The following is a 208217-nucleotide window of genomic DNA, read 5'->3' on the forward strand; positions in this document are numbered from 1 at the left end:
GAGCTGGATTCGAACCAGCGAAGGCTGAGCCGTCAGATTTACAGTCTGATCCCTTTGGCCGCTCGGGAACCCCTCCAATGCAACGGCGCTGATAATAGCAAAATGTGCCTTTAAGTAAAGAAAAAAGCTAAAGAAAATTTAAATAAAGCCGATAAATATTCATTACTCATTCCAATCGGCTAAAGTCTATGCAAATCGATGATTTGTTAATCACAGAGCAGCAATTAAGTACTCGGTTAAACCAAAGTGTACATGCAGACCGCCGTGGTGAATTTTCATTGCTGTTAGCAATGCTTTCACAAGATGCTTTAGATTTTAGTCAATTTCATTTACCTAAAAGTGAAATTGAAGATAACACAACTCAAGAAGCGCAGTTAAGAGAGCAATTAGGAGCAGGACCAAAGCAGCCATTAGCACCCAGTGAATTTAATATGCTAATTGGGCAGTTTAATGCACAGCGTTTGTCTTTGGTTGGTGAGAATAAAGGCATGGCCGATATAAAGCTAAATCAGTGTTTAAACCCTGAGCCCTTTTCGATTAGAGATGATGTAAACCACATACCCCTACCCATTATAGATAATTGTGAACTTGCTGTGCGAAGACGTTTACAAAAAGACGAAATAGAAATAGATAATCCAAAAATGGATGTCGCAGGCTTTTATGACGTTCTAACAGACGTAAATCAGCGTGAACCATTACATTTGACGATGGCATAATTTATGATTTCATCAAATAGTGTCTAGTTACACTACCCATCACTGATTAAATTTTACGACTGCACCAAATCCGAATTGACTAAAAATTGATTTAATGTAAAAAAAGCATCCAAAAATTAAATGCAATTGCTATAATGGCTACAAATGGTATGACATGAATGCCGTTATCATTAAACCAAGGTAATTAGGAACGTAATGAAGAAAACATTCACGCTAAATCACGAGAAAATCAAATACCCTCGTATGGTTGATGCTGCAAAGCATGAAGTGAAAAAATATTTGAAAAGAGAGCGCAACAAAACTCTACCAGAAGATGCAGATTATTGGGCATTTGACTGTAAGTTTGGTAAAACGGTTGAAGATGCGCAAGTGGTTCATGTAGCTGAAATCAGCAACTGTATTAGCGATATTGAAAAGCAAGAATTGATGTCTTTTTACTTAGAAATATTGGCAAAACCTGCACAGCGTCAACAGCTAGACCTTGATAACGACGAGTAATAATTAGCGTTTGTGCATATCAAATTATTTAAATGGGCCATTGGCCCATTTTTTATGCCTATAGATTACCTTCAAGCTTTTTTCTTTTGAGCTAGCTCAAAGTATTTTACATCGTTTTAGGGCTTTAACTATTGAATTGTTATTAACACTACTTTTTCCTTCAATATTAACCACTTAATTAATAGAGTTAGTACTTAATCTAAAAGGTTATAAAGGGAGTTGTGCTTAATAAATTTCCGAAGCTACGTATATTTGTATTTAATTGGCCACGGAGTAAAGTAAACAATGTACTTCACTTAAAAAAAGAGGGGATTATGCGCCATGGCATTTCTTGTATTTTTTTGCGCTGCCACAAGGGCAATCATCATTCCTGCCAACTTTTATATCAGCGACCGGAAATATAATACCATCGAGATATCGCCACTGGTGTTGCTCTTTTATAAATTGAGAGCGCTCATGTAACACACAATATAGGTTTTGATAAAAATAGGTAGCTTTAAACTCAACGACCCCTTTATTTTCATCGCTGTTTGTTTCAATAACAGATAAGCTTACAAATCGACAACTGGTCGCAAATTCTTTAATTTCATTTACAGGGTTTTCAGCTTGCTTTTCACTTGCATATGTTTGGTATACGTATTTAGCATTTTTTTGTACGTAAGCTGTATACCTAGAGCGCATTAACTGCTCGGGTGTTTCTGCTTGTTTATCACCTAATAGCAGTGGTTCACAGCAATCTTCGTAATTTTTTTGGTTTCCACAAAAGCAAGTGTTGTTATTTAAATAATTCATAATTGTTACATAAGATTTAAAACATCATTTTAGCAAGCTTGCTGTATGTAAGGTATATCAAGTACGTCAGAATTTTTAGTAAAACAGTATAACTTTGTTTTTGTGTTACTTAAGTTAAGCGATAAGTTGCTCAATAACTGATTGTTTAACATATCAGTCCATGTAATGACCGCTGCAAAGTTACCATTATGCAGTGCGCTACGCAGTACATATTCTAAATTTACTAAATGTTTTTGCCTAATGACTAATAGTTTACTTGTGTCTATTGAACATGAATCAAGCAAAGCTTTACTAGGAACATGATCTGGTGCGATTAATAAAGTCCAAGCATTTAAACTATTATACTGGTGTAGCACCTTTAACAGCTCAAACGTTGCCGATATATCATCTTCGATTTGAATCACGTTAACACAATCAGATAGTTCGTCTTGTTGATAGCTTTTTACTGTTCTTACGGTTATTGGCTGTAACATATCATCTCGCTCACTGGGTTTATATACAGTACGTTTATACAGTAGTTTATACAGTGTTATGGCGCAAGTGTTTTTTTGCTATTTTTTTATACAAATTTATATTCTATTTTTAAGGATATGTATTTTAATGTTTATATTGTTGATATTTATCGCTTTTATTTAAATTGGAATGTTAGTGGGTGAGTGTTTTTTATACAGTTTGAAAAGGTTTGCTTACGTTTTTTATAAATTTAAATTATAGCTCTGTACTGTATACAGTACTTTTACGAGCTAAGTTTCGGGCTTTTACTAAGGGGCAGGGGGGATTAAATGGGCATATTGTAATTGATGAATTTGTTCATATAAACTGGCTGCATAACATTGGGCATCCTTAAAACGCTTTGTTTCTATATATTTTCTTAAATCAGCAAGCGCAGCTGTAGCTGGCTCATGACCCTGGCTACTCGATAAGCTAAGCCAAGCAACTCCATGAAATACACTTTGTGGAACACCTTGGCCTTTTACAAAAAACAAGCCTAAATAAAATTGCCCTCGGTGATCACCTGACATTGCCGATAAACGCATCCATTTTGCAGCTAAAGCAGGCTGGTTATTTTTTAAATAATATAGCGCCTTATTTAGCGTACTTTGTTGAGAGTTTTCATTTTCAGGTGACGAATTAGCATCGCCTGGCTGTGTCACAAAAGACAAAATGTTGTCTAATTGTTGTTCTAAATCATAACCTGTAGGTGTTGTTTTTATCATATGCTGTCATTCGGTATAGTTAACTACTTCAGTAGTTTAGTATATCGCAAGGTAAAATGTCCTGAAAAATAAACTTTTTATGATAAAATCTCGCTACTTTTTATTGTTGTAAGTTCATTATGTTAGAAGCTTTATTTAAAATTAACGAAAATGGGTCCACGGTTCGTCGAGAATGTATTGCCGGAATGACTACTTTTATCACAATGGTTTACATTGTCTTCGTGAATCCTGCTATGTTAGCAGAAGCGGGAATGGATCAAGGGGCTGCTTTTGTTGCTACTTGTATTGCTGCTGCTATCGGTTGTTTTATTATGGGATTATGGGCCAATTACCCATTAGCTTTAGCACCTGGCATGGGGTTGAATGCCTTCTTTACGTATGGCGTTGTATTAGGTATGGGATACACCTGGGAAGCTGCGTTGGGCGCAGTATTTATGTCGGGTTGTATATTTTTATTATTAAGTTTATTTAAGGTTAGAGAATGGATAATAAATGCCATTCCATTAGTTTTAAAACGGGCTATTGCGACAGGCATTGGCGCATTTTTAGCCTTAATAGCACTTAAAAATGCAGGCATTATTGTGGCAAGCCCCGCTACATTTGTGCAGTTGGGTGACATAACATCTGCGGGACCGTTACTGGCTATATTTAGCTTTTTTATTATTGCGGCATTGTTATATCGTGATTTTAAAAGTGGAGTGTTGATCAGTATTTTATTGGTTACTGCTATCTCACTTGGTTTAGGTTTAGTTGAATACCAGGGAATTATTGCTGCACCGCCTTCAATTTTACCTACTTTTATGCAGTTGGATTTTGCTGCTGCTTTAGAACTTTCAATGCTTAGTGTTATTTTTGCATTTTTGTTTGTCGATTTGTTTGACACGTCAGGTACTCTTGTAGCTGTAACGCAAAAGGCTGGTCTTGCAGATGAAAAAGGAAACATGCCACGCTTAGGACGTGCACTCAGTGCCGATAGCTCAGCTACCATTGCAGGTGCAATGTTAGGTACCTCAACAACCACATCTTATATAGAGTCAGTTGCGGGTGTATCTGTTGGTGGGCGTACAGGTTTAACTACAGTGGTAGTTGGTTGCTGCTTTTTGCTAATGATGTTCTTTGCACCGTTAGCTAATATGGTACCAGCTTATGCAACAGCGGGCGCAATCTTATATGTTGCTGTACTTATGTTACAAAACCTAAAGTTTGTGGACTGGGACGATATGACTGACGCTATTCCAGTAGCCGTTGTGCTGTTAATGACGCCGCTTACGTTTTCAATTGCGCATGGTATTGCGCTTGGTTTTATTTCATATACGGCGGTTAAGTTGCTTTGTGGTAAACGCAGTGAAATAACAATTAGTGTATGGATATTAACCGTGTTATTTATTGTTAAATTCGCGTTTTTATCATAAATAACAAAGTTTTGTTTTGATATATAACTACCAGCGACGTTATGTGATCTATCCCTGTTGGGGAAGCTAAACTCTCGGTTATAAAATTTAATGCTAAAAAAGCCCATACACAGTATGGGCTTTTTTTATTATTCAGTGGAAAGCTGCTGTTACCATTTCTTTTTTGGAGCAAACAGCACATCTAAATCGTCTTGTTCTTGCTCGTTTTTCTTTTTTAGGGCGCTTGCGTTAGATGCTTTTAGCTCGACGCTAATTTCCTCTAAGTAACGTTCCACTTCTTGACGTTTAGCATTTACATATTCGTCTGAATAAGGCACTGCACTAAGCGTTGCGTAGGCTTTTTCAAAATATTGTCTAGCAGAGCCAACCATACTCGCAGAACGTGCCGAAATACCGCGTTTAATTTGGCTTTCTATATTTATTTTAAGCTGTAATTTCTCAAGCAGTTTGTCTTCGCCTGTAAATACTTGGCTATTAACACGGCCCTTAGTGTGTTCAGAACGTAGGATCACACGTAATTTTTTAATCCCCTGAATTAGCGCAACAAGCTGTTTGTCGTTACTTGGTAATGCTAATGACTCACTACTGGTTCCTTGCACCGGGTTAGAGAGATGCTGTTTCATTTCTTCTAAACGACCCTTTAGCGCTTTTGAGGTTGGCGAATGCGTAACCATTGTTTTGAGTGCTTCGGCAATTCGGCTTTGCAAAACTCGAATAACGTTTTCAGATAGCGGAATATTAGCCTGGTTCATTAATGCTTCTTCAGTTTCTTCAATGATCGCCTTTTGTTTTGTGAGTTCTTTTCGGCGCTCATTTTCTTGTTTTTCTTTGTGTTGCTGAACAGCACTTACCCAAAGTGCAATCACAACCAAAGCAACTATAAGGACAATTATAATAGACACGATCATGGTGTAATTCTCGGATTCATAACCTAATTTTTTAATATTACATTAAATATAAGCCATCGGGGTAGTTTTGCGCGAATTAACTTCAAATTAGGTAAATTAACTGTCGTTAAATATAAGGACTATGAGATTAATTCGTCTAATCTTGGCTACCTCAAGTATATTTATTATGCTAGCCTTGAGCACCACTTCGATAAATGCACGCTATAAGCTTAATCAACGCTACCAGTAAAACTGATCTAGCTTTATAGAATTGCCTTTATTTATAATAAATTACAACGTAAAAATGCAACCATGAAATTACAACAACTCAGATACATAGTAGAAGTACAAAATCATAAATTAAATGTTTCAGCAACGGCTGAGAGTTTATTTACCTCACAGCCTGGTATTTCTAAACAAGTACGTATGTTAGAAGATGAGTTAGGTGTTCAAATTTTTGGGCGAAGTGGCAAGCATTTAACGCATGTAACTAGTGCCGGTGAAGATATTATAAATATCTCGCGAGAGATACTTTCAAAGGTAGAAGGTATAAAAGCGGTAGCTAACGAGCACACATTACCGGACCAAGGTAAGCTCAATATAGCAACAACGCACACTCAAGCACGTTATGCTTTACCTAGTGTGATTCAGGGGTTTATGAAAAAATACCCTGCAGTATCATTGCATATGCACCAAGGTACACCGCAACAAATATCTGATGCCGCAGCAAGGGGCGATGCCGATTTTGCCATTGCAACTGAAGCGCTTCATTTATACTCTGATTTAGTTATGTTGCCTTGTTATCATTGGAATCGCAGTATTGTTGTTGCAAAGGATCATCCACTTGCTAAAAAAGCCAATAGTTTAACGGTCGCAGATATTGCCGAATACCCGCTAATTACTTATGTATTTGGTTTTACGGGTCGCTCTGAATTAGACAAAGCATTTAGCGCCCATGGGTTAGAGCCGCATATTGTATTTACGGCGACTGATGCCGATGTAATTAAAACCTATGTGCGTTTAGGGCTTGGCGTAGGGGTAGTGGCTTCAATGGCGATTGATGAAATCACTGATACTGATTTAGTCTGCATTGATGCAAGTCACTTATTTGAAGCTAGCACTACAAAAATTGGCTTTAGAAAAGGCAGCTTTTTACGTACTTATATGTATGACTTTATAGAACGATTTGCGCCGCATTTAACTAAAGAGCGTGTGGAGCGCGCGAGTTTATTACGTAATCAAGATGATGTAGATAAGTTATTTGAAGATATAGAGTTACCTGTAAAGTAGCACTGGGTCTGATAACAAAAAAACCGACTATTTATTAATAGTCGGTTTTTTTGTTTAAGGTTAGCCTAACACTCGATAATGTTAACGGCTAAACCACCGCGCGCGGTTTCTTTGTATTTTGTTTTCATATCATTACCTGTTTCAAGCATGGTTTTTATTACTTTATCAAGTGATACTTTTTGCTCGCCACTACCACGAATTGCCAATCGAGAAGCATTGATGGCTTTTATAGCCCCCATCGCATTACGTTCAATACAAGGAACTTGCACTAAGCCGCCAACAGGGTCGCACGTTAAACCTAAATTATGCTCCATGCCTATTTCAGCTGCGTTTTCAACTTGTACAACATTGCCACCCACAATTTCAGTTAATGCTCCGGCGGCCATTGAGCACGCTACACCCACTTCGCCTTGGCAGCCCACTTCGGCACCAGAAATAGACGCATTTTTTTTATATAAAATACCAATTGCAGCGGCTGTTAGTAAATAACGTGTGGCAATGTCGCGGTCTACTTCTTTTACAAATGTATGATAGTACATGAGCACAGCGGGTAGAATGCCTGCAGCACCATTAGTGGGGGCTGTTACCACTCGTCCACCTGCCGCATTTTCTTCATTAACGGCAAGTGCAAATAGGTCGACCCAATCCATTGCTCTGAGTGGATCGTTGCTCACTTCGATATTCAGTTTTAAGAATAGGCTGGGGGCACGTCGTTTTACTTTTAAACCGCCAGGTAAAATTCCTTCAGTACGCATTCCGCGCTCAATACAGGCTTTCATTACTTCCCAAATATGAAATAACTCATCTTTTATAGCGTCTTCGGTTCGAAGTGTGCGTTCGTTTTTCATCATCAAGCTAGAAACACTCAGGCCTGAGTCTTTGCACATTTCAAGTAGCTCTTTTGCGCTACTAAAAGGGTAAGGCGCTGGGTTTTCTTCTCTAATATCGAGCGCTGCTTGCTTTTCGTTTTCAAACTCTTCGTCGGTAACAATAAAGCCGCCGCCGATAGAGTAGTACACTTTGCTATAAAGCTTTTCACCATTATTTGAAGCAACAATCTCCATCGCATTAGAGTGCTTTGGGAGCGTTTTACGACGATGAAAAACAATAGCACCTTGCTTAGGAAAGTTAGCTTTGTGTGTTTGGTTTAAATAGATAACTTGTTCTTGCTCGATAGTTAATAAAATATCATCGACTAAATCGGCATCGATTGTTTCTGGGTCATATCCTGCTAAGCCAAGTACAACAGCTTTGCCAGAACCATGACCTATACCTGTTTGACCTAACGATCCATATAGCTCTACTTTTATATCGGTAACACTTTTTAATAGCTGTTTTTCATGGAGTTCATTAACAAATAAGCGTGATGCGCGCATTGGGCCAACGGTGTGTGATGACGAAGGGCCAATACCAATGCTAAACATATCAAATGCACTGATCATAGTGTGTGTCTCTTATTAATTTACTCAGCCCGAGGCTGCTCTTTGAACGGTCGAGCATAATAACGCGGAATTGTTAGCATGTAACTATTATTAACGAAGATTTAAACTGGTAAGGCTAGTTGTTTTGTAAAGTTTTTTATAATGCTAGCAGTTGCTCCCCAAAGTAACCCATGGGGGGTAACAAACCCCTGCAGAGTAATTTCTTTACCAAAACGTTGAAATGGCAAAGGTTGCCAGTTAGCTTCAGTACTTAATTCATCCAAGGAGAGTAAAAAGCTGGCTTGTACTTCATTGTGATCGTTTTCCCACTGCGTATTTTTATCTAAAACACATACGTAAGGGCGAATACTAAACCCTGTTAAAGTGGAGTACTCTGGTAAATTGCCAAGGATATTTACGTCTTTGTGCGCAATGTTTAACTCTTCTTTCAATTCACGTAGTGCCGTTGTGCGAAGCGTTTTGTCGCTTGCCTCAAATTTACCACCGGGTAAGCAAATTTCACCTGGGTGATGATGCAAATAAGTAGGGCGCTTACACAGTAAAATATGTGCATGTCCGGCTACATCTATAATGGGTAGCATAACGGCACTGGCGCGTTTATTTCGAGAGTCTTTTATTTGATTTGGCGCAGCGGTTGGGCTTAATTGAAAACGCGTTTTAATGAAGTCACTATTCAAGATCACCTACTCTTTAATAAAGGTAAAATTTTATTTACCTTATCGTAAGTCTCTTGGTATTCCAATTCGACTTTGGAATCAGCGACAATTCCGCCTCCGGCCCAACAGTAAATATGCTGCTCATAACAAACTAAAGTTCGAATAGTAATACTTGTATCCATATTACCGCAGGCACTTAAATAACCTATAGAGCCACAGTAAACACTGCGCTGATGAGGTTCTAGTTCTTCTATAATTTCCATCGCGCGTATTTTGGGTGCTCCAGTAATAGACCCCCCAGGAAAAGCGGCCTCGAGTTGATCAACGGCTGTTTTATTAATATCAAGTTCGGCGGTCACTGTACTTACTAAATGGTGTACGGCCGGAAAACTTTCAATTGCAAATAAAGAAGGCACTTTAACGCTGCCGGGTTTGGCTACTTTACCTAAGTCGTTACGAAGTAAATCTACAATCATCACGTTTTCTGCGCGATCTTTGGATGAGTTTGCAAGTTTTAACGCTTGTGCACTATCTTCGTGGGCGTCAGCTTTACGTGCAAGTGTCCCTTTTATTGGTTTAGTTTCTACAATATTGTTTTGGATCGATATAAAGCGCTCAGGCGAAATTGACAAAATAGCGCCTGCAGGGTGATTAATAAAACTTGAAAAAGGCGCTTTATTAGCTTCGCGTAATTTAACATACGCTGACCAAGGGTCACCGCTATATTGGGCTTTAAAGCGCTGCGCTAGATTAATTTGATAACAATCACCGCTTTTTAAATAGTCTTCAATTACAGCAAACTTTTTGGCGTATTGGGTTTGGCTCATATTAGAAAACCACTCAGACGTTAACTCAAACTTTGCGTTAATCGGAGTTGATGCTAGATATTTCTCGTAAAGCGAGCGTCTTTCAACATGTGGCTGTGAAACATAAAACCACGCATTTTGCTGTCTATCAAAAATAAGTGCATCTAAATAAAGGCCTACAGCCATTTGCGGTAAGTGTATATCTTGCTCTGCTATGGTTGGCATTTTTTCAATTATACGACCCAAGTCATAGCCGAAATAACCTAACCAACCTCCATTAAAGGGCAAGTCAAAAGGTGCTTTTGTGTTACTGAGTTTGCGCAAATGGGTATTCATTATTTCAAAACAGGTTAGCTCACTTGGCTCGCCATTGAATAATGTTTTGTTATCGCTCACTTCAAGCAAGTGTTCAGGTTCTATGGAAATTATGTCGTAGCGACTATTTACATGGTCGCTATTAGCAGAGTCGAGCAGTATGGCATGAGGCAGATGAGAAAAATGCGAAAATACATCAATACAATTTTGTGTTATTGATAATTTTATACAATTATTTTTACTGTTTAGCATTTACTACCCCTATAAGAACTGGCTCCAAACGGGTTGGGAGGGTATCATAAGTCAAATTTTTTTGGCAGCGTTTAGTATAAAATCAACGTTGTAATTAAAACAGTACAAACCACCGTCACCGGTTTGGTATAGATTACGCTTTAAGCGTAAAGCTAACTTAAGGAACCATTATGAGTACAATCCGTCAGCAAGACTTTATTGATAGCATTGAAGATGCATTGCAATATATTTCGTTCTACCATCCACTTGATTTTGTTCAAGCATTAGAAAAAGCTTACAACAAAGAACAAAGTAAAGCTGCTAAAGATGCTATTGCGCAAATTTTAATTAACTCGCGTATGTCGGCTGAAGGCAAGCGTCCGCTTTGCCAAGATACAGGTATTATTACGTGTTTTGTAAAAGTGGGTATGGATGTTAAGTGGGATAAAACAGACTTAACAGTTCAACAAATGGTTGATGAAGGTACTCGCCGTGCGTATTTGAATCCAGATAACCCGCTTCGTGCTTCTATTGTTGCAGACCCTGCTGGTACTCGTAAAAACACAAAAGATAATACACCTTCGGTTGTTCACATCGATTTGGTAGCTGGTGGCGAAGTAGAAGTCATGGTTGCAGCAAAAGGTGGCGGCTCTGAAAACAAAAGTAAAATGGTTATGTTAAACCCTTCAGACGATGTTGCTGCCTGGGTAGAAAAAACACTGCCTACAATGGGTGCTGGCTGGTGTCCGCCAGGCATGCTGGGTATAGGTATAGGTGGTACTGCAGAAAAAGCTGCAGTAATGGCTAAAGAGTCATTGATGGATCCGGTTGATATCCATGAGCTTATGGAGCGTGGGGCGGAAACTACAGAAGAAAAGCTTCGCCTAGAAATATTCGAACGTGCAAACAAACTAGGTATTGGTGCACAAGGCCTGGGCGGGTTAACAACGGTTGTTGATATTAAAATTAAAACCGCTCCTACCCATGCAGCATCAAAACCAGTGGTGATGATCCCTAACTGTGCAGCAACTCGTCACGTGCACTTTACTTTGGATGGTTCAGGTCCTGCTGATTTAAAAGCGCCAAAGCTTGAGGATTGGCCTGAAGTGACCTTTGAAGTAGGTGAGGGGACACGTCGTGTAAATTTAGATACGCTGACGAAAGATGATGTTCAAGAATGGAAAATGGGTGAAACCGTTTTACTTTCAGGCACCATTTTAACTGGCCGTGATGCAGCGCATAAACGTTTGCAAGACATGATCAACTCTGGCGAAGGCTTACCTGAGGGCGTTGATTTTGATAATAAATTTATATACTACGTTGGCCCTGTAGACGCTGTTGGTGATGAAGCAGTAGGCCCTGCAGGCCCAACTACAGCAACACGTATGGATAAGTTTACCGATATGATGCTAGAAAAAACTGGCATTGTAGGCATGATTGGTAAAGCAGAGCGCGGCCCTGCAACGGTTGATTCAATCAAAGAGCATAAATCTGTTTACTTGATGGCTGTAGGTGGTGCTGCGTATTTAGTATCTAAAGCAATTAAAAAAGCGCGTGTAGTTGCGTTTGAAGATTTAGGTATGGAAGCGATTTACGAGTTTGAAGTTGAAGACATGCCTGTAACGGTTGCAGTAGATAGCGAAGGTGCCAATGCACATACGCAAGGTCCTGCAATTTGGAAGGCAAAAATTGCTGAGCTTGATAGCAAATTAAAGTAATTGTTATCTTTGTTTATGAAGCGAGCCATGTGCTCGCTTTTTTATTTTAAAATCATCAATATTGAGTGAAAACTGATCTTACCAGTTGTGTGGTAATTGTTTGTATAAATATAAATCATTAAATAACAATTACTTGCGTGTTAATGGTGGATGTATTAAAAACTTTACGGAAAAATCAATGGTTACGCTAACGTAAACGTAAAGAAGTGTGCCCTTGTGTTATTTTAGTTTTAATGTCTATTTTTGTAATTTATTTTAAATTTTTTATTTGTTAATAAGTTATAAGTTGATTATTTAATTTAATCACTTGGTGTTTGTTAGCTTTATCATCTTGATGTGTGGCGAACACTATCTTGAAGTGGTAAAGTCTCGACAATTTCCAGCGCGTACACCCTCTCACGGGTCAATTTTTCGGAGTATTTTAAGTGGCTGTGTTTAATCAAGTTGAATTTGATAACCATGAACAAGTAGTCTTTTGTTCTGACAAAGAGTCAGGTTTAAAAGCAATTATTGCTGTGCATAGTACCAAGTTGGGGCCTGCTGTTGGTGGGTGTAGAATGTGGGATTACGCTAAAGATGAAGACGCAGTGTATGATGTTTTGCGTTTATCAAAAGGGATGACTTACAAAAATGCGGTTGCGCGCCTTCCTTTTGGTGGTGGAAAATCTGTCATTATTGGTAACGCCAAAGAAATTAAATCGGAACAACTTTTTCGTGCATTTGGTCGCCAATTAGAGCGTTTAAATGGTAGCTATTACTCAGCAGAAGACGTCAATATTACGTGTGCCGACGTTGCTTTAATGAACAAAGAAACAAATTACGTTCTTGGCCTTGAAGGCAAAAGTGGAAACCCATCTCCCTTTACTGCATACGGTACTTTTTTAGGTATTAAAGCTGCACTGCAGCATCAACGCGGCCACCAAGACTTCTCGGGCATAAAAGTAGCTGTACAAGGTCTAGGGGCTGTTGCTTACGGCTTGTGTCAGCACTTAGCTGATGCAGGTGCTAAGTTGTTTGTGACAGATATAAACCAGGTTGCAATTGATCGTGTTGTTAACGATTTTGGTGCAACAGCTGTTGGTATTGATGACATATATGACTTAGATGTAGATGTGTATGCACCCTGTGCATTAGGCGCAACCATAAACGATGACACTATACCTCGTATTAGAGCAACCATTATTGCTGGTTGTGCTAATAATCAGTTAGCACAATCACGCCATGGTGAAATTATTCGTGAAAAAGGCATTTTGTATGCGCCAGATTACGTTATAAACGCAGGGGGTATTATTAATGTTTATTACGAAACTGCGCCAGAAGGTTATACCGTTGAGGCTTCGAATAAACACGTTGAGGGTATTTTTAATACGCTAACAGAAATTTTTGCTCGCAGCGAAAAAGAGCAAAAATCGACGCACTTAATTGCAGATGAGCTTGCTCAAGAAATAATACAAAATGGCCTTTAGATTTATATTTAGGTCTTGAAGAAAGGGGACGCATTTGCGTCCCCTTTTTTGTTATTAATGCTATTTTTATGAAACAACGTTACACTTTATTTTTAATTAAGTGTGGTATGTATAATGACGTCAACTTCGAATATGCAGCCTATCGACTTTGATAGCTGGCCTCGTAAACAACATTTTGAACTATTTAAAAATTTTACCCAGCCATACTTTAATGTGTGTGTTCAGCTAAACGCACAAACACTGTTTAATTACTGTAAAGCTCAAAATATATCGTTTTTTCAAGCCTATGTTTATTGCACATTAAAAGCATGCTTCGCTTATGAACCGATTATGTTACGAATTATAGAATCCAAGCCCTGGTTACTTACAAGCATCCGTGCAAGTGTTGTTGAACTTGATGAAGACGAGTGCTTTGTATTTAGTTATTTTGATTATTTGGGCTCTTTCAAAGAGTTCTCAGCCAATAGCGACAAAGTAAGTAAACAATCTAAGTCAAACTCACTATTTAGCGACGCATTTGCCAATACAGAGGGGCAAGCTGATTTAATTCATATATCTGTTTTACCATGGCTTAATTTTAGCGCTTTTTCACATGCATTTAGCGAAGGGCAAAGTTTAGGGATCCCTAAATTTGTATTTGGTCAATACGACAAAGGGGCTGGCACGATGCCACTGTCTGTTGACGTACATCACTCTTTAATGGATGGTCTACACGTTGCGCGCTTTGTAAAGGTGTTACAAGCTGAGTGTGATCATTTTAAATGTAAATGACGGTAGTAAAAAAAGTATTTTAAAAATCTATAATAACCACAGCAGTTGAAAATTCATCCCGGTGAACATATTTATAAAGGCACATATATGTTTAGGGTATTGCCATGATAAATGGACTGTTAATTGGTGTTTTAGTGTTATTTGTGGCGATACTTTGGCAATGGCCTTCTATTCAAGCCTCCCTTTGGCGCAATAAGTATCAACGTATGGGTTTAAGCTCTCAGCAAAAAGATATCTTACTGCGCTGTATGCCTATTTACCGAAAGATGACGGATGCTGATAGAGCCAAACTTGAGAGACATATTGTTTGGTTTTTAAATGAAAAGCGCTTTATTGGCTGCGATGGATTAAAACTCACACCTGCCATGAAACTTATTGTTGCTGCTGATGCCTGCGTACTCGTGCTTAACAAACCGTGGCCACTTTATACCAATGTTAAAGAAATACTATTGTACCCAAGTGCTTATTACGCACCGCAAACCACGCGCGATAGTGCTGGTTTAGTCAGTTATCATAATACGGTGAGACAAGGTGAATCGTGGCCTGGGGGAACATTGGTACTCAGTTGGCATGATGTATTAGAAGGAAGCCGCTTACCCAGTGATGGGCATAACTTGGTGTTTCACGAATTTGCTCATCAGTTAGACCAGGAAACAGGTAAAACAACAGGTACGCCACTTTTAAAAAGCTCGGCTGATTATAAAGAGTGGGCAAGGGTATTTAGTCGTGCCTTTACGCAGCTTAAAAGTCATGTGGCGTATAGTATGCCTCACGTTATTCATAGTTATGGTGCAACAAACGAGGCCGAATTTTTTGCGGTGATCACCGAAACCTTTATTGAAAAACCAGCAGAGTTACGGCGCTACGATCCAGAAATATATAGAATGCTGGTTAACTACTATCAATTTGACCCCATTTCTTGGCATTAAACGTAATAAACTGCGCTTTATCAAATAACGCTGGTAACTTTTGGTTGTTTTTGTTGCAATCGGTTAAAACACACAGCAACAATAATAAGCGAGAAAGTTATGAAGAAATTGCTGCATACGGCGTTGGCTTTGTCAGTGTCATTAGCTCTTGGGCAAGCACATGCTGAATCAACCGATAAAAAAGATGAACAAAAATGGCAAGTAGATTCTCCTAAAGGGCAATTTGTTGACGCTAAAATTAGCGTAGAACAAGGCACATGGATGAACATTGATATTAGCCCAGATGGCAAAACCATTGTATTTGACTTACTAGGCGACATTTACACAATGCCAATGAGTGGCGGTACTGCAACACAATTAACCTCTGATATAGCATGGCAAATGCAACCTCGTTTTAGCCCCGATGGTAAACACATTGCGTTTACTTCTGATCAAGGTGGCGGCGACAATATTTGGGTTATGGATTTAAACGGTGAAAACCAAAGTGCAGTAACCAACGAAACGTTTAGACTATTAAATAGTCCAGCGTGGAGCCCTGATGGCGATTTTTTAGTGGCGCGTAAACACTTTACGGCTAGTCGTTCACTAGGTGCTGGTGAAGTATGGCTATACCATAAAGCAGGTGGTAAAGGGGTTCAGCTGACTAAACGCGAGAACGACCAAAAAGATTTAGGTGAGCCAATGTTTTCACCTGATGGGCGTTATGTGTATTTTTCTCATGATGCTACACCAGGCAAAACGTTTCACTATTCGAAGGATTCTGTAGCGGGTATATATAAAATTAAGCGCTACGATCGTGAAACAGGTGAAATAGAAACAATTATTGATGGTATGGGTGGCGCAATTAGACCAACTCCATCGCCAGATGGAAAAACGCTTGCTTACATTAAGCGAGACGACTTTCAAACTAGTTTGTATCTTTATGATTTAAGCACGGGTGAGCACACTCAGGTATACGATAAGTTAGAGCGTGACATGCAAGAAACGTGGGCTATTCACGGTGTTTATCCTACAATTGCTTGGACACCCGATAATAAAGAATTGGTTTTTTGGGCCGGTGGTAAAATTCAATCTGTTGACGTGACTGACAAATCAGTTAGCCCGATTGCATTTAAAGTGGAAACCACTAAAAAGATTCAACCAGCGCTTCGTTTTACTCAAAATTTAGACACTGATGAATTTGGCGTAAAAATGCTGCGTAATGTACAAGTAAGCCCCGACGGTGAAACCGCTATTTTTGAAGCGTTAGGCTATATTTATAAACGCGATTTAGAATCTGGAAAAATTAAGCGTTTAACAAAACAAACAGATCATTTTGAATTATTTCCGCAGTATTCTCGTGATGGTAAAAAAATAGTTTACACCACGTGGAACGATAACAAGCAAGGGCAAGTGCGCGTTGTATCTTCTCGCAGTGGTCGAGGCGACACAATTACACAAGAACCAGGCAAGTATGTAGAACCAACGTTTAGCCCGAATGGTAAAACGGTTGTTTATCGTAAAGCCAGCGGTGGCAGTATTTTAAATCCTAAATGGTCATTAAATCCGGGGGTTTATAGCGTTAGCGCAAAAGGCGGTAAAAGTGAGCTGATTTCTAAAAGTGGATATCAACCACAGTTTGGGGCTGACAACGACCGTGTATTTGTAATGAGCCCATGGCCAAAACCATCGCTGAGTGTTGTAGAGCTAGAAAGCAAAAAAGTATCTAAACTTTATGAATCTGAGCATGCTACTGAATTTAGAGTATCTCCAGATGGGGAGTATCTTGCTTTTGCTGAGCGATTTAAAGTGTATGTAACGCCATTAGTTGAAAGTGGGAAGGCCATAAATATTGGACCTAAAGACAGTAAATTCCCTATAGATCAGCTATCTGTGCGTGCTGGTGAAAGTATTAGCTGGAGTGCCGATAGCAGCAAACTTTATTGGACACTAGGGCCTGAGCTTTACCATGCAAATTTAAACGGTGTATTTGCGATTAACAGTAAAAGCGACGCTGATTTTAAAGTTAAAAATGGCGAAAACATCGGATTCAGTAAGAAGGTGAATGAGCCAAAAGGCATGATTGCTTTAACTGGCGGTAAAATTATTACGATGAATGGTGATAAAGTCATTGAAAACGGAGTCATAATTACTGATGGCAAGCATATAAAAGCTGTGGGCCCAGCTTCTGAGTTAAGCATACCAAAAGATGCAGAAGTTATTGACGTTACTGGTAAAACTATCATGCCGGGTATTGTTGACGCCCATGCTCATGGCTCTCAAGGTAGCAATGAAATAATTCCTCAGCAAAATTGGAAAAACTTTGCAGGTTTAGCTTTAGGTGTTACGACTATTCATGATCCCTCTAACGACACCACCGAAATATTCACTGCAAGCGAAATGCAAAAAGCAGGCATGATTGTTGGTCCGCGTATTTTCTCTACAGGAACTATTTTGTATGGGGCTAATATGCCGGGTTATACCTCGCATATTGATTCGTTAGAAGATGCTAAATTTCACTTAGAACGCTTAAAGAAAGTCGGTGCTTTTAGTGTTAAATCATACAATCAACCCCGTCGTGAGCAGCGCCAACAAGTCGTAGAAGCAGGTCGCGAACTTGAAATGATGGTTGTGCCAGAAGGCGGTTCGCTACTGCAACATAATTTGAGCATGGTGGTTGATGGGCATACAGGTATTGAGCATTCCATTCCCGTAGAAAACATATACGATGATATAAAACAATTATGGTCACAAAGTGATGTGGGTTACACACCAACGCTTGTTGTTGCCTATGGTGGTATATGGGGTGAAAACTATTGGTATGATAAAACTGACGTGTGGAATCACCCTCGTTTAAGTAAATTTGTGCCTCAAAATCAGTTGCTGCCGCGTTCTATGCGTCGTGTTAAAGCACCCGATCATCACTATAATCATTTTAACAACGCACGTGTGTCGGCTGAGCTACAAGACTTAGGTGTTTTAGTTAACTTAGGAGCACATGGTCAACGTGAGGGGTTAGGTGCACATTGGGAAATGTGGATGTTTGCCCAAGGTGGCATGACGCCACTAGAAGCCATACGCGCATCAACACTCGATCCAGCTAAGTACTTAGGGCTTGATAAAAACGTAGGCTCGCTTGAAGTGGGTAAACTGGCTGATTTAATGGTGATTGATGGCGATCCGTTAATTGATATTCGCAGCTCTGATAAGGTTGATTATACAATGATTAATGGTCGTTTATTTAATGCAGAAACGATGAATGAGGTTGGCAAAAAAGCACGCCAGCCGCTTTATTTTGAAAAGTAAGAATTTTAATTAACGTCTTTAAAAAGCGGCTTTTATGCCGCTTTTTTATTTTACAAATTATAAACAGCAGGCATAAAAAAACCGCTTAACGCGGTTTCTTTTAAAATCATTAATGTTGATTAAACAACACCGCGCGGTAGGCGACAGTCATGATCTTTACGCGCTAGGATTACAATCCACAATTCTTCTGCGGTGTAACCATCTTCACTTTGTGTAACCACAGTGAATGGCGCTTTTTTCTGAGCAGTAACAGGCGCAGCTTTTTTGGTTTTAGTTTTTTTAGCTGGCGCTTTTTCAGCAGGTGCCGGTGTTGCTTTACCACTGCTTAATTCTTTAGTTAGCTCAGCTACGTCAGCTAGGCGTAAGTTTTTTCCGCCATCGATGCTGTACCAGCCTGGTTTAGTTGTAATTTCAGGTTTTTTACCATTAGCAGCTTCATACGCTGCTTCAAAGGCAGATAGTACTTCTGTTTTGTCTAGTTTGCTCATCAGAGACCCTATACGTTGTGAACACAGATAAAGAGAAGCTATTTATACCTATTTTGAATCAGTTTTTCAATTTTTTGCGATTTTCCTTCCATTTTAAAGCAATAAACGCCAAAATTTGCACAAAATTCAGTGCAAAGTAAGGTTACGCGTATGCAACGTCAAGAATTTAACCAATTATTAAATGATATTTTAAAGCCTCACAATATTAAGGATTTTTGCCCAAATGGATTACAAGTTGAGGGTAAAAATGAAATAAAAAAAATTGTTACCGGAGTAACAGCGAGCCAAGCTTTAATTGACGCTGCAATTGATGAGCAAGCAGACGCTATCTTGGTCCATCATGGTTATTTTTGGAAAGGCGAGTCTCAACCTATTACCGGGATGAAAAAGCGGAGAATAGGCGCCTTATTGGCTAACGATATTAATTTATTTGCTTATCACCTCCCTTTAGATATTCACCCAGAGATTGGTAATAACGCGCAGCTTGCAAAATTATTAGATATTGAAATTCAAGAAGGCCTTGAGCCTGTTGCTAACAGTGTAGCAGTGAAAGGGCGCCTTAAAACAGCGCTAAGTGGAGATGAATTTGCATCAAAAATAGCTAAGGTGCTTAATCGAGCCCCTCTCACAAGCTTAGTTCGTTCAAGTAAAATACAAACTATTGCGCTGTGTACTGGTGGAGGTCAAGGTTATATTGATTTAGCTGCGGAGCAAGGTATTGACGCTTATTTAACAGGTGAAGCGTCTGAGCAAACTATTCATAGTTCACGAGAACAAAATATTGATTTTTTTGCAGCAGGGCATCATGCAACCGAACGCTACGGTATAAAAGCTCTGGGCGAGCTACTTGCCCTGGAGTACGGTTTTGAGGTTAGCTTTATTGATATTGATAATCCTGTTTAAGCTACTGTGATATTTAAGATTATTAATTTTAGTACTCGTTATATTTTAAAATTTAAAGCCTTGAATTTAACGCCAGTTAAATAGGGGCGACAACGGATAGTGTACAAGCTCTGCTCTAATAGACTTTATTTACTTATATTGAAGTGAGGGCGTGTTTAAATTTGTTGTCTAGTGAGTTGAGTATAAATTGAGAGTGTTCAGAGCGTGGGAAGTAGACACGCTTTCTTTATATACACAGCTTAAATGAAAGCGAATAAAATAAACCGGTTGTAAAAGTAAGGTAAGTGGTTTGGTCTCTCATAAAGATCTTTTAATTTACTTAATTCGTTATGTATTTCTAGTTTTATTAAAAATGACCTTATAAGGACCGCAATGGAAGGTGTTTTAGCTCTACTTGAGCAGTACGGCTTATTTGTTTACCTATTGCTATTTGGCTATTGTGCATTGAAAAGCGGCTGGTTACCTTTATTTGCAGGTTATGCTGCTCAGACCGGCGCACTTGATATTAAATTAGTTATTTTAGCTACTTTTATGGGAGGGTATATTGGCGATGAGATACGATTTGCTCTTGCAAGAGCTTATGGCACTTCATGGCTTGAAAAGCCCAATAAAATTGGTCAACTATTTAAAACAGCGAGTGCGCTTGCTAACCGTTACGGTATGGCTTACATTTTTTTATATCGATACCCTAAAGGTATGCGCACAATTGGAGCGCTCCCTGTAGGGCTAACCAATATATCTTGGCCCCTATTTAGCACCTTAAATGCCTGTTCAGCTGCTTTATGGGTCATTATTTTAGTTGGCGGAGGATATACTTTTGGAGCTACATTTGAGTCTATAGGTGTAGAGAGCTTAACCGCACTGAGTATATTATTGTTAGGGATATTTTTAGTTATACTCTATCGGCTTTGGACAAAACACCCACCTACAAAAACAACGACAGTAAAGTAACGTTATTGTTTAACAAAAAATCTAGTGAAGAGCTTTACCCACATATCATAAAGTATTGATATTTTGTGTTTTGCTCGATAAACATTCATTGTAAACAAATCAAATTTACGAGTTAGCAGGTGGCTTTTTGCAAGTTGTTTAAAGTGCCTCAGGGTCTAGCCATCGACGGACTTTTATCCACGTTGTTCCTATAACTTCATGGCTGTATTGCGTTACGGCTAGTAGTGCTTGCGCATTTGGAACGAGCTGTTTGTGAAAAGGAAGCGCTGCAAAATTGTGAAAGTCAGTTGCTGCAGGAATGCTTGTTACACCTTGGGCCGAAAACAAGTCCTGGGCTCTGGGCATATGCAATACAGAAGTTACTAACGCTACCTTAAAATCAACTAGCTTAGGCGCTAGTAGCGCAGCTTCTTGCGCTGTATCCATTGCCTTTGGGTTTTGCAAAAGCCTATTTTTATTAATGCCTAACTCAATGGCAGTTTGATACATCAAGCTGCTGTTAGTAATATTCTCATAACCGCCGCCAGAAACAATAAGCTGTGATTTTGGGTAGTACTTAGCGAGTTTGACTCCTTCAACTAGTCGGGTTAGCGCGCAATTACCTAATTGGTTATTAGCACTTAAGACAGAGTTAGGATTTATATCGCACCCAAGCACAACTATTTTGTCTAATTCTGGGTGTTTTGAAGGGTGAAAAGAAAGGCTTGTTGGCTCGTTGTTTTTTAAAATTTGGTTAGCAACAAATGGTGTACTGATTGCCAACAATGTTGAAAGTCCAAAAAATGCAATTACTAAAGAAAACTTGCGCCCCTTGAATGCCAAAAACAAAGCTATAAGTGTAAAAAGACCAAGTAAAGGGAGCGGCATAAGCAAGCCGCCAAGTAACTTTTTCAAAGCGAACATAATGAGCAACATAAAAGCTATAATTTAAGTTATGTTACTCATTAACGAGTAGTTTATCGACCGTTATTTAACTTACACGTATTTAAAAAGTGGCGATATACAGGGTTATCTTTCATATCTTTTTTCATCGCTAAGTACATTGGTCGAGTTAAACCTAGTGCACCTAGTGGAATCGATTTGATGAGTCCTTGGCTTTCGTATGGTGTAACCAACCAATCAGGTAATGCAGCTACACCCATTCCAGCACTGACTAGCTGAAAAATTAGTAGCCCTTGATCTACGTTTTTTAACGTTCCGTCAAAACGTGCATTTTGAATGAAATGTTTAAATATATCTTGGCGTTCGCGCGGAATAGGATAAGAAATAATGGTTTCATTCTTTAAGTCTAACGCTGTAACGTATGCTTTTTTAGCAAGATCGTGATCAGGTGCAACAATTAATTTTAACTTAAAGTCGAATAAATGGGCATACTCTAGCTTATCGGGTTCACGAATGTCTGATGTGAGTACTAAGTCTAATTCATCGTTAAGTAAGTCTGGAATTGCGTCATAACTAAAACCACGTTCATAGTCAATTTTTATATCTGGCCAAAAGTTATTAAAATCTTTAATTGTTGGAAGTAGCCAGTGAAAACAAGCATGGCATTCTACACTTAAACGTAATTGTGAAATTGGCTGATTAAGGCTCTCTTTTAAACGACATTTAGTTGCTTCAATTTTCGGCAGTATTTCGTGGGCTAACTCAAGCAATAACATGCCTTGTGGGGTAAAACGCACAGGCTGCGTTTTGCGTTCAAACAGCTGGCAGTCTAACTTGTTTTCCAAGTCTTTAATTTGATGTGATAAAGCCGACTGAGTTAAGAATAATTCGCGGGCAGTATTCACTAATGAACCGGTTTCTTTAAGGGTTGCAATAGTTTTTAAGTGTTTTATACCAATCATCTTTAATAATTCTCATGGAAAATTTGAGTAGTGCTCATTATTTTTCAATACTACGCTTATATAAAAAACGTTTCAACGTCTAGACGTCTAAATTAAGCTAATAAATATAGTTTTACTGATTAATATTTTTATAGTTTAGCGTAAGTAACTAGATTAAAGCCGATTTTTTACTGCTTGTATTAATTTACTTCATGTTTAAAGGTAAAGGGGCTGGTATAAAAAATTTTTAACTCGCTTAGTTAACTAACGCTAATAGATAAAAAAGTAGTGACCTTTGTAGAAAATAAAAATACTTTTAGTATATGAAGGTTGATCTTTGGTGATTGACTTTACAGCTGTCAGTTTGTCATGCAGGCAAACATAATTTATGTATTGTGGTCATTCCTAATAAATAGGCAATAACGAACAACAAACCCAAAAGTATGCTGCCTTTTGGGTTATTTTTGGGGCTATTTGCTCTTTGTTGCTGGGTATTTATTAACCCCACTAGATTCCATACCTCGCGCCGCGCTCTAAGTGCCCCAAGCCTTAACTTTACAGATGTGGGGCTAAAGTGGTTGATTAATTAGTAATATAGCTTCTTTTGCTGGAACTGGTTTTGACATTAAATAACCTTGTCCGTATTCACAATGCGTAGTTTGCAAAGTCTCTAGCTGTCCGGTGGTTTCAATTCCTTCAGCAACAACTTCAAGTTTTAACGACTTAGCAAGTGACAAAATAGCCTCAACCAAGGGATTTGTTGAATCTTGTACATGATCGATGAAGCTTTTATCGATCTTCAGAATATGAATGGGCAGCTGATGTAAGTAGCCTAGTGCAGAGTAACCTGTTCCAAAATCATCAAGACATAGTTTTACTTTTAGAGGTGAGAGCCCTTCGATAATTTGTGTGGCGAGCTCTAAGTTTTCTATTAATCCAGATTCGGTTATTTCTAAGCACAAAGAACCCAAAGGCAATTGGTATTTGTTATAGATAGCGTGGACCTGAGCTACAAAATCTAGGCTTGCAAAATGGCGCGATGATACATTTACTGTCACTTTTAAGAAACGATGACCTTGTTGGTGCCACTTTGAAATATGCTGTGCAGCTAAGTCGAGTAGATGTAAATCCAGGTTGATTATTTGGCCTGTTTTTTCAGCAATAGGAATAAAGTCATTAGGTGAAACAAACCCTTTTTTAGGGTGGTGCCAACGAACAAGTGCTTCAAAGCCAATAACGTGGTTATCTAAGATTGTAAAAATTGGCTGAAAGTAGAGTTCAAATTCGTTGTGTTCAATACCGTGCTGTAGGTCGTTTTCTATGTCGGCGTGTGTTTTAAGCTTTTTTCTCATTGTGTTGTTAAAAAACTTAACTTGTCCGCGGCCTGTTGATTTAGCCTCGTACATAGCGGCGTCTGCTTGTTGCAGTAACAGGTATGCTTTATCGTCAACATTATCAGTATAGGCAATACCTATGCTGGTAGAGGCTTGCAATAAATGGCCATCAACATTTATTGGTTTAGAAAGTGCTTCTTTTATACGCCCTAGTGCCTCTTTAACTTGATTACGATGAGTAATGTTTTCCATTAAAATAGCAAACTCGTCGCCACCCAAGCGTGAAAAAGTGTCAGTGTTACGAACTGTACCTTTGATCAACTCACAAATTTTAATTAAAAAGTGATCGCCAACTTCGTGGCCGAGCGCATCATTGATACTTTTAAAGCGGTCAAAATCTAAATAAAGTAGGGCATGAACAGTGCCTTTTTTTACACGCGTTAAGCGCAAAATTGCATGCTTTATTCGTTCAATAAGTAATGAACGATTTGCAAGCCCAGTTAATCCATCATGTAAAGCTTTGTGTTCAAGCTCCTGCCTAGCTAACTGCCTATCTATTGCCATACTTATTTGCCTGCTTACATAGGTAAGCAAAGCACTATCGTGCTCATTATAATGATGTGCCTCATGATAACTTTGCACAACAATGACACCACTCATACGTTCATTGGCTTTAAATGGTACACCTAGCCAAGATTCGGCTTGACGACCAATTAATTTAAAATGACCTTGCTCTATATGATCAATGTAGTCTTGTTTTGTTAATAACATCGCTTGGTCAGTTTGCAATAAAAAGTAAGACGCGGTGTCTTTAAGTTGTTCTTTAGAGATTTTTTGATGTGTGTTTGTTTGTATTCCAGCTTCAACAATGTAAACAATATCAAGGATGTCGATTTGTTTATCGTAAAGGCCAATAAAGAAGTTATCAGCCCTTAATAAGCTATTAATAATAGTATGCAAAGATTCAAAAAATGTATCTAAGTCACTGGCTTTATAGGTTAAGTTGGCTATTTGAAGAAGACTGTTTTCAAGCTTTTGCGCGTCATTTAACTGCTCTACAGTCGATTGCAGGCTATTTACCATGTTAACTTGGTTTATTTTAGCGCTTAAAAGGTGTGCCACTGTTGTTAATATTTCTAGGTGTGCATTAGTAAAGTAGTTCATAGCGGGGTGTTCACAATCAATAACACCTAGAATGCGGTCTTTGTATACAAGAGGCACGCAAAGCTCTGATTGAGCAGGGCGTTCGTCTGCAATATAGCGGCTATCTTTTGTGACATCACCTAAAATTATTGCCTTTTTTGTTGTTGCAACAAAACCTGATATTCCTTCGTTAAAATTAATTACTTTTCGTTGGGCTTTGTATTTATATCTTTGGCGATCGATTCCCATAGAAGCAACAAGGTTCAGTTTAGAGGCTGATTCATCAGCGAGATAAATAACACAGTCAACAAATCCAAGCCGATTCACAACTTGAGTCGTTACATATTCAAATAGCTCATCTAAGGTGTCTAGCTGTAATAGGCTTGATGAAAATTGATTTATGATACTTAGCTGATCTGTTTTTACTTCAAGCGCTTTAGAGGTATCGATACTGTTCGACATAGGCAAAATTTATTATTCTTTTTTTATAAACACCACATTAAGTTAACCTAATATCAACTGTTCTACAAAATAAAACGATAAACGTTTTAACAAAGCTGTAAATAAAATAGGGTAAATTAGTGAACGATTATTTTAATAAAATCTTTACTCGAAAACATCATATGCCTATGATCACATAAATTCAGCTGTGGAATGAAGTGATGACCAGTAATAATACAAACTCTGTAAAAACGTTAACAATTACCCGACCTGACGATTGGCATGTGCATTTACGCGATGGTGATCAGCTTAAAGACACTGTGCGCGATATTAGCCGCTATATGGGGCGCGCTATTATAATGCCAAATTTGGTTCCTCCAGCGACCTGCACGGACACCGCTTTAGCTTACAGAGAGCGTATAATGGCTGCTAAGCCACAAGGTCACTTTGAGCCTTTGATGGTGTTATACCTCACTGATAAGACAACACCTGAAGAAATAATTAAGGCTAAGGCATCAGGCAAAGTATTTGCTGCTAAACTATATCCTGCCGGCGCGACAACCAACTCTGATTCTGGAGTAACGTCCGTCAAAAATATATATTCAGTGCTTAGCGCTATGCAAGATGTTGGTATGCTTTTGCTAGTACATGGTGAAGTGACGGATTCTTCGATTGATATTTTTGACAGAGAAAAAGTATTTTTAGATACGATTCTAGGTGATGTCGTTAATGACTTTCCAGAGCTTAAAATAGTACTTGAGCATATAACGACAAAAGATGCGGTTGATTTTGTCAATAATGCGCCAAGTAATGTTGCGGCAACGATTACTGCCCACCATTTACTGTATAATCGAAACCACATGTTAGCAGGGGGGATTCGTCCTCATTATTACTGTTTGCCTATACTCAAACGAAATATTCACCAGCAAGCACTTATGGCTGCAGCTACGAGTGGCAGTAAAAAGTTCTTTTTAGGTACTGACTCTGCGCCTCATTATAAAGACAAGAAAGAAGCTGCGTGCGGTTGCGCGGGAGCTTACACGGCTCATGCTGCTATTGAGCTTTACGCAGAAGCATTTGAAGAGGCTGATGCATTAGATAAACTAGAGGGCTTTGCAAGCCACTTTGGGCCAGACTTTTATGGTTTGGCGCGTAATAGCGATACAATTACACTGCAAAAGTCGCCTTGGACTGTACCTGCAAGTTATACGCTTGGTGATTCTGAAGTCGTACCAATAAAAGCTGAATCCGTAATTGATTGGGCTGTTTTAAAGTAAAATTAAGTATTTGAAATCAAAGCCGCTTACTTCAGCGGCTTTTTTGTATGTAAATATTTAGGCTCACGGCTTGTATAAAAAGCTGTAAATTGGCTTGTTACTTAATCATTATTTCTTGTTTGTTTTAGTATGGACAGAAATTAGCCTGTGAAGGGTTAACAATCGTTGTATTTTTATTAGGGTTTTATAATAAATATTACAATAATATTTTATTTTTATTTATTTTAATCAATGTCTTATCTGTTTCTAATCACGGAGTAAGTTTTTTTAGAAATTATTTTCAATTAATAGAGCGAAAAAAAATAGAATGTGTTAACCTTACTTTGCTTTGAGTTTTTATGAATTGAATTTACGGATATTGTGCTGCGTTTAAGGTTACCAGTTAGGTTATTACTTGTTCCTGTACTATACCTCTATTTTATGAGCATTGACTCAAGGAGGCTATTGCCACAATAACGTGGCAGAATTTTTAATTATTGACTTACAGGAAAATTTAGTATGTCGGTTTCTGGTAAAGTAAAGTTTTTCAACGAAGCTAAAGGCTTTGGTTTCATTGAACAAGAAAACGGTCCTGACGTGTTTGTACACTTCAGCGCAATCTCTGGTTCTGGTTTTCGCACTCTTAGCGAAGGTCAAGCAGTGACATTCAGCATCAAACAAGGTCAAAAAGGCCCTGAAGCTGAGAACGTTGAAGCAGCATAATTTTAATTATGTGAACTCATGTTCATCTTGGTGAAGCAGGTCTCTGTTTCACCATTATTCCTTAAAATTTCTCACATGCTCAGTAAGTTCCTCATATACCCATAAACCACTATACCTCCAATCATTAATAGCGCTCATTTATTATATCTAAACTCCAAAAGACCATAATGTGGTTTAATTTTGCTATAAAACCTAATTTTAATTAAATACGCTAAACAGAATTCTATGTATTATTAATTTTGTGCTGCCTATAAATTTCTAATATTTTTATTACCTTCCTAGATTAACTTGCAAGTTTTAGAAGTATTAATATTTACAAAACTCAGCCTCAAACTGGATTATATGGATAAACGACAAAGCCTAGAGTTTGGATAGTGAGCTAAGAAGTAACATACAGTGAACTTAGGCAAGACTCGGTTTGAACATCATAAGAATAATTAACTAAAGTAAGCTTTTTTTAATGTTGATTGTGCCCAAGCCATTCATGAGGCCTTATTTCGTCTATCAGTGTAGAGCGTTGCTTGATTGTAATTGAGTGTCAGAAAACCTTCACAAATTTGATATTGAAACCCTTCTATTAGCTTTACAACTTTCAATATGTGTAACGTTTGATTTTTGTGCGTTAAACCGTTCCTTTTTTGAGTTAAAGTGCTTAAAAATGATAAAAAACCGTCAAATAGAGCACCTAAAAGAGTTTTTTTTTAAATGTTTTTATTTTTTTTTTACATACATCTAGTTTGAACTAAATGTTGCATTTATGTTGTTTGTTTAGAGGTCTATCCAGTTAAACATCAACCTTATTGGGGTTTGCTAGGATTGTTGATAATACAGTTGGTTGCAATAATGTTAACATTTTATTGGTGCTACTTTAATGTAGTCCATCGGCAGGTGATTTATTTGCTAATTACACCTAACATCAAGTTGACAGCGCTTATTGCATTTAGCATTATTGAAAGGTTGATATCTATTAAAAGATATCAGGGTTGTTCTCCTCGGAGGATAATTAAATTATAAAAGTAACATTACTTAATTGGTTGGGAACTATGTCTGTTAAAATCAGAAAGAGTCTTGTAGCAACAGCGTTGGTTGGCGCTTTTGCATTTGCAAGCAGCAATGTGATTGCAGATCCTTTGAATGACGTGCAAAAAGCAGGTCAACAAATTCAAAAGGCTGCTGTTAAGTCTCAAACTAAAATTGACAATGTATATGGTCAAACTCAAGAGCTAATCGCTGAGTACCGTAGCATCGTTGATGAGACTGAACTTATGAAAGTGTATAACGATCACGTTGCACGTTTGGTCGCTGACCAAAATGCATCGATTGAGTCGTTCGATCGTCAAATCGCGACTATCGATAACACTAAACAAAACGTTGTGCCTTTGATGTATCGCATGATCGATACGCTTGAGCAATTCATCAAAGCGGACGTTCCATTCAATCTTGAAACGCGTCTAGGCCGTGTTGAAAGACTTCGTGACATCATGGCATCTGCCTCTGTTACTACGTCTGAAAAATTCCGTCAAGTTCTTGAAGCATACACAGTTGAAACAGCTTACAGCTCTGCAGTAACTGCTTCTCAAGGTACGCTTGAAATTGATGGCAAAAATATCAACGTAGATATCGGTCGTTTAGGTCGTATTACTTATGTTGCTCAGTCTTTTGACTTGAAACATGCTTGGGTGTGGGATAACAACACTAAACAGTGGAAAAAATTAGGTGAAGAATACCTAAAACCTGTTAAAGAAGTGATCCGCATGGCACGTAAGCAAGCGACACTAGAACTTGTTAAACTACCAATCTTTGGCGCGGAGTAATCAATAATGAAGAAACTATTTAAAGGTTTTGCTGTTGCAGCAGTACTATCTGTTTCTGCAGGTACCGCGCTTAACGCACACGCAAACACTGACGCTTTAGACAAAATTCTTGAGCAAGTTAAGCAAGAGCGTATCTCAGAAGGTAAGATCAATAAGCAACGTGAGCAAGAGTTCTTATCAGAACGTGCTGACAAGCAATCTTTACTTAATAAAGCTAAAAGCCAACTAGCTGCTGAAAAAGCACGTGGTGACTCTTTAGCTAAGCAATACGCACAAAACGAAAACACTTTAGCGGAAAAAGAGCAAGCTCTTCAAAATGCTCAAGGTACGTTAGGTGAGATGTTCGGTGTTGTACGTCGTGCAGCGCAAGACGCTATCGGTTCTATCGAAGCATCTTTAGTAAGTGCTGAAAAGCCAGGTCGTGCTGAAGTACTTCGTTCATTAGCAGCAGCTAAAGAACTTCCAACAGTTCGTGAGTTAGAAGAGCTTTGGATTTCACTTCAAACAGAAATGACAGAATCAGCAAAGGTATCTACTTTTGAATCTGAAGTTGCTGGCCTTGACGGAAACACTGCGGTTAAGAAAATCACTCGTATTGGTAACTTTAACTTAGTTGCTGACGAAGGTTACTTAATCTACTCGCCAGAAACAAAGTCTATCCAGCCTTTAGGTAAACAACCTGATAGCTACATTTTAGATGGCATTTCAAACCTAGAAGCAACATCTTCTGATAGCTACGCGGGCGTTTACATTGACCCTACACGCGGCGCAATCTTGCGTATTAATACGCAGAAGAAAACGCTAATGGAATACTACCACCAGGGTGATACAGTTGGTTACATCATCACTGTACTACTTGCTGTAGGTCTATTAATCTTCTTAGTTCGTTTCCTTGACTTAGCGCTTACTACTTCTAAGATCAAATCACAACTTAAGAACTTGTCTACACCGAATACAAACAACCCACTGGGTCGTATTCTTAAAGTGTACTCTGACAACAAATCTCAAGATGTTGAAAACCTTGAACTTAAACTTGATGAAGCGATTCTACGTGAAACGCCACGCATCGAAGCTGGTATTAATATCATCAAGATCCTTGCTGCTATCGCACCATTACTAGGTCTACTAGGTACGGTAATCGGTATGATTTTAACGTTCCAAACAATCACATTGTTCGGTACGGGCGATCCGAAGATCATGGCTGGTAACATCTCTCTAGCACTTGTAACTACAGCGCTAGGTCTAATCGCAGCATTACCACTTATTCTACTTCACTCTATTGTTGCAAGTCGTAGTAAGTCGGTATTACATATCCTTGATGAGCAAAGCGCGGGTATCGTCGCTACTCACGCGGAGAAGGAGAAAGCCTAATGCTAGTCCTGATGGAGATATGGGAATCTATCAGGGATTTTGTTGGCACAGGCGGCCAGGTTTTATACGTGGTCGCGATAGCACTCTTTCTGATGTGGGTTTTAATGATTGAGCGCTATTGGTTCTTACTTGCAGAGTTTCCTCGTTTAACGAAGGATATTGTTGCTAAGTGGGATGCCCGCCAAGACACTACGTCTTGGTACGCACACAGAATCCGTGAAGCATGGATTTCTGAAGCGTCTGAAAAATTAGATCAGCGTATGTTGTTGATTAAAACATTAGTAGCTGTTTGTCCTTTAATAGGCTTACTTGGAACTGTAACGGGTATGATCGCGGTTTTTGAAACCATGGCAACCCAAGGTACTGGTAATGCACGTTTAATGGCATCAGGTATTTCAATGGCAACAATCCCAACAATGGCTGGAATGGTTGCGGCACTATCTGGAGTTTTCTTTAGCTCACGCCTTGAGGCAAGAGCGAGAATGGTGAAAGCCAAACTTGTAGATAGCATGCCTCATCACTAGAGAGAGAATTAAATATGGCACGTAAACAACGTTTTCGTGAAGAAGAAGAAGCAGCGGTAGATATGACACCAATGCTTGACATCGTATTTATCATGCTTATTTTCTTTATCGTAACTACATCGTTCGTTAAAGAGGCTGGTATCGAGGTCAATAAACCTAAAGCTGCCCAAGCTACGAAGCAAAAAAATGCAAACATTTTTATTGCTATACGCAGTGATGGCGCAATCTGGATTGATAAGCAGCAAGTTGACGTTGAACGTGTTTCAGCGAAAATTGAAAGCTTACTAGCGGAACAACCTACTGACGTTGTAATTTTGCAAGCTGATAAAGAAGCAAAACACGGCACAGTGGTTAAAGTTATGGACCAGATTAAAGCAACGGGCGATAACCTAAGAATTTCAATAGCTGGAGATCAGTAATGATTCGTTTTCTGTTTTCACTGATTGCAGGTGGGGCAGTTACTTTCGGCTTGTTCTACTTCATGGCTTACCTCATCTCTGGTGGGGCTGACCGTAATACGGAACAAAAAGAGCAGATCATAGTCGAAATTATGACGAATCCGCCTGAATCTAAGGTGCAGGAGAGGAAGCGTGTACCGCCTCCGCCTCCGCCACCGCCAAAGCAGCCGCCTAAACCGCAGCCGCCACAGCCGGATACTAATCCTAACCCAGGTGCAATGTCATTTAATATGCCAAGCATCAGCGTGGGGAGTTCTGCTGGTGGACTAAGTGGTCCGGGTGCATTTGGACGAGATGGTGATGCGACACCTATCGTTCGTATTGAACCAAAATATCCAACGCAAGCAGCGCGTGATGGTAAAGAGGGTTGGGTACAACTTTCGTTCACAATTGATGAGTTAGGTGGGGTTATTGACGTTGATGTAATCGACGCAGAGCCTAAACGTATCTTTGACCGTGAAGCTAAACGTGCACTTCGTAAGTGGAAATACCGTCCGAAAATCATTGACGGAAAACCACAAAAACAAGTTGGTTTACAAGTTCAACTAGACTTTAAACTTAACCAAGGCTAAGGAGGCGAGTAATGAGAAATTTATCTAAAGTAACTGCTCTTGCAATTCTTATGTCTGTGTCAGGTGTAACTTTAAGTTCATCTGTATTAGCGGCGCCAGATTACGCAAAAATTGAAGAGCGTAAGAAAGCAAAAACTAAGATCATGGGCGAGCGTACTGGTAAAAAAGTAATTAAAGCGTTTGAATTGTACAACGAAGATCAGCTTGACGAAGCCATAGCATTGCTGAGAGAGATTGACCCTTCAGATGAGTTTGATAAAGCGACTGTAAATCGTTACTTAGGTAGCATGTACGCGCAGAAAGAAAACTACGCTGATGCAATCAAATACAGCAAGCTAGCAGTAGCGCCTGATATTTTGAACTTTGCAGACCATGAACAAACACTTAAGTTATTAGGTGATTTGTACGCGGGTACTGAGAAATACAAAGAAGCAAAAAAAGCATACACAGCTTGGATGGACTTCACAGGTGAGGAAGATCCAACTGTATATACTCGTATTGCGCAAGCCAACTTTCGGTTAGAGCAATTCAGTGATGTTTTTGAGCCTGCTAACAAAGCAATAGCTCTTCAAAAAGAGCCTAACAAAGGCCCTTACCAGCTTAAACTTGGCGCATACTTTGAAACCAAAGATTTTGCTAACATGGTTAAAGTGGGTGAAGAAATTGTTAGAGTTTGGCCTGATGATAAAAAAGCTTGGATTGGTTTAGGTAAATACTACCTACAAACCGAGGATTATCAGAAAGGCCTTGCAACAATGGAAGTGGCTTTCAAAAACGGTTACTTTGAAAACGAAGTTGAATACAAAGTACTTGCTAACTTTTACTCTTTAAATGAAATTCCTTACAAAGCAGCAGTAACGCTTGAAAAGGCAATTAAAGAAGAAAAAGTTAAACGTACTAAGCAAAATGTCAACGCTGTTGCAAGTAACTATCATCGCTCTAAAGATATAGAGAAAGCTGCTAAGTATTATGAAGAAGCTGCTAAATTTGATGACGACGCTGAGCTTTACCGCAAAGCAGGTTCATTACTTTTACAATCTGAGAAATTCAGTGCTGCCGTTGTTCGCTTGAACAAGGCGTTAGAGCTTGGCTCTGACAAAAAAGGTACAATTTATTCAGATTTAGCTGAGGCGTATTACTACCAAGGCAAGTATAAGCAAGCTTATGCTGCTATTGTTAAAGCTATGGACGACCCACGCACACGTAAGTTTGCAAAAGGTTGGTCTACTTACATTAAAGATAAAGCCGCTCGCAACGGTGTTAAAATTTAATATTAGCTAACATTAGCAATTTTTAAAAAGCCCCTCTGGGGCTTTTTTTATTAGGATCACTATGTATAAAACGTTTTTTGTATCATTGTTATTGTTTTTAAATCTTGTTGGTTGTACTGATAAGAGTGATAGTTTTAGTTCTTTTGATGAGGCACGCAGCGCTTTAAAGTCTTTAAATACTGTGTTGATATTAGGTCAAGAAACAAATAATAAAAAAGTTACAGAAGAAAACATTGTTTACTCGAACGAATATCTTGATAAACGTCATGCTATTTATCAGCAATTGATGACGATGAAGTTAACACCTAATCAAATTACCCAAGTTAATTATTTGGTTATTGCAGAACGATTTCCTGAGCGTTTTTTTCCTTGGCCAGCCCAAGTAGACGTTCTACATAATATGAGTTTATTTAACCGTTCAGCTAGCACCGTTGAGCAAACTATTAGTTGGCTTAAATTTACACAAGCTAAGTTAGACATTGCAAAGCAAAGTAATCTAAAACTAAACAAGTTAGAGTATTCTTTATTACAGGAATATGTAGCGCAAGCTATCGAAAACAAGGCTACACAAGGTGCAATTAAAAGCCATATCAGAGCTTTTTCTAATTATTTGGATAATTATAAGCCTAGAGGGAGTGTTGGTTTAAGAGGGCTTTCTAATGGTTCAGAGTGGTATCAGAGTAAACTCAATTATTATGGCAACGCGGTTAACTCGCCTTTAGAGTGGGTTGTTATTATTAACGAACAAATTAAAGCGCTTGAAAGTGCAGTTATTAATGTCAAATTTAAACAAAATCACACCAAATCATTTGTTGTGCAATACTTATCTAAAGAGCCATTGATTAATGGACTTGACTGGCAAACACATTACTTAGACTTGCCTGCTATGGCCAGCAATACAAAACTGTCTAATAAGGACAAGTTGCTCATGCTTACAATGATGGAAACAGATATAGGTATTCATTACCATGCATGGACAATTGAACAGGCTAAAGTTAATTTGTCAAAGCGTCTTAAAGTGTCAGAACAAACCGCGCAATATTTAGTAGAAGATATTATTCTTTATCCAGGACAATCGTTTAGTTTTTGTGGTCAGATTTGTTATTAACCCAGGGGTTGTTTATATGCCGAGGCTTATGGGAATGCAAAGCCTCGATGTGTAGATACATGTTTTTTAATACGTAATTACGCAGAGTATATTTTAACATACCCTGTTATTTTTTTGAGTTCCGTCTGGGGCAGTTTATGTTTAGCTGCCTATAGTCAATATAGGTAATGGGCATGAGTAATGAGTAGGGTGCAGGGGTTTTGCTCTGTTTTTACTTGTCTACTGGCTCAAAACTTTGCACCCCGGTTAAATCAATTTCAAAACTAATATGTCTACAGGCATTAGCTACAGAAACTTATAACTAAGACTTTAAACATTAGTTAGATGTTCGTTTAATTGCGCATTTTGTACAGCGCTGTGTTGCAGGGTCTTTTTGAAGTAATGCGGTTGCAATTTTTTCTTCACAATCACAACAATAGCCGTATTGACCTATATCAATTTGACTCACTGCGGCCTCTAACATAGTCATACGATTAATTAAGTTGGCATACTCAGGGCCGAGCCTTTTTGCAGCAAGATCTAACCATTCATTATTTGCTGTATGCTTTAATGTGGTGATCAAGCCTTGATGGGCGGGGTGGGGCGATTTAGAAAGCATAACAAGTATGTTTGATTTAACTTGTGTTAGTTCATCATGTAAGCGCTTTTGGTGGTTCATTATCAGTATAACCCTTTTACATTAACTGCTCGTTATACTGATATTATCTAATTGCTTTTAATTATCTGTCATGATTTGAATCAAGTTGTGGTGCTTTTGCATATTTTTTTAAAACGGCAGATACGTCTTCTTTGGTTTTTAACCTACGAATTTCATCAAACAATGTTATTGCTTGCGGATATTGACGCTTTAAATAACCTAGCCATTGCTTAGTTCTAGATGCAAAATATTTTTCATCTTTAGCTGGATCATGATGAATAGCTGAGTGTATTAAGTGATAAAGAACATGCTCCCATTCTAAACCCTCGTAGTGCTCATTGTTGACATGCGCCTTTATTTTTTTTGCTAAATCAGGATGAGATAGGGCGCCTCTGCCAAGCATTAAGTCACTGCAACCGCTTCTTTTTTGGCAAAGCATTGCGTCTTCAACTTGCCATATTTCACCATTAGCAACTACGGCAATATTTTTACCTTTTATTATAGGAGGTATCTTTTCCCAATATGCTGGTGGGTTGTATCCATCGCGCTTTGTTCTTGCATGAATTGCTACGCTATTAGCGCCAGCACTTACAACCGCATCAATAATTTCTTGGCTGTTACTGTCGTCATCAAATCCTAAACGTATCTTTGCACTGACTTCATGTTTTGAATCTACCGCATCTCTAACCGCTTTAATTATGGTATACATATGCTCGGGATCTTTAAGCAAAACGGCACCACCGCGGCTACGGTTAACTGTTTTCGCAGGGCACCCAAAATTAAGGTCAACACCATGGGAACCCAAATCAATCGCTCTCACTGCGTTTTCAGCTAATGGATTAGCTTCTTGTCCAAGCAATTGTATACGCACCGGGGTGCCTGCTCGGGTATAGCCATTATTATTTAGTTCAGGGCAGTATCGATAAAATACTTTTTCAGGTAAACGTGCTTGAACAACTCTTACAAATTCGGTCACGCATAAATCAAACCCGCCAAGGTCAGTTAGCAGTTGGCGCATTTTAAAATCTACAACACCTTCCATAGGTGCTAAAACAAGTTTCATAAAACGATTATATTATTAAAAATAAGGGCGCTAGTTTACCTGTAAATTGCATATTGATAAATCTGTAATTGTTACTCATAGTTAAAGTGAGAATGCAGGGGGCAAATTTTTCGAATAAATAAAAATAAAATGAAAGTTTTTATTTCATCACAGGTCTACTTAAACATACACGCAATTTAAAACGATATTTACATTGCAATGACTTACACATTGAGTATAGAGAGCAAAGATAATGAATACAGTAAAAAATAATACAATCGCATTAACATTAGGTGCAGTAGTCGTGGGTTCTGCGAGTTTAGTATCTGCTGATGTACAAGCAAACCCGTTTGAATTTCAGCAGCTTGTTTCAGGTTATCAATTAGATGCTGCCGAAGGCAAGTGCGGTGAAGGCAAATGTGGCGGTGACGCAAAAGGTAAAAAAGAAGGCAAGTGCGGCGAAGGTAAATGTGGCGGCGACGCAAAAGGTAAAAAAGAAGGCAAGTGCGGCGAAGGTAAATGTGGCGGCGATGCAAAAGGTAAAAAAGAAGGCAAGTGCGGCGAAGGTAAATGTGGTGGCGACGCAAAAGGTAAAAAAGAAGGCAAGTGCGGCGAAGGTAAATGTGGTGGCGACGCAAAAGGTAAAAAAGAAGGTAAGTGTGGCGAAGGTAAATGTGGTGGCCGTTAATTTCTTAATTTAATTAAGCTATGCTAAAGGGCCACGGGCCCTTTTTTGTTAATAGTAGAGGCAGTTATGACACAAATGCACAGTTCGGAATTTGGAATGGTTGGCCTAGGTTTACGCCGTGAAATGCTAGATGAGTTATTAGAACGCGTTCCAAAGCAAATTGATTTTTTAGAAGTTGCGCCTGAGAATTGGTTAAAACTGGGCGGCCGATTTAAAAAGCAGTTTAAAACATTAACCGATGCTAATAATTTTGTATGTCATGGCTTGTCTTTATCAATAGGTTCGCCAGAGCCGCTTGATATTGAATTTATTAAATCGCTAAAAGTCTTTTTTGATCAGCACAACATTAAAATGTTCAGTGAGCATTTGAGTTATTGCTCTGGTCAAGGCCATATGTATGATTTAATGCCCATCCCTTTTACCGAAGAGGCAATAGCGCACGTTGTCCCCCGAATTAAGCAAGTTCAAGATATTCTTGAACGACCTGTTGCGATGGAAAATGTATCTTACTACGGTGCGCCAGGCCAAGAGTTATCTGAACTTGAATTTACTACTGAAATTTTAGAGCAAGCAGATTGTAAATTGTTGCTTGATGTAAATAATATTTATGTTAATTCGATAAACCATGGTTATGACGCAAATACTTTCTTAGCCGGCTTACCTACAAAGCGTATCGCCTATGGGCATGTTGCGGGACATTATAATGAGGCTAATGATTTGATAGTCGATACTCATGGCGCCGATGTTATTGATCCAGTTTGGGAGTTACTTGATAAAGCTTATAAGGTACATGGCGTATTTCCAACGCTTCTTGAGCGAGATTTTAATATTCCAGAGATAAATGTACTCACTAAAGAGCTTGATATTATTATTCATTTGCAACAAAAGTATCTAAATCCTGAGCTTTCAAAACAACGAGCTTAAAGTTAACGCGAATCAGACAGTAATGAGTATCCAGCTATGAGTTTTATAGATGTTCAAAATGAATTTATGGCGCACATACGTGAACCAAAAAAAAATAAAAAGCCAACTGATATTGAAGATAGACGCATGGCTATATATCGCGACTTATTCTTTAATAACATAGAGGGATTCATTTCTTCTGGTTATCCAGTGTTAAAAACGCTTTATAGTGACAAACAATGGAACAAATTGATTAGGCAGTTTTTTAGTGAATATAATTGTCAATCACCATACTTTTTAGATATAGCAGGGGAGTTTATTAATTACTTGTCCAGTAGTTATAAAATGAAAAACTATGATCCTGCTTTTATGTTAGAGCTTGCGCATTATGAATGGGTAGAGCTTGACGTTTCAATAGCAAACGAAGACCCCAATGAGAGAAAACTACAACAAACAGCGTTAACTAAAAGTCCATTATTTCTATCAAGCGTAGCGAGAAATTTGAGTTACCAATATCCAGTGCAAACTATAAGTGACCAAGTCCGGCCAAAAGAACCATCGACTGTACCTAACTATTTTGTTGTTTATAGAGATGAAGAAGATGAAGTACAGTTTTTAGCAACTAATGCAATGACGGCTTTATTACTCTCTATCATTGAAAGCGTTGAGGGCATTACATTTGATAACCTCTGCCAACAGGTGATTATGCAGGCTCCTCAGTTTAACGAAGAGCAAATAACACAAGGGGCGCTTGTGACACTCAATGCGCTGGTTGAACGCGGTGTAATCGTGACAAAAAATCAAGATTAAGGCCTTTATTGATGTTTTTACATCGTCTATCATGGCAGCCTTATTTATCGTGCTTAATAAAAGGTTGTACCATGTCAGATGATAAAGATTTTAAAGATCCGTTTAACGCTACTTATTTTATTGCTTTTCTAGCGGTATTTGCAGGTATTGGTTGTTTAAATGCAATTTTAGGTTGGATCACTAGCTTAACCTAAAACGTATTTATAGTTTAAGGCTGTTGTCAGCATCAGCCTTAACGCTTTGCTTTTTTATCCTCTATAACTGTTCAATATTTTCGTTAAAGTCACAGCAAACTCGCAATTAAAGTTCACTTAAGGTTATAATCACCTGCTTTGTAATATCAACCATTGAGCAGTAAAACTTATGACTCAAGTAACACCAGCAATTATTAAAAACAGCATTGCAACAATTGCTGATTATCCTAAAGCGGGCATTATGTTTCGCGATGTAACTACATTAATGGCCAACCCTGAAGCGTTCAAGGCTACTATTGATGCGTTTATAACCGAATATAAAGACCAAGGTTTTACAAAAATTATTGGCACAGAATCACGTGGCTTTATTTTTGGTGCGCCTTTATCTTATGCTTTAGGTATTCCTTTTATTCCAGTGCGTAAGCCTGGCAAATTACCGCGCGAAGTTATTCGCCAAGATTACCTACTAGAATACGGTGAAGACACGCTAGAACTTCATGTTGATGCAATTGTACCCGGTGACAAAGTACTTCTTGTTGATGACCTTCTAGCAACTGGCGGTACTATTGAAGCGACTGCTAAACTAGTTAATAAGTTAGGCGGTGAGGCTACTGATGCAGCATTTGTTGTATCACTGCCTGAATTAGGTGGCGAACAACGCATTGAAAAAATGGGTATCAAAATCTTAAAGTTGGTTGAATTCGAAGGCGAATAATCGATGAGTTATCAGGTTCTAGCGAGAAAATGGCGTCCACAAACCTTTCATGAATTGGTTGGGCAGTCTCATGTTAAACAAGCGCTTGTTAATGCGCTTACACAAAATAGACTGCACCACGCGTATTTATTCACTGGAACCCGAGGTGTTGGTAAAACAACTATTGCGCGTATTTTTGCAAAAAGCTTAAATTGCGACGAAGGTATTTCGGCATCTCCTTGTGGGCAATGTAGTAGCTGTAAGGATATTGAAGCAGGGCGCTACATTGACTTGCTAGAAATTGATGCCGCCTCTCGTACTAAAGTAGAAGATACGCGTGAAATACTTGATAACGTTCAATACGCACCTACGCGCGGGCGTTACAAAGTATACCTAATAGATGAAGTTCACATGCTTTCAAAGCATAGCTTTAATGCGCTTTTAAAAACGCTTGAAGAACCGCCAGAGCATGTGAAATTTTTACTCGCAACCACCGATCCCCAAAAGTTACCCGTTACTATTTTATCGCGATGTTTACAATTTAATTTAAACGCCTTATCGCAAAGTGAAATTAAAACACAGCTTCAACACGTTTTGACTCAAGAACAACAGCGCTTTGATAACGATGCACTTAGCGTTATTGCAAAAGCTGCAGATGGCAGTATGCGCGATGCGCTTAGCTTAACCGATCAAGCTATAGCACAAACGAATGGTGATATTAATAATCAAGCGGTTCAAGCTATGCTTGGTTTAATGGATACACACTACAGCCAAAGTTTATTAGCAGCATTACTAAGTCAAGATGGCGCTGCGCTCATGAGCGAAATAGCAAATGTAGCGAGCAAAAACCCAAATTATATAGCGTTACTTGATGATTTAATTTCATTAACGCACTTAACCCAGCTTACCCAATTAGTGCCTCAAGCTGCTGGGCTTGATGAGACCAATGCTGATTACATAAAGCACGTTGCAGAGCACACAAGTGCACAGCAAGTGCAGGTTTATTACCAGTTACTTTTAAACGGTAAAAAAGATTTACAATGGGCCCCTGAGCCACGTTTAGGGTTCGAAATGATTTTGCTGAGGTTACTTGCATTTCAGCCTGCAGGAAACGAAAATAAGCAGAACGAGATAAATACACCTCAATTGCCGGCACGTAACACTGAAAGCCGAGCCAATGCACTGCGCGATATTTTAAGTAAAAATAAGCCTGAAAGTACTAATAACGCTGCTAAACACAGCGACATAAGCGCCATACAGCAACCAGCTGAAAAATCGATTATAAGTGCAGAACAGCATGAGCAAGTAAGCCCCACGGTTACTGACATGCCTGTTGATTCTGCTCACGTAGAGCATTTACAGGTTGAAAACGAAGAGGCTCAAACTGAAACGAGCCAAATTACACCTGCGAAGCAAATAAGTGATGAGCAAGCACAGCGTAACAGCGAAAATGAAGCATACATGCAGCACAATGATGTAGAGCAAACATTAGCTGCACAATTCGATGATGTAATGAGTAGCGCGCTAGATCAAGGTTTTAATCCTCAAACTCAAAGCACATCGCAACAGGCTGAATCTCCAAGCGCTCCAGTCTCTTTGGATGCAGCTTCACTGCATGATAAAGAGTCTCAGGCACAATCGGCCATTGCACGCATCTTACGTGACAGAAATATATCAGGTTCAGGCAGGTTATCAGGTAATAATATAGCTCAGCCGCCAGTGTCTGAAAAACCTGAAACTGCTAATAATGAGCAAAATAACAGGCTGGTTGGTTCGCCAATTGTAGAGCAAAGTGAAGCCACTAATAAAGATATACACACTCATTCTGAAAACGCAGAACACCCTCAAGCGGCTTCTGTGCAATCTACTAACCCACCGCCGTGGGATGACTATAATACAGGCGAGCATGAAAAAAAGTCTGAGCTCCCTGTTAGCGGGAGCCAAGCAAAACGCCCCAGTGTAGTCGCTACAAAAGCACAAAAAGTTGATTTTAAAGCTAAGCATCAAACAATCACTGAAAATTTAGCGCCTGAGTTACTAGAACAAATTAATCCTCAAAGTGTGCCTGCTCCAGCTCCACAAGAGGAAAGTATTCCGGTTCCAGATGATTTTCAAAGCCCAATAAGTGAAATAAAGTTTGCTCACCAGCAAGACGAGTGGGCTTATTTGATAAAACGTATGGGGCTGGGTGGACGAATGCGCCAATTTGCGCTGCATTCAATTTTTACGAAGCAGGGAAGTAACTTACATATAGATGTTGATGAATCGCAAAAACACCTAGATACGCCAATGCTTCGCCAAAAACTTGATGCCGCATTATCGAGTATTTACGATCACAATGTGTCGCTGAGTATAAAATTTGCTCAAGGGGTTATCGATTCGCCTTATTTAATTCAACAAAAAATAGATGCAGGGCGCCATCAGCAAGCAATAGATGTGATCACAAGTGACGAAAACATAGTACAATTTCAACAGTTATTTAGCGCCGAAATTGACGAAAACAGTATTCAGGCATTGTAATTACATACAATCGCCCTTATCTTCATGACAATTAAAGATTAAAAGAAAGAGAGAAAATTATGTTTAAAGGTGGAATGGGTAACATGATGAAGCAAGCGCAGCAAATGCAAGAGCGCATGCAAAAAGCCCAAGACGAAATTGCAACAATGGAAGTTGTTGGTGAAGCGGGTGCAGGCTTAGTTAAAGTAACCATGCTTGGTAACCACAATGTTCGTCGCGTAGAGCTTGATGAAAGCCTTATGGAAGACGACAAAGACATGATTGAAGACTTACTTGCAGCGGCATGTAACGATGCTGTGCGCCGTGTAGCTGAAGAAACGCAAGAACGAATGAGCAAAGTAACTGGCGGTATGCAATTACCACCAGGTATGAAAATGCCGTTTTAACAAACAATGCAACTTTCAGATAGTTTAAATCAGCTTATTGAAGCATTGCGGTGTCAACCGGGTATTGGCCCAAAGTCTGCACAGCGTATTGCATTTCATTTGCTTGAACGTGATCGCAAAGGTGGTACACAACTAGGTAGCGCGCTTACTAAGGCAATGACAGCAATAGGTCATTGCCAAACGTGCAGAACTTTTTGTGAGCAACCTCAGTGTGATATTTGCTTGAGCACAAAACGCCAAGACAGCGGTACGTTATGTGTTGTTGAGTCGCCTACTGATGTACTTGCCATTGAGCAAACGGGTCAGTATTTAGGTTTATATTTTGTCCTTATGGGGCATTTATCACCCATTGATGGTATTGGCCCTAAAGAAATAGGCTTAGATGTTTTAGAGCAAAAACTTTCTCAAGGCGGCATTAACGAAGTAATACTAGCAACTAATCCTAGTGTTGAGGGTGAGACGACTGCGCATTATATTGCCCAGCTTTGCCACAAAAATAATGTGGGCGCCTCGCGAATAGCGCACGGTATTCCGGTTGGAGGCGAACTTGATTTAGTTGATGGTAGAACCCTAATGCATGCATTTAGTGGTCGCCGCGTGGTTACACAAGAATAGTTCATTAAAGCGACTGTTTGAAAAGATATGTAAAAGCCTACGTAATTAATTTATGTAGGCTTTTTTGTTTTTAAGGTAAGCTAGCTAAAAATAGTATGCAGTTAATTTGACGGCTAAGTAATCAAAGCCCTTTTTGAGATAGGTTTATTTAGAGTTAAAACGTAAGGATCACAATGAAAACGCATTCAACAAATCAAAGCGGCTTACTTAATAGTAAGCGATTTTTACCTTTGTTTATTACCCAGTTTTTTTCTGCCGTTAACGATAATGTCTATAAGCAGTCGGTGCTTATTTTACTGGTTTTTCAAGCTGCAACATTGGCCGATGGTGCGCTCTATTCAAACATTGCAGCAGGCTTATTTATATTACCGTTTTTTTTATTTTCAGGTATGGCAGGGCAGCTTGCTGAGAAAACAGAAAAATCAAAATTAATCAGGTTTGTAAAACTTTGCGAAATTCCTATTATGGTTGTAGGGGCACTATCTATTTATACCCAGTCTATTTGGCTTATGCTCACCACTATATTTTTCATGGGGTTTCAAAGTACATTTTTTGGTCCGTTAAAATATTCTATTTTACCGCAGCACGTTGCCCCGAACGAATTAACAAAAGCGAATGGGTTAGTTGAATCGGGTACCTTTGTTGCCATTTTACTAGGGACTATTTTTGGGACTTATTACATTACGCAAAACGTAGGCCCCGAAATTATTAGCATTGCAGTACTCGTGCTCGCAGTATTAGGTTATGTGAGTAGCCGCTTTATACCAATAAGTGCAGCGAATGAACCTAACTTAGCGTTTACCTACAATATTTATACCTCTACAAAAAATGTGTTTTCAGCACTTAATTCGCAAACAGAGTCTGTTGGAAAATCAGTCTTAGGTATAAGCTGGTTTTGGTTAATAGGCGCCATTGTGCTAACTACATTACCAAACTATGTTAAGCACGTAATGGGCGGTAACGAATTAGTAGTAACCAGTGCGCTGGTGGTATTTTCGTTAAGTATTGCTATTGGTTCTTTATTATGTGAAAAGCTTTCGCGTTCGCGTATTGAGTTAGGCATAGTGCCCTTTGGCGCCATTTTAATTACACTATTTTTATACTTGCTCAGTATAGAGCCCGCTATTTTAAGTTATGGTGTGCAAATCGATGAATTATTAACCTTAAAGCAGGTATTAAATACTGGCGATATGCGCTGGCACTTTGTGTGGATGGCCGGTATTGGTATAGCATCAGGTTTTTATACTGTTCCTTTGTATGCTTTGATACAACAAAGAACAGAAGAGGCGTGTCGGTCTCGTGTTATTGCCGCTAACAACGTACTTAATGCACTGTTTATGGTGTGCAGTGCCATTTTAAGTATTGTGACATTGTCTATTTTAGAGTGGAGTATCTCAGAATTATTGCTTTTACTTGCAGGGTTAAACTTACTGATTTCAGTGTATATTTATACCAAAGTACCTGAATTTTTCTTGCGTTTTATTATCTATATTTTAGCTATTTGCATGTATCGCGTGAAAACCAGAGGCGAAATAAATATACCAGAGGAAGGTGCAGCGGTTATTGTTGCCAATCATGTCAGTTTTGTTGATTGGATGTTTATTTTAGCAGCGTCACCAAGACCAATTCGTTTCATGGTTTTTGCGCCAATTTATTATTCTCCTGCGTTGCACTGGTTATTTAAAATGGCTAAAGCAATACCGATTGATAGCGAAAAAGCAAACCCTAAAGCTTTTAAAAAGGCGTTTGACGATGTTGCAGAGGCACTTGAACGCGGCGAGCTTGTGGGTATTTTCCCTGAGGGTAAATTAACAGGTGATGGCTGTGTTGATATGTTTAGAAGAGGTATAGAGAGAATAATTGAGCGAACGCCTGTTGCTGTTGTGCCTGTGCATTTAGGTGGGCTATGGGGCAGTATGTTTAGCCGAAAAACAAAGTGGCAATTACCCCGTTTAAAGTGGTCGTTAGTCTCTGTATCTGTTGGTGAGCCTGTTGCGGCAAATAAAGTAAAAGCGGATAATCTGCGTCAACGAGTGTTAGATTTAAAACTACTTTACTCTAAAGATAATGATTAATAGGCATGAAAAGCAGCCAAACAAACCCTATTGTCGATAATTTTATAGCGCCAAAATGCATAGATACGTTTAGTATTTTGTATCAAGATAACGATATTTTAGTTATTAATAAACCCAGTGGCTTGCTGAGCTTATCAGGGAAAAATCCAGAAAACTGGGACTCAGTACATTATCGTCTAGTAAATGGGCAAAAAGGGTTAACGCCGCCCTTTTTAAACGCAAAATTAGTTCATCGATTAGATTTAGGCACATCGGGGATAATGCTTGTAAGCCTAAACGATTTGAGCTCAAAACGTTTAAATAAGCAGTTTCAATTACGTAGTGTAAAAAAGCATTATGTAGCAGTGCTGCAGGGGTATGTTAGCGAAAATAGAGGGCAAATTGATGCGCCCATAGCTAAAGACACACAGTTATTTCCGCTTGTAAAAATCTGCAAGCTAGAGGGGAAGCCTGCTGTTACCGAGTTTAATGTTATAAAGCGCCTTGCTAACCCTGTTAGAACTTATGTACGCTTTTCTCCTTTGACTGGGCGTACTCATCAGCTACGCATACATAGTCATTTTATAGGCCACCCTATTTTAGGGTGCGACCTGTATAAGAGTGTACACAGTGAAAAGCTATCAAAACGTTTACAGTTGCATGCAAGCGATCTGTTTTTTGAACATCCCACTACAAATCAAGCAATTCATATCCATTGCCCAAGCCCATTTTAGTGTGAATTAACATTACATTTTTTAATTTTTTCCCTTGAAGTTCTATTAGCTCCCCCCATATTAAGTGCATAACGCAGACACTTTGCTAATTGGAGATATATAAATGACTGCAGCACAAAAAGAAACATTAGGCTTTCAAACAGAAGTAAAACAACTATTAAACTTAATGATTCATTCTCTTTATTCAAACAAAGAGATTTTTTTACGTGAGCTTGTATCAAACGCATCAGATGCAGCCGACAAGCTACGTTTTTTAGCGCTTTCAAATGGTGATCTTTACCAAGGTGATGCAGACCTTCGCGTTCGTATCAGCGCAGATAAAGAGGCCAATACCGTTACTATTTCAGATAACGGCATCGGTATGACGCGTGAAGAAGTGATTAATTCTTTAGGCACTATTGCAAAATCGGGCACTGCTGAGTTTTTCAAAAACTTAACGGGCGATCAAAGCAAAGATTCACAACTTATTGGTCAGTTTGGTGTTGGTTTTTACTCTGCATTTATTGTTGCTGATTTAGTGACTGTTCGCACACGTAAAGCGGGTGAAACAACTGCTTATGAGTGGGAGTCTAAAGGTGAAGGCGAGTACACGCTGCAAGAAATTGAGAAAGAAGGCCGTGGTACCGAAATTACTTTACACCTTCGCGAAGACGAAAAAGAATTTGCAGACGAATTCCGTTTACGTAGCATTGTGACTAAATACTCAGATCATATTTCTACGCCTGTACAAATGTACAAAGCAGAAGTACCAGAATCTGAAGGCGAAGATGGCGAAAAGATTCCAGCAGTACCGGGTGAGTGGGAAAGCATTAACCGCGCCACGGCATTGTGGACGCGTGATAAATCAGAGCTTTCTGATGAAGAATACAAAGAGTTTTACAAGCATGTGAGCCATGACTGGGAAGATCCGCTAAGCTGGGCACATAATAAAGTTGAAGGTAAAACTGAGTACACTAGCCTTTTATATATCCCTAAAAAAGCCCCTTTCGATTTATGGAACCGTGAGCGTCAAAGTGGTTTAAAACTATACGTTCAACGTGTGTTTGTAATGGATGATGCTGAGCAGTTTATGCCAAGCTACTTACGTTTTGTGAAGGGTTTATTAGATTCAAACGATTTACCATTAAATGTATCGCGTGAAATTTTACAAGATAACAAAGTAACCCAAGCGATTCGTAAAGGGTGTACCTCGCGTATCATTAAAATGCTTGAGCGTATGGCTAAAAACAAAGCTGACGATTACCAAGTATTTTGGAATGAGTTTGGCCAGGTGATGAAAGAAGGCCCAGCGGAAGACGCTGCAAATAAAGAAGCGATTTGCAAGTTACTTCGTTTTTCTTCTACTCATACAGATTCACAGACGCAAGATGTGTCGCTTGAGCAATATGTTGAGCGCATGAACGAAGGGCAAGATAAAATATATTACGTGGTAGCCGATACCTTTACCGCTGCTAAAAACTCGCCGCATTTAGAGATTTTCCGCAAAAAAGGCATTGAGGTATTATTACTAAGCGACCGTGTTGACGAGTGGATGATGAGCCACCTAACTGAGTTTGCAGATAAGCCACTTCAGTCAATCACACGTGGTGACTTAGACCTAGGCAAGCTTGATGATGAAGAGACAAAGAAAGCGCAAGAAGAGTCTGAAAAAGAGATGGCCGGCTTAGTAGAACGCATTAAAACAGCCTTAGGAGATGATGTTAAAGAAGTGCGTTTCACACACCGTTTAACTGACTCTCCAGCATGTGTTGTAAGTGATGACAACGACATGAGTTCGCAAATGCAAAAGCTAATGGAGTCTGTTGGTCAAGCGGCGCCAGAGGCTAAGCCTGTGTTTGAGCTAAACCCAGAGCATCAACTTGTGAAACATTTAAATGACGAACAAGATGAAGATAAATTTTCACAATGGTCACATGTACTATTAGACCAAGCATTACTTGCAGAGCGCGGAACATTAAAAGACCCAACAGGGTTTGTTACACGCCTAAATAAATTAATGTTAGAGCTAAGCAAATAAATTTATATTAAGTTATTAAAAGTATAAATATTGTACATATTAAAAAAGGAAGCCTAGGCTTCCTTTTTTTATGCGCTATAAACTAGGCAATTAGTATAAGTTGCTTGAGTATCAGCGGCGCTTATGGAAGAATTCAGGCTTTAAAAATAAACTCTCATACTAGGGGACAATGATATGCGCATTATTCTTTTGGGCGCGCCGGGTGCAGGTAAAGGTACTCAAGCTCAGTTTTTAATGGACAAGTACGGTATTCCACAAATTTCGACTGGCGATATGCTACGTGCTGCAATTAAAGAAGGCACTCCACTTGGCTTAGAAGCAAAAAAAGTAATGGACGCAGGTCAGCTAATTTCTGACGATATCATTATTGGTTTAGTTAAAGAGCGTATTGCTAAAGCTGATTGCGAAAAAGGTTTTTTACTAGATGGCTTTCCACGTACCATTCCACAAGCAGATGCAATGAAAGAAAATGGCGTAGTAGTTGATCACGTTATTGAATTTGATGTTGCTGATGAAGTAATTGTAGAGCGTATGGGCGGACGTCGTGTTCATCCTGGCTCGGGTCGTGTTTACCATGTTGTTTACAATCCACCAAAAGTGGAAGGTAAAGACGATGAAACAGGTGAAGAGTTAATTGTGCGCGCTGACGACACAGAAGAGACTGTGCGTAAACGTCTAGGTATTTACCATGAGCAAACTATGCCGTTGGTTGATTACTACCAAGCTGAAGCAGCTGCAGGCAACACGCAGTACCATAAACTTGACGGTACACAAGCCGTAGAAGTTGTAAGTGCACAGTTAGGTGAGCTTTTAGGTTAATTTAAAGCGTACAAAAAAACCGCCAGTAGGCGGTTTTTTTGTTTTAAAGAAAGGCCTATAAGGTTTTAAGCTTTTCTATTACGCTGTCATATTCTGGCTCGGTAGATAGGTTACTTACTAATTGCTTATAAATCACTTTATGGCTCTTATCGAGTATAAAAATAGAGCGCGTTAGAAGCCCCATATCTTTTATAATCACACCATATTTTTGGCCAAAATCACGCCATACCGAATCAGATAATGTGATGACTTTATCTATACCTTCTGCTTTACAAAATCGTTTCTGGGCAAACGGTAAATCAGCGCTTACAGTCAATATTTCAATACTTGGAAATTCTAGCGCCACTTTTTCGTTAAAGTGCTTAGTTTGTAAACTACACACACCGGTATCTAAACTTGGTACTACGCTAATTAGTAATGCTTGCCCTTTGTAGTTTTTGAGCGTTACAGGCGTAAAGTTACCATCAACTACTTTAAAGTCAGGCGCACTTTCACCTACTGATACACCTTCACCCATTAAAGTAATTGGTTTGCCCTGTACTGACACTTTTCCTGCATCTAGTGTATTTTCTGGGTAATCGGCTGCCATAGCAACGGAGCAAAATGCACTCAGCACAAACGCGAACGTACGATACATAAGGTATTTCCTTTTAAATTAACGCAATAAGCGACAGTGTATTATACTGCGTATGAGTAACCAAGCGATTATGCGTTCTTGCTTGCTAAGAATTAGTTATGAGATTTATAAATTGTAAACCGCTGAAACTTTGATTAACATATAGTTACAAAAAATATCTTAAATAATAAAAATAAAAGCCACTATCATTTTGTGATGTTAATACTTGGTTTAAAAATAGAGAGATAGTATGCCAACATCAGTATTAGTATGTGATGATTCCAAATTAGCGAGGCGCCAGTTAGCTCGCTCATTGCCGGAAGACTGGGACATAAAGGTTGAGTTTGCAATTAACGGTGTTGATTGCATAAAGCAAATAAAAGCGGTTGACCCAGAAATTCTATTCCTTGATTTAAACATGCCTGAAATGGACGGGTATGAAGTGTTGATGGCAATGAAAGAGTTAGGCTTAAATGTGCTTACTGTTGTGGTATCTGGCGACATACAACCTAATGCCCACCAACGAGTGCTTGATTTAGGCGCTATCGATTTTATTCAAAAACCCTGCTCACCAGAAAAGCTTGCCGAAATAATAGAGCATCATGGAATTAAAGACAAAGCTATGCGTGAACGCTTGTCCCATGCATTAGGTGAGCAAGTTGACCCTGACGTTCGAGACATCTACCAAGAACTGACGAATGTCGCAATGGGGCAGGCTGGTGACTTACTAGCAAGGTTACTCAATGTATTTGTCGAATTACCAATCCCTAATGTAAATATTCTCGAGGTGAGTGAGCTAGATATGGCACTTCGCTCCATAGATAATAATGCGTCTACTTCTGGTGTGTGCCAGGGCTTTATAGGTGGTGGTGTATCTGGCGAAGCATTATTATTACTCAACGATTCTAGTTTTAAAGAAATTGCATCTTTAATGAATTATGACGGTGTACTCACCGATAACGTTGAGCTTGAGCTACTAATGGATATTAGTAATATCCTTATTGGTGCAATTCTTACGGGTCTTTCTAAGCAGCTCGACATGTCATTCAGCCAAGGACACCCAATTGTGTTAGGTCAGCATAGGGATGTTTCTGAACTGGTAAAAGCAAACAAGTCTCGTTGGCAACGCACTCTTGCAATTGAAATTAGCTATGGCATTGAAAATCACAACATAAACTGTGATTTAATGTTGTTATTTACCGAAGACTCACTAAAAACTTTGAAATACAAAGTTGCTTACCTATTAGAAGATTAAGTTATGGCTGCTGATTTAGATATGAATGAGATCCATTGGTTAATGGATATGTTTAATACCGTTGATGTGGGTCTTGTTGTACTTGATAGAGATTACCGAGTGTGTGTTTGGAATGGGTTCATGGAAAACCATTCCGGCTTATTACCAAGTGCGGTAAAGCATAAAGATTTATTTGATTTGTTTCCTGCAATAGACGAAAAATGGTTTAGAAGTAAATCTGAATCAGTATTTGTTTTAAAAAATCGCTCATTCACAATATGGGAACAGCAACCTTATATATTTAGGTTTAAAAATTACCGTCCTATCACTGGTAAAGCCGAGTATATGTATCAAAATGCAACTTTTATACCTTTAACTAATATTCGTGCAGAAGTCAGTCATATATGTATTATCTTATATGATGTAACTGATATTGCGGTAAATAAAAAAGAATTAGAGGATTTAAATGCCCGCCTAGAGCAAGTAAGCCAAACAGATAGCCTCACTCAATTGTATAACCGTGGTCATTGGGAGAGTACGCTCAAGCAAGAGTTTTTGCGTACTAAGCGCAATGGCGGTTCTAGCGCATTGCTGATGTTTGATATCGATCGATTTAAAGTCGTAAATGATGAATATGGCCACACGTGTGGTGATGAAGCACTACGCCACTTGTCAAAACTTTTAAAAACGACACTACGCGAAACGGACATCGCAGGAAGGTACGGTGGTGAGGAGTTTGTAGTTACTTTATTAGATACCGATGAAAAGGGGGCTGAAATTTTTGCTGAACGCATAAGGGTATTAATTGAGCAAAGTCCTGTTATGTATAAACAACTTGAAGTGAAAGTAACAGTGAGTATTGGTTTTGCCTGTTTCAGTAATGAGTTTAAAGACCATGAGCGCTGGATAGAAGCTGCAGATAAAGCTATGTATCAATCTAAAAAGAATGGACGAAATAAAGTAACTGCCTATGCCGATATAAAAAATGACGCTTAAGCGTCATTTTTTATTAATTATTTTTAGTCTGCCGCTCTGAGTCTAATCACTCGGTTGTATGTCGAAAGTCATCTTCAGGGCATTGTCCGATAGTCGTTATTTTTTCATTATTATCTACTTGTTCAAGTTTTACTTTAAACCCCCATAATCTATAAAGATGCTTAAGTACTTCCTCATGTGTATTTGCTAAAGGTATATTATTGTGCGGCACATACCTAAGCGTAAGCGCTCTATCCCCTCTGATATCAACATCGTACACTTGAATGTTAGGTTCATGATTACTTAAGTTATATTGAGCCGAAAGCGCTTCCCTTACCGCTTTGTAGCCACTGTCGTTATGAATTGCGCCTATTTCTAAATGCGGAGCGCTCGCGTTATCAATAAGTGTAAAAAGCTTAAAGTCGCGAATTAATTTAGGGGATAAAAACTGGCTTATAAAGCTTTCATCTTTAAAGTTTTGCATTGCAAAATGAAGGGTATCAAGCCAATTACTTCCGGCATATTCAGGAAACCACTTTTTATCTTCTTCTGTTGGGTGTTCGCATAGCCGCCTAATATCAACCATCATATTGAATCCCAGAGCATATGGGTTGATACCTGAATAATACTGACTATTGTAAGGTGGTTGATAAACAACATTTGTATGGCTTTGTAAAAATTCCAGCATAAATGAGTCGGTAAGTTTACCTTCATCATATAGGTGATTTAAAATGGTGTAATGCCAAAAGGTGGCCCAGCCTTCATTCATTACTTGTGTTTGTTTTTGTGGGTAAAAATATTGTGATACTTTACGCACTATACGAATAACTTCACGTTGCCAAGGTTCTAAAAGTGGTGCGTTTTTTTCTATAAAATACAAGATATTTTCTTGCGGCTCTTGAGGAAAGTGGCGTTCTTTCTTTTTTGCTTCTTGGTGATGTTCGGGGATTGTTCGCCATAATTCGTTCACTTGAGATTGCAAATAAGCCTCGCGTTCTTCTTGGCGCTTTTGCTCTTCGAATAACGAAATTTGTTGCGGGCGTTTATAACGATCAACGCCATAGTTCATGAGTGCGTGGCATGAGTCTAGTAAGGTTTCTACTGCTGTTACACCGTATTTTTCTTCGCAGCGACGTATATAATTTTTAGAAAATACCAGGTAATCAATGATAGAGCTGGCATCAGTCCATGTTTTAAATAAATAATTACCTTTAAAAAAAGAGTTGTGGCCATAACATGCGTGCGCCATAACTAGTGCTTGCATCGGTAAGGTATTTTCTTCCATTAAATATGCAATACAGGGGTCTGAATTAATCACTATTTCATACGCGAGGCCCATTTGTCCGCGTTTATAGTTTTGCTCAGTTTGAATGAATTTTTTCCCGTAAGACCAATGGTTGTAACCAATAGGCATCCCAACACTTGAGTACGCATCCATCATTTGTTCGGCGGTGATCACCTCTATCTGATTAGGGTAAGTGTCTAACCGGTAAAAGTCTGCAACGCGTGCTATTTCTGTTTGATACTCAGTTAACAAATCAAAAGTCCAGTCAGGGCCGTCACTCATTCGTTTAGTATTCATATTAATACCTCGCTTGGTTATGCAGCCCCTTGTTGTTGCCGACCTTTTTTAAAAAGCTCCCTAAATATAGGGTAAATGTCTTCAACACTTTGAATGTGCTGTATGGCAAAGTTGGAATGTGTTTGCGTAATATTTAAATATTCTCGCCATAGGCTTTGATGAGCACGTGTTGTGATTTCAATGTAGGCAAAATAGCGAACAGCATCTAAAATACTATTACGTAATATTTGCCCGCAATGAGGAGTATCGTCAGCCCAGTTATCACCGTCAGATGCTTGTGCTGCATATACATTCCATTCGTCTGCGTTGTAACGCTCTTTAATTATTTTATCCATCAGTTTAAGTGCGCTCGATACGATAGTTCCCCCAGTTTCTTGAGAGTAAAAAAATGTTTGTTCGTCTACTTCAGTCGCTTGCGTATGATGACGGATATAGACCACTTCAATGTCTTTATAACTGCGCGTTAAAAATTGATATAGTAAAATATAAAACCGTTTTGCCATATCTTTTGTGGCTTGGTCCATAGAGCCTGACACATCCATAATACAAAACATAACCGCTTTGCTGGTGGGGTGGGGGCGCTTCTCGAAATTTCTAAAACGCAAGTCATAGTTATCAATAAATGGCACAGCTTTAATTTGCTGTTTGAGTAGGTTTATTTCTTTTTGTAAAAGTGCAACAGCGGCTTTATCGCTATGAGGTTCGTGTATTAATATTTTTAGCTGAGCTTCTAACTCGGCTAAGCGGCGCTTTTTTCCAGCGCTCATCGCAACACGTCGAGCAAGTGATCCTTGTAACGAACGAACAATATCAATATTACTTGGCATACCTTCACTGCAAAAACCGGCTCGGTGAGTTTTCATTTGTACAAGTTTATCAAGTTGATTTTCTTGAAGGTTAGGAAGTTCTAAATCTTCAAAAAGTAAATCGAGGTACTCATCTTTTGAGATAGAGAACACAAATTCATCTTGCCCTTCGCCAGAGTCGCTTGCCTCACCTTGTCCAGAACCATCACCTTGACCACCTTTTGGTCGCTCTATTTTATCACCTGTTGCAAACTGATCGTTACCTGGGTGTATTTGTTTCTTATTCCCACCTTTACCTTGATGAAAGGTAGGCTCGCTGATATCACGTTGCGGAATAGATATACTTTCCCCCGATGTAGAGTCGGTTACACTGCGTTTATTTATTGCATCTGACACCGCTTCTTTTATCTGTTTTTTATAACGCCTAATGAAGCGTTGACGATTTACGGTGCTTTTGTTTTTACCGTTTAAACGTCTGTCTATGAAATGCGCCATAATGACCTCCTAAAACCACAACCATGAAGGTTATTGTGATTTTCTAACACGTAGGTACCACTCAGATAACAATCTGACTTGCTTTTGTGTATAGCCTTTCTCGACCATGCGATTAACAAAGTCTTCGTGCTTTTGCTGATCTTCAGCTGAGGTTTTAGTATTAAACGAAATAACAGGCAACAGATCTTCTGTGTTTGAAAACATTTTTTTCTCAATGACAGTGCGTAATTTTTCATAACTCGTCCACAGCGGGTTTTTGCCATTGTTATGAGCCCGTGCGCGTAGTACAAAATTGACTATTTCGTTACGAAAATCTTTAGGGTTAGAAATGCCCGCTGGTTTTTCAATTTTCTCAAGCTCTGCATTGAGTGCAGCTCGGTCAAATAATTGGCCTGTATCAGGGTCACGATATTCTTGATCTTGAATCCAAAAATCGGCATAAATAACATAGCGGTCAAATATGTTTTGCCCATATTCTGAGTATGATTCCAAATACGCAGTTTGAAGTTCCTTACCAATAAATTCAACATACTGAGGGATTAAATAGCCTTTTAAAAAGCTCAAGTAGCGTTCTTCAAGATCGCTGCTGAATTGTTCACGCTCTATTTGTTGTTCAAGTACATAAAATAAGTGAACAGGGTTCGCGGCCACTTCTGTGTTATCAAAATTAAACACCCGAGATAAAATTTTAAATGCAAAGCGAGTAGAAAGGCCCGTCATGCCTTCATCCACCCCTGCGTAATCGCGATACTCTTGATACGACTTTGCTTTTGGATCAGTGTCTTTGAGTGTTTCACCATCGTACACTCGCATTTTAGAATATAGGCTTGAGTTTTCAGGCTCTTTTAATCGTGAAAGAGTTGTAAATTGTGCCAAAGCTTTGAGGGTGCCGGGCGCGCAAGGAGCGCTATGAAGTTCACTATGCTGAAGAAGTTTGTCGTAAATTTTAATTTCTTCAGTGACACGCAAACAATAAGGTACCTTGACTATGTATACACGGTCTAAAAAGGCTTCATTATTTTTGTTATTTTTAAAGGTTTGCCATTCAGATTCGTTTGAATGAGCGAGGATCATGCCATTAAAGGGAAGAGCGCTAATACCTTCAGTCCCATTATAATTACCTTCTTGCGTGGCCGTTAGTAGTGGATGGAGTACTTTGATAGGAGCTTTAAACATCTCTACAAATTCCATCAAGCCTTGATTTGCCATACAAAGTGAACCCGAGTAAGCATAAGCATCGGGGTCATTTTGCGCAAAATGTTCAAGCTGACGTATATCTACTTTACCTACTAATGCGGATATATCTTGGTTGTTTTCATCGCCAGGCTCTGTTTTAGCGATGCCTATTTGATTCAGAATAGATGGATAACGTTTTACCACTCTAAACTTACTTATATCGCCATTAAATTCTTTCAGTCGTTTGCCTGCCCACGGTGACATAATTGTTTTTAAATAACGTGGCTTAATACCGTACTCTTGCTCTAGCACATTAGCGTCTTCAATGGGATCAAACAGAGATAATGGGTGATCGTTTACCGGTGACCCTTTAATTGAATAGATGGGTACTTGTTGCATGAGGTACTTTAGCTTTTCAGCAATAGATGATTTGCCACCGCCGACAGGACCTAATAGGTAGAGAACCTGTTTACACTCTTCAAGCCCTTGAGCGGCATGTTTTAAATAAGAAACAATTTGTTCAATGGCATCCTCCATACCATAAAAATCGGTAAAGGCAGGGTAGCGTGCAACTACTCTATTTGAAAATAACCGACTTAGGCGTGCATCCGTTGCGGTATCTACCATTGTGGGTTCACCTATGGCCATTAAAAGGCGTTCTGGTGCACTCGCGTAGGCAGATTTATCGGTTTTACATATCTCAAGAAACTCGGCGATACTGTACTCTTCTTCTTGTGCCGCTTCGTAACGTGCTTGGTAATGCTCAAAAATCGTCATAATAACCTCCGAAACCCGCTGTAAAAGGTGCTTACATTTTAAAGTCTAGTCGCGAAAGTCTATGTTTGTGGAATAAAATTAAAAATTTAAGTGAAAAAAGATCATGTTGAAGAAGGCTATTTTGTCAAATGACAGAGTTTAAAAGTATAAATAATAGGCATAAAAAAAGACGCTTTAGCGTCTTTTTTAAATTAGCGATAAGTGCTAATTAAGCGAAGTTTGCGTTTGCAAATTCCCAGTTAACAAGTGACCAAAAACCTTTAAGGTAATCTGGACGCACGTTACGGTAATCAATGTAGTATGCGTGTTCCCATAAATCTACAGTAAGAACAGGTGTAACGCCTTCGTCAGTTAATGGTGTAGCAGCGTTAGACGTGTTAACGATGTCTAAAGAGCCATCGGCAAGTTTAACTAACCAAGTCCAGCTTGAACCGAAGTTATTTACTGCTTTGTCGTTTAATGCATCTTTAAACGCATCAAAAGAACCCCATTTAGCGTTAATTGCATCTGCAATTGCGCCAGTAGGCTCGCCGCCGCCATTTGGAGATAGGCTGTTCCAGTAAAACGTGTGATTCCAGATTTGCGCTGCGTTGTTAAATACACCGCCTTCTGATGAACATACGATTTCTTCTAGAGATTTGTTTTCAAACTCTGTACCAGGGATCAAACCGTTAAGCTTAACAACGTACGTGTTGTGGTGCTTACCATGGTGAAACTCTAATGTTTCTTTTGAAATATGTGGCTCAAGTGCGTCGATTGCATATGGTAGTGACGGTAGTTCAAATGCCATTTTTTATCTCCATCTTTTTTAGTTGATAGTCCATTTGGTAATACGTAATGTCTGTTGAAACAGACCACTTACCTATACCAAGTGGGAATATAGTGTTACTATAATTGTTGAGTATTTTACTCAAGTTTAAGCAAACAGCAATGCTATTGCGAAAGACTATTTCAATTGTGGCTTTATTTGCCCATTTTAAGTTATATATTTATGGTCACGATGAGTTATTTTCAAGACCTAAGTATATTTAGCTATCGTTACTTTGAGGTTGTAGATGGAAACCATTGATAAAATTAAACAGCAAATTTCAGAAAACCCAATTATCCTTTTCATGAAAGGGTCACCTAAGTTACCAAACTGTGGTTTTTCTTCACAAGCTTCACAAGCACTTATGTCGTGTGGCGAACCGTTTGCATACGTTGATATTTTACTAAACCCAGACATTCGTGCTGAGCTTCCTGCTTACGCAAATTGGCCTACATTCCCACAACTTTGGGTTGAGGGTGAGCTAATTGGTGGTTGTGATATCATCATCGAAATGTTCCAACGTGGTGAATTACAACCGTTAATCACAGAAACAGCGGCTAAGTACAAAGAAGCTGACGCTGAGTAATCTTATTTTGTGAGCTCTATTTCTATAGTGCTGTGATAATAAAAGCCACGTTAAGTGGCTTTATTGTTTTTAGTTTTTTTAACAACATCACTTATCTGCACGGCAGGGTAACTTGCACGTTTAGACCACCACTTAATTTATTATGTAAGCTTATTTGTCCTTTATGTGCTTCAGCAATCTCTCTGCACAAAGCTAACCCCAAACCACTTCCTGTACTTTTTGTAGAATAAAAAGGTACAAGGGCATTAGCCATAACCTGCTCACTCATGCCTTTTCCCCCATCGCTTACATCTACTATGCAAGTATTACTAGAGAACGTTACATCTATGTTTATTTTAGACGGATTTGAGCCTGACTCGTGTGCATTTTTGAGTAAGTTGATAAGCAACTGCTCAAGTTGTGCCTGATCTGCATGTAATATGCTTTGGGTGCTGCTTACTGTGTAGCTAAACTGCCATTGGCTATTCAGATCACGTAATGTGTTTTGCCAATTTATCGCTGACTTTTGTGGTGTAGGGAGCTTTGCAAATTTGCCGTAGCCTTGAACAAACTCAGTCAAGTGACTTATTCTTTCATCGATTGTTGAAAACACTCTTGCAAGACGAGGCTCATCTACGCGGCTAGCTAAAAGCTGAGCGCTGTGTAGCATTGATGACATAGGACCAAGAGAGTTATTGAGCTCGTGGCTTATTATTCGAATAACTTTTTTCCATACTGCTACTTCTTGGCGGCTGAGTTCACGGGTCAGTTGTTTAAATATGTACAAGTGATGTTTTTGATTATTAAGCAAAAACTCGCCAGTCGATAAATGCCAAGTTTGAGAATCGTGACTATCTATTTCAATATTAAACAAGCCATCCACGCCTTGCTCAATAGCATTAGTAAGTTGAATAGGTGCATCAGACAATAACTCGTGAAGCTGCGTGCCTTCTAGTTGTGTTTTGCTATTAAATAAAGTGCGGCTGACTAAGTTACTAAATACAACAATTTTATTATCGTTAACAAGTAAAAGTGCTTGGGGAGAGCTTTGTAATACTTTATCTAACATTAACTCTCGTTGATAAATCCACTGTTTTTCTTGCCGAAGTTGTTTTGCCGTTTGATTATAAAGCAGACATAGCTTTCCTAACTCATCGTTGTTTTTATAGGCTAATAAACTAGAAAGCTCACCATCTTTAAAATTAAGTAAGCCGGTTTCTAGCGATTGCAACCCTAGCTTAATAGGCTTTGTTAAGGCTCTAGCAAGCAAAAGACTTGTTAGCATAGCTGCTATCACCAACAACACAGAGTAATACAGCGGATGTTGTGTAATTATTGTAATGCTAACAACAGGTAAAACGCTGCATAAAACACATATAGCCATTATTTTTTGAGTTAACGATAAGCCACTAATAAAATTAAACATTAGTAATCAATACCCATTTTTTGTAAGCGCCTATAGAGTGCTTGACGGCTTAAACCAAATTCTCGTGCTACTTTGGCTATAACCCCCTGATTAGCGCGTATTGATTGTTCAATTTCGAATTTTGTTGGTTCTTTTTTTACGTCGTTATTTTTTATTGGCGACGACGGGGTTAGGTCAAAATCTTCAGCACTAAGCAAACCATTAGGCTTGATTACACCAACACGTTTACAGGCGTTTTCAAGTTCTCTTACATTACCTGGCCATTGGTATCGATTAAGGGCTTGCTCTGCATCAATACTTAGCTCTCTATGTGGTAAAAAGTGATTAATGAGTGGCGCAATATCATCAACGCGTTCACAAAGCGCAGGTACGTTTAACTCAATAACGTTAAGGCGATAGTACAAATCTTCTCTAAAACGCCCTTCGGTTATTGCTTGTAATAAATTTTCGTTTGTGGCTGATATAACACGTACAGTTACTTTGCGCGTTTGTGTGGACCCTAACCGTTCAAATTCACCTGTTTGCAACACTCTAAGCAACTTCATTTGCCCAGAAAGTGGCAAGTTGCCAATTTCATCTAAAAATAATGTTCCACCATCGGCTGCCTCAAAACGACCTATACGTTGCTTGCTTATACCAGTATAAGCACCTGCTTCAGCACCAAACAATTCAGCTTCCAAAAGCTCTTGGGGAAGGGCGCCTGCATTGACCTTTATGAAAGGCTGATTTATTAGTGAAGAGTTTTTTTGAATAATAGTGGCAATACACTCTTTACCACTGCCATTAGGGCCTGTTATGAGCGCAGAGATATCAGATTTAGCCACTTGCAATGCCATTGTGACTAATCGATCCATTGCGGTACTTTTAAAAATAAGGCCTGCTAAGTTAGCAGTGCTATATTTATCATCTCGCTCTTTTTGTTGGCGGTTGTGCGTGGCTACAAGTTGCTTAGTGCGCCCCAGCTCTATTAAATTATTAATGCACGTAAGAAGCTTGTGGTCATCCCATGGCTTTGGAAGGTAATCGGCAGCGCCTGCTTTAACAAGTTCAATAGCCGTTGAAAGTTCAGTCCAAGCGGTTATTAATATAATAGGGAGGTGTGGGTTCTCTTCACGCAGCGCATAAAACAAAGTTTTACCTTCTTCGCCTGAGGTAGTATCGCTGGTAAAATTCATATCTTGAATAACGAGAGCAATGCGTTGGTATTGCACAATTTGAGTGGCTTCAAAGGGCGTTGTTGCGGTAACTACATTAAAGTGATGTATTTCCAGTAGTAATGATAATGCCTCTAAAACGGCCGGATTATCATCAACGATAAGTATTTTTTCCATGTGAATTTAATCGCTGTTTATTATTATTTAAATATTGAAAATGCTACACCGTGTTTAGCCAGTGTAGCATAGGTTGGGAGCAGCGCTATATGGTTCGGGTTGCGATACTGGGCGAAATATTTGCAGCACGTTTAGCTGGGCCAAATACAGCCAAAAGACTCATTATAAAAACCATAATGGCAGTCGCTACAACATAGCCCAAGGGTAACGCAGCAATTGAAAAGTGTTGCATTAGCAATTGCCCAAGTATAAGAGCAGCAATGACGCCTAAAACTAATCCAGCAATGCAAATCAATGCATTTTCAACTAAAAAGTAATTGATAATTGAAGATTTACGAGCGCCCAAAGCACGACGTGTTCCAATTTGTTTGGTGCGCTTACTTATATTAAATAAGGTTAAGCCAAAGATCCCTAAAGCAGTGACAAGTAAAAGTATAGTAATAAGCACAACTAACATACGCATCATCAATGTGTCTTCAGCCATATACTGCGCTTTGTCTTGATCTAAACCACGAATTCGAATAATCACACGCTTGTTATAATTTTTAAGCATAGCGTCTTCAATCTGTTTAGCTATGTCTGCACGCTCGTTGGACGCAGTGCGAACTAAAAAGTTGCCAGATATATTGGGATTAATGTAAGGAATTAATGCGATATTATTTGGGCGGCTGTCTTTTAACCAAGGCCCTTTTGCATGCTTAATTACACCAACAACTTTCAGTGGAATATCACCAAGAAAAATCGTTTTTCCTAAGCCCTCTTCATCAGGAAAAAGCTCATTGAGTAATGCTTGAGTGACAATTGTCACATTGGCTCGTTGATCATTATCGTTAGTGACAACGATTTCATTTTGAGTAAAATTTCGTCCTGCAACAAGCTCAACGCCAAGTGTATTAATTGCATGGTCATCCGTAAAAAAGTAAGCCGTTCTTGCTGAAAGCCCTGGCTCTGGTGCAGAGTTAATACTGAAGTCAGATGAGCTGCCACTACCTGATAACGGTATGTTGTTAATATATATGGCGTCTTTAACGCCGGGTAAAGCTCGAAGCATGGCTTCATCAAGTTCAAATTGCTGATGGCTTTGAACATCTTTACCAAAATGCATGACATGAAAAGCAAGTATTTCGTCTTCCGGGTAGCCAGTTTCTTGGTTAAGGTAGGTTACTCTGTCTTGAATTATAAATGCTGCGTTACTAACAATTGCAGTGGTAATTGCTATTTGTATAAGTAGCAAAATTGCACCCACCTTAGATCGACACAGCGCATGAAAAATAGGTTTAATTTCTAATATCATTACGTTCGTCCTTATTGGCTTTTTAGATAAATGGCAGGGTTGGTTTTACACACCAGCCAAGCAGGATAAAGCCCGGCAATTACACAAGTACTGATTGCAATAAGTGGGGCGCTTAGTAACATACTTAAATCCATAGTCGCTAAGCTTTCGTAATAACTGTAGCTCTGACGAACACCTAATAGACCAAACTGCGCAAATACAATCCCAAGTAGCCCGCCCAAAAGCCCTAACATAGCGACTTCAATGATATGTTGCATAAAAATCTGCCGTTTATTAGCACCAAGAGCACGACGTACTCCAACCTCTGGCGCTCGACGTAAAAATTTGGCAAGTAATAAACCAAGTATATTAGCCAAACACACAGCCAAAAACATAAAACTTAGAGCCACTAAAATTTTGTTATCTTCACTAACCACATTATTGTAAGCCATCCATTGATTAACATCTCGAAGCCCAAAAGCGAGCTCTTTACGATTAAATCGACCGAGCTTTTGCTGCTCTTGCATATAAGCTAGTAAGTAATTCTCGTAATCATTTTTTTGTTGCTCGGTCGTTAATTCAACCCAGAATTGAATCCAAACCATTTCTGACTGTAATTTGGCAGTAAAACTTCGAACATCTTCATGCTTCCAACCATTAGTATTTCCCCAATTACCAAGTTGCTTTGCCTCAAGAAGGCTAAATGGCATAAAAAGTTGTTCGGGTTGGTTAAATGCACCATTATTTAAGTCGTAATATTTGATGGTTAGTGGCCAGTTTTTTGTAACGCCAATCACTTCGTAACTAGCATCGTCAAGGTAAATAACCTGACCCACTGAATTTTTGCCAGCAAATAACTTATTGTTTAATTCCTCGCTAATGACAACAACGGGCGCTGCGTTGTCTTCTTGTTGCTGTGACCACTTGCTACCATGTAAAAATTCGAGGTCAAACATATTAAAAAATTCAGGAGTGGTAAGTCTTGCACTTTGACTAAACGGTTTTACTTTGTCAGAGTCTATGTAAACAGAAAAACCACTTCGTACCATTTTTAAACGTTGAGCACCTACTTGGGATTGATAAAGATTTGCAGCATCTTGATAAGTTAGTTGAAGAGGCTGGTTATCTGACGTCCACCATGTGCTTCCATCGTCCATTATCTGTAACTGCACACTAAAAAGCTGACTGCTCTTGTGCGGGATTGGATCGGCCGACATCATGTGATACACACTCAAACTAGTCATGGTGATGCCTATACCAATTGCTATGGCAAGTACCATTAAAAAGCTTACGAGTGGTGTGCGCTTAAAGCTACGCCAACTCAGATCAATATAATGAACCAGCATGAATTATACTCCTTGTGCGACTTTTATTGGCTGTGTACCTTGGTACAAAGTAAAGTCAGCAAGTTGTCCATCAACTACTTGAATGTTGCGCGGTGCACGGCGGGCTAATTCGCTGTCATGTGTCACCATTATAATAGTGGCGCCATCGCGATTTATTTGCTCAAGTAATTCCATCACTTGGCGAGCCATTAGGCTGTCTAAGTTACCGGTGGGCTCATCGGCAAGTAAAAAGCGTGGTTCGCCAGCAAGTGCGCGGGCTATAGCGACGCGTTGTTGCTGGCCGCCAGAAAGTTGTTGAGGTAAATGCTTAGCGCGGGAGGCTAAGCCTACTTGTTCTAAACATTGCTCTATTCTACGTTTACGTTCTTTTGCTTTAATACCTCTATAACGAAGAGGTACTTCAATATTTTCATAGAGGTTTAAATCTGGTATTAAATTAAAACCTTGAAAGATAAAACCAATTTTTTGATTTCGGCAATCGGCACGTTGGTTGTCGTTTAGGTTACCCACATTTACACCATCTAAAATATAATCACCTTCACTAAAGGGTTCTAACATACCGGCAATATTTAAAAAGGTAGTTTTCCCAGAGCCGCTAGGGCCTGTGACAGCTATAAATTCGCCTTCATTTACATTTAAATTAAAGTCTCTTAATGCGTGAGTTTGAACCATTTCAGTTTGGTATACTTTACTTATGTTTTTCATTTGTAACATGGTTTTTCCTTAAATTGGCGCTGGTTGAGAGCGCTTCTAATTTAATAAAAGCGTGTCTGCTTGGTTAAATTGGTTGTAGCTAGAAATTATTATTTCGTCGTTTTCATTTAAGCCGCTTAAAATTTCTACCGCGTTAATGCTGGTGGCTCCTACGGATATAGGTATACGTCTTGCAAAATTTCCGTCTATTTTATATGCAACAATGCCGCCTTGTTGCATAAAAGCGCCTCGCTTTACCTGCAGCACATTTTGGCGATTGTCGAGTAAAATACGCGCGGTTAAACGTTGATTTTGGCGAATGTTATTGCTGTTGCTTGTAAAGCGAACACGTGTGGTTACTTCGCGATTATTAACTTCGGGTGATATAGCCGATAGCACCCCCATTATTGTTTCGTTCCCTAATTTAAGCTCTACGTCCATACCTAACCCGAGTTCGTTTGCGTAACTTTCTGGCACCTGCAACTGTGCTTCAAAATGACTTAAATCAACGAGTGTCATTAGAGGCTGACTTTGCGTGACGGCTGCTTTTTGTTGCACAAGCAGATTACCAACAATGCCTGTCACTGTGGCCCGAATTGACAGCTCATTTACTTTTCTATGTAATTCATCAACGATCAGCTGCTGACGCTCTACATCACTTTTAGCTGCTTGCAATTCAAATGCGAGTGTATCTTTAGCAAGTGCTACCTCTTGCTGTGCGTGTTTATAGGTAAGCTGTGCACGTGATAAGTCATCTATTGCTTTTTCAAGGTCTATTTGGCTTATTAAATGCTTTTTAATTGATAGTTTTGCGCGGCGATCTTCTCTTTGTGCTGCGTTTAATTCTACACTTGCCATATCGAGTGTTTTTGTAAGGGTTAAAGTGTCTCTTCTTGATTGCAGGTGTTGCCTTTTAAGTTCACCCTCTAAGCGTTGTAATACGGATTGTTGTTGTTTTAATTCATTGGTAAGTTCAGGGCTATGAAGAACAGCAAGCTCGTCGCCTTTGGTAACTGTATCGCCAGCTTTAACGTGCAAGCTTACAAAGCCTCTCTCTGGGCTGTAGATATGTGGTGCATTGGCGGCAACAATTTTTCCACTTGCGGCTACATCGCGAATAAGCGTTTTAATTTCTACTTTTGCTATTTGCACCTTTTCTTGGCTAAATGATTTAGTTGCATCCGAGCCTGACATAACTCCATAAGCAGCAATAATAATAAGTAACAACACAGCGATAATTAAAAGAAAACGCTTTTTACGGTTTGCGGGTGTTTTAACTTGTATGTCTTGAGCACTGGTATCTTTAATCATTATTCAACCCTAACTAAATGAATTTATATTTTTTTCAAACATGACATAAAGTAGTGCTGCAAAAATAGCGGCTAGTGGCGAGAGTAAAAATAAGCTTAAAGTGAACATAATTCTTCCAAATAATAATTACTAAATTACACTATACGATTAGCATGCCAGAATTTAACTTGTTGATATTAAATAACTTAGTAATTATTTTTTTAAAGTAATATGTCCGCGGACACTTTATGTGTCCGCTTCGGACACATAAAAAGCAATATATAAAGAATAGATACTGCGTTGCGGGTACAAGAAAACCAATAACGTCGCAACTACAGTGAACTCAAAGTGTAAGTGTATTTTAAAGCTAAGCTACTCAGGCGATTAAATAGCGGGGGTGACATTTAAGCTTTGATTGGTTTTATTTTTCTATTTACGAATAATTAATCAAAGTAATGAGTGGTTAAATGACAGTTTTTAAGCTGAATGAAGAATAAGGAACATAATTCTACCTGTATTTATCCCTTTTATAATTCGTTAATGAAAAGGGGTAATATTATTTGCATAATCCCCACATTTTATAAATTCCTTTAATTGAATATTTATTCACTAATATTTAGGTTTACGTTTACGTAAACTGTATTTTAATTTGGAGCTATTTTTACAAAATGTTAAACTTGACACCAGTGTCATGAAAAAATAACGATGAAAACACCGCTAAATGTTAATAAAAATGATAAAAAAGAAATCTTGCTATGAAGTGAGAAATATTCAAGAATGTGAATATGTATTCAAATTACTGTTGACTCTATTTGATATAGAGGCTAGTTTTGACCGGCTGTTAGCAAATCGTCGAGCAGTTCATTAACGCTAACAGTGAAGCAAGGGGAGGGGTCTATGTTATACGACTCGAAATTAGAGAAAGAAAATTGTGGCTTTGGCTTAATTGCCCAAGTTAATGGTCAGGCTAGTCACCGGCTTATTCGTACTGCTATTACTGGGTTGGATCGTATGCAACACCGTGGCGGTATTTCTGCTGATGGTAAAACAGGCGATGGCTGTGGTTTGCTTTTGCAAAAACCAGATAGTTTTTTCCGTGCTATTGCAAGTGAGCATAACTGGCACCTTGGTAAAAACTATGCAGTAGGCATGATCTTTTTAAATTCAGATCCTGTTTTAGCACAAGCTGCAAAGGAAATTCTTAGCGAAGAATTAGAAAAAGAAACGCTAAATATTTTAGGCTGGCGCGAAGTGCCTACCGACCCATCAATGCTAGGTCCAATTGCTGTGCAGCAATTACCGGGCTTTGAGCAAATTTTTGTAAGCGCACCTGAAGGTTGGCGTTCAAAAGATTTAGAACGTCGCTTATACGTAGCGCGCCGTCGTGCTGAAAAACGTTTAGCAGACGATGAATCATTTTACATTGCAAGTTTATCTGGATTAGTGACTATCTATAAAGGCCTTATGATGCCTGCAGATTTACCTAATTTTTATCTAGACTTAGCTGACATTCGTATGACCAGCGCGATTTGTGTTTTCCATCAGCGCTTTTCAACAAACACACAGCCTCGTTGGCCACTTGCTCAGCCTTTCCGCTATTTAGCGCACAATGGTGAAATTAACACCATTGAGGGTAACCGTCAGTGGGCTCGTGCTCGCTCGTATAAATTTTCGTCTCCACTTATTCCAGATTTACAAAGCGCAGCGCCGTTTGTTAATGAAACAGGCTCAGATTCGTCAAGCCTCGATAACATGCTAGAGCTATTTTTAGCCGGTGGCATGGATTTATTCCGTGCAATGCGCATGCTTGTGCCGCCTGCATGGCAAAAAAACCGTGCTATGGATGACGATTTACGTGCATTTTATGACTTTAACTCTATGCACATGGAGCCATGGGACGGTCCTGCGGGGATTGTTATGTCAGATGGCCGTTTTGCAGCCTGTAACTTAGACCGAAATGGTCTTCGTCCTGCGCGTTATGTAATCACACAAGATGGTTTTATAACCCTTGCTTCTGAAGTCGGTATTTGGGATTACACCGCCGATGAAGTGGTTGAAAAAGGCCGAGTGGGCCCGGGTGAGCTTTTAGTAATTGATACCAAATTGGGGAAAATTTGGCATTCAGATGAAATAGATCAAGATTTAAAATCTCGCCATCCTTATAAGTCGTGGCTCGAAGAAAATGTTAAGCGCTTGACTCCCTTTGAAGAATTAAAAGAGCAAGATGCAGGCAATCGTTCATTTGACGATGAAACGTTAGCTAAATATCAAAAAATGTTTGGTTATACCAATGAAGAGTTGGATAGCGTTATTCGTGTAATGGGTGAAAACGGGCAAGAAGCGACTGGCTCAATGGGTGATGACACTCCGTTTGCTGTGTTAAGCGAAGGGCATCGTTCACTATACGATTATTTCCGTCAAAAGTTTGCACAAGTCACTAACCCGCCAATTGATCCTCTTCGCGAAAACCATGTTATGTCTTTGGCTACGTGTATTGGTAGCGAACAAAATGTGTTTAACGAAACAACAGGGCACGCTAAGCGCTTACAGTTCGATACACCTATTTTAATGTATGCAGACATGCAGCAGCTACTAAATGCAGATGAAGCGCATTACAGCTATTGTAAAATTGATATTACTTACACTGTTGAAGAAGGCTTAGAAAACGCAGTTAAACGCATTTGCGATAAAGCAAAAGAGAAAGCAGCTGCTGGCTCTATCATGCTTATTTTAACTGATCGTAATTTTGACGATGTAAACCTACCTATCCCTGCGGCTATGGCTGTAGGTGCAGTGCAAAAGTGTTTGGTTGATAACAATTTACGCTGTGAATCAAACATCATTATTGAAACGGGTAGCGTAAGAGATCCTCATCAATTTGCAGTGTTACTTGGTTTTGGCGCAACAGCTATTTACCCATACCTAGCGTATGAGTCGTTGGTAGCGATGAGTGACAGTAAAATCATCGATAAATCTTACTGCGAGGTAACCCTTGCTTATCGTAAAGCAGTAAACAAAGGCTTATACAAAATAATGTCGAAAATGGGCATTAGTACAGTCGCTTCTTACCGTTGCTCAATGTTATTTGAGGCGGTGGGTTTATCAGATGCTGTTGTTGATATGTGTTTTAAAGGTGTGGCTAGCCGCATTAAAGGTGCATGTTTTACAGACTTTGATGACGATCAACAAAGCTTACACAAGCTTGCTTTAAGTAAACGTAAGTTACTTAGCCATGGCGGTTTATTTAAATACGTACATGGTGGTGAATACCATGCATACAACCCAGATGTGATCCAAACACTGCAGGTAGCAGTTCGCTCTGGTGAATATAGAGATTACAACGAGTATGCAAAGCTTGTTAATAATCGACCTATTTCAACATTACGCGATATGCTGGCACTTAAATTACCAGAAAATGGAATTAGTATTGATGATGTAGAGCCTGCAGAAGCGCTTTACAAACGTTTTGACTCAGCTGCAATGAGTATTGGTGCTTTATCGCCAGAGGCTCATGAAGCACTCGCAATTGCAATGAACCGCCTGGGTGGTTGTTCAAATTCAGGTGAAGGTGGTGAAGATAAACTTCGTTACGGCACTGAGAAAAACTCACGTATTAAGCAAGTAGCTTCAGGTCGATTTGGTGTTACACCGCATTATTTACGTAGCGCAGATGTAATTCAAATCAAAGTCGCGCAGGGTGCAAAACCAGGTGAAGGCGGGCAACTTCCAGGTGAAAAAGTAACACCTTACATTGCTAAGCTTCGCTATTCGGTACCTGGCGTGACGTTAATTTCACCGCCACCGCATCATGATATTTATTCTATTGAGGATCTTGCTCAGCTAATTTTCGACTTAAAGCAAGTAAATCCAAAAGCACTTGTATCAGTAAAACTAGTGTCGGAACCAGGTGTTGGCACCATAGCAACAGGTGTAGCTAAAGCATATGCTGATTTAATTACTATATCGGGTTACGACGGCGGTACAGGCGCAAGTCCGCTTACGTCTGTAAAATATGCAGGTAGCCCATGGGAACTAGGTCTAGCTGAAACACAGCAAGCCCTTGTGGAAAATGGCCTTCGTCATCGTATTCGTTTGCAAACAGATGGTGGTTTAAAAACAGGTTTAGATATTATTAAAGCCGCTATTTTAGGTGCTGAAAGCTTTGGTTTTGGTACAGGCCCTATGGTGGCATTAGGGTGTAAATACTTACGTATTTGTCATCTAAATAACTGTGCAACCGGTGTTGCAACGCAAGACGAAACACTTCGTCAAAAGCATTACCATGGCTTACCTGAAATGGCGATGAACTACTTTAAGTTTATTGCACAAGAAGCGCGTGAAATCATGGCAAGCTTAGGTGTTGCAAACTTAACAGATTTAATTGGTCGTCTTGATTTACTTGAAGCAATTGAGGGCAAAACAGCCAAACAGAAAAAGATAGATTTATCTTCTGTTATTGCGCAGCCAAACAATCCAACAGGCGAAACGTTATTTTGTAGCGCGCCAAATAGCTCACATTATTTAGGCAAGCTTAACGAAAGCCTATTAGGAAAAGCGCAAGAAGCAATAGATGCTTCAAGTGGTATTTCACTTGTTAGCCGAATTTGTAATACAGACCGTTCAGTTGGTGCAATGTTATCTGGCTACATCGCTGATAAACATGGAAATCAGGGTATGGCGGCTGACCCGGTAGCAATCGAGCTCCATGGCACGGCTGGTCAATCGTTTGGTGTTTGGAACGCAGGTGGCCTTGAAATGACCCTCGTTGGTGACGCTAATGACTACGTTGGTAAAGGCATGGCTGGTGGCAAGTTAGTTATTCGTCCGCCAGTGGGTTCATCATTTGAAAGTCATAAAGCAACGATTATTGGTAATACCTGTTTATACGGTGCAACGGGCGGTAAATTGTTTGCTGCAGGGTGCGCAGGTGAGCGCTTCGCAGTTCGTAATTCAGGCGTGCAAGCAGTTGTTGAAGGCGTTGGCGATAATGGCTGTGAATACATGACCGGTGGTGTTGTGTGTGTGCTTGGTAATGTAGGTGTTAACTTTGGGGCGGGCATGACCGGTGGTTTTGCCTATGTTTTAGATGAGCGAAACGACTTTGAAAAACGCATAAACCCAGAGCTTGTTGAAGTTGTGACATTAGAAGCATTAACGTCACACCAAGAGCATTTACGTGGATTAATTGCTGAGCATTTAGAGCTAACAGGCTCATGCAGAGCAGAAAGTATTTTAGCTAATTTTGAGCTCTACTTACCTATGTTTAAATTAGTAAAACCTAAATCAAGTGACGTAAAAAGTTTACTCGGGCATCGCGCCCGTAGTAGTGCCGAACTACGTGTTCAGGCGCAATAAGGGGGCAGTATGAGCGAAAATGTATATCAATTTATAGACGTGCAGCGTGTAGATCCACGCAAAAAGCCAATTTCGTCACGTAAAAAATCATTTGTAGAAATTTACGAACCCTTTTCAGAGAATCAGGTTAACTCTCAAGCGGATCGTTGCTTGGATTGTGGTAACCCATACTGTGAATGGAAATGTCCGGTACATAATTACATTCCACAGTGGCTTAAACTAATTCGCACAGGGCGTATATTAGAAGCTGCGGAGCTTTCTCATCGAACAAACAGTTTGCCTGAAGTATGTGGCCGTGTTTGTCCTCAAGATCGGTTGTGTGAAGGCTCATGTACGCTCGATGAAGAGTTTGGCGCGGTAACGATAGGTAACATTGAAAAATATATTACAGATACCGCGTTTAAAATGGGCTGGAAGCCAGACATGTCTTACGTAACATGGACGGATAAAAAAGTCGCTATCATTGGTGCAGGGCCTGCCGGTTTGGGTTGTGCGGATATTTTAGTTCGAAATGGTGTTAAGCCTGTTGTGTTTGACCGTCACCCAGAAATTGGTGGATTACTCACATTTGGTATTCCTTCTTTCAAACTAGAGAAAGAAGTGATGCAAAAACGCCGTGAGATTTTCACTGAAATGGGCGTAGAATTTAAGCTGAATGTTGAAGTAGGTGTAGATATCACTATGGATGATATTTTAGCCGACTATGATGCAGTATTTTTGGGCGTGGGTACGTATCAGAGTATGCGTGCTGGGCTTGAAAATGAAGATGCGCCTGGTGTTCACGATGCGCTGCCGTTTTTAATCGGTAACACTAACCGAGTTATGGGTTATGACGAAGCGAATCAAGCTTATATTGATATGGCGAATCAGAAGGTCGTTGTATTAGGTGGTGGTGATACTGCGATGGACTGTGTAAGAACGTCTATACGACAGGGTGCTGCAAAAGTAACGTGTGCATACCGCCGTGATGAAGAAAATATGCCAGGCTCTAAGCGTGAAGTAAAAAATGCCAAAGAAGAAGGGGTTATATTTACATATAACGTTCAACCTAAAGGCATTGTGCTAGACGCTAACGGCCATGTTGCAGGCGTAAAAATGGTTAAAACTAAGCTGGGTGAGCCAGATGCGAATGGTCGTAGCCGCGCAGAAGAGGTCGCCGGTTCAGAGCATGTTATTGAAGCAACGCAAGTAATTATGGCGTTTGGTTTCAAGCCACACAAAATGGACTGGTTAGAAAAGTATGACGTAGAAATAAACCACTGGGGCGGTATTAACGCACCAGAGCAAGGTGAATTTACACATCAAACAACTAACCCTAAAATATTTGCTGGTGGCGATATAGTGCGTGGTTCGGATTTAGTAGTAACTGCTATTTTTGAAGGCCGTAACGCAGCTGAAGGTATTATGGATTATTTAAAAGTTTAATTTAATATTTTCAGAAATCGACAATTTAAAAGCAAGCCAAGTGGCTTGCTTTTTTGTGTTTGAAACGAATTAGGTACCATTTATTTTTAACCATTTTAATTATCGATGATAATTTGGTTGTATTACCAAGCTATTCTCATGAATATTTTTAAGATTCATAAACTTATAATTTGTTAAAAAAGGTACTAGTATTAATTTTACATCAGTAATACTTTAATCTTGATTTAACTGCTGAAAAAGGGGAGTATTGAGTGTTACTCAGAAAAATTGGTGATAACTTTGCTGAAAATTAACTCAATAATATAAGAAAAATAGCGCTTATTATGCATGAACATTCAAATAATCCAGAAAGAAAACTAATAGTTAGATTTTTCTCATCAATAGGCTTTATAGCAACCTTGGTGATGGGCTGCATTGCATTGACCAACAGCGATTATTTTTTATTTTTTACCTTAATATGTTCTTCGCTAATTTACGCATGGGCGCTTAGTGTTTATAAAAACCTTGAAAAGTCAGCTAGTGCTATCCTTTATAACCTTTATGCATTGATGATTTACCTTGTTTTAACTGGAGGCGCGCAGGGAACTGGTCCGATTTGGATATTCATAGTTTCGCCAGTCACATTTTCAATTAGAGGCTTAAAGCGCGGTATCGTTGATATTGTTTTGTTTTTATTAGCGGTTATATTAGCTTTTTATTGCGCGCATACCTTTAGTATTTATAACTATCAACCTGATCAATTTCCCTATCGAGTTATATTTTCATTTATTATTGTCGCAATGTTGAGCGGCTTTTATGAAAACTCAAGGGAAAAATACAATCAAAAAATATTAGCACTGAGTAAAAAAAATGAACTGTTAGCGACTATTGACCCTTTAACGGGGTTACCAAACAGACGCTTTACAATGAATAAGCTTAGCGAATTTAAATTAGCGCTCACAAAGGAGCAAACACCGTTTGTACTTATTTTGTGCGATGTAGACAACTTTAAAAAAGTTAACGACGAGTACGGACATAGTTTTGGTGATGAAGCACTCATACACTTAGCTAATATTTTAAAGCAACATATTCCTAAAAATGCCGTTGCATCACGCTGGGGCGGGGAGGAGTTTTTGATTGCAATTCCTAATGTATTTAATGCAAAGGGCGTAGAGATTTCAAATAAAATACATGCTGCGCTAAAACAATTTCCGGTTAATACATCTTTTGCGAGCTTAAGCTTAACGATTAGTATGGGGGTTGTTCAATCCCATGAAAGCGACTCTATAGACATTGATATCAAGCGCGCAGATGAATTGCTTTATAAAGCTAAAGAGCAAGGTAAAAACAGGACTTGCTCAGAGTAGTTTTATTATTCCATTGAGAACGAATCAAGTGTTGACTTAACTTTAGCAATACGTCTTTTTAAACTCATGTAACAAAATACATTACACAGTATTTGGGTGAGCAAAACACATGTATAACTAAAAATTAAATTATTTGAATTACCACCCTGGTAACTCATTAAATTGTAAACACTAAGAATAAGCTGAACGAATAACGTTACATTTAAAAAGCTCATTAAGTGTTTCTTGAATTGTGTGTGTTTATATCGGCTAAATAAAGTTAACAATATACTAATTAAAACCAGTAGCCAGCTTACAATAATAAGAATTAAAGCAGTATTAGTAATCATATAAAGGCCTTGATGAAAATTGAAACCCTAGTTGGTTATTAATTAAACCTAAATTACACATGCGCTTTTTATTAACTCTTTTGCGTTTGCTTTTGCTGTTTTACTAACATTGTCGCCGCCAAGCAACCTTGCTATTTCGTCTACTCTACCATCTTTTGTTAGTGCCAGCATATTGGTAAAGGTTTCACCTTTAGCAATTTCTTTTGCTACAAAAAATTGCTGATGCGCACTACTTGCAACCTGCGGCAAATGGGTAACACAGATCACCTGAGTCGATTTACCAAGTTGCCTTAATAACTTTCCAACAGCAGAGGCTGTAGGTCCAGAAATACCTACGTCTACTTCATCAAATATCAATGTTGGTGTTGTTACTTTTTGGGCAATAATAACCTGAATGGCTAAGCTAATACGCGAAAGCTCACCACCAGACGCCACCTTAGCCAAAGGCTGAAGGGGCTGCCCTGGGTTGGTCGATACTAAAAACGAAACGCTATCATGCCCTAAAAGATTGGGGGCGCGCTCAGGATCTTCAGTAAGCGATATTTCAAATACACCATTTTCCATGGATAAATTTGCCATACTTTCGCTTATTAAGGTGTTTAAGGTATTAGCATAACTTCTGCGGCTAATACTTAGCGCTTCACTTGCTTGCTTGTAGTCAAGCAATGCATCGTTTATTTCAGAGTCAAGTTGCTCCAAGCGGAAACTATTATTACTAATTGACTCGAGTTCTTTTGAAATTGACTGATGAAATTCAACTAATCCTTGCGGTTTTATATGATGCTTTCGAGCTAAGTCCATTGCGCCACTTAACCTATTTTCTATCTCTGTTAAACGGGCTGGGTCTAAATCAACTTGTTCCGTATAATTGCGAATTTCTCGGCTAGCTTCTTCTACTTGAACAGCAGCTTCTTCTAGCATTGCTGCCACATTTGCTAAGCTTTCATCATATTGTGCTAAATCTGCAAATTGTTGTGCGCTGTGCTGTAAAACAGAACACGCGCTTTGTTCTTCACCTTCATATAGGTATTGCAGCTCTTTTTGACATGACTCTAAAATGGTTTGGCTATTACTTAGCTTGTAATGTTCGACTTCAATTTGTTCAAACTCACCGTCTTGTAACGCAAACTCGTCAAGTTCTGCCACTTGGTATTCTAGTAGTTGTTTTTGAGCGGCTTGTTGTAATTGCTGTTGCTCAAGCTGTTTAAATTCTTTTTGAAGGTTGGCGAATTGTTTATAACTTTCAGTTACTTTTACAACCAAGTCTTGATGGCCAGCATATGCATCAAGTAGTTGTAATTGATGTTCAGCTTTTAAAAGGTGTTGATGAGCGTGTTGTCCATGTATAGAAATTAAATACTGGCCAAGTTCTTTGAGCTGAGATGCAGTTACTGAGCTGCCATTAATATAGCTTTTACTGCGACCATTTTTGCAAACAACGCGTCTAAGTAAGCAATCATTATCAGTACTGGTCAGAAAATGTTGCTCTAAAAAAGCCTGAGCGAGCGGGAGTGCGCTTATATCAAATTGAGCACATACTTCAGCTTTGTCTGCAGAAGGTCTTACAGCAGAGGCTTCAGCACGCTCGCCTAAACACAATGAAAGTGCATCAATGGCAATCGATTTACCCGCGCCGGTTTCCCCCGTGATCGCCGTCATGCCGTTATGCCATTCAGTGCTTAAGTTACTTACAATTGCAAAGTTTTTAATTTCTAAACCAACTAACATACTGTTTATCCATCCAGTTAATTAACTGGTAATTTATACAGTGTTTAGCTTTTTTGCAAATTAATTTTTTATTATTTAGGCAATATTAACATGTTGATTGAGTTGGTTGTTTGGGTCTTGATTTTCTGGGATGTATTCATTTTCTTCATTATCAAGGGGTTGTAGCAAGTCGTTGGTTTTAATTAATTCGATAAGGTTTGGTAACGCCTCTGAGTAAAACGTTTTGTTATACGAGATACCTTGCTGTGGAAGTTCAGACACAAAATACTGGATATTTTCTTCCAAGCTTTGGCCACTGCCTATTTGGTTCGCTTTAGTCAATTCGTTAGATAAAGTATTGATTAATAGATCAGATACATCTTCAAGGGTTTGTAAATTCTCGTCAGTATGCTTTTGAACTACAAAAAAGTTAGAAACGATTGCTTGAATTCGAGGTGCGTATTTAGGGCGAAGAATTTTCGCTTCTACTAGCTCATTTAATTTTGACTTTAGACGGCTGCCAACTTGTGATACTCGTTCGTTAAATTGTTTTTTTTGAGCTTCAATTGCTTTGCGACGATTGCTTTCTATTTTTAAGTAGGTTGCTAGAAGTGTAATTAACAGTAGCAAGGCAAAAAATACGACATATGTCATTGCTATTTGTTCCTAAAATTGATGTATTATTGTTATAAACTGCATTTTGCGCTAAAGACAACGCTTTAGCAATAAAATTAGTATAAACGACTGCCCCAATTTAATTTTGTACGTAAAACGTTGTAGTAAGAATAGTTTTTTGGATGAATTAACCGCAATTTTTTATCTGCTTTTTTAATGACTACTTCATCACCGGGTAAAACGGCAAGCACAACGTGGCTGTCGCAGCTGACTTGCAAGCTGTCTGTATTGTCTAAACTAAGTTTTAGTCTCACTTCGTTATCGGCATCTACCACTAATGGCCTGCTTGATAACGTGTGCGGAAACATAGGCACCAAAGATATTGCATTTAGTTCAGGCGTTAATATTGGACCGCCACCAGAAAGTGAGTAAGCAGTTGACCCTGTTGGCGTAGATACAATTAGCCCATCGGAGCGCTGAGAGAATACAAAGTCGCTATTTATAAATGCCTCAAACTCAATCATATGAGCCACTTTATCTGCATGTAATACGGCTTCGTTTACCGCTAAATTGGCACTTTTTAATTCATTATGACGATAAACTTCTACTTCCAATAAAAAGCGATTTTCTTCAATAAACTCACCACTTAGAACATGCTCTAGGCTAGCTTCAAAACCTTCAGGGTTTAAGTCGGTTAAAAAGCCAAGGTTACCTCGGTTAACGCCAATTACAGCAATGTTAAAACGAGCAAGTACGCGCGCAGCTCCTAACATGTTTCCGTCACCGCCAACCACAATTGCAAGGTCGGCTTGCTCTCCTAGATCAACCAGTTTAACAAGGTTTTCTTTGGGTACATCGACTAACTGCCCGCCAGTGCGCTTTTCAACAATCACTTCAAAACCAAGTGCCAGTAAAAATGTATGCAAACGCTGCAAAGTGGCAGCCGCTTTTGGGTGGTTTGGTTTGCCAATAAGGCCAATAGTATTGAAAGGAGAGTTCATAATCTGCACATTAAAAATTTTGATGTTTGTAGAGTAACTCAAAAGCAAAGTGTTTGAAAATACAGATTTTACCTAAATGAGTATGATTCAATTTAGTTTAAAATAAATTTGTTTTATATTGTTCAACAAAGGGGAAATGACTTGAAATAGCAGCAAATGCCCCGATATACCTTTCATGCAACAAGATGTAGATATCATGAAATTAAATCCGCGCGATCAGCAAATATTTTCAGCTGTAATGAACATGTACTGTAACGGTGAGGGATTGCCCGTTCCATCAACAAAAATTGCCAAGCTAAAAAGCATGGCTGTGTGTTCAGCAACCGTTCGTAATGCAATGGCCCGTCTTGAAAAAGTAGGTTTATTGTATTCCCCCCACACTTCTGCAGGACGAGTACCTACAGATGAAGGGTTTAATTATTGGTTTGATGAGTTTTTTCCATTATCAGATATTGCTAGTTACTGGGAGCCAGAGCAAGCACAGCTAGTTGAATTGGCACATGGCTTGAGTCAAAAGTATCAGGTATGCTGTTGTGTTGGTTTACCGCAAGTGAGCTCACAGCATGTATTTAGGGTTGAAGTACTTGATTTTGATTCTACCGATTGGCTTATTTTATTGATAGATCGAGCAGGCCAAAGCCATAATATTTGCATTGATAAACCACATGATGCTTCAGATACGGTTCGTTACCAGTTTGCAACGTGGTTAAATACAGTATTTAGCCAACAAACATTGATGGAAGGCTTGTATAGAATGCAAGCAATGGCAAACACAGCGCCTAAAAACTGTCATGATTCACTTACTCAATGGACACGGCAGCTAAGTCAAAAGTTAGGTTCAGACAATAGTATTGTTGTGGGTGAAAACTACCTTTATAAAAAAATAAATTGTGAGCAAAGCCTAAATATAGGCGTGTCATTTCTAAATTTTGTTGAAGATGCACTGGCATTTAAAAATGGTGTTTCGGTGATCAGCGGTAAAAAACTTCCGTTTAGTGAATGTAACGATCTAATAACCATCAGCGTTCCTTACTTTCAAAACCAAGAATACCAAAGCCGCTTTTGTATAATCTGCCCAAAATCAGCGCAAATAGAACAAATAATCCAAGAATTTAAATTAATTGAGTCATCGAACTCTTGAATCTTTTTATTCAATCCCCATAATTACCGCAATTGAAAAGAATTGGAGCATGTATTTTATGTCTGAGCAGACACAAAACCCAGAGCAAGAAGTAGAACTAAACGAAGAAATTGAACAAATGCAAGCAGATTTAGAAGCAGCCGTGGATGCCGCTGAACAACATGCAGAAGAACAAAGCCCTGAAGCTGAAATTGCGATGCTTTACGCAGAGCTAGAAGCTGCTAAGCAAACTATTGCAGACCAAAAAGACGGTGTGATCCGTGCCGCTGCCGACGTTGACAACATTCGCCGTCGTGCTGCACAAGATGTAGAAAAAGCACACAAATTTGCACTTGAAAAGTTTGCTAACGAATTACTTCCTGTGATTGATAATCTTGAACGCGCTATTGAGTTTTCTGATAAAGAAAACGAAACGTTAAAGCCGTTGCTTGAAGGCATTGATATGACGGTTAAAAGCTTTAACGATGCTGTTGCTAAATTCGGTGTTGAAATTGTTAACCCACAAGGCGAGCAATTTAACCCAGAGTTCCATCAAGCTATGTCAATTCAGCCAAGCAACGATGTAACACCAAACACTGTGCTTGCTGTTATGCAAAAAGGCTACACATTAAATGGACGTTTATTACGCCCGGCAATGGTTATGGTTTCAAAAGCGGCTGACGCTTAATTTAGCCGTTTAACACTTTAAAAATGCCTCAAATTGAGGCATTTTTTTTGTCTTTTTTAAAATGAATTATTTGCACTAATATCGTCAGTAGTACCGCGCTAAACATGAGGCTCGAAAACGGCACAGAGCTTTGAGCATGCATAACAGCAAGAATGGGGCCTACCAAGGCACCGCTGCCAAACCTAAGCGTACCAATAACGGCAGTAGCCGTGCCGGTGTTTTTTTCAAACTTCATGAGTATTAACGAATCTGCATTACTGGCAGTGACCCCTAAACTCATCATTAATGGTGCAATTGCTGCCACTATATAATAAAGCGATAAATGTAAAATACTAAAAGTTAAAAGGCACAACCCTGATATAAAACCGCATACCAATCCAACATATAACATTTTGCGTGAACCAATACGCGGCACAATACGCGTATTTAAAAAGTTACCAAACATTAATGCCATCACATTAAAGGCAAATAATATCCCAAACAGTTGCTCCGACACTTTGTATAAGTCTAAATAAATAAAAGGCACTGAGGTTAAAAAGCAAAAAAAGCCAAACGATACAAACATTGAGCTTAAAATATCGGCGCGTGCATCGGTGTTACTCAACACAGTTTTATAACTGTCAAAAAATAAGGCTAAACCTTTTTTTTCACTGGTATGAATAGGTATATCAATTAAATATACTTGCACAAACACAAGTATTATAAAACTGTAAGCTGCTAATACTAAAAATATGGTAGACCAAACAGAAAACCCTAAAATAAAAGAGCCTACAGACGGTGCTATTAATGGTGCAACCATCATGATCATCGATACATACGACATACCTTTTGCCGTATTTTGCTGATAAATATGCCTAATGATTCCTGGCACGACCACCGTAGCAGCAGCACCAGTGAACGCTTGTATTGCCCTTAGTGCCCAAAAAGTATGAATTTCTGTTGTGAATGCTAACGCAGCAGAGGTTAAACCAAATAATGTTAAACCAATTTTAGCCAGTTTCCGGCGGCCAATTTGATCCGCTATAGGGCCAAAAAATAACATGCCCAATGAGTAACCTGCTAAATAAATACTTAGCGATATTTGTACATTTGGCATACTTGTTTGTAAATTGTTCGCAATAACCAACATTGCGGGCAAATACATATCAATTGCAAGGGGGGTAATAGCGACAATACTTGCCAATAAAGGTAATAAAATACGGGTATTAAAAGACGTAGACGAGGCGCCCATACATAAACTCAAGGTAACTAAAACAAGGGCTATAGTGTAGCAGGGCATTGTATATGTATAAACGTAGTTTAGCCGGAACGTTACTTACTTCACCGCAAAGTACTTACCTTAAACCAATGATTTTAAACTGGCACTGTGTTTGCTATCCTACTTGCAGTATAAATGACTTAAGGTAATACAATGAAAAAATTGGTATTGGCACTAGTAGCAACGGCTGTTTTAGCAGGGTGTAAAACATCGCCAACAGGGCGTACTCAAATAGCGCTTTATTCGGATCAGCAAATGAGCGAAATGGGTACAGCTAGCTTTGCTGACATGAAAAAAAATCAGCCAATTAATAAAAATCCAAAAACCAATACATATGTAAATTGTATTGCTGAAAAAGTAATTGCCGTTTTACCTAATGAGTATGCGTCTCAAAACTGGGAAGTGGTGGTATTTGAAGATGATTCAGCAAATGCATTTGCTTTGCCTGGCGGTTACATTGGAGTTCATTCCGGGTTACTAAAAATAGCGACTAATCAAGATCAAGTCGCCACCGTTTTAGGGCATGAAGTAGGACACGTAATTGCAGAACACTCTAATGAACGTGTATCACAAAGCTCGTTGTTAAGTACGGGAATGCAATTGGGTAGTGTTGCGCTTGAAATGGGTAACGTGCAGTACCGTAATGAAATTATGCAAGGACTCGGATTAGGCGCTCAATATGGTGTGGTTTTACCGTTTAGCCGTTCTCATGAATCTGAGGCCGACACCATTGGTCTTGATTTAATGGCAAAAGCGGGTTTTAACCCAAAAGAGTCGGTTACGCTTTGGGAAAACATGAGTAAAGCGGGAAGCGGTGCAACGCCTGAATTTTTGTCTACCCACCCAGCACCAACGAGTCGTATTAATAATTTGCAGTCGCAAATGACAAAAGCACTAAGTGAGCAAAGTACTGCAAACTCACAAGGAAAAAGGCCACAGTGCTCACTTTAGTTGAGCTCTTATCAGTATAAAGCAGTGGCGTATAGTGTTGATGCGCTAATAAAATAAAACCCCTGAATGTAAATACTTTCAGGGGTTTTATTTTATCGGTTATGTGTATTTATGTGGGTTATTCAGCAGCGAGTGCTTCTTTAAATACAGTTTTAAAGCGCTCAAAGTCTTCTATATGTGGTAAGTGGCCTAAATTATCGAGTTCATATAATTTAGCATTGGGGATAAGCGATACGGCATTTTTGCCTAACTTATCGTATCGACCAAGCTCATAATCTACACCGGTTTTTTTCCAGTTGCGGCCTGGTCCTGTTCTATCGCGGGTACCAATAATTAACTCAACTGGCACGGCAAAGTCTTTAAATTCAGTAATAACGGGTTGAGTGAAAATCATATCGTATGTTTTAGCATTAACCCACGCCATGTGAGCTTTATCCGGCCCTTGTATTTGCCCTGTAATAAAGTTCGTTAATGCTGAATATGTAGCGTTCCATTTACCATCGTAATAGTTTTTTTGCTGATATTTTTTTACGCCCTTGGGCGTTTTAGCAAGCTCATTTTTATAAAAGAAGTTGGTGTCTTTGTATTCAACATAATGTAAGTAGTTTTCAAGCCCTATAGGGTTAAGCAAAACCAATTTAGTTGTTGTATTGGGATACATTAAAGCAAAGCGACTTGCCAACATGCCGCCCATAGAATGGCCAACTACAATTGTTTGTTTTAAGTTAAGGGAGTCCATTAACGCATGTGTATGGTGGGCAAGCGATGCAAACGAATACTGATAATTAGTGGGTTTAGATGATTTACCAAAGCCAATTTGATCAGGAATTAATACACCAAAGCCAAGCGATTGTAAGTACTGCGCTGTAGTCGTCCAATAATCAGCATTAAAATTTTTGCCGTGCATGAGTGTCACGGTAGGCATCTTTTCTTTGGTAGGCTTTAGGTAAATATACGCCATCTTTAAAGACTGCTTTTGTGATTCAACGCTAAAGTAATTTACTTTAAAGTCATATTGATAACTGCTTAAAAGGGCATCGTAAGATAGGGACTCTGTATTTACTTCACTACTTGCTAAAGCATTATTAGTGAAAGCTACCAAGGCAGCAAAACACATCACTTTAATTGACATCATTTCATTATTCCTTCAAAGATAAAGCATGAGGCTTAAAAGAAATACGACAATAACTAAGTATTTACAACCATTCAATTAAATACTTTTATGGCATAAAAAAAGGAGCGCTTAATAGGGCTCCAATTTATGTGATTTTAACGCAGTGTAATTGCTTAAAAGGTCCACTCTACATGTATTTGCGGAACTGACTCTGTCACTTCAGTTCCTAGCTTGTTATGCCAGTATTGAAGCTCCATGCCGAGTAGCAACGTATTTTCTTTCATTTCAAAGGCATGACCCATGTCCCATACTAAAATAGGTTGTGCGAGTATCCATGCCTCTACATCGTTACCAAATTCGTCTTCACGTTCTGCAATGTATTCTGCGTGCCCTTTAAAGCTGAACTTTTGTGAGCCAATAGTAAAAGGGTATTCAAAAGCTACATCAAACATCCAGCTATTTGTTTCTATGGGGGCGCCGCCTTTAGCAACACCTTCGCTGTCGTCAATATAGGCTGTTACTATTGTTTGAAAGAAGTTAAAACCTGGTACATCCCAGCTTAATTTAACACCCGGCAGGTATTTCACCATTTTAGCATCGCCAGCAATATTTATACCGCCAGTGAGGCCAACATCTAATAACGCACCGGTGCCAATTTTTTCACCGCTGAGCGCTGATAAGCTAACAGTTGAATACCATTCTCCGTAAAAATCGCTATCTTGATAGCCGTCAGCTTTATCGTCTTTACTGTAATCAATGAAAAAGAAGTTGTCGCCATAATCGTAACCCGATGCATGTTGAACTGAGTAAACAGTGGTATCTGACTCTTGCTCAGTAAAAGGGTTTTTTTGGTCGCCATTGTTAATGTGTAATGCTGTGCTGCTCCAATTAGCGGCAAAAGCAGAAGACGATAAAGCAATGGATGTAAGGGTAAAAAAGGAGAGTATTTTATTTAATTTCATAATTTGTATTTAACTATAACTTGAGTGATACGCGAAAGCGCGCATTATAGCAAAAGTGATTAATATGTAGAGTAATATGTTGCAGCTTGTTTTTAAGCTGCAACAGTAGGGCAAAGGTTTTAAGCTTTATTACGACGCAAACAAATTATTGCTATAGCGGTAAATGCTAAAATGAAACAATAATAAGACGATGTTGAGACTTCCCAAGGGCTAATTTTAAACGTAGCGCCAAGTAAAAGTGCTTGTGCTCCATAAGGTAAAGAGCCCTGAGTTACACAAGCAAAAATATCAAGTAGGCTTGCAGAGCGTTTGCCACTAATTTCACCATCGTCAGCGAGTTTTTTAGCAATAGGACCCGCCACAATAATTGAAACGGTATTATTAGCAATACAAATGTTACTTGTCATGACTAGGGCTGCAATGCCAAGTTGGTCAGCTACTTTTCGGTGCCATTTAGCAATTACTTTAGTAATGGCTTGAATTTTTTGGGCAATATAATCAAGGCCACCGTTAATGCGAATAAATTCAGAAAGACCACCAATAAACATAGAAAGTAAAAATATTTCCTGCATATCGGTAAAGCCTTGATAAATATCTTTAACAAAGCTAGACCCTTCGTAGCTACCGGTAAAGCCCATTAATGCAGCAAATATAATACCGCTAAATAACACAACAAATACATTTAGACCTGCTACGGCGAGAACTAAAATAAAGGCATAAGGTAGCACTAACCAAATATCGTAATCTTGGGTTTCGACCACTTGCGCTGCAGGCGTAAGGTAAAACAATAAACCGATTGTTAAAATTGCGGCTGGTACTGCAATTTTAAGGTTTTCTTTAAATTTATCTTTCATTTCACAACCTTGCGTACGTGTAGCCGCAATCGTGGTATCTGAAATAATTGATAAGTTATCGCCAAACATAGCGCCAGACACAATAGTACCCGCCATAAGGGCTGGGTCTATGCCTGTTTTGATCGACACCGCATAAGCAATTGGGCCAATCGCCCCAATAGTGCCCATTGATGTGCCCATGGCTGTAGATACAACCGCGGCAATTAAAAATAAACCAGGAAGTAATAGGGCGGGCGGTATCAGTGATAAACCCGCATTAACTACGGCGTCAACACCCCCTGTTGCACTGGCCACTGCAGAAAAAGCACCAGCAAGCAGGTAAATTAAACACATCGTAATAATGTTGTTATGCCCAGCGCCTTTTATAAAGGTTTCAACACATTGATTAACAGTGCCTTTATTAAGTATAAAGGCAAGCATAATGGCGGGTAATATTGCCACCGGTGCTGGGAGTTGATAAAAAGCGTAATCAACCCCTTGAGATTGCAGGTATAAACCAGAACCTAAAAATAGGGCTACAAATGTTAGTAGGGGTAGTAAAGAAAGTATTGCTTTGTTTTTATTAAATGATGGCTGCATCATAATCCTCGGAACCAATTAATTACCACAGCCAAAAATTCCTCTTTTAGCTGAATTTAGCAAGTCTATCTACATTGTTAAAAGCTAACAAATAGTAGAACAATGCAGCGCCCGCAAGCCAAAGACCAAATCGACGCGAAAGGGAAGTTTAAATGTATAGATGGCTAAAGTAAACTGGTATTGTTATTATTCTTTTATTAAAGGGTTGACTGACTATTACATGACTTTTAGATAAAATCTACTAAGTACGTTACTTTCAGTGATTGATGTTAACTGAGCGATATATACAATCAATATATACAAAACGATCGGTTTACGGTTTAAACAAAAATAAATTAAGGCATAGTGATGATTCGAATAGGTGTTTTTGGTGCTAATGGCAGAATGGGTTTAGCTTTATTGGAAGCCGCAACAATAAAAGAGCAAACACAACTAACAGGCGCCTATGTTCGCAGTGGGTCATCGTTAATTGGAGTTAATGTAAACCAAATAAATAGCGCTGCCGATAAGAACGTATGTTTTAGCGACGAAAACACGCTCGAAAGTGTTGATGTTTTAATTGATTTCACCCTGCCAGACGGTATGCGTAACCACTTAAAGCGTGCTGTTGAACAATCTCTCCCTTTAGTTATTGGCACAACAGGTTTAACGGCCGATGACATGGCATTATTAGAAAATGCTGCTAAACATATACCTATTGTATTTGCTCGTAACTACAGTGTTGGTGTAAATGTGTTACTAAATTTAGTTCAAACGGCTGCCACTAAGTTCGGTGACGATTTAGATATTGAGATATTTGAAGCGCATCACCGTCATAAAATCGATGCGCCATCGGGCACGGCTCTGGCAATTGGTGAGTCAATTGCAGATGCAAAAGGATGGAACCACGAAGAGGTTGCTGTATACGATCGAAGCCAAATTGAAACTGAAAAATCTCAAAACGAAATTGGTTATTCAGTCCTAAGAGGAGGTGACATAGTAGGTGAACATACCGCCTATTTTGCCACAATGGGGGAAAGGCTTGAATTAACGCACAAAGCAAGTTCGAGAATGACCTTTGCGCTAGGCGCTATAAGAGCTGCAAGCTGGTTGCAAAATAAACCGGTAGGACTTTATGACATGCAAGATGTGCTCGATTTAAAGTAGTTTAGTATCTATTTTGGGTGTTTGGGTCTAATTTTAGCTAAAAGCACTTATTTGTTATGATTTACCAAATAATGTTAGACCTAAAACTCAACATCATGTAGTATACAGCCAATTTGCCAAAAATTACTAAATGCGTGTTTCCAATTATACCCAAGTGGCTAGTAAAATCAGGGGTTCAGTGGGAATGATAAGAGTTTTAGGCAAGAAAAAATGTTGAAGATTTAGCGGTTATATCGGCCTCATTTAAGACTGCGTAAAACAATTTAATCTCATACAAAATCTGGTTTTGACGATCCCTCTGGGTATTGGCGGGGTGATAAGCAATTTGCTTACTCCCGTTTTTTACTGTTAGGAGGTTTAACTTGACTAAATCCGCTCTGTTAGTCCTAGAAGACGGCACAGTGTTTCGCGGTACTGCAATCGGCGCTGACGGCATGTCAGTCGGTGAAGTGGTATTCAATACGTCTATGACTGGTTATCAAGAAATTTTGACTGACCCTTCGTACGCGGAACAAATCGTAACTTTGACGTACCCACATATCGGTAATACGGGTACCAACAGCGAAGACGAAGAAGCGAATCAAATATGGGCTAAAGGCCTAGTGATCCGTGATTTGCCACTGCTAGCAAGTAACTTTCGTAACGAGCAATCGTTAGATGATTACTTGAAAGAACGTAATATTTTAGGTATTGCGGACATCGACACCAGAAAGCTAACACGTATTTTGCGCGACAAAGGCGCTCAAAATGGTTGTATTATTGCTGGTGACGAACTAGACGAACAAAAAGCGCTACAAGCCGCGCAAGCCTTCCCAGGCTTAAAAGGTATGGATTTAGCAAAAGTTGTCTCAACCAAGGAAAATTTTGAGTGGCGCGAATCAAGCTGGACATTAGGCGAGGGGTTTAAAACCTTAGATACCGCCGATGAAAAGTTTCATGTTGTAGCCTATGACTTCGGTGTTAAGCGTAATATATTACGTATGCTTGTTGACCGTGGTTGTAAACTTACCGTAGTACCTGCACAAACTAGTGCTGCTGACGTACTCGCATTAAACCCCGATGGTATTTTCTTATCTAATGGCCCTGGTGATCCTGAGCCATGTACATACGCAATTGACGCGATAAAATCATTTTTAGAAACCGACACACCCATTTTTGGTATTTGTTTAGGTCACCAGTTATTAGCGCTTGCTTCAGGTGCTAAAACAGAAAAAATGAAATTTGGCCATCATGGTGGTAACCACCCAGTTAAAGATCTAGACCGCGATGTAGTGATGATCACAGCGCAAAACCATGGTTTTGCAGCCCAAGAGTCAAGCCTACCAAGCACGCTTCGTGCAACACACAAATCACTGTTTGACGGTACGCTTCAGGGTATTCATCGTACAGATAAGCCAGCATTTAGTTTTCAGGGTCACCCTGAGGCAAGTCCAGGCCCGCATGATGCAGCCCCATTATTTGACCACTTCATCGATTTGATGCAAGCGCGTAAACACTAATTTAACTGGAGTAATAATGCCAAAACGTACCGACATAAAAAGCATTCTTATCTTAGGCGCAGGCCCAATTGTTATTGGTCAAGCTTGTGAATTTGACTACTCTGGTGCACAAGCGTGTAAAGCACTCAGAGAAGAAGGCTATAGAGTTATCCTTGTTAACTCAAACCCAGCAACGATTATGACCGACCCAGAAATGGCTGATGCAACATACATCGAACCAATTCACTGGGAAGTAGTAGAAAAAATTATTGAAAAAGAAAAGCCAGATGCAGTCCTGCCTACAATGGGCGGCCAAACAGCATTAAACTGTGCACTTGATTTAGACAAGCACGGTGTATTGGCTAAGCATGGCGTAGAGTTAATTGGCGCAACAGCTGATGCAATAGACAAAGCCGAAAACCGTGAACGCTTTGACACTGCAATGAAAAATATTGGTCTTGAGTGTCCTCGTGCAGAGATAGCACACTCAATGGAAGAAGCTAAAGATACAATGAGCCGCATAGGCTTACCGTGTATCATTCGTCCTTCTTTCACCATGGGTGGCACCGGTGGCGGTGTTGCTTACAACATGGAAGAGTTTGAAGAAATTTGTGAGCGTGGTTTAGACCTGTCACCTACTAACGAATTACTAATTGATGAATCACTGATTGGTTGGAAAGAGTACGAAACAGAAGTTGTTCGTGACAAAAAAGACAACTGTATTATTGTTTGTACTATTGAAAACTTTGACCCAATGGGCGTGCACACAGGTGATTCAATCACTGTTGCACCAGCGCAAACGTTAACCGACAAAGAATACCAAATTATGCGTAATGCCTCTATGGCAGTACTGCGTGAAATTGGTGTTGAAACCGGTGGCTCTAACGTACAATTTGGTATTAACCCTAAAGATGGCCGTATGGTTATCATTGAGATGAACCCACGTGTATCGCGCTCATCGGCACTAGCCTCTAAAGCAACGGGTTTCCCAATTGCTAAAATTGCAGCAAAACTTGCAGTAGGCTACACGCTTGACGAACTTCAAAACGATATCACTGGCGGTAAAACACCAGCCTCTTTTGAGCCTTCAATTGATTACGTTGTAACTAAAATACCTCGCTTTAACTTTGAGAAATTTGCCGGTGCTAACGACCGTTTAACCACGCAAATGAAATCAGTGGGCGAAGTAATGGCAATTGGTCGTAACCAACAAGAGTCATTACACAAAGCATTACGCGGTCTTGAAGTTGGCGCAACAGGTTTTAATCCAATTGTTGCACTTGATGACCCTAAGGCAAAAGAAAAAATCATCCGTGAATTACGTGAGCCAGGTGCTGAGCGTATTTGGTACATTGCAGATGCAATGCGACACGGTATGAGCGTTGAAGATGTTTACGAGCTGACTAAAGTTAACCGCTGGTTCTTGGTTCAAATTGAAGACATTTTAAAAGATGAGGCAAGAATCGCTGAAGGCGGAATGGCTGGCCTTAATGCAGATTTTTTACGCAAGCTTAAGCGTAAAGGCTTTGCCGACCCGCGTATTGCTGAAATTGCGGGTGTGTCAGAAGCTGAAATTCGTAAAAAACGTCATCAGCTAAATATTGTGCCAGTGTACAAGCGTGTAGATACGTGTGCTGCAGAATTTAGTTCAGACACCGCTTACATGTACTCATCGTATGATGAAGAGTGTGAAGCAAATCCAACAGACAAAGATAAAATCATGGTTATTGGTGGCGGTCCTAACCGTATCGGCCAAGGTATTGAATTTGATTACTGTTGTGTACATGCTGCGCTTGCACTTCGTGACGACGGTTACGAAACCATCATGGTTAACTGTAACCCTGAAACCGTATCTACCGATTACGATACATCTGACCGACTTTACTTTGAGCCAATTACACTTGAAGACGTACTAGAAATTGTACGTGTTGAAAAGCCAAAAGGTGTTATTGTTCAATACGGTGGACAAACACCACTTAAACTAGCACGTGAGCTAGAAGCCAATGGCGTGCCAGTAATTGGTACTTCGCCAGATGCAATTGACCGTGCAGAAGACCGTGAGCGCTTCCAACAGTTAGTAGAGCGTTTAGACCTACTACAGCCAGAAAACGCAACGGTTACATCAACTGAAGAAGCTATTTTAAAATCAGCTGAAATTGGTTTCCCGCTGGTTGTTCGCCCATCTTATGTATTAGGTGGCCGTGCAATGGAAATTGTATACGACGAGGACGATTTACGTCGTTACATGACCGAAGCAGTTCAAGCCTCAAATGAAGCGCCTGTTTTATTAGACCACTTCTTAGATAACGCAATTGAAGTTGACGTTGACGCAATATGTGACGGCGAGCAAGTAATCATTGGCGGTATTATGGAACACATTGAGCAAGCTGGTGTTCACTCTGGTGACTCTGCCTGTTCATTACCAGCACATTCTTTATCGCAAGAAGTGCAAGATGTAATGCGCAAGCAAGTAACCGATATGGCTCTTGAACTGGGTGTTGTAGGCTTAATGAATACACAGTTTGCAGTAAAAGATGGCAAAGTGTATTTGATTGAAGTTAACCCACGTGCTGCGCGTACGGTTCCATTTGTATCTAAAGCCACCGGCGTTGCACTTGCAAAAGTAGCTGCACGTTGTATGGCGGGCCAATCTTTAGCGAGCCAAGGCATTACTAAAGAAATTATCCCTCCTTACTACAGCGTTAAAGAAGTGGTTTTACCGTTTGCTAAGTTCCAAGGTGTAGACCCTATCCGTGGCCCTGAAATGCGCTCAACAGGTGAAGTAATGGGTGTTGGTGATACTTTCGCCGAAGCATTCGCAAAAGCACAATTAGGTGCAAGCAATACTTTACCACGCGGTGGTCGCGCGTTATTATCTGTTCGTAATAGCGATAAGTCACGTATTGTTGAATTAGCTAAAATCATGACTGAGTTAGGTTTTGAATTAGACGCAACAGGTGGCACAGCCAAAGCGCTTGAAGAAGCGGGTATTAACGTTCGTCGCGTAAATAAAGTTTACGAAGGTCGTCCACATATTCTTGATTACATTAAGAATAAAGAATACAGCTATATCGTTAATACCACCGAAGGTCGCCAAGCGATCGAAGATTCGAAGGTGTTACGTCGTGGTGCATTGCAAAATAAAACCAACTATACGACTACCTTGAACGCGGCATTCGCTAACTGTACTGCTAACAAAGCAGATGACCGCAGTAAAGTGGCGTCAGTTCAAGAGCTACACCTGCGATTGAACTAAGGAAATGTACCAAGGCCTAATTAGGCCTTGGTGTTAAGTGAGAAAATATGCAAACAATTCCGATGACAGTTCGTGGCGCAGATTTACTGCGTAAAGAGCTTAACGAATTAAAAACAGTTACCCGTCCTAAAATCATCGCTGATATTGCTGATGCGCGTGAACACGGTGACTTAAAAGAAAACGCTGAGTACCACGCTGCGCGTGAGCAACAGGGTTTTTGTGAAGGTCGTATTCAAGAAATTGAAGCTAAACTTTCAAATGTTCAAATAATCGACGTAACTAAAATGCCTAACACAGGTAAGGTTATTTTTGGTACCACAGTAACTATTGTTAATGTAGAGACTGATGCCGAAGTTAAATACCAAATAGTTGGCGATGATGAGGCAGATATTAAAAATAACTTAATTTCTGTTAACTCACCTATAGCACGTGGTTTGATTGGTAAGCAAATGGATGATGCAGTCACCATTAAAACACCAAAGGGCGACGTTGAATACGAAATCATTGAAGTTGAGTACCTTTAATATATCCTCACTTTAGCGTTTACATAAAAGCCGATGTGATTACATCGGTTTTTTTATGCCTTTAATAATCTCGACTTTGTTTACTTTATTGGGTACGTTAGGTTGACTATATCCTAATGATTGAGAGTACTGATGTCCTTAATTAATTTTCCTGAGCCACTTAAACCTAATGATAATATTGCAATTTGTGCGTTTTCTTCAGGTGTTGATAATCACTTTCAAACACGATTAGACACTGTGCTAAATGGTTTAAAGTCGCAAGGGTATAAAGTAATTGAAGGTGACAGTGTAAGGCAAAATATCAGCGCTAAAGAGCGAGCTTTAGAGCTAATGCACTTTCTTACCGACGATAATATAGCGGCAATTATGCCCCCATGGGGTGGAGAGCTTGCCCTAGACGTTTTGCAATATATTGACTTTAACATAGTGAAAACGGCTAAACCTAAGTGGTTAGTGGGGTTCTCTGATGTTAGTACATTAGCATGTGTGCTCACTTCTCGATGTGGTTGGGCAACCCTTCATACTGCTAATTTAATGCAGCTACATCCAAATGAAACAGATCATAATTGTGTAAAAGTTTTTCACGCTTTAGCGCTCACCAAAGGCGAGCAATTTGAACAAGTACCTTCAGCATCATACCAAAGTAAATTAATTAATTATGAGAGCGACCCTGATGCGTTGTTTGAACTTACTGAGCCAACGCAATGGCAATGCTTAAATTACAACGATGCGCGTAAATTAGAAATAACAGGCCGGCTTTTTGGCGGTTGTTTAGACACGCTAAATTTGTTGCTTGGCTCGCCTTACCTCGATTTACATCGCTTTAAACAAGAGTATGCCCCAGAGGGCCTTGTGCTGTTTCTAGAAAACGCGGAGTTAAGCCCAACAGCCGTAGCACGTAGTCTCATTGCCTTAAAACTAAATGGCGTACTTACTGATGTAAACGGTATTATACTTGGTCGCAGTGCCGTTATTGATAGCCCCCATAAGCAGATTGATTATTACCAAGCAATAGAATTAGCACTTGGTAAATGTATTTTCCCCGTACTGTTTGATGCTGATATTGGCCATGTTGCACCTAATTTAAACTTAATTAATGGTGCAAGCTGTACGATTAACGCAGACATAAATGAAGGCAAAGTGATTAAGGCATCGCTAAGCACTAAGCTGTGTTAATTATTAAGTTTTATATCTAATGTATAGTTGAAAAGGAATCTTTAATTGAACATTACGGACGCTCATTACTCATACTTTTTAGGCAGGAGACTCCGTCACTAAGCTATTTTTTTCACTTCTCACATCGCTAGTTAGGTTAAACTGATGCGATCACTATAATTTAATAAACCCTACTATGGCTAAATGTGCCTCTAAGATAAACCTTGATCTTAGAGGAACGATTTCCTATTTACTGCCCGCGTTATTCGTGGAATTATTAAGCAACTAAAATGCAATTTATGCAGAACGTGTAAACAATTTTAGCTAAGGAGTAGTTATGTGGGATGAAAGGTATAACACTCAACAATACGCTTATGGCAAAGAGCCAAACGATTTTTTAGCCCAGCAATACAAACAATTACCTAAAGGCAGAGTTATAAGCTTAGCCGAAGGCGAGGGCCGAAATGCGGTATTTTTAGCAAAAATGGGTTATGAGGTTACTGCGGTTGATGGCTCGAAAGTAGGCCTTGAAAAAGCAGCAAAACTTGCAAAAGAGCATTGCGTAAACATTGAACTGATACATGTTGATTTAGCAGAATTTGATTTTGGAAAAGAAATATGGGATGCAGTCGTCTCTATTTATTGCCCTTTACCGAGCGCAGTTCGCTCTGCGGTATATAAACGTGCTGTAAAAGGTTTAAAGCCAGATGGAGTATTTTTACTCGAGGCCTATACACCAGAGCAAGTAAACTATAATACCGGCGGCGGCCCAGATGCAGATACTAAAACCTCAAAAAGCGATTTAGAGGATGACTTAATAGGGCTTAGTTTTGTACATTTAGAAGAATTAAAACGAGAAGTGTTTGAGGGCTCGTATCACACCGGTTTAGCATCGGTCTTGCAGGCTATAGCTAAAAAATAAATGTTATATAAGTTTAGGGCGCTTGTTATAGCGCCCTTTATTTTTATGGTTTAAACAAAGGCTAATTTTTCTTATCTGATAATTTCTCAACCAATTCAACTCGGCGATTAAGCTCACGCCCTAATTCGTTATTGTTTGTGGCAACCGGTGAATATGGGCCTGCGCCATGAGCGAGCAGTCTTGATTTTGACACGCCATAATTAGTTATTAGCGCCTTAACAACAGCATCAGCCCGGCGCTTAGAAAGGTTTAAATTATATTCAGCTGACCCTTTATCGTCTGTGTGCCCAACTACATATAAGCTCAGCTGTTTATTTTTATCTAATACTTGTGCAATGGTATCTAAAGCCTGCTTAGACTCTGGTTTAATACTGGCTTTATCATAATCAAATTGCACACCGTATATTGATGCTTTTCCTTTTTGCGCTAACTGCTCTAGTACTTTGTCGCTATTAGTTTCGATTAAACCAGTTTGCAATGGAGTGGTTTGCATAACCACGAGTTGAATACGTGAATGGCCTTGATAATTCCCTATAAAAAATGCAGCGTAAGTCGTTTGTTCATTAAGCGTTTTTTTCATAACCTGATAGCGAGGTTGCCTTGAGTAGTTATAAATTAATTTAACCGCTAAAACATCACCTAATTGATTTATATCTTCTCTGATTTTTCTTTTATTAGTATTTTTACTACATGAGCTTTTTTGGCACGAAAATACAGTTTCAAACCCCTCTTTAACTAATGCGCCAACATAGTTGTGGTAAATTTTAAGAGAGGATACGTTATTTACCACATAAGTAATCTGAGTTATGTCGCCAATCACATCAAGTGTTGGGATCTGTTTTGTTTTTTTATCTACAACACCCACAGGAATGTTAAATTCTTCGTAGTCTACTTGCTTAAAATCCTCAATATAACTACCTGGATAACGACTCAGCAACGGGTGATCTTGAGTTCCTTTTTTATCTTTTCTTGGGGCTTTATTACTATTTTTATGTGTTGTTGTTTTAAGTGCACTGAGATCGGCGGTTATTAAGCCGGTTTCAATCTCTTTTATATCTATAGTGGTTAACTGCACACCCGTTTCATTTTTATATTGCCCTACATAAAGAGCAACAGCAGCCTCAAGTTTGTCAGTGCCTTTGGTTGCGAATATATAATAGGGGTTTCTAAATGCACTACCAAGGTTAAAATAGCTAGATTTTTCGCCTAACCGCTTCTCATCTTTGTATCTATCACCTGAGTAACATTCATCTAGCGAACACATATAGTTAATAGTAAAGCCGGCTTTATTAAGTGCTTCTTGATAGTTTTTGGTGACCTTTAAAGAAGCCACATTTTTTATATCGTAAGAGTAATGGCTCGCAAAGCCAATAAATGAGTCAAAAGTAAATTGTTTGGCCTTTGTTTCATTGCGATTAAACTGTGTAACAAGGCGAGTTTGTTCACCTTCTAGTACCACTTTATTTTGTAATTTTGCACCAGGATAAGGTGAAAGAAACGGCTTAGCGTGAATATAAAATGCACTTAAGCAACAAGTGAAAATGATGACTAATTTATTTATATTTTTCATTAAAATTTCCTTTTTATATTGAAAGTATTCCGCGACTATAAAACAGCTGATTTTTAAAGTCATCCTACTTAACTTATAGTTTTGCTTCATTTATTTTTTTATCAACACAAAATACAGAGAACGGCGGTTTGAAAACTAAAGCATTAATAAGCTGTTTTGGTTTACGTTTATTTGATGACGATTGCTCAGAAAAATGAGAACCTTATTAAAGTCACTTACATAAATAAGTTATTGAGCCTTCCGCACCTAAATAATAAAAGGAAAACAATGAAAATAGATGACATCAGAGTGTTTGTGCCGTGTAAAAACTATCAACAATCGTGTGCATTTTATCAGGCGCTGGGCTTTAATGTTGAGCAGGCATCAGCTGATTTAAGTATTGCAACATCAGGTGAATGCAGCCTCTTTTTACAGCGTTACTACAACCAAGAATTTGCTGAAAATTTAATGCTGCAAGTGTGCGTATTAAACATAAATGAAGCCTTTGACATTATTAGTAAGCTCACTAACTTTGATATTCGCTTTGAAGGAATAAAACAAGAGCCGTGGGGTAAAGTGATTTATTTATGGGGACCATCAGGCGAGCTTTTACACATAACTGAATTTAATTAAAAAGGAATAATAATGAAAAAAAATACGTTTTTTGTCATTTTGATGGTTTTTGTTCTGACCTCATGTAGTGCGCTTGTGAGTAATAATGCAGGTAAAAATACGCGTTCTAGCAGTTTGGTTGACTTTCTTTATCCAAACGAAGATAGCCGTGCTACGTATAAACCAGAAATTCCGGTGTTGAAATTACCCGTTACAGTGGGTATTTCATTTGTGCCGTCTAAAGAGTGGCAAGCAAACGGTATTGAAAGTCAAAATGAGGTAGAGTTGCTCGAAAAAGTTAAAAAATCGTTTTTGCAGTACGATTACATTGACCGCATAGAAGTGATTCCAAGTACGTACCTTAAAGGTGGGGAAGGGTTTTCAGCGCTTGAACAAGTAGGGCGACTGTACGATGTAGACGTGATGGCATTGGTTTCTTACGATCAAGTAACGCAAACCTATGAAAATAACGCCGCATTATTATATTGGACCATTGTAGGTATGTACGTTATTCCCGGTAACGAAAATACGATTCAAACCTTCGTCGACACTGCTGTTTTTGATATAAAAAGTAAAAAAATGCTTTTTAGAGCACCTGGTATCAGTAAGCTTGAAAAAAGAACCACTGCTATTGGTATTGACGAAACGCTCAATGAAAAGTCACTTGAGGGGTTTAATTTAGCGGTTACCGATATGAGCCTAAATTTAGATGCGGAATTAGCACGCTTTAAAACGCGGGTTAAAGAAGAAAAAATAGCAAAAATAGAGAATAAAGATGGCTCAAGCAGTGCTGGGGCGTTTAGTGTGTTTATTCTGGTTTTTATATCGCTACTTCTTTTAAAGCGCAGATATGTAAATAACTAAACATCTACATAGTTAAGTCGCTAAATAATTAAATTTAAAACGCCACATTATTCAACTTATGCGGCGTTTTTTGATGGTGTTTAGCTTAATTTTTCATTAAAAAACGCTAAGGTACGCTGCCAAGCAAGCTCTGCTTTTTGCTCATCATAACGCCCAGTAGAGTCGTTATGAAAACCATGATTAGCGCCTTCATACATGTGCATAGTGTACTCAACATTGTTAGCTTTTAAGCTTTTTTCATACTCAGGCCATGTGGCGTTAACGCGTTTATCAAGTTCACCTAATTGAATCATTAAAGGGGCTTTAATATTTTTGTGTAAGCTTTCACTTGCAGGTGTGCCATAAAAGGGCACGCCCGCGCTGAGTAAGTCACTATCAACTGCGGCTAAGTAGTTAACAATATAACCCCCAAAACAAAAGCCTACGGCGCCTAATTTGCCGTTGCTGCTAGGGTGGGCTTTTAAAAATTGAGCGGCGGCTACAAAGTCGTTTTGAATTTTAGCTCTGTCCATCGTGCGTTGCATTGCACGTCCCTCATCATCATTACCCGGATAGCCACCAAGCGGGAAAAGTACATCGGGGGCAAAAGCAATAAATCCTTTTTTGGCTAAGCGCCTTGCTACATCTTTTATGTAAGGGTTTAAACCACGGTTTTCGTGAATAACTAATACAACCGGCAGTTTACGTTCAATTTTGCTAGGCACCGCTAAATAACCTTTACCCTTACCATGCCCGTTTGGCGAATCAAATTCCTCGTAGGTAGCTTTAATATCGTCATCGTTAAACGAGACTTGCTCTGCAAGTGCGTAGTTAGGTAAAAGCGCGCTGGTGAGCACACTCATTGAAATCCCTAGTGCTGCAAGGCCACCTAGTTTTTTCATAAAAGTGCGACGGTCCATTAAACCATGGGCATATTCGTCGTACCAATCAAACGCTTCTTGAGGAATGTGATCTATTTGAGATGAATTCATGGTTTTCCTTAATTGTTATGCTTTTTAATATTAAGTACCTAAACGTATCGGGTATAAAAAACGAGCACTAATTTTACTATTTAGTGTATTTTTGCCGTTAACTATTAATAAGCAGACAGGCTATGATCAACCCCCATCATAAAATCTAATCCTACAAAGGCAAACGCTACAACAATGGCACCCAATAACATTAAATTACGGTTATTTTTTCTGTATCCAACAATGGTTAGTACTGCAAATATGATAAATAAAATAAGTTGAAATGTACCCATGGTTAATCCTTTAAGAAAGTAAACTGAGAGTCAAAATACCAGTGAAAAGGGGAAGTTAGCAAATAATTGAAGGTTATTTTTAACTATAAATAAAAAGCTCGGCATGTTGCCGAGCTTTTTTGGTTGGGGTTTTACTTAATTAGCTATTGGTCGTTGTTGGTTGGCCATCGACAATAGGGTGTTTACCACGCCACTTACGAATCATTCGTTTTGTATCTTCAAGTGCGACATACTGACACGGTATAAGAATAAGCGTAATCACGGTGGCAAATAGAACACCAAAGGCGAGTGATACTGCCATAGGTATTACAATTTGTGCCTGTAAACTCGTTTCCATAATAATAGGTAACACGCCAATAAAGGTGGTCACTGAGGTTAGCAATATAGCTCTAAAACGACGAGCTCCCGCTTGCATAACCGCTTCTTTTATAGGTACACCTTCAGCACGCGCTTTATTTACAAAATCAACCATAACGAGAGAGTCGTTAACTACAATACCGGCTACTGCAATGATGCCAAACATTGAAAGGCCGCTCATGGTCATTCCTAATACCATATGCCCAAACATTGCACCGACCACACCAAATGGAATAACCGACATAATGATCAATGGTTGTGAGTATGAGCGAAGCGGAATGGCTAATAATGCAAATATAATCATTAGTGAAATTGCAAAATCACGTAATTGCTCATCAGCGCTTTCCATTTCCTCTTGCACTCGACCAGCGACATTACTGGTAACACCTGGGTAATTTTGTAAAAGGGTTGGTAAATACTCGTCAGTGATTTCTTTTACAATGGCAAAAGGTTCAACTTTATCAGTATTAATGGCTGCCCATACATTAACTGTTCTGTTTGCGTTTTCACGGCGGATTCTGTTTACACCATCTACAATGTTGATTTGTGCAACTTCACTTAACGGCACTTCAACACCTGTTGGCGTGATAATACGTGTGCTGTGTATGTTACTAATAGAGTTACGTTCGTTTTCAGGGTAGCGGATCATCACTCTGATCTCTTCGCCTTCACGTAAAATACGTTGTGCTTCTAAACCGTAGTAACTAAAGCTTACTTGCGATGCAACGTCTGCAAGGGTCAATCCCATGCTGTATGCAAGTGGTTTTAAATCAAGTTGTACTTCATCGGTAGCGCTTTGTAGTGAGTCGTTAACATCGCCTACGCCTTCCATGCTTTGTAATTTAGTTTTTAATAACGAAGCAACTTCTTTTAGTTTCTCGGTATCTTTACCTTGCAGTCTAAAACTTACGTCGCCGTCATCTCGTCCGCCGCCAAATAAGTTATCTTCAATGGTCAACGTTTTAACGCCCGGCAATGGTGGCATTTTTTCACGCCATAATGAGCTAAGAGTGAAGGTATCAATAGGGCGTTTATCAGGTTCAATGAGCACAGCCATTAATTGTGCGGTGGTACGGCCACGAAGGCTTACCGAAAGGTCACGAATCATTTTTTGACCGTATTGTGCTTCAAGCTCTTCATCTACACTAAGAAGTACCGCTTCAATTTTTTTAGCTGTTTCAAGTGTTGCTTGCTCTGATGATTCAAGATTCATTTCTACAACCACACGCGGAAAGTCATGTTGTATTTTAGGGTTTGGTACAAATTTAACTAAACCGCCTGCAAACATGCCTGCGCTCATAATTAAAATACATATAAACCCAATAATTACGGTATAGCGATAATGAATACAGTGCCCTATGAAAGGCGTGTAGTAATTTTGAACAAACGATTTAAGGCCTTTATCAACAACCATACGCACCTTGTGCAATGGGTTTTTAGGATTAGGTTTACGTGGGTTCATTGCGGCAATATGAGCCGGTAAAATAAGTTTTGATTCAATTAACGAAAAAATCAAACACAGGATAATAACGACACCAATCGCTTTAGAAAATGCTGCGCCTGGGCCTGATGCCATAGCTTGTGGTAAAAAAGCAGCAATGGTGGTGAGTACGCCAAATGTAGCGGGCATTGCAACACGTTTAACACCACGGATTACGTTATCGAGTGAGTGGCCGTGTTTTTCTATTTCGGCACTGGCCGATTCGCCCACAACAATTGCATCGTCCACCACAATACCGAGTACAATTATAAAGGCAAACAGCGACACCATATTAATGGTGATATCTAAAAAGCCTATCGGCATGAACAAAAAGGCACCCAAAAAAGAAACCGGTAAACCCATCATTACCCAAAATGCTAATCTAAGCGGTAAAAATAATGCCAATACCAGCATAACTAAAACACCACCCCATACCATGTTATCGATCATCATATCGAGACGACCTTGCAGGTAGTAGGTTAAATCAACCATAGGGGTTAGTTTTACGCCTTGTGGTAATTTAGATTCTTTTTCGGCCATGTAATTTTTAAGTACTTTGGCAACGTCGGTAATGTCTTGATCTTTAGATGCTGCAATATCAAACATTAACGAATTTTTACCATTGTACTTTGAATATAATAAGCCTTCTTCAAAACCATCGTTAATGGTGGCTACATCGCCTAAATATATTTGTGCGCCATCAGCAAGGGTAATTAAAGGCAACTGCTCAAACTCATTGCCTTTATATGCTTGTTTTTCAACACGCATAGAAATATACCCGTTATCTGAACGGATTTGGCCAGCCGACATATTAGTTGAAAAGTTTCTTACAGCGTTTGATACATCTCTAAAGGTAAGCCCGTATTCACGCAGTTTGTCGGGGCTAATCTCAATGCCTATTTCATAATTTAAGCCGCTAAAAAAACTGACTAAATTAACACCAGGTAAAGCGAGTAATTCATCTTCTAAATCGGTACCTAGTTCTTTTAGTTGGGCATAGGTCATATCCCCATATAGCGCAATAAACATCACTTCTTGTTGAAACTTATCGCGCTGAATTATTGGCCTTTCCATACCCGCAGGAAACGAGTTTATAGAATCTACTTGGGCTTTTATCTCGTCTAAAGCTTCTTGAAGGTCGTATTTTTCTTCAATTTCAATCCATGCTTGTGCGTAGCCGCGATTAGAGTAAGTTATAAAGCGTTTAATGCCCTCTAATCCCTCTAGGTTTTCTTCAATTTTTATTGTAATGCCTTCTTCAACCTCTTGCGGTGCGGCGCCAGGGTAAACGGCTTGAACACTCACCCAGTTACTTTCAAATTGCGGAAATGCTTGCTTACGAATCGTTAAGGCTGTTAATAAACCGCCAACAAGAATAAAAATCATGATTAAATTTGCTGCAACAGGGTTACGAGCAAACCAGGCAATTAGGCCCTTTTCAGAGGTACTCATAAGGTGTCCTCTTTAAGAGCAAGCTGTGTTACTTCGCCTTGTTCGTCATCTTCATCTGTTTTAACAGCCATTCCTTCGCTTGGGTATTCTAGTGCTGAGGTAATTAACTGTTCGCCAAATTGTAATCCTTGATCGGCTATTACCATGCCATCTTGTTCACGAACAATATTTAGTGTTTTAAAGCTTAGAGTATTGTTCGCGTTTAAAATGGCAATTTGTTTATCTTTAACAAGGTGATGCGGGACAATAATTGCGTTATCAAGGGCTCTGCCCTCAATGGTTGCATTAATGTATGAACCAAAACGTAGTGGTTTAGTGTTATCGGCGTATGGCGTTGGCAGTTGCGCAACTAAATAACTCATGCGGCTTACTTGATCTATTACCCCTTCGCTTCGAACAACTTCGGCCTGCCAAGACGTTTGCTTGCCGGCAAATTCAGCATTAAGGGTAACAGTAGCACCAATGCCTCCATTGGCTAGGTATTGCATTTCGCTATCGGCTACAGGTAAACGTACTTCAGCCACCGATGTGGCACTTAGTGCGCCAAAGCTACTGCCCGGGTTTACTACAGAGCCTAAGCTTATTGTGCGTGCATTAATAATAGCGTCGTATGGGGCTTTTATATAAGTGCGTTCAAGGTTACGCTTTGCACGTTTAACACTGGCTTGAGCAGAGCGGTAACGCGCTAGCTTTTCGGCTAATTGCGGTTTACGTAAATAAAGCTCTGATGCAGTTGAGTCACTTGAGTCTGATTTAATACGTTCCCATTCAGCTTTTGCTACATGTGCTTGGGCGCGTTCTATTTCAAGGGCTGAACTTGCTTGAGCAAGGCCTGCTTGTGCTTCAATAAAATCGGCTTCGTAATCATTTGGATCAATTCGTGCTAATATGTCGCCTTGTTTTACAAATGCACCTTCAACAAATTCATCTGCTACGGAAATAACTTGGCCACTTACTTGTGCAACTAGCTCGGTACGGTCCTTAGGTTTTACAACCCCGTACGATTTTACGTCGAGTGTTATTGCATCAATGTTGACTGTTTGCGCAGCAACCAGTGGACGAGTATCTTGCGCTGGTTTTTCTTCAGGCGGGGTTTTCATATTTGAAAAGCCAATTGCCAGTGCAATTCCGGCAGCTAAAACTGCGATTGGAAGAACAATTTGTTTTTTAGTAGCCACAAGGCATTCCTTCATAAAAGTGGTGATAGGGCAATAATACGCAATAAAGTGTTTACAAGGCGTTTGAAGATGTAACAAAGCATTACATATGTGTATTACAAATAAATATTTGGCTCTAAAAAGGAGTCTGTATTGTTAAATATGTGGTTAATTTAAACTGAGGGTGTTATGAAAACAGAGCCAATGGCGTGTCGATTGGGCTGCGGTGCATGTTGCATTGCGCCAAGTATTAGCTCGCCAATACCGGGTATGCCAAATGGCAAAAAGGCCGGAGAACGTTGTATTCAGCTAGATGAGCGCAATTTATGTAAGTTATTTGGTGATGAGTCTCGACCAAAAGTATGCAGTGATTTTAGTGCCACAGTTGATGTGTGTGGGTCAACTAATGCAGAGGCTCTTGCGCTTATCACGGAGCTTGAACAATTAACTTAGTTGGTGTGTTCAATACACACATAGTTACATTTAACTACTACCGAGTAACTTTTTTAAGTTATTAAAAGCTGCGCTTTTAGAGTAGTCATTAGCTTAAAGTCTTTTGGCTTTTATTTTCCTCATTCATTTCTCTTTGTGCCATATGTTTTTTCTTTACCAGAATAAAACGAATACGTTTAACTTGATGGATGAAACCATTAAGTGAACGATTCACAAAGAGGGTAAGAGGCGCTTCGCTTTTAGAGCAAAGGCTAATTGAATAAGTCTTAACTAACCTATCAGATTTAATTTTTTTATTATGATCAAATCTGACAGTCGCATACGTGCCATGTATAGTCTTTGAACCTTAATAATCTATACTTTGAATTGTTGAGGTTATGTGCTCTTTACTTACGAATATTGTGCCATCATCATTTAATGATCACCGCTTTTCTTTCGAAGTATTGAGTTACTTTACTCAAAACGAATACTCAGGGCTTGCCTTACAAACGCTGTCTATATTTCTTTCGAAGAGTAAAGAATGCATAACAAATTTCAATAATCGGAGATTTGGCATGAATACTAAAAATGATAACTTTTCTGCATATGTTGGCCTTGATTGGGCAGATAAAAAACATGATATTTGTGTGCAGGTTAAAGACGAAGAGTCTCGGGCGTTCAGCGTAATTTATCACACACCTGAATCAATTCATGATTGGGTTGAGGGATTACATAAAAAAGTAAAAGGCAATATTGCTGTTGCAGTTGAGTTAAATAAAGGACCTATAGTATATGCCTTGCAAAAATATAGCTTTGTTACAGTTTATCCTATTCATGGATTAACCCTTGCTCGATACAGACAAGCTATGTTTCCTAGCGGTTCAAAAGATGATCCTTCAGACGCTGAATTAGCATTAGATATGATGTTCAATTATCCAAAGAAGATTACCCCCCCTCAAACCAAGCAGCGAGAAAACAAGAACATTAGCCCTTTTTGTCGAACAACGTCGATTACTTGTAGACGACAAACGTAGGCATGCGAACCGAATCATTAATGCTCTAAAGCAATATTATACACAGCCCTTAGAGTGGTTTCCACATAGAGATACAGAGCTATTTTGTAATTTTCTAATTAAATTCCCAAACTTAAATGAATTGAAACGCGTTAGAACAAATACAGTTGCCAAACTGTTAAACTCCAGAGGAGGGCCCACTGTTAAGAAGACCGCAGAACGCATTGCATCTATAAAGGAGGCAATTCCTCTTACTAACGACGAATCTTTAATTATACCTTATCAAACGTTTGTCATCGCATTGACTAAACAGATGTTGGTATTAATTAACAATATTCGAGAGTATGACTCACAAATAAACTCAATTTTTACCAGTATGGATGACGCCTCAATATTTGCTTCACTTCCCGGTACAGGCCCTTGCCTTGCTCCTAGGCTTTTAGCTGCTTTAGGGGAAGATAAATCTCGTTTTAGTAGCGCACAAGAAATACAAAACTATGCAGGCTTATCGCCAGTTACAAAGCGTAGTGGTCAAAAGAGCTGGGTACATTGGCGCTGGCAATGTTCTAAATTTGTCCGTCAGAGCTTTATAGAGTGGGCTTCCAAAAGCGTAGGGCAATCTTATTGGGCGGGCATTTATTACGCACAGCAAAAAGCGAAAGGTAATTCACACCAATCGGCAATAAGAGCGCTGGCCTATAAATGGGTAAGGATCTTATTTAGGTGCTGGAAAACAGGAAAAGCTTATGATGAATCAAAATATTTAAAAGCACTAAAAGAGAAAGGTTCTCCTCTTTTAGTGGTAGAAAAAGCTTGTTGAATGCCTCAGGGCGTGAAGCGGCCACTCATTACCTTAGTCACTTGTTAGCAGTATTATTAGTCATGTTTCCCTTCTGATTCAATAACATCGGGAGTATAAAGGTCACTAGCAAAATCGAATGTAGTAGTAGAGTAGTTTGGGCGAATTTTTGCGTCTAGAGGTTCTATAATGTTCAATAAAATCCAGCAGCTGTCGGGCCCTAAAACAACTCTCACAATTTCATGGTCAACTACTCCTGTAGCAGATAGTCTTTGCATTTTGTGAAATAGACCAACAAACTTTCTTCTAGAGTTATCGATCGACTCAAACTCTTCTAATTCCCTACCTTGAAGTTGGTCAGCCTTGTTTTTTTGAAGTAATGCAAAATATATTTCATCAAAGTTATCTTTTTTTCCAAACTTTGTTAACGTAATAATCGAATTGCGCATTTCAGAAGAAGATATTTCGTTCATAAAAGGCATAATCACTTCAAGACTAATAGCGTTTTTCTGGTGCGTAGCCATTTCTTGTTGTGCCTGCGTAGAGTCAACTATCTCTTTCCTTGTTAACTCTAATTCCTCCGCTTGTATTCTTAATGCTTCGCGTTGCTGCTGGATACTTATTATTACGGCGATTAACGCGAAACCAGAGAAAAAAGCACTGGCAGGTCCGAACATTCCCCCAACAGGAGCTACGACTTTAATAACATTTTGATCTGCAGGATTAATAAATCCCAAATGATAGAGTGCATATGGAGCCAACCCTAGCAATAATGATATCAATAAAGCAAAAATAAAAATTAAGAGCCAATACCCTTTATATTTCATTTAATTCTCCGATTTAAATAAAAGTTACTCGTTGCAATATAAGATGATTACACCTTTTACTGCTAACGCCTCGCTAAGAGGCACAAGATAGTTGGTTAAAATAAGCGACGCAGGAGCAAAAACCAACTGTTTTTTGTCCTTTTGAGCGACTTGTTATACACCGCTTTCACAATGTTTTGCAATGAAAGCCTCAATCATTGCATCAAACGATTTATATGCTGGATTGTGTGGATGAGTACGACCTATGAATACATTTTTATCGCTATTGTATATAGACAATGACTCTTTATATTTTATACAACCATTTACATAACTATTATCTGTAACGTAGGCATTGCCCATAGAAAATAAAGCTTTTGAAACACCCCAATAATCTCCATCCTCTTCAAATGCTTTAGCGGCTAACTCAAAGTGTTTAATTGATTTAGATGCCGTAGGATCATATTCATTGTGTTTTATATAAAAGTCTTTGTGTTCGCGGTAGCTTCTATTTTTATAAAACAACCCTAAGAAAGTATGAGCTTCAGCCACACCATAAATATTTTTTGATTTTTCAAGATCAGCGAGCGCCTCTAATCCAAGCTTTTCAGCCGCTAAACCTCGCCCCTGCGTTCCCATTAGTTGATATGCGTAATTTAGTTTAGTCATAGGATCGCTTGTATATGGAACTCTTGCCGCAGCACAGCCGAGTAAAAACAAAGTGATTAGTGAAATAATGGTCAGCTTCATGCCAAACTTTCCTTAGGTGTATAACGCCCTAATAATGGGCAAAAAATTGTTGGCTGAAATGTTGAGAAACGAAAACAGCCAACTGTTTTTTGTCCTTATTAATTAGCTTGTTAGTTGCCAATTACTCTAAATTTTCGATTGCTTTAATTACATTGTCATCCAATTCTCTAACCCAGACATTAGAACCTTTTTTGAAAAGAACGACCCTTTCCATTAAGCCCTCAGAAAACGAACAACTTGCACTGGATTGGTAAATTTTATTAGCAACCCCTTTTAGCGATCGCTCTGTAATTAATCTAACACTTTTTTGAACTGGTACAGAAATGCGAAATTCAATTAATTCGTTTTCTTCATTATCATTTAGCAAACCAGCCTCTGCTTCTGCGGCAAAGATACCTGTGACATAAGCAATTGCAACAACGTCAGCCTCAGCTACTTCCTTTTCAAAATCAAAAGGCGCTGGTCTGCATGCCAATGCAGGGAAACAAATGATGAAGAGTAAAAAAGTTAGAATCGAACGCATAATCTTCCTTGGCAACTAACATGTTTATAGCGAGCGAATCGCGCGTTCTTCTACCACCACGTCGCTCGTTTTTCTGAATTACTCATTTGTAACAAACTTCTTAACTATTTGCCAGAACTACTAAAGTATAGTAGTTCTGGTTTTTGCCCTTAAGTAAAAACGAGCGATTAGGTCGTTTTCCTGACTATGCAAGCAATATACTTTGACGAAATTGAAAAGTAACTGTTAACCACCGCTTATCGCTGTCTGTCAGATGAAGTCTAAATCTACTTCCTTAAACTCTAAGGTGAGATATGAGCTAGTACAGATTAATTATAAGCAATAGTTGGTTTACGTTTTTTCTTATTCATTTCCCTTTGTGCAATATTATTTGTCTTTGCCAGAATAAAACGAATACTTTCAACTTGATGGGTTAGCCCAACTAAAGTGAACGATTCACAAAGAGGGTATGAGGCGCTGCGCTTTTAGAGCAAAGATTAATTGAATAAATCATAATTATTATTTCAAATTTAATTTTTAGATTTTGCTCAAATCGGATATTCGCATATGTGGCATTTATAGTCTTTGTACCTTAATAATCTATACTTTGAATTGTTGGGGTTTTGAGCTCATTACTTACGAATATTGGGCCAGCATCATTTAATGATCACCGCTTTTCTTTCGGAGTAATGAGTTACTTTACACAAAACGAATACTCAGGGTTTGCCTTACAAACGCTATCTATATTTCTTTCGAAGAGTAAAGAATGCATAACAAATTTCAATAATCGGAGATTTGGAATGAATACTAAAAATGGTAACTTTTCTGCATATGTTGGCCTTGATTGAGCTGATAAAAAACATGATATTTGTGTGTAGGTTAAAGACGAAGAGTCTCGGGCGTTCAGCGTAATTTCTCACTCAACTGAATCAATTCATGATTGGGTTAAGGCATTACATAAAAAGTAAAAGGCAATTGGAATTCCCAAAGTTTGCTAGACACTTAATGAGTTAAATTGTAACTTCTAAAAAGAGGTGTTCTTTGGGCAAAGTCAAGCGTTATACCCAAGAGTTTAAAGAAGCGGCTGTTAAACAAATGACACAGCATGGATATTCAGTTGCGGAAGTCGCTGAACGATTAGATATTTATACCAAAACGTTATATCACTGTCGGATCCAGTTACCAGATAAATCTAAGTCCGTTCAATCATCTGATGAAAAATTGAATATCGCTAATTTAGAAGCGCAATTGAAACGTGTCACGGAGGAATGGGATATTTTAAAAAAGGCTGCAAGGTACTTTGCCAGCAACCCCGAGTAAAGTAAGGCTTCATTCGTGATCATCAAAATGAGTTTTCCATTACGATGATGTGCCGCCTTTTTAAGCTGCATCGCAGTGGTTTTTATGTGGCCAGGGCGGCACGTATGGTAGCCCTTGGATACATTCAGACTTGCGTGAAGCCTTAAGCTATGCAGCGTAAACTGTGTTCCTAAGATCATTCGACAACATCAGCTTAAAGCGCAAATAGGGTATAAGTGTCGCCATATTAAAGGTGGTGAGACATCGCGGATTGCAGATAACTTATTAGCACGTCAATATAACCCGCCAGCGCCGAATTAATAGTGGGTAAGCGACATAACTTACATAAGAACCAAAGAAGGTTTTTTATATGTGGCAACAGTGATGGATTTATTTTCTCGACGTATTGTGGGTTGTCGATGAATAAAAATATGAATAAGCAGCTTGTTAAAAACGCACTTTTGATGGCTTTATATCAACATCAACCGGAGGCTGAGGTAATGGTGTTAAGTGATCAAAGCAGTCAATACGGTAGCGCTGACTATTTCGTATTTATGAAAGAACATAATCTTGTGCCTTCAATGAGCCGCGCTGGGAACTGTTATTCTAATGCGGTTGCTGAAAGCTTTTTTGCGACAATTAAAAAGCGAATAGTTAAGCGTAAGATATACTCGACACGCGAAGATGCGAAAACTGAGATATTCAATTTATAGAAATGTTTTACGATCCAAAAAAGCGCCACTCACATACAGGCGGTGTTTCACCCGCTAAGTTTGAAGAAGCTTATTATTCTGAGTTAAAAACTGTCTAGTGAAAGCTGGGATGTCCATTCATTTAGCCGACCATCTGTGAGTAACGATAATCCGTATTTTGAGTCATGATTTAAAACATCAAAGTATCGTCCAGAATATCCAGAAAAAGCCTTCGAAGACATCGCTAGCGCAAGGAACTGGGTTAACGGATTTGTAGATTGGTACAACGATGAGCACTTGCACACCGGTATTAGGATTGTCACGCCAAATCAGCGTCATTTAGGCTTAGACAAAGTGATCCTGGCGAAGCGTCATCGGGTTAATGAAATTGCGAAATTACAGAATCCAAGTCGTTGGTCAGGAAAGTCTCGAAATTTGACAATCATCAATGAAGTAAATTTGAATCCAGAGAAAAAAGAGAAGTGCGGGCGGCATAAAATTTAGCTTGATGCGACAACTAACTTGAAAAATTCCGCTGGCGCTACACAGAGAAAAACAAAGTTAAACCCATAAATATTTACCAGCCCTTGAATCACTTCTCATTCACTGCTCGGTGGTGACATAAGCACTTAGCAACACACAGTGTTGGTTTAATTATTTAGATATATTGCTACTTACCTAAATAAAACATTTCTAAAAACTTAAAACTAAAAATACCTATTTAAAACTGCGTACACGTTTAACGACTATTTTATTACTCAAAATCGCCAAACATAAAATAACCATAAACAGCATAGAGTTTGCACCAGCTTGGAGCGAATAATCTACCGACGAATGCAATAACATATCAATAATCGCAATAGCACAGCCAAAAGCCACACCCTGAAACAACGCAGTTTTGCGCTTGCGCATAGTTGCCACACACAACCACAAACAATACAAAACCAACAAACCAAGTGCCGCTGTAGCAGGTATACCCAGCTCTACAGCAAATTGAATATAATCGTTATGGGCGTTGTCGTAATAGCCTGAATAAGGCTCCGACTGATACGCAGGGAACGCCGTGTAAAACGTACCGCCGCCCGAGCCCAATAAAAGCTTATCTAAAATAAGCGGTATAGAGTCGCGAACCACCTCGTCGCGAGTTTCAGACGCAATGCTTGTTTCACTAATACGCTGTTTTACTTTTTCAACATCAAAGATAGCGCCAATAATAATCAAATCAATGATAAAAAAGCTCACTATTAATAATTTAAACGCCTTAGGTTTATTGTTATAAACAAACAGCGCCAAAAAGCTTACCACCATTAACGCAATAAAAAAGGCCGAGTTACCCATGCGGCTGCGGGTTAAAATAAGCGCCACAATTATAATTATTAACGAAATACGCAACACTATTTTAGAGCTTAAAAGTATTTCGGCCCAAGCTCTAAGAGTTTGTTTTAACGTGTTTTTACCTTTACCGTTATTACGCTTTAACTCGCTTACCAATACACCTATACCTAAACATAAACACAGCGCCAAATAGTTAGCTAAAAAGTTAGAATACGTAAATGTACCAATGGCCCGGTCGGTATGTTTATAGCCAAAAATAGGGCTAACTATATCGGGCGATAAATTTAAGTAACTAGCATAAAGTGCCTGAAAAACCCCTGCACATATAACCGCGTAAATTAGTTTTTTAATGCGCGCAGCGCTATTACAGTAAATAAAAATAAGCCAGCAAAACAAAATCATAAAGCTGGTTTTTAATAGCATTTGTTTGGTTTGAAAAGGGTCAACGCTTACCGTAAACATTTGCACGGCGCACACCGCAACAACAACACCAAGCGCCGCAAATACAGGCCACGAATACAAAGGAGGGTACAAAGGTTGGTTGTTATTTATAGCACCGTAAATTAAGTGCGTTATAAACGTAGCGCTAATTAAAAGGCCCATAGCAAGTATGGCCCAAGGTCGGTAACTGCCTAAAGGTAAAGGGAGTAAAAATAAAATGCCACACAACAATACAAAAATTAAACGATTCACTAATTTCCCTATAAACGCTTGTTACTAATACTTAACCTAAAAACTGATTTCTAACTTCTAACTTTTGTATTTTAACTAACTTCTGAAAAATATCATCTAACCACTAATGTTTAACACATATTTACTTAACTGATATCTGTCTTTTAATAACTCAAAACTTGTATATTTCGCATTATTGCATATTTGTGTAGTACACATAACAAAAAAACGCAGCCAATTGGCTGCGTTTTTAAATTACAAACTAGTTTTAGTTACCAGTTTCTTCAGAAATACCATCGTCGCCGCCATTACCGCCAGCACCCGGAGGTGTTGGTAAGCTAACAAAACCAGGCACACGTGAACGTGCATTTGGGTTAGCATTATTATTTGGTGCAGCATTATCACCAGGAGTTTGGCCTGGTGCATTTGGATTTGCATTATTACCATTAGGGCCTGCAGCCGTTGCTTCAGAAGCAGTCGTTGCATCAACACCAGCAGTTACAGCAGCTAATGTAAGCGTATCGCTATCAATACCAGCAGCACTCATTGCGCCTAGTACATCAGCAACTAACGGGCTATCTGCGCCTACAGCAGCAACTGCATCGTTAATTAACGCTTCTACGTCTTCAGCAGAACAATCACTACAAGCAGCTTCAATAGCAGCAAGTAAGTCTGCTTGAAGTTGCTCTGGCGAAGTATCTGCAGTCGCATTATTTAATACGCTAACAAGGCCAGCGCTGTCTGCTTGTGCATATACAGGTAATGTAACCACTGCAGTGGCACCAGCAATTAAGCCAGCTAAAATTAGTTTTTTCATGTCTCGTCCCATGGTTGAGTGTCTAATTACAAAATCTTAGCGTATTAGGGCAAAAAGTAAACTCTTTATTTACGCCATTATTAGTTTTTACTATTTGCGAAGGCGGCATTATTAAATTGCCTTGTACGCCATCGCAGCCCAGTTTTTCAAGTGCTTTTAAAGTCTCAGGTTTTTCAATTAAACAGGCTAAAACTTTAATACCAAAACCGTGGCAAATATTATTTACCGTTTGAATAAAAAATTGGCTTTGGGTGTTATCTAGCAGGTCTTGTATGTAGCTGCCGTCAATTTTTACAAATTCAATATCTAAGCCTTGTAAGTACCTAAACGACGTTAAACTAGTACCAAAATGCTCTACACAAACATTAATACCAATATCTTTAATGGCATCTATATGTAAACTGGCTACATGCACATTATAAAGTAAGCTTATTTCGTGTAGCTCAAACAATAAGTTAGTTTTTAAAATAGGTTTAGTAGTCGCGTAAAGCGTAAGCCACTCTATAAAATCGGTAGAATATAACGCGGCTTTACTTAAATTAAGAGCAAACACATCTTTTGGATATTGCTCTTTAACGTTTACAAAATTGCGTATTATTTTTTTGTCGAGCTCTTCGGTTAAATTAAGTTTTTCGGCCATAGCAAATAAATGGCCGTTATTTACCTTTCCACCTTCGTGTATAAAGTGTGCAAACACCTCAAAATAGCACTGCTGGTGCTCTGAGTTAGCTTGCTTAACAGCCTGCACCGAAAAACTCACCTCGCCCGAATCAATAATCGACTGAATTAGCGCACGCCATTGTTTAACACTAAATAGGGTGTCTTTATCTACTTTATTGGTAGCTGCGGTTTCGCCAATGGTACAACCGGTATCAAGCGCCGAAAGCACACTCCCTAAGCTCGAGCCTTTTTCAACACTCACAAGCGATAAGTTAGCAAACCCGTTTACATGTAAGCTGTTTTTCTTTTGGCTAAAAGCATCGTTAATGTCTAGTTTGGTTTTATTTAAAAATGGTACATCAAACGGGGCCAGTGCTATAAACGTACTGCCATTAAGCTTAAAAAGTTTAGTGTTAGTTAACTCGTTTAATATATTTTGCAAAGTAGTGCTTACATCGTAAACGTGTTCGTCGCCGTCTTGGTAGCTAACGGTTTGGTTAATATTAGTAAGCGAAGGCAGGGTGATCATCATTGCGGTTATTGGCGCATCTTCAGTTATTGTATCAACCACTGAGCTAAAATGGTTTTCAAACGACCGACGATTACCAAGCCCAGTAAGTGGGTCTATGTATACTTCTTCGGTGAGGGTTTGGGTTTGCTTAGTTAACGAGTCAAACGTGCTTTGTAAATTAATAACCATATTGTTTATTGCTTTAGTTACTGTACGTAGCTCGCGTGCAACTGGTATTTGCTGGTTTAAGGTAAAGCGTTTACGCGTAACCAATTGTGCTTGGTGTTCTACGGCTTTTAACGGCCTAAACACCGTGCCTAAAATTAAAAACGCAACCGCAAGCGATCCCGCAAGTAATAAAAACGATCCGTAAAAGCTGCGTTTAGTGTGCTCCCAAAGCGTTAAGTACGACTGCCCAGCATGGCTAGTTACATTAAGTGTGCCTGCCATAACCCAGCCATTATTAAGCTCGCTGCTCATAGTGGGGGCGTTAAGCTCTACCGCATTAATAAACCACCCAGGTACCGACTCAACCCGTTTAGGGTTAGTAAGCTCAAATACCACATTACTTTGCATGTCGGTAAATTTAATTTGCTTATAATAGCCACTATCAAAAATAGCCGTGGCCATGGTTTGGGCAATCATTAAGTTTTCGTCGTCTAGGTAGGGCGAAATAGAAAGCCCCAAACTTGTGGCGGTGTCTTGCGCGTGGCTGCCCATTTGGGTTTGCAAATAGTGGCGGGTGGTTTGTACGTCGGTAACTACACGTACAAAAAACGAAATAACCGAAATTAAAATAATTAACCCATACACTTGGGTTTTTAAACTAAGTCCATTTTTAAAAGGTCGATACATAACTACTAGTTCCTTTAATGTTACTGTTGGTGGGTGCAAGCTCACCGTGTTCTATTCGTTGTAGCATGGTGTTCCAGGCCGACACACCACGGCTATTTTTTACTTTATTACCTAACCCTTTTGCTTTAGCTAGCCATAAACCTTGGCCGTTAAAGCTGTATATAGGTTTTAAATCGGACCGTTTATTAGCGGGTAAAAGTTTAGTATTAAAATTACCTAACACAAGCGGTATTTGGTTAGGCTCTTCAAAATAAATTAATACCATGTGCGGCTGGTTTACTGTTTTTTGCCTTACATACATTAACCGTATTTTATCTTCCGGTATGCCCAGTGCAATTAGCGTAAAGTATTTGGCTATTACGTAGTCTTCACAGTCGCCCATACCAACGCCTAAGCTTTCGAGCGGGGTGGCCCAGTAATCTTTTTTTTGCCATAGGTCGTCGTCGGTTTGATATTGTATGTGTTTATTAAAAAAGTCGTTAACTAAGTGTATTTGTTGCCACTCGGTTTTACCTTGGCTGCTATCAATAAAGCTGAGCCAATTTTTAATACGGGCGTAGCCTTCGTCGCCGTAATGTTGTTGTGCACGGTTTAGTATATCGCTGTTACGTAAATGCATAAGTGCATCTTGCGCGTACACACAAAACGACATAACAATTAAAATGCAAACACTTAAGCGCACATACGTTCCTTTAGTTAATAATCCCTAATATACAGCCAGAACAAGTATAGTATTACTACAGCAAAAAAGGTAGATAAGTAAAAAGCATTACTTAACACTACAGTATGGCGATTGTTATCTACTTTCGCGAAACAAAAAATTAACAAAAAGCAGTGTTAAAGGATGCTTTTATAGTTGAGTACATAATTGTGTTGTGTATAATGGAAGTTCACACGGTATGTGGAGTACGTTAAAAGGATTTGAGCTTTTGCTTCTCCTTTGTGATTTTATAATTGAATAAAAAATTCAAAAGGAATTAAATTGAAAGTTTTAAAAGCTGTACTTCCCGTTGCAGGTTTGGGCACACGTATGTTGCCAGCCACAAAAGCCATTCCAAAAGAAATGCTCCCTCTGGTAGACAAACCCTTAATTCAATACGTAGTTAACGAAGCAGTAGCCGCAGGCATAAAAGAAATAGTACTGGTTACTCACGCATCTAAAAACTCCATCGAAAACCATTTTGACACCAGCTTTGAGCTAGAAGCCACACTAGAGGCACGCGTAAAACGCAGCCTACTAGAGGAGGTGCGTTCAATAGTACCAAAAGACGTAACTGTCATTTCGGTTCGCCAATCGGCACCATTAGGTTTAGGCCACGCAGTGCTTGCTGCTAAACCTATAGTAGGCAACAACCCGTTTGCTGTAATGCTACCCGACGTAATAATCGACAAATACAAGTCAAATCCAAAAACCGATAACTTAAGCCAAATGATCAAACGGTTTGATCAAACAGGCCACAACCAAGTAATGGTCGAGCCCGTACCACAAGCCAAAGTATACCAGTACGGCGTGGTAGACCTAGCAGGTAAAAACATAAGCGCAGGCGAAAACGCCACCATTAAAAATATGGTCGAAAAACCAAATAACGATGAAGCACCAAGCAATCTAGCCATAACAGGGCGTTATGTTGTATCACCCACTATTTGGGACTTACTCGAATACACACCACCGGGTGCAGGCGGCGAAATACAACTTACCGATGCATTACTGCAACTACGCCACCTCGAAACGCTCGAAGCTTACCACCTAAAAGGTAAGTCGCACGATTGTGGCTCAAAATTAGGCTATATGCTGGCAAATGTAGAATATGCAATGCAATCAAGCCATATGGGTGATGAGTTTAATAAGCAACTAAAGCAAATGCTTTAATAAACTGGCGTTTAAACTTTATACGTGTGTAAATCATATAAACTCAAAATTTATAGCTGGTGACAGTGAACTATATAACACCTACTTAATATACGTTGAAGCATGGCGAGAGATAAAATGAAAATGTTACAAGCAAGAGTTACTCATTTAAAGCAATTAGAGGCTGAGTCAATTCATGCAATAAAAGAAGTAGCAGCAGGATTTGATAACACAGTAATAATGTGCTCTGTGGGTAAAAAATAGCATTAATGCTTAACTTATTCATTAAGGCTTTATACCCCTCACTAGCATATAAAAGCTACTAAAGTTTTTAAATGTATTAAAAGGCTATATGTCGATTGTTGGGCCACGCCCGCATGAGGTGGCCCATAACGAGGAATACCGTAAGAAGGTCGACTTTTATATGCTTAGGCATAAAGCAAAACTAGGTATTACAGGCTGGGCACAAATTAATGGGTGGCGGGGCTAAACCGACACCTTAATCATAATTACTAAACGTGTAGAGTACGATGCACATTATATTAAGCACTTGTCGTTATGGTTTGATATAAAAATCATTTTTTAACAATATTTAAGGGATTTAAAAATGCAAACGCTTACTAACCCCGTGAAAGGTTTACTATTAGTTGCAGGTATGGGAGTAGCAACACCCGCAATGGCAGAGCTGAACCCGGGAAGTGTTATGACTAAAGATGGCGCACAAATAACACCCACATTAACAACCGGTATTAGCAGTAACGATAACTTTTTTAGTACCCCAACCGATGAAGAGTCGCGTTTAATTTGGACTATTGCCCCAAATGTTGACGCACTAATAGAAGACGGCGTTAACTATTACAATGTTAACATTGCAACCAGCACAAGTTTGCATAATAAAGACAGCGCCGATAACTTTACGCAAGTTAATTTAAGTGCTGCAACCCATAACGAGTTTACTAGCAAGCACAGGCTTGACTTTAATGCCACAGCCGATTGGTTGTTTGAACCACGCGGTAGCGGTTTAACCGAAGGCCTAGGCGATGCCGTAAACGAGCTAGTTGAATACCAACAGCAAAGTATAAATGGCCGTTATGAATTTGGCGCCGAAAGCTCAAAGGCACAAATAGCATTTTTGGGTGGTTTTTTTAATAAAAAATACCAAAACTTTAGGGCTATTTCGCAATTTCGTGATTACGACAGAACCACGCTTGGTATTGTTGGTTACTACAATACTCAAGCGGCTACGCGTACCTTTTTAGAGCTAAAACAAGAAGACTACCGTTACGATGTTATTGACGCTAATGGTTTAAGCCGTGACTCAGACGACGTGAAGGTATTGCTTGGTATGGAGTGGGATGCAACGGCTCTTACATCGGGCTCGGTAAAATTAGGTTACCAAAAAAAGGATTTTGCCACAGAGCAGCGCGAAAACTTTAGCGGACTTAGTTGGGAAGCGGGCGTTACATGGCAACCACTTAGCTACTCGTTTGTTGACTTTACTACCAGCCGCGCCGCAAAAGACCCGCTAGTTGAAGGCGATTATATACGTGAAAGTGTATACCGCGCAACCTGGACACACGACTGGAACGACCAATTAAGCACAAGTGCTGGCGTGTCGTACACCGACGAAAAATACGTAGGTGAAATTGGCCGAAAAGACAAAACAAGCAATGCTAACTTTGCAGTAAGTTATACCACAAACAGTTTTGGTATGGTTTCGACCTATGTTGACTTTATAGATAAAGACTCTACGCAAGACGCGCTAAAATTTGACCGTATGGTTGTAGGTATTAACTTTACATTTGCACTAAAGGCTAATTAATGAAATTTGGTATTTTTATTACTGGTTTATTTATAAATTTAGTAATGGGTAATCTTGTGCATGCTGCGCAAGATTACGTTTTAGGTGCGGGCGATAAGGTTGAAATAAAAGTATTTGGCCAGCCCGACCTAGAGGTTACTGCACTTTTAGGTAATAGCGGTGAAGTAAGTTACCCGTTTTTAGGTAAAATTAAATTGGCTGGTTTAAGCACTACGCAAGTTGAAAACCTAATTACCCAAGGCTTAAAGCCCGGCTACCTAGTAAACCCAAACGTATATGTACAAGTGACTGAATACCGCCCGTTTTATATACATGGCGAAGTTAAAAGCCCTGGCGCATACCCGTACCAACCCGCGATGACAGTAAACCAAGCAGTGGCGCTTGCTGGTGGTTTAACCGAGCGAGCGTCCCTTGATAAAATATACATATTTAAAGAGCAAACAAAGCAGCAGCAACAAAAAGGTAATTTAAATAGCCAAATTGCAGCGGGTGATACAATAAAAATAGAACAGCGCTTGTTTTAAGCAATTGTTAGGGCAGTAATAAATGAACCAAATACACGAAAACTCACAAAGCGAAGAAGTAATAGATTTAAGCGCTTATTTAAATGTTATTAAACGTAATAAATGGAGTATTTTAAGTTTTTCGCTAATAGTAACATTGTTAACTATTTTGTTAACTTTAACGTTAACAAAGCGTTATACCGCAACCGCCACATTACTTATTGAGGCTGAGCAAAGCAAAGCGGTAAGCTTTGATGAAGTTTACGGGCTCGATTCATCTAAAAAAGAATACTATCTCACTCAGTTTGAGGTTATGAAGTCGGACAGTATAGCCCGTGAGGTAATTACTAAGCTTGATTTAAAAGCTCATGCAGATTTTATCTCTAAGCCTTCTTTTATTGGTGAAGCTACCGGTTTTTTTAAAGGGTTATTTCCTTTTTTAAACAAAACCGAAAAGCTACAACTTACAGAGCAAGAACAACAAGATTTAGAAATGCTTAGCTTGCTTGAGGTATTTAAAGCAAGACTGTCGGTTTCGCCTATCCGTAAAACACAATTAGTAAGTATAAGTTTTGAGTCGAGCGATCCAAAGCTTGCGGCCTTAGTGGCTAACACCGTGGGTGAGGTTTACATAGAAAGCCAAATGCGCGCAAAAATGGGCATTACTCAGCAAGCGTCTAGCTGGTTAAATACGCGTTTATTTCAGTTACGTGTGCAACTTGACGAATCGGAAGAAAAACTACAAGCCTACCGCGAAGCGCAAAAGCTAGTTGATATTGAAGGTATTGCAGGGCTTGTAACACAAGAGCTGGAGCAAACATCTGAGCAATTAGTGACTGCCCGTACCGAAAAAAATAATCTACAAAGTATTAACCGTGTAATAAGTGAATACGGTAATAATAATTTAGAGCTTTTAGGCAGTATGCCTGAAATCACATCGCACAAAGTGGTGCAAGATGTAAAACGCGAAGTTATTTTAGTTGAGCGTAAAGTAAGTGAATTAAGCGAAGTTTACGGCCCTAAGCACCCTAAAATAATATCGGCAAAGGCTGAGCTGGCTACCGTTAAAAGTAACTTAAACAAGCAAATTAAAGGGCTGATTACTGGTATTGAAAAAGAGCTTAACCGTATTACCCGTACAGTTAGTGCACTTGAGGCCGATTTAGTTAAAATACGTGCAGAATATCAAGAGATCACGCGTAAAGAAACCGCCTACAACCAGCTTAAACGCGAAGTAGAAACTAACCGTAATATATTTAATACGTTTTTATCACGCTCGCGCGAAACCGAAGTAACTAGTGACTTTAGCTCGGCAGCGGCACGTTTTACCGACCGCGCATACGCACCAAAGGACCCAAGTAAACCTAACAAAATACTTATTGTAGTATTGGCGTTTATAGCAAGCTTTGGTTTTTCAGTGGTAATGAGCTTTGTGTTTGATGCACTTAACGACACGGTTAAAAATAAAAACGACGTGGAAAATAAATTAGCCCAACGCATGTTAGGTATACTGCCGTTTGTAAAAGTGCCTAAAAATAGCACATTTGGTATACATGCCTATTTCGACGAGCATTACAGGCGTTTTGCAGAGTCGGTACGTACGTTTCGTACCAGTTTGTTGTTAACCCAGCTTGACCGTGAGCACAAAGTAATTGCAGTTACCTCAAGCTCGCCAGGTGAAGGTAAAACGACAACCTCTACCAACTTAGCAATGTCGCTTGCGCAAATGGGTAAAGTGTTACTTATTGACGCTGATTTGCGTAAACCCAGTATTGCAAAACGCTTTGATATACCGGTATTTCATCCAGGATTAAGTAACCTAATTGTAGGTACTGAGCAATTAAGAGAATGTACGCATATTGACGAGCAGTCGGGCGTGACTATTATGTCTAGTGGGCAAATACCGGGAAACCCTTTAGAGTTACTGTCGAGCAACCGTTTTAATGAGTTACTGGTTAGCTTAAAAAGTACTTACGACCATATAATTATAGATACGCCGCCTACTCAAGCGGTGAGTGACGCACTCGTTATTGCTCAAAATACTGACTCGGTTATTTATGTAGTTAAAGCAGATTTAACACGTATTAAAACTACTAAAGCAGGTATTGAGCGTTTGTTTGAGTCAAAGGCGCATATTGCTGGGGTTGTTGTTAACCAAGTAGATATAACCAAGTCGAAAGAAGAACATAATTATGGCTACTACGACTATTACGATTACACTCAAGAATCTGAACAGTCGTAAATAACGTTATTATGATAGATATACATTCCCACATATTACCTGAGCTTGACGATGGTGCTAAAGACTTAACAGAATCTTTAGCGCTTTTAACAATGGCGCAGGCCGATGGTATAACCCACATGGTTGCCACACCGCACATTCATTTAGGCCGCTTTAATAATGCGGCTTCGCACATTTACGACGACCTAGCTAAATTAAAACACGCCGCGCATGATGCCAATATTAATATACAGCTAGCAGTAGCCGCAGAAGTTAGGCTAGATGTAGAGCTTATGACCTTGGTAATGAGCAAAAAGCTGCCGTTTATTGGCAATGTAAATGGCGCTAATTATATGTTACTTGAGCTACCGCATTCGCATGTACCGCAAGGGTTTGATAAGTTTATTAATTGGTTGGCTAAACAAAATATTAAAACGATTATTCCGCATCCTGAGCGCAACCGCGATATACAAGCTAAGCCTTTTTACATAGAGCGCTTAAAGCAATTGGGTTGTGAATTTCAGTTAACGGCCTCTAGCATTGAAGGCGAGTGGGGCGAACAAGCACAAGCTATTAGCCTTGATATGCTTAAAAATGGATTGGTGACTTACGTTGCAAGTGATACCCATTCGGTTAAACGGAGGCCGCCTATTTTAAGTAAAGCAAAAAGAATTGTTAGCGATTTAATTGGAGCCGAGCAGGCTGAAGCATTGTTTGTAACTAACCCGCTTAATTTAACGGCGTCTTTATTTAATGAGTAATACTAGCAAGGTGTTTAAATACGTTAATGTTTTAGTGTTGACACTTATTACACTGGCTATTTGTTATACCAGTTTACAAAGTATGCGCGCTAATGCGTGGTACTTTAATGCAAAAAATACTCTGCAGGAAATTACGGGTAATAATATTGATATACAGCAGCTTAACTTAGCTGACGACGCTATAAGTTTGGCAAGCTCGCTCGACCCAATCCATCCGCATTATTTGCAGTTAATGGCGCATGTAAAGTTGCTTAAGTTAGCGGTTAGTACAAACCAGCCAGATGATATAGCTGCAAGTTACCAGCAAATAGAGCAGTTATTATTAAAGTCGGTAGCGCTTCGTGAAACCTGGTCCGAAACCTGGATTGCGTTGGCAAAGGTAGTGAGTTACCAAAATGGCCCAACCGATCGGGTGTACGATTATATTCAGCAAGCTAAGCGTGTTGGCCCGTATAAAATTGAGGTGCATTTAGGCGCTATAGAAATAGCGCTAATGAACTGGCAACAACTCCCTCCAAAATATAAAGCGTTGTATGTAAACGAGCTAAAATTGGCGGCTAAGCACGGGCATAAGTTTTCTCGTGCGTTCGATATTGCTAAGCAGGTAGATGCTTTGCCTATTTTATGTTTGTCGCTTAAATTTGGCGCTCATTTTGAGGCGGTCAGAAACAGCTGGATGTTTAAAAAACAGTGTAAATAGGTTTTGTTTTTAGGAAAAGATTTTAGGTGTCAGATTACAAACATCAGTTATTAAATCTAAAACCATACCCCCGAAATTAAAGCTAAATTGCTTGTAATTACTTGCAGACTTAGAGCTTGTTAACGTTAGAAGCGCAGCTTCTTATTAAAAGATCATTTGCACGAAGAGAAGTAAATGAGAAGACATTAAGACACTAATAATGTTTTCCTTACTTTATCATTTGATCACTTCTCTAAAGCGAAGCGTCTTTTAACCTCTTTGTGAAAAATTGACTAAACGTGATTGCTCAAAGAGAACAAAATTAGAAGCAAATGAGAAGACATTACTAATACTGTATTCTATAAGTTTGTTGTTTTATAACTTATCTAAGCTTATGATTTTATTAATCTATTTATGAATTTTTATTTGATTTTTAATATGTATATTCAAAAGCGCAAAAAAATGCCCAGAGTGATTTAGGGAAACTCTGGGCTATAACGGGCTCTTTTGAGCCTTGCGCTAACTAAAAACTTTCTAATTCATAGGGAGAAGTTGAAAGTGTTTTAAGTATAGTCAAAGCTCTTAAAATTACATATTTTTAGTGCATTTTTTATACTGCAGTTAATACAAACACTTAACTGTGTTGTACACATTTTATACGTGATTTAAGTATATTTACTCCCAGTTTATTAACTGGGTATTTTGCACTAGATCGCGCGGTAGTGAGTTTTTGATCTTATTTTTTTGCCATTTACCTAGCCCAATAGGGCAGCCGCATAAAGTTAATACCACTTCGCCTAGCTCTTTTGTAGGCTCGGCTAATCGAACATCTTTACCATTAAAGTAGTCGTTTGCTTGTTCGCTATTTAGCGCATACGTGTTGGTTTTACACGCATTGCCTAAAACTGTAGCAAACTCGTGGGTTAGCCTTACGCCATTTTTATGAATAATGCCTATTTGAATACCTAAGCGGGCGTATTTAATTTTGTTTTGAATGGCATCAAATCCCTGCGGGAATAACCACAGTTCTTTGTCGCGCTGCATTAATGTGCCGGGTAAATTTGTTAAACCAAAGTGTTTTTTAAGCTCGCTCATAAATGCAGTTGTTGGTTTTTTATCAAACTCAACAAACGGAAACGCGCCTTTTTTAACTGTTTGGTTTGGGTTGTTACAGCTTGCATGCTTTTTAAACTTGGCAATAAAAAAGCCTTCGCTGTCGTAGGTTTGCGGCCAAACGTGCAAATAGCCCTCGGTCGTTGTTGCTTTATCGGCGCCCGGAAATAAATCGCTAAGCGACTCGGGCGTTATAAACTCGCCAAATTCAGCAAGCAAATATTCGCATACTTGCTGATTTTCTAGCGGGGTGAGCGTACAGGTTGAATAAACAAGCGTGCCGCCGGGTTTTAACGCGTAAAATGCGCTTTTTATTAAGTCTTTTTGTACTTGGGCTATTTGAATGTTTGATTCGATTGACCAATTTTTTAATGCGTCTGCATCTTTACGTACGGTGCCTTCGCCAGAGCAGGGCGCGTCTAGCAATATGCTATCGAAACATTCATACATGTAGTTACCAAATATAACGCCATCAAAGTGTGAAAGCGCACAGTTACCCACACCCATACGTTTTAAGGTGGCACTCAATACTTTTAAACGCGACGACGAAAGCTCATTAGCAACCAACACGCCTTGGTTGTTCATTAGTGCTGCTAGCTGCGATGTTTTAGAACCCGGCGCCGACGCCATATCAAGCACGGTGCTGCTTGTTTGTATGCTTTGCTTAAGCGCAATAGGCGGTAGCATTGAACTTGCCTCTTGCACGTACATGGCGCCGCTTAAATGCAAATCGGTATTACCCAGGGCTAGGTTTTGTTCTTCATTACTTGGGCGCTCTAGCCAAAAGCCTTCGCTACACCAAGGAATTGGCGTAAGTTGCCAATTTTTTTGCTCGGCTTTTTTAATAAAGTCTTCAACGGTTATTTTTAATGTATTAACGCGGATAGATTTTCTGAGTGGGCGACGACACGCATTTATAAAGTCATCTAACTTTAAATGATTAGGCAGGTAGGTTTTTACGTCGTCTATAAAGTGCTCAGGAATAAAAGTATTGGCGTTCACGCGCTAGCTCGTACATTAACAATAAAGCGCGATTTTAGCATTTAAATAACTAAATTTCAGTGATAAAAATGCGCCCCCTAATTAACTGGCGCTGTCGACACTTTGTGGTTTTTAGGTATTTATAAACTATTATGATCATACTTTAGACTAATAGTGTCGACAATAAGGCTGTTTTTTAGCCTTTATGTTAGGTTTTAGGGTTGACATGTTTTTTTAATGCGCCCATTATGGTGATACAAATTGTCGACAATCTAAAAAATAACTTATGACAGACTCATTTTCAAACGAAGCGCCCGTTACCACAGCATCCGATCAGGTATTTGTAAATATGCGCCGTGAGATTGTTGAAGGCACTATTGCCCAAGGTAGTAAAATTTCGGAGCCTGAGCTTGCAAAGCGTTACGGCGTAAGCCGCGCAACATTGCGTGAGGCGTTAAACCGCCTTGAAAGCTGTTATTTAGTTGAGCGCAAAGCCAATGTAGGTTGCCGTGTTGTAGCGCTTACCGCAGAGCGTTTAATTGAGGTTTACCAAGTGCGTAGCTCGCTTGAGGGCTTGGCGTGCCGACTAGCTGCCGACAATATGGAGCCTGATGAAATTAAAGGCTTAAAGCAATTACTTAATCAACATTTACAAACACAGCGCGTTAAAGAAGGCGAGTCTTACTACCAAGAAGCAGGCGATTTAGATTTTCATTATCGCATTATCAAAGGCAGTAAAAACGCGCATTTGATTCACTTGCTTTGTAACGACCTGTATCAATTAATACGCATGTACCGCGTGCAAATGGGCATGGTGGGGCCGCGAGTATCAAAAGCGTTTGACGAACACTTAGCCATTATTAACGCGATTGAAAACCACGACGGCGAACTGGCCGAAATGCTAATGAAGCGCCATATAAGTGCGTCGCAAGCGAATATTCAAACCAAATTTGATTTATACCAATCTGAATAATTGTTTACTCACAAAGATTGGTATTGGCCGCTAAAAGCTAAAAGTTAAGCAAAATAGTTAAAGCGTCATATACAAAGATTAAAAATATAAGTTACTCCATGTAGCCACCGTTCAAAGAGAGGAAATGACATGTCAGCAGGATATAAATTTAAACAAGCTATTGCTAATAACCGCCCATTACAAGTAGTGGGCACTATTAATGCCTACACAGCGATGATGGCTGAAAAAATGGGCCACCAAGCTATTTACCTTTCGGGTGCGGGTGTTGCTAATGCCTCTTTCGGTATGCCTGATTTAGGTATGACAAGCCTAGACAACGTGCTTGAAGATATTCGCCGTATTACCGGTGCAAGCGATTTACCTTTACTTGTTGATGCCGATACCGGTTGGGGCGGGGCGTTTAATATTGCACGTACCGTTAAAGAAATGACCAAAGCAGGCGCGGCGGGTTTTCATATAGAAGATCAAGTGGCGCAAAAGCGTTGTGGCCATCGCCCAAATAAAGAAATTGTAAGCCAAGGCGAAATGGTTGACCGTATTAAAGCCGCGGTAGATGCCAAAACCGATAGCGATTTTTACATTATGGCGCGTACCGATGCGTTTCAAAAAGAAGGCTTAAATGCGGCCATTGACCGCGCAGCAGCCTGTGTTGAAGCTGGCGCCGATGCTATTTTTGCTGAAGCTGTGCACGACCTTGCCGATTACCAAGCATTTGCCAATGCGTTAAATGTGCCTATTTTGGCTAACATTACTGAGTTTGGCCAAACGCCAATTTATACCAAAGAGCAGCTAAGTGATGTGGGCGTTGAAATGGTGCTTTACCCACTAAGTGCGTTTAGAGCGATGAATAAAGCGGCACTTAACGTTTACACGGCTATTTTAAATGAAGGCTCGCAACAAAGCGAAATTGAAAACATGCAAACCCGAGCTGAGCTTTACGACTTTTTAGATTACCACACATACGAAAACACACTCGATAACCTTTTTTCATCAAAATCTGACAAATAATAATTATTAAATTAGACAACACACAAATTTAAGATAGGAGAAGATCATGGTAGATAAAGCATTAGGCGGCGCAGGCTTACGCGGACAAGTAGCAGGCCAAACGGCATTATGTACAGTTGGCCAAAGTGGCTCGGGCTTAACGTATTGTGGTTACGATATTAGCGAGCTGGCTGAAAAAGCGCAGTTTGAAGAAGTGTCGTTTTTACTTTCACGCGGTGAGTTACCTACATCTAGCGAGCTGGCTGAGTACAAAGCAAAATTAAAAAGCTTACGTGGCTTGCCAGATGCACTTAAAACCGTGCTTGAAAATATTCCTAAAGACGCGCACCCAATGGATGTAATGCGTACAGGTTGCTCTATGTTGGGTAACCTTGAAATGGAACTTGATTTTAGCCAAGCAAACGATGCGATTGACCGCATGGTTGCAGTGTTCCCAAGTATTATTTGTTACTGGTACCGCTTTTCACACGATGGTGTTCGTATTGAAACACAAACAGACGACGATTCAGTAGGCGCACACTTTTTAACGTTATTACACGACAAAGCACCAAGCGAGTTGTTTGCGCAAGTAATGAATGTGTCGCTTATTTTATACGCAGAGCACGAATTTAATGCCTCTACATTTACAGGGCGCGTATGTGCTTCTACCTTGTCTGATATTCATTCGTGTGTAACGGGTGCGATTGGTACGTTACGCGGGCCATTACATGGTGGTGCAAACGAAGCTGCAATGGATATGATTGAAGGCTTTACTAGCGCAGAGCATGCTGAGCAAGAAGTAATGGGTATGCTTGAGCGTAAAGATAAAATTATGGGCTTTGGCCATGCTATTTACCGTGAGTCGGACCCGCGTAATGTAATTATTAAAAAGTGGTCTGAAAAACTAGCAGCAGAGGTCGGCGATGATGTACTTTACCCGGTTTCTGTTCGTTGTGAAGAAGTAATGTGGCGCGAGAAAAAGTTATTTTGTAATGCTGATTTTTTCCATGCATCGGCTTATCACTTTATGGATATTCCCACTAAGTTGTTTACGCCAATATTTGTAATGAGCCGCGTTACTGGTTGGACAGCACATGTTAAAGAACAACGTGCTAATAACCGTATTATTCGCCCAAGTGCAGATTACACAGGGCCAGACGCACGCAGCTATACGCCAATTGAATCAAGAGGCTAATTAGTTAGCATTTAAGGTGAGCCTAGCTCACCTTTTTGCCTTTTTATTTCCCGTCACTTATTAGCGAATTTTTATTATGACCATAATTAACAACACTCAGTACCGCAAACCGCTTGCGGGCTCAAATGTAGATTACTACGATACCCAAGCCGCTGTTGATGCCATTAAACCAGGCGCTTATGCTACTCTCCCTTATAGCTCGCGTGTATTTGCAGAAAACTTAGTACGCCGCTGCGATCCTGCCATGCTTACCGATGCACTTAGCCAAATAATTGAGCGTAAACAAGATTTAGATTTTCCGTGGTATCCGGCGCGTGTGGTGTGCCACGATATTTTAGGCCAAACGGCCCTTGTTGATTTAGCAGGCTTGCGCGATGCCATTGCGGCTAAAGGTGGCGATCCGTCTAAAGTTAATCCTGTAGTACCAACGCAGTTAATTGTTGATCATTCGTTAGCGGTTGAACATGCAGGGTTTGATCCTGAGGCATTTGAAAAAAACCGTGCTATTGAAGACCGCCGAAACGATGACCGTTTTCATTTTATAAACTGGACTAAAACCGCGTTTAAAAATATTGATGTGATCCCGCCAGGTAACGGCATTATGCATCAAATTAACCTTGAAAAAATGTCGCCTGTTATTCAAAACCGCGATGGTATTGCATTCCCCGATACGCTAGTAGGTACCGACAGCCACACCCCGCATGTTGATGCATTAGGTGTTATTGCTGTGGGTGTAGGCGGGCTTGAAGCTGAAAGCGTTATGCTTGGCCGCGCGTCGTACATTCGTTTACCCGATATTGTAGGCGTAGAGCTTACGGGTACTCGCCAGCCTGGTATTACCGCTACCGATATTGTGTTGGCGATTACTGAGTTTTTACGCGAGCAGCGTGTTGTATCGACCTATTTAGAATTTTACGGCGAAGGCGCCGATGCTTTAACGCTTGGTGACAGAGCAACTATTTCAAACATGACGCCAGAATTTGGTGCGACTGCGGCGATGTTTTATATCGACGATAAAACAATAGACTATTTACGTTTAACAGGGCGCGATGAAGAGCAAATAGCCCTTGTAGAAAACTACGCTAAAACGGCTGGTCTTTGGAGCGATAGCTTAAAAACCGCAAAATACGAGCGTGTTTTGACCTTTGATTTATCAAGCGTTGGCCGCAATATTGCGGGGCCTTCTAATCCACATCGTCGTGTTTCAACCAGCGATTTAGCGAAAGAAGGTATTTCGGGCGTTGTTGAAAACGAAGAAGGCTTAATGCCAGACGGTGCGTGTATTATTGCGGCAATTACCAGCTGTACTAATACTAGCAACCCGCGCAATGTAATAGCTGCAGGTTTGTTAGCGCGTAATGCGAATGCAAAAGGGTTAATGCGCAAACCTTGGGTTAAAACGTCGTTAGCGCCGGGCTCTAAAGCCGTGCAATCGTACCTTGAAGACGCAAACCTATTGCCAGAGCTTGAGCAGCTTGGTTTTGGTATTGTTGGCTTTGCGTGTACTACCTGTAACGGTATGAGTGGGGCGCTTGACCCTGTGATTCAAAAAGAAGTGATAGATCGCGATTTATACACAACGGCTGTGCTTTCGGGTAATCGTAACTTTGACGGGCGTATTCACCCTTATGCAAAACAAGCCTTTTTGGCATCACCGCCTTTGGTTGTAGCTTATGCTATTGCGGGTACGATTCGTTTTGATATTGAAAAAGATATTTTAGGACAAGATCAACAAGGTAATGATGTAACGCTTAAAGATTTATGGCCAACCGATGAAGAAATAGATGCGGTAATTCAGCAAAGCGTTAAGCCTGAGCAATTTAAAAAAGTGTACGAGCCTATGTTTGACTTAACCGTAGATTACGGTGAAGACAACGACCCACTTTATGATTGGCGAGCGCAAAGTACCTATATTCGCCGCCCGCCTTATTGGGAAGGAGCACTTGCTGGTGAGCGCACCATGAGTGGTATGCGTGCATTAGCAGTATTGGGGGATAACATCACAACGGATCATTTATCACCCTCTAACGCAATTATGGCAAGCAGTGCTGCGGGCGAATACCTCACTAAAATGAATGTACCAGAAGAAGACTTTAACTCTTATGCAACGCACCGCGGCGATCATTTAACGGCGCAGCGCGCCACGTTTGCAAACCCTAAATTACTTAACGAAATGGTACTTGATGAAAACGGTGACGTTAAGCAGGGGTCTTACGCGCGCATAGAGCCAGAGGGTGAAAACACGCGCATGTGGGAAGCAATCGAAACCTACATGCAACGTAAACAACCACTTATTATTGTGGCCGGTGCTGATTACGGGCAAGGATCGTCGCGCGATTGGGCGGCAAAAGGCGTAAGGCTTGCCGGTGTTGAAGTTATAGCTGCTGAAGGCTTTGAGCGTATTCACCGTACTAATTTAATTGGTATGGGCGTTTTACCACTTGAGTTTGCACCAGGCACGACACGTAAAACATTAAACCTTGATGGTAGTGAAAGCTACGATGTAAAAGGCGCACCAGCACCGGGCGCCACTTTAGAGCTTGTGATCACCCGTAAAAATGGTGAAGTGCTGACTGCAGCAATGAAATGCCGATTAGATACTCAAGAAGAGCTTTCTATTTATGCTGCTGGTGGTGTATTACAGCGTTTTGCTCAAGACTTTTTAGAAGCGACAAACGCGTAATAAGGATTTAAAAATATGTTTAAACCACAAATAAAAGTGCCCGCGACCTACATGCGTGGCGGCACGAGTAAAGGTGTGTTTTTTAATTTAACCGATTTGCCAAAGCCTGCCCAAGTGGCAGGTGAGGCGCGCGATAATTTATTACTTCGTGTTATTGGTAGCCCCGATCCTTATGGTAAACAAACCGACGGCATGGGCGGTGCAACATCAAGCACCAGCAAAACGGTTATTTTAAGTAAAAGTGAGCAAGCCGATCACGATGTTGATTACTTGTTTGGGCAAGTCGCAATTGATAAAGCGTTTGTTGATTGGAGCGGTAACTGCGGTAATTTAACCTCTGCCGTGGGGGCTTTTGCAATTAGTAATGGCTTAGTTGATAAAAACCGCGTGCCCGATAATGGCATAGCTATTGTGCGTGTTTGGCAGGCTAATATTAAAAAAAGCATTTTAGTGCATGTGCCTATGACTAATGGCGAAGTGCAAGAAACCGGTGACTTTGAGCTTGACGGCGTGACGTTCCCTGCAGCAGAAGTAAAGCTTGAGTTTGTAGACCCTGCTGATGGGGATGGTGCTTTATTTCCAACAGGTAATGTTGTTGACGATTTAGAGGTGCCAGATGTTGGTACGTTAAAGGCGACGATGATTAATGCGGGTATTCCAACTATTTTTATTAATGCTGAAGATATTGGTTATACCGGCACTGAGCTGCAAGACGACATTAATAACGATGACGCTGCGCTTAAAAAGCTTGAAACAATTCGTGCTTATGGCGCTGTTAAAATGGGCTTAATTACTAATATAAATGAAGCACAAGCGCGCCAGCATACACCTAAAGTTGCGTTTGTTGCTAAGCCTGTGGCGTATAACGCATCAAGCGGTAAACACATTGTTGCTGGCAGTATTAATTTATTAGTACGTGCTATGTCGATGGGTAAATTACATCATGCCATGATGGGAACAGCCGCCGTTGCAATTGGCACCGCAGCAGCAGTTGACGGTACGTTAGTAAATATGGCTGCTGGTGGTGGCGCATTGAGTGAAGTGAATTTTGGTCACCCCTCGGGCACGTTAAAAGTAGGCGCTGAAGCTAAAAAGATTAATGGAGACTGGCAAGTTACTAAAGCGAGTATGAGCCGAAGCGCCAGAGTATTGATGGAAGGGGTTGTAAGAGTTCCCTTTTAATAATTTTTTACTGCATTATTAACTTTGTGAAATTAAAAGACCCTTTTAGTCAGTTAGGGTTAACGTAACAATATTAATAATGCAGTAACAATTAAGCAGGATTTTAAAATAAATAAAAAACAAGGGATTGGCTTTCCTGGTTCTAAAGGTTTACTTTCAATTAAGAGCTCAGTTCTTTTGGGTTGCTTTATCTCCGTTCTGCATTTATTTTTAATGTTCTGTCGCAAATACTTGAAGAAAAAATTTAACAAACTAAATTTAATGTAATAATCAATCAATAAACACGATATATTATAAACCAACATGTTGGTTTTTTGTGGCTGTAACCTAGGTTATTGAATTTAATTAAGGCCTATAAAAATTAAAACATGGCGTTAAACTAAAATTACATCATTTTATATGTATAAATATGTAGCAACAACTCATAGCTTAATGGTACTTTTAAAGTTCTAGTAACAAAGGTTAGATTATTGTGCTTGTTTACATTTTTTGTAAACGACTAATATACTTTCCCAAGTTTAACCAAACTTTTTCAGATACTTATTTCATGGCTATCAAGGAGAAATAAATGGCGAAGCGTATGATCAAATTTACACCAATAGCGGCATCAGTTGCACTCACACTCGGCTTAACGGCGTGTGGTTCTGACAACGATGGCAATAACTATGTTGCACCACCACCACCTGTTGAGTCTTTTAGCTCAGAAGACACAGCTTTATTTAACGTAGAAGTTACAGGTAAAGCGGTTAAAGGTGCGATGATGAACGCGGTGGTTAGCGTTTCAACATTAGATGCAACTGGTGAAATGGTTGCAGTACCATTTCGTTTAGCAGCATCTGCGGAAGCTGAAACATTCTCTGCTGAAGAGTCAACTCAAGCAGCTGCAGATGCAGCAGTTGCTGCAAGTATTTTAGCAGCAAACCCAGACGCTGTTTTAACAAATGAGAGTGGCCGTTACAGCGTTTACTTAGAAAATGACTTTTCAGGTCCTGTATACATTACTGTTAAAACATCAGCAGAAGGCGACGATAGCTACCTACGTTGTGATGCATACTTAGGTTGTGGCACTTACGACGAAGCACCAGCAGAAGATGATGTTAACGATGGCGATACAGCAATTGAGTTTGGCGAATGGTATAAGACAGACCTAGAACTTTCTGTTGTTAAATTTGTGCCAGCGGTTGAAGCTGATGCATCTGGCGCAAGTGGCGTTTTTGGCGATGCAAACGTAGCGCGTTCACTTAGAGCAAACGCGACTTTCTTAACAACACTTGTTTCACAACTTTTAATTGATGCTGGCGAAGGTGTTGATGCTGCAGGTATTGCAAATTCAAGTGTTGACGTACTAGTTCAAGTTTTAGGCCCAGACACAGCACTTTTACTTACTTCTTTATTGGGTGATGTATCTATCGGCGGTGCAACTGATTTGGCTGACGTAGATGGTGAAGAAATGCTAAACGATGGTACTTTATCGTTAGCTCAACTTGCTTCATCTATTCAAGGTCTTGCTGATATTAACGGCAATATGACAAAACTTATTGCTGGTATTAAAGCAGGTAAAGTAACAGGTAGTGACGATGCAGACATCGCTGCACTAGCAACTGCATTACAACAAGCTGCTACAAATACAGCTAATATTTTCTTTGCAATAGCAACTGGTGAAGAAAGCGATATTGAAGCTGCTCTTGCGGCTGCATTTGCTGTAAACAATCCAGATGCGACTGACGCTGAAAAAGCTGCATTTGCTGCGCAATCAACCGGTATTGCTAAAAAAGCGAAAGCTGCAAAAGATAAAGCCGTTAAAAGTGGTGCAGCAAGTGATGCTGGTTTAGCTAATGCTGCTGAGAAATCTAAAAAAGCACTTGAGAAAATTGGTTGTACTGACGATTGTACAGTAGGCAATGGTTTCTACATGCAACTTGCAGCCAAAGTAACTGCTGCGGTAACTATTGCAGAAGCTGATTTAGTTTCAATCCAAGAGTCAGTAACTACTGCAGAAGCTGATTTAGTTGAAGTACAAGCAAAAGGTGGAGACACTGTAGTTGACGCAGACACAGCTGTTGCGTTTGCAAATGCAGTTGAGTTACTTGTGAATAAAGCTGCAGTAGCTGATTTAGCCGGTGAATCGAATGCATTGTTTGTTCAGTCTCAAGGTTTAGTATCTGTAGCTACATTACTTGTGGCAAATAGTTCTGATTACCAACAGATTTTAGATGATGCAGACGCGTTAGTAACAGGTTCTTCAGCTGAAATTGAAAAAGTTGCAACGTTTAACACAGAACTTGCATTACTTGTTACTGAAGCTGAAGAAAAGCTGGTTGAGTTTGAGGCAGAAGTTGCAGCAGCAGCTGCCCTTGCTACAGAAACAAACGAATTAGCGCAAGCGGCTGAAACGGCTGCAATGACTGCTGAAACAGCATCAACAACTGCGCTTACTGATGCTGAAAATGCAATGGTAGACAACGCTGATAATGCAGCCGCTGCGTTAGTACTAGCTGATGCTGCTATTGTTGCGGCTTCTGACTTTGCTGCAAGTGTTGACGCATTAGAAGTTGCTATTGCTCAAGCATTAGCTGCTGCAGAAGCTTACTTAGCTCTAGATGCTGACAGTGCCGATGCACAAGAATTAATTGATGCTGCAGAGGCAATGGCTGTTACAGCTGCTGCTAAAGCTGAGCTTGCATCAGAGCAGTTTGCTACAGCATATGCTCTACAATTAACAGCGCAAGAAGCGATTGCTAAGTTTGAAGTACTTGTATCTGTTAAAGCAACATCAGAGTCACTTAGCACAATGACTGTACTTACAAGCACTGGTGGAGAAGCGGTTCTTGATGCAGCTGACGTGTTAGGTGATGTAATTAACGAACTTGCTGATATGGGGAATGTGGGTGAAGGTACATCTACTCGTCAACCTAATTGGACTTATGCTTACAGCTTAGACGATTTAATACTGATACTTAACAATGAAACCACAGGTGAAAAGATTAACGCATTTGCATCTTACCAAGGTGATCAGTTAGTTGTTGCTTGGGGCGCTACGTTAGTTGGCGGTGATGCTACGGTTGAGCTAGTGACTGCAGATTCGCAAGCAAACGCACTTACAGATTGTGTTGATTTTGCAGCAGGTACTATTGATGAGACTCAAATTGATTCTTGTTTAATATTTACTTTTGACGGTGAAGTTGATGCTGACACAGTAGATGATGCTGAAATCGTTAACACTGAAGCTTGGAACCACGTGACAATTACGGACGGTGATTCTGGGTTTACTGGTATGTTAAACGTAACGGCTAATGACGCGACTGACATGGGTACTGTTACTCTTGAAGGTATGTCTGGCGACCTAGACTTTAAAGTTATGGGAACGGTTGACGCAAGCGGTGATGAAGATCAAAGCATGTTAGATGTAATGGTTAAAGGTGACGCAGCAATGGGTTACACATTATCTCTTATGGGTGCTGAGTCTACAGGTTACACTGGCGACGTTAAAGCTATGTACAATGGCATGATGATGTCGTTTGGTACTGCTACTAAAGTTACTAATGGGCTTTCAATCTCTTACATTGATGGTGTAACAATGGATTACATTGATGTTGATTTTATTGACTCAAGCAAGTAATTTTTAAACTATTAAAGGGAAAAGCACATAGCTTTTCCCTTTTTTTATTGAAAGCGATTAAATTATGAAAAAAAAAATTCTTTTGCTAGGATTTTCATCAGCTCTACTATCTCCACTTGCATCCGCTAATAATCAGTTTCAAGTTTTTACTCATTTTGACGCAGAAATCTATACCGAAGCGCAACCAGTTCAGGCATTTGTTGATGACTTTGATGCGCCGCTAACCTCGGGTGACAGTGCATTCACGTACAATATTTTTGAAGTTGGTGTTGGGTACGGTAATTTTAAAGTTGGTTTACAAAGTCGCTTTGACTACGTACTAAATTTTGATCCAGATACGGCAAAATACACTCACATTGAAAAAAATGATTTGGCTTTTGAAGATAGATACTACACCTATTATTTAGACGCTAAACAAGCAACTTCTAATGGTATATTTGCGTCTTACGATTTTAAATTTTTAGATAAAAACGCATTAACCATTACACCAAAAATTTCTATTTTTGCTAGTACGCATTTTCAAGACGGGATTGTTGACGGGCGTATTTACAGCGATGAAGTAGAAGGCGATATTTCTGTAGATTATAACTATTCAAAAGATATTTTATTTAAAAAATTTACGCCATCTGATAACCCTGAAGGGTTAGGTTATAGCCTAGATATATTTGCTAATTGGCAAGTAAATGACGAGTTGCATGTAGGCTTTAGCGTTAAAGACTTGCTGTATAAAACTGATTATGAAGACAGTGGGTTTGTTAACGGGCAAACAACCGAGATTCCATTTAGCCAAAACGATAATGGCGATATAATTACGCAGCCAACTGTATCGTTAAAAACATCGTCGTTTGGAAATACGCAATCTCATGATTTTGATATGAAAATGCGCATGCAAGCGTTTGCTGATTATAGAATAAATGATCGATTTTCGACTCAATTAACTCTTAAACGCTACGATCAAGATACATTTAGCCAGTTAAAAGGGCGAGTTCATTTTTGGGATCATTGGAAAGTACAGGCTGGCTATGAAACTAAAAGCAAGGCTTATTTAGTGGGTATTGAAAGCGAGTATTTTGGTCTTAATCTGCAAACCGATAGTTTAGATTTGGATAAAGCGTATTATGCAAATATAAATTGGTACATGAACATTAAGTTTTAAGGAATGAAGATGTTAAAACAAATTATACCTTTAGGGGTTGCAGTAGCATTAGCGGGTTGTGGTGGATCATCTTCTAGTTCTGATAACAACGAAAGTGTGGCTGTAACTCAAATTACAACTAATTCAACAGCCCGTTTTTATGTCGCCAACTGGCAGTCGCCGAAGGGTACACTCAATATTTTAAATAACGAAGGTGTTATTCAAGAGTCGATTGAAGTAGATAACATTAATACGTTTAGCATAAGTGTAACGCCGCTTACATACAGCCGCTTTGAATTTATACCTGATGATACGTTGTTATCTTGTCCACGATTTACAGGGTGTGGCAGAACAGTACGTGATGACCCTAATGATTTAAACGGCAACCGTTTAGTTGATTTTCAAGAACCAACGTCTGTTACATTAAATTATAAAGCAGATGCATTTATTGCCCCTGGTGTTAACGCGGTATATTTTTCTCCTTTAAGTACAGCGATTACTGATGCAGGCTTAAGTGCAGTGCAAGCAAGTTTATCTGCCACGCCGTTTTATCATTTAACGCACAGTAACCTTACAGCCAGTGTTGAAGCTGAAATGGTAACTAACGCCTTTACTTATGCTGCTATTATTGCGGGTGTAGCCGACAGTACCTTTAACGTTGATACTGCATTTAATGCCTTTTCTAGTAATGATAGCGAACAACAAGCATGGCAAGATTACAGCCAATTAGCTGCTCAATATACTCCTGATAACCTGTTTAGTGAACAGGGAAATGGCTTACTTCCTAATGTAGCAGGCCAAGTAAACCAAACCATTGCGAGTGTTACTACTTATCAGCAGTGGGAGCCACGTGTGAGTGAAGCACAGAGCTTAGAGTCAAGAGAGCTGCTTGTTGATGTTAGAAATATTATTGGTGTTGCAAGGCTTCAAGAAAAAAGCTACTCAAATGAACTCGACGCTAAATTTGCTGAACTAGAGGGTGCGTTTGACGAAGATACTCAAGCAACGCTTACAGCACTGACTAATGCGCTTAACGAGGTTATAACTAATTATTCACCATTGGCTGATGATTCAGTACCTGCTGGGCAATATTCGCTGAGAGATTTAGACATTGATTACAGTAAATCGCCTTATACTTGGGCTATAACGGGTACCTACGATAACTTACCGATTAGCATAGACTTATCTATTCCTACATTTAGAGTAAGTGGCGTGCTAGGTAATAAAATTGAGGGTGTAATGAGTGCTACGGTAACCAATGGCTCAACTTTACTGAGTGTTGATGTTAGCGAGTTGCTGATTCAGTTTGATGGTATTGACGTTGTAAACGAAACAAATCCTGATGCTGATACAGGTATTGCACAACTCACTACTAATGTTGTTATTAATAAAGCTAATGGTGAATTAGCAGGCGATTTATCGTTAAACCTAAACCGTTTTGTGGACTCATTTGGCGAGGTATCCACTACGTTATCGTCTTTCGATTTTCAAGGTGACTTTGAAAGCGAGGTTCAAAGTACTGCGTTTCATATAACTGCAATTGAATCGTCACCTTTTATTGGTGAAGAAAATGATGATTTAGCCTTTACCTTCGAATTAGATTTTCCACTAAGTGCCGCTAACGATTTTAAATTTGCTTATGTGGGTGCTGTAGATAATTTAACAGAGCTAACATCGACGGATATATATGTGAGTGCTCAAGGACAGGCGTTGGATCTTCGTATTCGCGATGTTAATGGTAATATTAGCCTAGTTGCAAAAGGTGAAAACGGTCGCTGGTTAGATGTAAAACAAGCAGGTCGTAATTACAGCGGCGGCTTATACTTTGGTGATACAAAAATTGCTGAGGTTACCGCTGTTCGTGGCATCCCAGGTGTTTTATTTCCAAATGGTGATTTTGAATCGGTGTTTTAAACCACCGTTAGTTTTCTAAACTAATATTAAAAAGCCCAACAAGGTGAACACCTAGTTGGGCTTTTTGTATTTTGTAACTGCCGTTATAAGAGTTCTATTTCAACAGTTTCGCCTTGTGCAATGTTTCCACTTTGTGCAGGGACTACAATCAAACAGTTCGCTTTACTAAGAGACGACAGTACGCCTGAGCCTTGTTTTTCAACAGGTGTGACAACAAGGTTGTTGTTTTCGTCGTTACTGGCAATACCACGTTGAAAGTCTGTTCGGCCTGGGCGCTTTTTAATTTGTTGAGTTGTGACTGCTTTTAAACGAAGGGTGGGTTTAGACTCATTGCCAGATAGTTTAGTCAATGCTGGTTTTACAAGTCGCTCAAGCGTAACGGCTGCAGAAACTGGATTACCAGGTAAACCAAAAAAGTAGCTGTTAGGCAATTTACCAAAGGCAAATGGTTTGCCTGGTTTCATGGCTATTTTCCAAAAGTGTATATCGCCAATGTCGTTCAGTACTTCTTTTGTGAAGTCGGCTTCACCAACCGATACACCACCAGAGCTAATAACGGCATCGGCTTGCTCGTCCGCTTTTAAAAAGGTATTTTGAATAAGTGTTTTGTCATCGGGAATAATACCAAAATCAATCACCTCTATATTTGGATTATTAAGCTCGCTAATAATGACAGCGCGATTACTTTCATAAATAGCGCCAGCAGGAAGTGCATTACCCGGCTCTATCAGTTCGTCTCCAGTTGAGAACACGGCCACTTTGAGTGTTTGGTAAACGTTTACTTCGTTAATACCAATAGAGGCTAATAATCCAACGTCCACGCCTTTAAGCTTTCTGCCTGCTTTTAATACCACACTGTTTTTTGCAATATCTTCACCTGCAAAACGGACATTGTTATTGTGCTCAATAGTGCCTGTAAAAGTAATTTCATCGTTATTTACAGTGGCGTTTTCTTGCATAACAACCGCGTTAGCACCTGGCGGAAGTGCTGCACCGGTCATAATTCTTACGCATTGACCGGGCGTTAGCGTTTTGTCGAAGGTTTGACCCGCAAATACACTGCCTATTTGCGTGTAGGTGGTTAGGCCGTCGCTAATACACAATGCATAGCCGTCCATCGCAGAGTTGTCATGTGCGGGCACATTAATTGTTGATTGAACATCAGTAGCCAAAATTCGGCCAACACTACTCATTACAGGTATTGTTTCGGCATGCTTATTAAAGCTAATTGCATCTAACATATTACTGATTGCGGTTTCTATTGGTAATAAACCGGGTGCATTGCAAACATCGTTCATATATATTGCTTACTTAATTCATTTATTAAAACAATACTTACAATGTCAAAGCTTTACAATACATGGCTGGGTTATTTTTTGTTTGGTATTTGCGTGTTTTCAAGCTCGTTAAACGCAAAAGAAACAATACATGTTGCGGTGGCAAGTAATTTTAAAACCGTGTTACAAACTTTACTGCAAGACTCCCCAATACCGGGTATACAAGTAAAAATATCAGCGGCTTCTAGCGGTGTTTTATATTCTCAAATTGTACATGGAGCGCCGTTTGATGTGTTTTTATCGGCTGACGATGTACGCCCGCAAGCTTTAATAAAAGAAGGATTTGCTAGTCAAAGTAGCTTAATTACCTACGCACTTGGTGAACTGGCTGTGTGGCAGCCCAATGCTAATAGAGTAAATAATAAAGTGGCGATAGCTAATCCGCGTTTTTCACCTTATGGGCAGGCGTCTGAGTTTTACGCGAATGCCAATTTTAAAAAGCCAATAAATTATGTGTATGGTAATAATATTACGCAAGCTTTTCAGTTTGTTCAAAGTGGGAATGCATCTGTAGGGGTCGTGGCTGTCTCTACATTAAAAATGGCGTTTAATAATAGCCAGGACCCACAGTATTTGTCGTACAAGTTAATACCGCTTAGCGAGTATCCCGAAATTATTCAACAGGGGGTTATTATTAAATCGAGTAAAAAACTGGCAAGCGCTCAAAAGCTTATGGACTTTTTAATGACCAGTAGCACTCAACTTAAGCTTGTTGAACTAGGGTATAGAACAAAGGATAGCAATGCTTCAAAGTGATTTAACAGCACTGTGGCTGACGGTAAAGTTAGCTTTTATAACGGCTATGTTGCTGCTTGTTTTTTGTATTCCTGTTGCATACAAACTAGCGGGGTACAAAGGTAAATTTAAACCGTTTTTAGAAGCGCTTATTGCAATGCCGTTAGTATTGCCACCGACCTTGCTTGGTTTTTATCTACTGGTTTTATTTTCGCCCACCCATGCTTTTGGGCAATTTTGGTTTTGGCTAACAGGTACCCAGCTTGCGTTTAGTTTTCAGGGTGTTGTTATTGGTTCGCTTTTTTATTCTTTACCGTTTGTAATGCAACCCTTAGTTGCAGGGTTTAAGCAGATTAACCACACCTATAACGAGGCTGCAATTGCCTTGGGTTTGAGCCACTTTAAGCGTTTTTTTTACTTAATATTGCCGTTGTTAAAACCTAGTATTGGTAGTGCATTTGCACTGGGGTTTGCGCATACGCTCGGGGAGTTTGGCTTAGTGCTGATGATTGGTGGCAATATACAAGGAGAAACACAGGTTGTTTCTATTGCTTTGTACGACCATGTAGAGTCGTTAAACTATGCAGCGGCGCATCAGCTTTCGCTTATTTTACTCGCTATTTCATTTGCGTGTTTAGTGCTGTTATTTAAATTTAATAAAAGCATAGTGGGGGTTAAGCAATAGTATGATTAAGTTAGCCCTTTATAAATCGCTAAATAGCTTTGATTTAGACATAAACCTTCATCTTGAATCTTTTACTATTGCGGGAATTTTTGGCCCGTCCGGCTCGGGTAAGTCCACCTTGCTACGTTGTATTAGTGGCCTTGAAGGTGAGCAGAGTGTTTATATAAATGATAAATCGGTACATCATTTACCAACTGAGCAACGCGGTGTTACGTTGCAAGTTCAATCTTGCCCATTATTTCCGCATTTGGATGTAGCAGGTAATTTAGCGTTTACACAAAAGCATTGTTTTAATAGGCAAACTGACTTAACTGAACAAAAAGTTATTGATGCACTTGAGTTACACCCCTTACTTAAACGCAACGTTCAAAGCTTGTCTGGCGGGGAGCGCCAACGGGTGGTGTTTGCACGTACGTTGTTGGCAGGTCAAAAATTAATTATTTTAGATGAGCCATTTAGCGCTCTTGATTGGCCGCTGCGCTTTAAAACACTCTCAACATTAAGTGAATTGGCGGCAACGTTTACTATTAAATTTATTATAGTGAGCCACTCGTTAAAAGAACTATTATTTTGTTGCGATACCCTGGTGCAGCTCAATAACGGTAAAGTAATTAACCATGGCCCGAGTGCGCAGGTGGCTAAAGCTATTTACGCTAATAATAAACAAGCACCGCTGAGCTTAATTAACTTTAAAATCATTACATTTGATGAAAAATACGGTGTGTATTTGCTTAAACTCCACAAAAGCGAGCAGCAGCTATTTGCATTACCCAGCGCTGTAGAGCAAGGAAATAAACTTATATTAGAGTGTGAGCAAATATCGGTAAGTGCAGAAATGCCATTAAACACAAATAACAGCAATGTTTTAATATCTACGCTGCACAGTGCAGAACTTATAGATAAAACATGGCAACTTACGCTAGATGTAGACGGACAAAGCTTGTATTGCTTACTTTCACCAAGAGTATGGGATCAAAATAACTACAAAGTAGGCGATACACTTTATGCGACTATTCATAATCTAGAGTAGTTTGAAGTGGGTTTTAGCTGCACGTAGCACAATGACTGTTTTTTGTGATTTTAAAGCGATTAAACTCCATACTTAATCCATCAATCAGCAGTAAATGCTCGCTTAACCCGCTTGGTAATCCAGCAAGCATTTTTAAGGCTTCAGTGGCTTGAATACTGCCAATTAATCCTACAATGGGCGATAGCACGCCTGATTCTGAGCAGCTTTGTGTTTGATCTGACATAAACTGCGATAGACACTCATAACAGTGGCTATTTTCTTGCATTGTAAAACAGGCAACTTGGCCTTCCATTCTAATTGCAGCGCCCGATACTAGTGGGGTTTTTGTTTTATAACAGGCTGTGTTTAATACATTACGTGTAGTTAAGTTATCAGAGCAATCAATGACTATATCAATATTTTTTAATAGCTCGTCAAGCTTTGACTTTTCATCTAAAAATACATCGATTGTATGTATATCTATTTCATCATTTAAGCTATTTAGCTGCGCTTTGGCGGCGTGAGTTTTTAAGCAGCCTACATCCGTTTGTTTATAAAGCACCTGCCTTTGCAAGTTTGTAGCATCAACCACGTCGTTATCTACAAGCGTTAACGTACCCACACCGGAGGCAGCTAAATACTGAGCAACGGGGCAGCCCAAGCCACCTAAACCGACTATAAGCGCATGAGATTGCCATATTTTTTCTTGCCCCTCTATATCTAATTTAGGAAGCATTATGTGGCGCGAGTAGCGTAGTTGTTGTTGGTAAGTCAGGGCTGGTTTAGTCATTAGCGGCTTCTCATTATTTTTATACACAATAGCAATTTTTAGAATATGTGGGCAAGAACGCGGTTAAAAGTAATTGCACTGTTAGTGCTCACTTTGATTACCTTAACAGTGCAAATGAAAATTATAACGAATTAGAAAAAACATAAGTTAATGATTTTTAAATAAATAAATTATTGGCTCACTAATTGCTCAGCATGGTTAACGTGAAATTAACAAATATAGCAGTGTAATTAATAACAAAGTAGTAACTGCTATAAATAACTACAAACGTAACTAAGGAAAAATAACATGCAACCGAGTACTGGGTTTAACCTCATATCGTTTAGCGGAAAAATGAAAATACTGCATTTAAGCTGGATGGTGTTTTTTATCTCATTTTTTGTCTGGTTTAACCATGCGCCATTATTAGGCGCTATAGCGGGTTCGCTAGGTATTACTATGGCACAAGTAAAAACGCTGCTTATTTTAAATGTGGCACTAACCATTCCTGCTCGCGTGGTTGTGGGCATGTTAACTGATAAATTTGGGCCTCGCATCGTTTATGCATCATTACTGATTTTATGTAGCATCCCATGTTTTATGTTTGCGATGGCTACCACGTTTGAGCAAGCCGCTATCGCGCGTTTTGCACTTGGCTTTATTGGTGCGGGTTTTGTTGTGGGCATTCGCATGGTGAGCGAGTGGTTCCCGGCAAACGAGTTGGGTACAGCAGAAGGTATTTACGGTGGCTGGGGTAACTTTGGCTCGGCAGCTGCTGCAATGCTATTGCCTGTATTAGCGCTTATGTTTGGCGGTGACGATGGCTGGCGTTATGCGATAGGCCTAACCGGTGTATTAAGTGTCATTTTTGGTGTTATTTGGTACATCAGCGTAACTGACACGCCAAAAGGTGGCACTTACTTTAAACCAAAAAAAGTAGGAGCAATGGAAGTAACCAGCAAAGGCGACTTTGTACTACTTCTTATAATGAAGCTACCTATGTACGGTGCTTTAGCACTACTTACTTGGAAGCTTTCTCCTACTGGTGCAAATTTACTTTCTGAAAATTTTGTTATTGGTACATATGTATTTTTGGTGCTGCTTTATCTTTATGAAGTTTATAAAACGTACGACATAAACGGCCATATTTTTAAGCAACCTGTTCCAGAATCACACCGTTACGAATTTAAACAAGTTGCAGTTTTAAATATTCTTTATTTTACAACGTTTGGCTCAGAGCTTGCTGTTGTATCTATGTTGCCATTATTTTTTAGTGAGGTGTTTGGCCTTGATATGGTATACGCAGGCTTACTTGCATCAGCGTATGCGTTTATGAATTTAGCTTCTCGCCCGGGTGGTGGTTGGATCTCAGATCGAATGGGTCGTCGTAAAACACTTATTGTACTTACCACTGGCTTAGCTGTAGGTTATTTTGTTATGGGCTTAGTTGACGCTAGCTGGCCGCTTTGGCTTGCAGTTGCTGCTGCTATGGCGTGTTCGTTTTTTGTGCAAGCGGGGGAAGGCGCTGTATTTGCGGCTGTACCACTTATTAAACGCCGTTTAACGGGTCAAATTGCAGGTATGACGGGAGCTTACGGCAATGTAGGAGCTGTTGTGTATTTAACGGCGCTCTCATTAGTTGATTACCAAACATTCTTTATGATTATTGCGGCAAGCGCATTATTAGGCTTAGGTGCATTATTTTTCATGAAAGAACCCGATGGCCACATCACAGAAGTAAACGAAGATGGCACCGTTGAACTTATTTCTGTGACTTAAGGCATACATATGTTTGATGAAACCCAAAAAGCCAGCGCACTTACAAACGAACTTAACGTTGAGTTTGGTGGGCACAGTAGCAAAGGTATAAAAACCGAAAATCAAGATGCGTTTGCTGCTCTTAATACTCAAGCGCAAGAAAAAGAGTCAAAAGGGGTTATTGCCTGCTTGGCCGATGGGTGTTCATCAGCAAAAAATGCTAAACAAGCGTCACAGTTATCGGTAACGCACTTTATAAATGAGTATTTAAATACACCGCCAAGTTGGGCCGTTAAAAAGTCGGTATCTAAGGTATTGGCCAGTTTAAATCAGTGGCTTTATTCGCAATCGGTTAACTACAATCACCTTGGCCAGCGCCAAGCAGATTGGATGACCACGTTTACAGCGCTTATTTTAAAATCGGCCACGGGTTATATTTTTCATTTAGGTGATACCCGAATTACGCGGTTACGTGCAAAAAGTATGGAGGCGATAACACGCGACCATAAAGTAAATGATACTCTAACGCGAGCTTTAGGCGCGCAGCTTCATCAAGAAATTGATGTATACGAAGTTGAACTTAAAGCTGATGATATTTATATACTTACCTGCGATGGTGTACACGATGTATTGCCATACAGTGATATACAAAAGCTAATTGATGAGCATACTAATTTAGAGCACGCAGCAAAAGCAGTGACAGAGCTTGCCATAGCAAGAGGCAGTGACGACAATGTAAGCTGCTTACTTGTAAAAGTGAATAGTATTGCAAAACAAAATTTAGACGAGTTATATCACTCTTTAACTAGGCGAAAAATTCCGCCACCGTTAAAAGTTGGCCAAAAAATTGATGACTTTACTGTTATCCGTGAATTACACGCTAGTAGCCGCTCGCACATTTATTTAGTGCAACAAACACCCGATATGCCGCCGGTTGTATTAAAAGCGCCTTCGGTAAATTTTGAAGACGATGTGCACTACCTTCAAGGCTTTATAAGAGAAGGCTGGGTGGGGCAACGTATTAATCATCCCAATGTAATGAAGGTTTTAAATACGCAATCGCAAAGCCGGTTTTTATATCATATTTGCGAATACATGGACGGGCAAACGCTGAGTGATTGGAAGCATGATGTGCCGCATCCAGAAATTACCCAAGTGCGCAGTATTATTGAACAAATAGTACAAGCACTCAGAGCATTTCAGCGTTTGGATATGGTGCACCGCGATTTAAAACTCGATAACGTGATGATAGACGCTCACGGCAAAGTAACATTAATCGATTACGGCACGGTAAGTGTTGCGGCTATGGATGAGTCGGTAAAGCAAATTGCAGATGATTGCCCGCAAGGTACGGTAGATTACACCGCACCAGAGACGCTTATCACTATGCACGCCGATTTTAAGAGTGATTTATTTTCGCTAGGCGTTGTTGCGTACGAATTATTATGTTCAAAATTGCCGTATCAGCCACTCGCGCATAATCATGTACCAAAAGATTACAGTCACTGGCAATACACTAGTATTCGTAAACACAGAGCAGATATCCCGTTTTGGTTAGATCAGGCTTTAATGAAAGCATTGGCTCCCAAACCCGAATTCAGATACCACGCATTTTCTGAATTTATAAGTGATATTAATAAACCTAATCCACATTTAAAAAGTACCGCCCCGAAAGACTCAATAATGAAACGCGATCCGGTTTTAGTCTGGAAAAGTATTTCGTTGTGTTTGTTTATAGCCTTGGTGTGTGTACTCATAATTAAAAATTAAGAGATAAATATGTTAAATCATAAAAAAAACTTACCTATTATTTTTATACTGGGTAGCTTAACTGCGCCTTCAATTAGTGTTGCAGCGCAAACCGATCTTAACTTTAGACTGCGTTTTGAAAGCGCAGAGCAAGATAACGCGTTAAAAGATGCAAGTAGCTTTACGCTGCGTACACGCCTTACTCATAAAACAGATGAAGTGAATGGTTTTTCTGCACTTATTGAAGTTGAAGACAGCAGAAGCCTCTTAGGTGTAGACGATTACAACAATACACTGGGTAAAAATACTAATTACTCAGTAATAGCCGACCCAGAAACCACAGAAGTAGATCAAGGTTTTATAAAATACGCAAAAGATGCTTTATCAATTAAAGTGGGTAGGCAAGTAATAGCGCTTGATGGACAGCGGTTTGTGGGCCACGTTGGCTTTAGACAAGACAGGCAAACTTTTGATGCGGCAACAGTCAATTACACGTTTAATGATATTAATTTGCACTATAGCTACATAAGCAAGCGCAACCGTATATTTGCCGAAAGCAAAGATATTGATTCATCCGATCACCTTATCAATGCAAGTTTTAAAACAAGCTTGGGTAAAGTGGTTTTATACAGTTACTTATTAAGTAACGACGCAGTAGATGATGACAGCTTAGATACCTATGGTGTTTCTTTTAATGGTAATAAAACGCTCAGCAATACTAAGGTTTACTATAAAGCAGAGTACGCCACGCAATCTGCATCAACGAGCATGAGTGATTTTGATGCTGATTATTATGCATTTGAAGGCGGCGTTGATTTAGCCGGTTTAGGTATTAAAAACGTGACACTAAAAGCCGGTATTGAGTCACTGGGCTCTGATGATAGCGATTATGGTTTTGCCACGCCGCTTGCCACTATGCATAAATTTAATGGCTGGGCTGATACGTTTTTAGCAACGCCTGCACAAGGGCTTGATGACACTTATGTAAGCTTAAATGGTAAAGCTTTTGACGGTAAATGGTTAGTGGCTTATCACAGCTTTGATGCAAACGATAATGCAAATGGCGTTGATGATTTAGGCTCAGAGCTAAACGTGCAATACGTTAAGCCTATTAATAAAACCTATGCCGTTGGCGCTAAATATGCCGATTATTCAGCAGGCGATAGCGCTGCAGGCAAAGTTGATACCCAAAAACTATGGGTGTGGGTGAGCGCTAAATTTTAAGTATTTAACCAGAACTCTGGTTATTTAATTTGAAGCGTTACAAGTTGGTGCAATAGCGCGAGCTTGTGGTGCTTCCACTTCTTTTTTACTGCACCAATTTGGTTAAGTCACTGTAATATATTGATTATATATCTGGCTTGCATATTGCTATAACAACTACATAACAAATTATACGTTTAAAGTACTCATTTATGCATTGAGTACTTTGAACAAAATAGGTGATTTTAATGCCAAGCAAGCAGCGTGTTATCGTCGTAGGAAACGGGATGGTTGGGCATCATTTTGTACAGCAGCTAGTATCGCAGCAAGGTGATAACAAAAATGTTGATATTACCGTGCTCAGTGGTGAAGACCGCCTCGCTTATGACCGCGTTCAGCTATCGTCATTTTTCAACGGCAAAACCGAAGACGATTTAGCACTTACCTGCAGTAAAACCTATCAAGATTGGCAAGTGTGTTTCCATACTCATTCTAAAGTGGTTGATATAAACCGAGATGCAAAAAAGGTTACTACTGCAAAAGGCGAGTCATTTGAATACGACAAGCTAATACTGGCAACGGGTTCGTTTGCATTTGTGCCACCCATTCCAGGTAAAGATCGTGAGCATTGCCTAGTTTACAGAACCATTAACGATTTACACGCTATAAAAAAATCAGCACAAGATAGTAAAGTAGGCGTTGTTATTGGTGGTGGTTTACTAGGGCTTGAAGCAGCCAACGCATTAAAGCAGCTTGGCTTGCAAACCCATGTAATAGAATTTGCACCACAACTTATGGGCGTACAAATAGATGGGGCTGGTGGGCGATTACTAAAAAATAAAATTACCGAGCTCGGCGTTACAGTGCATACCTCAGTGGCGACAGAGCAAATTATAGAGGGTGTAAGCAGCCGTTATAAAATGTGCTTTAAGGGTGGTCAAACCCTAGAAACCGACATGATAGTATTTTCGGCCGGTATTCGCCCATACGATAACCTAGCTCGCGAGTTTAATTTAGAAATAGGTGAGCGCGGCGGCATTGTAATAAACAACCATTGCCAAACGAGTGATAAAAACATATATGCTATAGGCGAATGCGCCCTTTGGAATAACTTTATTTTTGGTCTTGTAGCACCGGGTTACGCGATGGCAAAAGTAGCGGCGGGGCATGTTTTACAACAGCTGTCTTCAAACAAAGCTTTACACACTACCTCAAACAATTCCTCAAATAGTGCTGATGAATTTAGCGGCGCCGATATGAGCACCAAGCTTAAATTAATGGGTGTTGAAGTGGGCTCAATTGGCGATGCCCACGCCCGCAGTGAAGGCGCAATTAGCTATTACTTTGAAGATCAGCCCAACGGTATTTACAAAAAAGTAGTCACTAATGCGCAAGGCAATAAACTCATAGGTGCTGTACTTGTTGGCGATACCAGTGATTACGATAACTTATTGCAGTATCACTTAAATAGTATAGAGCTTAGTGTGCCCGCAGAGTCTTTAATAATGCCGCTTGCAGGTGACACGGGCGAGCTAAGCGCTGATGATTTACCAAGTGATGCCATTATTTGTGCGTGCCACAAGGTTACAAAACACACCATTGAACACGCTGTTATGCAAGGTTGTAGCGATTTAAATAAAGTGCAGCAAGCTACTAAAGCAAGTACGGGGTGTGGAGGCTGTGAAAAATTAGTACAAAGCGTTATTAGCAGTGCACTTAATAATAAAATAGCCACGTTAACGTCAGTAGATGAGCCAGTCTCACAGAGCGCTTAACACTCACAATAAGAGAGCAGTATGGAAACTTTAAACACTTGTTCAAACACGCCTTTGCTTAAACAAACTACTTGTCCTTATTGTGGTGTAGGGTGCGGGGTTGATATTTCATTATTAAATAATACCCCAACAAAACTTGAAGGCACGCGCGAGCACCCCGCTAATTTTGGCCGTTTATGTGTTAAAGGCACGCATTTGCTTGACACCACCGGCAGTGATAACCGCTTAACATCGCCCCTTATTGATAACGAACCCGCTAGCTGGGATACGGCAACTGATTACGTTGCTAATAGATTTAACGCCATTATTAAAGAGCATGGGCCGGAATCTGTTGCGTTTTATGTATCGGGGCAGTTACTCACTGAGGATTACTACGTTGCCAATAAATTAATGAAAGGCTACATAGGTTCAGGCAATATAGATACAAACTCAAGGCTGTGTATGTCATCGGCGGTTGCCGGTTATAAACGTGCGTTTGGTGAGGACGTAGTACCATGTACCTACGACGATTTAGAGCAAACTGAGCTACTTATTTTAATTGGCTCAAATGCAGCTTGGACTCATCCGGTGCTTTACCAGCGTATGGAGCGCGCAAAAAAGCTTAATCCAAACATGAAAGTTGTGGTTATCGACCCGCGAAAAACCGATACAGCCGAACTTGCCGATACCTTTTTAAATATAAAACCAGGCAGCGACGCAGCACTTTATAACGGCTTACTTAATTATTTAAGTGAACATAACTATTTAGATACACAATTTATAAACGCGCATACAAACGGCTTTGAAACAGCGCTTGCAGAGGCTAAAAAGTGGAGTATTAAAGCTGTAAGTGACTTTTGTGATATCGATGCGCAGCTAGTCAATGACTTTTACGCCTTATTTGCAAAAAGCCCAACCGCTATTAGTTTTTATTCAATGGGTATTAACCAATCAAGTTCAGGGGTTGATAAGTGTAATGCCATTATAAATGCGCATTTAGCGTCGGGTAAATTGTTAAAACCTGGATGTGGTCCGTTTTCAATAACTGGGCAGCCTAATGCTATGGGTGGGCGTGAAGTAGGGGGCTTGGCAAATCAATTAGCAGCACATTTAGACATTGAAAACGACGCGCACCAACAGTTAGTGCAGCGTTTTTGGCAATCACCAACAATAGCTAAAAAAGCAGGGTGTAATGCGATTGATATGTTTGATGAAATCGCCAAAGGAAAAATAAAAGCTATTTGGGTAATGGCAACCAATCCAATGGTAAGCTTACCTAATAACGCAGCAATACAACATGCACTTGAGCAATGTGAGCTGGTGGTTGTGTCTGACTGTATTGCCAAAAGTGATACGCTAAAATTTGCTAATGTGGCGTTTCCCTCAACCGGATGGGGCGAAAAAAACGGCACAGTGACTAACTCAGAGCGCAGAATATCGAGGCAGCGCCCGCTAGTTGAGCCTTTCTCAGGGGCTAAAAACGATTGGCAAATAATGTGTTTAGTTGCCCAAAAAATGGGCTTTGAAGGATTTGATTTCACAGACCCCAGTGGCATTTTTGAAGAATGGGCACAACTTACTGATTTTGAAAATAACGGTGATAGGCTATTAAATTTATCAGCTTTAGTAGGGCTTTCGCAGCAGCAGTACGATAACTTAAAACCAGTTATGTGGCCGGTACTAAAAAATGAGCCCTATAAAAACGGGCAGGTTTTTGTTAATAATCAATTTAGCACCGCAGATAAAAAAGCCCGCTTTATTCCTATAACGCCCAAACTTCCTGTGCAACAAACATCAAGCGATTACCCGTTTGTAATGAACTCAGGGCGAATACGCGATCAGTGGCATACAATGAGTCGCACCGGAAAAAGTACAGCCCTTTCTACTCATATAACGCGCCCATATATTGAAATAAACCCCATAGATGCCAGTAAGTTAAACATAAAAGCAAACGACTTAATAACCGCTAATGCTAAAACTGGGCAGGTTACGGCTCATGCAAAAGTGACGGATGCTGTGCGTAAAGGTGAATGTTTTATGCCTATTCACTGGAACAAGCAATTTGCCTCATCCGCTACGGTAAGTGGGCTTTATCAATCGGTTGTTGACCCTATTTCGGGACAGCCTGAATGTAAGCATGGTGCTGTTGATTTAGTTAAAGCGCAGTTTGCTCAGTACATGCAAATTTTTAGCAAAACAGAGCTTAAAATAACCAGTGATTTTTGGCTTAAAGTTAACGCAAGTAATTGTGTTAACTACCAGTTAGCGCTCAATGAGCCGCAAAATGATTTGCTTTATTATTGCCAAACACTGACAGGGTTACAAGGGCAGTGGTCGGCAATGGGCAGTACAAAAGCCATGCATATTCAATGTATTCAAAACGAGCAGTTAGTGTTTGTTGCGGTTGTTTCGCCAGCTCAAAAAGACATATCACTTGAGTGGATAAATCATTTATTTGCAGAGCCTTTAATAACTTTTAGCCAATTACAGTCATTGTTGTATGCCACGCCCGATGAAGAATTTACCCAAGGCGCGCAAGTATGTAGTTGCTTTAAAGTACGTGAGCAACCCATTATAAACGCCATTAAAAGTGGTGAAAATACAGTGGAACAATTGGGGTCTAAACTAAAATGCGGCACTAACTGTGGGTCGTGTAAAACCCAGTTAAGCCAATTAATAAAGCAGCATACTACGCAAAACGCTAACAGTATTGATGTTGCAGTTGAAATGTAAATAAACAAGGAAGCATATGCTTAATGATCAATTTGGTCGGCAGTTTAACTATTTGCGCCTCTCAATTACCGATGTGTGTAATTTTAGTTGCACCTATTGTTTACCAAACGGGTATCAGTGCGATACCCCGCGTAACTTTTTAAATAAAAATGAAATAAACACCTTAGTAAATGCATTTGCTTCACTTGGCACAAAAAAAGTGCGCATTACGGGCGGTGAGCCGTGTTTACGCAGTGACGTAACCGATATTATAAAGCAGTGTAAAAACACCTCAGGCATAGAAAAAGTCGCCATAACAACCAATGGATTTAATTTATTTAATAAAATTGATGAGTTTTACAGTGCTGGCTTAGATGCGCTAAACATTAGTATAGATAGCTTAAACCCAAGCATGTTTAAATTAATTACAGGACACGACAAGCTAACCCATATTTTAAAAGGGATAGACCGGGCAATTGAGCTGGGTATAAAAGATATAAAAATAAATGCAGTGCTGGCTAAGCAATTTAATAAAAACCAATTAAATGATTTTTTAGACTGGGTAAAACATAAAAAAGTAACGGTACGCTTTATCGAATTAATGGAAACAGGTAATGGTGCCACCTTTTTTGAACAAAACCATTTAAGCGGGCAAAGTGTTAAAACGCAGCTTTTAGCACAAGGTTGGTTACAGGTAGTGAGAGGTAAATTAAACGGCCCTGCAGAAGAGTTTTGTCATCCTGATTTTGAGGGTCGCATTGGCTTAATTATGCCCTACAGTAAAGATTTTTGTAAAAGCTGTAACCGATTAAGAGTATCGTCACTAGGCAAACTACATTTGTGCTTGTTTGCCGAGCAAGGGATAGACTTACGCCCGCATTTAAATGCGCAAGATATGCCAGCCACTGTAAACGCGATTCAAGCAGCAATGGGCAATAAAACCATTAGCCATGAGCTTGATAAGCGCTTAACGGGCGCCACAACACATTTAGCTATGTTGGGCGGCTAAAATGAGTATTAGGGCTGTGTTCACGGGCGTTGTACTCGCTGGAGGGCAATCATCCAGAATGGGCAGCGATAAAGCCAACCTCATTTTAAAAAATAAAACATTACTGCAAAATGCATGTGAGTTATTAGCAGCAGCAGGAGCAAGTGATGTACTTATAAGCCGTAATGTACAAAGTGCTACTGCGCAATACATAGCAGATATATACCCAGGTTCTGGTCCGCTTGGCGGGATTTATTCAACTTTAATGGCGACAGAGCAAGATATACTTGTAACCGCTGTTGATATGCCATTACTTACTTGCACGTTATTATCGCAAATTGCATCTGCAGCAAGTGATAACCCCCACTTTCAAACAAATCAGCCACAAATACATGCGTGGCACTTTGAAAATGAACCGTTACCCCTGTATATTCGTAACACCCAAAGCGTTAAACGTCATTTAAAACAATTACTCATAAACGTAAATAGTCATAAATCAATTAAACAGTTTACCCGTAGTATTGGTGTGCAAACGTTAAAATGTAATAAAGCGCATGCACTTGTTAATACCAATACACCGGCGCAATTTAAAGCTGTTAACGAACAATTTGACCAACACAAACCTAATTTATTGAGAAGAACCCTATGAGCCACACAACTGAGTCACAAATCGCATTAAACATTGCCGTAATGACAGTAAGCGATACACGCGATGAAATTACGGATACGTCAGGCCATTATTTAATTAAAGCCCTTACTGAAGCAGGCCATCACTTAGCGGATAAAGACATCGTTAAAGATGATGTTTATCAAATGCGAGCAGTTGCATCGCAGTGGATTGCCGATGACACCATTCACGCCATTTTAGTAACCGGTGGTACGGGCTTTACCGAGCGCGACTCAACACCAGAGGCATTTGCACCGCTGTTTGATAAAAGCGTAGATGGATTTGGTGAGCTATTTAGACATATTTCGTACGGTGAAATTGGTAACTCAACTATTCAATCACGTGCGTTGGCGGGCCTTGCCAATAACACCGTGATTTTTTGTATGCCTGGCTCTACGGGCGCATGTAAAACAGCCTGGACAGGTATTATAAAAGATCAGTTAGACTCAATGCATAAGCCATGTAACTTTGCCCCGCATATTACTATTGGTAAAAAATGCGAATCGCGAGAGCAATAATATGCTGAGCCACGTAGATGAAAACGGCCAAGCAAACATGGTTGATGTATCGTTAAAAGAGGTCACTCTGCGCGATGCATCCGCCGAGGCCTACATTAAAATGAGCAAACAGGCTTTTGAGCAAGTGTTGCTTAATCAAAATAAAAAAGGTGACGTGCTAGGCGTTGCCCGAATTGCGGGTATTCAGGGCGCTAAAAAGTGCGCCGATTTAATTCCGCTTTGTCATCCGCTGGCACTGAGTAAAGTAGCCGTTGATTTTGAGCTTGATGAAGCACATAGCCAAATTAAAGTCACCAGCTACTGTAAATTAGCAGGTAAAACGGGCGTTGAAATGGAAGCACTCACCGCTGTATCTGTGGCGACCCTAACATTATTTGATATGTGTAAAGCCGCCGATCCGCTTATGGAAATACACGGTATGCGTGTAACGCAAAAAGCAGGGGGCAAGCATGGCAGCTGGCAGCGAGACTAATTTAAATGATACTGATGCAGGGGATGTAAACGTACTCTTTTTTGGCCAACTTAAAGAGCGGCTAAAGTGCGACAAGTTAACCGTTGATATAGCGCATACCCTTAGCATTAAAGCGTTTAAACACATGCTGGTTGAGCAAAACCCACATTGGCAGGCATGGCTTGAAGAGCGTGATGTATTGTGTGCGCTTAATCAAACTATGTCATCAAGCGATGAGCTTGTAAAAGCAGGGGATGAACTTGCTTTTTTCCCACCAGTGACAGGTGGCTAATGAGTATAAGCATTAACGTACAAACGCAGGATTTTTCAGTAGGCGAGCAACATGGCGCACTTTGCAGTAATAACAAAAGTGATGGTGCCGTAGTGACGTTTACAGGGCTGGTGCGAGAATTTAGCAGCGGCGATAACGTAATCGCCCTTGAGCTTGAACACTACCCAGGTATGACTGAGCAACTACTGCAATCGATAGCCGAGCAAGCCCAAACACGCTGGCAACTTGCCCGCATAAGCATTATTCATCGAGTCGGTTATTTAGCCCTTGGTGAGCAAATTGTATTTGTTGGCGTAACTAGCCGCCACCGCCAAGCCGCGTTTGAAGGCGCACAATTTATAATGGACTACTTAAAAAACCACGCCACGTTTTGGAAAAAAGAGCATTTTAAAGACTCCTCTAACTGGGTTGAGTTTAAACAGAGCGACAAGCAAGCACTAAATAAATGGCAAGGTATCGAACAGGATGCAATTAAGTAAATGCATATAATCTCTACCAATATCTCTAAAATAAAATCGGTCGTGCATAACGGCAAAGAGGTCAAAACCGGCATATTTAAAACGCCAACCAGTGAGCCGGTTGTTATTGAAAAACTAAATATAATAGGTGATGAACAAGCCGATTTAGTTAATCACGGCGGTATTGATAAGGCGGTTTATGCGTTTTCGCACAATCATTATGATTACTGGAAACGCACCCTTAATAATGATGATTTAGCAGTCGGTTCCTTTGGCGAAAACTTTACAATTTTAGAGCTTGATGAGAAAAATATTCATATAGGCGATCGTATTCGTGTAGGTACAGCACTACTTGAAGTAAGCCAGCCGCGAGTGCCGTGCTTTAAGCTTGCCATTGCACTTAATAATAAACAAAGCCTAAAACTGTTTACCCAGTATTACCACACGGGTGTTTATTTTAGAGTGCTTGAGCAAGGTGTTGCTAAAAGTGGCGATGCCGTGACTATTGAACATAAAGCCAAACACAACATTTCGGTTAAAACGTTGTTTCAGGCGTTTTTTGATAAACAATACCCAGATTATGAAAGCGTATTATTAGCAGCACTTGAACTCCCCGAGCTTGCACTTGAGTGGCAAACTAAAATTAAAAAGAAGCTTTCATTAGAACTTCACCAATAATTTATTTTAAAATTAAAAGGTGACTATGCGTGTTTGGCTCATTAGCCTTTTATTTTTACTCACACTCACTCAATTCAATTATTTTTTTAGCCACTGCATACAGTGAACTATGCGATTCCATTGCTTGTTTTTGAAGCTGTTTATGAGCGTGCTCTTCACTTATTTTTAACTGTTCTATTAAAATATATTTAGCTTGATGAATGACTTTTTGTTCGCTTATTAGCTGTTTGGCATCTAATAAAGCTTGGTTTATTTGTTTTATATGTTGTGCTTGCTCAAGTATTAAATCGTACATTGTTTTATTACTACTCAGCTTACTTACCGCCGAATTTGAGGGCTCACCTATTTTAAGAGCGAGTTGTCCATCTGAAACAGGAATATACTCTTGTTCTAGTGAGCTTAATATTTGCTTGTTTGAGTTAAGCTTTCGTTGAGCGCCAGCAATCCGCATCGCTGCGCTATCAATTAAATGGTCGCTAATATTTTGCTCAATTTTATGCATTATATCGATGCGAGTAGTCGTTACCTCATACCACACTTCACTTAACTGAGATAAAGGTTGTGCATTTTGGTCGTCTAGTTTTTGTAGCAGGCTTCTTAGTTGATCAACTTGTTTATTAACCGGGTGTTCTATAAGTGATGAGTAACATTTTAATAAATGATTGTCGGCGTATTCACTAAAGAAGGAAAAACGGTTTTCTTGTTCTTGCATAAAATGAGCAAGTTGCTGTTTTTGTTCGCATGAAAACTTACTTTCGGCAAAGGCTTGAGCGCCACAGGCACGCTCTTGTCCTGCATACTCTTTGCCTTGCATAAAGTTAAAATAAGCCACTAAAAGGCGAATAACTTGCGGATCGTTTGCACCATCGGCTGCTTCTAAAATTATATTTAACAAGCCGGCAATTAGGTTTGTAAATGACTGGGTAGCATGAACGGGTGTAATGTTTTGATTCGCTATTTGGTAACGAAGCGAGGGTAATGCGTCGAGTGATTGCAAGCTATGAGAAATTAAATTATACAGCCGCGAATGACCACTTAAGGAGGTGTCGGTAATAAAAGTTGTTTTTAAAGAGTTATAAAAATAACGTTGAGTCGTTTGCGTTACCGTTATTTGCTCTTTAAGTTCGCAATTAAATTGTAGGCTTTTAGACGCTAAAAATATATTGCTCATAGCACGTTCTTTCTGCAATTGATGAACAAAGTCGCCTAATTTTGTTAACGACGCACAGCTATTTTGTAATTGTTTTAGCGCGTCTATTTCTTGATATTTAGCCGCAAGTAAAAATTGTTTTGTGAGAGGGTTTGCTGTTTGCATGGAGTTATTTCCGCACTTTTTTGTTTATGAAGTGCAACCTCTATTCCATATATGTAAAGATTTTATTATTCAAATTAAAATCAATTTAAAACAGCTGCTTGTGTATTACTTTAAACTAATAAAGTAAAAACAGATTTATTTTAGCAACACGAAAAGCCCCTTTTTGGTGCATTAAAAAAGAGTTTTGCCACACGGTGTACCGGTATTAAAAAACGCGCTTATTCCTGGGGAAGAATAAGCACGGATAGTGCGTTAAGCGTTAACATGTTGCACTAAAAGCGCTGGGTCAATATTCATTGTATGATTAACTACTTCACCAATGATAATGAGCGTTGGCCCCATTAACGTAGCTACTGATTCATTATTCGATATATCGTTAATAGACCCTGTTATTATTTTTTGGTTAGTTGTTGTTGCATTTTCTATTAAGGCAATAGAAGTGTTGTCGGGCCAACCTACTGATTTTAAGCCTTTACATAATTCGTTAAGCCTACTCAGCCCCATGTAAACAACAAGTGTTGGGTTGTTTTTACCTTGCATAAATGTGTAATTTTGCCAATTAGGTAACTTTTTAGGATCGGCAAATTGAGCGGTTAAAAAAGTTACACTGCGAGCTACATCACGAGCAGTTAAGGGAATACCTGTATATGCCGATGCAGCGCAAGCGGTTGTCACACCAGGAACAATTGCAAAACTAATATTATTTTGTGTTAGCGCGTCAGCTTCTTCATTTATACGAGCAAAAATGCTCGGATCGCCGCCTTTTAAGCGCACTACATTTAACCCTTGTTGAGCATACTTAACTAAAAGATCACAAATATTCGCTTGCGACATAGAGTGTTTACCAGCGCGTTTGCCTACGAATACTCGCTGTGCTTTTTTAGGTAATGTGTTTAGTAAATCTTCACTTACTAGCCAGTCATACAAAATAATATCGGCAGATTGAATTAATCGCTGAGCCTTAACCGTAATGAGTTCGGCATCGCCTGGGCCCGCACCAATAATATAAACATGGCCATTTTTAGCCTTTTTGTCGGTAAACTTAACCCCATTGGTTAGCTTGTTAATTACTTTGTTTAACCAGATGTTTTCAACACCTGAAAAATAAGAGAGCACACTCATAATTATTCCTCTAAGCGACAGCTGCCATTGCTTTAGGCTCAGCGTTTATAAATACGTTGCCGTCTTCAATTTTAATATCAAACACGGGGACTTGAATTGACTCATCTTCAAAACATTGGCCTGTTTCTAAACAGAAATGCTGTTTATATAAAGGTGAAGCCACAACAAATTTATTACTGAAAGAGCCAATAATTCCGCGCGATAACACATTCGCTTTACCGATAGGATCATAGTTACCGACTGCGAATAAAGGGCATTCATTTTGTGGTAGGTAAAAAATAGCCACTTGTTGGTTTTTAACTAGTGCGCATACGCCGCTGTTAGCAACAAGGCAATCGGTTGTTCCAATATTATGCCAAGACATCAGCTTGCTCCTCTTGTATTTCTGTTACCGCAATACGGTTTTGAGTTATCTGTTGTTCGCGTTTTTCAGCGTCTGTAGCTGGGCGAATTTGATTACGTTCTTGCACAAACAAAATGTTGTCATCGGTTTGTGGGCTATTAACAAATTGGCGAAAGCGTTTTGTTGCTTCTGGATTGTCTACTGTTTTTTTCCACTCACATGCGTATGTATTCGCTACCAAATCCATTTGTTCTTCAAGCTCTCGACAAATACCTAAACTGTCGTCAATCACTACACTTTTGAGATAATCAAGGCCGCCCTCTAAGTTCTCCATCCATACTGAAGTACGCTGTAACTTGTCGGCGGTTTTTATGTAAAACATCAATACACGGTCAATGTATTCTATAAGCGTGGTTGTATCTAAGTCGGTAGCAAATAAGTCTGCATGGCGAGGGCGCATGCCACCGTTACCACACACGTATAAGTTCCAGCCATTTTCAGTTGCTATGATACCGATGTCTTTACTTTGTGCTTCAGCACATTCGCGGGTACAACCTGACACTGCCATTTTAATTTTATGAGGAGAGCGCAATCCTTTATAACGGTTTTCGATATCGATGGCATGACCTACACTGTCTTGTACGCCATAACGACACCATGTACTTCCTACGCACGACTTAACCGTTCTCAGAGATTTACCATAAGCGTGACCTGTCTCAAAGCCAGCATCAATCAGTCTTTCCCAAATAACAGGCAGCTCTTCTAAACGTGCACCAAATAAATCGATGCGTTGTCCGCCAGTCACTTTACAATAAAGATTAAAGTCTTTAGCTACTTGACCGATGACAATGAGTTTGTCGGGTGTAATTTCACCACCAGCAATACGCGGTACAACAGAGTAAGAGCCGTCTTTTTGCATATTGGCAAGGAAGGTGTCGTTTGTATCTTGAAGACCTACATGGGTTGGCTCTAGGATAAAATCGTTCCATGTTGAGGCTAAAATAGAGGCCACTGCGGGTTTACATATTTCACAGCCATGGCCGCTGCCATGTTTAGCTATTAAACCATCAAAAGTTTTGATGCTTTCTACTTTAACCATATGGAGTAACTCTTGACGCGAATACGCGAAGTGCTCACAGAGGTGATTATTTACTTCAACGCCTCGACTTGCCAGTTCGTCGTCAACTACCGATTTAAGTAACGCTGCACAACCACCGCAACCGCTGGCAGCTTTGGTGCATGATTTAACTGAGGCTAAATCGCATGAGCCACCATCAATAGCTCCCACAATGTCGCCTTTACTCACGTTATGACACGAACAAATAGTGGCTGTAACGGGTAGGGCGCTGCCCGCAAGAGAAGGGGCGCCGGCGCTATCTGGTAAAATTAAACATTCAGGGTGCTCTGGTAAGTCCATGTCGTTTAACATGTATTGAAGTAGCGTATCGTAATCACTGGTATCGCCAACAAGGACAGCGCCTAAAAGCTTATCGCCAGTTTCATTTAATACAATTTTTTTGTAGCAATCTCTAATTGGATCTTGATAAATGAGCTCTTTGCAGTTGGGCGTTTTTGCATGCGCATCACCAATAGATCCTACTTCTACACCTAGTAGTTTTAATTTAGTGCTCATATCTGCACCTAAAAACTCAAGCTCGCCGCCACTTAGCTGGCTTGCTGCAACGCGAGCCATGTTGTAACCCGGCGCCACTAAGCCAAATAACTTTTTGTCCCATAGGGCACATTCGCCAATAGCCAAAATATCAGGGTCTGATGTTTGGCACTGGTTATTGATGACTATACCGCCACGCTCCCCAAGCTCTAGATCAGCCACTTTACCTAGCTGATCATAAGGACGAATACCGGCAGAGAATAAAATTAAGTCGGTTTCTAAATAAGTGTCGTCTGAAAAGTTTAATCTAAAGCGGCTAGTTTCACCTTTAACTATTTCGCTGGTCGCTTTTGATGTATGAACAGTCACACCCAGTTTTTCTATTTTATTTTTTAATAGCGTGCCGCCTTGCTCGTCTAGCTGGACAGCCATAAGCTGCGGCGCAAATTCAACAACATGTGTATCAAGTCCTAATTGTTTAATGGCGTTCGCGGCTTCAAGTCCTAATAAACCACCACCAATAACTACACCACTTTTACTGGCTGCGGCACTGGCTTTTATTTGCTCTAAATCCTCTAGGGTGCGATAAACCAAACAATGTGGTTGATCGTTTCCCTTAATTGGCGGTACAAACGGGAACGAGCCCGTAGCAAGTACAAGCTTATCGTACGGGTATTGATCGCCTGTTTGAGTATTAACAACTTTGTTTACTCTATCTATGCCTTCAACCCATTGGTTAGTGAATACACTAATATTGAGTTGTTGATAATTTTCTAAAGTAGTTAGGGCTAAATCGTTTGCTGTTTTACCATCAAATACGCTTGATAAATAAACACGGTCGTAAGCTAGATTTGCTTCACCACACAAAACGGTGATGTTTGCGTTAGCATCGCTTTGGCGCATTTTTTCTACAAAATGATGTCCGACCATACCATTGCCAATTATTAGTATTTTTTGCGCGGTTTGCATTAGGCATTCCTTCAGTGACGGTTTAAATTTTACACACAAAAAAGCCCGTCACGATTGTAATTAAATACAATTGTGTACGGGCCTCTTTGCCTCTGGTTGCTTTTTCAACCAATATGTATGCCGTTAATTAACGTGCTTAGTGTTCAATAAAGCAATAACCTAGCCATAAGTTTAAGCTATTGATTAATAGTGATATTAATGTGCTTTTAGGATTTAGAGATTTAAAAACGAACACTTTAGGTGCAAGGTTAGTACTAATTAGTGCAGTAAAAAATATATTTAATGTTTTGAAAATGAGTGAGAGTTATCCCCATTGTTTTGTTAAATTGTGGGAGATACTCATATGGGTATGTTGCGTGCAACATCCATTTAACCAGTGATAAGCGCTAACGTGTTTTTTAGCTATGTAGTTAACTATTAATGAAAGCGAGCAGGGTAATCATAGTTATATAGAAGCCAACGCCTAGCGCAATAACCGGCACTACTTTTTTGGATTTCCTTTGTTTAAAACTAGCATAATCTTTAAATTCCATTTTATAGCTTCCAAACGTTGTAACTTTTAACAGCATACAACCTGTTGCATAAAACAAGAAACCGAAGGCTGTTTCAATTAAAAGCCATAAAAATATATCTGTAACAATGCTCATTTTTCCCCCTTAATCAAAAAGCTCAGCTAATTAGCGTAAACCAATAATAGTAAAGCATAGTTATTGGTAAAAAATAATATTTAAATTGTAAGTAAACATGCGAGTGTATTCTCTCATATTTTGCAAAATGCAAACTTGCCAATTGCAAACTGCATTAGGATTATACTGAATTTATTTTATTTATAATAAATTCATAAAGTTAAGTTTTGGAATAGACCCTGCAACAGTTTAATTACTTAACTTTTAAGGGCTAAATTATGAAACTAAATAAACTTGCAACAGCATGCTTAGTTATATTTCCATGCGCTGTGCTCAGTCAACCATTCGAGTCGTGCCCCAGCCAGGCATTTTTAATGCAAGATGCTAACGCGCAACTTTACGGAATAGATTTAGTTTCAGCTAAACCTACCGTTTTGGCATCGCAGCTAACGTTCGCTAACGAATTAAATACTAACAGCGTTAACGCAGTTGGTTTTAATTATAAAGATCAATACATGTACGGTTACAGTAAGCAAACGCCTGGCAGCGTAGTACAGCTTGGCAGCAACTACGAAATGAAACGGCTAAACGTACAAGGTTTACCTTCCACTAATTTTTACGTCGGTGATATACAAGTTGTAGGTGAGGGCAATGACCAACGGGCTACCTATTATGTTTATCATCCTAACTTTGGCCTATATGGTATTAATTTAGATGGTGATTTAGAAGCATCTATTACGGCAAGTTTGTTACCCAATACAAACACATGGAGATTGTCTATTTATGACTTTGCCTTTCACCCAGCTAGTAACCTTTTATACGCGGTTGAGCCAAATGGCAATTTATACGAAATAGATATTGCAGCAAATACCCACACGTTAATTACTCAAGTTGATGTAGGCGATGATACTGGCGCATTTGGCGCGGCTTATTTTGATGTAAAGGGCCAGTTTTATTTTAGTAACAATAAAAGCGGTAAAATTCATAAAGTTGATTTAAGTGTTAGCCCAGTGGTTGGCTACACCCCGGTGGCAAATGTGTTTACATCGGGGCCTAAATCAAGTCAAAACGACGGTGCGCGCTGTGCCATTGCGGAAGTAAAAGTAACTGATAGCTCAATTGATTTTGGTGACGCGCCAGCGCCTTACAACACAAGCCTTGAGCAAAGTGGCGCAAGGCATTTATTTGACCCGAATAGTACCGGCTCAGATTTAATTTATTTGGGAAGCTCGGTGGATGGTGAAAACATTAATACCAATGCCGATTTACTATTGTCTCCTATTGATGATTCAGACGATGGCGTAAGCTTTGTAACGGTTATTTCGGCAGGGCAAGACTCGCAAATTATTGTTAACGCGTCTACTTCTGGCTTTTTATATGCGTGGTTTGATTGGGACCAAAATGGCCGTTTTACTGAAGATGAAAGAACAGTAACTAAACGTGCCATAAATGAAGGCGATAACAGCATTTTAATCACGGTGCCAAGTAACACTAAAGCGGGCCAAACATGGGCTCGATTCAGAGTCACCGATGGCACAGAGGCGTCGCTTATCACGGCAACAGGCGGTGTGCTGGGCGGCGAAGTAGAAGATTACGAAATTACCACTTATGCAAGCGCTGTTTACCCTGGCGAAAATGATTGGGTAACCCTGGCTTTTGAGGATAGATGGCCGTTTGCAGGTGATTACGACTTTAATGATCTAGTACTCAATTATAGAACCACACAGCTTATGGAAGGGAGTAATGTGGTTGGCTATAAAATAGATGGTCAACTGATTGGTATTGGAGCCACATATCATAATGGTTTTGCTGTGAGATTAAAAGAAACCGTTAGTAGCAGCACACGCACTATCATGCGAGACGAAGTAGATGAAGATGCAATTAGCTTTATTATTGACGGGCAACCGCAAACAGCGAGTCCTTTGGAGGCAGGTAGAAACGAAGCCATCCTCATTTTCATGCAAGATACCTGGGCTCACGTTTCAAAAGAGTCGGGCTGTAGTTACTTTAGAACAGAAGATAATTGCGATGAAAACGTTAAAGTTACCTTTAGCATGAGCATTCCTTTAAAAGAACCAAAAGCTAAAAGTGCATCTCCCGGTACGCTACTTGACCCGTTTATTTTTGCAACTAATGGCTTTTACCACGGTGATTTTTTAGTCGGTAAAAACGCCCGAGGATGGGAAGTACACATTAAAAACCAGGCACCAACTGAAGCGTTTGATACATCACTATACAGCGTTACAAACGCAGATGATGCCAGCGTACAAAGCAATGGTTTGTATTTTCTTAACGAAAACGGTTTACCGTGGGCAATGGAGGTCGGTATGCAATGGCTGCATCCCCTTGAAGGGGTAGACATAACCGACGCTTACGGAAGTTTTGCAGAGTTTGCTCAATCATCGGGTAAACAAAAGCCAACGTGGTTTAACGATTACAGTATTAGTAATGTTGTTGTAAGAGGGGAACAGTAATGAAAAAAACACTATTAATTTTATCACTATCAATAGGGTTAACAGCATGTGGCGGCGGTGGTTCAGAAGAGACAAAAGCACCAGCAGTCGCGACGGTATCTTCTACCTCTACACCAGCAAATAATCCAACAGGGATTAACGCAATCACTGTTGATAACGAATTTAATTTATCTACTAAGTATTCACTTGATGTTGATGTTGACCTAGGGATGGGCGATTTAAGAGCCTACTTAAATGTGTGCCAAAAAAAGGTGGCATCTCAACGAGCAGATTATAACAACTGTATTTACAGAGGGCCTCTTAGTAATACCGCTCTCGATACGCAATTAGTGTTAAGCAATCAAGATATTGAACTGATTGCTGAAATTTGGTTTTACGATGAGTCGACCGAACCGCTTTTATTCACTTGGCAGTACGAACCTGCTCAAGCACAACAACAGTTTGTTATCAGATAATAGTTATTAAAATGGTTAGGTTTAAAAAGTAATGTCAAATATCCCAGAAAGTAATAATCCGCACTATTTAGTTTTGCGGATTATTTTTATATGTGCAGCAGTCGTATTTATCTTACTCGCGTTTAATCCCTTAACTAGCTTTTATGCCGATGTATTTTCATCTTTACGAGTACAGATGTTAATTGCGGCGTTGATGTGCGGGGGCGCACTTATGTTGTTAAAACTGTACAAATTATCTGCAGTGGTGATCCTACTTTGCGCGCTGGGGCTAGGCCCTATTTTGGTGTCTTTTCCCGTAACATCGCCTGTTAATTCAGAGGCTTTATCAATCAAGCAAATTAATGTTAATTATAGTAATAAATACCTTTCAACACATTTACTGAGTTTGCGTGATGAAAATTGGGATGTGCTTATTTTACAGGAATTTAGTGATAAAAATCGCCACCTGTTAACTCAATTTATAACCACTACCGACATGTTTGGCTATGAGGAGGTTGAGGGAATACCTTATGGTATGGTTGTTTTATCGCGAATACCTATGGTTTATAAGCAACAAGTTAAATTAGATGGCGACAAGTTAGGGTATTTAAAACTTAAGTTTATGGTGGGTAATACGGTGTTGACTACGTTTATTGCGCACCCGCCTTCACCACGCTCTAAACGTCATTGGCAAAATAGAAATACGCTATTAGCGGCTTTAAAGCTTTCAACACAAAATGAAAAGGGCGCATGGCTCGTTGCAGGGGATTTAAATGTAGTACCTTGGTCTTCATATTTTGAGTGGCAGCAAGATCAAACTTGCTTTGGGCAGTATCGATATTCAAGCTTTATGCCTTTTAAAAAAGGGCACTCTATTTTGACTGGCTTACCTATAGATCACTGTGTAATGAGCGAACAAGTTTTATTACAAAGCCTAGTGGTCACGGACTTTAAAGGCAGTGATCACAAAATGTTAAGCTATAAAATAAGTCTAAAATAAAAGGCGCTCAATATAATAAGCGCCTTTTTAACCTTAGTGTTTTACATGTATTTTAAATTTATTTAATAGACTGTTTTATGTCATGTACTAAGTGTTGAAGATTTCGCCTATGGGGAAACAATAAAAATGCAGCAGTGGCTAAGCAAAAAGCTTTAAACTTATAACCTATTTCTCGGTAGTATTCGCTATAACATTCGAGCATTCTGGCTTTGGCTTTAAACCGAGAAACCACGCCAATATCGTTTTTACAGCGATCTATTATTATTTGCATCGCAGTTAAACGGTTTTGTCTGTTGGCAGTAATAGAGCCTGCTCTCATTAAATAGCCCATTGATACCTGATTCGAAAAAGCCACATTACCAATACGTGCTAGCTTAAGCCAACAATCCCAATCGCTTGCGCTATTGAGTGATTTATCAAACTTACCTACATAACAAATGGCTGATTTTTTCACCACAACAGACGAGGTACCTATAACGTTTGCAAACAGCAGTAAATCCATTGGTGATTTAAGGTTTTGGTAACCCTCAGTGTTCCAATTAATAAATTTTGTAAACTCAGGCCAATAGGAAAAACAATCAATAATGGGTTCGTACTGCTCATTAACATGCATGTAATTGGTAAAGCTCAGCACACAATCACGATTATTTTGCATGTAGGTAACCTGGTTAAATAATTTATCTTCAGTCCAGTAATCGTCAGCATCTAAAAAAGCAATATAGTCGCCTTTAGCAAGTTCAATGGCTTTATTTCTGACACTAACAACCCCGCAGTTTTGCTGCTTTATAACACGCATATTAGGAAGTGATTGTTGTAATTTATTTAACCATTCAACGCTTCCATCAGTTGACCCATCATCAATAATAAGTATTTCACACTCAATATTATGCTGCCTAACAACACTTGAAATAGCCTTTGCCAAATACTGCTTACAGTTAAAGTTAGGAATAATAACGCTTACCTGAATACTCATAGTACTCACCTTTTGTGTTTTTCATTAACGTTAACTACGCAAGATAAGCGCCAACCATTTATAGGCTTTTGCGGGCTGTTTTTTGTTTTATGATTTGCAAATTGCGATAAGCCTTCGCAAATTGACTTTTTATAGGGGCTTTTTAGCGTTTTATATCGGGCACAGATTTTGCGATGTAACCGTTAAGTTTATTAGGAGTTTTAACTATGAAACATATTGGCATCGTTGTACCTAGCTTTCACATACCTTCAGAAACGTTTGTTGTAACTGAAATTAACGCGCTGGTGAATGCAGGGCATAGAGTGACCGTACTGACGTTTGAAAATTTAAATTACTGTGTTCATTTAAATAAAAATGTGCAGGTGATTGTTATTAAAAAATCAACACCATCGGCAGTTAACACACTATTTAAAAGCCCACTAGTGGCAGTGAAAGGCGGTGTTATTGCAAGTCGCTTTAAGTCTATTTCGGCCATGTCTTTAATGGGCTATGGGTTAAATATTGCTGAAATTATTCGTGCAAAAAAAATCTCTCATATTCATTGTCATTTTATGCATGCACCACTGGCTTACTCCATTATTGCTAGCAAAATAGCAGGCGTGAGTGTGTCATCTATTGGCCACGGTCACGATGTTTATGTGAACGATGATGATTTAAAGCTTAAATTATCGCTGTGCGATTTTTCGGTTGCTGTATGTAAAGACATGGCTGTAAAACTGAGTAAATACAGCGAAGGAAAAATACAGCTACTGCATTGTGGTATTGATTTGAGCTTGTTTAATAATAAACCAAGTCGATTAACAGAATCGGTTAACCTTATTTTTGTTGGTCGGTTAATTGAAAAAAAGGGATTGCAATTTTTACTTCCGGCAATCAAAAAAATTAGCAAAAAACATTCAATTACATTGGATATAGTAGGCGATGGTCCTCTACTAAATGACCTGAAATATTTTTGCGAACAGCTAGGAATTATGAATGAGGTCAACTTTTTAGGCTCAAAAAGTCCACAGTGGTTAGCAATAAACACCAGCAATTATTCGGCTTTAATTGCGCCGTTTTGCGTGTCTAAAAATGGCGATCGCGACACGGGGCCGGTTGTACTTAAAGAAGCCATGGCTAGCGGTATACCTGTTTTAACTACTGAGCTAATGGGTGCAAAAGAAATTGTAAATGACGATGTTGGCGCTAAATGTGCGCCTTCAAGCATTACTGGTATTGAGCAAATGCTTAATGACTTTTGTGCACTAACGCCTTACCAGCGTTACGAAAAAGGGCTAAATGCAAAAAGGTTAGCGACAAAACGCTTTAATGCAAATTCGCAAGCCAAAAAGTTATCTCATTGGGTTCAAGGGATATAGGTGTTGCTATGAATGGGATTAAGCAAATTGCATACTTTGGTATATCTACTTTATTTCTTAAAGTATTAGGGTTTGCTTTATTACCTATAACTACGCGTATTTTAAGTCAGGCAGAATTTGGTGAGCTAAATTTTTTGGTGTCTATTTCGGCGGTTATGTCGTTGTTATTGTGCTTAGGTTTACCCGATTTATTGTTTAAGCAACAAATGAACAACCCACAACATAAACGTGCATTATTCAGAGATGCATTATTAGTGTGTGCCATTGTTAGTAGTGTATTTGTGTGCTTGGTTTTTTACTGTATTGATTATTTAAGCGCGTTATTACCTGTAACGCTAAATGCACTAGATATTAAACTGTTAGCTATTAACTTAGCGCTTTCATCTCTACTTTCTATTTTATTTTGTTATTTTAGATATTACGAAATGGCAAAACAATTTTGTATTTTGGCTGTGCTTCAAGGTATGGGGCAAACACTTCTAACCGTTGTTTTACTTTACTCAGGACATGGTGTTACTGGGGTAATGGCATCGGGTGTGGTGTCGAGCGCTTTAGTATTATGTATTGCTATCGTTTTGGAATTGAAGCCGCTGGGTATCAGCTTTAAACGTGTTTCATGGAAAATAAGTTATAAAAACGCACTTTTTTTAATCAGTATTGTTACCTCGTCTTTATTTTTGTATGCAAATAATGGGGCCGAAAACTGGTTTATAGTTGCCAGTGAGGGCAAAGAAAAACTGGCTCAATATTATGTCGCTTTACAGTTTGCCGTTATGACCTCGTTCGCTTTTGAACCTATTAGAATGTGGTGGTTCTCACGTCGTTTTGATGAATTGGCTAAAAACCGAGAACGTTATGTCGACCTGTGCACGCTGTGTTTAGATTCGGCCATTTTACTATGCGCGTTTATGCTTATCATCACCCCGTCTATTTTTAGTTTAGTGTTACCACAAAATTATCAGTTGCATACTTGGTTGTTACCAAGCCTTATTTTTATTGTGGTTATTAAGCACCATAGTGATTTACTCAATATAGGGTGTTACATCCATTACAATGGTGCGTTTGTTACTGTGGTTAATGCAGTTAGCGCATTCGCTGTGCTGGCTTTGTTAGCCGTTTTAGTTCCTCGATATAACGTATACGGCGTAGTGGTTGCACTTTGCATTGCGCAGTTAATTAAAACCAGTTTACTTATTGTTATTAGCCAACAATTAGAAAGTTTAACGTTTAGTGTTACGCGTTTGCTGCCCAGCTGGGTGTGTTTTTCTTTAATATACTTTTTAAGCATTACACAAACTGCCTATTTTGAGCTTATTCAATGCATTGTTTTTATCTGCTTTTTAATTGCTTTGTTTTATAAATACAAACCCGCAATTTTAGCACTGACCCAGCAAACAATGCGGGGTAAAGTGTATGATTAGTTGGTATAAAAAATATTGTCTGATGATCAACGGGTTATTTGTAATGACATTAACATTAATGCTTTACATGCGCTTTGGTCCCATTGCAGCCTTTGCTTTATTATTGTTACCTTTTGCAGGGTTTTTAGCCGTTAAAATAAGCACGGTATTTATTATTCTTTTTATACTGTTTAGCTACTTTAGGCTACATGAAGTCTTTGTTGTATTAATGCCCCTTAAAATTCCTAAAATGTTGGCCTTAGCTTCATTACTGGCTATTGCATGGCATTTATTCATTTCAAAATCGTTAAAACCTCATTGGAGTTCAACACACTTAGTGTTTGTAATTTGGTTTGTTTGGCTCACCGTTTGCGTATTTAGTGCCTCCAACAAAGGTATGGCCATAGAGTATTGGACCGGTGTGCTGGTGAAAGTATTTATTATGGTATTTGCCATTAGCTGGTGGTTAACCCGATTTTCGCATTTTAGTTTAGTACGAATGGGCATAATGATTTCGGGTATTTCGGTGGCGTTGGTTGCACTAAGTAACAAAATGAATGGTATTGGCTTGGTTGAGGGCACGCGTGTCACTATTTCTCGTGAGTACCGCTCGCAATTAGGAGACCCTAACGATCTATCGTTAGTGTTGATGTTTCCGGTGTCCTTTTTGGCAGCAGAGCTGTTTGATAAAGGTGCGAATAAATATCGTCGTTTATTTGCAGCCGTAGGGTTGTTGTTAGCTATTTCTGGTGTGATAGCCACACAAAGCCGAGGTGGTTTATTGGGTATTGCTGCTATTTTAAGTTTCTTTTTATATCAAAAAGTAAAAAATCCTTTAGTAGTCGGGCTGTGTGCAGCTGTTGCCATGCTTGCAATGATGGTGTTTGCAGGTATTGGTGATAGGCAAAGTGGAGGCGCAGCAGAAGACGGAGTTGATGCGTCTGCAATGGGTCGAATATATGCATGGCAAGCGGCAATTAATATGGCGCTTTCTAATCCGCTGACGGGTGTGGGAGTCGATAACTTTTACGTAAATTATTATTTTTACAGTCCGCATTGGGATGGCAAGAATCATGCAGTACACAGTACATGGTTTCAGGTATTAGGCGAAACAGGCTTTGTAGGTATAGGTATATTTGTATTATTAATTGCCAGTATATATCGCAGCTTATCACGCGTGTATTGCATCAATGCGCTTAACCATAACGACCAAGTTGCAGTTAATGCAAATGCATTAAAAGCAGGTTTAATAGGCTTTATGGTTGCAGGTACTTTCCTAACACAAGCTTTTACCTGGCCGCTTTACATTATTTTAGCGCTAACAATCGCACTCGAAAAAATCACTGTTGAGAGCAATAAGGAATAAAACTATGATCATACACGTTAAACATTGGCTTAAATGTAGCCCTCATCCTTTTGCAAAATCACTTTTTCAATTTGCAAAAACGATTCGCAATCCACAAATGATTGTTATCCCGTTTTTTCATTCATTGCTTTATTTTGTTCATCAATTTTTAAAACAATTTATACACGAATTTTTACGTATCACTTATTTTACGCCCCTTTTCAAAAGCCAAATTAAAGGCAGTAAAAAACAGCTTTATTTATATTCAGGTATGCCGCAAGTGTTGGGGGAGCTTAATGTTGTGTGTAAAAACAACGTGAGAATGTCGGGTATTTCTACCTTTTGCGGGCGGGTAGGAGGGCAAACAACACCCACTCTAACCATTGGTAACAATGTAGACATTGGTTGGCAAAATGCGTTTTCGGTAGGACGTACCATAACCCTTGAAGACGACGTTAGGTTAGCAGGGCGTGTATTTTTAGCGGGTTTTCCAGGGCACCCGATTGATTGTGAACGAAGAGCGCAGGGGCAAAGTGATGATGAAAACCAAATTGGCGATATTATTATAAAGCGCGGGGCATGGCTTGGCACCGGAGTGACCGTGCTTGGAGGCGTTACCATAGGTGAAGGGGCGATTATTGGCGCAGGTAGTGTTGTAACTAAAAGCATACCCGCCTTTAGTATTGCTGCGGGCAATCCAGCAAAAGTAGTTAAATACATAAAGGAATCATAATATGAGATTTGTTGTTTTTGCAGAGGATTGGGCAAGCCACCCGAGTAGCACACAGCACCTATTTGCTGAACTGGCTAAAAATCATGAAGTACATTGGGTCAATTCAATTGGTATGCGAAAGCCAAGTTTTAAATTAAACGATTTAAAACGTGTATTTAATAAATTAAAACAATTATTTAGCGAATCAAATAGCGCAACCATTGAAACGCCAGAAACATTACATGTTTACAAGCTCCCCGTATTGCCTTGGCATGACAACGCATTAGTAAAACGTTTCAATAAGTGGGTGTATTCTCAATACTTTAAAAATATTGATGATGAGCCTGTTACTTACTGGTTAAGCGTGCCCACAGCCGAATATTTAATTACAAAACAAAAACGCGATAGGTTAATTTATTACTGCGGTGACGATTTTAGTGCATTGGCCGGCGTTGATGCGTCACTTGTTGCCCCTTGTGAAAATAGCTTGATACAAAACGCTGATTTAATTTATGTCATCAGTGCGTTTTTAATGAACAAAATGCCTAAGCACAAAACAAAAATGTTAAGCCATGGTGTTAGTTACGATTTGTTCACCTCTAAAAGTGAAATTGCACCAGAGATAAACCACTTAAATGGTCCGATTATTGGTTTCTATGGCAGCATCAATGCGTGGTTAGATATTGCATTACTCACTGCGTTAGTCGCGCAGCGACCCAGTTATCAGTTAGTGCTTGTTGGCGATATTGTGGGGCCTACTGGGCAGTTGTTGCAATTTAAAAATGTAACGCACATTCCTGCAATTGAGCATGCTCGGTTAGCGAGTTTTTCCACACATTGGAACGTGTCTGTTTTACCGTTTGTTAATAACGAGCAAATTAGAGCGTGTGACCCATTAAAGCTTAAAGAATATTTAGCGGCAGGAAAGCCTATTGTTGCTACCGATTTTCCCGCAGTAAAACAATATCAAACAGAAATTTTTATTGGCAAAACGCATGATCAATTTATTAATAAAATTGATGAAGCCGTTAGTTTAAACACCATTCAACGCAGCACCCTAAAATTATCGCAACAACAATTAGCAAAGAACCACAGTTGGGAGTCAAAAGCGCTAAAAGTGCAACAAGACTTATTTATTTTAAATCACGCTGTGTAGCGTGATTTTTTAAACCAAAACCCTCTAACATGTCATTTAATTAGGCCTTTGAGTGCTGAGTCTCAAAAGCCTGATCCCCGCTAATAAACTGCTTATTTTTATTAAATTCACAACAGTTGGCGCACCCTGTGCAACACCTTATGTATAGCGCGATATTTGCAGTTTAAATTATTAATTTGCAAACAAACGCCACATTTCGCATAGCAATATGCAAATAGATAGGTAGGGATTATGTTAGTTAGAGAGCAAATAAAACGATTACTTTACTTAACCTTGTACGCTGTATACACACGTGCAAAGTTATTTGTGATCCCACTTTTAGTGGTGCCTTTTGTCATTATATTGCTCACAGTGACTGCACAAAAAAAATATGTAAACCACGCCACTATTTTAATCGAGGAGTCGGCATTACTTAACCCGTATCTTGATGATTTATCTTTTTCATTTGATTTATCTAATCGGATGGCAGCACTTCGTACACTCGTTATAAGTAGGAAGGTACTTATTGCAGTAGCAAAAGAAACGCAATTAGTGCCAGAAAATGCGACGCCTGCGCAAATAGAAAAAATTCACCAAGAGTTATCTCAGGCATTGTCTTTGTCGTTGGTAGGGGATGAGCTGGTACGGGTTAATTTTATATGGCATGAGCAAAGTAAAATGAAACTAGTGCTTGAAAAAGTAGTCGAGAAGTTTATAGAACGTTTACTTGCGCCCACCCGAGCATCGCTTGATAGCTCTGAGCAGTTTTTTTATCAGCAGCTGAACAGCATTCGTGATGAGCTTGAATTATCTGAAGAGGCACTTGCTGCCTTTAAATCAACAAACAGCAATACCTTGCCGGCTGTGCTGCACAGTAACCGTCAAACGTTTGATAAATTACTGAGCGATCAACAACAAAAAACAATTGTACTGTCGGGTGCGCAAGCAAAATTAAAAGCACTGGCTACTAAAATGGGCCAAGCAAACCCAATTTTAGGGCGCATTGAAGAAAAAATTATTGTTGCGGAGTCAGAGTTAAGCTTTTTAAAAACACGTTATACCGAAAAACACAGCAAGGTTATTTCAAAAAAACGAGAACTTCAAAGTATACGTAACCGCCAGCAGTCATTATTAGACAGCGCAGAAGACTTAGATCCCACCAATATTGAACAGCTATGGCAAATGGCAAACACACTGCCTAGCGGTAAAGACAATGAAAGCAGTGTTCTGGTTTCGCAAATTCTCAAATTAGAAGAAGCTAAAAATGAAGTCACTCAGCATCAGCAAGAATACGACATGCTAGAGCAGCAGGTAAAACTGGTTGGTGAAAGGCTGCTAGTAACCAGTGATATTGAAAAACAGCTAAGAAAGCTTGAGCGAGACTACGATGTTAAACAATCGCTTTATAAAGATATGTTAAGCCGTTATGAAATGGCCAAAGTGACAGGAAAATTGGTTAAGTACGAAGGGCCAGATAAAGTAAAAACCATTGAACGCGCCTACAGTCCAACGCAGCCAATTAACACGTCGTTAGTCGCATCCATTATTGTGGGTCTTGTTTTAGGTGTGTTTACAAGTAGCACTATTGTGTTTGTAGCGACCTTATTTGACAGCCACTTAAAAGATATTCAAACCATAGAAAAACTATCTTCTTTAGAGGTAGTTACCATTTTACCTATTGTTAAAAATACACCTGTAGATTTGGTGTTTAGTTCAGCGATTAACTCTATTGAACAGGGGAAATAATATGAATGTTTTACATCTAGTTCAGCACTTTAAAATAGGTGGCCTTGAAAAAATGGCCGTCACGCTAATGCAAAAAAGCCAATTTGCAGACTCAAGTGTGGTTGTATCACTTGAAGGAACGTTGGGCGAGGCTGTTGAAGGTTGGCCACAATTAGCGTCGTTTGAAGGGCGGTTAATTTGTCTAAATAAGCCTGCAAAGTTTGATATGAATACGGTAAGCAAACTTACCGAGGTTATTAAAAAGTTCAATATTGATGTAATACACAGCCATCACATAGGGCCAATGCTTTATGCAAGTATGGCATGTATACGCAATAGACGCGTAAAGCATGTATCGACTATTCATGACGCCTGGTATTTAAAAAGTTTTAAGCAGCGTTTAATTACTAAAGTGCTTAACAAATTGACAAAAATTAGTTGGGTTGCTGATGCACAGGTAGTCGCTAACGATTTTTATAACGAAACAGCTATTCAAACCGATAAAACAATACTCAATGGTATTGATTTTAAACAATTTGTTTGCGGGGATGAACCAAACGCCCGTAAGGAACTGCATTTACCGCAAGATATTAACTTAATTGGTTGTTCAGCACGGTTAGAGCCAGGTAAAGGGCATTTTGCATTATTAAGAATTCTTAATTCATTGCCCATTTATACAGAACTTGTGTTTGCTGGTAGCGGAAGCTTACATTCTGAATTGGTGAATTATGCCACAAAGCTTGGCATTAAAGATCGCGTTCATTTTTTAGGTAATGTACAAAATATGCCGCTATTTTATTCAGCAATTAATGTGATGTGTCTGTATTCGCAGCGTGAAGGGTTACCGCTATCTATTTTGGAATCAATGGCGTGCGGAAAAAGCATTGTTGCCACCGATGTAGGCGGAATTAAGGAGGTACTAACCAGCGAGCAAGGTGTACTCGTAAAGCCTGGCGATGAGGTTGGGCTCAAAAAAGCGCTGATTGAAGCCATTTATATAAAACATGGAGAGTGTATTCGTCAGCACGTATTTTCAATCGCAAGTGCTACAAAAATGAGTGCAGAGTACGACCACTTTTACAACGGTATTACATCGTGAGGAAAATATAATGACTTATTTATTAATAATATTAGCGGTGTTAATTGCGTTAGTTATATACCACCACGTGGGCTATGTAGCACTTTTAAAGTTATTTAGTCATGGTAAGCGTAAGCGATTAATTAGTGCAAAGAATACCAAAGCAACCACCCATTTTGGTATTTTGATTTGTGCCTACAATGAGCAAGATCACATTAAAGAAAAACTTCATAATTTGGGCGCCATGCTTTACAACACAGATATGTATGCGATTCATGTGTACCTTGATGGCTGTACAGACAAAACATACGAAGAGGCAATGCTTGCCCAGGCTCATTTAGCAACACAACACGTTGAATGCCATTTGCATTTTAATAAAGTTAACCTTGGTAAAGCGCATGGTATTAATGAGTTAATTAAGCTAACTAAAACAACTTACGATGTTTTATTGTTTACTGATGTAAGCGCGCTATTAAGTATAGATGTACTTGGCAATATAGATGCTGATTTTAAAGATCAAAACATTAATGTGATTACCGGGGTGTATGTTTTAGACGAGCAAGCCACACAAGAGCAAAAGCATTACTGGCAATATCAAAACAACGTTAAAAGTATGGAGTCATCTTTAGGGGCGGTGATTGGTGTGCCAGGTGCGATGTTTGCCATTCGTTCACAGTACACAGATTTACTGGATGAAAGTGCCATTAACGACGACTTTATTTTATCAATGAACGCATTAAAAAATGGCGGTAAAGCAATTGTAGATAAAAACATTAATATTGTTGAAAGAGAGTGTGATGAACAAAGTCACGACTATGCAAGACGCGTAAGGTTAGGCGCAGGTAATTGGCAGCAAATAAAGGTGCTGTTAACGCTTTTTAACCCTAAGTTGGGCTGGGTCAGTTTTAACTTTATTTCGCACAAAGTACTACGGGGTATTATGCCGTTGTTGCTGGCTTTAATTTATGTTTTGCTTTTTTCAATGGCGCTGTTTTCAAATGTTATGCTGGCAAAGTTAGGTTGTGGGGCTATTGCGTTACTTCATGGTATTGAACTGACTAAAAAGGTTTTTAATATCACAACTAAAATACCTGTTGTAGATAAAGTTAACTATATTCTTAATGCCTACTTTTTAGCGTTATGGGGCATTATTAAATATGAAAAAGGCGATTACAAAAGCCACTGGCAGCGGGTGCATACAGGCAATAGCGAACAAAACGGTGCCATTAAGTGTGTTAAACGCGGTATTGATATAATTGGCTCCGCTTTAGGTTTAATTGTGTTGTCGCCTGTTATGTTATTGGTTGCACTAACAATAAAGCTAACTTCACGCGGGCCTGTGTTATTTAATCAGCTAAGAGTGGGTGAGAGCAGTGACAGCTTTGTTGCATTGTTTAATGTGCTTAAATTTCGATCTATGGTTGTAGATGCTGAAGTAAAAAGCGGTGCAGTATGGGCATCTAAGGACGATCCTAGAATAACGCCAGTGGGTAGGTTTATTCGTAAAACACGGCTAGATGAATTACCGCAGCTGTGGAATGTGTTAGTAGGGGATATGTCACTGATTGGGCCGCGCCCAGAACGCCCCGTATTTTATTCAAAACTAGAAAAAGACATTCCTTATTTTTCACAACGTACTTATGGCATAAAACCCGGCATTTCAGGGCTTGCACAAGTAATGAATGGATACGATGAAAGCATTGATGATGCAAGAAACAAAATAGGCTGGGATTATGCCTATATGCTAAGTACGTCATCACCTCGTAGCTGGTGTTACATGGAATTGACCATACTATTTAAAACCCTTGTTGTTATTTTTACTGGTAAAGGCCAGTAATCATGCATTGCATAATGCAATAGGATGTTTCAGTCTTAATTGCATTATGCTCTAACTTCCCTTTCAACTATATACTTATCATTAAAACCTATTAATTATCAGTAGCTTAAAGTTGGTTCGTTTCTTGTATTAGTAATAGAGAACTTTACTCATTAATAGGTAACTACCATGACTAATTTAGCCAATTCACAAGAACAAACCGTAATTTCGCTTCCTGCTGATTTTTCAGGCTTTACCGTAGACGGATTTAAAGATGAATTTGAAGGGTTGGTGGGAACAGACACTAATTTTATTATTTTAGACTTTTCAAAAACAGAGTTTATAGATTCGTCTGGCATAGGCGCAATTGTGTTTTTATACAAACGAATTGAAAAGAAAAACCATCAACTTTCTTTACTTAATGTGACGGGTCAGCCTTTCAAGTTAATGAACTTGTTAAGAGTAGATAAAACAATTCCATTTATTGATTCAATCTAACAGTTTAAGGAGAGGGATATGAAAGCACACATTTTTATTATCATTACTTTTTTTTTAAGTGGGTGTGCTTCTTGGCCTGATGAAGGACAAGGAGGTTGGGCAGAAAAGTACCAAAACTACCCGTTAGATGATGAGCAAAAAGATTTAAATTACACACAGCCCGAAGAGGTGGTTCGCAGTGAATTTGAGCACTTAGTGCTAAAGCTTGAGCTGTTAAAGTCTCAAGACATTAAAGCCTGTATGCCAGCACAATTGTTAAAGGCACAAATATACGAAAACCGTATTCGCAGACTTATTGCAGCTCAAATGTGGGAAGATGCAGAGCACGACTTACTTATTCATTATCATGGGCTTAACCAGTTAACGCAGCATTTTGATACTGTACAGCAGTTAACTCAATGTGCGGTGGTTAAAGAAGATAAACCTGCTTTATTTAGCGTTAAAAAGCAAATTACCGATTTACTCAATAGTGATAATCAATTTGCGTTCAAGGCGTTTGAGATCACACCTAAATACGCAGTCAGGCTTGCTCAAGCAGCTGATTTAGTAAAAGAGCTTGAAAGCATTTCTATATTGCTAGTCGGTCATACCGACTCGATGGGAGAAATGGCCAGCAACTATGAACTTGCTTTAAAACGCGCTGAAACGGTTAAGCATTGGTTAGTGGTTTATGGTGTGCCAGTGCAAAGTATTACAACGCTTACTCAGGGTAGCTTAAAACCTTACAGCGATGAGCCACAAACCGACTCAGTGCGTCATTCAGACCGCCGTGTTGAGGCCATAGTAATTGACGCCAACACAAATAATTTACAGGACAATAAAGCTAAATCGTTAGTGAGTTGGACCAAAATTATTAAAAGTAAGAAGGAGTAAGTTATGAGATATTTATTAACAATCGCATTATTACTTTTTTCGTTTCATGTTTTCTCAGCTTCTAACGCTGATGACGATACGGTACAGGTAGGCAATAAATTATTTTTGTATATTCCTGGAGAAGTCGATTTTGATAAAACCTTTGAAGTTGACAACAAAGGGCAAATTAATTTGCCCGAGGTTGGGCAATTTGTTGTAGCTAACAAAACTATATCACAAGTTGAGCTAGAGCTTACTCCAGTGTTAGGTGGCTTATTTGTAGCAATGGATGACTTTTATGTAGAGATACGTAGCAGAGATATTTTTATTAATGTTATGGGCTACGTTAATACGCCATCGCAAGTGAGCATTCCTGCAAATGGTAATATCCAAATGGTGATTTCGAAAGCAGACGGTTTAAGGCCAGGTGCTCAGCTAGATAGATTGCAAATAAGACGTGGCGAAGAAATTATTGAGTTTGATTACAAAGCGTACCTAGATTCGGGCAATATTAGCTTATTACCTGCGCTTAAAAGCCAAGATACCGTATTTGTGCCCGTTTCACCGTTACTGGGTAATGTACAAATAGACTTTGATGCCCAAACACTCAGTGCAACTGGAGATGCCAACGACGGTAATGCGGTCACTATTTTAGGCGAAGTACATAACCCGGGAAGTTTTTCATACAAAGAAGAAATGACTATTTTAGATGCGCTTATGCGCGCTGAAGGGGTTACGCGTTATGCCGATGTTACTAAAATTAGGGTGATTGTAGATAAATCGCCGGTTATTTTTGATTTAAAAGCGTATTTAGATAAACCATCAGGTAGCACTATGCAGTTATTGCAGCCGGGTTCGACAGTCTATGTGCCTATTATGGTTGATGATGTAAACACGACTTCTCGTACCGTTTATATTATGGGTGAGGTTCAAAAACCAGGTGCTTATGAAGCGGCAGACAGTACCAACTTTTTGGATATTTTAGCGAATGCTGGTGGCCCAACTCGATTTGCTGAAACCCGCCATATAAAAATATTAACACCAGAAGGGGAAAGCATTTTATTTGATTTACAAGGCTACAGTGAAGGCACAGTCACCACAAAAGTGCCCGACTTAAACCCAGGTGATGTTATTTTTGTTCCAGAAAAAACAGACGTCAATGAAAAAAGCTGGCTTAAAATTCCGACCAAACGCGCCATTAAAATAATTGGTGCCATTACTTCTCCGGGCAGGTATGAATGGAGTGATGAAATGGACTTTACCGATTTATTAGCACACGCTGGCGGACCTACCAAAGGCGCTAATATCAACGATATAAAAATACTTAGAAACGGTGATGTAACCCAGCGTTTCGACCTTGAAAAATACACCATCACAGACGGTGAAACACCATTGCCAAACCTAGTGGCCGGAGACACTGTAATTGTAGAGGAACTCCCCGTTGACCCTGCTGATAATAAGTCGCAGTGGATACGCCAAGAGTCAAGTAAGTCTATTTATATTATGGGGCAGGTTGGTTCACCTGGTCGCTATTCGTTCAACGAAAACATGCATTTTATCGATATTTTAGCGGCTGCTGATGGCCCAACAGGGACTGCAGATATTCGTAATATTAGAGTAACTCACAGAAACGGTAATAGAGCTAAAGTGAGTAAGTTAGATTTAGCGATGTACTTTGAAACCGGTGACGAAACATTATTTCCTAATGTATTACCAGGAGACACTATTTTTGTTCCAGAAAAAAATAAAGACTGGCTACGCACACCTAAAGAACGCGTAGTACGCATTATGGGGGCGGTGCAAAAGCCTGGTAGATATAACTTTGACGACACAATGAGCATTTTAGATGTATTAGCTGAGGCCGGCGGCCCTTCAAACTCTGCACTCATTGATAAAATAGTTGTGGTTAATCATTCTTGTTGTAAAGAGCAATCAAGAGTGTTTGATTTAGAAGCCTTTATTAAATCGCCAAACTCAGCAAATATTCCAGTACTTAGAGCAGGGGATACCTTATATGTTCCTGATAAAGGGCAAGATTTATTAAGCCAGTTTAAAGAAAATTTCCTCGATGTAATTACCATACTTGCGCTAGTGGTGGGCTTATGAAATTAATACCAAGTCAATATCATGAGTTAGAAGTGATATGTAATACCATGATAGATAACGATGCGCGATGCGTTACGTTTATATCTTTATGTGGGTCTGAGGGGGCGTCTACCGCATGTGTGAGCGTTGCAAAACGCTTACAAAGCCAAAATAAGTCGGTGCTTATCATTGATTTAAACCCAATTAATACATTTAACTCAGACGATAAGTTACCCGATACGTGCAGCCCGTGGCGCTTTGATGATATTTCATGCCAATTAGGTGTTACAAATTACCAAGAAGTAAATTTGCTCACTATTAAACATTTAGCGGCTATTGAGCCTGCTAAAAACAAGCATGTGTTAAATGACGCGATTGCTCGCTTAAAACAAGAGTATGACTATATTTTAATAGATATGTCGCCGGCATTAAAACTAAACAGAAACAATGTACCGCTTCATTCTCTAAGTTTGTGTAGTGAATTAACCTTTGTAGCCGTGGCACTTGGTGTAAATGACGAGGAGTCATTATGCAAAGGTATAAAAGAGCTAAAGCAAGCCGGTCATAGCAATATTAAATTACTAATAAGCCAACATAACTTTGCTCCACTGGGGGAGCGTATTATTAGTGTTTTAAATAAGCATAAAAACAAATGGCCTAAATTATGTAACAACCTTAAGTCGAAAATTAATAAACAAAGGTGGTTGTTTGAGCACCACTAAGGGCAATATGGATATTTTATTTGAAAGACGTTTTGAATTGCTTTGGCCAACGCTTAGCGAGATCAGATTGGTTCTTAAACACGTTTTAAGAGCACTTAACGTAAAAAAAGATGAAGTAGATGCTGCGGGTTTAGTTGCAACTGAATATTTAACTAATTTGATAAGGCACAACGAGGGATCAGAACAGCATATTTTTTTGCGCATAAGCCAAGCGGATAACGATGGTTATGCACTCACATTTATTGACGAGCTTACACCTTACAATTTATTTGAAAATAATAACTCTCAGTGGAAGCTAGGCTCAGGTAATTTGGTTGAAGGTGGTATGGGAGTTGAACTGATTCGCCACTACTTCAAAGAGGCCGAGTACGTATCAGATAAAGGTAAAAACTATTTTACTTTTCCACTAGAGCACATAGATAAACGACCCACAGTTATATACGTTGACGATGATGTTACCCAGCTCGCACTTATGAGCGCCTATTTAAAAGATCACTTTCAAGTTGTTCCTTGCGAAAGTATTGAAGCCGGCTGGCAAGCAATTTTAACTGCCGATGCACGAATATTGCTGCTTGACCACAAGCTAAAAAATGGAACGTGTGAGCCACTTTTAGAAAAGCTCAACCAGTCAAATTTAAAGTCACAGTTATCAGTTGTTATGCTAACAGGTGACGATAGCGAAGAGGTAATAAGTAAAATTAATCGGTTAGGTGTAGATGACTATTTAATTAAGCCAGTTAAAAAAAATAAACTGCTGCAGAGCATTGAACGAGTAACACACCGTTTTGCTTACTTATCGTATCAAACAACTTTTGAATCTACACCGTCTAAAATTCATTTACAAAATGATAAAAGCGCGCATCTTTTTGGGTCTATTAGCTTGGGAAACGGTGGTGACTTTTTTATGCCCATTAACGATGAATGCAGTGCATTTGTGCTTGGCGATATGATGGGGCATGGTTTGCAAGCGCTTAAAGAAAGTTTTGCAATTAAAGGGTTCATAAGTGGTTTTTTGGCCACCGGTTTGCCTTATCAAAATATGTTAGCGGCGCTTAATAACGCTTTGTATAAGCAGCAACTTTGTAAGTCTAGTTTAGTCACGCTTGTTATTTGTTTTATTGAGAACAATAAACTATTTTGGTTAAATGCCGGGCACCCGCCGCCAGTTGTAATACTCAATAATGGCAAAGTACACCAATTAAAAGGCACAGGACCACTGTTGGGCCTGTCAAAAGAGCATAACTACACACTATACGAAGCAGGGCTTGACGATGTTGAACATATTTTGTTGTACACCGATGGCTGGACTGAAAATCGTTTCACCGATAAAGATGAGATAGGTGAACTAACTAAAATTGTTCCTCAAGATTGTAAAACGTCTGAAGAGTTTGCACATTGCTTGTGGAAAAACTCACAAGTTACCCTTTCTAAAGAAATTGACGACGCCTCATTAATTATAATTAACTGAGTTTGCATTACTTGACACTTTATAGCTATATTAAAGGCATATATTCTATCTGTTTGAATTTATGGCAACTTGCCAACTGAGACGACTTTATGCCACCTACAGTTCTAATCGTTGAAGATACGCAGTCTTTAGCAATGATGTACCAATCCTACTTATTACCAACGGGTGTTAATACACTTGTGGCAAGTGATGGCCAAACGGCCATGGATATAATTAATAAGGTTCACCCCGATTTAATTGTACTTGATGTTATGCTGCCTGATATGAATGGGCTTGATATTTTAGCGACATTAGAACCCGATAACTCGCCTCAAGTTGTTGTATTAACTGGTCATGCAACAAAAGAAATGGCTATTCAGGCAATAAAACTAGGCGCGAGTGACTTTTTAGAAAAACCAATAGAAGCAGACCGCTTCAGAATAACGGTTAACAACGCGCTTAAAATTAAAAACTTAAAGCAAACCGTTACACAATACAAAAATAAATACGAAAACGGAAAGTACTTTGATTTGATTGGCAGCTCAAAGCAAATGCAGTCTGTTTATCAAATTATAAGTTCGGCGTCTGCCAGTAAGGCCACTGTTTTCATAACAGGTGAAAGTGGCACGGGTAAAGAGTTGTGCGCACGAGCTGTTCATCAAGCGTCTAATAGAGCGAATAAGCCCTTTGTCGCCTTAAATTGTGCAGCAATACCAAAGGATTTAATTGAAAGTGAAATTTTTGGGCATTTAAAAGGGGCGTTTACTGGCGCCATTGCTAATAGAGTCGGTGCTGCAGGGCAGGCTAACGGCGGGACGCTGTTTTTAGATGAATTGTGTGAGATGGACATAAATTTGCAAAGTAAACTTCTGCGATTTATTCAAACAGGGAGCTACCAGCAAGTGGGTAGTGAAAAAGAAGTAAAAGTTGATGTTAGATTTGTTTGTGCAACCAATAAAGACCCGCTTATTGAAGTTGAAAACGGCCGTTTTAGAGAAGATTTATATTACCGACTCCATGTTATTCCTATCGAGCTGCCACCTCTAAGAGCGCGCGGAACAGATATTATTGAAATTGCCGAAGCCTTATTTGTAAAATTAGCGTTAGAAGAAAATCATCCTTATAAAAGTATTTCAGAAGGCGTAAAACAGTTGCTTATGCAGTACAGTTGGCCAGGCAATGTAAGGCAGCTCGAAAATGTGATCCGTAATGTATTGGTACTTCATCCTGAACAATATATTGATACCGATATGATCCCCGCATTACCGGTCAGTTCAAAAACGCAGGCGCAACACACGCCAATTATCAGCGAGCAGCTAGTAAGTACTGAAACACCCGCCTTTGATATGGCAACATCACAAAGCGAAGTTAAACCCCTATGGCTTGCAGAAAAAGAATACATTGAGCACGTTATAAAAATATGTGTGTCGAATGTGCCTAAAGCCGCATCACTGCTCGATGTCAGCCCTTCGACGCTGTACAGAAAAATTAAAAGCTGGGAAGAGCTCGAGTAACTTTATGTACCTGTGTAAGCTTTTTGCAAGAGCAAAAATTGTTGTTTTCCCGAAAATCGCTCCTCAAGGATGTTATACGCGTTATTGATAATTTTTTTAGTCTGTTCTTCAGGAAGTAAAAGCAGCTTTTCGACCTGATATTGGCAGTGCTGTGCATTAGCTTCTAACATTAAAAAACCTGTTTCATCGTGTTTAATGATGCTAGGAATTGCACCAACAGCACTGCTAATTATAAACTTTTGCTCAGAAATAGCCTCAAGCAATGCCATGGGAAGTCCTTCTTCCCTAGAGCAAATGAGCAACACATCAATTTTGCTCCATATATCATTACGTTCAACAAGGCCATGATACTGCAGATTGTGTAAGTTCGGTACCTCACCTTTTAATGGGCCATCTCCAAAAATATGAAACTTAATGTCTAAATCTTGCTGCATGTTTTCAGCTAATCTACAAAATATATCCGGTCCTTTTTCAAAAGATAGTCGCCCCACAAAACCAATATTTAAGGTTTTATTATCACACTGATTAAAGTGACTGTTAGAAGAGTTTATTGCGATGAAGTTTTCGAGCAAAGTGGCGTTTTTTAATGATGCTTTTATTTGCTCTGATACTGCAAAATTGGTCGATAATGGAGAAAGTAATTTATCTAGCTTATTGTAAATTTTTAACTTACCGGTACCCGCTTCGCCAGCATGATAGGTACTAATACAGCGATGCTTTGTTACTTTACATGCTAAACGGCCAAATATTCCTGCTTTGTAGCCGTGGGTGTGAACAACCGTTTTTGAGTCAAACGTTTTTAACTTTTTAAGTAAGCTGCTTAAGTTTCCTTTTAAAAATTCATACCTTATATTTTCTTTATTAAGCAGATCATAAAATGCTTGATTTTTATGATCCTCATAAAACATAATGTTATTGCTAATGCGGTTTTGAGTAAGAAGCTTTGAAAGTTCAACGAGGTGTGTTTCTATACCACCGAGCATCGAAGAGTCGACAAATAAAACAACGTTGTAATCCATAACTGACCCCAAAAGATATATATGATTAATTACTCAACAATTGAACAGCTCAAAAGTGATGTAGGCAACGAGTTAGCAGTAGAGCTGCTAAAAACGTTTATAAACGAATCTAAAAAAACAATTGATATTTTGATCAATACACAAAACCTCAGTGAAATTGAAATTAGCGCGCATAGTCTTAAAAGCAGCGCGTACAGTTTTGGCGCTTCGGGTCTTGGAGACACGTGTAATTCAATCGAGTCCATTGTAAAAATTGAGCATAGCGCTGAGGAGCTCAACAGTTTGTTAAAAATAGCTGATGAGCAAAGCACAGAGACGTTTAAACAGCTAGAATCCATTATCCAAAATATTTAAAAATGATTACTCAATTGAATGGGCATTTTTAGTAATCCAGAAAACACATTGTTTAGCTCATCTATGTCATGCAAATGAGCCCTGTTCTTAATGATGTTTTTGCTGCCCTGTAATATTTCTTCAATTGCAGAAGGCGGAATGCTCAAGTCGTACAACTTAAATCCTAGTTGCTCTGCAAGCCAATCCACACCAGCGGTTTGGGTGTTTTTCATTACGCTTTTTTCTTCTTTTGAGTTTTCAATAAAAATACGACACGCCGATGTTTTTTGAATAGCTGCCGCTATATCATTAACTAAAAATGCGGGTAAAATACTTGTGATAATGCTGCCTGGGCCAATAATAATTAAGTCGGCTTCTAAAATGGCGTTTACACAGCCCGGACCTGCAGGAACATTTTTTGATAGTGATACACTTTTAGGTAAAGAAGTCAGTGAATCAATTTCACATTCGCCCATTACTTTTTCATTATTATGCAATTCAGCAACAAGGTCAGTGGGTACTTCTGTCATGGGTAAAACGGTTTCTGTATTGCCAAGCATAATATTAAAATGCGCAATGGCTTTGGTTGCAGATCCGGTCAGCTCGATTAAACCAAGTAGTGTTAAATTACCTAAACAATGATCAGCAAGTTGCCCTTGTGTAAATCTATGTTCGTAAATTGCGTTGAACGTAGATTTTTTACCTGCAAGCTGCAAGCAGCAACGGCGTATATCTCCAAGCGCAATGGTTTCTTGTGAAGCTCTAATTTTACCTGTGCTACCACCATTGTCTGTGGTTGCGACAATAGCGGTTATATTACTACTCATTGGCTTAATTGCGCTTAAAACCTGAGCTAATCCGTGTCCGCCACCAATACACACTATTTTCATTTTTGAGCCTTTGTATTTTTATTTATTTCACATGTAAACTGCATTTATTATTCCAAAAGTTTTATAACAATTAACATGATGATTTATATTGTTTTTTAATCTATATTTAATTGAGCAAGGCCCGTTTAAAATTTCCCTTTTGCAAAACGCGATGCATATTGATGAGGAAAATGAGTGTGAATAAAACAGAACATCTGTGTGTATCTGAATTACAAAAACATTTAATAGATTTAGCTAATTGTGAGTACGGCGCTGATTTGTTGAATCTGTTGAGATCGGTATTTGAGTCAAGGCTTAAATATACTGACTGTATAATCATCAATAGTTACAAATATAGGTATTACGAGACAATAGCGACCACTAATGACCAGTTTAGTAATAAAATGTGGTCTGAGTGTTCTTTGTTTACACAAACAGCTGAGCACGGTTATGTTATATGCCAATACCCTCAACAAATTGAAGAGCTTGAATTTTCGATTTTATATTCAATTCAAACATTAAAACTAAAAAATTCTTTATTGTTTAGTGTGAACACACAATTTGATAAAGGCATATTTATTTTTACAAATGTAGATGCACAGCAGTGCGAACAACTTGTTAATTCAGACACAATAAAAATATTGTTGCAGCAGGCGTTTTTTACGTTAATAAGTCAAATTAAGTTAGCTAAACAAACGGACAAAGCTTTATCGCTTATACATAAATTTACGACACTCTCTAGCCTATTTAAAGAGTATGGGTCAGAGTGGTTTTGGCGATTAAACCCGCTAATGGTATTTGAAAGTATTAATAATATTGAAACTATAGGGAATATGTACGATCAGCTTTTTATTGGTCATAAAATTGAACACATCATTACAGATAATGAAAAGCAAAATACAGAAAAATGGCAGCAATTTAACCAGCTAATTGATGACCGTAACGATTTTCATGATTTTGAATTTGAGATTGAAGCCGATAAAAATTTTTGGGTCATATTAAGCGGTAAACCTCTTTATAATAAGTTAGGACACTTTTTGGGTTACATGGGGCTTGCAAAAAATATTACTATTTCTAAACAGCGCGAGTTTGAACTTCAGGCACAAACCTTAAAAGCAGAAGAAGCAAGCCAAACAAAATCTAAATTTTTGAGTGTGATGTCTCATGAAATTAGAACACCTATTCATGCCGTTATGGGTATGATTGAGTTACTACTTGATACAGAGCTTAGCCCCGAGCAACAGCAACTTGTTAATTATGCTAACTCTAGCACTGAGATCTTATACGGTCTAATAACTGATGTGCTCGATTTTTCAAAAATCGAATCAGGCACGGTTTCATGTCTAAAAAAACCATTTGATATAAAGCTACTAACTGAAAATATAGTAGGGCAGTTTAATATTATTGAAAAGTCAGATGATATTCTTTTTACAACGCACATCGATGAAAGCATCCCACAATACGTTGTTGGGGATCAGTACCGATTAGGACAAGTATTATTTAACATAATGAGTAACGCGTTTAAGTACACAACACATGGTCAAATAAATTTAAATGTAGTTTTACAAAATGAGCAGCTCGTTTTTGAAGTGAAAGACTCGGGTATTGGTATAGCTAAAAAGCATTTAGATTTAATTTTTAAGCCATTTAGCCAAGTGAATGACAGCATAAACCGCAAAAGTGAAGGGGTTGGTTTAGGGTTAAGTATTTCAAAAAATTTATTGGGCATAATGGGAGGAAAAATAACAGTAGATACCCAGCTTGGCTTAGGTAGTACGTTTACTATTTCTATTCCATTTGAAGAGGCCCACACAAGCGATATTGTTGATAATGTAATTTATACACAATCGGCACTGGCTATTTTAGTCGCTGAGGATAACAAAACAAATCAAGTCCTTATTAAGGCGTATTTAGAAAAGCTAAATCATAAAGTTACGCTTGCTAATCATGGGCGTGAAGCGATTGACTTATTTTCGCGTAAAAAGTTTGATTTAGTATTAATGGATATCATGATGCCTGAAATGGATGGTTTAACAGCAGCAGAATATATAAGAGATGAATTAGTCAGCGATGTACCAATTTACGCATTAACCGCTAATGCAGAAAAAGATAATAAAGCATCCTGTTTTAAGGTGGGAATGAATAAGGTGCTTACTAAACCAATTAAATTTCAAGAACTCGAAGCTGCTTTAAAAGGTGTATTTCCACGTTGAAATAACGTAATTGATGTGTAGACACTATATAAAATAGAACTTAGGATAAGTTAAATTTTATAGTCTAAGATGATTTGTATTTTTAGCTTTAGCCCAACCCACTATTTAATTATTAACTTGCTGTTTGCTAATAAATTTATAAGGAATATTATGTTTTTTGCCTTTTTCAGGGTTTTTATTTCAGCCCTTGTTATACCAGTTATACTCATCTTAACTGCAACCAAAAGCTATGGGGTAGGATTTGAAACGTTGCCTAAAAAACAATTTAATGTCCTTTTATTCACCAAAAACGAAGGGTGGCATCATAAGTCTAAAACTAACGCCGTTAAAGCAATTAAAGGTTTAGCTAACAAACATCATTTTAATTTAGTTTGGCACGAAGAAAGTCATTATTTTAATGACAAATATTTAGCTAATGTTGATGTCGTGATCTTTTTACTAACCACGGGAGATATTTTAAACACTCAAGAGCAAAAAGCATTTGAGCGATTTATAAAATCTGGAAAGGGGTTTGTTGGAGTTCATAGTGCGTCTGATACTGAGTACGATTGGCCGTGGTATCAAAGGTTAGTAGGGCGCTCTTTTAGTATTCACCCAGTTATTCAAACTGCAGTTTTAAGTAAAGTGGCAAATACTAGCTTTATTGGTTTAAATCATATGCCACAACAAATGTTATGGACTGACGAATGGTACGAATTTGGTCCAGAACTGAGTAAATTAAACTATTTACTAACGGTAGATGAGCAAAGTTATAATCCACATGTTGACTGGGGCAATAATAAAATAGGTAAAGGTATGGGGGCGTTTCATCCAATTTCGTGGTACCAAAACTATGACGGTGGCCGTTCATTTTATACGGCTCTTGGGCATACAAGCGCGGTTTATAACAGTGAGTTTTTGACCGAACATATTTTTGGTGGCATATACTGGGCTGCAACTGGGAAAGGCTTAAATAAGAAGTAATTATCTCACGTTTGAAAGTTTGATGAGCTTCTTTGGCTGTTTATCCTTACAGCAGTTTGATTATTGCTTTAGTTTGGCGAAGTTAAATATGTATGCGGTTTTTATTTATTCGCTTATAAACATTAAACGATGATTTATGCTCTCACCCAATGTTTTGCTGCCGCCTGATAACGTATATATTTATGGGTAATTTTTAGTATTTTATAACCAAAGCTCCTTGTTCAAATCTAAAGTAATTTATAGCAAAAAACCTCAACGTTACTGTGTGTATTTTGGTGATTTTGCAATTGTGCATTTATAATAACGTAATTTTTTAGATTATATGAACAACAAAAATTTAATTTTTATCAACAGGTTAGGGTTTTTGGCGGCTGAAAAACGCCCGTCTCAATAACTATTGTGAACATTTCTGATCTGTGTGATTGGTTCTTAATAAAGTTTGCCTCGGTTTTAAAACCGAGGCTATGTCATTATAGGTAACGGTTAACAATATTCTCAAGCAGTTCTTGGCGTCCTGATACCTGCTTTGGGTTGATATCTTGTCCATGTACTAAGGCTGAAAGGCTCTCAAGTGATTGCTCACCATTTAGAATGCTTCGACCTAGCTCTTCTTTCCAGCCAGCGTAACGTTTTTCAACAAAGTCAGACAGCTCGCCACCTTCAATCATTGCTGCTGCATTGAGTAATGCTTTAGCCATTGTATCCATACCGCCAATGTGACCAATGAATAAGTCATCGCGTTCACATGATTGACGACGAAGCTTAGTATCAAAGTTAAAGCCACCTGTTGTAAAACCGCCATTTTTTAAAATTTCATACATGATGAGTGTGCATTCGGCTACATCGTTAGGGAATTGGTCTGTATCCCATCCGTTTTGCATGTCGCCACGGTTAGCATCAATACTACCCATAATGCCTTCTGCGCAAGCAACGGCAATTTCGTGATGAAAGCTATGACCTGCAAGTGTTGCGTGGTTCGCTTCAATGTTTACTTTAATTTCGTTTTGTAAGCCATGCTTATGTAAAAAACCTGCCACTGTTGCTGTATCGTAATCGTACTGATGTTTAGTTGGCTCTTGTGGTTTTGGCTCAATTAATAATGTGCCTTTAAAGCCAATTTTTTTCTTGTGCTCTACCACCATTTTTAAAAAGCGTGCGTACTGTTCGCTTTCTTGTGCAAGGTCTGTATTTAGTAGTGTATCGTAACCTTCACGGCCGCCCCAAAGTACGTAGTTTTCACCGCCTAAACGATGTGTAATTTCCATTGCATGTTTAACTTGCGCTGCTGCATATGCATACATATTAGGATTAGGGTTTGTTGCACCCCCTGCACAAAAACGTTTGTTTGAGAATAAGTTAGCAGTACCCCAAAGTAATTTTATACCTGTACGCTGCATTTCTTTTTCGATAATGTTTGCTATGTGCGTTACGTTATCGTGACTTTCTTGAAGTGTTTTACCTTCAGGGGCAATATCAACATCATGAAAACAAAAGTAAGGAACGCCTAGCTTTTCGAAAAACTCAAAAGCTACTTTTACTTTTTGTTCCGCAAGTTCTAATTGGTTGCCGACAGGTTGGATCCAAGGACGGTCGAATGTACCTTCACCAAAAATATCAAACCCTGTAGAACAAAAGTTATGCCAGTAACACGCTGCAAAACGAAGGTGCTCTTTCATTGTTTTACCAAGAACGACTTTATTTTCGTCGTAGTAACGAAATGCAAATGGATTTTTAGAGTTTTCACCCTCAAATTTAATTTTTTCTACGTTTTTAAAAAATTGCTCATTCATGATGTGCTCCATTAATTTTATAATCGTGTGTTAAAAGTGTTTTTTTAGACTCTGGTAAAGTGCTTTGTATACGGTGTATTGCTGTGCGTAAAAGTCTTGCATGATTGGATCTGGATCAATTGTTTGCGTTACTTTGCCGTTAACACACACTTGTTGTGCAGAGAGTTGTGTTACTGCTATTCGGGCAATTCTTGCAGCGCCAAATGCGGGACCAACTTCTGAGCCTTCTCGGTAAATAAGGGGACGATTAAGTACACTTGCGATGATTTTCCCCCATAGCGGGCTTTTAGCGCCACCACCAATGACGGTTACATCGTCAATTTGCGCACCAGCATCAAGCAGTACTTGTTGGCCATCGGCAAAGGCAAAAGCAACGCCCTCCAGTACTGCACGGCCAAGGGCTGCTGCATCGGTATCACTGTCTAAACCAAAAAACACGCCTTTGGCATCGGGGTTATTGTGCGGTGTACGTTCGCCAGTTAAATAGGGTAAAAATATCACTGAACTTGGTTTGCTAAAGTCGCATTTACTTACTTGTTCAAGAAGTGCGCCTTCGTTTTCAAAACCGGTTAATTGAGTAACCCAGTTTAAACAGCTTGCTGCGCTTAACACCACTGACATTTGGTGCCAGGTGTTTTCAATACAATGACAAAAAGTATGTACTGCACCTTCAGGGTTAGGCAGGTATTTTTCGTTAGCAACAAAGTAAACGCCCGAAGTACCTAATGATAAAAACGCTTGTTTTGGCTTTACTACGCCAACACCGGCAGCGCCTGCGGCATTATCGCCACCGCCTGCAACAACAGGTACTTGCTCCATTCCCCATTTAGCAGCAACTTGGGCTGTTAATTTTCCTGTAATTTGTGTGCCTTCAAAAAGAGTAGGCATGTGTTGCTCTGTTAAGTCGCAAGCACTAAGCATTTTTTGCGACCATGCTCTTTTTTCTACGTCTAGCCATAATGTGCCTGCAGAGTCAGACATATCTGATGCAAAATCGCCGGTCATTAAAAAGCGTAGGTAGTCTTTTGGTAATAATACTTTGGCTACTTTTGCAAAGTTTTCTGGCTCAAACTCTTTTAACCACACCAATTTAGGTGCAGTAAAACCCGGCATTGCTATGTTGCCGGTAATATTACGAGAATTAGGTTCGCGTTTCTCAAGCTTCACACATTGCGCTGCGCTGCGCCCGTCGTTCCATAAAATGGCGGGGCGAATAATATTATTGTTTTTATCAAGCAGCGTAGCGCCATGCATTTGCCCAGAAAGGCCTACTGCCTTTACTGACTTTAGTAATGCAGAGTGAGTATTTTTAAGCTCCTCGATTGCACTACATGTTGCAAGCCACCAATCTGTAGGGTTTTGCTCAGAAAAAAGTGGTGCAGGGCGTGAAACGCTCAAAGATCGACTCGCTTGAGCAAGCAATTGATCTTGCTCGTCTAAAATAATTACTTTTACACCTGAAGTGCCTAAATCGATACCAAGGAACATAATTGATGTACTTAAATGTTGTTTTAGTGTTAGCGCTAACATAATTGATTTAATATTGTTAAGTCAAGCTAGTTTTCAAAGAATGCTTTATAATTAACATTTAAGTTTGTTACATAGTTAGTGATGAATTTCAGAAGTCAAAAAATAAATTAAGGGAATAAATTTTAAATTATTGGCGAAAGACAATCTAAATTCATTATATTTTCAAGGGCTAGAGCAAAAGGCCATTAATTTATTCAAAATTAAATGTAATATGCTGTTCGGGTTTATTTTTAAGTGTGTTAATGAAAAGGTATTGGTTGTATTTTTACTGACTTTGTTGGCTCTAACATCTGATATTATTATTTTGATTCTGTATTAATAGTAATTATCTAAAACACAATGCAAACAATATTAGACTTCGCCATTATGTATAATAAAAAATTAAAGTTAATTATAATAACCGATTGATTGTGAGTAGGTAATAAGAAATGGCCGACCTTAAAAGAGCAAGAATACAAGATGTAGCCGAAAAGGCGGGCGTATCAATGATGACGGTTTCGCGCGTGCTCAACCAAGACAAAAAAGTAAGCGACAAAACCCGCGAAAAAGTAATGACGATTGTCGAGCAATTAAACTACAGACCTAATGTGTCAGCTAGGCGCCTAGCTAGTACTAAGTCATTCTTTTTAGGACTGTTGTACGATAATCCAAGTGACTCTTACATAAGCCAGTTTTTATTGGCAGCACTTAAAAAATGCCGCGCATTGGGCTATCACCTTGTTGTTGACGAAGCGCATACCGATATTGACAAAACAATTGAATCGGTAAAGCAGCTTATTGATGTTACACAGGTTGATGGCATGATTTTACTGCCTCCAATGTGTGACAACGAACAGGTTTTAGATGTACTAACTAAAGCAAATGTTCCATTTGTAAGAATAACGCCAGATACAAAATTAAATCGCTCCCCTTATATATGCATGGACGATTACCAAGCGGCGTTTGATGTTACAGAGCATTTAATAAATCAAGGGCATAGCAAAATTGCACATATTATTGGTGACACTAAACAAGGTGTAAGCCGTTTACGTTACCAGGGCTATTTAGATGCATTGCGCTCTAATAAAATAATAACGCCACCTGAGTATATAGAGCAGGGCAGTTTTACCTATCAATCGGGTATGGAAGCGGCAATGAATTTACTTTCGCTTGATGATAAACCTACAGCTATTTTTGCTGCAAACGATGATATGGCAGCCGCCGTGATCTCAATAGCTCAAAAACAAGGCATTAATATTCCAAGCGAACTGTCGGTTGTTGGTTTTGATGACACGCAACTTGCAACCATAGTGTGGCCAAATATTTCTACGGTAAAACAGCCCATTAATGAAATGGCTGAGCTTGCCATTACTTTACTTGCATCGGGTCAGTATAACGATTTAAGGAATGTAAAAAGCGTAGACTTAAGGCATATTTTAGATTTTGAACTAATAGAAAGAGAATCAAGCTCAGCCAATAAAAACAACTAAATAAGCGATTATTTAGTATTATGTAGACGATTTAGAAAATTTGCTTAAAGTTAGTGTTAATACTTTTTTATGAGGTTCAATCAAAAAGAAGGCAATGCGTCTAATCAATTAACAGAATAGACGCAAAGGGTTGTAGTTCTAAGTTAAATAATTCATGACGGTAAAATTATACGTTTTCTAGTTTCGTTCCTTTGGTTTCAGTTACTAAATAAATAACAAAAAGTACTGATATAAAAGCAAAAAAAGCATAGAGCGAATACGCAAGTGCAAGCCCTCCGCCAGCTAGCAGTATCGGAAAGGTCATGGTGACTAAAAAGTTAGCGAGCCATTGAGCAAGTCCTGCAACCCCTAAGCCTAATCCCCTTATGTTATTTGGAAATATCTCGCCGAGCATTACCCACATTACTGGACCCCATGAAAGATTAAAAAAGAATACATATAAGTTGGCCTGTACAAGTGCGGTAAAGCCCCAGTCGCCAAGTTGTAATTGTCCTTGAGGGTCTATAGTGCCGTTAGAAAATGCAACAACTAAACCGACAAGTGAGAAGGTCATGCCTATTGATCCAATTAGTAAAAATGGCTTTCTGCCTATTTTATCTATAAGCGATAAGGTAATGAAACAGGCTACCAAGCTGATTACGCCACTAATAATATTGATAAAAAGCGCATCTGATTCTGAAAAGCCAACTGCTTGCCAGAGTACTGCTCCGTAATAAAACACCACATTAATACCGACTAGTTGCTGTAGTATGGCAAGCCCAATTGAAATATAAACTACAGGTTTTAGGCTAAAAGCACCTGTCTGAAATAAGTTAGTTATTTTTGTTTTTTCGCTGTTACCTAATGACTGCCTAATTTCTTCCCACATTGACTTGGCGTTTTTAGCACCAAATAACTGTGATAAAGTTTTTAAGCCTGCTTGTTGTTTGTTTTTCATTGCTAAAAAACGCGGGCTTTCTGGAATAAAAAGTAAAGTGACTAAGAACATAGTTGCAGGAACTAGCTCTATCCAAAACATCCATCGCCACGTATCAAAGCCAAACCAAAGTACGTCGGTGGAGTTACCAGATATTTGTACTAATGAATAGTTACTTAAAAAAGAGAAAAATAATCCTAGAATAATAGCAATTTGCTGAATAGAAGTAAGCGTGCCACGTAAACGTGCTGGGGCAATTTCGCTTATATAAGCAGGTGTTATTATAGAGGCTGCACCTACTGCTAACCCACCAATTAAGCGATAAATTATAAACTCTCCCGACGCCCCTGCAATGCCTGAACCCCATGCACTGATAATAAAAAGAACAGCGGTCGCTAGTAATACCTTTTTACGACCAAAATGGTCGGCACTCTTACCTGCTATTAATGCACCAATAGCACAGCCTAAAAGCATACTTGCTACATTAAATCCTGTTACTACATTGTCTGAGTTAAAAGCACCTATAAGCCCATCAACTGTGCCATTAATTACACCGCTATCAAAGCCAAATAAAAAACCACCAATCGCAGCTACGCACGCAATAAAAAATATACGTAGCAAATTCTCATTTTCATTATTTGCTAATTTAATAGATACACCACTGAGTGTGGGATCTGTTGCTGTATTTTCCATTTTATATATCCTAAATTTTTATTATTTTTATAAAACAATGTTAGTTACTGTAAATTTATCTTTTGGTATTTTAATACCCTGTCCAGAGCCTACTGTTATAATTAAACGTCCTTTGTAAGCAACGGCAATGCCTTGCTCATTAATATAAGAGAGTTTATTTTTAGGAATAGTAAACTTAATATCGTTTTTCGATTCGTTTTTTAGGGTAATGTGTTTAAAGCCCACTAATTGCTTATTTGGTGTTTTTACCGGTGCATCAGGCATAGAGATATAAACTTGAACAACATCGTCAGCTGAAAAACTGCTTTGGTTGGCAATTGTTGTTGTTAGGTTTAAGTCTCCTGAGTCTGCGTTTATTGAATAACGTGTGTTTTTGTATTTAAAATCAGCATAACTTAAGCCAAAACCAAACGGGTAAAGTACCTCACCTTCATAGTACTTATAGGTACGGTTTTTCATTGAATAATCTTTGAAGTCAGGTAGATCAGATACAGACTTGTAAAATGTAATGGGCAATTTACCTGATGGGCTATAGTCGCCGTAAAGTAGGTTTACTAGCGCACTTCCGGCCGCTTCACCTGGATAGAAACCTTGGATAATTGCGTCAATATTTTCGTTTTCCCAATTTAATGCCATTGCACTACCGCTCATATTTACAAGTACGATAGGTTTTCCTGTCTGCTTTAGCTTTTTGAGCAAATTAAGTTGGCTTTTAGGTAAATTAATATTGGTGCGATCACCATGAGAGAACCCGTCTATTTGCAGTGGCATTTCTTCACCTTCAAGATTAGCACTAATGCCTCCTACAAATACAATTACATCCGCTTCATTAGCATTACTGAGTGCTTGTTGTGTAAGCCCTTGAGGGTTTTTCAACCAAGTAAGACTAGCCGTTGGATTAATAACGTTACTATGCCAATAGTGGTTAAATTTAGATTCAGCGTTTAGCTCGTAACTTTGATTTTTTTCAAGTGTTATAGCGCCATTTACGCTCTGGCCATTAAGTGTGAAATCAACGTTGTTTGATTTAAAATGATACTCAGCAGTTTCTTGGGGTTTAATGATTCCTGTCCATTTTACGGCAAATTCTTGTTCTATAGAGTTATCAATAGGAGAGCGCTCCCAGCTAAAATCTAGGTTTTTTTCTATTTGACGCTTTACAGGTTGGCGGTCAAAATTACTTGAAGGATAGTATTGTGCAATTAATCCTGGTTGCATTTGATTATTATGATCTAGATGAAAAAAATGCTTTGCTTCAATAGGCTGGTAATGTGTATAAACTTCACCGGTAATACTTGAGCCTGCAGTATACGTAAGGTTATTTTTGCCTAAACGTTGTTCAAGTGCTAGTTTAGGTGTTATTGGAACTATTGGCATGCCATTGTAGTTGCCTAACAAAATAGCTTCGTTATCAGCATTTGGACCTATAAGGGCTATTTTTTCATTTCCCTTTAATGGTAGTACTTGCTCATTTTTTAAAAGTACTAATGATTTTTGAGCTGCTTCTTGTGTTAAAGCTAAATGTTTATTAGAGCCTACAACATCTATAGAAGTGTCTGAATATGGTACATTTTCGGGGTTATCAAACATGCCAAGTTTAAAGCGGGCATACATCAACCGTTTTAAGGCTTTATCAACATCTTTTTCTTCTACTAAACCTTCTTTTACTGCTTGCGTTAAATAACTGTATGTATTGCCATGGTGGTCACCGCAATTTAAGTCAGTACCGGTTTTAAGCGCCATCGCCGCTGCTTTTGCCTCAGTATTTACGATGTTATGTGACTTTACATCGTAAAAATCTGCAATAGCACCACAGTCCGATACAATATAGCCATCAAAATTAAATTCATCCCTTAGTTTATTTTGAATAAGCTCGTCGTTTCCACAAGCCGGCGTGCCATTTACGCTATTGTAAGCACACATTACAGATGCAACTTTTGTTTGTGCAATGACATCTTTGAATGCAGGGAGGTAGGTTTCAGCTAAGTCTTTCTCGGATGCTGTATAGTCGTCGCTATGCCTTGAAACTTCTGGGCCACTATGTACTGCATAGTGCTTAAGTGTTGCAACTGATTTTAAATATTCAGCATTGTCGCCTTGCAAACCATTTATAAAATTAACTGCAATTCGCGTTGTTAAGTATGGATCTTCACCGTAAGTTTCTTGTCCGCGTCCCCATCGTGGATCTCTAAATATATTAATATTTGGCGACCAATAGGTAAGGCCTGTGTACATAGAACGGTTATTTTCTTCTAAAAAAGCATGATGTTTAGCTCTGCCTTCATCAGAAATTGCGGTACCAACTCTTAACATCAAGTCTTCATCAAATGTAGCAGCAAGACCAATTGCTTGCGGGAAAACTGTTGCTTTCCCCGCTCTTGCAACACCATGGAGCGCCTCGTTCCACCAATTGTATTCTGGTATGTTTAATCGCTCAATTGCTGGGGATTTATCAAATAGTTGAGCAACTTTCTCCTCTAATGTAAGCCTTGTTACTAAATCGTTTACGCGCTCATCAATAGAGGCTGATTCGTTTAAATACAGTGGAGGGGTCTGTGTTGATTGTTCATCTTTAGCGCAGCCTACTAATACAGCAAATGCTGTAAGTACAAAAAGACTTTTTATATTTTTATTAACCATTGTTATCAACTCTTTATTTGTGTGTGATAAAAATAAATTAACAAAGGAAATTATTAACGTCGTCTAAGTGTAAGTTAAATATGAATTTGAACGTATAGATACACGTATTAACGTAAATTTATACATCTCTTAAAGATAAAAACAGTTAATTTTGTTAATATATTGTTTATTTTAAGTTTTATTTTATAAGCTTTTGATTCTAATGGTTAATATATCAAGATGACAGTATTTAAACTCAGCGTCATGTTCAAATAAAAACTAATTTTGGCGTTCAAATAGATGTATTTGTGGTTAGTTAGGCGATTTTACCCGCTATTTATCTGATTCTAGCTTTGCATGATAACCACACACACTAAAAGGGTTGAAATTTAAAAAATACGATCAGTACTTTTTGAACTTCAATGAGGGAAATTAGAATGATAAAAAAACAGAACAGTACATTTAAGCTGTCCGTAATTGCATCTGCGATTATTGCAACGTCTTTATCCGGCAACCTATATGCAGCTCAAGAAGATGACAAAAAAAAACAACAAGACGAAGATATTGAAGTAGTAATAGTTCAAGGAACACGTTCAAATTTAATCAATGCACAGAATATGAAACGTGAAGCTGAAACCGTTCTTGATGCTATATCTGCAAAAGATATTGGGTCTCTACCGGATAGAAGCGTCCTTGAGGCAATAACCCGTTTACCGGGTGTTTCTATTGAACGATTTGCTGCTGCAAACGATCCTGATCACTACGGCGTTGAGGGAAGCGGTGTTGTTGTTAGAGGATTAACGCACACACGAAGCGAGTTTAACGGTCGTGATACGTTTACTGCCGATTCAGGGCGAGGGTTAAGTTTTCAGGATGTTCCACCTGAATTAATGGGTTCTGTTGAGCTGTTTAAAAATCAGTCGGCAGATATGATAGAGGGCGGCATTGCAGGCACGGTGAATCTAGTGACGCGAAAACCTTTTGATGCAGAAGGGCGTGTAGTTGCTTTTACACTAGATGCTAGTTACAGCGAATTTGCAGACGAAACAACGCCGTCATTTTCTGGCTTATACAGCGATATATTTGATTTAGATGCTGGCAGATTCGGTGTACTCGTTAATTACTCGAACTCCGAGTTAAAAGCGCGATCGGATGGCGCCCAAATAGGTCGGTACGAGCCACAAAACGAGTTAGTTAATGGGCAAGCAATTTTTGCTCCTCGTACAACGCGTTTGACACGAAAAGAAGATGATAGAAAAAGGGAAGGTTTTGCTGGTGCGCTTCAGTTTGAAAACGAAAGCAAAACCCTTTTGGCCACTGCTCAATTTATACGTTCTGATTCGTCATTAGCATGGACTGAGCATGCGATTGAGATGGCGGATGATGCTGTAATTAATGACTTAGTTGCCTTAGAAGGCACTGAGTTTGAAGTAACAGAGCAAGGCTTATTTGAATCAGGTTTCATTACATCAAATGCGGGTTGGCGCGGAAACGATGCGCAGCGACAACCATCTGGAGAGTTTGGTGCACAGCATGCCATGGTTACTCGCTTTAGAGAGCAAGATAATTTAGTTGACGATTATGGCTTTAATCTTAAATATCGACCAAACGATTCATGGTCGTTCAATTTTGACGCCCAATACGTTGAATCTACCTCTGAAATTTTTGATTTTTCGATTATGGGAGCAACAAGAGCTGTAGTCGGTATAGAGCAAAACGGTGATGATTTACCCGATATTACATTATTAGACCCAGCCAATAGCGGCGACACTGGTTTTTTCACTGATCCAAATAATTATTTTTGGCGCAGTGCTATGGATCATATATCTGATAATGAAGGTGATGAAGTTGCTTTTGCTGCTGACACACAATATACATTTGATAGTGGCTTTTTTACCAGTGTTAAAGTAGGCGCTCGGTATGCTAAACGCGACCAAACAACACGCCAATCTACTTATAATTGGGGTTGGTTATCGGAAGCATGGGCTGGCAATGGTAATGCATGGTTTGATGCAGAAGGTGATGAGCTAGGTGCAAGCTTAAACAATAGCTATGAGCAATTTACATTTGATAATTTTGCTAGAGGGGGGGTACTCAATGTTGCATCTGAGGGCGCTTTTTTATTTCCTAGCGAATCATTAGTTAGAGATTACGTTAATGCTGAATCAGCGTTTGCATCTCTGTCGCCAAATTGGCAGCGTTTATCAAGTCGTGGGGACGCAATAGGTAACTTCTTAAATAACGAGATTAATGAAACCTCTGAAATAAATAATGCTTTTTACATCAAGGGTAATTTTGAAGGTGAATTAGGCAGCATGTTTTACAGCGGTAATGTAGGACTTCGTTATGTAAAAATTAAAAATGAAACTGATGGCTTTTTAACGTTTCCAGATACAGTGGGTGACGTTAACGACCCATCAGACCCAGATAACTTTTTACCCCCTGAACAAGCCGCATTTGGTAATGCAGGATTTACAGAACAAACAGCAAGCAGTGAATATACTAATATTTTGCCAAGCTTAAACGTTAAACTTAATTTAAAAGACGATTTAATTCTGCGATTTGGTTTTTCAGAAGCCATTGCATTACCTGATTTAGGAAACTTAAGAAACTTTGTAAGCATAACACCTGAAGATTTGGTGATTACTTATGATGAAAGCTCAGATGATCGACAAATTACAGACGCTCGTTATTCTCGTTATACGGCAAATTCAGGCAATCCATTCTTAAAACCAATGGAGTCGTATAACTACGACTTAGCGCTTGAATGGTATTTTTCTGAGGGAGTGGGGTCACTTACAACATCATTTTTCTATAAAGACATGAGTAACTACTTTATTAATGGCTCAGTGGATAGAGAATTTACTAATAATGGCGCAACACAGGTGGTACAAGTAAACGGTGCTACCAATGGTGATGAAGGTTCTGTGCAAGGTTTTGAACTGGCTTACCAGCAGTTTTACGACTTTTTACCTGGTGCCTTTAGTGGCATTGGTATGCAATTTAACTATACCTATATCGAGGAAGAAGGATCGCCAAATGCAGGGCTATCACCAGATAAACCTGACTCAACAGAAGGCGATAATGTGGCATTTGAAGGATTACCTCTTGAAGGGCTTTCTAAGGATAATATCAATTTAGTCGCTATGTATGAAAAGTACGGTGTTAATGCGCGTTTGGCATACAATTGGCGTTCTGAATATTTATTAACAAGTAAAGACGTTATAACGCAGCTTCCCATTTATAATGAGGCTGGAGGCCAACTTGATGGGTCTGTCTTTTATAATATCACTGACTCGTTTCAATTAGGTCTACAAGCCACTAACCTAACTAACGAGGTTGCCAGAACTTCAATGCAAATAGACAATGATAACAATCGAGTGTCTCGCTCTTGGTTTGCCAATGAGCGAAGGTTTAGCATTATTTTGAAAGGTAATTTTTAACCCTCTTAATAAAAGCACGCGTTATTTTTTATTTCGCGTGCTTTATTTTTTTTAGGTAAACATTATGAATGATGCAAATAATATAAAATCGATTGTTATTGTAGGTGGTGGTTCAGCAGGTTGGATGACCGCCTCTGCGTTAGCGAAGGTAATTGGCTGCGATAATTGTCAAATCACTTTAGTGGAGTCTGCAGACATAGGTACTGTATCTGTAGGTGAAGCTACAATCCCACAAATTCAATTATTTAATACCATACTTGATATAGATGAAACTGAGTTTATACGTTTTACTAATGCGACGTTTAAATTAGGTATAGAATTTATAGATTGGAAGGAAAAAGGACACCGTTATTTTCACCCATTTGGAAATTATGGCACTAATATGGAGGCACTGCCTTTTCATCACTTTTGGTTGAAAATGCAAAATGATCCTGAATTTTCCGACTTATCTAGCTACTCACTTGCATCGGTCGGTGCGTATGCAAATAAATTTATGCATCCGCCAACTCAGCAAAACAGCGCGTTAGCAGGTATTAATTATGCTTATCATTTTGACGCAACACTTTATGCTAAATTTTTAAGAAATTATGCCACAAGCAGAGGAGTGTGTCGTATTGAGGGTAAAGTTGACGAGGTAAACCTAAACCCAGTTTCAGGGGAAATTGAATCGTTAGTTCTTAATGATAATACGGTATTAGATGGTGATTTATTTATCGATTGCTCTGGTTTCAAGGGCTTATTAATTGAGCAGGCTCTGAAAACTGGATACGAGGATTGGACTCATTTATTACCGTGTAATAAAGCGATTGCAACGCCGTGTTTATCAAAAAAGGCACTTAACCCTTATACTCAGTCTACAGCACAAAGTGCAGGTTGGACGTGGCGAATACCACTGCAAAACCGAGTAGGTAATGGGTATGTATATTCAAGTGAATTTATGAGCGATGATAAAGCACACGCTTTACTTTTAAATACAATTGAATCTGAAGCTTTAGCAGATATTAACCAGCTGCAATGGGTAACGGGTATGCGCAAAAAGAGTTGGAATAAAAACTGTATCGCTATTGGTTTATCAGCAGGTTTTGTAGAACCGTTAGAATCAACCGGTCTGCATTTGATTCAATCGGCGATAGCAAAATTAATGACATTATTCCCTAGTAAAGATTTTACACAGTGTGATATTGATTTATTTAATCAGCAAACTGAGACGGAATATCATCGTATACGTGATTTTATTATTTTACATTATAAACTAACAAATAGAGATGACAGTGAGTTTTGGCGTTATTGCAAAAACATAGAAATGCCTGATTCGTTGAAGCAAAAAATAGAGATGTTTAGTGAAAATGGTCGTATTTTTAGACATGATAACGAGCTATTTAACGAAACATCTTGGCTTGCAGTTATGCACGGTCAAGGGATTAAACCTAAAAGCTATCATCCATTGGTTGATAGGCTATCCCGAGATGAAATAAAGCGTAGGCTTAAAAATATAGAGTCGGTTATTAGCCGCTCTGCTGATGTTATGCCTGATCATGATGCGTATATTTTAAAAAACTACACGCGCTAGCTTTAGGGGTTTAACTCGAATTTTTGTTTTGGCTTTCCCAATATTCTTTTCTAAATTGAGTGGGTGTTACGCCCACTAGTTTTTTAAAAAATGTATTGAAAGTTGCTTTGCTGTTAAATCCTGCTTTATCCATAATGTCTAACATGGTCACTGTTTTATTTTCCTCTAAAAGTAACAGCCGTTTACTTTCTTCAACTCTGTAATAATTTATAAACTCAAAAAAGTTTTTACCAAAGTGCCTATTAATTATAGATGACAAGTTTCTTGATCCCATACTTAACTGACTTGCTAGGTTATCAAGTGTGAGTAAATGGTTTAAATAAGGCTTATTTTGTAGCAAATAGCTTTCGATCTTTTGTATTTTTTCGGGTTCAAACGAATCTGGTGCTTTATGCTGTTCAGCTGTTAGTTCATCGTCAATACCCTGAAATATTCTTGAATTACCAGCACTAAAGTAGATTAAACTTGTGATTAATAAAAGAATTGCATAATTAGCTGTAAGCCCAAGTAATTCATGGTCTACTAGAATACCTATCTCGTAAGACATAATAATACCCAAAGAGACAAATATTGAATTTAGGTGTACTACTAAAAAACCAATGACAAGGAATTTAAGCCAAGTTAGGTCGACACTCTCAAGCTCTGCAAACTCATTTTTAATGTTTTTTTGGTATTTTTGTAACTCTAAAAAACATAAAACGCTAATTGAAAATCGAAAGCACTCCCGAAAAAAATAAATAGCTCGGTCAATAAATGCTGTGGTTTCAATTGTGTCATTTTTAAGTACATCTAATTTGATGCTATTTTCTATCATAAGCCAATCAACAGTGAAATAAGCGGCATAAAAAATGAACGGTATGAATAATAGCGAATCGCGTTTTTTTAGCTGATAGTTTTTGTTAACTAACGATTTGATATAAAGCAGAAGCAAAGGGACTTCCAACCAAAAAGCTAATCCAAATGTGTAAAATAGATTTGGGGATAAACTCAACGCAAACGCTCGAAATGCCTCACCAAAGTTAATAAGGTTATCCGTAGGAATTGCAGCTTGAGTTAATAAAAAGCAAGCAAGTAAATAGTTACTAAGTTTATTACCCTTTTTTAATGTTACTAAAAATACACTAAATGATAAGCATATAAAAATGGTAAAAATTAAAGCGAGATCGTGAGTGTTAAAAAGTACTTCTTTCACAATTTAATACACCTTTATTAAAATTTTTGTTTGGTACACGTGTGTTTTCATTGTCGTTGTATGTTATCTAATAATCTTTAATATTTGAAATAGCCAGGCGTTCAAATAGAGTAAATTGCGTGCATTTATACGCTTAAAACCTCTATTTGAACGACATTATGCCGCATTTGTTATAAAACTGTTTGCCACACTAACAAAGTATCAGGTTATTAGATTAATGAAATTAACTTATTCTTCATTTTTACTTGGCTCTTTTATGAGCTTTGCGTCTGTTAACACAGTTGCTAAAAACGATATAACACTTTGGCCAACTCTTGAACCAGCAATAAAAAAAAATGCAGAGTTGGAAACACGTATTACTCATTTAATAAGCCAAATGTCACTAGAACAAAAAGTGGGACAAATGGTACAAGCAGAAATAACCTGGGTAACGCCTCAAGATGTAAAAAAATATCATTTAGGATCGGTTTTGAATGGCGGTGGAACATTTTTACATAATAACCGTAATGCGAGTGTATCTGATTGGGTGTCTTTTATGGACGAGCTTTATTTAGCCTCAATGGATACATCACAAGGCGGTTTAGCTATTCCCGTTACATATGGCATTGATGCAGTACACGGCAATAACAAATTTATTGGTGCTACTTTATATCCACATAACATTGGTTTAGGTGCAACACGTAACCCAGATTTAATTTATAAAATTGGAGAAGCAACAGCGAAAGAAGTATTACTTGCAGGTATAGACTGGACATTTGCCCCAACACTTGCCGTTGCAAGGGATGATCGATGGGGTCGAACTTACGAAAGTTATTCTGAAGACCCTGAAATAGTTGCCAGCTATGCAAAAGAAATGATTGAAGGCCTTCAGGGGAAAGTAAATACAGCTAACTTTTTAGATGACGATCATATTTACTCTACCGCAAAGCATTGGGTCGGTGACGGAGGCACCTATCAAGGCATTGATCAAGGTGACAACCAAGAAAGTGAAAGTGATTTAATTAAAAATCATGCGGCGGCATATTTGCCAGCTCTTAAAGCAGGTGTGCAAAGTATAATGGCCTCTCATAATATGTGGAATGGCTTGCGCTTACACGGCAGCAAATATCTCCTTACCGATGTTTTGAAAACGCGACTTGGTTTTGATGGTTTTATAGTGGGTGATTGGAATTCGCACAGTAAAATACCCGGGTGTACCAATGATAGCTGTCCGCAGGCTGTTAATGCTGGACTAGACATGTTTATGGTTGTAGAAGATTGGAAAGCTTTTATAGGTAATACAGTAGAGCAGGTTAAAGATGGAATTATCCATGTTGAACGTATAGACGATGCAGTTAGGCGTATTTTACGCGTTAAAATACGTTCGGGGCTATTCGATAAAGGGCTTCCATCAACACGTAAATATGCTAACCAAAAACAATTATTAGGTGCTCCTGAGCACAAAGCAATTGCTAGGCAAGCAGTTAGAGAATCGTTAGTGTTGTTGAAAAATAATAATAACCTTTTACCACTTAACCCAAATAGTAAGGTATTAATTGCGGGTGATGGTGCTGAAAATATGAGTAAGCAAACGGGTGGTTGGACAATTAACTGGACAGGTGAAGGTAATGTTAAATCTGATTTTCCAGGGGGAACGTCAATTTTTGATGGTATAAAGCAAGCGGTAAACAAAGCGGGCGGCAATGCAGTGCTAAGCCCTGATGGTAGTTTTGATGTAAAACCAGATGTTGCCATTGTTGTGTTTGGTGAAAATCCGTATGCAGAGTGGATTGGCGATCTAAAATCAATTGCTTATCAGGCTCATTCTCACCGTGACGCCAAATTAATCGAGTCATTGAAATCACAAGGTATAAAAGTTGTATCGGTGTTTTTATCGGGCAGACCTTTATGGGTAAACAGAGAAATAAATGCATCAGATTCGTTTGTAGCAGCTTGGCTACCTGGTAGTGAAGGTGTTGGTGTAGCTGATGTTTTGTTTAAAGATAATGATGGCAATATTCAATTTGACTTTAAAGGCAAGCTTTCCTTTTCATGGCCTAAATATGCATCACAAGTTGTATTAAATCGTTACGATGAAAACTATGATCCACTTTTTGCATATGGATTTGGGTTAACCTATAAAGATAATGTGATGCTTAATAAATTAAGTACAAAGAATGACTTTATTTTTCAAACACCTGTCAACACCCCTTATCAAATAATGCAAGGAAGAGCGAAAGGGGACTGGAATTATCAATTGCAGTCAGGTGGACAAACAAAAGACATCCACACGCCATCAGGAAATATTAAAGGCTTAACGATGATTGAAGCCGATAAAAATATTCAAGGTGATGCAAAAGAATTTACGTGGAGTGGTGCTAATAATGCTTCTGTACTGATTAGCTCATCCTGGTACCGAGAAGATCTATCTCAATATTTGATCAATAAAAGCGCGCTAACGTTTGATGTGAGAGTCGAAACCCCTCCTAGAAATGAACTTTATGTTCAAATGGGATGCGCAAAAGGTAAATGCGCAGAGCTGAATATTTCGCCCATGCTAAAAGAGTTTAAATTGAACACCTGGAATACCGTTTCTATAGATTTATTATGCTTTGCTAAAAGTGGAGTGGAGTTTGAACGCTCGAGTGCCCCCTTTGTGTTAACAAGCGAAGGCGCAGCTAAAATACGAATTGCTAATGTTCAATTTGAACCCAATGCGCAAAAAATGGCCACTTTAAAGTGCAGTGAATAATAAACAAGAGCACTTATTATAACTTAATAGCAAGTGCTCTATTTTTTGCTTCGACATTATTTATACGAAAGGGTCATATGAAACATATTATTTTATCATTACTGCTACTGAATGTGCTTGCTCTGACCTCTTGCTCGGTATTAGTAAAAAAAAATCCTAGTAAATTAAGTAAGTTATCCTCAAATCAGCAAATTGCAATTAATCAATTAGGCTACTTAAATAAAAGTGAAAAAATTGCTGCAATACCGAACGTAACAGCTTCGCAATTTGATGTAATTAATGCGAAAACGAACAAGGTGGTTTATACCGCTCAGTTGAGCGCAGCTAAAATATGGACTCTTTCTGGCAATGATGGTCACAAGCTTGCCGATTTTTCTGAAGTTGTCACTTCGGGTCACTATTTTTTGCGTGTAAAGGGTGTTGCAGATTCTTCATTATTTCGAATTAGTGATGATGTTTATGATTCACTTAGTAAAGCCGCTTTAAGATATTATTATTTGAACCGCTCTAGTACTCCTATTGAAGAGAAGTTCGCGGGAATTTATGCAAGACCAATGGGTCATAAAGATGACATTATTGGTTATCATCCTTCTGCTGAGCCAAGGTACAAAGGCAAACGAATAGACTCACAAAAAGGATGGTATGATGCAGGCGACTATGGCAAGTATGTTGTTAACTCAGGTATTAGCACGTATACACTGCTTGCAGCGTTTGAACATTACCCTGATGTTTATAAAAAACAAACCCTAAACATACCTGAATCTGAAGATAACGTTCCTGATATTATAAACGAAGCCCTATGGAATCTTGAATGGCTGATCACTATGCAAAGCGATGATGGGGGTGTATATCATAAGCTAACAACTCGTGAATGGCCAGGGAATGAAATGCCACATGAAGATCAACGCCTACGCTTAATAATAGGGAAATCAACAGCAGCAAGCCTTAATTTTGCAGCTACGCTTTCGATGGCTAGCCGGGTGATTGAACCTTACTACCCCAATAAGAGTAAGCAATATTCAAATGCAGCCATAAAAGCATGGCGTTGGGCGCTTTTAAACCAAACACAATATTATGAGCAACCAAGTGATATTAAAAGCGGTGAATATGGAGATCATTATTTAAAGGATGAATTTGCTTGGGCCGCTGCAGAGTTATTTATAACCACTAAAAATAAAAACTTTTACACTATTTATAAAGAGATAAATATTGATTACGTGGCTCCAGCGTGGCGAAATGTATCGTACCTTTCTTTGAGTAGTTTGCTGTTTAAAGCAAAGGACTTATTATCTAAACAAGAATACGAAGCCCTTAAAATAAAGCAAAATGACTTAGCTGATATATATTTAAACCAACATAAAAGCAGTCCATACAATGTTGCTATGCAAAAATCAGACTTTGTATGGGGGAGTAACTCAGCCGCGTTAAATAAAGCGATGGTTTTGCTACAAGCCGCTCAGATAAATAAAAATAACGATTATAAAAATGCAGCTCATGGACTTGTCGATTATGTATTAGGGCGAAACCCTACGGGGTACTCTTTTGTTACTGGGTTTGGCACTAAAACACCTTTGTATCCACATCATCGAATTTCACACAGTGATAATGTTGTTGCGCCTGTACCAGGAATGCTTGTAGGTGGCCCTCATTCAGGACAACAAGATAATTGTAACTACTTATTCAATGAGCCAGCAAAATCATACGTTGACGATTGGTGTAGCTTTTCAACTAACGAGGTTGCGATTAATTGGAATGCGCCACTTGTGTATGTACTTGGTGCGCTCTCTGACTAGCAACTTTATAAGTTTTAATTTTCACAACTCAGTTGATTCTATTTATTGACCCGAGGAAAGCGCTATAAAAGTAGGGAGAAGATTTTCTTGAGTTTATATTTTTTGAATTGGTACGACTGAGTGGATTCGAACCACCGACCCCTACCATGTCAAGGTAGTGCTCTAACCAACTGAGCTACAGTCGTACAATTTTGAGGTTTTACTTAAATATTGGTACGACTGAGTGGATTTGAGTTACTGACCCTTGGACCGGGTGGTCAAGAGTAGGTAGTGCTCTTTCCTTCAATTATACATCTGATTAATATTGGTACGACTGAGTGGATTCGAACCACCGACCCCTACCATGTCAAGGTAGTGCTCTAACCAACTGAGCTACAGTC

Annotated in this window: 163 protein-coding genes, 2 tRNA genes and 5 pseudogenes; 109 read left to right on the plus strand and 61 right to left on the minus strand. The window is 39.2% G+C overall.

The window, feature by feature from the left end:
- The first annotated feature begins 188 nt into the window (after positions 1–188).
- A complete protein-coding gene (locus MTF67_RS12060; protein ID WP_006792355.1) occupies positions 189–716 on the plus strand; it encodes a VC2046/SO_2500 family protein in 528 nt (175 codons plus the stop codon).
- 195 nt (positions 717–911) lie between these two features.
- On the plus strand, positions 912–1214 hold the full coding sequence (locus MTF67_RS12065; RefSeq protein ID WP_006792356.1) for a DUF6172 family protein: 303 nt from the start codon (positions 912–914) through the stop codon (positions 1212–1214).
- A gap of 312 nt (positions 1215–1526) precedes the next feature.
- Here the strand turns inward: MTF67_RS12065 and MTF67_RS12070 are convergent, their stop codons facing one another.
- The 3 genes from MTF67_RS12070 to MTF67_RS12080 all read right to left on the minus strand — a co-directional run bounded on the left by MTF67_RS12070 (position 1527) and on the right by MTF67_RS12080 (position 3223).
- A complete protein-coding gene (locus tag MTF67_RS12070; protein ID WP_248519647.1) occupies positions 1527–2006 on the minus strand; it encodes a YchJ family metal-binding protein in 480 nt (159 codons plus the stop codon).
- Positions 2007–2035: 29 nt separating this feature from the next.
- On the minus strand, positions 2036–2479 hold the full coding sequence (locus MTF67_RS12075) for a SulA-like leucine-rich domain-containing protein (protein ID WP_006792358.1): 444 nt from the start codon (positions 2477–2479) through the stop codon (positions 2036–2038).
- A gap of 288 nt (positions 2480–2767) precedes the next feature.
- Positions 2768–3223 (minus strand): sel1 repeat family protein, encoded by a 456-nt coding sequence (locus tag MTF67_RS12080; protein WP_006792359.1) that lies wholly within the window; start codon positions 3221–3223, stop codon positions 2768–2770.
- 119 nt (positions 3224–3342) lie between these two features.
- On the opposite strand from MTF67_RS12080, the gene MTF67_RS12085 reads away from it, so the two are divergent.
- The gene (locus MTF67_RS12085; RefSeq protein WP_248519648.1) at positions 3343–4635 is read left to right on the plus strand and encodes an NCS2 family permease; all 1293 of its coding nucleotides are present in this window, start codon (positions 3343–3345) and stop codon (positions 4633–4635) included.
- A gap of 149 nt (positions 4636–4784) precedes the next feature.
- Here MTF67_RS12085 and MTF67_RS12090 read toward each other — a convergent pair whose 3' ends face one another.
- Positions 4785–5543 (minus strand): hypothetical protein, encoded by a 759-nt coding sequence (locus tag MTF67_RS12090; RefSeq protein ID WP_243533269.1) that lies wholly within the window; start codon positions 5541–5543, stop codon positions 4785–4787.
- Between the two features lie 291 nt (positions 5544–5834).
- Here MTF67_RS12090 and cysB point away from each other — a divergent pair, with 291 nt between their 5' ends.
- The gene (gene cysB, locus MTF67_RS12095) at positions 5835–6812 is read left to right on the plus strand and encodes an HTH-type transcriptional regulator CysB (RefSeq protein WP_006792362.1); all 978 of its coding nucleotides are present in this window, start codon (positions 5835–5837) and stop codon (positions 6810–6812) included.
- A 65-nt stretch (positions 6813–6877) separates the two neighbouring features.
- On the opposite strand, the gene MTF67_RS12100 is transcribed toward cysB, so the two are convergent.
- From MTF67_RS12100 to pabB, 3 genes are all read right to left on the minus strand, one after another.
- Positions 6878–8254, minus strand: a complete 1377-nt coding sequence (locus MTF67_RS12100; protein ID WP_248519649.1) for an L-serine ammonia-lyase — start codon at positions 8252–8254, stop codon at positions 6878–6880.
- 101 nt (positions 8255–8355) lie between these two features.
- On the minus strand, positions 8356–8931 hold the full coding sequence (locus MTF67_RS12105; protein ID WP_248519650.1) for a CoA pyrophosphatase: 576 nt from the start codon (positions 8929–8931) through the stop codon (positions 8356–8358).
- A gap of 2 nt (positions 8932–8933) precedes the next feature.
- Positions 8934–10283, minus strand: coding sequence for an aminodeoxychorismate synthase component I (gene pabB, locus MTF67_RS12110; RefSeq protein ID WP_248519651.1), 1350 nt, complete (start codon positions 10281–10283; stop codon positions 8934–8936).
- Positions 10284–10453: 170 nt separating this feature from the next.
- Here pabB and MTF67_RS12115 point away from each other — a divergent pair, with 170 nt between their 5' ends.
- The 5 genes from MTF67_RS12115 (at position 10454) to MTF67_RS12135 (ending at position 18431) form a co-directional block, all read left to right on the plus strand.
- Positions 10454–11980, plus strand: coding sequence for a fumarate hydratase (locus MTF67_RS12115; RefSeq protein ID WP_039036729.1), 1527 nt, complete (start codon positions 10454–10456; stop codon positions 11978–11980).
- A gap of 425 nt (positions 11981–12405) precedes the next feature.
- On the plus strand, positions 12406–13446 hold the full coding sequence (locus MTF67_RS12120; RefSeq protein ID WP_248519652.1) for a Glu/Leu/Phe/Val dehydrogenase: 1041 nt from the start codon (positions 12406–12408) through the stop codon (positions 13444–13446).
- A gap of 132 nt (positions 13447–13578) precedes the next feature.
- On the plus strand, positions 13579–14217 hold the full coding sequence (locus tag MTF67_RS12125; RefSeq protein ID WP_248519768.1) for a CatA-like O-acetyltransferase: 639 nt from the start codon (positions 13579–13581) through the stop codon (positions 14215–14217).
- A gap of 104 nt (positions 14218–14321) precedes the next feature.
- Positions 14322–15146: a M90 family metallopeptidase gene (locus MTF67_RS12130; RefSeq protein WP_058428690.1), complete on the plus strand. Its 825-nt coding sequence runs from the start codon at positions 14322–14324 to the stop codon at positions 15144–15146.
- A gap of 99 nt (positions 15147–15245) precedes the next feature.
- The gene (locus MTF67_RS12135) at positions 15246–18431 is read left to right on the plus strand and encodes an amidohydrolase family protein (RefSeq protein WP_248519653.1); all 3186 of its coding nucleotides are present in this window, start codon (positions 15246–15248) and stop codon (positions 18429–18431) included.
- Positions 18432–18550: 119 nt separating this feature from the next.
- On the opposite strand, the gene MTF67_RS12140 is transcribed toward MTF67_RS12135, so the two are convergent.
- Entirely contained in the window at positions 18551–18919 is a 369-nt protein-coding gene (locus MTF67_RS12140) for a hypothetical protein (protein WP_008127699.1), read from the minus strand.
- Between the two features lie 150 nt (positions 18920–19069).
- On the opposite strand from MTF67_RS12140, the gene MTF67_RS12145 reads away from it, so the two are divergent.
- Positions 19070–19822 (plus strand): Nif3-like dinuclear metal center hexameric protein, encoded by a 753-nt coding sequence (locus tag MTF67_RS12145; RefSeq protein ID WP_006792373.1) that lies wholly within the window; start codon positions 19070–19072, stop codon positions 19820–19822.
- A gap of 372 nt (positions 19823–20194) precedes the next feature.
- Positions 20195–20773 carry a VTT domain-containing protein gene (locus tag MTF67_RS12150; RefSeq protein ID WP_248519654.1) on the plus strand — a complete coding sequence of 193 codons (579 nt, stop codon included), beginning with the start codon at positions 20195–20197 and terminating at the stop codon, positions 20771–20773.
- Positions 20774–20911: 138 nt separating this feature from the next.
- Here MTF67_RS12150 and MTF67_RS12155 read toward each other — a convergent pair whose 3' ends face one another.
- From MTF67_RS12155 to MTF67_RS12165, 3 genes are all read right to left on the minus strand, one after another.
- Positions 20912–21688: a YdcF family protein gene (locus MTF67_RS12155; protein ID WP_248519655.1), complete on the minus strand. Its 777-nt coding sequence runs from the start codon at positions 21686–21688 to the stop codon at positions 20912–20914.
- 41 nt (positions 21689–21729) lie between these two features.
- Positions 21730–22617: a LysR family transcriptional regulator gene (locus tag MTF67_RS12160; protein ID WP_006792376.1), complete on the minus strand. Its 888-nt coding sequence runs from the start codon at positions 22615–22617 to the stop codon at positions 21730–21732.
- A 548-nt stretch (positions 22618–23165) separates the two neighbouring features.
- On the minus strand, positions 23166–25535 hold the full coding sequence (locus MTF67_RS12165; RefSeq protein ID WP_039036736.1) for an EAL domain-containing protein: 2370 nt from the start codon (positions 25533–25535) through the stop codon (positions 23166–23168).
- Between the two features lie 200 nt (positions 25536–25735).
- Between MTF67_RS12165 and pyrC the strand changes: the two genes are divergently transcribed.
- The 9 genes from pyrC to MTF67_RS12210 all read left to right on the plus strand — a co-directional run bounded on the left by pyrC (position 25736) and on the right by MTF67_RS12210 (position 34611).
- On the plus strand, positions 25736–26791 hold the full coding sequence (pyrC, locus tag MTF67_RS12170) for a dihydroorotase (protein WP_058428695.1): 1056 nt from the start codon (positions 25736–25738) through the stop codon (positions 26789–26791).
- 498 nt (positions 26792–27289) lie between these two features.
- Entirely contained in the window at positions 27290–27493 is a 204-nt protein-coding gene (locus MTF67_RS12175; protein ID WP_006792379.1) for a cold-shock protein, read from the plus strand.
- A gap of 1043 nt (positions 27494–28536) precedes the next feature.
- Complete coding sequence (locus MTF67_RS12180; RefSeq protein WP_006792381.1) at positions 28537–29307, plus strand: DUF3450 domain-containing protein; 771 nt, start codon at positions 28537–28539, stop codon at positions 29305–29307.
- A 6-nt stretch (positions 29308–29313) separates the two neighbouring features.
- Complete coding sequence (locus tag MTF67_RS12185; RefSeq protein WP_039036738.1) at positions 29314–30678, plus strand: MotA/TolQ/ExbB proton channel family protein; 1365 nt, start codon at positions 29314–29316, stop codon at positions 30676–30678.
- Positions 30678–31202: a MotA/TolQ/ExbB proton channel family protein gene (locus MTF67_RS12190; protein ID WP_004588135.1), complete on the plus strand. Its 525-nt coding sequence runs from the start codon at positions 30678–30680 to the stop codon at positions 31200–31202. The genes MTF67_RS12185 and MTF67_RS12190 overlap by 1 nt, the downstream gene beginning before the upstream one ends.
- Positions 31203–31216: 14 nt before the next feature.
- Positions 31217–31621 carry a biopolymer transporter ExbD gene (locus MTF67_RS12195; RefSeq protein WP_006792384.1) on the plus strand — a complete coding sequence of 135 codons (405 nt, stop codon included), beginning with the start codon at positions 31217–31219 and terminating at the stop codon, positions 31619–31621.
- Complete coding sequence (locus tag MTF67_RS12200; protein WP_039036739.1) at positions 31621–32232, plus strand: energy transducer TonB; 612 nt, start codon at positions 31621–31623, stop codon at positions 32230–32232. Before MTF67_RS12195 ends, MTF67_RS12200 begins: the two co-directional genes overlap by 1 nt.
- An 11-nt stretch (positions 32233–32243) precedes the next feature.
- Complete coding sequence (locus tag MTF67_RS12205; RefSeq protein ID WP_039036740.1) at positions 32244–33503, plus strand: tetratricopeptide repeat protein; 1260 nt, start codon at positions 32244–32246, stop codon at positions 33501–33503.
- Between the two features lie 61 nt (positions 33504–33564).
- Positions 33565–34611, plus strand: a complete 1047-nt coding sequence (locus MTF67_RS12210) for a hypothetical protein (RefSeq protein ID WP_039036741.1) — start codon at positions 33565–33567, stop codon at positions 34609–34611.
- Positions 34612–34927: 316 nt separating this feature from the next.
- On the opposite strand, the gene MTF67_RS12215 is transcribed toward MTF67_RS12210, so the two are convergent.
- Both MTF67_RS12215 and MTF67_RS12220 read right to left on the minus strand, forming a co-directional pair.
- Positions 34928–35269: a TraR/DksA C4-type zinc finger protein gene (locus tag MTF67_RS12215; RefSeq protein ID WP_008131363.1), complete on the minus strand. Its 342-nt coding sequence runs from the start codon at positions 35267–35269 to the stop codon at positions 34928–34930.
- A gap of 61 nt (positions 35270–35330) precedes the next feature.
- Positions 35331–36311, minus strand: a complete 981-nt coding sequence (locus tag MTF67_RS12220; RefSeq protein WP_006792389.1) for a tRNA-dihydrouridine synthase — start codon at positions 36309–36311, stop codon at positions 35331–35333.
- A gap of 232 nt (positions 36312–36543) precedes the next feature.
- Here MTF67_RS12220 and MTF67_RS12225 point away from each other — a divergent pair, with 232 nt between their 5' ends.
- The 12 genes from MTF67_RS12225 to adk all read left to right on the plus strand — a co-directional run bounded on the left by MTF67_RS12225 (position 36544) and on the right by adk (position 48724).
- A complete protein-coding gene (locus MTF67_RS12225) occupies positions 36544–36978 on the plus strand; it encodes a hypothetical protein (RefSeq protein ID WP_248519656.1) in 435 nt (144 codons plus the stop codon).
- Between the two features lie 96 nt (positions 36979–37074).
- Entirely contained in the window at positions 37075–37902 is an 828-nt protein-coding gene (locus tag MTF67_RS12230) for a DUF692 domain-containing protein (RefSeq protein WP_248519769.1), read from the plus strand.
- A gap of 36 nt (positions 37903–37938) precedes the next feature.
- The gene (locus MTF67_RS12235; protein ID WP_248519657.1) at positions 37939–38691 is read left to right on the plus strand and encodes a putative DNA-binding domain-containing protein; all 753 of its coding nucleotides are present in this window, start codon (positions 37939–37941) and stop codon (positions 38689–38691) included.
- A 71-nt stretch (positions 38692–38762) separates the two neighbouring features.
- Positions 38763–38885: a hypothetical protein gene (locus MTF67_RS18505; protein ID WP_008132255.1), complete on the plus strand. Its 123-nt coding sequence runs from the start codon at positions 38763–38765 to the stop codon at positions 38883–38885.
- Between the two features lie 169 nt (positions 38886–39054).
- On the plus strand, positions 39055–39600 hold the full coding sequence (gene apt / locus MTF67_RS12240; RefSeq protein ID WP_006792394.1) for an adenine phosphoribosyltransferase: 546 nt from the start codon (positions 39055–39057) through the stop codon (positions 39598–39600).
- 3 nt (positions 39601–39603) lie between these two features.
- Positions 39604–42099, plus strand: a complete 2496-nt coding sequence (gene dnaX / locus MTF67_RS12245) for a DNA polymerase III subunit gamma/tau (protein ID WP_248519658.1) — start codon at positions 39604–39606, stop codon at positions 42097–42099.
- Between the two features lie 59 nt (positions 42100–42158).
- The gene (locus MTF67_RS12250) at positions 42159–42485 is read left to right on the plus strand and encodes a YbaB/EbfC family nucleoid-associated protein (RefSeq protein WP_006792396.1); all 327 of its coding nucleotides are present in this window, start codon (positions 42159–42161) and stop codon (positions 42483–42485) included.
- Between the two features lie 6 nt (positions 42486–42491).
- Positions 42492–43100 (plus strand): recombination mediator RecR, encoded by a 609-nt coding sequence (recR, locus tag MTF67_RS12255; protein WP_008132248.1) that lies wholly within the window; start codon positions 42492–42494, stop codon positions 43098–43100.
- 173 nt (positions 43101–43273) lie between these two features.
- On the plus strand, positions 43274–45175 hold the full coding sequence (locus MTF67_RS12260; protein WP_248519659.1) for an MFS transporter: 1902 nt from the start codon (positions 43274–43276) through the stop codon (positions 45173–45175).
- 5 nt (positions 45176–45180) lie between these two features.
- A complete protein-coding gene (locus tag MTF67_RS12265) occupies positions 45181–45888 on the plus strand; it encodes an RluA family pseudouridine synthase (RefSeq protein ID WP_248519660.1) in 708 nt (235 codons plus the stop codon).
- Positions 45889–45991: 103 nt separating this feature from the next.
- The gene (gene htpG, locus MTF67_RS12270) at positions 45992–47905 is read left to right on the plus strand and encodes a molecular chaperone HtpG (RefSeq protein WP_008127682.1); all 1914 of its coding nucleotides are present in this window, start codon (positions 45992–45994) and stop codon (positions 47903–47905) included.
- Positions 47906–48079: 174 nt separating this feature from the next.
- Positions 48080–48724, plus strand: coding sequence for an adenylate kinase (gene adk, locus MTF67_RS12275; protein WP_006792401.1), 645 nt, complete (start codon positions 48080–48082; stop codon positions 48722–48724).
- A 55-nt stretch (positions 48725–48779) separates the two neighbouring features.
- On the opposite strand, the gene tpx is transcribed toward adk, so the two are convergent.
- Positions 48780–49361: a thiol peroxidase gene (tpx, locus tag MTF67_RS12280; protein ID WP_006792402.1), complete on the minus strand. Its 582-nt coding sequence runs from the start codon at positions 49359–49361 to the stop codon at positions 48780–48782.
- A gap of 229 nt (positions 49362–49590) precedes the next feature.
- Between tpx and MTF67_RS12285 the strand changes: the two genes are divergently transcribed.
- On the plus strand, positions 49591–50595 hold the full coding sequence (locus MTF67_RS12285) for a response regulator (protein WP_006792403.1): 1005 nt from the start codon (positions 49591–49593) through the stop codon (positions 50593–50595).
- A 3-nt stretch (positions 50596–50598) separates the two neighbouring features.
- The gene (locus MTF67_RS12290) at positions 50599–51570 is read left to right on the plus strand and encodes a diguanylate cyclase (RefSeq protein WP_248519661.1); all 972 of its coding nucleotides are present in this window, start codon (positions 50599–50601) and stop codon (positions 51568–51570) included.
- A 46-nt stretch (positions 51571–51616) separates the two neighbouring features.
- On the opposite strand, the gene MTF67_RS12295 is transcribed toward MTF67_RS12290, so the two are convergent.
- The 4 genes from MTF67_RS12295 to MTF67_RS12310 all read right to left on the minus strand — a co-directional run bounded on the left by MTF67_RS12295 (position 51617) and on the right by MTF67_RS12310 (position 57175).
- Entirely contained in the window at positions 51617–53131 is a 1515-nt protein-coding gene (locus MTF67_RS12295) for a SpoVR family protein (protein WP_248519662.1), read from the minus strand.
- A 17-nt stretch (positions 53132–53148) separates the two neighbouring features.
- A complete protein-coding gene (locus MTF67_RS12300; RefSeq protein WP_248519663.1) occupies positions 53149–54432 on the minus strand; it encodes a YeaH/YhbH family protein in 1284 nt (427 codons plus the stop codon).
- A gap of 30 nt (positions 54433–54462) precedes the next feature.
- Complete coding sequence (locus tag MTF67_RS12305; RefSeq protein ID WP_039036754.1) at positions 54463–56385, minus strand: PrkA family serine protein kinase; 1923 nt, start codon at positions 56383–56385, stop codon at positions 54463–54465.
- Positions 56386–56593: 208 nt separating this feature from the next.
- Entirely contained in the window at positions 56594–57175 is a 582-nt protein-coding gene (locus tag MTF67_RS12310) for a Fe-Mn family superoxide dismutase (RefSeq protein WP_006792408.1), read from the minus strand.
- Between the two features lie 265 nt (positions 57176–57440).
- Here MTF67_RS12310 and MTF67_RS12315 point away from each other — a divergent pair, with 265 nt between their 5' ends.
- Positions 57441–57779, plus strand: a complete 339-nt coding sequence (locus tag MTF67_RS12315; RefSeq protein WP_006792409.1) for a Grx4 family monothiol glutaredoxin — start codon at positions 57441–57443, stop codon at positions 57777–57779.
- 91 nt (positions 57780–57870) lie between these two features.
- Here the strand turns inward: MTF67_RS12315 and MTF67_RS12320 are convergent, their stop codons facing one another.
- The 6 genes from MTF67_RS12320 to MTF67_RS12345 all read right to left on the minus strand — a co-directional run bounded on the left by MTF67_RS12320 (position 57871) and on the right by MTF67_RS12345 (position 65138).
- Positions 57871–59184 carry an ATP-binding protein gene (locus MTF67_RS12320; RefSeq protein ID WP_248519664.1) on the minus strand — a complete coding sequence of 438 codons (1314 nt, stop codon included), beginning with the start codon at positions 59182–59184 and terminating at the stop codon, positions 57871–57873.
- Positions 59184–60515, minus strand: a complete 1332-nt coding sequence (locus tag MTF67_RS12325; protein ID WP_248519665.1) for a sigma-54 dependent transcriptional regulator — start codon at positions 60513–60515, stop codon at positions 59184–59186. Before MTF67_RS12325 ends, MTF67_RS12320 begins: the two co-directional genes overlap by 1 nt.
- Positions 60516–60600: 85 nt before the next feature.
- Positions 60601–61809: an FtsX-like permease family protein gene (locus MTF67_RS12330; protein WP_248519666.1), complete on the minus strand. Its 1209-nt coding sequence runs from the start codon at positions 61807–61809 to the stop codon at positions 60601–60603.
- Positions 61810–61820: 11 nt separating this feature from the next.
- The gene (locus MTF67_RS12335) at positions 61821–63134 is read right to left on the minus strand and encodes an ABC transporter permease (RefSeq protein WP_058428711.1); all 1314 of its coding nucleotides are present in this window, start codon (positions 63132–63134) and stop codon (positions 61821–61823) included.
- Between the two features lie 3 nt (positions 63135–63137).
- On the minus strand, positions 63138–63848 hold the full coding sequence (locus tag MTF67_RS12340) for an ABC transporter ATP-binding protein (protein WP_058428712.1): 711 nt from the start codon (positions 63846–63848) through the stop codon (positions 63138–63140).
- Between the two features lie 36 nt (positions 63849–63884).
- Entirely contained in the window at positions 63885–65138 is a 1254-nt protein-coding gene (locus MTF67_RS12345) for an HlyD family efflux transporter periplasmic adaptor subunit (RefSeq protein WP_248519667.1), read from the minus strand.
- An 876-nt stretch (positions 65139–66014) separates the two neighbouring features.
- Between MTF67_RS12345 and gltB the strand changes: the two genes are divergently transcribed.
- From gltB to MTF67_RS12360, 3 genes are all read left to right on the plus strand, one after another.
- Entirely contained in the window at positions 66015–70472 is a 4458-nt protein-coding gene (gene gltB / locus MTF67_RS12350; RefSeq protein ID WP_039036759.1) for a glutamate synthase large subunit, read from the plus strand.
- Positions 70473–70481: 9 nt separating this feature from the next.
- Positions 70482–71897 carry an FAD-dependent oxidoreductase gene (locus tag MTF67_RS12355; RefSeq protein ID WP_006792417.1) on the plus strand — a complete coding sequence of 472 codons (1416 nt, stop codon included), beginning with the start codon at positions 70482–70484 and terminating at the stop codon, positions 71895–71897.
- A gap of 323 nt (positions 71898–72220) precedes the next feature.
- Complete coding sequence (locus MTF67_RS12360) at positions 72221–73243, plus strand: GGDEF domain-containing protein (RefSeq protein ID WP_248519668.1); 1023 nt, start codon at positions 72221–72223, stop codon at positions 73241–73243.
- 377 nt (positions 73244–73620) lie between these two features.
- Here MTF67_RS12360 and recN read toward each other — a convergent pair whose 3' ends face one another.
- The 3 genes from recN to nadK form a co-directional block, all read right to left on the minus strand.
- Positions 73621–75300: a DNA repair protein RecN gene (recN, locus tag MTF67_RS12365; RefSeq protein ID WP_248519669.1), complete on the minus strand. Its 1680-nt coding sequence runs from the start codon at positions 75298–75300 to the stop codon at positions 73621–73623.
- Positions 75301–75375: 75 nt separating this feature from the next.
- Positions 75376–75933: a hypothetical protein gene (locus tag MTF67_RS12370; RefSeq protein ID WP_248519670.1), complete on the minus strand. Its 558-nt coding sequence runs from the start codon at positions 75931–75933 to the stop codon at positions 75376–75378.
- Positions 75934–76010: 77 nt separating this feature from the next.
- Positions 76011–76895, minus strand: a complete 885-nt coding sequence (nadK, locus tag MTF67_RS12375; protein ID WP_006792422.1) for an NAD(+) kinase — start codon at positions 76893–76895, stop codon at positions 76011–76013.
- Between the two features lie 175 nt (positions 76896–77070).
- Here nadK and MTF67_RS12380 point away from each other — a divergent pair, with 175 nt between their 5' ends.
- Together MTF67_RS12380 and grpE are read left to right on the plus strand one after the other, a co-directional pair.
- A complete protein-coding gene (locus tag MTF67_RS12380) occupies positions 77071–78036 on the plus strand; it encodes an HrcA family transcriptional regulator (RefSeq protein WP_006792423.1) in 966 nt (321 codons plus the stop codon).
- A 58-nt stretch (positions 78037–78094) separates the two neighbouring features.
- Positions 78095–78703, plus strand: a complete 609-nt coding sequence (gene grpE, locus MTF67_RS12385; protein WP_248519671.1) for a nucleotide exchange factor GrpE — start codon at positions 78095–78097, stop codon at positions 78701–78703.
- A 28-nt stretch (positions 78704–78731) separates the two neighbouring features.
- Here grpE and MTF67_RS12390 read toward each other — a convergent pair whose 3' ends face one another.
- Positions 78732–79934, minus strand: a complete 1203-nt coding sequence (locus tag MTF67_RS12390) for a Bcr/CflA family efflux MFS transporter (protein WP_248519672.1) — start codon at positions 79932–79934, stop codon at positions 78732–78734.
- Between the two features lie 180 nt (positions 79935–80114).
- On the opposite strand from MTF67_RS12390, the gene MTF67_RS12395 reads away from it, so the two are divergent.
- A complete protein-coding gene (locus MTF67_RS12395; protein WP_248519673.1) occupies positions 80115–80912 on the plus strand; it encodes a M48 family metalloprotease in 798 nt (265 codons plus the stop codon).
- A gap of 118 nt (positions 80913–81030) precedes the next feature.
- On the opposite strand, the gene MTF67_RS12400 is transcribed toward MTF67_RS12395, so the two are convergent.
- The 3 genes from MTF67_RS12400 to MTF67_RS12410 all read right to left on the minus strand — a co-directional run bounded on the left by MTF67_RS12400 (position 81031) and on the right by MTF67_RS12410 (position 84421).
- Positions 81031–82047, minus strand: a complete 1017-nt coding sequence (locus MTF67_RS12400; RefSeq protein ID WP_248519674.1) for an alpha/beta hydrolase — start codon at positions 82045–82047, stop codon at positions 81031–81033.
- Between the two features lie 152 nt (positions 82048–82199).
- Entirely contained in the window at positions 82200–82988 is a 789-nt protein-coding gene (locus MTF67_RS12405; RefSeq protein ID WP_008132074.1) for a hypothetical protein, read from the minus strand.
- 119 nt (positions 82989–83107) lie between these two features.
- A complete protein-coding gene (locus MTF67_RS12410; RefSeq protein WP_021032455.1) occupies positions 83108–84421 on the minus strand; it encodes a Na+/H+ antiporter NhaC family protein in 1314 nt (437 codons plus the stop codon).
- 348 nt (positions 84422–84769) lie between these two features.
- Between MTF67_RS12410 and dapB the strand changes: the two genes are divergently transcribed.
- From dapB to MTF67_RS12440, 6 genes are all read left to right on the plus strand, one after another.
- Positions 84770–85567: a 4-hydroxy-tetrahydrodipicolinate reductase gene (dapB, locus tag MTF67_RS12415; protein ID WP_248519675.1), complete on the plus strand. Its 798-nt coding sequence runs from the start codon at positions 84770–84772 to the stop codon at positions 85565–85567.
- A gap of 362 nt (positions 85568–85929) precedes the next feature.
- The gene (gene carA, locus MTF67_RS12420; RefSeq protein ID WP_006792431.1) at positions 85930–87066 is read left to right on the plus strand and encodes a glutamine-hydrolyzing carbamoyl-phosphate synthase small subunit; all 1137 of its coding nucleotides are present in this window, start codon (positions 85930–85932) and stop codon (positions 87064–87066) included.
- Between the two features lie 16 nt (positions 87067–87082).
- Complete coding sequence (carB, locus tag MTF67_RS12425) at positions 87083–90301, plus strand: carbamoyl-phosphate synthase large subunit (RefSeq protein ID WP_006792432.1); 3219 nt, start codon at positions 87083–87085, stop codon at positions 90299–90301.
- A 47-nt stretch (positions 90302–90348) separates the two neighbouring features.
- Positions 90349–90825: a transcription elongation factor GreA gene (gene greA, locus MTF67_RS12430; RefSeq protein WP_006792433.1), complete on the plus strand. Its 477-nt coding sequence runs from the start codon at positions 90349–90351 to the stop codon at positions 90823–90825.
- Positions 90826–90957: 132 nt separating this feature from the next.
- On the plus strand, positions 90958–92001 hold the full coding sequence (locus MTF67_RS12435; RefSeq protein WP_248519676.1) for a S66 peptidase family protein: 1044 nt from the start codon (positions 90958–90960) through the stop codon (positions 91999–92001).
- Positions 92002–92317: 316 nt separating this feature from the next.
- Positions 92318–92902, plus strand: a complete 585-nt coding sequence (locus MTF67_RS12440; RefSeq protein ID WP_248519677.1) for a class I SAM-dependent methyltransferase — start codon at positions 92318–92320, stop codon at positions 92900–92902.
- Between the two features lie 61 nt (positions 92903–92963).
- Here MTF67_RS12440 and MTF67_RS12445 read toward each other — a convergent pair whose 3' ends face one another.
- Positions 92964–94472 (minus strand): OmpA family protein, encoded by a 1509-nt coding sequence (locus MTF67_RS12445; RefSeq protein WP_248519678.1) that lies wholly within the window; start codon positions 94470–94472, stop codon positions 92964–92966.
- Between the two features lie 267 nt (positions 94473–94739).
- On the opposite strand from MTF67_RS12445, the gene MTF67_RS12450 reads away from it, so the two are divergent.
- Together MTF67_RS12450 and rhlP are read left to right on the plus strand one after the other, a co-directional pair.
- A complete protein-coding gene (locus MTF67_RS12450) occupies positions 94740–95084 on the plus strand; it encodes a hypothetical protein (protein ID WP_006792436.1) in 345 nt (114 codons plus the stop codon).
- Between the two features lie 12 nt (positions 95085–95096).
- Positions 95097–95927 (plus strand): rhombotarget lipoprotein, encoded by an 831-nt coding sequence (rhlP, locus tag MTF67_RS12455; RefSeq protein ID WP_248519679.1) that lies wholly within the window; start codon positions 95097–95099, stop codon positions 95925–95927.
- Between the two features lie 80 nt (positions 95928–96007).
- Here the strand turns inward: rhlP and MTF67_RS12460 are convergent, their stop codons facing one another.
- The 4 genes from MTF67_RS12460 to MTF67_RS12475 all read right to left on the minus strand — a co-directional run bounded on the left by MTF67_RS12460 (position 96008) and on the right by MTF67_RS12475 (position 101637).
- Complete coding sequence (locus MTF67_RS12460) at positions 96008–96898, minus strand: dienelactone hydrolase family protein (protein ID WP_248519680.1); 891 nt, start codon at positions 96896–96898, stop codon at positions 96008–96010.
- A 104-nt stretch (positions 96899–97002) separates the two neighbouring features.
- Entirely contained in the window at positions 97003–97170 is a 168-nt protein-coding gene (locus MTF67_RS12465; RefSeq protein WP_248519681.1) for a hypothetical protein, read from the minus strand.
- 139 nt (positions 97171–97309) lie between these two features.
- Positions 97310–100459: an efflux RND transporter permease subunit gene (locus tag MTF67_RS12470; protein ID WP_248519682.1), complete on the minus strand. Its 3150-nt coding sequence runs from the start codon at positions 100457–100459 to the stop codon at positions 97310–97312.
- Entirely contained in the window at positions 100456–101637 is a 1182-nt protein-coding gene (locus MTF67_RS12475; RefSeq protein WP_248519683.1) for an efflux RND transporter periplasmic adaptor subunit, read from the minus strand. Before MTF67_RS12475 ends, MTF67_RS12470 begins: the two co-directional genes overlap by 4 nt.
- Positions 101638–101805: 168 nt before the next feature.
- Between MTF67_RS12475 and MTF67_RS12480 the strand changes: the two genes are divergently transcribed.
- Together MTF67_RS12480 and MTF67_RS12485 are read left to right on the plus strand one after the other, a co-directional pair.
- The gene (locus tag MTF67_RS12480; RefSeq protein WP_033035838.1) at positions 101806–102069 is read left to right on the plus strand and encodes a YkgJ family cysteine cluster protein; all 264 of its coding nucleotides are present in this window, start codon (positions 101806–101808) and stop codon (positions 102067–102069) included.
- Between the two features lie 554 nt (positions 102070–102623).
- Positions 102624–103881 (plus strand): annotated as a pseudogene (locus MTF67_RS12485) (IS110 family transposase).
- Positions 103882–103937: 56 nt separating this feature from the next.
- On the opposite strand, the gene MTF67_RS12490 reads toward MTF67_RS12485, so the two are convergent.
- The 3 genes from MTF67_RS12490 to MTF67_RS12500 all read right to left on the minus strand — a co-directional run bounded on the left by MTF67_RS12490 (position 103938) and on the right by MTF67_RS12500 (position 105939).
- On the minus strand, positions 103938–104687 hold the full coding sequence (locus MTF67_RS12490; protein ID WP_039036775.1) for a hypothetical protein: 750 nt from the start codon (positions 104685–104687) through the stop codon (positions 103938–103940).
- A gap of 153 nt (positions 104688–104840) precedes the next feature.
- Complete coding sequence (locus MTF67_RS12495) at positions 104841–105416, minus strand: hypothetical protein (RefSeq protein WP_248519684.1); 576 nt, start codon at positions 105414–105416, stop codon at positions 104841–104843.
- A 121-nt stretch (positions 105417–105537) separates the two neighbouring features.
- A complete protein-coding gene (locus tag MTF67_RS12500) occupies positions 105538–105939 on the minus strand; it encodes a hypothetical protein (RefSeq protein ID WP_096801186.1) in 402 nt (133 codons plus the stop codon).
- Positions 105940–107013: 1074 nt separating this feature from the next.
- Here MTF67_RS12500 and MTF67_RS12505 point away from each other — a divergent pair.
- Both MTF67_RS12505 and MTF67_RS12510 read left to right on the plus strand, forming a co-directional pair.
- Positions 107014–108028: pseudogene (locus MTF67_RS12505) on the plus strand (IS3 family transposase).
- Positions 108029–108041: 13 nt separating this feature from the next.
- Positions 108042–108413 (plus strand): annotated as a pseudogene (locus tag MTF67_RS12510) (integrase core domain-containing protein); the annotation flags it as partial.
- 213 nt (positions 108414–108626) lie between these two features.
- On the opposite strand, the gene MTF67_RS12515 reads toward MTF67_RS12510, so the two are convergent.
- From MTF67_RS12515 to MTF67_RS12530, 4 genes are all read right to left on the minus strand, one after another.
- A complete protein-coding gene (locus MTF67_RS12515) occupies positions 108627–109937 on the minus strand; it encodes an O-antigen ligase family protein (RefSeq protein ID WP_248519685.1) in 1311 nt (436 codons plus the stop codon).
- Positions 109938–110184: 247 nt separating this feature from the next.
- Complete coding sequence (locus tag MTF67_RS12520; RefSeq protein ID WP_039037195.1) at positions 110185–110733, minus strand: hypothetical protein; 549 nt, start codon at positions 110731–110733, stop codon at positions 110185–110187.
- A gap of 22 nt (positions 110734–110755) precedes the next feature.
- Positions 110756–112759: an EAL domain-containing protein gene (locus MTF67_RS12525; protein WP_248519686.1), complete on the minus strand. Its 2004-nt coding sequence runs from the start codon at positions 112757–112759 to the stop codon at positions 110756–110758.
- Positions 112743–113441 (minus strand): transglutaminase-like cysteine peptidase, encoded by a 699-nt coding sequence (locus MTF67_RS12530; RefSeq protein WP_248519687.1) that lies wholly within the window; start codon positions 113439–113441, stop codon positions 112743–112745. The genes MTF67_RS12525 and MTF67_RS12530 overlap by 17 nt, the downstream gene beginning before the upstream one ends.
- A gap of 300 nt (positions 113442–113741) precedes the next feature.
- Between MTF67_RS12530 and galU the strand changes: the two genes are divergently transcribed.
- The 8 genes and pseudogenes from galU to MTF67_RS12570 all read left to right on the plus strand — a co-directional run bounded on the left by galU (position 113742) and on the right by MTF67_RS12570 (position 120615).
- On the plus strand, positions 113742–114629 hold the full coding sequence (galU, locus tag MTF67_RS12535) for a UTP--glucose-1-phosphate uridylyltransferase GalU (protein WP_248519688.1): 888 nt from the start codon (positions 113742–113744) through the stop codon (positions 114627–114629).
- A 123-nt stretch (positions 114630–114752) separates the two neighbouring features.
- Positions 114753–114866 (plus strand): annotated as a pseudogene (locus MTF67_RS12540) (sulfate adenylyltransferase small subunit); the annotation flags it as partial.
- Between the two features lie 31 nt (positions 114867–114897).
- Positions 114898–115232, plus strand: a pseudogene (locus MTF67_RS12545) (sugar transferase); the annotation flags it as partial.
- A complete protein-coding gene (locus MTF67_RS12550; protein WP_248519689.1) occupies positions 115216–116430 on the plus strand; it encodes an outer membrane beta-barrel protein in 1215 nt (404 codons plus the stop codon). The pseudogene MTF67_RS12545 and the gene MTF67_RS12550, both read left to right, overlap by 17 nt.
- Positions 116430–116954 (plus strand): polysaccharide biosynthesis/export family protein, encoded by a 525-nt coding sequence (locus MTF67_RS12555; protein ID WP_039037190.1) that lies wholly within the window; start codon positions 116430–116432, stop codon positions 116952–116954. Before MTF67_RS12550 ends, MTF67_RS12555 begins: the two co-directional genes overlap by 1 nt.
- A gap of 22 nt (positions 116955–116976) precedes the next feature.
- A complete protein-coding gene (locus MTF67_RS12560; protein ID WP_039037189.1) occupies positions 116977–119175 on the plus strand; it encodes a polysaccharide biosynthesis tyrosine autokinase in 2199 nt (732 codons plus the stop codon).
- An 11-nt stretch (positions 119176–119186) separates the two neighbouring features.
- Complete coding sequence (locus MTF67_RS12565; protein ID WP_039037188.1) at positions 119187–119915, plus strand: CpsB/CapC family capsule biosynthesis tyrosine phosphatase; 729 nt, start codon at positions 119187–119189, stop codon at positions 119913–119915.
- Positions 119908–120615 carry a VpsP family polysaccharide biosynthesis protein gene (locus tag MTF67_RS12570; protein WP_039037187.1) on the plus strand — a complete coding sequence of 236 codons (708 nt, stop codon included), beginning with the start codon at positions 119908–119910 and terminating at the stop codon, positions 120613–120615. Before MTF67_RS12565 ends, MTF67_RS12570 begins: the two co-directional genes overlap by 8 nt.
- 654 nt (positions 120616–121269) lie before the next feature.
- Here MTF67_RS12570 and rsmF read toward each other — a convergent pair.
- Positions 121270–122709, minus strand: a complete 1440-nt coding sequence (gene rsmF, locus MTF67_RS12575) for a 16S rRNA (cytosine(1407)-C(5))-methyltransferase RsmF (protein ID WP_039037186.1) — start codon at positions 122707–122709, stop codon at positions 121270–121272.
- A 265-nt stretch (positions 122710–122974) separates the two neighbouring features.
- Here rsmF and MTF67_RS12580 point away from each other — a divergent pair, with 265 nt between their 5' ends.
- The 8 genes from MTF67_RS12580 to MTF67_RS12615 all read left to right on the plus strand — a co-directional run bounded on the left by MTF67_RS12580 (position 122975) and on the right by MTF67_RS12615 (position 136376).
- Positions 122975–123661: a GntR family transcriptional regulator gene (locus tag MTF67_RS12580; RefSeq protein WP_010556308.1), complete on the plus strand. Its 687-nt coding sequence runs from the start codon at positions 122975–122977 to the stop codon at positions 123659–123661.
- Between the two features lie 129 nt (positions 123662–123790).
- Positions 123791–124669, plus strand: coding sequence for a methylisocitrate lyase (gene prpB, locus MTF67_RS12585; protein ID WP_248519690.1), 879 nt, complete (start codon positions 123791–123793; stop codon positions 124667–124669).
- Between the two features lie 46 nt (positions 124670–124715).
- The gene (gene prpC / locus MTF67_RS12590) at positions 124716–125843 is read left to right on the plus strand and encodes a 2-methylcitrate synthase (RefSeq protein ID WP_006794389.1); all 1128 of its coding nucleotides are present in this window, start codon (positions 124716–124718) and stop codon (positions 125841–125843) included.
- 76 nt (positions 125844–125919) lie between these two features.
- Positions 125920–128526, plus strand: coding sequence for a Fe/S-dependent 2-methylisocitrate dehydratase AcnD (acnD, locus tag MTF67_RS12595; protein WP_039037182.1), 2607 nt, complete (start codon positions 125920–125922; stop codon positions 128524–128526).
- Positions 128527–128541: 15 nt separating this feature from the next.
- On the plus strand, positions 128542–129708 hold the full coding sequence (gene prpF, locus MTF67_RS12600; RefSeq protein WP_248519691.1) for a 2-methylaconitate cis-trans isomerase PrpF: 1167 nt from the start codon (positions 128542–128544) through the stop codon (positions 129706–129708).
- 568 nt (positions 129709–130276) lie between these two features.
- Positions 130277–133327 (plus strand): hypothetical protein, encoded by a 3051-nt coding sequence (locus MTF67_RS12605; RefSeq protein WP_248519692.1) that lies wholly within the window; start codon positions 130277–130279, stop codon positions 133325–133327.
- A 64-nt stretch (positions 133328–133391) separates the two neighbouring features.
- Positions 133392–134483, plus strand: coding sequence for a hypothetical protein (locus MTF67_RS12610; protein ID WP_248519693.1), 1092 nt, complete (start codon positions 133392–133394; stop codon positions 134481–134483).
- Positions 134484–134492: 9 nt separating this feature from the next.
- Positions 134493–136376, plus strand: a complete 1884-nt coding sequence (locus tag MTF67_RS12615) for a hypothetical protein (protein ID WP_248519694.1) — start codon at positions 134493–134495, stop codon at positions 136374–136376.
- Between the two features lie 83 nt (positions 136377–136459).
- On the opposite strand, the gene glp is transcribed toward MTF67_RS12615, so the two are convergent.
- Entirely contained in the window at positions 136460–137674 is a 1215-nt protein-coding gene (gene glp, locus MTF67_RS12620; RefSeq protein WP_248519695.1) for a gephyrin-like molybdotransferase Glp, read from the minus strand.
- A gap of 42 nt (positions 137675–137716) precedes the next feature.
- Here glp and modA point away from each other — a divergent pair, with 42 nt between their 5' ends.
- From modA to MTF67_RS12635, 3 genes are read left to right on the plus strand one after another with little or no spacing between them, the layout of a single operon-like run.
- Complete coding sequence (gene modA / locus MTF67_RS12625; protein WP_243530834.1) at positions 137717–138469, plus strand: molybdate ABC transporter substrate-binding protein; 753 nt, start codon at positions 137717–137719, stop codon at positions 138467–138469.
- Positions 138456–139133 carry a molybdate ABC transporter permease subunit gene (gene modB, locus MTF67_RS12630; RefSeq protein ID WP_248519696.1) on the plus strand — a complete coding sequence of 226 codons (678 nt, stop codon included), beginning with the start codon at positions 138456–138458 and terminating at the stop codon, positions 139131–139133. Before modA ends, modB begins: the two co-directional genes overlap by 14 nt.
- Position 139134: 1 nt before the next feature.
- Positions 139135–140163, plus strand: a complete 1029-nt coding sequence (locus tag MTF67_RS12635; protein WP_248519697.1) for an ATP-binding cassette domain-containing protein — start codon at positions 139135–139137, stop codon at positions 140161–140163.
- Positions 140164–140176: 13 nt separating this feature from the next.
- On the opposite strand, the gene moeB is transcribed toward MTF67_RS12635, so the two are convergent.
- Positions 140177–140932 (minus strand): molybdopterin-synthase adenylyltransferase MoeB, encoded by a 756-nt coding sequence (gene moeB, locus MTF67_RS12640; RefSeq protein WP_248519698.1) that lies wholly within the window; start codon positions 140930–140932, stop codon positions 140177–140179.
- 288 nt (positions 140933–141220) lie between these two features.
- Between moeB and MTF67_RS12645 the strand changes: the two genes are divergently transcribed.
- From MTF67_RS12645 to MTF67_RS12700, 12 genes are all read left to right on the plus strand, one after another.
- Entirely contained in the window at positions 141221–142690 is a 1470-nt protein-coding gene (locus MTF67_RS12645) for a NarK family nitrate/nitrite MFS transporter (RefSeq protein WP_010556319.1), read from the plus strand.
- A gap of 9 nt (positions 142691–142699) precedes the next feature.
- Positions 142700–144439, plus strand: coding sequence for a bifunctional protein-serine/threonine kinase/phosphatase (locus MTF67_RS12650; RefSeq protein ID WP_039037172.1), 1740 nt, complete (start codon positions 142700–142702; stop codon positions 144437–144439).
- A gap of 9 nt (positions 144440–144448) precedes the next feature.
- Positions 144449–145642 (plus strand): alginate export family protein, encoded by a 1194-nt coding sequence (locus MTF67_RS12655; protein WP_248519699.1) that lies wholly within the window; start codon positions 144449–144451, stop codon positions 145640–145642.
- A gap of 227 nt (positions 145643–145869) precedes the next feature.
- On the plus strand, positions 145870–147396 hold the full coding sequence (locus tag MTF67_RS12660; RefSeq protein WP_248519700.1) for an FAD-dependent oxidoreductase: 1527 nt from the start codon (positions 145870–145872) through the stop codon (positions 147394–147396).
- A 21-nt stretch (positions 147397–147417) separates the two neighbouring features.
- Complete coding sequence (locus MTF67_RS12665; protein WP_248519701.1) at positions 147418–150108, plus strand: nitrate reductase; 2691 nt, start codon at positions 147418–147420, stop codon at positions 150106–150108.
- A gap of 16 nt (positions 150109–150124) precedes the next feature.
- Positions 150125–151096: a GTP 3',8-cyclase MoaA gene (gene moaA, locus MTF67_RS12670; protein WP_248519702.1), complete on the plus strand. Its 972-nt coding sequence runs from the start codon at positions 150125–150127 to the stop codon at positions 151094–151096.
- A gap of 1 nt (position 151097) precedes the next feature.
- Positions 151098–151724, plus strand: coding sequence for a molybdenum cofactor guanylyltransferase (locus MTF67_RS12675; protein ID WP_248519703.1), 627 nt, complete (start codon positions 151098–151100; stop codon positions 151722–151724).
- Positions 151721–152260, plus strand: a complete 540-nt coding sequence (gene moaB, locus MTF67_RS12680; protein ID WP_004587753.1) for a molybdenum cofactor biosynthesis protein B — start codon at positions 151721–151723, stop codon at positions 152258–152260. The genes MTF67_RS12675 and moaB overlap by 4 nt, the downstream gene beginning before the upstream one ends.
- A 1-nt stretch (position 152261) precedes the next feature.
- The gene (gene moaC / locus MTF67_RS12685; RefSeq protein ID WP_006794371.1) at positions 152262–152732 is read left to right on the plus strand and encodes a cyclic pyranopterin monophosphate synthase MoaC; all 471 of its coding nucleotides are present in this window, start codon (positions 152262–152264) and stop codon (positions 152730–152732) included.
- Positions 152710–153003, plus strand: a complete 294-nt coding sequence (locus tag MTF67_RS12690; RefSeq protein WP_248519704.1) for a MoaD/ThiS family protein — start codon at positions 152710–152712, stop codon at positions 153001–153003. Before moaC ends, MTF67_RS12690 begins: the two co-directional genes overlap by 23 nt.
- On the plus strand, positions 153003–153482 hold the full coding sequence (gene moaE, locus MTF67_RS12695; RefSeq protein WP_248519705.1) for a molybdopterin synthase catalytic subunit MoaE: 480 nt from the start codon (positions 153003–153005) through the stop codon (positions 153480–153482). The genes MTF67_RS12690 and moaE overlap by 1 nt, the downstream gene beginning before the upstream one ends.
- On the plus strand, positions 153483–154139 hold the full coding sequence (locus tag MTF67_RS12700) for an MOSC domain-containing protein (protein WP_248519706.1): 657 nt from the start codon (positions 153483–153485) through the stop codon (positions 154137–154139). It begins immediately after the preceding gene.
- A 55-nt stretch (positions 154140–154194) separates the two neighbouring features.
- Here the strand turns inward: MTF67_RS12700 and MTF67_RS12705 are convergent, their stop codons facing one another.
- From MTF67_RS12705 to MTF67_RS12725, 5 genes are all read right to left on the minus strand, one after another.
- Positions 154195–155454, minus strand: coding sequence for a nitrate- and nitrite sensing domain-containing protein (locus tag MTF67_RS12705; RefSeq protein ID WP_248519707.1), 1260 nt, complete (start codon positions 155452–155454; stop codon positions 154195–154197).
- Positions 155455–155706: 252 nt separating this feature from the next.
- Positions 155707–156576, minus strand: coding sequence for a uroporphyrinogen-III C-methyltransferase (cobA, locus tag MTF67_RS12710; protein ID WP_010556330.1), 870 nt, complete (start codon positions 156574–156576; stop codon positions 155707–155709).
- Between the two features lie 10 nt (positions 156577–156586).
- Positions 156587–156940: a nitrite reductase small subunit NirD gene (nirD, locus tag MTF67_RS12715; RefSeq protein WP_248519708.1), complete on the minus strand. Its 354-nt coding sequence runs from the start codon at positions 156938–156940 to the stop codon at positions 156587–156589.
- A complete protein-coding gene (gene nirB, locus MTF67_RS12720; protein ID WP_248519709.1) occupies positions 156927–159500 on the minus strand; it encodes a nitrite reductase large subunit NirB in 2574 nt (857 codons plus the stop codon). Before nirB ends, nirD begins: the two co-directional genes overlap by 14 nt.
- A 410-nt stretch (positions 159501–159910) precedes the next feature.
- On the minus strand, positions 159911–160147 hold the full coding sequence (locus tag MTF67_RS12725) for a hypothetical protein (protein WP_039037160.1): 237 nt from the start codon (positions 160145–160147) through the stop codon (positions 159911–159913).
- Between the two features lie 257 nt (positions 160148–160404).
- Here MTF67_RS12725 and MTF67_RS12730 point away from each other — a divergent pair, with 257 nt between their 5' ends.
- The 3 genes from MTF67_RS12730 to MTF67_RS12740 are packed head-to-tail and all read left to right on the plus strand — an operon-like array spanning position 160405 to position 164034.
- A complete protein-coding gene (locus MTF67_RS12730; RefSeq protein ID WP_248519710.1) occupies positions 160405–162600 on the plus strand; it encodes an LruC domain-containing protein in 2196 nt (731 codons plus the stop codon).
- Positions 162600–163055: a hypothetical protein gene (locus MTF67_RS12735; protein WP_248519711.1), complete on the plus strand. Its 456-nt coding sequence runs from the start codon at positions 162600–162602 to the stop codon at positions 163053–163055. The genes MTF67_RS12730 and MTF67_RS12735 overlap by 1 nt, the downstream gene beginning before the upstream one ends.
- A gap of 31 nt (positions 163056–163086) precedes the next feature.
- Positions 163087–164034 (plus strand): endonuclease/exonuclease/phosphatase family protein, encoded by a 948-nt coding sequence (locus MTF67_RS12740; protein ID WP_248519712.1) that lies wholly within the window; start codon positions 163087–163089, stop codon positions 164032–164034.
- 58 nt (positions 164035–164092) lie between these two features.
- Here MTF67_RS12740 and MTF67_RS12745 read toward each other — a convergent pair whose 3' ends face one another.
- Positions 164093–165007: a glycosyltransferase family 2 protein gene (locus MTF67_RS12745; RefSeq protein ID WP_248519713.1), complete on the minus strand. Its 915-nt coding sequence runs from the start codon at positions 165005–165007 to the stop codon at positions 164093–164095.
- Between the two features lie 206 nt (positions 165008–165213).
- Between MTF67_RS12745 and MTF67_RS12750 the strand changes: the two genes are divergently transcribed.
- From MTF67_RS12750 to MTF67_RS12815, 14 genes are all read left to right on the plus strand, one after another.
- A complete protein-coding gene (locus tag MTF67_RS12750) occupies positions 165214–166365 on the plus strand; it encodes a glycosyltransferase (RefSeq protein ID WP_248519714.1) in 1152 nt (383 codons plus the stop codon).
- An 8-nt stretch (positions 166366–166373) separates the two neighbouring features.
- Positions 166374–167786, plus strand: a complete 1413-nt coding sequence (locus MTF67_RS12755; protein WP_248519715.1) for an oligosaccharide flippase family protein — start codon at positions 166374–166376, stop codon at positions 167784–167786.
- The gene (locus MTF67_RS12760) at positions 167779–169131 is read left to right on the plus strand and encodes an O-antigen ligase family protein (protein WP_248519716.1); all 1353 of its coding nucleotides are present in this window, start codon (positions 167779–167781) and stop codon (positions 169129–169131) included. Before MTF67_RS12755 ends, MTF67_RS12760 begins: the two co-directional genes overlap by 8 nt.
- A 4-nt stretch (positions 169132–169135) precedes the next feature.
- Positions 169136–169843, plus strand: a complete 708-nt coding sequence (locus tag MTF67_RS12765) for an acyltransferase (RefSeq protein WP_248519717.1) — start codon at positions 169136–169138, stop codon at positions 169841–169843.
- Position 169844: 1 nt separating this feature from the next.
- Positions 169845–170978 (plus strand): glycosyltransferase, encoded by a 1134-nt coding sequence (locus tag MTF67_RS12770; protein ID WP_248519718.1) that lies wholly within the window; start codon positions 169845–169847, stop codon positions 170976–170978.
- Between the two features lie 231 nt (positions 170979–171209).
- Positions 171210–172703 (plus strand): GNVR domain-containing protein, encoded by a 1494-nt coding sequence (locus MTF67_RS12775; RefSeq protein ID WP_039037150.1) that lies wholly within the window; start codon positions 171210–171212, stop codon positions 172701–172703.
- Position 172704: 1 nt separating this feature from the next.
- Positions 172705–173781 (plus strand): glycosyltransferase, encoded by a 1077-nt coding sequence (locus tag MTF67_RS12780; RefSeq protein ID WP_248519719.1) that lies wholly within the window; start codon positions 172705–172707, stop codon positions 173779–173781.
- A gap of 10 nt (positions 173782–173791) precedes the next feature.
- Positions 173792–175597: a sugar transferase gene (locus MTF67_RS12785; protein ID WP_039037148.1), complete on the plus strand. Its 1806-nt coding sequence runs from the start codon at positions 173792–173794 to the stop codon at positions 175595–175597.
- A 168-nt stretch (positions 175598–175765) separates the two neighbouring features.
- A complete protein-coding gene (locus MTF67_RS12790) occupies positions 175766–176074 on the plus strand; it encodes an STAS domain-containing protein (RefSeq protein ID WP_006792900.1) in 309 nt (102 codons plus the stop codon).
- Between the two features lie 18 nt (positions 176075–176092).
- Complete coding sequence (locus MTF67_RS12795) at positions 176093–176947, plus strand: OmpA family protein (RefSeq protein ID WP_248519720.1); 855 nt, start codon at positions 176093–176095, stop codon at positions 176945–176947.
- 3 nt (positions 176948–176950) lie between these two features.
- Positions 176951–179032, plus strand: a complete 2082-nt coding sequence (locus MTF67_RS12800) for an SLBB domain-containing protein (RefSeq protein WP_248519721.1) — start codon at positions 176951–176953, stop codon at positions 179030–179032.
- Positions 179029–179733, plus strand: coding sequence for an AAA family ATPase (locus tag MTF67_RS12805; protein WP_006792897.1), 705 nt, complete (start codon positions 179029–179031; stop codon positions 179731–179733). The genes MTF67_RS12800 and MTF67_RS12805 overlap by 4 nt, the downstream gene beginning before the upstream one ends.
- Before the next feature lie 7 nt (positions 179734–179740).
- A complete protein-coding gene (locus MTF67_RS12810) occupies positions 179741–181201 on the plus strand; it encodes a SpoIIE family protein phosphatase (protein WP_348983493.1) in 1461 nt (486 codons plus the stop codon).
- Positions 181202–181290: 89 nt separating this feature from the next.
- A complete protein-coding gene (locus tag MTF67_RS12815; RefSeq protein ID WP_248519723.1) occupies positions 181291–182694 on the plus strand; it encodes a sigma-54 dependent transcriptional regulator in 1404 nt (467 codons plus the stop codon).
- A gap of 2 nt (positions 182695–182696) precedes the next feature.
- Here the strand turns inward: MTF67_RS12815 and MTF67_RS12820 are convergent, their stop codons facing one another.
- Complete coding sequence (locus MTF67_RS12820) at positions 182697–183713, minus strand: glycosyltransferase family 4 protein (RefSeq protein ID WP_248519724.1); 1017 nt, start codon at positions 183711–183713, stop codon at positions 182697–182699.
- A gap of 21 nt (positions 183714–183734) precedes the next feature.
- Here MTF67_RS12820 and MTF67_RS12825 point away from each other — a divergent pair, with 21 nt between their 5' ends.
- Positions 183735–184067, plus strand: coding sequence for an Hpt domain-containing protein (locus MTF67_RS12825; protein WP_248519725.1), 333 nt, complete (start codon positions 183735–183737; stop codon positions 184065–184067).
- On the opposite strand, the gene yvcK is transcribed toward MTF67_RS12825, so the two are convergent.
- Entirely contained in the window at positions 184064–184936 is an 873-nt protein-coding gene (gene yvcK, locus MTF67_RS12830; RefSeq protein ID WP_248519726.1) for a uridine diphosphate-N-acetylglucosamine-binding protein YvcK, read from the minus strand. The two genes, MTF67_RS12825 and yvcK, sit on opposite strands and share 4 nt — an antisense overlap.
- Positions 184937–185112: 176 nt before the next feature.
- On the opposite strand from yvcK, the gene MTF67_RS12835 reads away from it, so the two are divergent.
- Entirely contained in the window at positions 185113–187128 is a 2016-nt protein-coding gene (locus tag MTF67_RS12835; RefSeq protein WP_248519727.1) for a response regulator, read from the plus strand.
- Positions 187129–187278: 150 nt separating this feature from the next.
- Positions 187279–188091: a ThuA domain-containing protein gene (locus MTF67_RS12840; RefSeq protein ID WP_248519728.1), complete on the plus strand. Its 813-nt coding sequence runs from the start codon at positions 187279–187281 to the stop codon at positions 188089–188091.
- A gap of 470 nt (positions 188092–188561) precedes the next feature.
- Here the strand turns inward: MTF67_RS12840 and xylA are convergent, their stop codons facing one another.
- Both xylA and xylB read right to left on the minus strand, forming a co-directional pair.
- Positions 188562–189881, minus strand: a complete 1320-nt coding sequence (gene xylA, locus MTF67_RS12845; RefSeq protein WP_248519729.1) for a xylose isomerase — start codon at positions 189879–189881, stop codon at positions 188562–188564.
- 30 nt (positions 189882–189911) lie between these two features.
- On the minus strand, positions 189912–191369 hold the full coding sequence (xylB, locus tag MTF67_RS12850) for a xylulokinase (RefSeq protein ID WP_248519730.1): 1458 nt from the start codon (positions 191367–191369) through the stop codon (positions 189912–189914).
- Between the two features lie 470 nt (positions 191370–191839).
- On the opposite strand from xylB, the gene MTF67_RS12855 reads away from it, so the two are divergent.
- Positions 191840–192880: a LacI family DNA-binding transcriptional regulator gene (locus MTF67_RS12855; protein WP_248519731.1), complete on the plus strand. Its 1041-nt coding sequence runs from the start codon at positions 191840–191842 to the stop codon at positions 192878–192880.
- A gap of 166 nt (positions 192881–193046) precedes the next feature.
- Here the strand turns inward: MTF67_RS12855 and MTF67_RS12860 are convergent, their stop codons facing one another.
- Positions 193047–194489 carry a sugar porter family MFS transporter gene (locus MTF67_RS12860; protein ID WP_248519732.1) on the minus strand — a complete coding sequence of 481 codons (1443 nt, stop codon included), beginning with the start codon at positions 194487–194489 and terminating at the stop codon, positions 193047–193049.
- Between the two features lie 27 nt (positions 194490–194516).
- The gene (locus tag MTF67_RS12865) at positions 194517–197129 is read right to left on the minus strand and encodes a glycoside hydrolase family 3 C-terminal domain-containing protein (protein ID WP_248519733.1); all 2613 of its coding nucleotides are present in this window, start codon (positions 197127–197129) and stop codon (positions 194517–194519) included.
- A gap of 416 nt (positions 197130–197545) precedes the next feature.
- Between MTF67_RS12865 and MTF67_RS12870 the strand changes: the two genes are divergently transcribed.
- On the plus strand, positions 197546–200551 hold the full coding sequence (locus tag MTF67_RS12870) for a TonB-dependent receptor (protein WP_248519734.1): 3006 nt from the start codon (positions 197546–197548) through the stop codon (positions 200549–200551).
- A gap of 64 nt (positions 200552–200615) precedes the next feature.
- A complete protein-coding gene (locus tag MTF67_RS12875; protein WP_248519735.1) occupies positions 200616–202121 on the plus strand; it encodes a tryptophan halogenase family protein in 1506 nt (501 codons plus the stop codon).
- 10 nt (positions 202122–202131) lie between these two features.
- On the opposite strand, the gene MTF67_RS18540 is transcribed toward MTF67_RS12875, so the two are convergent.
- Positions 202132–203313, minus strand: a complete 1182-nt coding sequence (locus tag MTF67_RS18540; protein WP_058428792.1) for a helix-turn-helix domain-containing protein — start codon at positions 203311–203313, stop codon at positions 202132–202134.
- Positions 203314–203530: 217 nt separating this feature from the next.
- Between MTF67_RS18540 and MTF67_RS12885 the strand changes: the two genes are divergently transcribed.
- Together MTF67_RS12885 and MTF67_RS12890 are read left to right on the plus strand one after the other, a co-directional pair.
- Entirely contained in the window at positions 203531–206044 is a 2514-nt protein-coding gene (locus tag MTF67_RS12885) for a glycoside hydrolase family 3 N-terminal domain-containing protein (RefSeq protein WP_248519736.1), read from the plus strand.
- A gap of 77 nt (positions 206045–206121) precedes the next feature.
- Positions 206122–207837, plus strand: coding sequence for a glycoside hydrolase family 9 protein (locus MTF67_RS12890; protein WP_248519737.1), 1716 nt, complete (start codon positions 206122–206124; stop codon positions 207835–207837).
- Between the two features lie 108 nt (positions 207838–207945).
- On the opposite strand, the gene MTF67_RS12895 is transcribed toward MTF67_RS12890, so the two are convergent.
- Together MTF67_RS12895 and MTF67_RS12900 are read right to left on the minus strand one after the other, a co-directional pair.
- A tRNA-Val gene (locus MTF67_RS12895) sits at positions 207946–208022 on the minus strand.
- A gap of 120 nt (positions 208023–208142) precedes the next feature.
- Positions 208143–208217 (minus strand) — tRNA-Val (locus tag MTF67_RS12900).

Source organism: Pseudoalteromonas sp. 2CM32C, from assembly GCF_023161925.1.
Lineage (GTDB): Bacteria > Pseudomonadota > Gammaproteobacteria > Enterobacterales > Alteromonadaceae > Pseudoalteromonas > Pseudoalteromonas marina.

Coding starts and splice junctions, on each gene's coding strand:
- MTF67_RS12610 (WP_248519693.1), top strand. CDS start 133,392: ATGAAAAAAAAAATTCTTTTGCTAGGATTTTCATCAGCTCTACTATCT.
- MTF67_RS12195 (WP_006792384.1), top strand. CDS start 31,217: ATGGCACGTAAACAACGTTTTCGTGAAGAAGAAGAAGCAGCGGTAGAT.
- MTF67_RS12435 (WP_248519676.1), top strand. CDS start 90,958: ATGTCCTTAATTAATTTTCCTGAGCCACTTAAACCTAATGATAATATT.
- MTF67_RS12890 (WP_248519737.1), top strand. CDS start 206,122: ATGAAACATATTATTTTATCATTACTGCTACTGAATGTGCTTGCTCTG.
- MTF67_RS12735 (WP_248519711.1), top strand. CDS start 162,600: ATGAAAAAAACACTATTAATTTTATCACTATCAATAGGGTTAACAGCA.
- MTF67_RS12130 (WP_058428690.1), top strand. CDS start 14,322: ATGATAAATGGACTGTTAATTGGTGTTTTAGTGTTATTTGTGGCGATA.
- MTF67_RS12390 (WP_248519672.1), bottom strand. CDS start 79,934: ATGGGCGCCTCGTCTACGTCTTTTAATACCCGTATTTTATTACCTTTA.
- cobA (WP_010556330.1), bottom strand. CDS start 156,576: ATGAGTGTGCTCTCTTATTTTTCAGGTGTTGAAAACATCTGGTTAAAC.
- MTF67_RS12320 (WP_248519664.1), bottom strand. CDS start 59,184: ATGTTTAATTTTATTAGTGGCTTATCGTTAACTCAAAAAATAATGGCT.
- MTF67_RS12875 (WP_248519735.1), top strand. CDS start 200,616: ATGAATGATGCAAATAATATAAAATCGATTGTTATTGTAGGTGGTGGT.
- MTF67_RS12790 (WP_006792900.1), top strand. CDS start 175,766: ATGACTAATTTAGCCAATTCACAAGAACAAACCGTAATTTCGCTTCCT.
- MTF67_RS12295 (WP_248519662.1), bottom strand. CDS start 53,131: ATGAATACTAAACGAATGAGTGACGGCCCTGACTGGACTTTTGATTTG.
- recN (WP_248519669.1), bottom strand. CDS start 75,300: ATGTTAGTTGGTTTAGAAATTAAAAACTTTGCAATTGTAAGTAACTTA.
- MTF67_RS12810 (WP_348983493.1), top strand. CDS start 179,741: ATGGATATTTTATTTGAAAGACGTTTTGAATTGCTTTGGCCAACGCTT.
- MTF67_RS12210 (WP_039036741.1), top strand. CDS start 33,565: ATGTATAAAACGTTTTTTGTATCATTGTTATTGTTTTTAAATCTTGTT.
- MTF67_RS12405 (WP_008132074.1), bottom strand. CDS start 82,988: ATGAAATTAAATAAAATACTCTCCTTTTTTACCCTTACATCCATTGCT.
- MTF67_RS12730 (WP_248519710.1), top strand. CDS start 160,405: ATGAAACTAAATAAACTTGCAACAGCATGCTTAGTTATATTTCCATGC.
- MTF67_RS12855 (WP_248519731.1), top strand. CDS start 191,840: ATGGCCGACCTTAAAAGAGCAAGAATACAAGATGTAGCCGAAAAGGCG.
- MTF67_RS12785 (WP_039037148.1), top strand. CDS start 173,792: ATGACTTATTTATTAATAATATTAGCGGTGTTAATTGCGTTAGTTATA.
- MTF67_RS12440 (WP_248519677.1), top strand. CDS start 92,318: ATGTGGGATGAAAGGTATAACACTCAACAATACGCTTATGGCAAAGAG.
- MTF67_RS12290 (WP_248519661.1), top strand. CDS start 50,599: ATGGCTGCTGATTTAGATATGAATGAGATCCATTGGTTAATGGATATG.
- moaC (WP_006794371.1), top strand. CDS start 152,262: ATGCTGAGCCACGTAGATGAAAACGGCCAAGCAAACATGGTTGATGTA.
- MTF67_RS12250 (WP_006792396.1), top strand. CDS start 42,159: ATGTTTAAAGGTGGAATGGGTAACATGATGAAGCAAGCGCAGCAAATG.
- tpx (WP_006792402.1), bottom strand. CDS start 49,361: ATGTATCGTACGTTCGCGTTTGTGCTGAGTGCATTTTGCTCCGTTGCT.
- modB (WP_248519696.1), top strand. CDS start 138,456: ATGCTTCAAAGTGATTTAACAGCACTGTGGCTGACGGTAAAGTTAGCT.
- MTF67_RS12815 (WP_248519723.1), top strand. CDS start 181,291: ATGCCACCTACAGTTCTAATCGTTGAAGATACGCAGTCTTTAGCAATG.
- MTF67_RS12495 (WP_248519684.1), bottom strand. CDS start 105,416: ATGAAGCTGACCATTATTTCACTAATCACTTTGTTTTTACTCGGCTGT.
- MTF67_RS12300 (WP_248519663.1), bottom strand. CDS start 54,432: ATGGCGCATTTCATAGACAGACGTTTAAACGGTAAAAACAAAAGCACC.
- MTF67_RS12330 (WP_248519666.1), bottom strand. CDS start 61,809: ATGATATTAGAAATTAAACCTATTTTTCATGCGCTGTGTCGATCTAAG.
- MTF67_RS12555 (WP_039037190.1), top strand. CDS start 116,430: ATGAAATTTGGTATTTTTATTACTGGTTTATTTATAAATTTAGTAATG.
- MTF67_RS12370 (WP_248519670.1), bottom strand. CDS start 75,933: ATGACATATGTCGTATTTTTTGCCTTGCTACTGTTAATTACACTTCTA.
- MTF67_RS12460 (WP_248519680.1), bottom strand. CDS start 96,898: ATGAATTCATCTCAAATAGATCACATTCCTCAAGAAGCGTTTGATTGG.
- MTF67_RS12605 (WP_248519692.1), top strand. CDS start 130,277: ATGGCGAAGCGTATGATCAAATTTACACCAATAGCGGCATCAGTTGCA.
- MTF67_RS12265 (WP_248519660.1), top strand. CDS start 45,181: ATGAAAAGCAGCCAAACAAACCCTATTGTCGATAATTTTATAGCGCCA.
- MTF67_RS18505 (WP_008132255.1), top strand. CDS start 38,763: ATGTCAGATGATAAAGATTTTAAAGATCCGTTTAACGCTACTTATTTT.
- htpG (WP_008127682.1), top strand. CDS start 45,992: ATGACTGCAGCACAAAAAGAAACATTAGGCTTTCAAACAGAAGTAAAA.
- grpE (WP_248519671.1), top strand. CDS start 78,095: ATGTCTGAGCAGACACAAAACCCAGAGCAAGAAGTAGAACTAAACGAA.
- MTF67_RS12395 (WP_248519673.1), top strand. CDS start 80,115: ATGAAAAAATTGGTATTGGCACTAGTAGCAACGGCTGTTTTAGCAGGG.
- MTF67_RS12675 (WP_248519703.1), top strand. CDS start 151,098: ATGAGTATTAGGGCTGTGTTCACGGGCGTTGTACTCGCTGGAGGGCAA.
- MTF67_RS12070 (WP_248519647.1), bottom strand. CDS start 2,006: ATGAATTATTTAAATAACAACACTTGCTTTTGTGGAAACCAAAAAAAT.
- MTF67_RS12085 (WP_248519648.1), top strand. CDS start 3,343: ATGTTAGAAGCTTTATTTAAAATTAACGAAAATGGGTCCACGGTTCGT.
- MTF67_RS12500 (WP_096801186.1), bottom strand. CDS start 105,939: ATGCGTTCGATTCTAACTTTTTTACTCTTCATCATTTGTTTCCCTGCA.
- MTF67_RS12885 (WP_248519736.1), top strand. CDS start 203,531: ATGAAATTAACTTATTCTTCATTTTTACTTGGCTCTTTTATGAGCTTT.
- MTF67_RS12745 (WP_248519713.1), bottom strand. CDS start 165,007: ATGAGTATTCAGGTAAGCGTTATTATTCCTAACTTTAACTGTAAGCAG.
- MTF67_RS12175 (WP_006792379.1), top strand. CDS start 27,290: ATGTCGGTTTCTGGTAAAGTAAAGTTTTTCAACGAAGCTAAAGGCTTT.
- MTF67_RS12215 (WP_008131363.1), bottom strand. CDS start 35,269: ATGAACCACCAAAAGCGCTTACATGATGAACTAACACAAGTTAAATCA.
- MTF67_RS12450 (WP_006792436.1), top strand. CDS start 94,740: ATGAAAATAGATGACATCAGAGTGTTTGTGCCGTGTAAAAACTATCAA.
- MTF67_RS12335 (WP_058428711.1), bottom strand. CDS start 63,134: ATGCTGGTTCATTATATTGATCTGAGTTGGCGTAGCTTTAAGCGCACA.
- acnD (WP_039037182.1), top strand. CDS start 125,920: ATGACCATAATTAACAACACTCAGTACCGCAAACCGCTTGCGGGCTCA.
- xylB (WP_248519730.1), bottom strand. CDS start 191,369: ATGTTCCTTGGTATCGATTTAGGCACTTCAGGTGTAAAAGTAATTATT.
- MTF67_RS12635 (WP_248519697.1), top strand. CDS start 139,135: ATGATTAAGTTAGCCCTTTATAAATCGCTAAATAGCTTTGATTTAGAC.
- MTF67_RS12770 (WP_248519718.1), top strand. CDS start 169,845: ATGAGATTTGTTGTTTTTGCAGAGGATTGGGCAAGCCACCCGAGTAGC.
- MTF67_RS12075 (WP_006792358.1), bottom strand. CDS start 2,479: ATGTTACAGCCAATAACCGTAAGAACAGTAAAAAGCTATCAACAAGAC.
- MTF67_RS12780 (WP_248519719.1), top strand. CDS start 172,705: ATGAATGTTTTACATCTAGTTCAGCACTTTAAAATAGGTGGCCTTGAA.
- MTF67_RS12665 (WP_248519701.1), top strand. CDS start 147,418: ATGGAAACTTTAAACACTTGTTCAAACACGCCTTTGCTTAAACAAACT.
- MTF67_RS12840 (WP_248519728.1), top strand. CDS start 187,279: ATGTTTTTTGCCTTTTTCAGGGTTTTTATTTCAGCCCTTGTTATACCA.
- MTF67_RS12185 (WP_039036738.1), top strand. CDS start 29,314: ATGAAGAAACTATTTAAAGGTTTTGCTGTTGCAGCAGTACTATCTGTT.
- rhlP (WP_248519679.1), top strand. CDS start 95,097: ATGAAAAAAAATACGTTTTTTGTCATTTTGATGGTTTTTGTTCTGACC.
- MTF67_RS12340 (WP_058428712.1), bottom strand. CDS start 63,848: ATGTTACAAATGAAAAACATAAGTAAAGTATACCAAACTGAAATGGTT.
- MTF67_RS12150 (WP_248519654.1), top strand. CDS start 20,195: ATGGAAGGTGTTTTAGCTCTACTTGAGCAGTACGGCTTATTTGTTTAC.
- MTF67_RS12470 (WP_248519682.1), bottom strand. CDS start 100,459: ATGAGTACCTCTGAAAAGGGCCTAATTGCCTGGTTTGCTCGTAACCCT.
- MTF67_RS12155 (WP_248519655.1), bottom strand. CDS start 21,688: ATGTTGCTCATTATGTTCGCTTTGAAAAAGTTACTTGGCGGCTTGCTT.
- MTF67_RS12310 (WP_006792408.1), bottom strand. CDS start 57,175: ATGGCATTTGAACTACCGTCACTACCATATGCAATCGACGCACTTGAG.
- MTF67_RS12180 (WP_006792381.1), top strand. CDS start 28,537: ATGTCTGTTAAAATCAGAAAGAGTCTTGTAGCAACAGCGTTGGTTGGC.
- MTF67_RS12325 (WP_248519665.1), bottom strand. CDS start 60,515: ATGGAAAAAATACTTATCGTTGATGATAATCCGGCCGTTTTAGAGGCA.
- MTF67_RS12750 (WP_248519714.1), top strand. CDS start 165,214: ATGAAACATATTGGCATCGTTGTACCTAGCTTTCACATACCTTCAGAA.
- MTF67_RS12740 (WP_248519712.1), top strand. CDS start 163,087: ATGTCAAATATCCCAGAAAGTAATAATCCGCACTATTTAGTTTTGCGG.
- MTF67_RS12165 (WP_039036736.1), bottom strand. CDS start 25,535: ATGTCGAACAGTATCGATACCTCTAAAGCGCTTGAAGTAAAAACAGAT.
- MTF67_RS12645 (WP_010556319.1), top strand. CDS start 141,221: ATGCAACCGAGTACTGGGTTTAACCTCATATCGTTTAGCGGAAAAATG.
- nirB (WP_248519709.1), bottom strand. CDS start 159,500: ATGCAAACCGCGCAAAAAATACTAATAATTGGCAATGGTATGGTCGGA.
- MTF67_RS12865 (WP_248519733.1), bottom strand. CDS start 197,129: ATGGTTAATAAAAATATAAAAAGTCTTTTTGTACTTACAGCATTTGCT.
- MTF67_RS12080 (WP_006792359.1), bottom strand. CDS start 3,223: ATGATAAAAACAACACCTACAGGTTATGATTTAGAACAACAATTAGAC.
- MTF67_RS12825 (WP_248519725.1), top strand. CDS start 183,735: ATGATTAATTACTCAACAATTGAACAGCTCAAAAGTGATGTAGGCAAC.
- glp (WP_248519695.1), bottom strand. CDS start 137,674: ATGAACGATGTTTGCAATGCACCCGGTTTATTACCAATAGAAACCGCA.
- MTF67_RS12315 (WP_006792409.1), top strand. CDS start 57,441: ATGGAAACCATTGATAAAATTAAACAGCAAATTTCAGAAAACCCAATT.
- yvcK (WP_248519726.1), bottom strand. CDS start 184,936: ATGAAAATAGTGTGTATTGGTGGCGGACACGGATTAGCTCAGGTTTTA.
- MTF67_RS12870 (WP_248519734.1), top strand. CDS start 197,546: ATGATAAAAAAACAGAACAGTACATTTAAGCTGTCCGTAATTGCATCT.
- MTF67_RS12230 (WP_248519769.1), top strand. CDS start 37,075: ATGGTTGGCCTAGGTTTACGCCGTGAAATGCTAGATGAGTTATTAGAA.
- MTF67_RS12860 (WP_248519732.1), bottom strand. CDS start 194,489: ATGGAAAATACAGCAACAGATCCCACACTCAGTGGTGTATCTATTAAA.
- MTF67_RS12135 (WP_248519653.1), top strand. CDS start 15,246: ATGAAGAAATTGCTGCATACGGCGTTGGCTTTGTCAGTGTCATTAGCT.
- adk (WP_006792401.1), top strand. CDS start 48,080: ATGCGCATTATTCTTTTGGGCGCGCCGGGTGCAGGTAAAGGTACTCAA.
- MTF67_RS12795 (WP_248519720.1), top strand. CDS start 176,093: ATGAAAGCACACATTTTTATTATCATTACTTTTTTTTTAAGTGGGTGT.
- pyrC (WP_058428695.1), top strand. CDS start 25,736: ATGACCAGTAATAATACAAACTCTGTAAAAACGTTAACAATTACCCGA.
- greA (WP_006792433.1), top strand. CDS start 90,349: ATGCAAACAATTCCGATGACAGTTCGTGGCGCAGATTTACTGCGTAAA.
- MTF67_RS12760 (WP_248519716.1), top strand. CDS start 167,779: ATGATTAGTTGGTATAAAAAATATTGTCTGATGATCAACGGGTTATTT.
- recR (WP_008132248.1), top strand. CDS start 42,492: ATGCAACTTTCAGATAGTTTAAATCAGCTTATTGAAGCATTGCGGTGT.
- MTF67_RS12690 (WP_248519704.1), top strand. CDS start 152,710: ATGGCAGCTGGCAGCGAGACTAATTTAAATGATACTGATGCAGGGGAT.
- dapB (WP_248519675.1), top strand. CDS start 84,770: ATGATTCGAATAGGTGTTTTTGGTGCTAATGGCAGAATGGGTTTAGCT.
- MTF67_RS12345 (WP_248519667.1), bottom strand. CDS start 65,138: ATGATTAAAGATACCAGTGCTCAAGACATACAAGTTAAAACACCCGCA.
- xylA (WP_248519729.1), bottom strand. CDS start 189,881: ATGAATGAGCAATTTTTTAAAAACGTAGAAAAAATTAAATTTGAGGGT.
- MTF67_RS12305 (WP_039036754.1), bottom strand. CDS start 56,385: ATGACGATTTTTGAGCATTACCAAGCACGTTACGAAGCGGCACAAGAA.
- MTF67_RS12445 (WP_248519678.1), bottom strand. CDS start 94,472: ATGAAAAATATAAATAAATTAGTCATCATTTTCACTTGTTGCTTAAGT.
- prpC (WP_006794389.1), top strand. CDS start 124,716: ATGGTAGATAAAGCATTAGGCGGCGCAGGCTTACGCGGACAAGTAGCA.
- MTF67_RS12775 (WP_039037150.1), top strand. CDS start 171,210: ATGTTAGTTAGAGAGCAAATAAAACGATTACTTTACTTAACCTTGTAC.
- MTF67_RS12580 (WP_010556308.1), top strand. CDS start 122,975: ATGACAGACTCATTTTCAAACGAAGCGCCCGTTACCACAGCATCCGAT.
- dnaX (WP_248519658.1), top strand. CDS start 39,604: ATGAGTTATCAGGTTCTAGCGAGAAAATGGCGTCCACAAACCTTTCAT.
- MTF67_RS12140 (WP_008127699.1), bottom strand. CDS start 18,919: ATGAGCAAACTAGACAAAACAGAAGTACTATCTGCCTTTGAAGCAGCG.
- MTF67_RS12465 (WP_248519681.1), bottom strand. CDS start 97,170: ATGGGTACATTTCAACTTATTTTATTTATCATATTTGCAGTACTAACC.
- MTF67_RS12100 (WP_248519649.1), bottom strand. CDS start 8,254: ATGATCAGTGCATTTGATATGTTTAGCATTGGTATTGGCCCTTCGTCA.
- MTF67_RS12820 (WP_248519724.1), bottom strand. CDS start 183,713: ATGGATTACAACGTTGTTTTATTTGTCGACTCTTCGATGCTCGGTGGT.
- MTF67_RS12190 (WP_004588135.1), top strand. CDS start 30,678: ATGCTAGTCCTGATGGAGATATGGGAATCTATCAGGGATTTTGTTGGC.
- MTF67_RS12565 (WP_039037188.1), top strand. CDS start 119,187: ATGATAGATATACATTCCCACATATTACCTGAGCTTGACGATGGTGCT.
- MTF67_RS12235 (WP_248519657.1), top strand. CDS start 37,939: ATGAGTTTTATAGATGTTCAAAATGAATTTATGGCGCACATACGTGAA.
- MTF67_RS12360 (WP_248519668.1), top strand. CDS start 72,221: ATGCATGAACATTCAAATAATCCAGAAAGAAAACTAATAGTTAGATTT.
- MTF67_RS12490 (WP_039036775.1), bottom strand. CDS start 104,687: ATGAAATATAAAGGGTATTGGCTCTTAATTTTTATTTTTGCTTTATTG.
- MTF67_RS12205 (WP_039036740.1), top strand. CDS start 32,244: ATGAGAAATTTATCTAAAGTAACTGCTCTTGCAATTCTTATGTCTGTG.
- MTF67_RS12410 (WP_021032455.1), bottom strand. CDS start 84,421: ATGCAGCCATCATTTAATAAAAACAAAGCAATACTTTCTTTACTACCC.
- MTF67_RS12225 (WP_248519656.1), top strand. CDS start 36,544: ATGAATACAGTAAAAAATAATACAATCGCATTAACATTAGGTGCAGTA.
- MTF67_RS12650 (WP_039037172.1), top strand. CDS start 142,700: ATGTTTGATGAAACCCAAAAAGCCAGCGCACTTACAAACGAACTTAAC.
- moeB (WP_248519698.1), bottom strand. CDS start 140,932: ATGACTAAACCAGCCCTGACTTACCAACAACAACTACGCTACTCGCGC.
- MTF67_RS12480 (WP_033035838.1), top strand. CDS start 101,806: ATGAAAACAGAGCCAATGGCGTGTCGATTGGGCTGCGGTGCATGTTGC.
- MTF67_RS12115 (WP_039036729.1), top strand. CDS start 10,454: ATGAGTACAATCCGTCAGCAAGACTTTATTGATAGCATTGAAGATGCA.
- prpB (WP_248519690.1), top strand. CDS start 123,791: ATGTCAGCAGGATATAAATTTAAACAAGCTATTGCTAATAACCGCCCA.
- moaA (WP_248519702.1), top strand. CDS start 150,125: ATGCTTAATGATCAATTTGGTCGGCAGTTTAACTATTTGCGCCTCTCA.
- MTF67_RS12065 (WP_006792356.1), top strand. CDS start 912: ATGAAGAAAACATTCACGCTAAATCACGAGAAAATCAAATACCCTCGT.
- apt (WP_006792394.1), top strand. CDS start 39,055: ATGACTCAAGTAACACCAGCAATTATTAAAAACAGCATTGCAACAATT.
- moaB (WP_004587753.1), top strand. CDS start 151,721: ATGAGCCACACAACTGAGTCACAAATCGCATTAAACATTGCCGTAATG.
- MTF67_RS12090 (WP_243533269.1), bottom strand. CDS start 5,543: ATGATCGTGTCTATTATAATTGTCCTTATAGTTGCTTTGGTTGTGATT.
- MTF67_RS12700 (WP_248519706.1), top strand. CDS start 153,483: ATGCATATAATCTCTACCAATATCTCTAAAATAAAATCGGTCGTGCAT.
- MTF67_RS12285 (WP_006792403.1), top strand. CDS start 49,591: ATGCCAACATCAGTATTAGTATGTGATGATTCCAAATTAGCGAGGCGC.
- MTF67_RS12560 (WP_039037189.1), top strand. CDS start 116,977: ATGAACCAAATACACGAAAACTCACAAAGCGAAGAAGTAATAGATTTA.
- MTF67_RS12125 (WP_248519768.1), top strand. CDS start 13,579: ATGCAGCCTATCGACTTTGATAGCTGGCCTCGTAAACAACATTTTGAA.
- MTF67_RS12550 (WP_248519689.1), top strand. CDS start 115,216: ATGCAAACGCTTACTAACCCCGTGAAAGGTTTACTATTAGTTGCAGGT.
- MTF67_RS12520 (WP_039037195.1), bottom strand. CDS start 110,733: ATGAAAAAACTAATTTTAGCTGGCTTAATTGCTGGTGCCACTGCAGTG.
- MTF67_RS12145 (WP_006792373.1), top strand. CDS start 19,070: ATGCAACGTCAAGAATTTAACCAATTATTAAATGATATTTTAAAGCCT.
- nadK (WP_006792422.1), bottom strand. CDS start 76,895: ATGAACTCTCCTTTCAATACTATTGGCCTTATTGGCAAACCAAACCAC.
- MTF67_RS12160 (WP_006792376.1), bottom strand. CDS start 22,617: ATGATTGGTATAAAACACTTAAAAACTATTGCAACCCTTAAAGAAACC.
- MTF67_RS12200 (WP_039036739.1), top strand. CDS start 31,621: ATGATTCGTTTTCTGTTTTCACTGATTGCAGGTGGGGCAGTTACTTTC.
- modA (WP_243530834.1), top strand. CDS start 137,717: ATGTCAAAGCTTTACAATACATGGCTGGGTTATTTTTTGTTTGGTATT.
- MTF67_RS12525 (WP_248519686.1), bottom strand. CDS start 112,759: ATGTATCGACCTTTTAAAAATGGACTTAGTTTAAAAACCCAAGTGTAT.
- prpF (WP_248519691.1), top strand. CDS start 128,542: ATGTTTAAACCACAAATAAAAGTGCCCGCGACCTACATGCGTGGCGGC.
- MTF67_RS12060 (WP_006792355.1), top strand. CDS start 189: ATGCAAATCGATGATTTGTTAATCACAGAGCAGCAATTAAGTACTCGG.
- MTF67_RS12765 (WP_248519717.1), top strand. CDS start 169,136: ATGATCATACACGTTAAACATTGGCTTAAATGTAGCCCTCATCCTTTT.
- MTF67_RS12400 (WP_248519674.1), bottom strand. CDS start 82,047: ATGATGTCAATTAAAGTGATGTGTTTTGCTGCCTTGGTAGCTTTCACT.
- MTF67_RS12805 (WP_006792897.1), top strand. CDS start 179,029: ATGAAATTAATACCAAGTCAATATCATGAGTTAGAAGTGATATGTAAT.
- carB (WP_006792432.1), top strand. CDS start 87,083: ATGCCAAAACGTACCGACATAAAAAGCATTCTTATCTTAGGCGCAGGC.
- MTF67_RS12660 (WP_248519700.1), top strand. CDS start 145,870: ATGCCAAGCAAGCAGCGTGTTATCGTCGTAGGAAACGGGATGGTTGGG.
- MTF67_RS12570 (WP_039037187.1), top strand. CDS start 119,908: ATGAGTAATACTAGCAAGGTGTTTAAATACGTTAATGTTTTAGTGTTG.
- MTF67_RS12615 (WP_248519694.1), top strand. CDS start 134,493: ATGTTAAAACAAATTATACCTTTAGGGGTTGCAGTAGCATTAGCGGGT.
- moaE (WP_248519705.1), top strand. CDS start 153,003: ATGAGTATAAGCATTAACGTACAAACGCAGGATTTTTCAGTAGGCGAG.
- gltB (WP_039036759.1), top strand. CDS start 66,015: ATGTTATACGACTCGAAATTAGAGAAAGAAAATTGTGGCTTTGGCTTA.
- MTF67_RS12260 (WP_248519659.1), top strand. CDS start 43,274: ATGAAAACGCATTCAACAAATCAAAGCGGCTTACTTAATAGTAAGCGA.
- MTF67_RS12220 (WP_006792389.1), bottom strand. CDS start 36,311: ATGAAACTTGTTTTAGCACCTATGGAAGGTGTTGTAGATTTTAAAATG.
- MTF67_RS12705 (WP_248519707.1), bottom strand. CDS start 155,454: ATGCAAACAGCAAACCCTCTCACAAAACAATTTTTACTTGCGGCTAAA.
- MTF67_RS12355 (WP_006792417.1), top strand. CDS start 70,482: ATGAGCGAAAATGTATATCAATTTATAGACGTGCAGCGTGTAGATCCA.
- cysB (WP_006792362.1), top strand. CDS start 5,835: ATGAAATTACAACAACTCAGATACATAGTAGAAGTACAAAATCATAAA.
- MTF67_RS12800 (WP_248519721.1), top strand. CDS start 176,951: ATGAGATATTTATTAACAATCGCATTATTACTTTTTTCGTTTCATGTT.
- MTF67_RS12725 (WP_039037160.1), bottom strand. CDS start 160,147: ATGAGCATTGTTACAGATATATTTTTATGGCTTTTAATTGAAACAGCC.
- MTF67_RS12380 (WP_006792423.1), top strand. CDS start 77,071: ATGCAACAAGATGTAGATATCATGAAATTAAATCCGCGCGATCAGCAA.
- MTF67_RS12655 (WP_248519699.1), top strand. CDS start 144,449: ATGTTAAATCATAAAAAAAACTTACCTATTATTTTTATACTGGGTAGC.
- pabB (WP_248519651.1), bottom strand. CDS start 10,283: ATGCTAAACAGTAAAAATAATTGTATAAAATTATCAATAACACAAAAT.
- MTF67_RS12755 (WP_248519715.1), top strand. CDS start 166,374: ATGAATGGGATTAAGCAAATTGCATACTTTGGTATATCTACTTTATTT.
- nirD (WP_248519708.1), bottom strand. CDS start 156,940: ATGTCTTGGCATAATATTGGAACAACCGATTGCCTTGTTGCTAACAGC.